This is a genomic window from Listeria sp. MAN/IMW/UF555, from assembly GCF_058684075.1.
In genome coordinates this window covers 864,003-1,094,688 of sequence record NZ_JBZWZS010000001.1, presented here as the reverse complement: position 1 = coordinate 1,094,688, position 230,686 = coordinate 864,003, and the positions used below count along the sequence as shown (strand labels likewise).

The following is a 230,686-nucleotide window of genomic DNA, read 5'->3' as shown; positions in this document are numbered from 1 at the left end:
TGGAATTATTTTAGGCGGGTTACATTTTAAAGAAAAGACTAAAGAAAAAACAGAGAAAGAAACAAAGCAAGAAAAAGAAGTGCAAATTAAAAATGAATATGCTTATGTAATTGGTGTAAAGTTAACCGAAAAAACCACTATAGTTAAGCCGGAACTAGCATTAAATCAAATTAAAGCAGGAAGTAGGAACTACCGAAATGTAGTCGAAATAAACTTGCAAAATACAAAAGCGACCTTAGTTGGTGGACTGGCCGTGGATGCCAAAATATATAAACAAGGCAGCGAAAATGTGCTACATGAAGCAAAACGAACGGACTTATCAATGGCACCCAATTCCAATTTTAATTACAGTGTGGACTGGGAAAACCAAGAGTTAAAACCAGGAAAGTATAAACTTCATTTAGTCGCAAAAAATAAAGATGATAAATGGGAATGGACAAAGGAATTTACTATTTCATCAGATGAAGCTAAAAAAGCAAATAACAAAGCTTTAGGACTAGAGAAAGATTACACTTGGTTGTATATAACAGGTGGAATTCTACTCTTACTAATTCTGATTACTGTCACTTATTTAATTGGAAGACGTACTGCAAAGAAAAAAGATGATGAAGAATAAATCTATATAAAAAAGCTTGAAAACAAGGGAGTATCTTGTTTTCAAGCTTTTTTTATGCCTGTAAATCAAGTTGGAATTAATGTGATATCGCTGTATATTTATGCGGATTTAAATGAATAATGCAGGGGTGAAATTTGAATGAATCGGGTGAGCTTTTAACTAGTTGTGACAAATTAACGAACGCCTTTTCTATAGTTTTTAGGAGGATTTTAAATAATCCTTCAAAAGAAAAGATAGAAAAAACGCTAAATTCCTTCTCTATAGAGAAAATAATTCAGTTTGTGCATGGTAATATAAGTTTAGTTCTCGCCAAGACTAACATGTGTCGCTAAATAAATTATATAAATACAGAGGAGTGAATTTTTTTAGTGGAGGAATTATTTACATACAAAGAATTTATCAACATGATGCAAAAACATGGGATAAAACACAGAAAACGTAAATTCAAACACGGCGAAAAGATTACAAGTGATTCTTCTAAACTAGATAGTGTTATTTTACTAATTGAGGGATATATTAGTAGCTATACTCGGGAATCACCTCAGAAATTACTATCTATTTTTGAACCTGGAATTTTTCTTAGATATTGTATTTTGGAAGAATCTCCCCCAACTACAGAGCACATTGTATTATCAGAAACTTGTGAGATTTATGAATATAAGAAGCAAGATGTTGAATATGCGCTCACGTTATTTCCGGAAAATTTTGGTTTTCAGTATTTCTTTTTAAAAAGATTTGAACGCCACTTATTTTATAGATCTTTACTAAACAATAAGGCGCACAAAGATAAGCTTTACTATGCAATAAAATACTTGGGTGAACTTATCGGAAGCAAGGATACGCAAGGAAATATTACCTTACCGCCCGAAATAACCTTAAAAGCCTTAATTGAATATAGTACTTTATCGAAAGCCGCATTTTACCGGCAAAGAGTGTCTTTACTAGAGAAGAATATTTTGAAAAGGAACCGGAAGACATTCATCGTGCAAGATGGAATTATGGCCGAATTATTATGAAATCTAACTAACAAGAAGGAGACAGAAGATGAAACAGAACTGGAAGCCATTGTTGCTTTTTATATTATTACTAGCGCTTTGTTCTCCTGTGTATTCTTTCGCGGAAGAAACAAGAGAAGCACTAGCACCGAAAACTACTGAAACTCCAGAACTAACAAAAACGAACGACAACTTAAATAAAACAATCTTAACCCCTGAAAAAAAACAAGCAAACAATAATTCAGAAACCAAAAATAAAACCAAAGAAAGTCAAACAAATAAAAAAGCGCAGACACCACTTAAAAACCTAAAAAATACACTTCCGCCTAATAGCAAAATTTCGGATATTTTTAAAGACCCGGGGATGGCAAATGCAGTAGCTGTTAATTTAACCAAGTATACTTCTAATAACTACAGTGTGAATTCTATTGTTACTGAAGATGAGTTGAAAAATTTAAGGATGTTAGCATATAACAATAGGTATGAACCTAAAGCTGGAAGTCCTAACAACCCTACAATTAAATCTATTGAAGGAATACAATATCTTACCGGGGTAGATACTATTGATTTAAATAGTAATGATATTAAAGATTTATCGCCATTCTTAAAAGCGCCTAATGGTTTTCCTCTTTTAGACAGTTTATTTCTTGGGAATAATGATATCTCGGATGTATCTGTAATACCAAAAATAAATATGCCATTTATTTGGAACATAAGGTTGGGTGGTAATAAGGTTACTGACGTTTCAAGTTTAAAAAATTTAGCTGATAATTCTAAACCAAGGCTTCAAATTATAGATGTAGAGAATCAGAGAATAGTATTTCCTAAAAAAATCATTTCTAGTAAAAAATCTTTTTCTTTAACCCATAAAACTATCCTTATGGGTACGAGTGGAACTGTTCCTATTATGTTTTATCGACCTAATGCATCATTTAATGCAGCTACATCGACCATCACTTGGTCCAAAGAAGAAATGCTGAAAAAACCTACTATACGTGTTTGGGATAAAAAGTCATCTACCAGCAAATCTATTCAGGGTGTCGAGTATGTTTGGCAACCGGAAAACATATCATTTGGAAGAATTGTCAGTGAGAGCAGTGGTTTCACAGGGATCTTTCAACAACCCCTTGAATACCTCGGTCCTCCAAAAATAATTTCATCGAAAGACGTTGTATATGAAGTAAATACGCCGCTAACGGAAAGTAAGTTTTTAGAAGATGCCAAGATTGTTACGGATCAGGAAACAACTATTACAACTAACTTTAATTCGAAAATAAAAGATACTTCAGTTGCTGGCGTCCACTTTGTTACGGTCACAGCGTCTAATATAGAAGGCGAAGTTTCCATAGGTATAAAGGTTGTTATTAAGAATAAGCAACCAGTCATCACTGCAAAAAGCGAATATACTTATTTAGTAGGTGAAAACGTTGACTCGAATCAATTTCGACAAGACATTAATGCGACTTTAACTGGCCCAGGGAGCATTCCTAATGATTTGAAAGATGACTTTGCTTCGAAGGTGGATTTAAATAAAGTAGGAGATTATTTCGTCGAGCTTTCCACTCCTGATTGGCCACCGTTAACCGATGCTGCTAAACCGGTGACAATTTTAGTACGTGTCAGGGAAGGCTTAGAGATGAAAATTTCAGATGATTTTCGGATGGACGTGGATGAAAATACTGACCCCATTCCTATTTCGAATAATAAGCAAACCTTAAAATGTTTTGCTCAGGCGGGAGACGCTGAAATAGAAGTCCTTGATAGAAGAAGGGCGAAACAAGGATGGACTATAACTGGAATGATGAGCCCTTTTAAAAACGAGAAAGGAGACATATTAGAAACTTCTCTTAAGTATCAAAAAGAGTCATCAGAAAGTAGTCCGATATTTTTGAATGCGACTAATCAACCAATTGAAACAAAACAACCAACTGACCAATCTGGAGAAATTACAACTACTTTTAATTTGCAAAATAACTTAACTCTAGAAGTTTTACCAAATGATGCATTAGTAACGGGAATTTATGAAGCTACGGTCACATGGACTTTAGAGGATGTACCGAGATAAAAAAACAAATAGAAGGAGACTTCGAAGCGTGAAAAAATATATTCTAATTGTTATAGGTTGTACTGTTTTATTTCTTTTTCCATTAGAAAGTAGCGCGTATACAGATACAGCAATAAGTAAGGCAGGTGTAACTTTTGTGAGGGATAAAAATCGTCCTGCACAGGTTTTTGGAACAGATGATAGGAGTGGCACTTTTCCTTCCAAAGGTCCAATTAAGCGGCTTCCTAAAACCGGAGATAATAGTGATGTTTACTTTATTTTACTAGGTGTAAGTCTCCTTTTAATTGCTAAAAAGAACTTATTTAAGGGGGTGAAGTAAAAAAAGCTAATCTTAAATAAACAATAACATAACAGAAAGAGGAGAATAATAATGATAAGAAAAACAACAAAGGTAATTTCAACAAGTTTATTAGCACTAGGATTAATCGTGACACCGGTACTTTCTGAAGATTTTGCGTCTGCAGCAACTAAAGTCAATAAAGATACAAAAGGAACCATCAAATTTGATAAAAGCACAACACCAACTCCCGAACCAGTAACTCCAGATCCAACTGAAACAGACCCAGTAGTACCAAGTCCAGACAATCCACCCGTGAGCTCGGACGGATTATGGATACTTGCTATATCCAACTGGGATTTCGGAACTCAAAGTGTAGCTTCTTTATCTTCAGGAATTTTGGATTTTTATGCAGAAGATGACACTCTTTCTACTTATACAGATACAAATGGCAACGGACAGCAAGACTTACCAGGAGAAGCATCCGTATCAAAAAAAGTCACTCCGTATGCACAAATAAGTGATTTACGTGGTACTAATACTGGTTGGACGCTTTCTGTTACAGCTAGTGAGTTTAAAGATGATTCCACCCCAGCTAAAAAAATTAAAGGTGCTCAGTTAACGATTCCGAAATCTACTGTCGCAACAGTCAATTCGACAGCGAAAGCCCCAACTGGTTATGATAATATAACGATTCCGATGACGGGTCTCAGCACGGTTCCTGTAATGGCAGCCAAAGATAAACAAACAGCGACACCGGCTAACTTTAGCGATGACGAAGGTATGGGAACTTGGACAGATAGTTTTGGTTCAGCAGCAAAAGACGCGACTCAAACAACAAAACCTAAATTATCCATTCCGCAAAATACCGTTGTTGAAGATGGAACTTATCAAAGTAAGTTAACTTGGACGTTAAGCGACACACCAGCAATTTAACATTTTTTAAAAGAGAAAACTTCATCTTTTTATGTTGTTTTCTCTTTTTAAATTGAGGAATTAGGAGGAAATTTAGACTTGAAAAAAATATTCGCTATTGTCTTTGTATGTTTTTTTACTTTTATTTTTTTTCACGGTCAAACAGTGGCAGCAACGAAAGCGGAAGGGAAATTCTCTGTCAAAGCAATCCTGCCTGAGAACCAAGCTTCTGGGGTTACTTATTTTGATTTACAAATGGCTCCAGAAGATAAACAAACTATAAAAGTAGAACTAATGAACCAAGGGAAAGAACAAATCACGATTAAATGTGTGGCCAATACAGCTGTTACTAACGAAATGGGGTACGTAGATTATTCGATTCCAAAAGCAAAAACGGATAAAACATTAAAGTATCCATTTTCAGATATAGTAAAAGCAAGTGAATCAGAAGTAACGCTTAAACCGAATGAAACAAAAATATGGTCTCTCGATATTAATATGCCAGCAGAGAGTTATGATGGCATTATTTTAGGTGGGCTACATTTCCAAGAAAAGAAAGATGAAGAAAAGGAAAAAGATACCTCTAAAAAAGAAGTTCAAATTAAAAATGAGTATGCTTATGTAATCGGAGTGAAGCTTACAGAAAAAACGACGGTCGTAAAGCCGAACTTGGAATTAAATGAAATTAAACCGGCATCGCGAAACTACCGAAATGTAGTCGAAATAAACTTGCAAAATACAAAAGCGACCTTAGTTAGCGGGATGGCCGTGGATGCAAAAATATATAAAGACGGTAGCAAGAAAGTATTGCGTGAATCAAAACGAACCGACCTTTCTATGGCACCAAACTCCAACTTTAATTACAGTGTGGACTGGGAAAATCAAGAGTTAAAACCCGGTAAATACAAAGTGGAGTTGGTAGCTAAAACAGCCGATGATAAGTGGGAATGGGTAAAAGAATTTACCATTTCAGAGGAAGATGCTAACAAGGCTAATAAGGTGGCTCTAGGACTTGAGAAAGACTATACTTGGATGTATGTGACTGGCGGTATTTTACTCGTGCTCCTTGTGATAGCAACAGCTTATTTTATTGGAAAACGAGCTAGGAAAAAAGACGAAGAATCACAGTGAAAAGCAAAATAAAAAAGCTTGAAAACAAGATTCGATGCTTGTTTTCAAGCTTTTTTTATTTTTCGATTTTCTCCGTCTCTACTACACGAAGTCCTTTGCGCTCTAAGTGAGAAATGATTTCGTTTTTCTTATCTTCGGTTACTCCAACTGGTAAGGAAACAAGTACACGACGAATGAAATCTTCCGTTTGGTTATCGAGTGTAATCAAACTCGCGATGCTCGAATAACGGTCGATGATTTTAGTGATTTTAGTTAAGGCGCCTTGTACTTCACCGGTTGCAATCGTAAGTACATAACTAGTAGTTTTTACGTTCCAGCCGTCTTGTAAAAGACCAAGTAATTTACCATGCGTCAAAATACCATAGAAATTACCTTGTTCGTTTAAAACAGCGATATATGGTAGTTCTTTAATTGTAAAGAATACTTCAAAGAAAGATGCATTCACACAAATGTGTTTCGTTGCATTTTTGATTAAGCTCATTACAGGATCGCTCAGGCTTCCACCATTTGCTGCATGTTTGTAAATATGCATTTTATAAATATTACCTAAGAATTTTTCGCCTTTTTCGTCTAGTACAGGAACACAGCGATAACCAGATTCTTCTAGTAAATTGATAGCCTCTTGTAAAGTAGCATCTCCAGGAACGGTTGTTAAATTTATTTTAGGGATACAAAGGTTTTTTATCAACATGTTATTCACTCCATTCTTCTTCTCTTTCATTTTAACTTAAAGTAGGTCTTTTGTATAGAAAATCACTGTTAACTCAATTACGAGAATGAAAATGTGTAATTTTTATCATATATATAAGGAAACTTTTGTATAAAGGTTTAATTTTTCTTGAAAAAGTGTATTATTAACTATGCTATGTAAAATTGTAAACAGAAAGAAGGACATGAAAATGCAAAAAGAAATCTTGAATTTTGATTATTATAATCCTACTCATATTATTTTTGGTAAAGACCGTTTTGCAGAATTAAATGAAGTTATTCCTCAAGATAAAAAAGTATTGATTTTATACGGCGGTGGTAGTGTAAAAAGATTTGGAACGCTTGATAAAGTAAAAGCAGCCCTTAAATCTAGAGAAGTTGGTGAATTTGGTGGTATCGAAGCCAACCCTACCTATGAAACGTTAATCAAAGCAATTCAACTTGTGAAAGAAGAAGGCTATGACTTTTTATTAGCTGTTGGTGGCGGTTCTGTTATTGACGGTACGAAATTTGTCGCTGCTGGCGCTTTATTTGAAGGAAATCCAATCGATATTTTTGGTAGCGGAATTGGCGAAAAACGTCAGATTACAGAAGCACTACCTTTTGGAACAGTATTAACTCTTCCGGCAACAGGTTCTGAAATGAATAGTGGCGGGGTTATTACTTTTGTTGAAAAGAAAGCAAAACTTGGCTTTGGAAGTGCGTTTACATATCCAGTTTTCTCCTTACTTGACCCAGAGCTTACCTATACTTTGCCAAAACGTCAACTAGCAAATGGTATTATGGATGCGTATGTGCATGTGATGGAACAATATATGACTTATCCAGTAGGCGCGTTACTTCAAGACCGCTATGCTGAAAGTTTATTACAAACGTTAATTGAAATTGGTCCAGCTGTTATTGAGGAAGATAATCATGATTACAATACGCGGGCAACTTTCATGTGGTCAGCTACGAATGCGCTCAATGGAACACTATCTCGCGGCGTCCCACAAGATTGGGCAAGCCACAGTTTAGGTCATGAAATTACTGCATTATATGGAATAGATCATGCGCGTACTTTAGCGATTGTATTACCATCTCTTTTAAATGTTCGTCGTGAGGAAAAACATGAGAAATTAGTACAATATGCTGAACGTGTTTGGGGAATTACAAGTGGTACTGATGATGAAAAAATAGATGCAGCAATTGTTAAAACACGTGAGTTCTTTGAAAGTTTAGGCGCAGGGACTAGATTTAGCGATTATGGTCTTGGTGATGAAGTAGTAGACTTACTAGTGGATCAATTAGAGCGTCATGGTTTAACAAGTATTTCTGAACGCGGTGACCAAACTTTAGAAATATCTCGTAAAATCTATACCAATGCTTTATAGTAATAATTTTTAAATATGAAAGAAGGCGAATTTTCTTGAGTACCGAGAAGGAAAAGACATTTTTTGGACATCCGCGCGGACTCGCTACGTTATTTAATACAGAATTTTGGGAGCGATTCTCATACTATGGAATGCGCGCAATATTAATATATTATATGTATTATTCTGTATCTAAAGGTGGGCTTGGTTTTAGTCAATCTACAGCCACTGCCATTATGTCTATTTATGGCTCACTCGTGTTTATGTCGGGTGTTATTGGTGGCTGGTTTGCTGATAGAGTGTTAGGACCGAGACAAACCATTTTTTATGGTGGCGTATTAATTATGGTAGGGCATTTAGTGCTAGCGATTCCTAGTGGGGGAGCAGCAGCGCTATTTGTTTCTATGGCATTTATTATTTTAGGAACTGGATTACTTAAACCAAACGTATCTAGTGTTGTTGGGGACTTGTACCCAGCTGGAGACAACCGTCGTGATGCTGGCTTTAGTATTTTCTATATGGGGATTAACTTAGGCGCATTTATCGCACCACCGATTGTTTCGAATGTTTCGGACCATGCCGGAAGCTTCCACGCTGGTTTTGGTGTAGCAGCTGTTGGGATGGCAATAGCACTCGTTGTTTACGTTTTGACAGGAAAACGATACTTAAAAGAAGCAGGCAAAAAAGCACCAAATCCACTTCAAAAATCAGAAGCTAAAATCCTTACGATGAAAATTATCGGTATTATTTTAGCAATCGGATTATTAATTGCTGTGTTAACACTTATTACAGGTAGTTTAACAATTAATACAATTATCCTTGCTGTAACAGTAATGGGAGTTGGAGTGCCGCTAGCTTACTTTATTATGATGATGACAAGCAAGAAAACAGAGGCGGACGAAAGATCACGCTTAACTGCATACATACCATTATTTTTAATCGCAGTATTATTTTGGATGATTGAAGAACAAGGATCAACCACTTTAGCGCTATTTGCAGCAGAAAGAACGGATTTGTCTATTTGGGGCTTCAATTTAAACCCGGCGAATTTCCAATCACTTAATCCCGTATTTGTAATTACCTTATCGCCCATCTTTGCATGGATTTGGACGAAACTTGGTGATAGACAACCATCTACACCACGGAAATTTGCTTTAGGACTATTCTTTGCTGGTTTATCATTTGTTGTAATGATGCTTCCTGGTATTTTACATGGAAATACGACTACACTTGTAAGCCCGCTTTGGCTAGTATTAAGTTTCTTCATCTGTATTTTCGGGGAAATGTTTATCTCTCCAGTAGGACTATCCGCGACAACCAAACTAGCACCAAAAGCTTTTGCGTCTCAAACAATGAGCTTATGGTTCTTGTCAGATGCGATGGGACAAGCTTTTAACGCACAAGTAACGCAATTCTTTAATGCTGACACTGAAATTGCTTACTTTGGAATTACTGGTTTTGTAGCAATAGGCTTTGCGATAGCATTATTCATTTTCGCGCCATTCTTGAAAAAATACATGAAGGGCGTTCATTAAAGGATTTAAAGACACTTTCTCTTTATTTAGAGGAAGTGTTTTTTGTGTGTGGAAAATAAATTAGTTTGCCATTAACTCTTAAGATTGCTACTATTAAAGGGAGAAGTGATAATTTAAAGGAGTGTATACATGGAATCATCAAGCAGGGTAGTTATCTATTTAACGCGACATGGAAAGACGATTTTAAACACACTTGATCGGGTGCAAGGCTGGGCTGACTCGCCGCTCACCGAAGAAGGAGCACTTGTTGCGCATGATTTAGGTCGTGGTTTAAAAGGGACTAATTTTGTAGCCGCTTACGCAAGTGACCGCGGACGTGCCATTGAAACAGCTCGAATTGTAATGAAAGAAAGCGACAATCATCATTTAAAACTCGAAAAATTAGCTGAAATGCGCGAGTTTGGTTTCGGTAAATTTGAAGGAGAATATAACCAAACTGTGTTAAAAATGGTTGCGAAAGCTCATGGCTTTGAGTCAATCGAAAATTATTATGATAAAACTTCTGAAAACAATTCTAATATCGTGATTGACACGGTGCATAAAATGGATGAAACAGGCATGACAGAAAACTCGGCCATTTTTGAAAAACGATTGACCGCCGGACTGGATGCAATTCTTCAGGATGCGCAAACTCGTGGCGGGGGCGAGGTCCTTGTTGTTGCGCATGGTATGGTTATTCACCGCATTATTGAAATGATTGATCCAAGTAAAAATTTAAGAACGATCGAAAATGCTAGTGTGACAAAAGTGATTTTTGAAGACGGCGTTTATTCAATTGAAGAACCTGGAAATATGTCTTATGTAGAAGCCGGAAAAAAAGCGCAAGGGGGAGTTTAAGTGGCAACAGGAAAACTAAATGTGTACTTAGTTAGGCACGGTAAGACGATGTTTAATACATCTCGGCGCGTGCAAGGTTGGTCAGATACACCACTAACAAATGAAGGCATAGAAGTGGCAGAATTTTTAGGGCGAGGGTTAAGGGAAATTCCTTTTGATGCTGTTTACACAAGTGACCGCGGTCGGACGATTGAAACGGCTGGAATAGTTTTACGAGAAAGCAAACAAACCCATTTGGAAATAAGTGAGTTGAGCGATTTCCGTGAATTCGGTTTTGGTAAATTTGAAGGGGAGTATGAAGACATTATGTTCGGAAAAGTAATCGAGCATCTTGGTTTTCAGTCAGTGGAAGAAGCTTTTGAAAAATTCGGCTATGATGGCTATCAAATCATTTCCGAAACAGTTGAAAAAATTGATGAAACTGGAATGTCTGAAAAATGGGACTCCATGGTAACTCGCTTGAAAAATGCTTTGGAAACAGTTGCTAAAGAAAATCAAACTGAAAATGCAAATGTATTAGTTGTTTCTCATGGAATGGCGATTAATACCATTATTTCTTTCTTTGATATAACGCAAATTAATCCAGAGTTAGCAAATGCGAGTGTTACAAGACTTGGGTTTGAGAATGGTGAATGGACGATTGAAGCAGTTAATGATTTAAGCTATATTGAAGCAGGAAAGCTAGTCTTAGCATAAAAAAATCCAGAGTGGCGAAATACGCTACTCTGGATTTTTAAATTATTTTACGAATTTAATACAAACTGGTTCTGGAACTTTTACATCTTTTTGAAGTAAAGTAAGAGCGCCAGTTTCTTTATTGACACCAAAAACAGTAACGTTATTGCTGTTTTCGTTTGTTGCAACTAAAATGTCGCCAGTATAGTTAAGGTCAAAGTCACGAGGACCAACGCCTTCTACTGGTGTTGTTGCTGCAAGTGTTAAAGTACCGTTTTCTGCAACAGCATAGCTTACGATAGCATCTTGACCGCGGTTAGAAATATAGAGGAAACGACCATCTGGAGAAATATGAATGGCGCTACCTTTATTTTCTTTATCAAATCCTTCTGGAAGAGAAGCGATTGTTTGGATAACGTTTAATTTACCAGTTGCGTTATCATATTCAGCAAAAATAACTTCGGAAGTTAATTCAGTCATGATATACACATATTTAGCATTTGGGTGGAAAACAAGGTTACGAGGACCGCTTCCAGGTTTTACTTCTAATTCAGTTACTTTTTCAAGTTTACCGGAATTAGCGGAGTAAGTAGTTACTTTGTCCGTTCCAAGGTCACATGTGATAACATATTTTTGGTCTGGAGTGAATCCAGCAAAGTGAGCATGAGGTTTTTCTTGACGTTCGTGAACACTTTTACCAGTATGTTGAATCGTTGCAACAGATGGTTTTAAAGCGCCATTTTCTGTTGGGTAACTTACAATTGTACCTAGGTGATAGTTTGCAGAAACAACGATAGAACCATCTTCTGAAGCATCTACATAACACGGCGGGTTACCTGTTTGAACATCTTGATTAATGAAAGCAAGTGAGCCATCTTCTTCAATTGAAAAAGCTGCAACTCCACCTTTATCGCCATCTTTTGCTACAGAGTAAACGAATTTTTCGTCATCTGAAATTTTAAGATATGTTGGGTTATCCATTTTTCCGGCTAATTTATTTTCTTTAATTTCACCAGTAGTTTTGTCGATTACTAAGCGATAGATCCCTTGGCTTTCGACTTTGGTGTATGTACCAATATACGCAGTTGCTTCATTATTTGACATGCCTATTCCTCCTATATATAAGATATTTCCTAGTCAATTATAGCATAGTAAAGAAAAGATAGAAAAACATCACGTTTATTGCATTTTTATTACTTTTCATAAAGTTAACCATATTTTAGACTTTTATGAAATATTTTTGTAATAAAAGTATTGACTTGGAAACAAAAGTAATGTAAGATATACTTATCCCATAGAGATTGTCATTTGAAATAAGCTAGTTAAGAATAAATCACTTCCCCCATAGAAATGTTCTTAACAGCTTATTGCAAATAAACACTCCTTTTAAGATAGTTGTAGCACAGAATTTCCCAGGTTCTGTGCTATAATTATATTTTAGTAGAGATGCCAGAGAAGAGGCGCTCTTTTTTTATGCCATCTGGGAGAGAGGGGAAGACATGTCTATTCAAACAATTTTTGGAAATGAATTATATAACTGGATTAACATTAATACAGATAAAGCTAACAACTTAGAAGATATTTATGCTACATATGATATTGATGAGGAGGTCATTGCTTATTCTTTAGATAGAAATGAACGAGCTCATTTTGAGTATGACCAAAAAACAGATACTTTCGTAGTAGTATTTAATGTACCTGACCAAAGAAAAATCGATAATCACTATGAAACAATTCCAATGGTTTACATTATTAAAGATAAACAGTTACTAACGATTACAAATAAAAACAACCAATATATTGTAAAAAAAATGAATAAATACTTAAAAGAGAATGAAGATGTGACTATTTTACAATTTTTATTTAGTAGTTTATATCTTGTTATGGATTCGTTTTTTCCGTATGTGGAAGAGATGGATATTGATCGTAAAACAATTAATGATAAGCTGAAAATCAAAACGACGAAGAAAAATTTACTTTCTTTATCTGATTTAGAAACAGGGATTGTGTACTTTTTGTCTGCTTCTAAGCAAAATGCTGCGTTATTAGAGCAAATGAAAACACATGTAATCTTTCGAAAGTTAAATGAAGTGGAAAAAGAGCAGTTTGAGGATGCGCTAATTGAAGCTAGACAATTGGTTGAAATGACGGAACTAAGCTCGCAAATATTACAGCAACTATCAGGTACATATAATAACATCTTAAATAATAATTTGAATGATACGATGAAAATACTTACTGCGTTGTCTATTTTGCTTACAGTGCCAACGATTATCACTGGGTTTTTTGGAATGAATATGCCACTTCCATTAGAACATAATGCACTTGGATGGATTGTTGCAATTTTTATTAGCGTTTTACTGTGGTTTGGACTTTCTTTTATATTGCGAAAATTGATGAGATAACATAAAAAAACCTGCTTTCACACTGAAAGCAGGGTTTTTCTATTTAAATAATTCCGTGAGCAATCATTGTATCTGCAACTTTTAGGAAACCTGCGATATTGGAACCGACAACTAAATTACCAGTTGCCCCGTATTCGCTTGCAGCATTGCTTGAGTTTTTATAAATGTCTTTCATAATGTTTTGTAAGTGTTCATCTACTGTTTGGAAAGTCCAGCTCATGCGAGTGCTGTTTTGAGCCATTTCGAGTGCTGATACTGCAACTCCACCGGCATTGGCTGCTTTTGCTGGGCCAAATAATACTTTGTTTTCGTGATAAATATCAACAGCTTCAAGCGTAGATGGCATATTTGCACCTTCTGCAACTGCGATTACACCGTTTTTTACAAGTGCACGAGCTTGGTCGGCATTTATTTCATTTTGAGTAGCGCATGGTAAGGCAATATCACATGGAACAGACCACACATCGCCGCCTGCATAATATTCAGCAGATGGATGCAATGTTACATATTCACTGATACGTTTACGCTCTACTTCTTTTAATTGTTTCACTGTTTCTACTTTAATACCTTCTTTGTCATAAACAAAACCAGCAGAGTCACTACATGCAACTACTTTAGCGCCAAGTTCATGTGCTTTTTCGATTGCATAAATAGCTACATTACCAGAGCCTGAAACAACAATCTTCTTACCGCGAATGGATTCACCAGCTGCTTCTAACATTTCAACCGTGAAATAAACAAGACCATAACCAGTTGCCTCTGTACGAGCTAAACTACCACCGTATGATAGACCTTTACCAGTTAAAGTACCAGCATCATAAGCGCCACGAAGACGTTTGTATTGACCAAATAAGTAACCAATTTCACGGCCGCCAACACCAATATCACCAGCTGGAACATCAGTATCTGGACCGATATGTTTTTGTAATTCTGTCATAAAGCTTTGACAAAAACGCATTACTTCAGCGTCTGATTTGCCTTTTGGATTGAAATCAGATCCACCTTTACCGCCACCAATTGGTAAACCGGTTAGAGAATTTTTGAAGATTTGCTCGAAACCAAGGAATTTTACAATACTCCCGGTAACGGATGGATGGAAGCGAAGGCCGCCTTTATAAGGGCCAATTGCGCTGTTAAATTGAACGCGGTAACCACGATTTACTTGTACTGTGCCAGCATCATCTACCCACGGAACTCGGAAACTAATTAGGCGTTCGGGTTCTGTTAGCTGTTCTAAAATACCGTGTGCTTCGTATTTAGGTTCTTTTGCAAGGGCCGGGATAACAGAGTTTAAGAATTCTTCAACTGCTTGGTGGAATTCCGTTTCGCCAGGATTCCGTTGTTTAATTGTCTCAAACACACGGGCTGCGTATTCTTCGGCTGCCTTAGTGTCGTTTTGGATAGTAGATGTTTGTGCCATACTATAATCGCTCCTTGTTTAAATATTTTGACTATAAGGAAAAGTAGAAAACCTGATACAAATACAAGCGATGTTATAAAAGAGAAAAACATCGGCTTAATTGCATCAATTAGGTCAACTTTTCTTACCTATGTTGTTAGTTTACACATTGTTGAGAATATTTTCAAGCATAAAAACCAATTTTTCAGAAATTTTTTAAAATCAAGTTAATGAGAACGTTTGCTTAAGTAATTAATGAAAAAATTTTGGAGGGAAGGGGGATTTTTAATGCGATTTCTTAACTGCCAAGAGATGTCATAAAAAATAACCGCACCAGGGGGATGCGGTTAAAGGGAGTATTAGGGAGTAATAACGTTAGAGCGAGCCAAGGGATAAGACTAATTCGGATACTAGAATTATTGCTCTAACATTACTTGCTTTCTTTTGGGAAAAAATAAAAGCCCTCCACGTAAACAAGTATATAAAATATGCTCTTTAAAATCATGTGCTTTTTCTTACAATAGTATTCTTTAAGGTTACGAAAATGTCATGTTTTATAAATCGTTAATTTCTTTACGATCACTTGTTTTGCTTAACTTTCCTTCTCGGCTTTGAAGTTCTTGTTTAATATCTTCTAATGGAATGTCTTTTTCGGCTAGAAGGACAAGTAAGTGGTATGTTAGGTCGGCTATTTCTGAAATGAGCTCTTCATTATTGTTTTTGGCGGCGATGACGACCTCAGTAGTTTCTTCGCCGACTTTTTTTAGAATTTTGTCTAATCCTTTTTCGAACAAGTAGTTGGTGTAGGAGCCTTCTTTTGGTTGGTTTTTGCGAAGTTTGATTTCTTCATATAAGTCACTAAGCATTTAAAAGTCCTCCTTTATAAGATTGAAAAAACAGCTTTTTTTACCGGTATGACATGCTGGGCCTGTTTGAATCACGCGAATAAGCAAAGTGTCATTATCACAGTCGGTCCAAATTTGTTTTACTTTTTGGGTGTGCCCACTGGTTTCGCCTTTATTCCAAAGTTCATTTCTCGAGCGTGAAAAAAACCAAGTATAGCCAGTTTCAAGTGTTTTTTGGTAGCTTTCTTGATTCATATAGGCGAGCATTAAAACTTCGCCATTTTGGTCATCTAAAATAATCGTTGGGACTAATCCTTTAGAAAAATCAACGGTATTCATGGGCGAATGTTCACTCCTTTTTCAAGTAAAGTAGTTTTGACGTTTTTGATACTAAGTTCACCGTAATGGAAAATACTGGCAGCGAGTGCGGCGGTTGCGTTTGTTTGTTCAAAAACTTCTACCATATGGCTCGCATTACCGCATCCTCCTGAAGCGATAACTGGGACGGAGACAGCTTCGGAAATTGCTTTTGTGAGTGGAATGTCGTATCCGTTTTTCGTACCATCACCGTCCATGCTTGTTAACAGAATCTCACCGGCGCCAAGTTGAGTCGCTTTTTTGGCCCATTCAATGGCATCTAATCCAGTGTCATCGCGTCCACCTCTAGTGAAAACATGCCAATTGGAGCCGTTCCATTTAGCGTCAATTGCGACTACAATGCATTGGTTTCCAAATTTGTTAGCTCCTTCTTGGATAAGTTCGGGTCTTTTTATTGCGGCGGAATTAAGCGATATTTTGTCTGCTCCTGCTTGAAGTAATTCTTTCATATCATTCACGCTATTTATACCTCCGCCAACTGTCAGTGGAATAAAAACTTGTTCTGCCGTTCGTTCCACAACATCTATCATCGTTTGGCGTAGTTCAACAGTTGCAGTAATATCGAGGAAAACAAGTTCATCCGCTCCAGCTTCATTATAAGCTTTGGCAATTTCGACTGGATCACCTACATCGGTTAATGAAACAAAATTAACTCCTTTAACTACGCGTCCAGCTGTAACATCAAGGCATGGGATGATTCGTTTAGTAAGCACTTTGTTCCACCTCCACTATGTCTGACATCGAAATATTTCCGTTGTAAAGGGCTTTTCCAGCAATTGCTCCGTATAATCCGAGTTCACTAAGGGCTTCTAAATCAGCGCGACTGCTAACGCCACCAGAGGCAATTAAATTAAGCGTAACGTGTTTTTGAAGTGCGGCCATCTGTTCTAAATTTGGCCCAGTTAGCGTACCATCACGGCTAATGTCTGTATAAATAATGGTTTCAACATTCATCGCTTCCATTTGTTTGGCTAAATCTAAAAAGCTTACTTGGCTGATATTTAACCAACCACTCGTTGCAACAAAGCCGTTTTTTGCATCGATACCAGCTGCGATTTTAGATCCGTATTTTTTCACTGCTGCTTGTAAAAAGTCTGGGTCTGTTAGTGCAGCTGAACCGATAATAACTCGGTCAATACCGGACTCAAGGTAATAATCAACTTGCGCCATACTACGAATACCGCCACCAACTTGGACCGGAACCATGGCTGCTTTTTTCATTTGTTGGATAATTTCTAGATTAACGGGACGTCCTTCTAAAGCTCCGTCTAAATCAACAATGTGCAAATAGGTGGCGCCGTTTTTAGCAAATGATTTAGCTTGGGCAATCGGGTCTTCATTTACAATTATTTTTTTGGAAAAATCACCTTGGAAAAGCCGGACGCATTGTCCATTTTTTAAATCTATTGCTGGGAAGATTTGCATGATTCAGTGACCTCCTTAAACCCTTTTAAAATTTCAAGCCCGATTTGACCGCTTTTTTCTGGGTGGAACTGGGCGCCGTAAATATTGCCTTTATTTATCATACTTGGAACTTCAACAGAATAACCGCTAGTTGCAATAATGTATTCGTTTGGACAATTTGCATAGTAGGAATGGACGTAATAGACATATTCACCGCCGAGCTTTTTAGTGAGCGGGGTGCTGCGTTTTATTTCAAGTTGATTCCAGCCCATGTGCGGAACGGCAAATCCAGGTTCATCTGGTAGTTTTTCGACATGTCCAGGAATGAGACCGAGTCCTTTAGTAAAGTGATGTTCGTCGCTTGATTCAAGTAGCAGTTGCATACCAAGACAAACGCCAAGCATCGGTTTGCCAGATTCTGCAATTGTTTTTAACGTCACATCCAGACCACGCCGACCTAGTTCTTGCATCGCTTCTGGAAAAGCTCCGACTCCTGGTAAAATAACGCCATCCGCTTGCAAAATTTCCGCGTGGTTGCTAGAAATTTTATTTTGAAGACCGATAAAATCAAGTGCTTTGCTGATGCTCTTCGTGTTTCCTGTATCATAATCAATAATAACAATCATTTACAGGACTCCTTTAGTAGAATTTACACCTTTTATTTCAGGGTTTATTGTGATTGCTTCGCGAAGAGCACGACCAAATGCTTTAAAAAGTGCTTCAATTTTATGATGTGTATTTTTACCATAAAGGACGCGAAGATGAAGGTTCATTTCTGTGTTAAAGGCAACTGCTTGGAAAAATTCTTCTACTAATTCAGTGTCAAAATCGCCAAGCTTGGGATTTGTTAATTCGGCGTCAAACACAAGATAGGAGCGGCCACTTAAATCAAGTGCGCAAAAGCCAAGTGATTCGTCCATTGGCACATAGGAAGAGCCGTAACGGTTAATACTGGCTTTATCAGAAAGTGATTCTTTTAAACAAAGACCCAGTGTAATGCCGACGTCTTCAACTGTATGATGTGCATCAACATATGTATCGCCGTCTGCTTTTACATTTAAAGTAATTCTGCTATGTTTGGCAAATAACGTTAGCATATGGTCTAAAAAGCCGACACCTGTTGATATAGTAGAATCCGCTTGTGAATCTAGGTTAAGTGACAGTTCAATAGAAGTTTCTCCGGTAATTCTTGTTTTACTTGCTGATCTCATTTAATTTTCCTCCTCAAAACGAATTTGGATGGCTTTGGCGTGGGCATCAAGACCTTCTTTACTTGCAAGGAGTACGATAGCATCTTTTTCTTTTGCAAGAGCTTCTTTTGTATAAGAAATAAAGGCTGAACGTTTCGTGAAATCTTCTACGCCAAGTGGAGAGAAGAATTTGGCGGTTCCGCTTGTTGGTAAGACGTGATTCGGTCCAGCAAAATAATCGCCAAGTGGTTCAGATGCATAGTTTCCTAAGAAAATGGAGCCGGCATTTTTAATTTGGTAAAGGTAGTTCATTGGGTTTTCAAGTTGTACTTCTAGATGTTCTGGAGCGATTTCATTCATGATATGAAACATTTCCGCAGTGCTCTTTGTGATAATAATTTTTCCGTGGGACTCGGTAGCTTCTTTAGCAATCGCTTTTCGTGGTAAATTTTCAAGTTGTTTATTTAGTTCGATTTTTGTTTGTTGGGCAATTTTTTCACTGGTTGTAATTAAAATAGCACGGGCTAATGTATCGTGCTCTGCTTGAGAAAGTAAGTCGGCTGCGATAAAGGCGGGGTTAGCTGTTTCATCAGCGAGCACGACGATTTCAGATGGACCAGCAATCATGTCAATATCGACTAAGCCAAACACTTCACGCTTAGCAGTAGCCACATAAACATTCCCAGGTCCGACGATTTTGTCTACTTTAGGAATGGATGCTGTACCGTAGGCTAGGGCAGCGATTCCGTGCGCACCGCCAACTTGATAAATTTCATCGACACCTGCCAAATTTGCGGCTGCTAAAACATATGGGTTAATGCCGTTTTCGCTAGGTGGTGTAATCATTACAATTCGTTTTACACCGGCAATTTTGGCTGGGAGGACGTTCATTAAAACAGAGGATGGATAGGCTGCTGTACCGCCTGGAACATACACTCCAACTGTTTCTAGTGAGCGAATTATTTGACCGCGAATGACACCATCTTTTTCACTATCTAAGAAAGCTGATTGTTTTTGTTTATTATGAAAGCTTTCAATGTTTGCTTTTGCTTCTTTAAGAGCTTCAAGAAAGGCGGGATCGACTTTGGTTGTGGCTATTTGGATGTCGCTGTTTGGGACGCGCAATTCATTTAGTTCAACGCCATCGAACTTTGCCGTATAGTCGAACAGGGCTTGGTCACCAGTGTTTTTAACGTTTTCAATAATTGCTTTTACTTCACTTGCGATTTGGTCGGAGGTATTACTTGAATTTTCCGCTCTCAGTTCGTTTAGTATTGCCTCCGTTGTTCCTGTTAAAAATTTCATCGCGTCTGCTCCTCCTTTATCGCTTGTTCTAATTGATCAATTAATTGGAAAATTTGTGTTTTATTTTGTTTTAAGGAAGCTTTATTAACAATCAGTCGGGCGGAGATAGGATACATTTTTTCATAAATAACTAAGCCGTTTTCTTTTAAAGTCGAGCCGGTTTCGACAATATCAATGATAGCGTCAGCGAGTCCAAGTACAGGAGCAATTTCGACCGAGCCTTCGATTTTGATGATTTCGACATCTTCGCCTTTTTCACGGAAAAATTTAGAAGAAACAGCTGGGTATTTGGTTGCGATAATTTTACGACGGTAGCTACTTGGGTCAAAATCAGGAGTAGAAGCTAGGCAAAACTGACATTGACCGATTTCAAGATCGAGCATTTCGTAATGCGATTTGGAGGCTTCCATTAGAACGTCTTTACCAACAATGCCAATATCTGCAACACCGTGTTTTACATAGGTCATAACGTCAACAGCTTTTACTAAAATAAAAGAAATTGGTTGGGTGCTACTATGGAAAATCAGTTTTCGCTTTTTATCATTCATAGAAGAACAATCAATACCCGCTTTTTCTAAAAGTGCGACCGCGTCTTTCTCGAGTCGACCTTTTGTTAAGGCGATTTTTAAAGCTTTCATTATTCCGCCTCCTTATGAAAAATAGTTTGGATACTATCGCGCGCAACGTGAACGACAGTCGGAATTTGCCATTTTTTCGCAAAAGAGATGGCATTTGTTGGAGTTTCAAAAAAACTTAATTCGCTGTTAGGTGTTTCTTGCATGAGTTTTTCTGCTTGTTGGATTGCATCTAGGTCGTAGTGGATTAAAAGCGTTGTTGGAGTTTGTTTTTTGATGATGCCAGCGCGGTTTTGTAGGGTTGTGAGGGAGTCGAGATTAAGAGCTAAACCAACTGCTGGAGAGGAAGAGCTGGTGAATTGTTCTAGTAAGTGATCGTAACGACCGCCACTTAAAAAATTATCAGCAGCAAGGTCGGCATATCCTCTAAAAATAATACCAGTATAATAATGAAAATCTTGCACGAGTCCTAAATCGACACTAATATCTGCTGCGTAAGAAACAGCGTCCACGATAGTTTCCATTTCAGTTAGTGCCGTCAAAATTCCTTTATCGGTCGTTAAATTTTTAGCTTGTTTTAAAATAGTCGTTGCTGGGCCAAATAAACGTGGTAAGGCGAGAATAAAATCATCGAGCGTACTTGGATTCTCGGTAACAAATTGTTGAATGCCAGTGAGACTTTTATTTTGAATCAGGAGACGAAAATCCATTTCAGCAGTTTCAGGTAGGTTTAAAAGATGGATTACACGTCTATAAATCGCCGCATGACCAAGTTCAATTTGAAAATTCGGAATTTCTAGAGCATTTAAAACTCCAATCCCACTTAAAATACATTCCATTTCTGCTTTAATGGAGGGGTAGCCAATAATTTCAATTCCTGCTTGTGTTTGTTCGTTTTGTTCGCCGCCAAAGTCTTCATTGGCACGGAAAATTTTTCCGCTATAGGAAAGTTTTAAAGGAAGCGTAACACCAGTTGTACTAACGACTCGACCAATTGGAAGGGTCATATCTGGCCTGAGTACCGTCAAGCGACCTTTTTCATCAAAGAAGCGATATAGTTTGGCGTCAGCTTGATGTTCAGAGGAAAAAACATCTTCAAATTCGATAACAGGTGTTTCAATACGCTTAAATCCACGTTTCGCAAAATAATGATTCACTTGTTGCTCAATCTGGTATGAGGCCCGTGCTTCGCGAAAGAGCTTATCACGAGTTCCAGTTGGCAAGTTCTTGTTTAAGTTCATCTGGTTAGCTCCTTTACAATATTTTAGTTTATTAGCATATTAGCACGTTAAAGTATTTTTGTAAATGATGAATAGAAAAATTGTTTCATATGGTATAATTAGTGTACCATTTAGAGTACTTAGGGAAAAGAATTTTGAAAGAGGGTTGAATATGAAAAGAGACGGGCACACGCATACCGAATTTTGTCCACATGGTACGCATGATGATGTGGAAGAAATGATTTTAAAAGCGATTGAACTGGATTTTGATGAGTATTCTATAGTTGAGCACGCGCCGCTTTCGAGTGAATTTATGAAAAATACTGCGGGAAATCAAGAAGCTGTCACAACGGCAAGTATGTCGATGAGTGATTTGCCTTATTATTTTAAGAAAATGAACCAGATGAAGAAAAAATATGCGAGTGATTTATTAATACATATTGGGTTTGAAGTGGATTATTTAATTGGTTATGAGGATTTCACGCGAGATTTTTTGAATGAGTATGGTCCGCAAACGGATGATGGTGTGTTATCGCTGCATTTTTTAGAAGGCCAAGGTGGCTTTCGTTCGATTGATTTTACAGCGGAAGATTATAATGAAGGAATTGTACAATTTTATGGTGGATTTGAACAAGCGCAACTTGCTTATTTAGAAGGTGTCAAACAGTCAATTGAAGCGGATTTAGGAGCTTTTAAACCGCAGAGAATCGGACATATTTCGCTGTGTCAGAAGTTTCAACAGTTTTTTGGTGCAGACGGGCGCGATTTTTCGGCGGAAGTTATCGCAGAATTTGAGGCGATTCTTGCTTTAGTGAAAAAACGGGGTTACGAGCTTGATTTTAATACGGCGGGGTTATTTAAGTCACTTTGCAAAGAAACCTATCCACCGAAAGAAATTGTGACTTTAGCTCGAGCGTTAGAGATTCCATTTGTGTACGGATCCGATTCACACGGTGTTGCTGATATTGGTCGTGGCTACAACGCTTATTGCCAAAAATGATCTTTCATTTTGACATGTCCGTTTTCTTTAAATGTAACCCCTTCTGACAGTAGTAGTTCACGCTGTTCTTCCCAGTTCGGAACAAGTCGGCCAGCTGCATTTACGACCCGATGGCATGGCGTAATTTGGTCACGTTTTGAATGCTTCAGTGTAGCACCAACTAGTCTGGCGTTTTTTGGAAAGCCAATCATATAGGCGATTTGACCATATGTAGTCACTTTGCCGCGTGGAATTTGGCGTACGACCGTATAAACACGATCTTCAAAATCTGCTGGAACCATTACATACCTCCGTTTGTTCATAATAAATTTAGTATACAGGAAATAGTTATTTTATAAAAGTTAGGATGATTAGTAAATGCCAGATTTTTCTTACGCAAAAATTACGAAACTCGTGGTCCATTTTGCTGGAAATAAAGCGAGAGAAGAAGGAACAGAAGTATCAGCGAATGTACTTCAAGATATTGGCTCAGAAATGAACCAAACCTTGGCTTCTATTTTCTTAGAGCCATTTACGAAAGACGATTATTATCAATTTTCTCATGAAACAGATTTGGATTTTAATGAGGTCCGGACTTTTGCGGCAAATATGTTTGGGGCGGAAGAAGAGTTTTTAGATGAATCTAAGAAAATTTTAGAGCATTTATATAGTGAAACAACCCACCCGAATATTAAAAGTGGTGATGTATGGATTTTCTTTATTGAAGGTTGCGTAGTTGATGGTGATTTTACGAATGGTATTGGAATCTTCAAAGTTGAAAACAAAGAAGTTTTTCTGAAAAATGATTTTAATGGTAGCGAGTTCCAGATTGGTTATGATAAAGGTATTACAGGAACAGACCTCGATAAAGGTTGCTTGATTTTTAATGTCGACCATGATTCGGGGAATAAAGTTTTGATATTAGATCGGCTTAATCGCGGGGATTCTGTTTATTGGAAAGATAAGTTTTTAAGTATTGATAAAATAACAGATGAAAAATTTTATACAGAAGGATTTGTGGAAGTTTGTACGGATTATATTAAACAACGGGAAGAGTCGCTGCTTGATAAATCGAATTTTGTGAAAGCAACGAGCGAATATTTGGCAGGGGAAGAAACGTTAAATATCGCTGAATTTGCCCGTACGACAATTGAAAAACCGGAAGAAATTACCGAATTCAATACAATGGTCGATACTTTCGAACGAGAAAACAATGTCCGTTTTCCGGAAACATTCCAATTAGATGAAGAAAAACGTGAAAAACTATCGAAAAAAATTCGCAAAACGATTAAACTTGGCAAAAATATTTCAGTTGTCGTGAAAGACTTAGAACAACTGGAAGAAACTGATTTTGTTCAAGGCTATGATGAGGAAAAAGGAAAAAACTACATGATTGTTTATTACGATTAAAAGAAAAACCGGGGATTCCGCATCCCCGGTTTTTTTGCTGTCTAAACGACAAACATAAAGTACAGTATAAATAGAACCATCATCACATACATAATTGGATGCACTTCTTTATAACGACCTTTAAGTACCATTGTAATTGGGTAGAAAATGAAGCCAATCGCGATACCTGTTGCAATAGAGAAAGTAAGTACCATCATTAAGATAACGAAAAACGATGGAACAGCTACTTCAAATTTAGTCCAATCAATATGAGCGACATTGCCAATCATTAAAATCCCTACGATCACAAGCGCTGGAGTCGTAACCGCACTTGTAATGACACCAAGAAGCGGCGAGAAGAATAGTGACAGTGAGAAACAGATAGCAATAACGACAGCTGTTAAACCAGTTCGACCACCAACCGCAACACCGGCAGTTGATTCTACATAAGAAGTAGTTGTTGATGTTCCGAAAATCGCACCAAAAACTGTTGCCAGCGAATCGGAAAACAGCGAACGACCTGCGCGCGGGATTTTATTATCTTTTACAAACCCAGCTTGAGTCGCAACCGCAACAAGTGTCCCCGCAGTATCAAAGAAATCAATAAAGAAAAATGTCAAAATAACAATGAGCATTTGTGGTGTGAAAATATCTGGTAAGTGAATAATTGCTTGACCAAACGTTGACTCCATACTTGGTACAGAAGAAACAACTTGAGTTGGCACGTCAATTAATCCAAATAACATTCCAGCAATGGCAGTAGTTGCCATCCCAAAGAAAATCGCACCTTTCCAACCAATTGTCATATAAGCTACAGTTATAATAATCCCAAAAACAGCAAGTAACACCGGACCAGAATGTAAGTCACCAAGCGCTACAATCGTCGAATCATTTGGTACGATTATTCCAGCATTTTTTAGTCCTAAAAAGGCGATGAAAAAGCCAATTCCAGCTCCAACGGCAAATTTTAGTTCAGTTGGAATTGCATTAACAATTTTTTCGCGTAGTCCTGAAAGAGTTAAACAAATAAATACTAGACCAGAAACAAGTACGCCAGCTAGTGCAGTTTGCCACGGGATACCCCACTGCGCACAAACCGTATAAGCAAAAAACGCATTTAATCCCATACCAGGAGCGAGCCCGATTGGGTAATTAGCGATAAGTCCCATTGCAAGTGAACCAACGACTGACGCAAGAATAGTTGCCACAAAAACAGCTTTTAATTCCATTCCAGTCGTTGCAAGCATAGATGGGTTGACGAAAAGTACATAAGCCATAGACAGAAAAGTCGTTAGCCCCGCGAGTATTTCTGTTCGAACAGTCGTCTTGTTCTCGCGTAGTTTGAAAAGTTTATCCATTAAAAAAAGCCTCCCTATTTATGTTGTCGCACATAACGGAAAGAGCATAGGTAAAAAAGGGAATGATAAATAAAAATAGCAAAAAAATCCCAATTAAATTTTACAATAGCTCGTAGCCTGGCATTTTACGGTTGCCTGGTAGAAACGAACGGTCCATATTACCGAACTTATACGACCTTATTATTGTAGACGATTAGCCGATTTTTGGCAATACATGAATGAAATAAAAATAAAAAACAAACTTTTGCATAAATAAGTTTATACTTTTAAATAAATAAGGTATAATAAAATAAAATAATAGTTGGAGGTAAAAAAATGACTTATAAATTTCCGGATAATTTTTGGTGGGGAAGTGCAGCATCAGGCCCACAAACAGAAGGCGCAGCAAATGTAGATGGCAGAAAACCAAGTATTTGGGATCACTGGTATAAAATCGAACCAGGTCGTTTCTTTAATGATGTTGGTCCTGCGAATACATCTAATTTTTACTATCAATATAAAGAAGATATTGCTTTAATGAAACAAACAGGGCATAATTCTTTCCGTACATCGATTCAGTGGTCACGCCTTATTCCAGATGGTATTGGCGAAGTGAATCCAAAAGCGGTTGATTTTTATAATCGGGTTATTGATGAAATGCTTGCAAATAATGTTGAACCATTTATGAATTTATATCATTTTGATATGCCAATGTCGATGCAAGAAAAAGGTGGTTTCGAAAGCCGTGAAGTAGTTGATGCATATGCTACTTTTGCAAAAACTTGTTTTGAATTATTCGGAGACCGTGTGAAACATTGGTTTACATTTAATGAACCAATTGTTCCTGTTGAAGCGGGTTACTTATACGATATGCACTATCCGAATGTCGTTGATTTTAAACGCGCGACACAAGTTGGGTACCATACTACTTTAGCTCATGCGCTTGCTGTAAAAGAATTCCACGCACTTGAAATTCCAGAAGGCCAAATCGGTATTATTTTAAACTTAACACCGTCATATCCAAGAAGCCAAAATCCAGCTGATTTAAAAGCGGCTCATATTGCGGATCTAATTTTCAATCGTAGTTTCCTTGACCCAGTAACAAAAGGGGAATTCCCGGCTGACCTTGTAGAAATTATTCGCGAACATGACGCGCTTCCAGAATATACGGAAGAAGATTTGGCGATAATTAAAAACAACATTATTGATATTCTTGGTGTAAACTACTACCAACCGCGTCGTGTGAAAGCGAAAGAATACGCAGCTCACCCGGATGCGCCATTTATGCCGGAACATCTCTTTGATAATTATGAAATGCCTTACCGCAAAATGAATCCATATCGTGGTTGGGAAATTTTCGAAAGAGCGATTTATGATATTGCGATTAATCTGCGCGATAACTACGATAATATTCCATTCTTCATTTCTGAAAATGGCATGGGTGTAGAAGGCGAAAGTCGCTACCGTAATGCAGATGGAATGATTGAAGACACGTACCGAATCGATTTCATTAAGAGTCACTTGAAATGGCTGCATAAGGCAATTGAAGAAGGTTCTAACTGTCATGGTTATCATCTTTGGACATTCATGGATTGCTGGAGCTGGGCGAATGCTTACAAAAATCGTTATGGCTTAGTAGAAGTTGATTTAGACAATAATTTCAAACGTACCGTAAAAGCATCCGGTCATTGGTACAAAGAACTTTCAGAAAACAATGGTTTTGAAGATTAAATGTGATAAAATAAAAGTATTATGTGTAAAGAGGTGAACTTCCGTGGCTCAGAACCAGACAAAATATAGCTTTATTGCTGAAGAAATCCGCAAAAGAATTATGAATCACGCCTATCCGCTTAATCAACCTATTCCTGATGAGATAACTTTGGCGAAAGAGTTTGATTGTAGTCGAATGACAATGAAAAAGGCGCTTGAAGTACTTGTACTTGAAGGCTTACTATATCGTAAACGCGGGCATGGTACTTTCATTATCAAATCGGCGCTGGACGCGGACCGTTTGCAGATTCATAACCAAGAAGTAAATGGTTTCACTAAACTTTTGAACGGCAAGAAAGTCATTAGCAAAGTAATTGAGTTTAAAGTCATCTTTCCAACAGAAGAAATTGCGGAACGTCTTCATATCGAAATGGAAACGCCAATCTATGATATTCTTCGTGTTCGGCTAGTGAAAGATGAACCGTATGTGCTAGAACATACGTATATGCCGGTTGGGGTTATTCCAGGCATTAACCAGCAAATTTTAGAAGGTTCGATTTACTCTTATATTCAAGATGAACTGAACCTAAAAATTGCTAGTTCCTACAAACAAATTCGCGCGGATAAAGCGACACTGCTTGATCAGCAATATCTTGACTGTGCTTCAGATGATCCCGTTGTCGAAGTAGAACAAACCGTTTATTTAAACAACGGTCTCGCGTTTGAGTTTTCCAGATCGCGCCACCGTTATGATAAATTCGTGTTTACTACCGTTAATATTGCTAGACGTTGAAAAGACGCTAGACAAAGTGAGCAATCATTTTGTCTAGCGTCTTTTTTGAATATCTAAGCAGTTTAGGTTCAATTCTATATAAAATAATGGATTTGTTCACAAAATAGACACATTTACACGCTTGATAATAATTTAGGATTCTTATATAATATTTAACCCAATTACGCACAAATTTTAAATATAGTTCTACCGTTTAGGCTATACGGAGCTGTGGAAAGAAATAATATTACTCCTAGTATAAGATTATTTTAATAGTTTAAAGAAAATATTTTTGTTCACATAATAGACATATTTAACCTCATTGATAATGTTTTTTGCCTAATATATAATTGTTGAGCTCAATTAAGTGCTATTTTAGTACTCCTTTTGCTAGGAGAGTGAGCAGTTAAAATGAGAAATTAGTTATATGAGGAGGGATAGTACTATGAAGAAAAAATACTTTCTTTGCGTATTCGCAGTAATATTATTTTTCACAGGTTTTCTTTTTGGAAATTCACCGGTGAATGCTGCTGAAACTGATACAAGCAATGTGACGTATAATTACATTGATATCAGCACATTAACAGAAACGCAAAAAAATAGTATTATCAAAGGAAATCCAAACGAGACACTTACAAATGATTATGAAAATTATTCCTTTGTGTATCAAAAAAACACATCAGAACCAACTACAAATACAGATAATACTTCTGACAATAATAAAAATCAAAATGGGACACTATTAAAAGCGGGAGATGTTGGCCCAAATAGTTATTTAATCATCCTAGGGTTTATTTTATTCGGAAGTGGTATTGGACTTCTTACATTGAAAAAAAGACACGCCAAACAGCTGCTAGTATTTCTTGTTGTCCTTGGCGGTAGTAGTTTGTTAGTCGGATCGATTGTTCAAGCAACAGAAAATAGTAACTTAAAAACCCAAGAATCTCAAACAGTTGCAAAAGGAACGAAAGAAACGAAACAACCCGAATCAATGGAAGGCTATACGTATGTAGGATATATACACACAAGTAAAAATAATACACCGCCCGTAGTTGAAAAAGGAACTATAACTGTAAACTATCAGGATGAACAAGGAAATTCACTGGCGACTAGTGAAACCCTCGAAGGCGACATTGGCCAACCATATCAGACTGCAACGAAAAATATTGAGGGATACCAATTAAAAGAAGCGAACGGAAATACAACAGGAACTTTTACAGAGAAAGCGCAAGTTGTTACTTATGTTTATCAAAAAGTGCCTTTAGCTACCGTAACTGTTAAATACCTCGATCAAGATGGAAACAAAATCCATGATCCACAAACAATTAGCGGTAATATTGGCGAACCATATGATGCTTCAACAGATAAATACAAATTACAAATTGATGGATACACATTAGATACAACGAAACTGCCAAACAATGCAAATGGTACTTTCACTAATCAAGCTATAGAAGTAACGTATATCTATACGAAAGAAGCGCAAGATGTTAAAATAACAATTAAATTTGTTGATAGCAATGGGGATCCATTTGTTTTAACGGATTTAACAACTTATAAAAACGGCGATTTAGTACCTATTTATCCTAATTTAGATCAATATCATATGAGATTAAATTACAATCAACAAATTTATAATCAAGGTGAAGCGGTGCCTGATATTGTTATTCCAGCTAAAGAAGGGGAAACATATTCGTTACCGGAAAGAATGACCTTTAATATACTGGATGATCAAGGGAAACAAATCCCCTATGTTATTTCGCAAAATGCCGATCTCAGTAGTACCGGGATTGAGAGGTGGGAAAACTACCAAAGTATACCAACCAATCGCGAAGGAACACTGACTAGCGAAGATGTGGTGGTTACGTATCAGATACTTGTTTATGGGGTTATGATTCCTGAGCCATAAGTAAATCAAATTATTCGATAATAAAAAAGCAATCTCGTCTAGAGATTGCTTTTTTAAATACGTTCTTTACGTCCACGAAATGCCCTAATACTATGATTGAATACTTCCGAGAGCATTAATCCAGCTGCTATAGCGCCAGCAACCACTGTTACTTGCACGGAAAAACCAATTGCTTCCGTGTAGTCGCCTAACACAAAATTCCGTACAGCTTGGTAAGCAAGGCCCCCAGGAACGAGTGGCACAATTCCAGGAACATTAAAAATCGTAATTGGCAATTTTTTATATTTCGCAAAAAAGTGACTGAGTACAGCGACAACAAAAGCTCCAGCTAAAGAAGAAGCGCCGGTTCCAGAATCCATTTGCATCAAGGTCCAATAAGCCATCCAGCCAAATGTACCAGTGATACCACAAGTATTCAGCGCTCTTTTTGGCACGTTTGTAATAATCGCAAACGTCACAGTCGCAACATAACTCAGCACTAATTGAATAATAATAGTCCAAACTAAATCCATTATAGCGCCTCCTTTATAAGAAAAAGCGGAAAACAACCGCGATTCCAATTCCTATTGCACAAGAAGTAAGTAGCGCTTCCGTTCCGCGTGCCATTCCACTAAGTAAATGCCCAGCAATCAAATCTCGAACCGCATTCGTAATCGGTACCCCGGGAACAAGCGGCATCACGCCACCAATAATCATCGTATCTAAATTAATTCCCCAACCAATTGAAATCGTCAAAACAGCTAAAAGCCCAACACTCAATGAAGCTAAAAATTCCGCGAGAAACTTTACCTTCATAAAAATCTGCGTGTAGTAAAAAATGATAAAACCAATCGCACCAATGATACAAGTTGGAATAAAATCAAACCAACCACCGCCAAAAATAACCATCAACGATCCACTAACAAGTGAGGCAGCAATAATTTGCAACCAAATAGGGAAGTAGCGAACATCTTTATCTAAATTAACGAGTTTTGTATGTAATTCTTTTAAGGAAATTCTCTTTTCAGCGAAATCCCTGGAAAATTCATTGACCATAGATACTTTTTCTAAATTAATTGTTCTTGTTGGGATTTGCTGTAATTGTACATTACGCTCACCTTCAAGTGACATAAAAAGCCCAGTTGGCGTCACGAAACTAATCCCTTTTTTATTACTAGCGATGGTGGCGATGCGGTTCATAGTATCTTCCACACGATACATTTCTGCACCACTTTCCATCATTATTTTACCGGCCATCAAACATGTTTCCAGTAAATAATCTGTTGTTTCATTCGACATAACTAAGCACCTCCAACCCTTTAGTACTTCTCAATCGTAACGCAATCAATCCAAAAATTCTAGTAGGAAGGGCGCTTTTTTTGAATTCACGATTGTTTCAATGTAATTTGGGGTAAATATTTGATAGTATGGTAGATATAGATTCGGAAAGGATAAGGATTATTTTGGCAAATATTGAATATGAAATCATAGAAGAAATAGGCGTATTATCCGAAAATGCACGTGGTTGGCGGAAGGAATTAAATAAAGTCAGCTGGAACGGTCGTCCGCCTAAATATGACATCCGCGACTGGTCAGAGGATCATGAAAAAATGGGAAAAGGGATTACACTAACTGATGAAGAGGCAGAAGCACTAAAAAAACTGTTAGATTAAGGGCTGGTGTAAAGAATGAAAATGTATGCGTATGATATTTATGAGCCAATTGGGAGAAAAGATGGGGAGATTTTTCCAGTGATATTCGCACTTCACGGTTTTGGTGGAGACGAACTTGATATGGCGGGACGATTAGAATTATTAATGGACCGCTTTGTAGTAGTTTCTATGCGCGGTGACGTTGAATATGGACCAACATATGGATTTTATCATATGGTCACAGAGGGCGATCCAAATCCGCGTGAGGTTGATTATACAAGCTTACGAGTAGCAGAATTTATCGATGAGGTTTGTAATGATTATGTTTCCATTGATAAAAATCAAATCTTCCTTGTTGGATTTGATCAAGGAGCCGTTTTAACAATCTCTATAATGCAAAGTTATGGCGGGCAATATAAAGCTGCTGCGCTACTTAGTGGTCGTTTGCCACATTATTTGGAAGAAAGACCGGCTAATTTAATGTTAAAAGATAAACGTATTTTTATCGGTCATGGCATTGAGGATGCAGTTATTCAAATAGCCGAAGCAGAAGAAATTGCTCAGTTTTTCCAGAAAATGGGTTGTAATGTAGAAAAACATAGTTATTTTGTAGGCCATAATGTTAACGAAGCTGAAGAAGACGACTTATACAGCTGGTTTGAAAGTTTCTTGCCAAACCAAAATCAGCCAATAAAAAAATAATAACAAAACAGCGACCAAGCAATTGGTCGCTGTTTTTTATTTATCCAAAGTGAGGAAAAGAACTTTTAAATAATTCCCTTCAGGAAAGTTTTTATTTACTGTGAAGTCTGCTGGAAGTGAGTGCGTTTCGACAATTTTATAAGTGCGATCGCTTGTTTGAAAAGCTTCGGCAATTAGTTTTTTAAATGCTTTCATCCCAAATCCGGCGTAGTTTGTAGAAGCAATAATGGTGCCATTTGGAGCAGTAATATCAATGATTTCACGGAGCATAGCTGGGTAATCTTTTGCAGCGCGGAAGGTTACTTTTTTAGTGCGCGCAAAGCTCGGTGGGTCAACAACGACTAAATCAAAAGTTAGTTTTTTCCGTAAAGCATATTTAAAATAGTGAAAAACATCTTCTACGATAATATCCTGAGAATTTGGATCTAGTCCATTTACTTCTAACTGTTCTTTTGTTTTACTAAGTGACCGTCCAGCAACATCCACACTGGTGGTTTTACTAGCACCACCAAATAGAGCTGCTACGGAAAATGCTCCAGTATAAGAAAAAGTGTTTAGGACGTTTTTGGAAACAGCATAGTCTTCACTTATTCTTCTCCGTACGTCTCGCTGATCAAGAAAAATTCCAGTCATCCAACCATCATCTAAATAAGTAGCGTAGTTAATGCCATTTTCTTTAATAATCAGTGGGAAAGTAGCTTTTTGACCAGCGACAAAATCATCTTTTGTATCTTCTTGGAAACGTCTTTTTTCGTAAATACCTTTAACTTCTGGAAAAGATAAGAAAATCTCTAAAATCATTTTTTGGAAAGAATATACGCCGAGGCTATACCACTGAATCACAAGGTAGCCGTCATAAAAGTCAGCAGTGAAGCCGCCAAAACCATCACCTTCACCGTTGAAAATCCGAAAAGCTGTAGTTGAATCATCTGCAAATAAAAATTGACGCTTTTCGATAGCTGCTGTAATTACAGTTGTTAAAAAGTGCTCATCAAGTTGTTGTTGTTTATCCCAGGTGAAAATCCAGCCATCGCCTTTATTTTGTTTTCCGTGATACCCTCGAGCTATAAATTGACCATTTGTATCTATTAATTCTACTAGATCGCCTTCCTGTAGATCTTTTGGCCATTTTTCGAAACGTTCTTTTAGAATTAAAGGATAGCCTTCTTTATAGCCTTTTGTAAACTTAGGAAATAGTTTTAGTTTTATCGAGTTTTTCATCATGCACCGTCTTTCATTAAGATAAAATTTCCAACAAAAAACCTGTGAAGCGAACTTCCTGCTCCACAGGTTACTTTAAATTATTAATTATACGCGACCGAATCCAACTAGGAATTTACCCCAGCCAGCGCCGTGGATATTATCATACTTAACGCCATTGTCTTGCGCGTTAATCATTTGACCATTACCAACGTAAATACCAACGTGAGAAATTCCGCTACCATAGTCAAAGAATACTAAATCACCAGGTTTTGCTTGTGATTCGGAAATTCTTGTAGTGCTAGCGTATTGTGCGCCAGAAGTACGTGGAAGAGAAATTCCAGATTTAGCGAATACATATTTAGTGAAACCGGAGCAATCAAATGTAGTTGGTCCGTTACCACCCCAAGAGTAAGCTTTTCCAAGATGTTTTTGAGCTTCAGCGATTAAAGCACTTGCGCTCGCATTGTTAGTGGAACCTTGGTTTGTGTTGGTATTCGTGTTTGTATTAGTGTTCGTGTTCGTGTTTGTATTAGTATTTGTGTTTTTTGATGGTGTGCTTGCATTAGTATTGTTGTTTGTTGTGTTTGTTTTATTTGTGTTAGTAGACGGAGCAGGAGCTGGTTTCGCAGCTTGAGTTGGTGCTTTAGTAGTTGTTTGTTCCGTTGCAGTTTCTTTTTTCTCAGTAGTAGCAGTATTCGCATTTGAATTTTCTTTTACTGCTGGAGCTGTTTGTTTTTCAGCTGCAGGAGCTTGAGTTTTTGTTTCTGCTTTTGGAGCTACTGTTTTAGTTGGTTGTTTAATAGCTAATTTTTGACCTACATAAATAGAAGAAGAAGATAAATTATTCCATGACATAATATCTTGAACAGAAACACCGTACTTCACGGATAATGCCCAAATTGTGTCGCCGCTTTTAACGTTATGTGTAGTAGCATTTTGGTCTACTACTGGAGCTTCTTTAGTTTCAGCTGCTTTTGGTGCAGGAGCAGTTTGTTGTGTAGTTGGTTGTTTTACTTCTGTTTTTGCTTCTGTAGCAGGTTTAACTTGTTGTGTCGTTTCTTTTTTCACTTCTTGTTTAACAACTGGAGTGCTAGTTGCTTTGTCTGTTAAGTATTTACCGTTAACGTAACCAGTTTTTCCATCATTGTAAGTAATTTTGTGCCAACCGTTTGATTCTGTTGTTTCAACAGTTACTTTAGTTCCACCTTTAATGGAAGTAAGAATGCTGTGGTCAACTCCAGCGCCAGAACGTACATTAAGCCAAGTTGCGCTAACAGATTTCTCTGCTTTTTCTTCAGTAGCAACCTCGTTTACTTGTAGTTTTTGACCTGGTACGATTTTATCAGTGGTTAAATTGTTTGCTTTTTTAATGGCGTCAACAGTAGTCCCTTTGCTCTGAGCGATACCCCAAAGTGTATCTCCAGCTTCAACTACTACTGTGCTTGCGGATGCGATAGTTGGTGCAGCAAATGCTGTAACCGCAATCCCAGCTGTAGCCGCGATAGTTGCTTTTTTCATATTCATAAAACTCCTCTCTTTTTTTCAGAAAATCTCAGTACGCAATTAGTAATTGAGAATTAATTTTATAGTGATTAATACTTAGTTTACCCAGTTTTTACGCAAAAAACAAATAGATAAAAGCTGTTACAAAGAGAGATAGCGGACTATACCAACTATTTGTAATGAAACTGTAACAATTAAAAAGCGAACGTGCATTCTTAGGGCTTGAGATGTACTGCTGGGGAGTCCTTTAAGGTGTAAGTAAGATATTAACAAAAAGCAACAACTTTCGCTATGGGAAACCTATTGCTTTTTGTTAATAGAAAAATTTAATACATTTGTAATATTATTCTCATCAGTTTTTCCTTTTTTCTAAACCTGAAATAAATTGCCAGATGACTTTGTGTTATTCTATAATAGAAGGTATGGAGGATATTATATAATGAGACAGAATTATGATGATCGCAAAATTGTGAAACAGTATCGAGAAATAGCCCGTCAAATCGTTAGAAAAGAGGGCTTATATAAAAATATGGACCAAGATGAACTTCGCGAACAAACGAATTTTTGGCGCGAAAAATTCAAGACAAAACCAATGACTGAACGAGATAAGATTAATATTTTTGCATTAGCAAGAGAAGCGGCAAGTAGAATTATTGGTTTGGATGCCGTTGTCGTTCAATTAATTGGTGCGCTTGTTCTTGGTGATGGCAAAGTGGCAGAAATGAAAACCGGTGAAGGTAAAACATTGATGTCTTTATTTGTGATGTTTATCGAAGTGATGCGTGGCAACCGTGTTCACCTTGTTACTGCGAATGAATATTTAGCAAGACGGGACCGGGAAGAAATCGGACAAGTGTTAGAATATCTCGGTATTTCGGTTGCTTTAAACGAATCTGGTTTAGATAAAGATCAGAAAAAGGCGATTTATACAGCAGATGTCATTTATGGAACAGCTTCTGAATTTGGCTTTGATTATTTACGTGATAATATGGTCCGCCAAAAAGAAGATAAGGTACAAAGTGGACTTGATTTTGTTTTAATCGATGAGGCAGATTCCATTTTAATAGATGAAGCAAGGACTCCTTTACTTATTTCTGATCGTAAAGAAGAAGATTTATCGCTTTATCAAACGGCAAATGAACTCGTGCAAACGATGATGAAAGATGATTATGAAATAGAAGAACATAAGCGTTTTGTCTGGTTGAATGATGCGGGGATTGAAAGAGCTCAAAAATTTTGGGGTGTTGAATCACTTTATTCCGCGGAAGCACAGGTGGAACTTCGAATTACAATGCTTCTAATGCGTGCTCATTTTTTGATGCATAAAGATAAAGACTATGTCGTTCTTGATGGGGAAGTTTTAATTATCGACCCGCATACTGGTCGCGCGCTTCCAGGTCGTCGCTTTAATGATGGACTTCACCAAGCTATTGAAGCAAAAGAAGGCGTGGAAGTAAAAGAAGAATCACGCACACTTGCGACAATTACAATTCAAAACTATTTCCGAATGTATAAAAGACTCTCTGGTATGACAGGTACGGCGAAAACTGAAGAAGAAGAATTTCGGCAAATTTACAATATGGATGTTGTCGTAATACCAACAAATTTACGCGTCAATCGTGAAGATATGCCCGATGACATTTTTTATACGAAAAAGGAAAAAGGAAGAGCGATTGTTTATGAAGTTTCTTGGCGTTATGAAAAAGGTCAGCCAACTCTAATCGGAACTTCTTCTATTAAAAGTAATGAGTGGATTAGTAGTCTGCTTGATGCTGCAGGAATTCCTCACCAAGTTTTAAATGCTAAAAACCACGCCCAAGAAGCGGAAATTATTGCCAAAGCCGGGAAACGCGGCATGGTAACTTTAGCAACGAATATGGCAGGACGAGGAACGGATATAAAGTTAGATCCGGATGTTCATAAACTCGGTGGATTAGCGGTAATCGGGACAGAACGCCACGAGAGTCGTCGTATTGATTTACAATTAATGGGACGTTCTGGTAGACGCGGTGACCCTGGTTTTAGTAAGTTTATGATTTCATTAGAAGATGATTTATTAGAGCAGTTTGAAAGTAAGAGTTGGGAAAAACTGTCTACGAAACTTAAGCGTAAAGCACCTCGTGATGGAAAACCTGTTAACTCGCGTAAAATTCACTCTGTCATTGTAGATGCTCAAAAACGTTTAGAAGGTGCAAATTACGATATTCGGAAAGATTTGCTTTCTTACGATGAAGTAATCGATTTACAACGGAAAATGGTTTATAAAGAGCGCGATCAACTGTTAGAGCGAAATAAACTGGGCGTGTCTTCTGAAAAAATTCTTCGAGAAGTCGCGGAATATTCATTTATTCATCCGCTTGAACTTGAGGAAGAAGAGTTGGAGAAATACTATAGTCGCCAAAAAGAATTACTTGGTGGCACTAAATTCCCAATCTCCTTTGATCAAGTGACATTGATGGATCCAGCTGAAGTAGTGGAAGAAATAGTCTCTTGGCATAAGAAAGAACGTAATAAATTCCCAGTTGAAACAATTACTGCAATTGAAAAAGAAGTGTATTTAAACTTGATGGACCAAATGTGGGTAATGCATCTTGACGCTATGGTTCAATTACGGGAAGGAATTCATTTACGCGCATATGGACAGCAAGATCCGCTCGTTATGTATCAAAAAGAAGGTGCTCAATTATTTGAGAAATTCCAAGCTGACTATCATTTCTATTTTGCACATGCTTTACTTGAATTAGATCCAGATGGATTGATTCAAGGATAAATTACAACTTACGCCTGATTTTTTTCAAATTTATGGGTAATTTAGTGAGAACGAGGGTATTAACCTATATAATAGTAACAAACAAAAATAAATTTAGACAAAAGAAGGTGGAAAAGTGAAGGGGACATTAACAAAATTCAAACAGTTTTTTATTGAGAACAAGTTTGTACTAGGATTATTAATTTTCTTGCTAGTAGCGCTTGATATTTATGTATTAACGAAGATTGCCTTTATTTTTGATCCACTAATGGTAATTCTTAAAACCGTTGCTGCGCCAATTATTTTAGCGGGGATTTCCTATTACTTATTTAACCCAATAATTGACTGGCTTGAGAAAAAAAAGTGGAAGCGAGGCTGGGCAATTGCCTTGTTATACTTAGTAATTATCGGTTTAATCATTCTATTATTTAGTTTTGTTATTCCAGCAGTGAAAGATCAAATTGTTAGCTTATTTAAATCTTTCCCAGGTTATTGGGATCAAATCACCCAAAAATTTGACGAATTTAGTCGTTCGAGCTTGTTTGATCAAATAAAAGATAAATTAAGCACTAATATGAGCGATATTATGAAAACTCTTTCGACTAAAGGAACTTCCGTTATTAATAGCGCGATTACAAGTATTGGAAGTATTGTTGGAACGGTTACCGAAGTTGTACTAGCAATTGTAACTACACCGCTTGTATTATTTTACTTATTAAAAGATGGGAAAAAATTACCAGATTTCCTATTAAAAATGTTGCCTGTAAATGGTCGTGCGCATACTCGCCAAGTACTTGGTGAAGCAAACCACCAAATTAGTTCTTATATTCGTGGACAAATTATTGTTAGTTTATGTATTGGTATTCTGTTATTTATCGGTTATTTAATTATTGGCTTACCATATGCATTAACGCTTGCGATCATTGCCGCATGTACTAGCATTGTTCCATATTTAGGACCAGCTATCGCAATTACACCAGCTATTATTATCGCAATTGTAACTTCTCCTTGGTTATTAATTAAATTAATTATTGTATGGTGTGTGGTTCAATTATTAGAAGGTAAATTTATTTCGCCTCAAGTAATGGGTAAAACATTAAAAGTACACCCTATTACAATTTTATTCGTTATTTTAGTAGCCGGAAATCTTTTCGGTATACTCGGAGTTATCTTTGCAGTACCAGGTTATGCTGTGCTTAAAGTAGTTGTAACACATGTATTTATCTGGTTCAAACGAGTTTCAGGGCTTTACGGAGAACAACCTGAGAGTGAGTATGTTGTAACGCCCCCTGAAGAAAAAGAATAAAACTAACAAGAGTTCTATTAGTTAGAAAGGTATTTTCTAGCTTAATAGGGCTCTTTTTTTGATGATTAAAAGTGTTCACAGAAAAGACATAATTTTTTTCTTTACAAGATGAGTCCGGTAATAGAGCGGTTTTTGTGTAAAATTTTTAACATTTACTAAAAAGAATGTGATAAAATTTATTATTTTTCATAAGTTGTACATATTTTTGAAGCTCTTTTCGTCATAATATAAAGATAACGCATGACGAAAGGAGAAACAAAATGATTTTCAAAAAAACATTAATTGTAGGATTAATTGGCATAACTTCAGTCACACTTTTTGCACCGTCTGCTTTTGCAGTATCTTCAGAAGGGGATTCAAAAGCATCAATTAAATTTAAAGCAGGAACTGGGGTAGTTAATCCGGTTGACCCAGAAGATCCAACGAAACCGATAGATCCATTAGACCCAAGTAATCCGACTGATCCGGGAACTGGAAATACTGGTTCGCTAACAATGGATTATGTATCTTCTGTGAATTTCGGTGAACATGAAGTATCCACTACGGAACAAAGCTATTCTTCCACTTCAAGAAAACCGTTTATTCAAGTATCTGACCGCCGCGGAACAGGTGCTGGTTGGAAGGTTACTGCAACAGCAACTGCCTTTAAAGACGAGGATGGAGCAGCTTCACTATCAGGAGCTAAACTATCATTTAAAAACGGAGAAACAGTTTCTTCAAGTACAACGGCAACAACGCCAACTGCTGTTCAAACAGTAGAACTACCGGCCGATGGAACTTCAATTGTAAATGTTGTTTCGGCAAAAGAATCTGAAGGTATGGGGACTTGGGTTAATCGTTGGTTTGGCGCGACACCTAATGATGCAGCTAGCTTAAATGACAATGTTAAGTTAACGATACCAGCAGGAAGTGCAACTTTAGGAGACCATGAAGCAACAATTACATGGACACTATCTGACGCACCAGGTGTTTAAAAAATTTGCGTTTAGAATTTCATTTCTAGACGCAAAATTTTTATTAAAGACGATGAAAGGAAGGTTTAATTGAAAAAAAGTTTTCTTAGCATATTATTCCTTGTTCCATTATTAGTGACGTTCGGCAATTTTACAGAAGCAAAAGCAGCGGAGGGAGATGTCGGCTATTCCGTTCAAGCTAATATTCCCGCCAATCAAATAGACAAAAAACAAACCTACTTTGACTTGAAAATGAAACCAAACCAAAAGCAAACAGTAGAAATAGATGTAATGAATAGTTCAAATGAAGAAATTCAAGTAGAAGCATCCGTCAATTACGCGTCAACCAACCAAACTGGTGTGATTGATTATACGAAAAACGACCTTTCTAAAAAAGACAAAAGCCTGAAGTACCCATTACCCGCATTAGCTACAATACCAGACGACCAAAAACTTCTAACGATACCTGTGAATGGCAAAAAAACCGTTCAAGTTACGATTGAAATGCCAGACGAATCAATCGATGGAGTTGTTTTGGGCGCAGTACAGTTCAAAAAGAAAAATCAAACGGAGACCAAAAAAACAAAAGGTGTCTCACTTAAAAATGAATATTCCTATATTGTTGGTATGCAGTTATCTGAAACCGACAAACAAGTCAAACCACATATGAATTTATTAAGTATTAAACCAACTCTTATCAATTATCACACAGCGATAGTTGCCAAATTACAAAACGACCAACCAGTTATTATCAAAAACCTAAGCATTGATGCAAAAGTGTATCAAGATGGCTCGAATAAAATGCTATATCAAACTAAAAAGGCAGATATGACGATGGCACCAAATTCCAATTTTGACTTCGGGATTGATTGGGAGAATAAACCGTTAAAAGAAGGTAAATACAGATTAAAAATGACTGCTACAAATGGCGTAGAAACTTGGAATTGGGATGAAACATTTACGATTGGTAAAAAAGATCAAGATTTAAATAAAGAAGCAGTGAATTTGAAACAAACGAGCCAGTGGTTGTATGTTGCGATTGCTGCAGGTGTTTTACTTATAGTATTAATTATTATTCTAGTAATTAGAAAACGAAGAAATAACCAAGAAAAATAAAGAAAGGAGCTGGCACATTGGCTTTCAAAAAATTAATGATTGTATTGACCATAGCGGCTCTTTTTCTAAGTTTTAACCTAGTAGTAGATGCTGAAACGGGTAGTGATAATTTAGCAGCAAATGAAGCGGTAGTCACTAATTTCGCGGAACTGAAAGCTGCCATTTCAGAAGATAACGGGATTGATACTGTTTATTTAGGAGCAGATGTTGAATTATCTGGAGGTATTATCATCCCAGCTTCGAAAAAAACTTTTACTTTATCAGGAAAAAATCCAGCAACTGGTGAAATTCACACGTTAACAGAGACAATGGCATCATCTGGGGCGCAGAGCAGTGTCATCACAGTTAACACAAATACAGGCACAAAAGAAACCACGTTAAAAGATATCAATGTTATTGGGAAAAACTACTATGGAACTATTTCGGTTTACGGGGCTGCAAAAGACGTCGTTCAAAACTATGAAAATGTTCATTATCAAGGTCCGCAAATGATTTATAATTTAAATGGAGTAGCTAATTTCAAAGGGACAAATGATATAACGATTGCCTCCGTTGTAAGCGGATCAGCAGCAGTCAATGAAGTTGCGGAAATTAAAGGAGTAAACGTTTCTGGAAAACTAAATATTAATCACGCAAGCGGCAATGGGAATAGTGCGTTTTGGTTTGGTGGCGGAACAGCTGATGTCAATACTTTTACAGTTGAAGAAAATGCAGATGTAACCATACTTTCTAACGGAACAGGAATGTTTTATCGCTCAGGAGCAAAACCAATTGATATTGATGTAAAAAAGAATGCGAAATTAAATATTACCTCTAACAATAATATTTTTCGAGATACACCAGGTGGGGCGGTTAAAATTGCTGAGGGCGCCGATGTGACAATGACAAAAACGGCTGGCTCTAATCCACTTCTTTGGTCAGCGGATAATATTACCGTCAGTCCAAATGCTCGCTTAATCTTAAATAAAACAGGCGGAACTGGCTATATTATCCAATTTTATAATGCAACCGCGAAATTAGACATTCAGGATCCTCTAAGCTTTTTGGTTGCGACGAATAGTAATACACCGATGTTTTACTGGCCTTATGCAAATACATTTAATTTAGACGCACAATTGGTAAATTACTGGAATACAGCTGGAGCAATTGATCGGACAGACCAACCAGCACAAATTTTTAATTTACCGAGTGGGGAAAATGTTACTGGGAGTCTAACTTATTCAGGAACAACAACAAAAATTCTGTCTACTAATGCTGGAATGACGCCAACTAAGTTCAATCAAAATACGGCGCGTATGATTGCGATGGGGCGCCTTGAAGGAACGATAAATCCAGTGACGGATGGAGAAAGTGAAGTCACCGGAACAGCGACACCAAATGCATTTGTTAATATTGCGTATACAGAAAATGGTGAAAACAAGCTATTATCAGGACAAGCAGATGACACGGGCAATTATCGAATTGCTATCCCGAATGGCTTTATTAAACCTTACACTGATCTAGTAACAACAATTACACAAGACCAAAAGCGAATTACATTAGATCCGGTAACTGTAAAAGATGTGACTCCTCCAAGCGGAGATGCTGTTCCGCAAGTTTTAAACATAGGGGATTCGCTCCCAGATGCACATCATTTAGTTACGAACATTACTGATCACTCAGATGGTACGACAGGTGAAGGTGTTACTATTACCATACTAAATGAACCAGATACGAATGTTTTTGGACCAACAGAAGCAATTGTTAGATTAGAAGACAAGGCGAATAATTACGCTGATATTCATGTGCCAGTTTTTATTAAAGATGATTTGACAGAAATTCAAGATGAGCAAGCATTACGAGCAAAAGATTTTTCCGTAAATGTAAAAGACCTTATTAATCTTAATGATGAAGAAGTGAAACAATTCATTCTAGATAAATCGGAAGCAAAAGCATTCAATATCGTAACCGGTAAAGATTTAACGCCAGATGTGAAAGTAACAAGCACAAATCTAAAAAAAGAAACCGGAACCTACACAGCCACCATCCAAATTGGAACTTTGACTAAAGAAATTACCATTCAAGTAACTGGTGAGCTGAAATTCAACCATGTGCCAGCAACTATGTCTTTTGAATCAATCGAACTTAATAATCAAAAAAGTATCGCGAAACGAAACACGGATTTTGATTTATCTGTACTTGATTCACGAGGAGCAGGTAGCAAGTTCAGCGTGACAGCATCAGTGAAATCACCGCTAACTTCAACAACGAATCCAGCACACACATTACCTAATGGGCTTATTTTCATTGATAATAATGGCGAGAAAAAGCCGCTTTCAGAAGAACCGATTACTATTTACCAGTCCAATGCGACGGATGACATGATTGTTCCCATTACGTGGGCAGAAAATCAAGGCATCCTTGTAGAAGCAGACGCGGCGCACGCTTATACGGATGAGGACTACGAGACAACAATTGAATGGACATTGACGGATGCTCCGTGAAATGTAAAACTTATATAAATTTTAATAGTAAAAAAGCTCACTAAATTTAGTGAGCTTAAAAAAATATATGTATGTTAGCCTGAAGATCTTAACTTACTTATTGGAATTACTATTTAAAATATCTTCAATGGTAGGATCTATTCCATTATCAATTAAATTTTTCACTTTATTTTGTGCATCAAAGCGATTCACACAATTAGCGGTGTAGTTTAAAATTTCAGCTGCAGCTATCAAGCTGTCATAATCAAATAATGCATCATCGCTCTTTAAAATTATGTAAGCAATTTCACTAAAATTATCATAACTATTCCAATGGAAATCTCCACGAACGCCAATAGCAAGTTTAGTTAAAATACTTAATGATTTTTTGGGGCCGCTTATCAATAATTTTCGTAAAACACTTTTTGCATGGTTTTCTTCAGCTAATATATCAGATAGTTCAGAGTCATTTAATGAAAGAAGAAATCCCGCAACCTCATCATCATAAATATCTTGCCTTATCTTTGACATAATTTTTTCTGTATAATCTTCTTTGTCCTTTTGAATTAAAAATGACTTTATTTCGTTGTGTAGTTTCTCTGCATCTTCATAACGATAGCTTGGATCAGTTGCTATCGACTTATTAGTAAACTGAGCTAGTGAATGATTAACATTTTCAGGATCTTTAGTGAAAATAAAATTAATTATTTTACCTAAACTAAAAACATCAGAACAAAAATTTGCATCAGATAAGTTGTTCAATTGTTCTGGAGCCGCGTATCTATATTGTCCCAAGCTACGAGTGTATTTTGTTTGATGGGAATATTTGTCATTGAAATTCTTCCCGATTCCAAAGTCAGCAATATAAATCTTAGAATCATCAATTAGAATATTATTAGGACTTAAGTCTCTATGAATTATTTCTTTTTTGTGAACTTGGCTAATTGTACTTAATATTCTCAACACAATTTCAAGTTTATACTCAATATTTAACTCGTTTTGATGTATAAAATCATAAAGGTTAGTTTCACAGTACTTCATCTTATAACTATATTCCTTAGGATTGTAGTCAGAAATTGATATAATCCCATCTATATCTTGCAAGGATTCTGTAATTTCATATTCTCTATTAAATCTGTGTGTAATACTATAATCAGTTTTAAATTCATCTTTCAATTTTTTAATTGCAACCGGATGATTTTCAAATCTATATACGGTTGCAAACCCTCCAGATCCTATCTCTATTAAATTTTCTTGAATAGGAGTTAAAAAAATTTTATCGTTTTTGTGTTCTATTTTAAGGTCAACTTTATCAAAAATTTCATTAAAGCGATTAATTCTTATTAATATTTCTTCTTCTATTGTATTTCTATTACATTTTTCATACACTCGAAGAAATTTACTTGAAAGAATAATTGAAAAGAATTCCTCTAAAGTATTTTCTCTTTCTAATCGTTCTAATTTGTCCGAAACATAATATTTCCTAGATGGAAAACCTTGCCCATAAGAATCATCTTCATCAAAGTATTCATTAAAGAACTCTACTAAATCTGACCCCCTTTTGTATGAGTATGAACTTCCTTCGCTATCTCCAATAAATTCTTCTGCTATTTCTTTTAGTATACGACTTGAAATCATTCTATTTTCACCTCAGTATTTATTGTATCATGTACTTTATTCTTTTAGAAGATAGATATATTATAAGCCCTTTGTTTTTCTATATATAGTCGTTTCTCGTATAATAACGATAAGTAATATGCGAAAGGTGGAAGCAAATGACTTCAGTAATGTGGTTTCGTAGAGATCTTCGAGTAAATGATAATAAAGCTCTCTATCATGCCTGTAAAGAAGAAGATTTAATTTTGTTATTTCAAGTAAATCCAGAACAATTTATCAAAGGAAGCCCTAGTCACCAAGCATTTTTCGCGAGTGTAGCTCATTTCCAACAAGAGCTAAATAGAAACACCCATTTGCAAATCATGTTTGGCGAGCCAATCGAGCTCTTAAAACAGTTAAAAGAAAAAATACCAACTTGGGATAAAGTTTTCTTCAACCGGGATGAAACAGGCTACGGAGCGAGTCGAGACGAGGCTGCCCGAGCATTCTTTGCTGGTAAGGAAATCACAGTTCACAGCTATCATGATAGTTACCTTCATTCAGCCGAAGAAGTGAAAAAATCCGCCACAGAATACTACAAAATTTTCACTCCTTACTACAAAAAATGGCGCGAAGAAATAAAAGAAACGCCTTTAAAAGTCACTTTAAAACTAGAAAATATTAGGAAAGAAAGCTTATTTCCAAAATATGAGGAACAGTTTAGAGAACTGATTCAAGATTTACCGGCCTTTGATTCCGGTGAAAAAGCAGCGAATACGAGACTTGCAAACTTTGTAAAAGAAGATTTAGCAGACTATGACAAAGCAAGAGACGTCCCAGCGCTTGATAAAACGAGTCATTTATCACGCTATTTACGAACGGGAGAGATTTCGATTCGTACGGTTTGGCAGGCACTTCAAAAAGAAGAAGCTACAGAAGGGCGAGCAACATTCGAAAAAGAACTGTGCTGGCGCGACTTTTATAATATGATTTATGTTTCTTTTCCAAAGCAAAAAAATGAGCCTATTCAAGAAAATTATCGTTTTATTGAATGGGAGAATAATCGCGAATTTTTCAAGAAGTGGCAAGACGGGCAAACCGGTTTTCCGCTTGTCGATGCTGCGATGCGCCAATTAAAAGAAACCGGCTGGATGCATAATCGCCTAAGAATGATTACGGCTTCCTTTTTAACGAAGGATTTACTAATTGATTGGCGTTTTGGCGAAAAATATTTTCAACAAATGCTAATTGATTATGACCCAGCGAGTAATATTGGTGGTTGGCAGTGGGCGGCTTCGACTGGAACAGATGCAGTGCCGTACTTTAGAATTTTTAATCCAACAACCCAATCGGAAAAATTTGATCCAGATGGTACATTTATTCGGAAATATGTAAAGGAATTACGGGATTTGCCTGATAAATTCATTCATCAACCAGAAAAAATGTCTGAAACAGAGCAAAAAGAGCATGGTTTGATTTTAGGAAAAGATTATCCGCTTCCGATAATCGACCATAAAGAGCGACGAAAATTAGCGATTGCGCGATATGAGTTTAGCAAGGAGCATTCTAGGGGAAATATATAGATAATGAATCAATCATTGCGTTAAATGATTGATTTTTTTATGGCAGAAAGTAAGAAGAGTGAGTCTTGAGCAATCTTTTAGGAGTAAGAACCTAGGTATGTTAAAATTCACTTATCAAGTGATAAGGGGGAGTCGAAATGGCGCAATTTTTAAAGCTATTTGTAACGAGTGCTGTAGTTTTCTTAGTTTTTGATCTTTTTTGGTTACTCGTAGCTTCTAAGAAAATGTATCAGCAGTTTATCGGGGAGTTAATGGGGGATGTAAGGCTTGCTCCAGCAGTAATTTTTTATTTTATTTATGTAGTTGGGGTTACTTTTTTCGTATTAATGCCTGGAACGGAGAAAGGTAGCTTAGGTTATACGATTTTAGCCGGAGCATTATTTGGTTTAGTTTGTTACGCTACGTATGATTTGACGAACCTAGCAACATTAAAAGATTGGCCAATTACGATGACAATTATTGATCTTATTTGGGGAACGGCTGTGACGACTGTGACTTCCGTAATTGTCTATTTCATTAATATGCACTTCTTCTCAGGAGGAGGTTCACTTTGAAGGAGTCGGAGAGCAAGCTTCTATTACAAAGCATGTTGAACGGGGCAGCTGAAGTAATCAGTAAAAAAGATGAGCTAAATCGAATTAATATTTTTCCCGTAGCAGATGGTGATACAGGAAGTAATTTAGCTTCTTTAATGCAAGCGATTATTGATAATGTTTCGCCACGAGAATATTCCACGAAAGAACTACTTGAAGAAGTGGCCAGCGCAGCACTGATAGGAGCACGTGGCAATTCTGGAATGATTTTTGCCCAATATTTAAATGCGGTTGCGGAAAGCTATCATCATTTGGAATCTACCTTTGATGGACTAGTCGAGGCGTTTCAAAAAGCAGTTCATAAAGCCTATGAAGCGTTATTAGATCCAAAAGAAGGTACTATTTTATCGGTGATGAAGGCTTGGTCTGAGGCACTTGCTGGGACATATGAGCAAGAACGTTCTTTTCAACAATCGCTCTTAAATGCGCAAAGAGTTGCGGAACAAGCGTTAATTAATACAGAATTTCAAATGGCTATTTTACGTAAGAATCGGTTAGTTGATTCGGGGGCGAAAGGTTTTTATTACTTCATTGCCGGGCTGACCAATGCTTATTGTGGGGGAACAGTTTCTACGCCAAATAATTATGTGGAGCAGGAAACACCCCAAGAACACACTCATTTTGAGACAAGTGAACCGATTTATCGCTATTGTTCTGAATTTATTATTAAAGAAGCGACCATTTCTCATCAAACATTACGTGAAATCCTTGCACCAAAAGGGGATTCCTTAGTGATTGCAGGGAATGAAAAACAAACAAAAATACACATTCATACAAATGAACCACAAGAAATATTAAGTTTACTATCAGAATTTGGAAAAATGACTTATCAAAAAGTAGATGATATGCGGCTTCAATATGAGGTAACAAAAAATCCACGAGCAAACATCGCGATTGTAACCGATTCGATTGCTGATTTACCCGAAGATTTCTTGTTAGAACATCAAGTGCACGTTTTACCGATGAATATTTTAGCCGGGGAAGAAAATTTTCTCGATAAATTAACAGTTGGACCAACTTTGATACAACAAAAACTAACGCAGCAACATAAAATGAGCACGGCGCAACCTACCATTCGAACAGTCGACGCATTATTATCGTTCTTAGAAAATAAGTATCAACATGTACTAGTTATTGCAGTTTCAGCTAAATTAAGCGGGACGTATCAGCTAATCAAGCAACGAATTAAAGCGCGCGATTTGTCGCCGGAATGGATTCGAGTTATTGATTCCAAGTTGAATTCCGTTGCTCAAGGGCTTTTAGTGAAACAAGCAGTGGAGTTAGTGGAAGCTGGAAAGCCTTTTGATGAAGTTACTCAGAAAATCGAACAGTTAACTGCTCAGACATTTATTTATGTTGCAGTGGCAGATTTGGCGCCAATGGTTGAGTCTGGTCGGATACCGCGAATTTTAGGTAAGTTGGCACAGAAACTTTCATTATATCCGATTGTCAGTCTGGACAGAAATGGCGAAGGGAAATTGATAGGCGTGTCATTTAGTCAAAAACAAAGTATGAAAAAAATCATTAAAAAAGTTGCAAAATTACAACTGAAAGAGCTTGCTATTACGCATGTTTCTTCAGAACATGACGCGAAACTTTGGCAGAAAGAACTTGAGGCGAAAATAGGAGGAAGTAGCTATTTAGTGGATAGTTCAGCTGCAATTGCCATCAGTGCCGGACTTTCCAGTGTCGCGGTCGCAGGGATTAAAAAGGAGGAAACAATATGATGTATTGGATAGTAGCACTCGCTTTACTTGTCTATTTTGTACTTTGGTTTATCATTTCAAAAATAAAAGGTAAATATTCATTAGTAGATATTGCTTGGGGCGGGGGATTTGTTGTTGTTGCTTGGACCGGATTTTTAACTACTTTTAATGTAACGATGCAAAGTTTGACGATTCTTATTTTAGTTACTTTATGGGGTGTACGTTTATTTTGGCATTTAGCACGTAGAAATTGGAACAAGCCAGAAGATTATCGCTACGTTAATATGCGCAAACGCTGGGGAACGACATTGGTTAATTTAAAAGCCTTTTTAAATGTTTTCGTTTTGCAAGGTGTTCTCTTATTTATTATTGCTTTACCAATCACGCATACTTTTGCTAATGAATCAGCGGAATTTACTTGGTGGCAAATTGCAGGAATTGTAATATGGATTATCGGTTTTGTGTTTGAAGTTGGTGGCGATCTCCAGTTAGAAAACTTTAAAAAGAACCCAGCTAATAAAGGAAAACTACTAACGACAGGTTTTTGGTCTGTTACAAGGCATCCTAATTATTTCGGCGAAGCTCTTAGTTGGTGGGGTGTATTTTTAGTCGCTTTTACACAAATAACAGATCTTTGGCTAATTACTAGTCCTATTGTTATCACCTTATTATTACTATTTGTTTCCGGCGTCCCACTACTTGAAAAAAAATACCAAGACCGCGAAGACTTTCAAAATTATGCCAAAAAAACCTCTAAATTCTTCCCTTTTATTGGTAAAAAAGGTCTGTAAAAGTACTGATTTAAGTAGGAAGGTGCTATTAATTGCTATTTGCCGACTAGTGCGAGTAGAATAAGAGTTGGGTATGAAATAACATGCCTAAATACAATACTTATGAGGCGAGAGGGGTACAACAGATGAAAAAAGAAAAAACAGTGTTAATTATGAATTTCGATGAAGAAAGTATTTCTTATCAAGCTTTCTCTGAAATGAAAAGATTGCACCAAGAGCGCAAAATCATTGGTTATCAAATGGCAGTTGTAAAACATGAGCCAGGAAATAAACTTGTTGCACAAGATTTTCTTGATTTTACTGGTGCCGATAAAAACATGAAAGATAGCCTTATTGGTATGCTAATTGGTATTTTAGGTGGACCATTTGGTATTTTGATTGGTTGGATGGTTGGAGCAATCGTTGGTTCCATGCAAGATGCTGGCGAAGTGAAAAACGCTCTATCCGTATTTGAAAGAACGTTAAAAACAATTCCAGAAGGTTCGACAGGCGTTATCTTAATTGCGACAGAGCAAGAATTAGCTAATGTAAACGATGTTGTAATGGATGAGTTACATGGTCGTGTACAACGCATGGATGAAGCAATTGTGGCCGAAGAAATTAAAAGCGCTCAAGAAACAGAAGGAAAAGCAAAAGATTCTGCTAAAAAACATTGGTTTGGAAAATAAATCAGTTAAATGAGGACAGAGAAATCTGTTCTCTTTTTTTGTTTTAATAAGGATAAAATGGGGAAATAAACAACATAAAACAGTCAGATAGAAACTTTTTTCAAGATGGTAACGCTTAACTCATTTTTATTTTCTGAAAACTATTTGCATCAAATTAAAAACATGCTACAATAAACAAGTTGTGAATTTCACAAGAAAATTTTTTGTTTGGAGATGAAATAATTTGGATGTTGAAAGTAGTCCATTAATGCAGAAAATTGATTATAGTACGCGCAAAAAAATTGATTTAGTAAATAATAGTATTCTTCGTTATATCGTGCGCGCGATGTTAGCATGTTTATTCTTAACACTAGGGACTGCGGTCGCTGTTATGATTGGTGATAAAGTCGATCATTTTGCACCCGGACTTGGTAAAATCACCTATGCATTTATGTTTAGTTGGTCGCTCGTTATGATTATTTATATGAATGCTGAGCTGGGTACTTCTAACATGATGTATATGACAACAGGTGTTTATCAAAAAATTGTTAAACCTGGAAAAGCATTACAAATTTTGATTTTATGTATTGTTTGTAATTTATTGGGTGGAATTCTTGCAGGGTACTTAGTTTCTCTGACATCTGTTTTCCATAATTTACCTGCTGATCATTTCTTATTTACTGCCGTTAGCGGTAAACTTGAAAAAGCGCCATTACAAATTTTTGTAGAAGGTATTTTCGCCAATATTGTTGTAAATACGGCCGTGCTTTGTACACTTCGAATGAAAGATGATGCTGGTAAAGTCATTGCGATGATTTTCATTATTTTCATCTTTGCATTCTTAGGATTCGAGCACGTTATCGCCAACTTCTCATCATTCTCATTAGCATTTTTCGCTTCTGGTGGAACACTTGCTGCAATGACAGCGGGCAATGTGACCGTCAATTTAGTCCTTGCTTTACTTGGGAATTTTGTAGGTGGTGGCCTTGTTATCGGACTAGGTTATGCGTGGCTTAACCGAACGAAATCAATTTATAAAGACTAATAAAAAAGTTACCTCAGAAATTTTCCGAGGTAACTTTTTTTATATGCTTTTTACAGGTAAATTACTTAAAAATGATCGGATGAGCGGCTCGAACTTCGGTACTTCCTTTTCAACTAGAAAAGCGTCATGACCGTATTCAGAGGCCACTTCATGATAAGTAACCGGCACATCCCATTCTTTTAAAAGCTCATAACCACGGCGCAAATCGTGAATTCGGAAAAGCTGATCGGTCGTAATGCCAATCAGCAAATACGGAATTTTAATTTTTGAAAAAGCGGGTAAATCATCTTTCGCGGGAGCCGTAACGTCAAATAAATCAATCGCCTTTGTTAAATATAGATAACTATTCGCGTCAAACCGCTCGACAAAAGTATCCCCTTGATATTGTAAATACGATTCAATTTGAAAATGCTCTTTTGAGAAAGCGGCCGGAGAAGACTCGGCGACAGTGAAACGTTCAAACCGCTTGGAGAAAAGTTCGCTCGTCCGGTAAGTCATCATTCCAACCATTCTTGCAGTAGCAAGGCCGCCCTCAGGTTGACCAATATAGTTGCCGCCATTAAAGTCGGGATCATTCAGAATCGCCATCCGCATAATTAAGTTATAGCCAATCGCATCAGGTCCGGCAGCAAGCGGGGAGGCGATGTTGATAATGCTATCTGTTATATCGGCATAATCAATCGCCCATTCAGTGGCTTGCATTCCACCCATCGATCCACCAATCACCGAAACAATCCTCGTAACCCCAAGTTGCTCCAAAAGTTCACGCTGCACTTTAATAATATCTTTAATTGAAAATCCGGGAAATTGTAACCGGAAAGGCTCGCCTGTTTTTGGATTAATCGAGGAGGGGCCAGTCGTTCCACTACAACCACCAAATACATTCGTACAAACAAGGAAATATTTGTCTGTATCAATCGTTTTCCCCGGACCAATATAATCATCCCACCAACCAGGGGCGTCATCTTCAAAATGTTTCGCCGCATGTGCCGTCCCAGTGAGCGCATGTTCTAACAAAATACAATTATCGCGTGAGGCAGAAAGTGTCCCATACGTTTCATAGCCAACTAAAACCGGACTTAATGTTTCCCCGTTTTCAAGTAGAAGAGGACTTTTTTGAAATAGTTCTTTTTGCTGTAAGGTCACTTCTCTTCACTTCCTCCTAAATTTGCTCTAGTGCTTTCGTTAAATCTTGAATAATATCATCCGCATTTTCGATTCCGATAGAAAGACGGATGGATTCTGGTTTAACGCCAGCTGTTAATTGTTGTTCTTCGCTTAGTTGTTGATGAGTCGTTGATGCTGGGTGGATTATAAGCGACTTGGCATCACCCACATTTGCTAGATGTGAGAATAACTCCACAGATTCGATAACCTTTTTCCCAGCCGCGTAACCACCCTTAACGCCAAAAGTGAAAATGGAACCAGGTCCTTTTGGTAAATATTTTTGGGCTAAATCGTGGTATTTGTTGTCTTTTAAGCCAGGATAATTAACCCAAGCAACTTTTGGATGGTCATTTAAGAAATTCGCTACTTGTTTCGCATTTTTCACGTGTTGCTCAAGTCGTAAAGATAATGTTTCTAGCCCTAAAATGAGCAAGAAGGCGTTGAACGGGGAAAGTGCGGCACCAGTGTCACGAAGGAGCGAGACACGGAGCTTGGTAATATAGGCCGCTGCACCAACGTCATTTGTATAAGACAGCCCGTTATAACTATCATCAGGTACAACGAGTTTTGGAAACTTCCCATTTGCCCAGTTAAATTTACCAGAGTCAATAACAGCGCCACCAATCGCAACCCCGTGACCACCGATAAATTTCGTTGCCGAGTAAACGACAATATCTGCGCCAAAATCAAATGGGCGATTTAAATAAGCGGTCGCAAAAGTATTATCAACAATTAGCGGGACATCAGATGCGTGCGCTATCTCAGCTACTTTTTCAATATCAATAATATTAATATCAGGATTCCCAATCGTTTCAATGAATACGGCTTTCGTATTTTCTTTAATTGCTTTTTCAAAATTTTCAGGTTCGTTAGGGTCGACAAAAGTAACATCAATGCCAAACGTTTTAAATGTATGCGAGAAAAGAGTGTGTGTGCCACCATAAAGTGTTGCCGCTGCGACGATATGATCTCCGGAACCAGCAATATTTAAAATCGAGTAAGTAATAGCGGCCATGCCTGAAGCCGTTGCAACAGCGCCAATGCCACCTTCAAGTAAAGTTAACCGTTCTTCTAAAACAGCTGTAGTAGGATTCATAATTCGTGTATAAATATTTCCGGTTTCCTGTAAACCAAATAAGGCTGCGGCATGTTCTGGGCTATCAAATGTATACGATGTTGTTTGATAAATTGGCACAGCTCTAGAATGCGTATCTCCGTCCGGTGTATGTCCGCCGTGTACTTGAATTGTTTCGAATTTATACTCATTACTCATAAAATCCACTCCTCTTTAATATGTATTTATCAGTAATTTCCATCAAAAAACCTCCCTAGCAGTATATAAGCCGCCAGAGAGGATAGAGTTTCCTAAACTTGGATTTCCGACTTATCTTTCAGAATATACTGCTGGAATTAGCACCGTGAAAATAAATTCCGGTTGCTAAGGCTTCAAAGGGCCAGTCCCTCCACCTTTCGTGATAAGAAAATACTATTAAATTAAGTTATATATTACGCTGGATGAAACAAATTGTCAACTAAGTATTTAAAAAGTCCAAAAATAGCACTTGTGTGTGGAATTTTTGTGACAAAGCTGTTTTTTAGACTAATATTTCATTTTAAAAAGGTTTTAAAATCCATTTTTTAGGCTATTATAGTTAAGACTAATTATATTTCATTAAAAGTGGGGTTAGATTAGCACAAATAAAGGGGAGTTGAAATAAAAATGAAGACATTTACACGTATTCTTGTTTTATTAGCAGGGATTGCGATGATTGTACTTGGAATTTGGTTCTTATTCCATCCGGCTATTTCATTATTAACATCAGCTTTTATGCTTAGTTTCTTATTACTGATTTCTGGTATTTTCCACACATTCTCTTACTTTTCAGACAGAAAATCACAAAATGTTTCTGGTTGGGTACTAGCTGACGGGATTTTATCCATCTTACTAGGTTTCTTGTTATTATTTAATGAATTTGCTGGACCAGAAATAATTGTATTACTTTTTAGCATGTGGGTATTATTCGCTGGTATCATGCGTACTGTTGGTGCATTTACAGCCAAGCAAAACAATATACAAGGTTGGGGTTGGATTTTAACCATTGGTCTTATTGGTATCGTTGTAGGATTTATCGCTCTGTTTAATCCAATTGTTTCTGTGATTGGAGCAATAATTGTTGTAGCAACATTCTTCATCGTTCAAGGTATCGGCGCAATCGCGACATTCTTCTTTATTGGTAAAAATAGTTAATAAAAAAGAAGCTATCTAACTAAGATAGCTTCTTTTCATTATGCATATTTTTACGAAATACTATTAGAAAAAAAGTATTCATTTTACACTCATATGTAAGGTTCGTGATTTTCTTTTAGTTTTTGCTTATGAATCTCGAAATTATTAACACGCCAAGGTTTTGGCGAAAGCGCAATAATTCCATCTTCTTCTAGCTTTCGCAGGTTAGTTGCAACGTAAGCTCGAGCTAAATTTAGATAATTTCCCAAGATTTTTTGGGTGAAATAATAGGGAATCAAACAAGAACCATCCGACTCGATTCTTCCAAATCTCTCCCCACAAGCAATTAATCCCGCTAAAACTTTCTCGCTAGAAGGTAAATTAACGTAACCTTCCCGTTCTAACATAGGTGTAACCATACTTTGCATAAGTGCATTCATTTGCCAAAATACATCTGGTGAGCTTAAGAGTTTATTCAAAACATATTTACGTTCAAATTGATAAACACTAACTTCACTAATAGACGTATAGTTTGCAGGTGATTTGGCTCCTCCAAGTAATGTAAGCGGACCGATAGAATCTTGTTTACCTAAGAAGCTAATAATACTATCTTCTTTACACGTATTTTTACTCATCGAAACGACCCCGTCTTCAATAATATAAAAGTAAGTTGTTTCCGCGCCTTCTGTTAAGATTTTTTGGTTGCGTCTAAAACGAATTCTCTTATATGGAAGAACCGCTTCATTTGAATCTTTTAACAAGTCGAGTAAATCTACGTTGTAAAAATTATTTTCCTCATTCAGTAATGACATATACCGAGTCCCCTTTTCTCAGTGTTAATCATTATCATTATATAGGAGATGAGTCGAAATGTGTATTAATGGGACTTATGATGCTCTAAGTAATTTTGCTTTAATTAGACGATCACGAATGAGAATACCTAATAAAGCAGCGAACACCGCTTTAATAATACCAGGAATAATAAATGGTACCATCCCAGTCAAAAATGCAGTCGGCCAGTCAAGACCTGTGCTAACTTTAAGCCATAAAACACCGAAAATTAACGTAACGATGGCTCCTAGAATATTAGCAACGATTGCATAAGGAACAGTGAATTTTGTTTTTTCGAGCAACCAACCTGTAAGTAGTGCATTAAAAATAAATCCGACAATAAATCCGCCAGTTGGCCCAAAAAGAATCCCAATTCCTGCTGTCATCCCTTGAAAAACCGGAATACCAACTGCTCCAAGCACGATATAAACTAAAACAGATATGGTACCGTGACGAGCTCCAAGAATTGTTGCTGCTAAACCAATTGCAAATGTTTGCCCAGTAAGTGGAATAGGGCCAAGTGGAATAGCAACTTGTGCGAGTAAAGCAATGATGACTGCGAATAAAGCATCTACGACTAAAAATTTCAATTTCTGATCACGCATAAACGTATCTCTCCTTAATGTAAACTTAATACTAAATTAGGTTAACATTTATTAAATAAAAAAACAATACTATTTTTTCTAATCAGTACCTTGCAATGAACACTAGTGTATGATAAACTATAGTGGTAGTGAACAATATATAGTAGTGGTTACTTATTACTAGTGGTAATTTAGCAGAATGGAGGAGTTAGCATGGAGGTTAACCCGCAATTCAAAAAAGGTGTGTTAGAACTATGCTGTTTGTTTTTAATTCAAAAGAAAGATTGTTATGGTTATGAATTAGCAAATCAAGTTTCTAAATATATTGAGGTTGCAGAGGGAGCTATTTATCCGGTACTTAGAAGATTAGTTAAAGAAGAGTATTGCTCCACTTATTTAGTAGAATCAAATGAAGGTCCATCAAGAAAATATTATCAGCTGACGGTAAAAGGAGAAATTTACTTGAATGAGCTTATCTCTGAATGGAACAATTTTACAGATAGTGTTGCTAAGCTTTTAACAGAGGGGGAAGCAGTAAATGAATAAACAAGATTTTCTAAACGAATTAAACCAGCGCCTAGAATTGCTGGATCCAAAAGAGCGGAGAGAACTATTATCAGACTATCAAGAGCATTTTAGAAATGGTGTGGAAGCTGGGAAAAGCGAAGAACAAATCGTCTTTGATCTTGGAAAACCGGAAGAAATTGCGGCAGATATTTTAAGTGAAAGAGATATTCGCGAAGAACAGGTAGAAGCAGATTATTATTATGTACCTCGAAAAAATCAAAATGAAAATAGATCTGTGAGTAAACAAGTTTTAATTGGAATAGGTTTATTTTTCCTAGACATCTGTCTTATTATTCCGATTATGGTTTCGCTATGGTCACTCGTTATTTCACTTTGGGCAACAGTTGGTGGGTTCTTACTTTCACCGGTAATACTTGGCGTAGAACTATTATTTGGCGCTGATTTTGAATTTTATCAAATGTTTATTTCCATTGGGCTTGTAGGACTGGGTCTTATGCTGCTGTTTGTAGCAAATGCACTTACTAAGTTTACAAGTAAAGCTACTATGGCTATTATCCAGTGGCACAAATATGCGGTCAAAGGAGGCGGAAAAAATGCGTAAACATCATTTAAGTAAGAAATTATTTTTCGCCGGTTTGGTGCTATTTATTATCGGAGCTATCGGCGTGGCAGTCACAATGAAATCAGGCACTATGATTGAAAAAGGCGAACCACTAACAAAACAGTGGGACTTATCAGCTGAAAATATTAATACAATTGCCTTTTCTTCCGAGCGAGATGTACTAATTGAATGGAAAGAAAGTACAACAGGCAAGAATTATATTGAACTCAAAGGAAATTACTCTGCAAATGACAAAAAAGCCATTCAAAAATTAGAACCAGTCTCTGAAGACGGAACCTCATTTAATATAACAGTTCCTGAAGAGGATGATTGGTATAACAACTTTGGCAAAATCTACGCTTACGGGCAACAAAAAGTAACTGTCTTTTTAACAAAAGATACGAAATTAGCTGATTTAAAAGTAAAATCTCATTCAGGAGATATTAATGTTTCTGATTTTAAAGTAAAGAAATTTGTTAGTTCTACAAATTCTGGTGAGTTAAAAGTGAATAATTTAGAAGCAAATAGCGCTCAAATGGCTACTTCTTCTGGAGATTTAGATTTATCGAATATTAAAGCAAATACATCAATTGAAACAGATTCAGGAAAAACTGAACTTACTAGTTTGACGGGCGATTTAGAAGTAAATGGTGGTTCAGGGGATGTTAATGCTACTGGCGTTAAAGCGAAAAAACTTAAAATCGCTATTGATTCTGGTGACATCGAACTGACAAATAGTACCGTTACAGACTTAGCCGTTTTAACAACTAGTTCCGGAGATATTGATGCAAATACAAAAGGGAAAGTACAAGCTGAATCTGACTCAGGAGCGATTGAACTTGCTGGCGTAACGAATAATGTAACTGCGAAAACGAGCTCAGGCGATATTGATGTTGCCTTTAACAAACAAGTAGAAAATATCGAAGTCAATACAGATTCTGGCGAAGTAGAGCTGAAACTACCAGGCGATTTTAAAGCTATTTATGAAACAAAAAGTAATTCTGGTAGCATTAAAGCACCAACAAGTGATTCTAATACCGCTAACCGCGTAACTGTGAAAACTAGTTCCGGAGATATTACAATCGAAAAATAAAAAATCAGTGCGCTAATTACTTAATTAGCGCATTCTTTTTGTTAAAATGGGGTAAAGTCAGATAAACTGTTTTAACAATTTGCGCAATTGGAAGGAGAATGGATCATGGATTTTCATATTAGAAAAGCGACTAATTCAGATGCTGAAGCTATTCAGCATGTGGCGACTACTTCATGGCACCATACTTATCAAGATTTAATTCCAAGTGATGTACAAGACGATTTTTTGAAAAGATTTTATAATGTTGAAACGCTTCATAATCGGATTTCAGCGACTCCTTTTGCTGTTTTAGAACAAGCGGATAAAGTAATCGGCTTTGCGAATTTTATTGAGCTTGAGAAGGGGAAAAGTGAACTTGCGGCTTTTTATTTACTACCAGAAGTGACCCAGCGCGGACTTGGTACGGAATTATTAGAAGTTGGAATGACGTTATTTCATGTGCCACTACCAATGTTTGTTAACGTAGAAAAAGGTAACGAAACAGCAATTCATTTTTATAAAGCGAAAGGGTTTGTTCAAGTGGAGGAATTTACCGAAGATTTTTACGGCTATCCACTGGAAACAATTCGGTTTAATTTGAATCATCATGCATTTGAAGAGGAATAAAAAAATGTCTATTCTAGTTGAATAATCAATTAGGATAGACATTTTTTTATTTTGTCGCAGCTTTTCCACTTGTCGATTTTCCGCCTCGTAAATAGAAGAAAATAACAGCTAGGATTGCCATAATTATTCCTGCTAAAACAGAAACACCAACAGAAATGATCATGCTAGAGACTTGAATAATGCTAAGGATGATGACTGTTACAACAACTCCGTATGCAAATCCCCATATCGCAAATGTTGAATAGCTCGCTTTTTTGCTAAAGCCATAAAATATTTCGCCCAACGTGGAAGCGACTAAGATGACGGGAGCAGCAAAAAGAATTGCTGAAAAAACAAGCTGCGGTGTGACATTTTCATAGAGGATTGTTTCGACTAAAAGTGCAGAAAAAATACCTAAAACAAAAATCGATAAATAAGCAATAATAAAACGCATCAAAAAAACCTCCTAAAGTACACTATATTATAGCATAAATTAGGAAGTTAGCTTAACATCTAGCCCAGTTATCATCATTGTGCTTTACGACGCGTGTAATACCTCGAATCAAGTTGAAAATGAGTATCGATACATTAAGAAATACGATGAAAAAAACTGTAGCTAGAGCCAAAAAGTTAATAGTATCAGCACTATTTGTACTAAAAGGAACGTTATTATAAAGTAAAATCATTACAACCATCCCAGCGACAAAAGTTGTCTGTGTCAGTAAAGCCCATTTCACGTGATGACGTGTTTCTTTATCTTTATTTGTACACCAGATAATAATAGGTGCGATAACCGGGGCAAAGAAAAGGCTAAAATAACTAAGTGCGCTAATAATTTTTTTATCTAACATTTCTCATCTATCCTCTCATTTGTTTATAAGTCTAGTATAGCGGGGAAAGAGAAATGAAACCATCGAATTAGGTGACGATATTAAAATGAAAATGACAGTTTTGTCATGTATAAAAAAACGCCCCTTCGAAAAAATCAAAGAGACGTTTCTTTATATGACTGATTTTAAGGACCAAACTTTACTGCGCCATCTTCGGTACATTAGAACGGCGCGAACACCTTCATCGATAATATAGGCAAGCCAAACACCGACAAGACCAAGCCCAGCGGAAATTCCAAGTACATAGGAGAATGGCAAACTAACAATCCACATAACGATAAGCCCACATATGAACGGAAAGCGAACATCACCAGTAGAGTTAAGACTACTAATGATAATAATATTGGTGGCACGTCCAAGCTCAAGGAAAATCGAAAGTAAGAATAATTCTTTCGTCATTGCAATGATTTCGGTATTTGTTGTAAATAGACTCATAATCGGTTCGGCAAATAGATAAATCGAAACACTAACTACAATGGCAACAACTAATCCTATTTTCCAACTGCGAAGACCTTGTTTATAAGCTTTATCAATTTCTTTTGCACCAACCGCACGACCGATAATTATTTGCGAGGCCTGTCCGAGCGCGATAGCAAAGAGTGCGACAAATTGACTAACTGTTGAAGCGTAAACTTTGGTCGTAAGCGCTTCTGTACCTAAAATAGCAATGATTGCAGTAACGACAAGTTGTGAGCCAGCATAGGATAAGTTTTCTCCAGCAGAGGGAAGACCTAGACGTAAAATCGAATAAAGTAGTTTTTTGGACACTTGCTCCAATTTTTTGAAATGAAAAGTGTAACCGATGTATTTTCGAAGCATCCAGATGGCTAGACCCATTCCGACGAAGTTTGCAACAGCCGTAGAAATCCCAACACCTGCCACCCCGTAATCTAAGTAAGCAAGTGGTCCGTATAGAAATAGGTAATTACCGACAACATTGATAATACTGATTGTCACAGGGACGAGAATGGATTGTCTTACATAACCATGCGCCCGGAGAATTGGTAAAATGGATGCATGGATCGCGATGACAACGGAACTCCCACCGATAATTTCTAAAAACGGCGCACCAACTTGAACTAAATGAGGATCAATTCCCATCCAAGTCAGGAAGTTTTTCGACATAAAAATGAAAATAATACTCATCACAATTCCAATTAAGAAAGCAACCACTAGGCCATTTGTAATCACATTCTCGATTTCTTTATGTTTTTTCGCTCCAATCATTTGTGCGACGATAATCTGAACACCAACACTAATAAAACCATAAATAATAATCGAAATGACGAGAATCTGATTGGCAACCCCTGTCGCAGCTACAGCATCATCTGAATAATGCCCCAACATAAAGACATCAATATAACTAATCATCAGTCGTAAAAATTGCTCTAGAAATATCGGCCAAGCAAGTGTGAAAAGACTTATACTGGCTACCTTATGTACTGAATTCACTTATTTCCCTCCCTTCTCTTTTAACACAATTAAAGCCATTATAAGGTAATTAAAGTTAAAAGTATAGATTAATTTCAAAATAACATTAAGATATTGCTTGACAAAAAATGAATAACTCATATAATTAGTTAGGTAAACTAATCAAATGATAGAAAGAAGTGGAGAAATGTCTTCAAAAAATCAAGACTTGGGGCACTCAGTAATCAAGGCTTTCATGAATTTTAAGCATGCTGAAATAAAGAGTTTCCAAATTCCAGGTTACAGTAAATCTGAAACAAGATTTATTTTTATTTTATCTCGTGGGCTTAAAAGCAGAGGGCCAAAAATTCGTGTTTCCGATCTTGGTCACATGCTTAGAATTTCAAAACCAAGCGTCACGCAAATGATACAATCTTTGGAAGGGAAAGGGCTAATTAAGCGAGTTCAGAACCCCGAAGATAAGCGCTCGATGTATGTGGAACTAACAGAGGTCGGAGCTGGTGTATCGAAAAAAATGTTTGATGAGTTTCAAGCTAGTTTTGAAGATATGCAGGAATTTTTAGGTGAAGACGACATGAAAAAATTGATTACACTCCTAGAGAAACTTACAGATTACTTAAACACAAAATCCGAAAATAAGGAGGCATAAACCGCAAATGATGAAATTGATGAAAAGATTAAAACCTTATTGGCTAAGCATAACGGCCGTATTAGTCCTTACTTTCGGGCAAGTTATTGGGCAGCTTTTTTTACCCACATTGATGTCTAACATTATTGACAAAGGCGTTGTAAAAGGCGATACAGATTACATTTGGAGCACTGGAATGCAAATGTTACTTATATCGTTCGCTTCAGTTATTTTGTCGGTCATTGTCGTTTATCTCGCATCGAGAATTTCGATGGGATTCGGGAAAGATTTGCGCGATAAAATTTTTACAAAAGTAGAGGACTTCTCCTTACAAGAGTTTGATAAAGTAGGGACTTCTTCACTGATTACTAGAACGACGAATGACGTTGTTCAAATCCAAAACGTTCTTTATATGATGATGCGACTTATGGTGATGGCGCCAATCATGCTACTCGGCGGTATTATTATGGCTGTTGGGCGAGATGCGAAACTATCACTTATTTTTGTTGTTGTTTTACCACTACTACTTCTACTTGTAGTTATTCTAGGTGGCAAAGCAATGCCAATGTTTAAATCACTTCAAAAGAAAATGGATAAATTAAACCGTGTTATTCGTGAAGGTTTAACCGGGATTCGGGTTGTTCGTTCTTTCAACCGAAATGAAGATGAACTGGAAAAATTTGAAGAAGCAAATGCTGACTATGCAACAACTGCAATTAAAGTCAATCGCTTGTTATCACTAATGAGTCCATTGATGATGTTACTAATGAACTTAACATCGATTGCTATTGTCTGGATTGGTTCGATTTTTATTGGTAATGGTGATATGGAAGTAGGGGACTTGATGGCGTTTATTCAATACGCGATGCAAATCATGATGTCCTTTATGATGCTTTCTGCTGTATTTATTATGATTCCACGTGCTGGAGCTTCAGCTGAGCGTATTAATGAAGTGTTAGATATGAAAGCAGAAATACTTAACCCTGAAAATCCAAAAACAAGTACACCACCAGCAAAACTATCTTTTGAACATGTTACTTTCCGTTATGAAGGTGCTGAAAAACCAGTGATTGAAGATATTACTTTTGAAGCAAAAGCTGGCGAAACGATTGCTATCATTGGTAGTACCGGAGCTGGGAAGTCGACTTTAATTAATATGATTCCGCGGTTTTATGATGTCGAAAGTGGCGTTGTGAAAATTAATGGAATAGATGTGCGTGAAATGGATCAATCTAAATTACGCCAAAAAATTGGACTTGTTCCGCAAAAAGCTGTGTTATTCACTGGAACAATTGCTTCCAATATGCGCTACGGAAAAGAAGATGCGACCGATGAAGAAATTTGGGCGGCGCTTCGAACTGCTCAAGCTGAGAATTTTGTATCTAAACTTGCAAATGGCTTAGGCAGTCGCGTTGAACAAGGTGGTAATAACTTCTCAGGTGGTCAAAAACAACGACTTTCAATTGCGCGTTCACTAATTAGAAAACCAGAAATTTATATATTTGATGATAGTTTCTCAGCGCTCGATTTTAAAACCGATGCTAAACTACGCGAGGCTTTGAAAGCTGAAACAACAGAAGCCGTAACACTTATAGTGGCACAGCGGATTACTTCAGTCGTAAATTCCGATCAAATTATTGTTCTTAATGAAGGTAAAATTGCTGGAATTGGAACACATGAAGAATTGAAAGAATCAAACAAAATTTATCAAGAAATTATGAAGTCACAGCTGTCAGAGGAGGAAATCGCATGAGTGGTCCAGGTCCAGGTGGTGGCATGAGAATGCAAACAGCCGCCAAACCAAAGAACTTTAAGCAAACACTATTCCGGCTTCTTGGCTATATGAAACCTCGCTCTGTCGCAATTATTGTCGTTTTTATCTTTGCGATTCTATCCACGATTTTTAATATTTTTAGCCCGAAAGAACTCGGGAAAGCGACAACAGAAATTTTTAAAGGTGTTATGAGTCCTGAGGGAATTAATAACGATAAGATTTTCAATATATTAATGATTGTTTTAGTATTATATCTTGGTAGTTCACTATTTAGTTTTATTCAACAATATGTGATGTCTAGTGTGGCGCAGCGAACTGTGTATGACATGCGGAAGGATTTAAAAGCAAAAATGGCCCGACTTCCGCTAAAATATTATGATACACGCTCAAATGGTGATATTCTAAGTCGTTCAGTTAATGACATGGATAACATCGCGAACACCTTGCAACAGTCACTAACCCAAGCAATTACAGCGATTGTCCAAATGATTGGTGTTTTAATCATGATGCTAACGATTAGCTGGCAAATGACTTTAATCGTACTAGTAACTGTTCCAATCAGTATTATTCTAGTCGCAATTATTGCCGGTAGATCACAACGTTACTTCGGTGCACAACAACGCAACTTAGGTATTTTAAACGATACAGTCGAAGAAACTTACGGTGGTCAAACTATTATTAAAGCTTTTGGTCAAGAGAAGAAAACACTAGTAAAATTTGATGAAGTAAATGAAGATTATTTCAAAGCAGCGAAAAAAGCGCAATTTATTTCCGGGATTATGATGCCGGTAATGCAATTTGTTGGTAACTTAGGTTATGTCGGTGTCTGTGTGGCCGGCGGGATTTTTGTTACTAACGGAACGCTCCAAGTTGGGGATATTCAATCATTTACGCAATATGTTCAATTGTTTACTCAGCCAATTTCAAGTGTGGCAAATATTGCTAATATCATTCAATCCACTATTGCTTCAGCAGAACGTGTTTTTGAAATGATGGATGAAGAAGAAGAAAAAGACGAAATTCCAGCTAATGTTAATCAAGTTGCTGGTGAAGAACATAGTATTGTGTTCGACCACGTGAAATTCGGTTACACTCCGGATAAACCACTTATGACAGATTTAAATATTCATGTTGAAGAAGGTCAAATGGTGGCGATCGTTGGTCCAACTGGTGCTGGTAAAACGACGATAATCAACTTGCTAATGCGTTTTTATGACGTGGATGGCGGGGAGATTCGTATGAGAGGTATCGATACACGTGATATGACCAAAGATGCTGTTCGCGAGAAATTCGGAATGGTACTGCAAGATACTTGGTTATTTAACGGAACTATTGCAGATAATATCGCATATGGTCGTGAAGGCGCAACGAAAGATGAAGTTATTGGAGCAGCAAAAGCCGCTTATGCAGATGATTTTATCCGGAGACTTCCAAATGGTTATGATACTATCTTGAACGAAGAAGGTTCAAATATTTCTCAAGGTCAAAAACAGCTTCTAACGATTGCTCGTGCGATTTTATCGGATCCATCTATATTAATTTTAGATGAAGCGACTTCTAGTGTAGATACGCGTACGGAATTAAATATTCAGCTTGCGATGGGGAATTTGATGGAAGGTCGCACAAGTTTCGTTATTGCGCATAGACTTTCAACTATTCGTGACGCCGACTTAATTCTCGTTATGAATCACGGTAGTGTAATCGAGCAAGGTACACACCAAGAATTACTTGATGCTAAAGGATTCTATGCAGACCTTTACAACAGCCAGTTTACCGGAGCTCAAGCAGTTTAATAATAAAGGCAATGTGGCTTCTTGCTGCATTGTCTTTTTTTGAGCAAAAAATTTGTTTGATTTTGGATAAGGAGGTATGGTTAATAAAGAAGAAATTGAAGAGGTGAAAATAGATGTATCAATCGATTACGGCAAATGATTTAGAACAAGAATTAAAAAACACACAGCTTAATATACTCGATGTGAGAGATGCTGATGCTTTTGTTGAAGGACACATTCCGGATGCGATAAATATTCCAATTAATGAACTACCTGAAAAACTAACGTCCCTTGATAAAGAGAAGCCTTACACAATTATTTGTTACGCAGGAGGTCGTTCTGAGCGCGCAAGTCAATTTTTAGCGGCAGAAGGATTTGACGTAACGAATGTAATGGGCGGCATGGGAGCTTTTCACGGCGCTGTAACTAAATAAAAAAAGCGAGACTTCCATTTTGAAGTCTCGCTTTTTTATTTAACTATGTTTTCTTTTTCTGAAAAAGATTACTCCGATGCCTATTAAAATAATACCGATTAAGACAATCGTTGTTTGACTTGAGTCACCAGTGTTTGGAAGGGCTGGTTTTTCAGAAGCTTTATTCTGGTTGTTTGGCGTATCATTAGAATCTTCGGATAGCACAAGATCATCATTATTATCATCATTTATAGCTGGAGTATTCGGGTCAGGATTAGGATCTGGTCCTGGTCCCGGCGGTGTTGGTGGTTCGTTTCCTAAAACAACATTTACTAGGACAGTAACAGGATCCGCTTCAACGCCATCTGAACTTACTGCATTTAATGTTACTTCATAAGTTCCGACTTGGGTTAAATCTACTTCACTATCAAAGTTACTTGTGACTGCACTGCCATCACTTGTTTTAGCTGAAATATCTTTTAGGAATTGTTGGGCAGTTTTAGTAGTATCTTTCGTGTAAGTGATGCTATTATTTGCTGTAATTACTGGTTTTTCAAGAATAGTAACAGTAACTTGTTTTGGAGCTGCTTTTAAACCAGCGTTTTCGGCATTTAATGTTACTGTGTAAACGCCTGGTTTATTAAGATCTACAACGCTATCAAAATCACTAGTAACAGGTGTGCCATCATCTGTTTCAGCGTTAATATCTGTTAAAAATTGTTCTTCTGTAACAGTTGTTTGCTCCGTGTAACTTATTGTAGAATCGCTAGTGATATTTAATGTGTGATCGATGTCAAAGTAGTGATCATACGACCCACCTGACACAGAGTAACTATTGAAGCCTGGTGGTGTTTGATAAGATCCGGCGGGATTATTGTAAAGCGCATTATATTCCATTTTTGTAATAGTATCAAAGTAATCTTTTGTAATGCCGCTCACTGTAATTCCTTTATCGTCAATGCTTAAACGGCTGCCATCAATTTTAGTATTGTTTAAAGTAAAATAAGTGCCAGCAGATCCAGCGTTAGTTGTAAAAGGGAACATATAGCCATCGAAATTTACGCTCCGCTGTGTCATTAAAGTAAATGGTACAAAAAGCGTTTGGTTAGCTTCATCAAAGTTTAATGAGGAGCTTTTAATTGTGCTATTGATTAAAACGGTTCTACCAACATTTTGTCCGTAAGCAGATAAGTTAAGTAATTTAGGGAATGAGTCAATCCCGCGAAAATCATTAATTCCACAAAATTGGACAAATAAGGTAGCTAACTTGGGTATAGATTTTAGTGGCATGATGTCAGTAATTGAAGGATTACTATCTAAATTTAAATAAGTTAAGTTCGGCATTTTATTAAATTTAGTTAATGCACTATTGTCGAGCTTACCAGGACTTAGATTTAAGTTGGTGATGTTTGTTAAACCATTTAAATCTGGTAATGAATCAGTTGTTAAGTTATTCCCATCAATACTAAGATTAGTTAAACTAGGTATTTTTGCAACTAAAGCGTAGTCTGTTACCCCCGTATTTGATAAATGTAAAAGCGTTAAATTATGCGCGTAATCAAGTCCAGTTAAATCAGTTAGGCTATTATTACTAATAGTGACGTTTGTGATTGTGTCCATTTGCGCTTCGGTAATGTCACTTGTACTTGGTTGACCTAACAGCCCATTTAAATAGCTTTTTAACACTGGGTCGGGAATGTTGACAATATCTTGCGCAGCCTTGATACCAATGTTTTCTTCTGCTGAAACATTAGCTGAAAACGGTATAATAAATGGAGATACTAAAAGAGCGCATAAGCCAATTTTGATTCCCATTTTTCGCATTAATTTATTCCTCCTCTAAGCAATATTTGTTTATAATACCATACGGATTCTTAAAACAATTCCACTAATATGAGTGTTTTAAACCCTGAATATGTCGATATTGTGAAAAATGAGACTAAAAAATAACCGTAACAGAGGTTTACTCCGTTACGGTTATTTAAAATTAAAAGATTTTTGCTAATTCAGCTGCTTCTTTTGCACCAGCAGAAATAATGTCTTTTGCTTGATCGGGTTTTGCGTTGTGACCTTCTACAATGACCATTTCTGGTTCAGAGATGCCGAAGTGAGCTAAAACGTTTTTAACATAGTTTAAGGACATTTCAAAGCTTTGCAGTGGGCCATCGGAATAAATACCGCCGCGAGCATTAAGTAAGGCGATTTTTTTATCTGTTACTAATCCAATTGGACCGTTTGCTGTATATTTGAAAGTTTTTCCAGCTTGATTTAAATAGAATAAGTAAGTTAAAAATTGTGCTGGGATACTGAAGTTCCAAAGTGGGAACGCCATAACGATTTTATCAGCAGCTAAAAATTGTTCTAAATACCCATTTGCAATATCAGCTAATCGTTTTTCTTCCGGGGTTAAAGTCTCACCAGCTACTTCTTTATGTAATCCACTCATCATTGTTACATCATAATAAGGTAGATCCGCTTCGAATAAATCTAGTTCTGTTACATTATCGTCCGGATGGGACTTTTTGTATTCAGCTAGGAAAATTTCGTATAGTGCCACGCTGACTGAGCGTTCGGCAGGTAAACCATTTGCTTTTATGAAAAGTACGTTTGTCATTACATCTTGCCTCCATTTTTTTTGAATTATCTATTAAGTGTAGCTTATTTTAGCTATTAACGGCAAGTATATTGCTTACAAAAAATTAGCCACTAATATTTGAGCAGATATTTTGTGATTTAAAAAAGGAAGCGTATAATAGTTGATATATCATTTGACATGTCAACTATGGAGGTGGAAATGCTGGAACCATGTACGAAACGTTCAGAACTGCTTTACCGGATGCATTTGTTATCTAAAGAAATAAGTCATGTATTTGAACAACAGACGAATATGAGTTTTACGAAAGTAGAGATTTTATTTCATATTAAACAAACGCCTGGTCAAAGTCAGAACAGATTAAAAGAAAAGCTGTATATTGATTCAGCAAGTATTACCCGTCATTTGAAGCGCATGGAAGAGCAAGGGCTTATCGTTCGTAAAAAGCAAGATGAGAATAAACGCTATACGTATTTATTTTTAACACCAGCTGGCGAGGCGGAATTAGCTTCCTTACTTACGGAAAAAGAAAAATTCCAAACTGGGGCTTTAGAAGAATTTTCTGAGGATGAAGTCAGTGCCTTACTTAAATCAGTCACAAAAATGATGAATAATGTAGAGAAATTGGAGGAGAAGTTAAAATGAAAGCAGTTGTAATTGAAAATTATGGTGGTAAAGAAGAGTTAAAAGAAAAAGAAGTAGCAATGCCAAAAGCGGGTAAAAACCAAGTCATTGTAAAAGAAGCAGCAACATCCATTAATCCGATTGATTGGAAGCTTCGTGAAGGATACTTACAACAAATGATGGACTGGGAATTTCCAATTATTTTAGGTTGGGATGTGGCAGGTGTTATTTCTGAAGTTGGTGAAGGCGTGACTGATTGGAAAGTCGGCGATGAAGTATTTGCTCGTCCTGAAACAACGCGTTTTGGTACGTATGCTGAATATACAGCAGTAGATGATCACTTACTTGCACCTCTTCCAGAAGGTATTAGTTTTGAAGAAGCTGCATCTATTCCACTTGCAGGTTTAACAGCATGGCAAGCTTTATTTGATCACGCAAAACTTCAAAAAGGTGAAAAAGTCTTGATTCATGCTGGTGCTGGCGGCGTTGGAACACTTGCGATTCAACTTGCAAAATATGCTGGAGCAGAAGTTATCACAACAGCTAGTGCGAAAAATCATGAACTACTTAAATCGCTAGGAGCAGATCAAGTCATTGATTATAAAGAAGTGAATTTTAAAGACGTACTTTCAGACATCGATATTGTTTTTGATACAATGGGTGGTCAAATCGAAACTGATAGCTATGATGTATTAAAAGAAGGAACAGGTCGTTTAGTAAGTATCGTTGGTATTTCAAATGAAGACCGTGCGAAAGAAAAAAACGTAACTGCGAATGGAATTTGGCTTCAACCAAACGGGGAACAACTGAAAAAATTAGGTGAACTACTTGCAAATAAAACAGTGAAACCAATTGTTGGCGCAACTTTCCCATTCTCTGAAAAAGGTGTTTTCGATGCACATGCATTAAGTGAAACTCACCATGCAGTTGGAAAAATAGTAATTTCTTTTAATAAATAAGATTTTCGGAAAGCTAGATGCTGTCATCTAGCTTTTTTTGCTGTTTGCGTGCGTAGAATGGATAGGCTATAATAGCAAAAAAGGTGGTGTCTAAATGGAAACTAGAGAGCTTAAGAACGGACAAATAATGACGATTAGAGAGGCTACGAAAGAGGATGCGGGCAATATTGTTACTTATCTGAATGAAGTAGCAGGTGAGACTGATTATTTATCCTTTGGGCAAGGCGAGTTTTCATTTAGCGTAGAAGAAGAAGCGGAATACATAGAAGAAGGGGTTAAAAACCCGGGCTCTATTATGTTATTAAGTTTTATTGAAGATGAACTTGCAAGTGTTTCTCAACTTATTGGTCATACAAAAAAACGAGAATTACATACTTCTGAGCTGACTATTTCTACCCGAAAGAAATTTTGGGGTTTAGGGATAGGGACACTTATTATGGAAGAATTAATAAAACATGCTAAAAAAACCGAGCGCTTAAAACTCGTTTACTTAGAAGCTGTTTCTGAAAACAAGCGAGCAATTAATTTGTACAAAAAGTTCGGATTTATTGAAGCTGGTGAGATTCCAGCATTAATGCAAGTGGAAGGACGGTATATGGACGTAACAATGATGTACTTAGTTCTTTAATCCTCTACAAGGAAGGCGAGGTCATTAGCTACTTCTATATCGCTAAGTTGTTTAGCAACAATATCCGCTCCAGTATTAAGAAAAATAGCCATTTGACTAAGGACGCGAAGGCTAATATCAGAAGTGCGAATATCTTTATCAATAAGTTTTTGCAAAGTACCTTCTTTTAAGCGAGTATTTGATTCAATATCATTGGTAGTAATATGTTTATTTGCTAACAATTGTTCAATCGGATGCATCATATCACCTCTTTTCGAATAGTTAACTTTATGAATTAATTATAACTAAATTTGCTTCGTTGATAAACTATAAAGCCTTGAAAATTGAACAAAAAAGGGAGAAGCAAATGAAAGATTTAAAAGACAGTTTGAAAATTTTATATCAATTTAAGACAGATTACCTAAAAGTAACATTGTTGTTGACGATCTTGCAGGCATTTGTGATTGGGCCTTTTATTTATTATTTCTTTTTCTTTATTCTTCGAGTTATCGGAGTGCCAGGGATTACAGACTCCAATCTCGGAGAAGTTTTTTCGAGTCCTGTTGCCGTTATTATGCTGCTGATTTTAGCTTTACTCATTTTACTGTTTGTATATTATGAACTGGGTTTCTTTATAATGATGGCCATTTATCAATTGCGGGGAGAAAGCTATACCGTATTCAAAATCATACAAAGGCTCAATGTAAAAGCGAAATACTTTCTTAGTTATCAAGCGATTTATTTTCTGCTATATTTCTTTTTACTTTTGCCAATTGCAGGATTATCTTTACCAATTACGATAACAGAAAACCTCTATTTGCCGCATTTTATTACAGATGAATTAATGAAAACGACGACAGGCACGTGGCTATATGTTATTGCAATTGCGATTATTTTCTATATTAGCGTGAGACTCGTATTCGCATTACCATATTTTATTGAAGATAAATCACTCAAAATAAGTGGAGCTATCCGGAAAAGTTGGAAATACCCACAAAAGCATTTATTTTTTATGTTACTAAAATGGGTTTTAATAATTGTTGTGATTGGCTTTTTAGTATCGATTATCGCGACGATTATTATGTTACCGCTTCTCTTAGTAGAAAAAATAACTCCGGGAATTGCGGTAGTTATAGCTGGTATTACTTTAACCATACTGCAAGTGATAGGTTTCTTTGCTGCCGGGATTTTTCAAGGAATTATTGCGCAATTATTAGTGAAGAATGCCTTTGCTATCGAAGGAAAACCAGCTCCAATGACGCACAGCCAGTTTCCGCATAAAAAGCGGTTTATTATTGTTGCGATAATCGTTTTCATTATTTTTAGTGGTTTTAATATTTATACAGTAAATGCGACTTTATATGAACCTAATACGAAAATAATAGCCCATCGTGGTGATACAATGAATGCTGTTGAAAATACGGTGGAAGCCATTGAATCAGCTGCAAAGTCCGGGGCAGATTACAGTGAAATTGATATTCAAGAAACTAAAGATCATCAATTTGTTGTTTTCCATGATATGACACTGAGAAGACTTGCTGGCAGTTCTAAGCGAGTAGCAGATATGACTTTAAAAGAGTTGCAACAAACTAAAGTGAAGAGTGGCGACTATTCATCTCATATAGCTTCTTTTGATGAAATTATCAAGACAGCGAAAAAGAATAAGATAGATTTACTCGTGGAAGTGAAGTTGCACGGCGGGGAATCGAGCGATATGGTAGAACGACTTGTCACATTGTTAAAGAAAGAAAAAGTAACTGACAAGTATTTAGTTCAGTCGCTCAACCAGCCTGTTATAGAGGAAATCGAAAAAGCAGATCCTTCACTAAAAACTGGAATCATTCTAGCGCTTAATATCGGGAATTTGCCAAAGACATCAGCAGATTTTATTGTCTTAGAGGATTTCTCTATTAATAAGCGATTACTAACACAAGCCAAACAAAATGATAAAATGGTGTTTGTCTGGACTGTTAATAAAGAAAAATTAATGCAAATGTATTTACGGAAAAATGTAGATGGGATTATTACAAACTATCCTAAAAAAGCAATCGAACTTAGAGAATCTTTTAATGAAAATGATTCTTTGCGAAGTCGTATCGAGAACAGGTTAGGATTTTAAATTAAAAAGCCGCAAACAATCACTGTTTGCGGCCAATTTTTATTTTAATTCAAATGATTTTTTGACTGTGTTTTTGCTGAAGCTGATTAATTCTTTGGCTTCTACGTCGACTTTATTTTGCGTATCTTGTAGTTTATAGTAATCGGTTATTTCTAAAGTAGCTCCAGGTTGAACATCTTTCTCTACACCGCCCATGCCGCCATCAGCGGATACGGTTGTTTCTAATTGTGTCCCATTTTGGAAAACTTGTTGATCGATGGCTACCATAAAGGAAGTATTTTCTTTACTGTTATTTGTGAATTTTGTTTTGACTGCAATTGCGTCATTTCCAGCATAGTCTTTTACTACTTCAGAGCTAAGGATTTCTACTTTATAATCGCCAAGTGTATTTGGATCTGTTTTCTTTTTTTCTTTCGTCTCCGCTTTTGCTGTTTCTTTTTTCTCTGTACTTGCTTTATCTTCTGTCCCACCACATGCAGTTAGGGCTAGGGCAAAAGTTATAATCCCCATTAATAGTAAAACGCGTTTTAAATTTTTCATTTTCTTCTCTCCTTCTTAATTTATCTGTATCTATTACACCATGCGGAGATAAGAAAAGTCCTATGCACCGGGCATAGGACTAAGAAAAGATTTCAGTATAAATTCCATAAATTATAATACAAACGAAAATATATACGACAATACCAGCTTTTCTTGTTCCTTTAGATGAGGACTTAAGTAAAGGTAATTTGGACCAGATGCCACATAAATTAGTAAATATAATGAAAGCAGGGAATATCAAGAAAAAATTAGCGAAAAAGTTTTCGATGTTATTCATTTTAACGCCTTCTGTTGGTGGGGTAAATAATCCAAATGCCATGAAAATATAGCCTAATACTGCAACTACCATTTTCCAAGTATGACCAGTTCTAAAGCCGGGAATATGTTTATACCAGGGAATAAAATCTTTTTCGTATTCATCTGTTGAAGTTGCCCAGTTTATTTCGTCCGCGCTGTCTTCTATGGTAGCGAAGTCGCTTAAGTCTGTTAATTCGGAAACAAAGGTAGGTCCAAGCGAATCATTTTTAATAGCGGTTCGGAATTCTTGGATGGTTTGGAAACGTTGCTCTGGGTCGAAGGATGCTGCTTGCATGGCGATTTTTTCTAGAGAAGTAGCTGTTTCTTTGTCAGGTAAATTATTTTTTCCACGTAAAAGTTCAAGCATAAGGACGCCGATGCTATAAATATCTGAACGAGCGTCGGTTTGCGAGTAGCCATATTGCTCAGGAGCAGCGTACCCGATCGTCCCGAGATTGACTGTATCTTGATTTTTTCCTACTTCAAAAACACGAGATGCATCAAAATCAATTAATTTTAAAACGCCATCACTGGAAATCATAATATTGGACGGTTTTATATCACGATGGATAATTGCGTTTGTATGAAGTTCCGTCAGTGCGTCAGAAAGCATCAACATCAGTCGTGTCACTTCATCAGCATCAAAGGGCGCATTTACTTTCATTAAGTCAGCTAAGTTTTTCCCGTTGATATATTCTTCATATACAATCAGTTCGCTGCCATTTGGAATCATCACTTCAATTTTGGGTAAATAGTTACTTGATAATTTTTTAAGTTCCTCTAGTACTGGAGCGAAACTAATAGGGATTATTTTACGAACTAATAATTCGCCTGTTGCAGTATTACGCGTTAGTACGGCAGGATTTTCTTTGTTATTTAGATTATCTAATTCTTTATATTGTTCTTCTATAAAAGCAAGCGTCATTTCTCCCATTTTCTAAAATCCCTTCTACACTTTATAGTGAAATTATAGCATGAAGCATAGTAGTCGGGTACTTATTTCGTGATATAATAAAAAAAACAATCGGGGGTGTGCCTTATGGATGGGGAAAAAGAGACAAGTAAATTACTTCATGAATTAAAAAAAGCGACAAATCTACGCCAGGTTTTAGATGAAAACGAGGCGGAATTTAAATCAAGTGAAATGGTTACATATTTAAAAGAGTTATTAGTAGAGAAAAAATTAACAAAAGCTAGCGTCATTCGTGCGGCAAGACTCCATGAAACATATGGCTATCAGATTTTTAGTGGAGTTAGAAGACCTTCTCGCGACCGGACTATCGCGCTTTCTTTTGGTTTTAAGCTTTCAGGTCATGAAGCGAGTCGATTACTAAAATATACGGAATATCCGCCTTTATATGCGAAAAACCGCCGAGATGCTATTATTATTTTTGCACTGGATCATGGTTATACTTTAGATCAAACCAACGATTCTTTATATGATTTGGAAGAGGCGCTTATTGAAACTTTCAAAGAGGAAAAACCGCTTATTTAGATTAATCTAGAAATCAGGTATAATAAAGAAAGACATACTTGATTGGAGACTAGTTATGATAAATAAACAATTGATTTTACAAGCAGCAACTAGTGAAAAAAACGCTGGTGATTTCCCGAAAGTTATACAAGGTTTTAAGGAATTAGGTATTACAAAATATCAATTTTTAGTTCAAAAAGGCGTTTATGTATTTTGGGATGAACAGGATAATATGGTAGAAGCCCAGTTAAATGGAGTTGCTATGCCTGTTTCTAAGGAAAGTTCAGCAGAAAAATTACGTGAGGCAGTAAAACAAGCACAAGCGGGACGGATAGATTTTGAGAAATTTATTGAATTAGCAGGTTTGGCAGGAATCGAACTGTGGGAAGCCGATTTAACTGCAATGAAAGTGACGTATATAGATAAGGCTAGTGAGAATTTGGTGATTGAACCTATTCCTAGCATTTGAATTCAAAAGACAATAATTTATTGTCTTTTTTTAGTACTTTTAAAAATTGGGAAATATGTTAAGCTGAAAAAGGTGAAAGAAGAGAGGTACGGAAAATGGATATGATAACATACTTTCTAATAGCGCTTAGTACGAGTGTTGTGGGAAGCTTTTTAGGTATTGGTGGCGGAGTAATACTTTTGCCAATTTTACTACTAATGGGCGTTTCTCAAGGAACTGCGGCTTTTAGTTCTGCGCTGACGGTTTTCACGATGGCGATTTTTACTTGTAGTATTTATTATAAACGGAAGCAAGGAAACGTAGGATTAGCATTAAAAATTGCTATAACGAGTATTCCAACTACTTTTCTTGGTGCAATCGTGAACCAAATGCTGCCAGAAGCGGTTTATCGTTTTATGTATGGTGCCTTAATCGTGATTTTATTACTTCTGATGGTTTGGAAAAAGAAACGCAACAATGAAAAACCTCATTTTTTAAGCAAATATCGGATAATGCCTTATTTATTTGGGGTAATTATTGGGTTTTTAGCTGGTTTATTTGGAATCGGTGGCGGGCCAATTGTTATACCAATTTTATTACTTATTTTTATGCTAAATCAAAAGACTGCCTCTGCGACTTCAAGTTATGTGACGCTACTTACTTCTCTTGCAAGTATCGGCTCCTACGCGATTGTTGGTGGAAGTGACTTTTCGATTGGTGTTTATATGATACCTGGAGCAATACTCGGCGCGCTTATTGGGACAAGATTAAATAAACTTTTGGATGAAAAATGGATTGCCATTCTGTTTAATATTTTACTTGTTGCCCTTTTTGCCTTGAATTTAATTAGAATTTAACGATTTACAAGCTATGAAAACTAGCTTGTTTTTTGTTGTGGCGTTATTTTATGTTAAGCTTAGAAGGAGTAGGAGGGGTTATGATGAAAAGGAACTGGCAAGACTTTGTTGCATTTTTACTAACAATCCTAACTGTAACTTGGATAATTTTAACTTGGGGATTACATATTTCAGATATTGTACCGGGAGGAGAAAAAGGCATCTTTTATCAATTAATTCCACTTTTTTTAGGAGTTATTTCGACAATCAGTGTCTTTTTTGTGAAAGAAAAATTGGTGAAATGGATTTTGCTCGGTTTTAATATTTTATTACTTATTTTAATTTATTTTGTATACCATATTGGGGAAATAGGGATGTTGTAAGCGGGGGTTGATAGGATGGATGAGCCAACGGAAGCGGTAATCTATCAAATTTTATCTAAAACAGAAGAAAAAAACGCGACGATGGATCACTTAGTTTTTGAAATGATGCAATTTCCGGGAGCCGCTGCATTTACGAAAAATGAATTACTTCTTGGCGTCTACTGGTTAGAAACATTTAATTATATTTTTCGGAGCACAGAAGATCATACGACAAGATATTTTCGAACAACAAAAGGCCACGAAAAATTAGCAGAATTAGAACTTAAAAAAAGAAAGGCTTGAATTCCTAAAAAATAGGTATTCAAGCCTTTCTTTATATATATTTTGCCATAGTAATGTCGGTGTTTTTGAAACCAACTTTATCATACAATTTAATGGCGGTTTGGTTATGGGCGAAAACGTGGAGTTCGATTTTAGTGATGCCCATTTCTTTTGCAAGAACATCTAGCGCTTCAAGTGTTTTCGTACCAAAACCTTTACCTCGAAATGTTTCGAAAATCACAAAATCATAAATGAAAGCATGTTTTTCATCGACATGGAACCATAAATAACCGATTTTTTGGTCAGTGAAAATGCTATAGAGGTGCTCATTTGGTGTAGTAATTCCGTCATAAAGTAATTTGTTGAAAGAAGCTTTTGAATTGGTTAAGGCTTCCTCTTTGGACCATGTGCCGGCTGCTATTTTTTCTGCGGCATAGTCTGGAATTGCTGTAGTTAAAAAATCTTCTAAATCAGAAGTAGTCATTTTTTGTAAATGTAAGATAGGGTTTCCTCCTTCTATTTATGCTCGGTGCAAACTTGCATATTGGATGAATTTACGTGACATTTTAATATGGCCCGCTTCGTTTGGATGAATGCCATCAGCGCAAAGTAAATTCTCATAGTGGAACTCGGCAAGAAAACTATCACGAATATCGATAAGATGGCTGCCTGTTTCTGCTGCAATCCGTGAAATAGCATTGCTGTATCTTTCCTGCCAGCGATAAATCATCTCGACATCGCCACCCAAAAAGTGGAGAATATTTTCTTTGCTCAGGCCACTACGCGTAATGAAATCAAAATAACGTTTGGCATGAAGGGGAGGCAGTGTCATTAAAATCGGTTTAATATCTAATTTTTTAAGTCGTTCAATCATTTCAAGGAGTTGTGTTTCAAAAATATCTAGCGGCGTGCTTGGAATGTGTTCTTTGTCTGGATTTTCAGACACTTCTGCCCAATTGAAATCACAGTCATTTCCGCCAAATTCGATGATGGCAATGTCGTTTGTTGCGTCTTTTTCCAAGTCTTTTGTTAAAATTTCGTGGCCTTTTGTTATCGTCCGACCCATTGTGGAATGATTTTGAAAAGTCAGGCCAAGTTTTTCAGATGCTCGTTTAATGCAGTTGTTTTTAAGCAAAGTATAGCGGTTTTTTTCTGGATTGAAAAGAACGCCTTTCATAATACTATCGCCCCAAACACCAACTGACTGAATGGTTTTCTTCATAAACATCACTCCTTTCATTTATCATACCATAAAAAAAGTAAAAGACGCGCTTTGTATCTCTAAAAACGCGTCTTTTACTTTTTAATTTGTAGCTTTGTATAAATAAATTTTCCAGTAAGATGCTTTGTTATTAAATGCTTTTTCGAAGGTTAGCCCAATCTCAGAAGCGTTGTCAATTGGAACGGCAGACAAGATATATTCGCCGCCAACTGCTTTAAATGCATCTATATTAAAGTCTAGTTTTTTAATATGCTTTTTCGAATCTTTGCCGAAATCGTAATTTTTCCCTAACTCGGCAGAAAATAAATAACAACGATTTCCCCAGTTATCATAATAATCTTTTAGAACGGGGCTTTTGTCTAATTCGCCAGCGATGATTTTTCGAAAGGCTCTTTTATAAGCAAGTGGGTAAGAATTAACGTAGCCATCCACAGTGTAAAAGCCATTTTCTTGGGAAACAGACGGATGCAGGCCAATGCTACCAACGCGGTAACTTGATTGCGGTTTACCAATGTAATTTTTAATTTCTGTAAATTGCTCCGTCGCATAAAATTGATTGATGCTAGGTGAGCCATTTCCAGTCCGGTAGTAGATCTCAGAATTATTCGCGAAAACGACGACAAGCTGCAACACAATTGCTAAATAAGCTAATTTTCGCCACCAATTTCCTTTTTTAATTAAATAAACGATTGCAATTGCGAATAAACCATAAAATAAAAACGGTTGTAAAAAGTGAAATCGTGAAAAATTAAAAGTTCGCATGATTTCTACATTTTCTTTGATCCAGTTCCAGCCACGATACCACCAAAAACCATACCAAAATGATAAAAACAAATTAAACCCAAATAGCCATAAAAACAGTTTTTCTTTGACCCATTCTCGTTTGATAAGGATTAACGCTAGCACAAGCAGTAATACTGGCAAAATAACAAATCCAGCGAGCGCCTGATCGTGCGTGTGTCCTACAATGAAATTTTTAAAACTAAGTCGAATCGAACTTAAAAATGATAAATCTGGCAAACTAAATTCGCTTCTTGAATCTGGTGTTGGGTTTATGAACATCGCATAAATAAAACGATAATTTACTAGCGCGTATAACAATCCCATGTAAACCATACTAAGTAAAAAGCGGATATTGATTTGTTTTTTCTTAATAACATCATATAACCAGATACAGCCAACCATTACTAAAAAGAAACAAAATCCTAATATTAAACTAGAATAAAATGGGAGCAGTGTCAGTATAACTACATTCCAGATTCGCCGCTTGTTATTTCTAATGTTTAAAAACGCCCACAAAGCAAGTGGCATCCCTAGCGTACTGAGCATACCTGATGGCCAAAAAGGCGTCAGTGCAAAAGCTAAGGAAACAAAATAAAGCGGTACGAGATATTTTTTATCTTTAATGAGATAATCCCTTGCCCATAAAAACAATCCTAAAAATGCAAATACACGTGTAATCAACTGGCTCACCGCAAACGCAATAGGTGTACTGAAAATCATATAAAGCCAATCAATTCCAACAAATTCTGAATCAAATGAATCTCTGGGGACACTATCATCCATTATCTGATCAATATTTGCTGTCCCAACTTTTGCTGTATAATCCCCGCTATCCAAAACCATTTTGTACCATGTCACATTGGAATCTAAATTATCATGTATCCTCACGTGACTATTCCCGCCAAGAATAAACAATGGAGCGACATAAATTACCAATAAGAGTACTGCAACAATTAGCCACTTATGCTTCTTCCACATAGTTCTCCTCCTTCATTATCTCTAATATATATGTACCCGAGAAAACTAGTTTCAATTATACCAAAGGAAACTACATTTGTTCATTAAAAAGGGGTAGGTGATTGGAAATACAGTTTAAAAACATATGCCTTAGTAAAAAAGCGTTCAATAAAGAGGGAAGTTAATCCAAGTAATCTTGGGTCGGCTTTTCTTTTGAACAAATCAAAATCGGGTATACAGATAGAAATGAAATAGGGGGGCTTCATGATGAAAGAAGAACTATTACAAGCAATCGAAGTCGGAGAGCCAGTTTTACTTGTGACAGCTATTGGATACATTGTTGGGATTGTAGAAACTAAAGGAGAATTGATTCGTTTGGCAGATGTATATATTAATTGCATATCAGCTTCCCGAGTGAATCGCTTTAGTCGAGGATTGGCAGTGAATATCAACCAAGTAATCGGTATGCAACTACTAAGCAAATCAGAAAAAGACGAAATGATTGGCGGCTGGAAAGCATATGTGGCGCCAACAGCAGGATGATAGTATAAGTGAATTCTAAAGGAGTGAGAAATATTGATACTACTAATTATTGACACGCAAAAAGCAATTATGACAAGTGAGCTTTATAATTTTGATTCACTTGTTTCAAACATAGAGCGTTTGATAGCTGCTGCCAGAAAGAATAATATCGAAGTAATATATGTTCGACATGATGAAGGACCTGAAACAGATCTCACCAAAGGCAAAGCAGGATTTGAGATTTACGAAAAATTCCAACCAAATAAAGACGAAAAAATCTTTGATAAAACAGTAAATAGCGCTTTTAAAGGAACAGGCTTACTTGAATACTTAAAAGGAAAAGGAACGAAAAAAATTGTAGTAGCCGGGTTGCAAACCGATTTTTGCATTGACGCCACGGTGAAATGTGGTTTTGAACATGGTTTCCAGATGATCGTTCCCGCCCATGCTAATTCGACGGAAGATAACCACTTTATGTCTGGTGAGAATAGTTATAAGTACTATAATGAATGGATGTGGCCTGGCCGTTACGCGACCTGCATTTCTATGGAAGAAACGATTAAAGAAATGGAAGATAGTTAATTAACCGAAGAGTCTAAGCACTTTGCCTAGGCTCTTCCTACTTTTTCGATTTAATGGTAGAGTAAAAGAAGCGAATTTTGCAGGAGGAAACCATGATTAATTTAATTTTTGATATTGATGACACAGTTTATGACCAACTAAAACCATTTGAAGAGGCCTTTAAAACCATTTTTGGGAAATCAGACCGCCTGAAAATCGAAAATTTATATATTAAAAGCCGATTTTATAGTGATGAAGTGTATCATAAGGTTGTTCGAGGAGAAATGCCAAAAGCAGAAATGCACGTTTATCGGATTACGCAGGCATTGAACAATTTTGATTACCAAATTACAAAAAAAGAAGCAGAAGCATTTCAACACGCTTATGAACAAAACCAACGCAAAATCGAACTTTCACCCGGAATTAAAGAAATTCTCACTTGGGCTAAAAAGAAAAATATAACGATGGGAATTATTACAAACGGGCCAAAAGACCATCAACAACATAAAATAAATGATTTACAAATAAACGACTGGATTCCAGCCGAGCATACTTTTATTTCTGGCGGAGTAGGTATCGAAAAACCAGACAAGAAAATATTTAAGCTAGTAGAGGAACAAATCGGTATTAAGAGCGCGGAAACCTATTATATTGGCGATTCTTTCGAAAATGATGTAATTGGTTCAAAAAGTGCCGGCTGGAAATCAATTTGGCTAAACAGACGACAACACATACAACCTAACAATGCCACTTACCAGCCAGATTATTGTATTAAAAATGAACAAGAACTAGCTGCTTTGTTGCGAGATTTATTATAAATACTAAAATCTTTTCCTTTATTAGGAGAAGGTTTTTTTGTTGTAGATTGACAAATTTGTTTAATAAGGATATTATAGAGTCGTTAAGTCTTTAATTAAGAAGGTGAAAGTATGAAATTTTCAAAAGCAACCAATTATGCGCTACATACGATGGTTTATTTAGCGAATTTATCTCCGGAAAAATCTGTAGGAGTGAAAGAACTTGCAACCAAGCAAAATGTTTCGCCAACGTATCTTTCTAAAGTGTTAACAATGCTTGTGAAAGCTGGTTTCGTTGAGTCAGTAACAGGTGTAAACGGCGGTTATAAATTAGCCGAACCTGCAAGCAGTATTAGTTTTTTAGATGTTATTCAAGCGATTGAAGGAAAAGGTGCTTTTTTTCACTGTGATCCTAAAAATCATAGTGAAAGTCAGCCGCACTGCTTAATCGGCGAAGTAATGAATAAGGCAGAGCAACAAATGGAAGACTATTTAAGCAAGCAGACTGTAGGTAGTATTGTCGTAGAAATTGAAAAACATCAACATTAAAGGAGTGCTGAAAATGAATCATCACCACAATCACCACGGGGAAGCTGGTTTTAAGAGGAAAGTAGATTATTTGGATCGACCTGAACGGAGCGAAGTTTTATCGCCAGAGGAATTTTTACAGAGGGTCCCAATGGAAAAAACAGCGAGCATTTTAGATTTAGGAGCGGGAACAGGATTTTTAACGATTCCGGCAGCGAAAAAGGTTGAAAATACCGTTTTTGCATTAGATTTAGATACGAAAATGTTGGAATTAATTGAGGCGAAAGCGAAAAAAGCTGAATTAACCAATATAAAAACATTAGAAGCAAGCATGGATGATATTCCGCTTGAAGCTAGTTCGGTGGATGTTGTGCTGGCATCGCTCGTGTTACATGAAGCGGGTTCACTTCTGGATGTTTTGCGTGAAGTAAGTAGAGTCGTGAAATCTGGTGGCTACTTTGCTACCATAGAATTCGATACACAAGGAACGGATTTGAAAGGTCCCCCAATGGAAATTCAAATTTCAGCTGAGAAATTGAAGGAAGAGCTTGCGGGATTTGGATTTGAAGTAGTGCAGAACTGGGAGCTTGATGAGGGAATGTATGTGAGTATTGCGGAGAAAAAAGAATAATAAAAAGTTCACGCCTGAAATAGCAATATAAGCTATTTTTAAGCGTGAACCTTTTTATATTTACGGAGAAACGGGGATTCGAACCCCGGCGCGGCATACACCGCCTAACAGATTTCGAGTCTGTCCCCTTCAGCCGGACTTGGGTATTTCTCCACTGTGACATAGAATGCCGACAAGAAGTATTGTATAATAATATTAACAAAAATACCAGTGTTTTTTATAAAAGGAGCGTGCTAAATGGAAAGAAGATTGGTTCAAGAAATAAATTTACTAGAAAATAAAAAATTGGTTATGAATTTGAATATTGTTGCGATTGTTATTGTGCTTGTATTAACTGTTTTAGGGATTGTTTTTTCAGGCGGTTTTGCAATTACGAATGGTTTTATGGGGATTATTTGGATGTTTGGTGGCTATGCAGTAGCAATTGTTATTCACGAAGCCGTACACGGGATTTTCTTCAAAGCTTTTCGCCCAGAAGCAAAAGTGAGATTTGGCGTTAAAAACGGGATGGCTTATGCTGGAAGCCCCGGAGCATTTTATTCGAGAGCGCAATTCTTTATTATTTCGATTGCGCCATTTATCGTTCTTACGGGATTGTTCATTTTTCTGCGCTTTCTTGGAGTAAATGAAGCTGTTCTATATTTAATTTTTGCCCTACATACATCAGGCTGCGTCGGTGATTTTTATTACTGCATTCTTTTGATTAATCAACCAGCCGGGATCGTTGTGGAGGATACGGATAAGGGAATTAGTTTTTATTCAGAAGGTTAAGTTTGGTAACGATTTCAACAAAGTGTTAAAATAAGGATATACTTTTAGAAAGAGGTGCTTGATTTTGAAACGAATAACAATTGGTAATAGCGATTTAACAGCTTCAGAAATTTCGCTAGGATGTATGAGAATGGCGGATCTTAGTAAAGAAGAGGCGAACAAAGTAATTAATACAGCACTTGAAAACGGTATTGATTTTTTTGATCACGCGGATATTTATGGCGGCGGTAAATCAGAGGAAGTCTTTGCTGATGCAATTGATATGAATGCAACAGTTCGTGAAAAAATGATTCTTCAATCAAAATGCGGAATTCGTCAAGGATTCTTTGATTTTTCAAAAGAGCACATTATTTCTTCTGTGGAAGGTAGCTTGAAACGCCTGAAAACAGATTATTTAGATACACTATTACTTCATCGTCCGGATACACTTTTTGAACCAGAAGAGGTAGCAGCGGCGTTCACTGAGCTTGAAAAAAGCGGGAAAGTTCGTCATTTCGGCGTAAGTAATCAAAACCCAGGTCAAATCGAACTACTAAAAAAATACGTGGACCAAGAATTAATTGCCAATCAACTACAATTTAGTATTATGCATACAGGAATGATTGATACTGGTTTTAACGTAAATATGACGATTGATCCTTCTCTTGATCGCGATGGCGGGATTTTGGAATATAGTCGTTTAAATAATATGACTATCCAAGCTTGGTCTCCGTTCCAATATGGTTTCTTTGAAGGAGTTTTCTTAGATAACGATAAATTCCCTGAATTAAACAAAACAATCGATAAAATTGCTGCATACAAAGGTGTGACTAATTCGGCAATTGCGGTTGCGTGGATACAGCGTCACCCAGCAAGCTTCCAAACAGTGGTTGGTACAATGAACCCAGGAAGAATCGCTGATATTGCAAAAGCTTCTGACGTAACACTTAGTCGCGAAGAATGGTATGAAATTTACTGTGCGGCTGGAAACCAATTACCTTAATGTAAACATGCACTTGGGCTTTTTGCTCAAGTGTTTTTTTATGTGTAATAATGATAGTGAAATTCATTCTCAATTAGAAATAAATTTTATCAATTAGTTTGATATGATTTTTAAAAAGTGCTATAATAACAAGTGAGTTAAGGGTGTTTCCTTTAAAAATTAATTATAATAATTATTGTTTAGTCTGTTTTTCGCAGTTGCGAAAGCAGATTTTTGTGTTTTTTAGGGTAATGGGAATCATTATCATTTGGAGAGGATGAGCATTATGAAAGACTGGATGGAGCGGAATTGGCAGTTTGTAACGACTGGTATTAGTGGGGTTTTAATTGTTGTCGGTAGTCTAATCGGGAATGATGTCGGTGATTTTTGGACAGCGGTGATTTTCTTGAGTGCCTTTGTTATTGGCGGATTTGAACAAGCTAAGGAAGGGATAGCGGCGACGATTAAAACGAAAAAACTTAATGTAGAGCTTTTAATGATATTAGCGGCTACAGGGGCTTCAATTATTGGTTATTGGTTTGAAGGCGCCATACTTATTTTTATTTTCTCAGTTAGTGGGGCATTAGAAACGTATACGACGAATAAAAGTAAGCGCGAAATCACGAAATTAATGGCTTTTCAACCGGAACGAGCTTTTCGTTTTCTTCCAAATGGTGATGTTGAAGAAGTGGCTGCAAAAGATTTGCAATTAGATGATAGAGTACTCGTTCGACCTGGGGAAAGTGTTCCAATTGATGGTGTGATTGTTCGTGGTTCAACAACTTTGAATGAAGCAGCAATCAATGGTGAATCGGTTCCAGTTGAGAAAACTGTTGATGCTGAAGTATTTGGTGGGACAGTTAATGTCAGCAGTGCTATCACCATTAAAGTAACGCAAACTTTTGATAATACGATTTTTAGCAAGATTATTCGTTTAGTAGAAACCGCCCAAAGTGAACCTTCAAAAACCGCTCGTTTTATTGAGCGATTTGAGGATGCGTATGTTAAAGCAGTATTATTATTTGTTTTAGTGATGATGTTTTTACCTCATTTTGCGCTCGGTTGGTCTTGGAATGAAACTTTTTATCGCGCAATGGTTTTACTTACTGTAGCTTCTCCTTGTGCGCTAGTTGCTTCGGTGACTCCAGCGACTTTAGCAGCTATTTCTAATGGAGCACGTCACGGGATTTTATTCAAAGGCGGCGTACACTTGGAAAATTTGCGCGGTGTAAAAGCAATTGCATTTGATAAAACGGGAACTTTGACAAACGGAACACCTGAACTAACAGACCAAATATTTAAAGAACACATCGATAAACAGCAAGTAATAAATGTGGCGGCAGCAATGGAGCGGCAGTCTTTGCACCCATTAGCCGCAGCAATCACCAAAGCATTAGATATCGAAGTAACGGACAAATTAACAGAAATAGAAGTAACGGATGTGCCAGGTTGGGGAGTGCAAACTAGTTACAAAGGCGAAACATGGCAAGTTGGTAAAGCCGGTTACGTTGGGGCGGAAAATGCTGCCAAGTTTTCAAATGGCGCGTTTGAACGGCTTGCTAGCGAAGGGAAAACGATTGTATATGTCGCTAAAGCGGGCGAAATCGTTGCGATGTTTGCGCTCAAAGACACTTGCCGACCTGAGGCGATTCGGACCATTCAAGCTCTAAAAGCAAAAGGTATTAAAACAATTATGGTGACAGGAGATAATGCACAAACTGGCGCTGCAATCCAAGCTGAACTTGGTATGGATAGGGTTGTTTCTGGATGTTTGCCTGAGAAAAAAGTAGATGTTTTAAAAGAACTATCGGTGACTTATGGAAGCGTGGCAATGGTTGGTGACGGGATTAATGATGCTCCAGCACTTGCCCATGCGGCTGTTGGCATTGCGATGGGCGAGGGAACGGATATTGCAATGGAAACAGCAGATGTTGTTTTAATGAAAAATGACTTAGAAAAAATCCCGTATGCCTACACGTTATCAGAACGACTTCACTGGATTAGTTGGCAAAATATTTGTTTTGCCATTGCTGTGATTCTGCTCTTAATAACAGCGAACGTTTTTCAAGTAATCAATCTACCGTTCGGGGTTGTGGGACATGAAGGAAGCACGATTTTAGTTATTTTAAACGGACTTAGACTACTTAAGTCCAACCGGAAATAGTGATTCATTTGACTGCCCGTCTATCTCTAGTCTAAGATAGATGAGCAGTTTCTTTTTAGAAAAAAAGGGGTATTGCATGATAGATTGGAGATGAGTGCATGAGAAAGATTAACTGGACACAATGGATAGCGCTGTTTGTTTTCGCATCAATGGGAATTTCAGTCGTTTTTACTATCTATGAAATTTTTAACGCACCAATAAAGCAACCAGCAACTGGACCGCATGTGACATTACGAGGGGATTATATCTTTTTACTATTTGAAATTTTACTAGGAATTTTTATTTTGTTATTGCCTTCCATTATCGCACGACGCTTCAAATTTGAAATACCCGGACTTGTTTATATTTTGTTTATTGTTTTTTTGTACGGCTCGATTTATCTTGGAACCGTTCAAAAATTCTATTCAACCGTGCCGCACTGGGATAAAATTTTACATACTTTTAGTGGGGCAATGCTTGGAGCTATTGGCTTTTCGTTCGTTAGCTTGTTGAATGCAAATGATAAAGTAGTTATGAAACTGAAGCCTGGTTTTATCGCTGTCTTTGCATTTTGTTTTGCTGTAACGATGGGCGCTTTCTGGGAAGTGTATGAATATACTTTTGACGGGATTATGAACTTAAATATGCAACGCTACAACCTATCAAATGGTACACCACTAACTGGACGAGCAGCTCTGGAAGATACGATGACAGACATAATTGTTGATATTATTGGCGCCTTATTCATCGTCATTGTAGGCTATTTCGCACTGAAAAAAGGTCGGCCTTGGATGGAACGCTTTGAATTCAAACGAAAAAACTGGAAAAAAGAACCAAAGACTAAGTAAAATCAAAAAAGCATTTGAGCCTACTCAGATGCTTTTTTAGTTGCACAAAAACGCCGACAACTTTGGGGCCATGAAATGATTGACTGCATCTTAGAACTTTTCTACACTTAAATTGAGAAGAAAACTTTTAAAGGAGTGAGGAAATGTTTTTAGATACGGGGAATTTAGAGGAAGTAAAGAAAGCGCTTCAATTTCCGTTTTTTGAAGGTGTAACTACGAACCCAACCATTTTACTGAAAGAAAATCAGCCCAGAAAAACCCATATTGCTCACATTCCAGCAAAATTAGTATTTGTCCAAGCAGCGGGATTAACAGAAGAAGAAATTTGGGAAGACGTGCTGAGAATTCAAGAAATTAAGCCAGCTGAAGGGACTGTTATTGGCTTGAAAATCCCTGCCCATGAAGCCGGGATAAAAGTTATTGCTACAGTTCGCGCTAAGTTTCCAGATGCGATTATTTTAGCAACGGCAATTTTTTCATCCGAGCAAGGTTATATTGCGGCTCTTTCTGGGGCAGACTATTTAGCCCCGTATTACAATCGTATGGAAGTAAGTGGTTTAGATGCAGCAAAAACGATAGAAGAATTGCGCTATGTTCTAGATTTACAAGGTCTTGAAGAAGTGAAAATCATGGGGGCGAGTTTTAAAAACAGCCGCCAAATTATGCAAGCATTAGCGAGTGGGGCGGACACAGTAACAATCGGTTATGATTTATTCTTACAAATGATGAATAAACCGCTCGCACTCGAAAGCATTGAAAAATTTAACGAACATAATGCAGCTTTACCAAAATGAAAAAAAGGAAGTATCCATGATATTGGATACTTCCTTTTTTTATTTGTCTTCGTCGCGTAACGGTAGATTATTTACGTAGCTATCAGAATACTGCAAGAGTTTGCGACTTGTTTCGAATCGCTTCTTCACTTCATCTGATAGTTCTTTATTTGTTCCGTTATAGTTCGTTGCTGCTCCAGTTTCAAAGCTTTCGTCTGGCTGATACATGTAAGAATCAGTGAAATAGCTTCCTTCAGGCATAGTGTATCGTTCAGGAACATAATTGTTTGTTGAATTGAGAATATCCGTACCAAACATTATTTGATTGCCTGTATTAATACCTAATAAGTTCATCACAGTTGGCATAATATCAATCTCACCGCCAACATTTTTGATTTCGCCAGGGTTTTTCATTCCTGGATAATGTAGGAAGAACGGGATACGGTAATCGTCTGCTGGATCTGCTTTAAGCTCGGTAGAACGATTGACGTATTTTTTCTGTTCTTCTGGAAGTTGATCGGTTTTGATAATATGGTGGTCTCCGTAGAAAACGACTACTGAATCCTCCCAAATGCCACTATCTTTTAATTTTTGAATGAAAGCGCCGAGTTGTTTATCCGCGTAATGAACCGCTTCAAAATAATTGCCAAGTTCTGTATCTTTTAAATCACTCGGTAAGTTAATTTCTTGCTTTTCTTCAGGGATATTAAACGGCATATGACTACTTACACTAATTAATTGCGCATAAAATTTTTGATTGTTTTTATATTGTTTTTCTAGGATAGGGAACGCTTTGTTGTATAATACTTCATCACTAGGAGAGAAGCCAATTACGTCTTCATCGCCAAAGAATTTACGATCATAAAATTTATCAAAACCAACTGCCGGATAAAACTCATCTCGATTATAAAAACTAGCGTCATTTGTATGGAAAGTGGACGTTGTATAATCATTTTTACCAAGTAGTCGAGGCATAGATGGAATGACCCGGTCGCCGTAAGTTTGGGTATTAGTGTAGTATCCGCTTGGGAAAGTGGATGTATAAACAGACCATTCTGCGTCGGCTGTATTGGATTTAGAAACTGTTTGGAAAAACTTATTGGAATACATTGTTTCGTTTTGTAAATTATCTAGCGTTGGAGTGATTGACTGTCCATCAATTTTAATATTTGTTAAGTTCCGCTGAAACGATTCTAATTGCACGATAATCAGGTTTTTCCCTTTCGCAGCTCCAAAGTAATCCGGTTTTTCTTTTAAATCCACGCCTTTAATATCACGAACGTTTTTGGCGGTAATGTCTGCAGCTTTAACATGATCAGTTCCAGCAAGAGCAGTACTAATATTAAATGTAAAAATTCCCATCCGCTTTGCTCGTTTCGAATCGCTAATGATATTTTGTTGCATCATAAAATAAGTAAATCCGCTAAGCACAAGTAAAGTACTTAAAAACGATACGCCATAAATACGTTTAGTTAGGCGGAATGATGGAAAAACATGGCCTTTTTTTATGCTAAAGTAGAGGATAAATGGAAGTAAAATAATATCCATGATGTAAAGCCAATCAGTTCCACTAAGTAAACTAGTAGCGCTTGTTTTTACGACACCGACTTCTCCGATAAGTGAGAAACTATGATACGTAGGAACTTCATTATAGAAGCGGGCATAAAGTACGCAAACTAACATAAGAATGCCGATAAATAAAGACATTCCAGCATACCAATAAACGTGAGAACGAACCGGAGCAAATAAATGAATTAGCCCAAGTAATAATACGATAAACAGCAGGTCCATTCCTAGCGCCAAGAAATTGGGATCTTTAAAAATCTGGAAATAGGCAAAAGTGAACTTACTAATAATTAATAAAAAATAAAATAAAATCAATTGAATTCCTCTTTCTAGCATGCTTTGTGCCGAATACGCACAAATCCATTCTCTCTAATTTTAGCCTAATCATGCTTACAGTGCAAATCATGAAAGATGATTCAGATATATTTGGGTAATAGGTGCTATTTTAGGAAGTTATAATTAGTTTTGTATTTTTTTTCACAATTCTATTGACCTTTAAAGCGCAAAAGTATACTATTTTAGAAGATCGTAAAAAGGTAGGCGACAAAATGAATTCATTATTTAGAAGAAAACCGATAGAAGATTTAATGCATAATAAAAGCGGAAGTACACATTTAAAACAAACGCTTGGACCGCTTGATTTAACTTTACTAGGGGTTGGAGCGATTGTTGGAACTGGGATTTTTATTTTACCTGGGACTGTAGCTGCGAAAAATGCTGGACCAGCGATTATATTTTCTTTCGTCATTGCCGCGATTGTTTGTGCGATTGCTGCGATGTGTTATTCAGAGTTTGCATCTAGTGTTCCGGTTGCAGGGAGCGCCTATACGTATGGCTATGTCGTTTTTGGCGAGTTAATCGGTTGGTTGCTTGGCTGGGCACTTATTTTAGAATACGGGCTTGCTGTGGCATCTGTAGCAAGTGGCTGGTCTTCTTATTTAAATGCGTTGCTTTCAGGTTTTCATATTTCCATTCCTGAAGCAGTATCTGGGCCTTTTAATCCAGAAGTAGGTACATTTATTAATTTACCTGCAATTATTATCGTTCTCGTGATTGCTTTCTTATTAACACTTGGAATAAAAGAATCAACGCGTGTGAATACGATTATGGTAGCTATCAAAGTAGGCGTTATTTTACTTTTCTTAGTAGTTGGCGTGTTTTATGTGAAACCAGATAATTGGCAACCATTTATGCCGTTTGGGATTAGTGGTGTGATGAACGGTGCTGCACTCGTATTCTTTGCTTATTTAGGCTTTGATGCAGTTTCCTCGGCCGCAGAAGAAGTGAAAAACCCGCAACGAACTATGCCGATTGGGATAATAGGGTCGTTACTTATTTGTACTATTTTATATGTAGCGGTTTCTGCTGTCTTAACAGGAATGGTACCATACACGGATTTAAATGTTACTGATCCAGTGGCTTATGCTTTGCAAGTGATTAATCAAGATTGGGTGGCTGGTATCGTATCACTCGGAGCTGTAGTTGGTATGATTACTGTTATTTTAGTAATGAGCTACGGGGCTACAAGATTGATTTTTGCGATGGGTCGTGATGGTTTATTACCAAAAGTACTGGCAGAAATTAATCAAAAATATCAAACACCAGTCAAAAACACCTGGATTTTTGCAGTTATTGTGGCGATTATTAGTGGACTTGTACCGCTTGATAGATTGGCTGAATTAGTCAATATTGGAACACTCCTAGCATTTATGATGGTTTCCATCGGGATTATCTTCTTACGTAAAAATAAATCTATTCAACAATCAGGCTTCAAAGTGCCATTTTATCCTGTGTTACCGATAATTTCGTTTTTATTATGCGCATTTCTTATAAGTCGCTTATCTGTTCACACCTGGATTCTTTGCGGGATTTGGTTTGTAATCGGATTAATTGTGTACTTTGCATATGGTAGGAAACATAGTGAATTACTTAAAAAATAATTAACTTACTTTTTGTAAGTCGTTTTATTGGTATTTGGACGCTCCTTGTGTTGTAATGAATGTATTACAATAAAAGGAGCGTTTTTTACATGGTGGAAATTAGTGAAAAATTACGATTAGGCGAAGTTGTCTTAAATGTAGGTCATTTAAAAGAGATGGCAGGTTTTTATCAAGAAGTAATTGGTTTAACTTTATTAGAAGAAAATGATCGGATTGTAAGGCTTGGAGTGCCAGGTTCGAGTGAGGCATTGCTTGTTCTTAAAAAAATAGACCATGCAGTTGTTCCAGAAGTGCCGCGGATTGGATTGTTTCATACAGCATTTTTATTACCAAATCGAGAAAGTTTAGCAGATGTACTCGTGCATTTAGCTCAGTCGGGTTATCCGATTGACGGAGCGGGGGACCATGCTTATAGTGAGGCGCTTTACTTACATGATATTGAAGGGAACAGCATTGAAATCTACGCAGATCGGCCGAAAAATAGTTGGATGCGTGATAGCGCTGGAAACTTACCAATGGTGACAGAGCAAGTCGATGTGGATGATTTATTAAAAATCGCAACTGGAGAACCTTTCACTGGAATGCCAAGTGGGACAATTATTGGACATGTACATTTACAGGTAGCTGATGCAGACAAGGCAGAGCAATTTTATAAAGAAGCGCTTGGTATGAATTTAACGACAGCAATACCATCAGCAAGATTTTTTGCAGCAGGCGATTATCACCATCATATTGGATCAAATATGTGGGCTGGACGCAATTTGGAAAATCGTCGTGAGAATGAAGTCGGGCTAGCTTGGTTTACAATTATCACACCTGACAAAGAAGCGATAACAACGAATCTAGAGCAGCAAGGTTATGAAGTAAAACGATTTGACGAAACGATTTCAGTTACCGATTCAAATGGAATTATGATACACTTTAAATAAAAAAAGAACTGTTTAAGCGAAAAATGAGCTTAAACAGTTTTTTGATGCGATAATAAGGGAAAGGTAGATTAGATTAATTATTTTAATGTTTACGTTGCATTGTTTTCTTGAAAAGCCAGTTGCTTGATTGGAAAAGCGTTAAAGCAATTAAAACGACGCCAATTCCAAGATTTAAATACGAAAGGGCTACAGCTGCGTTATCTGGAAATGAATTTTGCACAGTGATGAAAATAATAAAGAAACCGCTGTTTGCACAAAACGCAATCCAAAACCAAGATAAACCACTAAGTTTACCAACTACAAAAGAAAGTCCTGAGATTATTGCTGCTAAAACAATTCCTGTAAGTATCATTGACATAAATTCCATTTTCATCGCTCCTTTGTCATAAATGAATTATTATTAATAATAATGTAACATAAATGAAATATTTTGTAAAGAAGTTAGAAGAAAGGAGATACACAGATGATTGAATTTTTTAAAACAACGAATGAAAAAATGGAGCAATTATCCGAGTTAGAAGATGGTTGCTGGGTGAAAGTAACCGCTCCGACAGAAGATGAAATTGAGCAATTAAGTAAAGAAATGGATGTGCCAAAACCTTATATCTTAGATGCACTCGATTCAGAGGAGCGCTCGAGAATAGAATTAAAACGAGCAGAACAAGATGTAAGACACTCCTTAGTGATTGTCGACTATCCGTATGAATCGGAGGATGAACTTGGTTACACGATGTACGAAACACTGCCAATAGGTATCGTATTAACGAGAAAGTATCTAGTCACTATCTCTTTACGCGACTTACTAATATTAGAAGATGTTCGTACGATGAAACTAGAAACATACGATACGACGAATCATAAACAATTTTTGTTAAAATTATTGTATGCTGTATCTTATTATTACCTCAAATACTTAAATCAAATCATCAAACAAACAAATAATTTAGAAATACAGATTAAACAGTCGATGAAAAATGAACAACTGTATGCGTTTATGGCGGTTCAGAAAAGTTTAGTATTTTTTGCAACTGCACTTCAATCGAACAAAGCAATACTCGATAAAATGGAAGATGTGGAACATTTTATGCAACAGGAAGATAACCATGACTTGCTTAGAGATGTTATTATTGAAAATAAACAAGCAATAGCAATGACAGATACATACACGCAAATTATTAGTGGCATGTCAGATGTGTTTTCTTCTGTCATTTCGAATAATTTGAATATCGTGATGAAGTTTTTAACATCTTTTACCATTATTTTATCTTTACCAACTATTGTGGCGAGTGTTTACGGGATGAATATTAAGTTGCCATTTATGCACAATGAGCACGCGTTTGCATTAATTCTTTTATTTACGCTATTAATTACAACGGGGGTAACAGTGATTTTTTGGCGTAGAAAATACTTTTAATATATAGAAAACGAGGGATGAGCATGGAAAAACAAACATACGAAAAATTAGCATACTATACAATCAAAGAAAAAATTCTCAGCGGAAAGCTTCATGTTGGTCAACATATTTCAGAAGCGGGTATTGCAAAAGAATTATCTATTAGTCGAACTCCTGTTAGAAAAGCAATTGCGGTTTTAGTATCCGAAGAATTAATCGAATACGAACTGAACCGGGGGGCAATTGTTATCGAAAGTAGCATGAGCGCTGGACGTTTTATCGAACTCCTTGAAATGGCAGAAATTCTCGTCGTGCAAACAATTGAAAAATGTAAAAGTAAAAATTTAACTTATAAACCAGAACAAGGCAATGAATTACTAAAAGAGATGAGAATCATTCAAAAAGAAGAAAATGTCGATGCTTATCTATCTTTGCTGAGTAAATGGTTGTTACAATTTGTCGCGCAACTAGCTAATAGTTATGCAGAAGATATTGTAAGGAAAATGAAGCGTGATTTCTTTAATAAAGCACAAAAAGATATTAAAATAATACCAGTGCTTTTGGAAGAAGAAACGATGGATACATTAGAACAACTAACTTTTTATATGGTAGAAAAGAAATATGACTTAGCAAAAGAGGTAATGCAAAAATTAGTGAATTTGTATATTATCCGTACATTTAGATAGTATTTCTAAAATGATTTGCTTAAATACAGGAGGTGCTTTTGATGCGGAAAGTATACGAAATATTTGTTTTAGACTGGCGCCGTCTCTTTAAAGCGCCTTTAGCTTTATTATTAGTTATTGCATTAATTATTTTGCCATCATTATATGCATGGTTTAATATTGAAGCACTTTGGGATCCTTATTCCAATACATCAGGAATCAAAGTAGCTGTTTCAATTGATGATGAAGGCGCAGAAGTAGACGTACCGGGAAAAAAGCCTCAACAAGTGAACGTTGGGGATCAGCTTAAGAAAACCCTTGAGAAAAATAAAAAACTTGGTTGGACTTTTGTTAGTGAAGAAGAAGCGAAAAAAGGCGTAAAAAGCGGAAAATATTATGCTTCGATTCATATTCCGAAAAATTTCTCAGAGGATATGGTTTCGGTTGTAAGTGATAACGTCAAAAAACCAACAATTGATTACTCGGTTAATGAAAAAATCAATGCTATCGCGCCAAAAATGACAGAAAGCGGAGCAACAACTATTGTAAATCAAATTAGTTCCGAGTTTGTGGGCACGGTGAGTAAGGCTGTTTTAGAAGAGTTTAATAAAGCAGGAATTGATCTTGAAAACGAGTTACCGACAATTAGACGTTTAAAAACCAAAGTATTCCAAGTACAAGATGCTTTACCAGAACTTAAAAAAATGGGTGCTGAGGCCGTCAAAATTGAAGCCAAATTACCTGAACTAAAAACGAAAGCAAATCAGGTTGTCGAACTAAATGAAAAAATCCCAGAACTAAATAAAGCGACAGAAAACGTTTTATTAGTAGAAGAACAGCTACCAAAAATCGATCAACTTGGTCAAGATATTCTTGTGCTCCAAAAGAAAATCCCAGAAATCAAACAAATCGCGCAGTCAGTAAAAGAAGTAGATGAAAACTTCGGAACGATCAAAAAAACAGTCAATGACGCGGTGAATGAATCTGGTAAGGCGCTTGATGTGATTGATACAGCGACAGCAGCGATTCCAACAGTTGAAAAAATCGCCCAAAATGGTAGTGGATATGTCGATAAAGTATCCGATTTTGCAGACGAAATTAATAAGTCATTTGATACGTTAGCACCTGCTATTAAACAAAACTTAACGCTAATGAAGCAAATGGCAGATAATATTTACCAAGTAACTGAAGCAATCAAAAATGGTTCTATCAACCCTGAACAGGCGATTTCCGAACTGAAGAAAATGGAAAACGACATTGATTCCTTACAACAAATGATTACAAAACAAACTGCAACTTTGGAAAGCTTAAATGAAACTTTACCGAATAAGCCGTTTACCGATTTAATTGCAAACTTAAAAACGATTAATAGCCAACTAGGCGCACAAAAGGAAACAATCACAAAAGTACGCACAGCACTAGAAAATGGTGAACAACCAGCTGAGGAACTTTTAAATCAATTGAATGAACAAGCCAAAAATGTTAGCGCAAAATTAGATCAAATTTTAGCAAACTATGATTCGGAAATTGTTCCAGCAATCAAAACCGGCTTAAATCAAATTCAAGGAGACTTAAAAGACAGCCAAAAATTACTACAAAACTTGCAAGCAAAAATCCCAGAAATCACTCAAGTATTGAAAGATTCCAGAGAAACACTGCAAACTGGGCAAACGTATTTAAAAGAATTTCAAGAGCGACTGCCAGAAATCCAGAAAACTTTGGATGAAGCAACCAAGGTTATCAATACGAAACTAGATACAATTATCGCAGGTATTAATGAAGCAGCTGATTTTTATCAAAATGATTATCCAAACGTAAAAGCTAACATCAAAAAAGCAGCTAACTTCATTCGCGATGATTTACCAGGACTCGAAAAAGAAATAAATCAAGCATCCAATCTTATTCAAGAAAAAATGCCGGAGTTCGAAAAAGCCGTTAAAATCGCAGCAAATCTTTCCAGAGAAGAACTGCCAGAATTTGAAAAAGCAATTAATAATGCCGCCAATAAAATTACCGATTTCGATAAAAATTACGATTTGCAAAGTATTATTAAAATGCTAAGAAATGATGCCGATAAAGATAGTTCCTTTATTGCGAACCCGGTTAATTTAAAAGAAACAAGTTACTACCCGATTCCAAACTACGGCTCGGCAAGCTCGCCATTTTATACAGCACTTTGTTTATGGGTTGGGGCACTCTTACTTATTTCATTACTACGTGTTGATGTAGAGGTGCCAGCGGGGATTTTCAGCCATTACCATCGTTATTTTGGCCGATTATTAACGTTCTTATCCATCGGGTTAATGCAAGCCCTTATTGTTACGCTCGGGAACATCTTCTTGCTCGGTGTTTCCATCGCTGAACCTTTACTCCACGTGCTCTTTAGCATGTTTATCAGTGTGGTCTTTATGACGATTGTCTACACACTCGTTTCGTTATTTAATAACGTCGGAAAAGGGATTGCGATCATCTTGTTAGTGCTACAAATTTCAGGAGCGGGCGGGAACTTCCCAATTCAAGTTTCACCGCCATTTTTCCAAGCGATTTATCCGTTCTTGCCATTCACTTATGCCGTTAGTTTAATCCGAGAAAGTGTAGGCGGACTTTATATGCCAACTGTTTGGATTGACATGAGTGTTCTTGCTGGATTTGCCATTTTGTTCATTGCATTAGGTTTGTTACTCAAAAAACCGCTCGACAAAGTAGTACCAAAACTATCCGAAAAAGCAAAACGAAGCAAGCTTATTCACTAAAAATATTTCTATGATATAATTACTAGCGAATAGGGGGCAGACTTGATGGTAAATAAATATAAAACGTTGGATAAAATGGTCTATAATTTACTTCTTGAAAAGATTAAAAAAGGCGATTTAGTCCGTAATGAGCATCTCGCTGAAGAAAAACTTGCCGCTGAATTCGGAGTTAGCCGGTCCCCACTTCGAAAAGCGATTGCTACTCTTACAGCTCAAGGCATTGTGAGCTATCACGAAAATAGTGGAGCAGTGTTAAACGATGTGCTCATTGGGTCAGACCGTTACGTGCAATTAATGGATACCATCGATATTTTAGTTGATGCAGCAATAGCAAAAGTAGGGCACTTCAGTTTAGTAATGGATATAGAAAAACTACACGAACGTTTACAAGAGATGGAACGATTTTCTTATTTAACGGATGTTGAAAGTTATTTCGATGCCCATCATCGTTTCATTCTTTGCTTAATTAGTTTTGCTGAAAATCCATATCAAGTGAAGATCGCAAAGGATATTTTCTTTCAAATGGTTCATTTTTCGGATGGTATTAATATTTTCAAATCAGTCGAAATTAGAGAATGGACCAATAAAAAAAGCAGCCAAATATATGAGCTACTCGCGCAAGATAAAACCGAAATGGCAAGGAAGACAATTAAATCAATGTTTGCTGAACTTACAATTCAAGCGTATCGTTAAAAGAGCTGTCACAAAAGTGACAGCTCTTTTTGATATAAATTAAACCCATTCTTCTCACCAGAAAATATAAATCCATAACGCAGATACATTTGATTAAGGGCTTCGTTTGTTTTGATGCAGTCTAACCGAACAAACGGAACAGACATGTTAAGTGCCAATTGTTCAGCGAAACTAATCATTTGTTTACTTAAAGAAATGCCACTAAATTCCCTTGATACCATTATTCGGTGTAAGTAGTAGGCTGATTGTTCATGCCTATCACCCCATAAATCCGTATCCCAGTCACTTGGCGTTTTCCTAATAATCATTACTCCAGCTAGTTTTCCATCAGTTGTCTCAAAAAGTGCAACCTCCGCGAGCTCAATCCGTTGTTCAATATTATGAACATCAAATCCATGTAAAATATCGCTCCACTGGGTCGAACCCGATTCTTTTAGCCAGCGCGCAGTATTTACCATTAATTCATTTATTGTTGAACGATCATTTGGCAAAGCAAAGCGGACTAGAAATTCCAGTCCGCCAGCTGTTATTTTATTTTGGTTCATTATTGTCTTTTGGAGCCTCAGGAGCTTCTGGAGTCTCAGGAGTTTCAGGTGCTTCTTTCGTTTCAGGAGCTTCTGGAACTTCTGGTGTTTCGGGTTCTACCGTTGTTTCAGGAGTTACTGGAGCTTCTGGTTCTACTTTTGTTTCAGGTGCTTTCGGAACTTCTGGTGTTTCAGGTTCTACCTTTGTTTCAGGTCCAAATCCCTCTGGATGAGTATCTTCTACAAAAGGATCAGATTCTCTTGTACCAAATGGATCAATTTCTTCTTCTACAATAACTGTTTCTTCGGTGTAAGTTCCTTCGCTTGCTGCATATAAATCATCATAGAATACAGCGATAGAAGTGATTAGATACGGATAAACATAAAGTGAAATACCAAGTGTAAGTAACCAAGAAGCTAGTATTAATAGCAGTCCACCAAATGTAGCTCCAGCAGCAAGTGCTGTAATTACTTCAGCAGGATCAGCAGTATAAGAAGTAGAAGCCATACCACCAGCAACGATTACAGTACCTGCAATTGCTACTGCTAAAGGAATTAAATACCAAAGTAGGAATGTAAGGGAAAGACCAAATAGTCTACCTTTATGCCCGTTCATCATATGGCGGCTTTCTGTAATAGCATCAAGTGCTGAAATATTAGGATTATCGCGTAAAATAAAGAATGTTTGTGAATAGGAATATGTTTTAATAATTCCTGGTACGATTAGTAATAAGCTCCATAAGAATGTGAAAATAGAAATGAGCAAGTAAGCTAAAAACGTACGTCCAAATTGTTTAAAACCACTAAACATATAAGCAACATCTGGTTGTTCACGCCGGCTAATTGCTAAGTATACCCAAGCAACCCCCGTATAAAGTGGTCCAGTTAATAGAAATAGGGCAATCCAGCCAACAACAGGAATCCAACCAAGTACCCCTCCGCCAACGGTTTCAATTAACCATGCAAGAACAAATATCCCAATGGCAATACCCCAGTTGCCACGTAGCGACTCTTTAGCTGTCTGTTTTACTTGTGAAATAGTCATCATAATGAAAACTCCTTTTTAATTTATTTTTAAGTATAATAGCAAAAATACCTACTTTTAAAATAGCATACTTTTAGGCACTAATACAGCAATATGGAGCGGGATAAAAAAATGTTTAAAATAGGATTAATTTTCTAGCAATAGGGGAAAAGTAACGTTATATGATATGAATAATTTGGAGGTGGCGCATATGGCCCATGAGAGTTTAAGAGAATTAGAAGATCGATTAATTGAATTGCGACAACAATATCAAGAAGCGTTAAGCGAAACACGGGAGTTTGAAGACCCGCAACTTCAAAATGGACCAATTAATGCTGCTGAAGTAAGATTAAGTGCATTACGTCACGAAATCGCTGAAGTAGAGAAGAAAATTAAAAAAGTAGAAGGCAATACCAAATAAGGAAAAGACGTCCTTTTGCTAATGTCATGTTAGCGAAAGGGCGTTTCTTTTACGTAGGTTTGGAGGTTATAACGATGAAGCCAATTTTTGCTGTAGGAGATGTGCACGGGGAAATTACGCTTTTAGATGAGTTGTTAGAAAACTGGAATAAAGAGCAAGAACGGCTTTTATTTGTAGGTGATTTAATTGATCGCGGTGAAAATCCAGCGGCGGTACTTAGGCGTGTGAAAGAGCTCGCGGACGAAACCGAAGTGATAGTCTTAAAAGGCAATCATGAGCAAATGTTGCTCGATTTTTTAGATAACCCTTCTGAAAAAATGCATTATTATTTGAGCCAAGGTGGGATGGAAACAATCCAATCTCTAATCGCTGACTCATTAGATAAAAAAATGACACCAGAAGGATTGGCTAAACGCGTGCAGGAAGAAGCTTCTGAACTCATTGATTTCATTCGCCATTTGCCACTTTATTATGAAGAAGGTAAGTATGTATTTGTCCATGCAGGAGTAGATTTTTCTAAACCAAACTGGGATGATACGGAAGAACGTGATTTCTTCTGGATTCGCGAACCATTTTTATTCGGGAAAAATAAAACCGGGAAAGTCTTTATTTTTGGACATACTCCGGTGCAAAATTTACATAGCGATGGAAGTGCAAGAATATGGGTCTCTGAAGATAGAACCCGGCTTGATATTGATGGTGGCGCCGTTTTTGGCGGCGAACTTCACGGAGTCGTCGTTGAAGAAAATGTAATTACAAAAAGTTTTTCCGTAAAAAAATAAGCATCGAATGGGCTGTTTTTAAGAGCTCATTTGATGCTTTTTTGTTTAATAATACGGTGCCATAAATAAGTAAACGAGTACGCCAGTTAAGCTGACATATAGCCAAATTGGCATAGTCCAACGAACGATTTTTTTGTGTTTCTCAATTTGCATTGTCCAGCCCCACACAAGTGCAAATAGCGCTAGTGGAACAACGATTGCCGCTAAGAAACTATGTGTAATTAAAATGAAAAAGTAGATTGGTCGGATAATCCCAGTTCCGCCAAACGTAGAAGTTTCTGCTGAAAGATAATGGAACGTTAAGTAAGTTACTAAGAAGAATAAAGTTGATGTAAATGCTGCTAAAATGAAGCCACGGTGCATTTTAATGTTTTTCTTTTTTATAATCGCCCAAAGTGCAATAACTAAAAATACAAAGGTAAAACTATTAAAGATGGCGTTCATTCGCGGGAAGATAGTAATGTCGAAATGTACTGCTCCTTGATACCCAATCGGTGAGAAGAAGAGTAGTAAAATCACTACAACCGCAACAAATGAAATGATCATTATCGGCCAAAAATAGTTTTTGTCTGATGTCGGTTTTGTAAGTTTTTCTTTATTGTGTTCCATGAAAAAAATAGCCCCCTAAATATAAAAAATTGCTGTACTTCTTTCATTATACATGACGAACATATCGGATGCGAAAGATTGAACTTTTGAGTTATAATGGGTTAGGAAAGGGTGTTTCTAATGTCGATTATTGCGCGAGAACTAACAAAAGCGGAAGAAGCAGAAATTATCCGTTTAAAAGAAGAGGGCGAAGTGATGCTCGAAACTGACGGAACTCCAGAAGAGCGAATCGAAAAAATTGCCAAATATTTAAAAGATACCTCACCAGACTTCGATTTGGCGGAGGAACTTGGTTATATTTTAGGGTCTCTGTATGGAGAAGCTGTCCGTGAAAAGTATCAGTGGAGATGGCTGTTTATTTCTGAAAATGATGTGGAAGGGTACGCAATTACATCAAAAGAACATGGTTATACATTGATGGCGCATGATTATTTTATGCAAGTAATTGTTCGAAATAAACCGGATAATAGTAAGAAATTGTTTGAATTAATGCCTGATATGACAGGGAATAAGGACGGATTCCGAGTTATTGGATGATGGAACAGGTACGTTATTAAAATGGGGATAGGTCATATAAAGAGAAAACATTTACGTGTTTTCTCTTTTTTGTCGTTTACTTTTTATTTCTTTCCAAAATTAAATAAAAGCCATATTTTCGACACATCAATGAGGGTGTTGTACACTATTTAGACATAAATACTCAGAATCAAGTGATACTAATGGACTTTTGAGAAAAAACGCCATGTATAATGTAATTTAGATGGTTTATTTTATGATTCTGCAACTAAAAAAACTGACATCTAAAGAAGAAAGGGACGGATATATGATAAACAAACAACATTTTTATAAAGTAATTCAGGCTTTTATTGGGGTTCTTTTAATAGGGAGTGTTTTTATATGGCTTGGGTCAAATAATGATGTAAATGCTGAAGAACAGAGTATTACCGAACCTACACCAATAAACGAAATTTTTCCCGATGCTAAATTAGCAGAAGTAATGAGAAACTATCTTAGAAAGACGAATGTCACTGATACTGTTACGCAAGAAGAACTGAATAAAATAACTATTGTAAGTGGAAATGCGGTGGGAATTGAATCACTTGAGGGAATACAATATTTGCCAAATGTGACGACTTTTAACTTTAAAGGAGAAAAAATACAGGATATTAGCTTATTATCAAAATCTACAAAGTTAGAGAATCTGGACCTGTCAGAGAATCCAATAAAAGATTTTAGTCCGATTGCAAACCTAACAAAATTGCACACTCTTAATTTAATGAATTCAGAAATAAGCAACATTAGTTTTATCGCAAATTTAACTGAGTTGAACTCTCTTTTTCTTAGTTATAACAGCATAACAGACATAAGCCCGTTAGCTAACTTAACTAATTTAGACTATTTATATATGGAGGATAACCAAATAACTGATATAACTCCGCTTAAAAATATGAAAAACCTCATTAATTTATATATAAGTCAAAATCAGATTAAAGACATTACAACAATTGCTGAATTAACGAATTTGCAGGCTTTATCTATTAGTGAAAATCAAATTGTTAATATAAGCCCATTAGCTAAGTTAAACAACCTAAAATCTTTAGGCATCTATAAGAATAATATTGTTGATATAAGTCCATTAGCTAATTTGACGCAATTAAGGTTTATAAACATACGAGAGAACCAGATTGATAATATTACTGGGTTAGCTAATCTAACTAATTTAACCAATCTGCATATAGGTAGGAATAAAATATCAGATTTAACGCCACTTGCGAATTTGACTAATTTAACTAGTTTGGATTTAACTAATAACCAAATAAGTGAGGTAATACCTTTAGCTAATTTAACGGGAATATCCGATCTTTGGTTAACAGGAAATAATATAATTGATATTAGCCCATTGAAAGATTTAACGGGTTTAAGAAATTTAAGTTTGTCTGATCAGCGAATACTGAAAAAACCTGAATTATTTCAAACCAATTTTACTTTAACTAACAATATAAAAGATTTAGATGGTGAATTAGTTGTGATAACGGATATGAGTGATAATGGGACTTATGCTAGCCCGATTATTACTTGGGATTTGCCTAGATATGTAAATGAAATTAGTTATAAATTTACACAACATGTGAAACTAGGAAATGCTACGAGTGATTATGATGTTATGGTTACACAACCTTTTATACTGCCATCGCATACTGTAAACTTTATTGTAGACGATGTTTTAAAAACAAGTTTAGAAGTAAAAGAAGAAGCCTTGATTACTCAACCAGCCGCGCCGAAAAAAGCAGGATACACATTTACTGGATGGTATGATGCGAAAACGGGCGGAAATAAATGGGACTTTGAAACAGCTGAAATGCCGAGAAATGATATGACTTTATATGCGCAGTTTAGCGAGAATGAAGTTATCCCAGTTGATGAAGACGTTGAGCTTATTGTTGAAGCAAGCGGACCAGTGCAAGAAAGTAATGATGAGGTAACAGTTACTGAACCGACAAAAAATACCGTAACGCTTCCAAAAACAGGAGACAGTAACAACATGTTATTTGTTGTATTAGGTTTATTGTTGTTCGGAACAGTGGTTGTTATTAGAAAAAAACGACGCTAAAACAAGAAACGATTATTTAAAGAGAAAGCTTTATTGCTTTCTCTTTTTTGTTTACTTGGAAAGATTAGCGATAATAGATATTAGCAAAATATTATGCTACAGTGAAAGAATTAATAGGCTAGTTTTAGTGAGAGGTGATAACGGTTGAATATAAATAAGCAAAAAGTGCAGGTTTTAAATAATTTAGTTGAGCTTTATGGTTATCAAGATTGGTGGGAAGATGACAATCGTCTTGCTGACTGGCTTTCGATGATATTAATTCAGCGTACGACCGAGAAAAATGCCAACCAAGCTTTAGCCAATCTCGCGCCTTATTTAGATTTAGATAGTCTAACCAAGATGGATACAGGGCAACTTGAAGAGTTAATCTATCCAGCAGGTTTTTATAAGCAAAAAAGTCTTTATATTAAAGCACTTATCGGGTGGTTTGTTGGTCACGGTGCTAGTTTGGATAAATTTAAGTCTTATTCAACAGAAGATTTGCGCAAAGAACTACTAGGTATTAAAGGCGTTGGGGAAGAAACGGCCGATGCAATGTTGCTGTATATTTTTGAACGTAATGTTTTTATTGCTGATTTATATGCCAGACGACTATTTACTAGGTTGGGCTTTGGTGAATATAAAAACTACGAGCAAATGCGGGAAGAATTTATGCCGATAACCGAAAATATTCCACATAAATTATGTAAAGAATGGCACTCAGTCATTGATGTTCACGGGAAGCATTTTGGGAAAGACAAAAGTATGAATGAATCGTGGTTGCTAGAAAGCTAGCTCTTAACAATATCTATACCTTTTAACCTGATAAACTGATCTAATAAAATTTCATATAAATAAGCAATTTCTTCAAAACGAAGGTCATTCATAATTTGAATGGCTTTTTTTGCTTGATTGTAACCTTCTTGGATATGATTGTTTTGCATTTTGATTAACCCTTTTAAAAAATGGGAGATATTGCGGTAAAAGGCGCTTTCGTTATAAATGCATAAAGAGTCTAGCAGGATAATGAGTTTACTAGCAGAGGATAGTTGACCGCGCGAAATAAACATTTCAATCGTATTAATTAAAAGTGTACATAAAACACGTCTGGCCCGGTCGTAGTTTTTATAAGGATGAATCGCCTTAATGACCTGATTTAAAAATTGAATTTGTAAATCTTCTTCAAAAAAATAGATGGAGTTAGCGCAAATCTTGAGTTCTTCAAGTGTCCACGTGTCAATTGAAAACAAATACTTTTGAATGGTGCATTTATCTTTAGGTGTAATGACGTCTACTGTAAATTCATGATATTTAAAAAGATGTTTGACTAATTTAATTTGCGAACGAACAAAAGCTTTCCATACCTCAACTAATTCGCCGTTATGTTTAGAAAGCTCGCTATATAATAGTTCCAAACTCGCAAGGTCGTATATATTTCCTCGCTCTTGATTCATGCATAAATAATTATTCTCAGCTGATACCGACAATTCTCTGTGGATATAAAAGAACTCATCCAAGTCCATATTCATCCGTTTTAAAATTTTTTCAAATAACGTTAGTGTGATGTCGTGTTTTCCTTTTTCAAATTCGATAGCGAAGGATTTGGAAATGATATTATCGTATAAATCTTTTTGATGTATTCCTTTAGAAGTGCGAATATCTCTCACTGTTTTTCCATACCCGACCATTCAAGTTACTCCTTCTGTTTAAAAATTTAGATGAGGGCTGCATCTAAGAGGTGTGCCAAGGAGTTTAACAGCCATTTTACTTTTAAATCGTAGCATAGAAAATTTGGCGGAAGAAGTCCTATTTTTAGGACTTTATGAAAAAATGTTAGGAAAACTTGATATATTAGAAATGAAAAAAACAGATCTATTTGCATCTTTTTTTATGATATCTAACAAGAGAAAGAAGGAAGTTTTATGGCTAAAGCAAAATATGACGAGAATTTTAAAAAAAGTTTGGTTGCTTTATATCGCAGAGGGAAAACGAAGCATAGTATCTGTCAGGAATTTAGTGTCCCTAATTCAACTTTTGGAAAATGGGTAAAAAAATTTAATAATGATGATAATATTGAATCGAACGAAATCTTAAATATCTTGCAAGCGCAGGAACTTAAAAAACAACGAGTACTACTTGAGGAAGAGTTATCTATTTTGACAGAAGCGATTGCGGTTTTTGAAAATCCTTCTAGTAACGATTGAATTTTGTGTTGAGATGAAATGGTTATACCGAAATCAAGAAAAGCAGTTATTCTCTTAATTTTAAATAGAGAATAGCTGTTTTTTTATATTTAAATAGAAAATGTTGTCTTTGGGATACTTTTTGTTGATTTTTAGTCACATTTAAGATGGGATTGCTTATATTAATGGACTGAAATGTGACTCATTGTAGGTATAATTGTTCTTAGTTAGATACAAGGATACGCAAGAAAACGGGGGAAATTGAGACAGATAAAACATACTGCAAAGGAGGAGATGTATTTGAAGAAAATTTTACATATTATTATCGCGCTTAGTGTAATTTGTTCGATAATTTTAGTGCCGGTGGATTGGTCCGTAAAAGCAGACGGTAATAATAAGAGAGATGATCTCATTAAATCTGTCAGTTTTTATAAATCAGATGGTCAAAACGTAATGGCGAAGGAAAACTATAATGAAAAGCTCAATTATTTTTTAGAGGTAGCTTTTGGAGGGAATTCTTTCCAAAAAGGGGACTACTTTAATATTACTTTATCATCTGATACTTTACTCTACACAGAGAAAGCCTATGATTTGAAAGTGGATGTTGACCCAACAGCGGTAACTAACGAACAAGTAGTTGGTAAGGTTACTGTAGAAAAAATTAATGGCTCGCCCACATTGCACTTTGTTTTTACAGAAGATTCAGAGTCTTTTTTCATGAAAAACTTTGATGCGAATTTTAAAATACAGGTGATGCCGGCTCATGGCGATAAAAACGTTATAAACCTTTCTTACAGTGGAGCTGCGAAAAATTTTAAAAATATTGGGACGAGCAGTGTAGAATTGAATGTAAATATGGCAAGTGACTGGCCGCCAGTTGGAATAAAGGATTTTACTAAAAAAAGCGGTGATTTATACCATGCGATTTTAGTATATGAAAAGCCTAGTAGTAAAGTGAATTACGAAACAGAAATTTTAGTATCGTATCCGCTTTTTGAAAAACGCATTCCGCTTGGAAATGTGCAAAATATTAAAATTGAAGTTTGGGACGAAGTGAAGGAGATTTATAGAGTTGGTGTTGCAGGGGTGGATTACGGAACGATTACATATGATGTTGGAACTCCATTTGTAGGCGGTCCTATTTTCCAAATGAATTGTACTATTCCGTTCAAAGGTATTTCTACTAAAACTCGTGTTAGTTTTGATATAGATACGAATGTGGACGGGAAATCTGGAACAACAGATCCATACTTGGTTAGTCTTTCTTCTGTATCATCAGCTACAAAGTCATTAGAATTCTATCCAGTGAATAATGCTGATACGAAAATGACAGCTGCTTTTTTTGGAAAAGTAACGACGCGTTTTGAGGATGAGTTAGGCAATCCGGTTACTTTTGATGATTATAGTACTGTAACAACACCGGGAAAAGTCAATCAAGATGGTAAATTTGAAATAGCGGAACCTTTTTTACATAATTCCGTGCAAAACGTGGATAAACATGCCTATGATTCCCTTTTGAATACTAATAAATATAAATTATTAGAGGTAACTTCTCCTAATAAACTATCTGAAACAGCGGATAATTTAAGTATTCAAATAAAGCAAGGCTACCAAAATGATGTTCTATACAAAATAAAAGCACTCCAAAAACCTGTCATTAGCGCACTTCCTGAAATCGAATATAGTAAAACAGTGAACCGGACAATGGAAGAGTTTTTGGAAGATGTGGAAGCAAAAACAGATATTCCAGCTGATATAAAATGTGATTTAACGAATGTGAAATGGGGTGTTCCGGGCGACTATCCAGTTCTTATTACCGCGGTGAATGAGGATAATCAAGCAGCAGACCCAGTTCCTGTAACGATTAAGATTTCCAAAAATCCCGCACCGGTTATAACGGTAGACCCAGAAATAACCTATGATAAAACAGTGACGAAAGACGAGAGCACATTACTAAATGAAGTAAATGCGCGAACAAATGATGGTTCGACGATTACTTCTAATATAAACGACAAAGTAAAATGGGGCGTGCCAGGCGATTATGAAGTTACGTTAAACGCGATAAATGAAGACGGCGTAGCAGCGGAAGCGAAAACATTTATCGTTCGTATTTTAAAAAGTCCAGCGCCAATAATCACTGTGGATCCCGAAATAACTTATCCGAAAACAGTAACTAAAACGGAAGCTGAACTACTTCAAGCAGTAAATGCGCAAACAAATGATGGTTCACCGCTTATTTCTGATATGAATGATAAAGTAAAATGGGGCGTGCCAGGCGATTATGAAGTTACGTTGAACGCGGTAAATGAAGATGGCGTGGCAGCGGAAGCGAAAACATTTATCGTCCGTATTTTAAAAAGTCCAGCGCCAATTATCACTGTGGATCCAGAAGTAACCTATGATTCCACGATAATAAAAAATGAAACAGAGCTATTAAAAGAAGTCCGCGCAGAGACTAATGATAACTCAGCTATTACTTCCGATGCTCCAGATAAAGTGAAATGGCAAACGCCGGGAAGCTATACTGTGACACTGAATGCGGTAAATGAAGATGGCGTCCCAGCTGATCCAGTAACGTTTATCGTGCATATTGTAGAAGCGAAAAAAGCGCCAATTGTTATAGAAGAAAATCCAGCTGAGACGCCTACTAAGCCTAGTAAGCAAAAACCCAAAGAGAAAATTGTTATCAAGAAAACAACGAAACTTCCAAGGACAGGGGATACACAATCGAAAGCTATCTTAGGTGGGGTTCTTTGTTTGGGAGCATGGTTCCTATTTAGAAAGAAATAGCAAGAACAAAAAAACTTAAGTGAATTCACTTAAGTTTTTTTGGAGTAATTTATTAAACTTTATCATATGCTTCCAAGGCAACTGGCAGGGCGCTTATAACAGTATTTCCTACAGCCGGTAAACCAACGAGAATGGCGCTAATAATCTCATCACGCGTCGCACCGTTTGTTTTTGCCATTTTCACATGGAAAGGGAGCCCGCTTTCTAAGCGAGTGGCGGCCATAACGGCAATGTATGCTAGTTCTTCTGTTTTTTTATCGAGCTTGCTTGCGGCATCTAACTTATGTACGGTTTCCATCCAGGCTGATTGTACTTCAGGAGCTTCTTTTGCAAATACCTCAAATGATTTACTTACTTTCATCGAACTCATCTCCTAACTTTTATTATAATAAAAAACCGCCCAAACAATGGACGGCTTTTGTATTATCTATTTTCGGCTTTATTATAAGCACCATGCCAAACAGGACCGATGAATTCGTTTAGGGCAAATCCACCTTTGATAGCTGCTGTGACAAAGTCTTTTGCTTTTGCGACAGCTTCTTCAACCGTTAAACCTTTTGCAAGTCCAGCTGTGATAGCGGCTGCGAAAGTACAACCCGCGCCGTGATTGTGGCTTGGAGAGATTTTTTCTACTTCATAAACAGTAAATTCTTTACCGTCGTATAGTAAATCAATTGCTTTATCGCTTTCTAGGGCTTTTCCGCCTTTGATAACTACGTATTTAGCACCTAATTCGATGATTTTTTTCGCTGCTTTTTTCATATCATCTAATGTAGTTAATTTGCCAAGACCGGATAATTGGCCTGCTTCGAATAGATTTGGTGTAGTGATTGTTGCTTTTGGAAGCAGTAGGTCGCGGATAGCTTCGGCGTTTTCTGGTTGGATTAATTCGTCTTCGCCTTTACAAACCATAACAGGGTCGATTACGACATTTTTTAAATCATATTTGTCGATGGCTTCACGAGTTGCTTTAATGATGTCGATTGAACCAAGCATTCCTGTTTTCATTGCGTCAACAGGGCCGCCAGAAAGGATTGTTTTTAGTTGTTCACGAACAAGTTGCGCATCAATCGGAGTAACGCCGTGCGCCCAGTTGTTGTCTGGATCCATTGTAACAATAGTTGTGATTGCGCTAAAACCATAAGTGCCGTATTCTTCAAACGTTTTTAAGTCTGCCTGTAAGCCAGCTCCACCACTTGAATCAGATCCTGCAATAGTTAATGTTTTTTTGATTGTCATTAGTGTTTCCTCCTAAAAATAAACTTTAGTCATTTGTTTCTAACATTTTATAAATGGCTGCTGCAACTCCGTGTTCATCATTGGAAAGTGTTACATGTTCTGCTAATTCTTTGACTTCTTCTTCGCCGTTACCCATGGCTACACTATAACCAGCCATTTTTAACATCGAAATATCATTCATATTATCTCCAATTGCAAAAGTTTCATCAAGTGTAACGCCTAATTTTTCTACATAATATTGTAAAGAAATACCTTTTTGTGCTTCGCGGTGCGTGATTTCAATATTATCGGAGAATGAAGATGTTACGGATAGTTCGGATTCTTTTTCTAATTTTTGTTTCGCTTTTGCAAGAATGTCTTTATCAGAAGAGAAGGAAATAAATTTAAGAATCGTTAAATCTTTATTGCCTAAAATACGTTCTACATCAGGAATTTCGTGTACGTCTTTTGATTCAAAGCGTTCTTCTACTTTATCCATAATAGTTTCTGCTGGAACGTCTGGGTGGATACGTTTGTGCATTTCAATCATAAATTCTTTGCCACGAGCTTTGTCTGTTGTGATAGGGCCCATGTCAGTGAAGAATTCAGTATACATTCCAAGTTCTGTCAAGGTATTGTAAGTGTTGCGCGCTAAGTTTCTATCAATCGGATGTTGCAAAATTATTTTGCCGTGTTCATCGCGAATTTCCGCACCGTTCATACAAATAGCTGGTGCATATAAATTAGCTTTATTAATTAACCCCATTGCATCGTCATACATACGCCCAGTACAAAGAACGAAATGAATTCCTTTGGCGCGGGCTTTTTCGATTGCCTCGACGTTTTCTTGTGCAATCTCGATATCAGAGTTAAGTAATGTGCCATCCATGTCTGAAGCAATAACTTTAATCATAATATTAAATTCCTCCCCAATTTTACCTACCTCACTAGAATATCATTTTTTTAAGAAAAATGCACAAAAGGTAGCTGCGCGTAGTTTTTTGGGAGATGCGATTACTTTACTATATTTCTGTCTTTCATTTGGTTATAATGGATAAGAATAAAACGTGGATTGGATGTGTCAGGATGAAGACAGAACTAGAAAAGATGATTGCAGGAGAAATGTATAATCCTAGCGACAGAGAACTTGTACACGGAAGAAGTCGTGCGCGTAAGTTCTGCAGAGAGATTAACGATACAATGGATTCTGAGTCTCGTAAAAGCGTGCTTAAGCGTCTATTCGGCGGAACAAAAGAAAATGTTTACGTCGAACCAGATTTTCGTGTAGATTATGGTTCTAATATTTATGTTGGCGAAAATTTCTACGCTAATTTTGATTGTGTGATTTTAGACGTTTGTGAAGTACATATTGGTGATAATTGTATGATGGCGCCAGGTGTTCATATCTATACGGCAACGCATCCGCTTGATCCAGTAGAACGTAATAGTGGGCTAGAGCTTGGTAAACCAGTTGAAATTGGCGATAATGTTTGGATTGGTGGTCGGGCAATTATTAATCCGGGCGTGAAACTTGGAAATAATGTCGTGGTTGCTTCAGGCGCAGTTGTCACGAAAAGCTTCCCCGATAATGTCGTCGTTGCCGGTAACCCAGCGCGCGTTATTAAAACAATTGAGGTTGAGGAAAAATGATTATTGCAGATGCAAAGATTTTTGAACAAATGGAAAGTGAATTAGCGAAAGCAAAAGCAGCAACAACAAAAGCAAGTCAAGATAAGCATTTGCATGGCTTGATGCTTCTTGTTCAACTTGCAAAAACGGGCGACGAAAGAAGCGAAGAAGTGACGAATGTCTCAATTCCAACTTCTGAACCAGCTCAAATCACAAGTATGGACGGGAAGAAAATAGAGTTAGAAGACGGCGCGAATGGAGACTCGTTGCTTGATTTTTAGGGGGTAACTATGAAGAAAACAATTATTACTGGAGCCATTTTTGCAGGGTTAGCAGTTTTACTTGGAGCTTTTGGGGCGCATGCTTTAAAAGACGTACTTGGAAGTTATGCGAGTACTTGGGAAACCGGCGTTCAGTATCAAATGTTTCACGCAGTTGGCATTTTAATCGTTGGGATATTAATGGAAAAACAAGCTAGTCGGCTTTACACTTGGGCAGCAATTTTATTTTCAATCGGAATTGTCTTTTTCTCAGGTAGTTTGTATGTGTTAAGTATTTCCAAAGTATCCGTTTTAGGGGCAATTACGCCTATCGGTGGCGTTTGCTTTGTCGTCGGTTGGTTCTTGCTAATTTTAGGGGTATCAAGAAGAACGATGAGCAGATATTAATTAAAAAATGATCGTCTTTTCGCACTATTTTACGTGGAAGACGATTGTTTTTTCTTATTGGCGAATAAGTGCTAAAATAAAGGAATCATAATTTATAAGGAGACAGCAATTACATGACTTATGCACTTGAAATAAAAGGGTTAAGAAAAATTTATTCCACTGGGGTCGAAGCGTTACGCGGTGTGGATTTAACGGTAGAAGAAGGGGATTTCTATGCACTGCTTGGTCCTAATGGTGCTGGAAAATCAACGACTATCGGCATTATCACGTCACTTGTCAATAAAACATCAGGTGAAGTGAGCGTTTTTGGCTATGATTTAGATAAAGATATTGTTCGGGCAAAACAACAAATCGGGCTTGTGCCGCAAGAATTCAACTTCAATCCGTTCGAAACGGTTCAGCAAATCGTTGTTAACCAAGCTGGATACTATGGTGTTTCTCGTAAGGAAGCCATTAAACGTAGTGAGAAATATTTAAAGCAATCGAATTTGTGGGAGAAACGGAATGAACGTGCGCGGATGCTTTCAGGTGGGATGAAACGTCGCTTGATGATTGCGCGTGCTCTCATGCATGAACCGAAGTTACTTATTTTAGATGAACCAACTGCTGGAGTGGATATTGAGCTTAGACGCGAGATGTGGACGTTTTTAAGAGAGTTGAACGAAAGTGGTACGACGATTATTTTGACGACGCATTATTTAGAAGAAGCCGAGATGCTTTGTCGAAATATCGGCATTATTCAATCTGGGGAGTTGATTGAAAATACCAGTATGAAATCGCTACTTTCTAAATTACAATTTGAAACGTTTATTTTTGATTTAGAACCGTATGAGGGAACTTTCGAAATTACGGGCTATAATCATGTTTTTGAAGATAAACAAACATTATCTGTGGAGGTTGAACGAAATCAGGGAGTTAACCATATCTTTGAACAATTAAGCGAACACGGCATTAAAGTGCTTTCGATGCGTAATAAATCGAATCGCCTGGAAGAACTATTTTTGAAAATTACAGAAGAAAAACATCAAGTGGGGGAGAAACATGTTTAATCTATATTTTACAGCGTTAAAAAGTTTAGCGGCGAAAGAAACCAACCGCTATATGCGAATTTGGGTGCAGACACTCGTGCCGCCAGTCATTACAACTTCGCTTTACTTTATTATTTTTGGGAAAATGATTGGTAGTCGGATTGGTGATATGAACGGTTTCTCCTATATGGAGTATATCGTTCCTGGGCTGATTATGATGTCTGTTATTACGAGTTCTTACGCCAACGTATCGTCTTCCTTTTTCTCGCAGAAGTTTCAGAAAAATATTGAAGAAATTCTTGTTGCGCCAGTGCCAACCCATATTATTATTTGGGGCTTTTTGATTGGTGGGATTGGTAGAAGTGTTCTAGTTGGAGCACTTGTTACGCTTATTTCGATGGTGTTTGTGCCGATTCACATTCATTCTTGGACGATTGGTATTATTACCTTTTTAATGACAGCAATTTTATTTTCACTTGCGGGACTTATTAATGGGATTTTCGCTAGATCATTTGACGATGTATCCATTGTTCCAACTTTTGTATTACAACCGTTAACGTATCTAGGTGGCGTATTTTACGCGATTTCGATGTTACCGCCAATCTGGCAAGCAATTTCTAAAGTGAACCCGATTGTCTATATGATTTCCGGATTCCGCTACGGTTTCCTAGGAGTTACAGATGTACCAGTAGTAATTTCTTTATCCATTCTTGTTGTATTTAGTGTCGTTCTGTACTCGATTTGTTGGTATTTAATCAATAAAGGACGAGGACTCAGAAGTTAATAGAAATTTTTTAAAGAGAGAGCGGGTTTCCGTTCTCTTTTTTTTTCATGTTTACTACAATTCTTTTTCAATTTGATGTTAAACGTTTTAGCGTAAAACAGGAGGGAAAACATAAAGTAATGGGGGGGAATGAAAATGGGAAATAAAAAAGTGAAGCGAAAACTTAGCGCTAATATTTGGTGGATACTTATATTAGCCATTTTAATAATTTTCGTAGCCTATCTAGTAATGGGTTACGTTGCAAAAATATAGGAGGTTTTATGATGAATAAAGAAAATCCATTAAACAAATACCATACGGGAAAATTTGAAAAACAACGGCAAGATTATCCAGGTCTTCAAAGTAAAATGACACCTGTGCCAGATACGGGCGAATCAAGTTATCAAGGTGCGAACAAATTAACCGGAAAAAAAGCCTTTGTAACAGGGGGCGACTCGGGAATTGGTCGAGCTGCGGTTATTGCCTACGCTCGAGAAGGTGCTGATGTCGCGATAAATTATCATCCGGATGAAGAAGTAGATGCACAGGAAGTTAAAGCGATTGTTGAGGAAGCTGGACAGAAATGCGTCTTACTACCAGGTGATTTACGAAAAGAAGGTTTAGCGAAAGAGTTAGTGAAAAAAGCATATAACGAGTTAGGTGGACTAGATATTCTAGTGCTAAATGCTGGACTACAGCAATATCAATTAGATATTCAAAAACTTCCAGCTGAACAACTACGCGACACATTTGAAGTGAACGTTTTCTCTGTTGTATTCGCAATTCAAGAAGCACTTAATTACTTAAAAGCAGGGGCAAGTATCATTTTAACGTCCTCTATTCAAGGCGTTAAACCAAGTGCTCACCTTGTTGACTATGCAATGACAAAAAGTAGTTTGATTTCATTAACGAAAAGTTTAGCTGCTCAACTAGGTGAAAAAGGAATTCGCATTAATGCAGTTGCACCAGGTCCAATTTGGACGGCGCTACAAATTTCTGGTGGTCAACCGCAAGATAGTATTCCAGAATTTGGTCAAAATCAGCCACTTGGACGAGCAGGTCAACCCGCAGAACTAGCGAGCGCTTATGTGCTACTAGCCTCAGATGAAGCAAGTTATACAACTGGGCAAGTATACGGAATTACTGGCGGTGCTCCTATTAATTAAAAGCGAGGTGAGAGGTCGTGCCGTGGACAAAAAATGATTATCCTGATTCGTGGAAAAATCTAAGAAAGACCGAACGCGAAAAGGCAATTGAAATCGGCAACGCGCTATTAAAAGATGGCTACTCAGAAAGCCGCGCCATCCCAATTGCCACTTCAAAAGCAGAAGAATGGTATGAAAATCATAAGGAATCGTAAATTAAAAAAGTACTTGGAATGAAATTTTTATCCAAGTGCTTTTTTTGTTGTAATCGTTTATTGATAGAAGTTTGGTTTCTGTAGCATTTTAGTTAAATTCGTCATCTAATTTTAATACAAAAAAAGGGTTTGGATTGGGTGAGACGGGTATTATATAACCATAAGCAATGACAATGCCATTACTTTTTCTCCCTTTTTTGTAGTGGATTGTCTTTACTTACCTTAAACTCCCTTTTATACTTTTAGCGGTTGTTAGCAGCCACTAGGAGTATTTTTTTTGGAAATATATTTGCTATGTTAAGGGGCAGAAAAGTGTAGTAGATAAAATCTTCTCAGAATTGAGTGGAATAAAGAACTAAGAGTACATTGAACACGAATAGAAAAACGGAATATTAATCTAAATACTATTTACCAAGAATACATGGAACACTTAAGCTTTAAGAATTGCTAACAAATTAATAAGAACTAGTAATAAAAACACCTCGGACAAGGGAAAGTTCGAGGTGTTCGGCATTTACTGATATTTATAAATGCCACTGGGGATTTTCTAAGTGAACAAAGATATGGATGTTTGGGAAAGCATCCACTTTCAGAATTTATCACAGATAGAGGCGTTTAAATTGCAATGTAGTATAAATCATACAATAAAAGACGTTCTTATAAAAACGGCATTCATTTATACATACCACTAATTACTTTGAAAGATTAAATTGTATCTATTTTTTAATTAATTTTTAGGAACTACGAGAAGCTTTATAATTTAAAAGCGTTTTATTCGTGGATTTTTAAGAAATGGATTTTTGCCATTAGTGAGTTTTAAGGCCTGCGCCATTAGTCCTAATTTTGTTTGTGAGTTGAAATGTGTCTATTTTATGAATCTTTTAATTTTAACCTTGTGCAAAATACAAGTGGCGTATATCCTTAGTGCTATAACTAAATTTAATTACACAGGGGGAAATATGGGATTTTTAGAAGCTTATAAGTCATTTTGGAAGAATTATGTGAATTTTAGTGGTCGTGCACCAGGTTCTGCATATTGGTATGTAGTGGTTTGGAACCTGATGATTATTGTACCTCTTCGTGTTATGGCAGCTATTTTTGGCGCTTCATCAATGATAGATGGGGTTGGCTTTGCTGGAATCGTAGTTATGTTCTTTCTTGTTGGTCTACGGTGGTTGTACTGGTTGGCTACTATAGTCCCACTAACGAGCCTTATTGTAAGACGACTACATGACACTGGGAAAAGTGGCTATCTTGCTTTCCTTGCTTTAATTCCAGTCGTTGGATCCATTATTATTATAATATTTATGTGTTTTGAAAGTGATGGACCAAACCAATATGGAGATGTCTATCATAAATCAGAGGTTTAAAAGAAAAACGAGCTAAAACTAACACTTAACTTTTTTATAGATTTATATGTGGATTTTATGAATATTTATATGAAAAGTTTATTTAAGTAAGTGCGGACGTATATTCTTAGAAGAACAGTAAATTTTTATACATAGGAGGAAATATGGGATTTTTAGAAGCTTATAAATCATTTTGGAAAAATTACGTTAACTTTAGTGGGCGAGCTCCGCGGTCAGCGTATTGGTATGTGGTAGTTTGGAATGTTATTATTTTTGCAGTATTATACTTTTTAGCTTTTGTTTTTGGCATTTCTATATTTATGGAAAGCGCTCTTGGGGGAACTGGTATTGCGAGTAGTGGTGGGGCGCTCTTTATGATGGTTCTTGTATGGCTATATCTACTAGCAGTATTACTTCCGACAATTAGCCTGATGGTTCGGCGTTTACATGATTCAGGGAAAAGTGGTTTATACTTATTGCTTGATTTAATTCCGTTTGTTGGTAGCATTATTATGCTTGTCTTTATGTGTCTTGAAAGTGATGGACCAAACCAATACGGTGATTTAGATAGTGAATTTGATATTTAAATATTAAAAACGAGCTAGAAATTAATTCTAGCTCGTTTTTTTAATGGATTCCTTCGCTTACAAGGAACCAATTCACTTGATTTGTATTGATAAAGTAAGTTAAGTCATATTTCGTTAACTCGATACATTTTTCGTTAAAAAGGTTTTTTAGGTCTGCTTTGGATAATTCGTGGATGCTGATGTTATTAATTTTTGCATCGTCATCAAGACGAATTGATTCACCATTTACTGTATAAATCTCGATATACATCGTAACACCCCTTTCATAACTTACATTTGCTTATAATTTTCTTTGAAAACACCTAGTTGGTTAAGTGTTACAACGAGTTGCTGACTGAAAAGTGGCAGCGCTTGGATTTGGTCTAAGTCGCTTGCATAAGCAAAATCAGCTACTTGTAATACTAGTGTATGGAACGAGTCTGTCATTGTTTCATTTTGTTGTTTTAAGTAGGAGTTTTCTTGTTCCAACTCTTGATATTTTGTTTGAAGATCTTGATATTTTTTGTCGAGTTCTTCTTTTTGTACTGCAAGGGAAGAGAGTGAGTAGATGCTTTTAAGTAAGTCATATACGTTATTTTCTTCACCTTGATTTTCACTTAAAAGTTGAACATTGCTTTTGACGCCGGAAAGTAGATCAACTAGATTTTTTTCGCGTGATTTGTCGTAGCTGATTTGTTCTTTGATGGAGGTTGGCGCTTTAAATTCAGCTGGAACGACTTTTCCGAAAATGTTGGTTTTTTCTTTTTTAGTATTCTTTTGTGTTTTTTTTTTTCTCCCTGGCTTGTTTTTCGGAATATCTTCTACTTGGATAAGCTCTTTTTTTAGTTTGTAATAGGTGTTTTGTAGTTGGCTTGGTGTCTTTGGAAAAATCCGCAAGTCGTTTAGGCTAAGCATTTCAGAAATATCAAGGACCTTCATATCTTCTAAAATAGCAATTTGGTAACATGCAGAAAGTAGTTCTAATTCGATTTTTAACCAACTAATATTGGAATGCATATATTTTTCGATTCCACCGTGTTCTTCAACGGCTTGATAAAATTCAGTGAGTAATTGGTAGATTTCTTCGGCAGTTTGTTCGTTAATGCCAGCTTCTGAAGCCATTTTTTTAATTTCAGTAGCAGATGAATTCCCCGGCTCATCTACTTGTTTTTTGATTTCTTGAAGTAATTTTCTTATTTCTGATTTAGGCATACAATCACATACCTCTCTATCCTATAGTATTATTGATTTTCTGTTTATTTTTATAATAACAATATATGTTAGTTGTGTAAAGGGAACGCGAGTAGGTCAAAAGGATTGGGTATGAAGAACCTTTTTTTAAGTTAAATAGAAAAATATAAATCGAATAATGAGAAGTTTTCCTTTGATACAGCTGTTACGCTGGCTGTTTTTTTATTTTTACACACAATTTCATTTTTTAAAAAAAGTATAGATTTTTTCTGGATTTGGTGTAAAATTTTATATTGCAGTTACAAAAAACACTTTATTGATATATATTTTGAAAAAATGATTTATTTTTGTAATCTGATGAAGGGAGTGAAAGGTGAATTTACCTTACTTGAATGGAATATTTTTTATCACTTTTAAAAATTATTGTACTTTTAGCAGTACTTGCTGGAATTTCTTATTTTTTAGTTAAGAAAAATAAGCAAGCAAATCGCACGAGAAAAAGCGAAAATGACCTAATAAAGTTGAAAGACACTCTCTTAATCTCTCATCAGTTACGTGCAGTTCTTCTGGAGGCAGACGGGGAAAAGGTGCTGGCTATTATTTCTAACAATGATATTCGAACGGTGTCATTAAAAGGAAATAATATCCAAAATGAGGCACTTTTCCGAGAATTACTTTTGAAAGAGGAGACTAAGGAAAATGCGTAAAATAGCTTCTAGACGAGTGTTTCAAGTATCTTTTGTTGTTATTTTTGCAATTTCATTGGTTTTCTTTTGGCCCGGCGTGAATGTTCATGCGGAGAGTTGGCTTGATTCTCTTGGTGTAAATGGGACAGACGGGGTTAATTCTAGTGTTGCCCTCTTTGTTTTAGTCACGGTTCTTTCGTTGTCTGCATCGATTGTATTAATGTTCACACACTTTACTTACTGTATTATTGTCCTCGGCTTAACGAGGCAAGGACTTGGTGCAACTAACTTACCGCCCAATCAAGTGCTTGTAGGGCTGGCGTTATTTTTATCTTTGTTTATGATGCAACCTTTAATTACAGCTTGGTATGACGATGTATATAAGCCTTCGCAAAAAGAAGAGTGGAGTGCGTCAAAAGTTTGGGACGAAACACAACCACTTCTAACAAAATATGTTGCAGAAAATACATATAAGCATGATATTAACATGATGTTGAAAGCAGAAGGAGAAGACCCGGTTACAAAAAAAGAAGATGCACCTCTTATGGCCTTAATGCCTGCTTTTATTTTGACACAGATTACCCAAGGATTTTTAACTGGGATGTTTATATACTTGGCGTTTATTTTTATAGATTTAATTGTTAGTACGCTACTGATGTATCTTGGGATGATGATGGTGCCGCCGATGACCATTAGCTTACCGTTTAAGATTCTTGTTTTTATTTTCATTGGCGGATACGGACTGATTACCAACATGATTTTTCAAACAATTCACTTTTAAGGGAGTAGCAAAATGAATTTAACGCCGATTACGCAAATTTTTCAAGATTTTTTCTATAGTGGGCTGGCGCTTATTTTGCCGGTGTCGCTCATTTGTATCGTGGTCGTGATTGTGGTAGCGATTTTGATGGCGATGATGCAAATTCAAGACCAATCGCTGACGTTTTTACCGAAGATTATTGCTTTTGTAGTGGCGCTCTTTATTCTTGGACCGTGGATGTTTGAACACATGACGGATTTATTTGTAGGAATCTTTTCCAAATTACCCCTGATGATTAGGGTGTAAACATGGAGTTTGAATTTTTCCTTGCTGTAGTGATTGTTTTCAGCCGAGTTGCCAGTTTTTTATTTTTCTTTCCGCTTTTAAAAGGGCGTAACATTCCGAACAGTGTCAAAGTTGTTTTTGGGATGGCGATCTCTATTCCAGTTGCGACAGGGGTCGATGTTTCTGGTATTACGACATTACCTGATTTGCTACTCCGGGTAACGTCTGAAGTGGTATTTGGATTAGCGCTGGCGAAATTGGTGGAAATTATTGCGGTAATTCCAAAAATGGCTGGTTTTATGATTGATTATGATTTAGGATTTTCGCAAGTAAACTTGATTGATCCGTCTTACGGGACGCAAAACTCGATTACTGCTGCGATTTTAGATACTTTCTTTGTCGTAATATTCTTGTCACTTCAAGGCATGGATTACTTAATTTATTACTTAATGAAATCGTTTGAATTTACGGCTTCGGTTTCGATTTTATTTGAAAAAGGGTTTATTGATTTGCTGCTCGGGACGCTTGGTTTTGCGCTCGCATCAGCGGTTTCGATTGCACTTCCGATTATGGGTAGTATTTTTATCGTTAATATCATTCTTGCTTTTATCTCTAAGAGCGCTCCGCAAATCAATATTTTTATGAATGCGTTTATTATAAAAATTACGTTTGGGATTTTCATCCTTGCGTGCGCAGTTCCTATCTTGAGTACAGTTTTTAAAAATTTGACAGATGAGATGATTCAACAATATGTGTCGTTTTTTGATTATTTACTGAAAAAATAGGGAGGAGAAAAAAGCTTGGCGAAGGATAATAAGACGGAAAAAGCAACGCCGCGCCGCATTAAGAAAGCTCGAAACGAAGGTAATGTGGCGAAAAGTAAAGAACTTAATAATGCTTTTTCACTGCTGATTGTAGCTGGGCTTCTTTATTTTTTTGGAGAAATGTTTATTAAAAACACAATCCAAGCATTTGTTGCTCTTTTAAAACAGCCGCCGAAGCTTGCTAGCATGGAAAGTTACAGTTTGTTTTATTTAATGGAATTTGGCAAAGTGCTAATGCCTGTGATGGTGATGGTGGTTATTTTCGGTTTAATGAACTACGGGGTGCAGGTTGGGATCTTGTTTTCCGCAAAGGCTGTGAAACCTCAGTTCAAACGACTGAATCCGGCGAACTATTTTAAGCGTGTGTTTAGTGTGAAGGGGATTGTCGAGGTTGTTAAAGCATTACTTTTAATCACATTACTTTCTTATGTGGCTTACATTGGCTTTCGGGATCACTTAGACACACTCATTAGTTACACTGGACAAAATTGGCTCTACTCACTCAGTCAAATTTTCGCTTTATTCAAAAATGAATTTCTAGCTTTATTCCTAGTAATCGCGGTAATTGGGCTGCTCGACTTCTTTTACCAACGCTACGATTATAAAAAAGGTTTGCGGATGTCAAAGCAAGAAATTAAAGATGAAATGAAGGATTCGGAAGGGCGCCCGGAAGTGAAGCAACGCCAACGAAGCATTGCACGGGGACTTCTCCAAGGTTCGATTACGAAAAAAATGGCGGACGCAACTTTTGTCGTTAATAATCCGACGCATATCTCGGTCGTGATGCGTTATGACAAAACAAAAGACCATGCGCCAAAATTGCTCGTTAAAGGGGAAGATGAGCTGGCACTGTTTATAAGACAGGTGGCGGATACGGACGGGGTACCGATGATTACGAATAGACAACTGGCGCGAAGTATTTACTATACGACGAATCCAGATGAATACATACAAGAAGATTTATATAAAGATGTTATTGAAGTGATGAAAGAATTGATGGACGCAGACAAAATCAAGTTCTAACAACATATGAGCGACCTTTCTAAACTTAGAAAAGGCAGGTTTCAAAATGGGGAATTTAGGTGCTATAAAAAAATATTTTGCTATCTTGATTGCGGTCTCGTTTGTTATTGCACTTATTGTGCCATTACCTCCATTTGTGTTGGATTTAGTGCTTGTGACGATCTTGGCGTTCTCTGTGTTAGTTTACATGCGTGCCACATCAATTAAAGATTGGAATGAATTAAAGTCATTTCCGTCTTTACTACTTTTGATGGGGATATTTCGTGTTTCGATTAATATTTCAACGACGAGGGCGATTTTAACTACAGGAGATCCGGGTCAAGTAATTAAGCAGTTCGGGAACTTTGTTATTGGCAGTAATTTTGTTGTTGGGATTGTAATTTTTATTATTCTAATCGTCTTTCAGTTTATTGTGGCAAATGGTTCATCGCGGACAGCTGAAGTTGCTGCCAGATTTACGCTTGATGCTTTACCTGGTAAACAAATGGCGATTGATGCGGATCTGAATCAACGTTTGATTACAGAGCCGGAAGCGAAAGAAAAACGCGCATACTTGAATATGGAAACCGAATTTTACGGGGCAATGGACGGAGCTGGGAAATTTGTAAAAGGGGACGTTCTTTTTACCGTTTTGCTAGCTGTTGTTAATATCGTTTTTGGTTTAATTGTCGGAATGGTTCAAGGCGGACTGTCATTCGGAGAGGCTGCGGTTAAATATACGGAGTTAACTATCGGGGACGGTATCGTGAGCCAAATCGGTTCACTACTAATGGCGATGTCAGCTGGGGTTATTGTTACTCGAGTATTTGATGGCTCGGATGATAACGTTGCGGTCGGAATTTTTAAAGAATTAATGCAAAACTCGGTGGTTGTATATACGCTTGCTGCAATGTTTATCTTAATGGGCGTATTTAGCCCACTCCCTGCGATTCCTTTTGTCGGAATTGGGATTGTGCTTGGTATTATCGGTTACCGTACGCAATTTAATTTAAAGAAAAAAGAACAATTGGAACTGGAAAAAGAAATGGAGCTTATCCAGTCGGAAACAAGCTCTGCTGAAGCGGAACACAATCAAGCATTTGGGGCAGCACGCGAGAAATTCCCAGTGGTGGTCGAACTTGGCTTAAATATTGCGGCACTCGTGAAACAAAAAATGAATGGTGAAACGGCGAAAGATAAAGTCGTCTTGATGCGAAAATCGATTTTACAAGATTTAGGCATTGGCGTTCCTGGGATTAATTTTAAAGATAATACAAGTTTTCAGCCGCGCGGGAAATACGAAATTAAAGTAAAAGGTGTTGCGGTTGCGAGCGGGGTTTTAAAAGCAGGACATTTATTAGCACTAAAAACACCAGGCGTGATGATGGACCTTGACGCTGAGCCGACGAAGGATCCGATTTTCGGGGAAGATGGTTATTGGATTTTGCCGGGAGAGTTGGAAGATGCGCAAATGAAAAACTATCAGGTGCTTGAGCCGCTGAGTATTTTAATTACCCATCTGGATGTCGTTTTACGGAAAAACTTACATGAACTACTGATGCGCCAACAAATTAAAGATTTAATTGACGGGCTTGCTGATGAAAACCAAATTTTAATTGATGAAATTAAGAAAAAAGAAATTGATTATTCGTTGATTCAAGGGGTACTTAGACAACTTTTGAAAGAAGGTATTTCAGTTCGTGATTTACCAACGATTGTCGAAGGAATTATTGACGGACAAACAATTTATCCGAATGATCTTGATGGAATTACAGCTTTTGTCAGAGAGCGGATTTCAAAAGTCATTTGTGAGCAAGCGAAAAACCAAGATGGCAAAATTTACGCGCTACTTTTACAAGATTCGATTGAAATGGATACGGAAATTGTTAACACGCCGTATTATGGCTACGCGCTAAACTGGGCGCTTGATAAAGAACTGCCAATCATCCAAAAAGTGAGAGATACCGTAAATAAAGCGCAACTTACTGGACGCGAACCAGTCATTTTAACAAGGCGGAAAGATTTTCGTTTTGGCTTTGTACGAGTTCTAGAAAGGTATCAATTGGATGTACCGGTGCTCTCTATTAGTGAACTGTCGCCGGAAACGGAAGTGGAGCAAATTGCGTTGATTGAACCAACTTGATGAGGGAGGTAATCCGTTGAAATGGGAAAACATTTAGTGGAAAAGATGGAAATTTTTAAGGCGAATTCCAAGCGAGAAATACATAAAAAAATTCGCTTAGTAACGAACGAGCCATATAAAATTACGGATGAACGTGTCACAAAGCTTGGGATTTTTAAGAAACAGTATGAAGTGACGGCGGTCATTATGAGTGAAGTAGCGATAGCAGATGGTCGAATGGACTTCCAAGAAACCTTTCAAAAATCAGTTGTGAAAACGAGACCAAAAACGGACGATTTATTAAAAAAGGAAAAACTACTAGAGATGCTTGCTGCGGGGGCGGAACTTGCACAGTCAACGCCACTCCTTGAAGAACGTAAAACGCAAGAAGAAGAGCTTACAACTATGCGCCTTGAGCTGGCGGCATTAAACCGCGAGCTTGCTGTAAAAATGCGTGAGGAACGCGAGCAAAATAGTGATTTCGTGAAATTTTTGAAGAGCCGCGGAATAAGCGATACGTATGTGGCGGACTTTATGCAGGCGGGACGGAAACAGTTTAAGCAAGTGGAAACAGCTCATTTAGACGATATTACCGATTGGTTCGTCCCTTACTTGTCAGGAAAATTAGCGGTGGAAGATTCGTTTGACTTAAGCAACCACCGGATTATTTCTTTAATTGGGCAAACTGGTGTTGGGAAAACGACGACACTTGTAAAACTAGGCTGGCAACTTTTGAAGCAAAATCGCACAGTTGGTTTTATCACAACAGATACTTTCCGCTCGGGTGCGGTAGAGCAGTTCCAAGGTTACGCGGATAAACTTGACGTCGAACTCATTGTTGCGACAAGCCCTGCTGAACTGGAAGAAGCTGTGCAGTACATGACGTATGTTAGTGGTGTGGATCATATTTTGATTGATACGGTTGGCAGGAACTATTTGGCGGAGGAATCGGTGAGTGAAATCGCTGCATATACGAATGTTGTTCATCCAGATTTAACTTGTTTTACATTTTCTTCTGGTATGAAAAGTGCTGATGTGATGACAATTTTACCAAAACTAGCAGAAATTCCAATCGATGGTTTTATTATTACAAAAATGGATGAAACGACCCGAATTGGTGATTTATACACGGTAATGCAAGAAACGAATTTGCCGGTGCTCTATATGACTGACGGGCAAAATATAACCGAAAATATTTTCAGACCAAAAAGTCGTTGGTTGGCAGAACGATTTGTTGGGACGGATAGGAGGCAGGTACTGGAATGAAAGGATTATACATTGGAGCAGCTGGGATGATGAACTATATGCAACATATTCAGGTTCATTCTAATAACGTGGCAAATGCGCAGACGCCAGGTTTTAAATTTGATCAGCTCACAAGTGAAGTTATTTCTAGGAATAAGGTGAACTATCAGAACAGTCCTGTCGCTAGGCAAGTTGGAACGATTGATTACGGCGTTCGACCAACTGCGACACATATTAATTTAACGGCTGGGTCAAGTTATATTACGAACCGCGACCGAGATTTCTTTATGCAAGACACAAATCCAGAACAAGGTAGTAATTTTTTCATTACTGCCAAAAATGGTGAGATTTCTCTTTCAAGAGGCGGGCAGTTCCATACTGATCAATTTGGTTTTTTACGGACGGCAGATGGCGCCAATATACTCAGCTCAACCGGAGAAGCGATTCAAGTTGGCCAAAAAACAGCTATCCGAGCCGAAGCAAACGGTGATTTATATAATGCAGAAACTAATCAATACTTGGGACGTCTTGGAACAAAATTTGTTTCAGCAGATCAAGTGGACAGCTTAGTGAAAGACGGAGAAGGAAGACTTCACGTCAATGGAATAAACACCATGAATCTACCAGCTGGACAAGGGAATATTCAAAACGGTGTACTGGAAACGTCCAATGTCGATTTAGGCGTGGAAATGGTACAACTGATGGATAACCAGCGTATGGTACAAGCTTCAAAAAATGTCGTGAATATGTTTGACAAAGTATACGACAAAGAAGCAACCGGATTAATTCGTCAGTAACGACCTAGCTAAGGGGAGGGGAAAAAGAATGATTCCAGATTTGGAGAAGGATTATCTTTACTTTACTCGTGTCGTCAAAAGGGACTTAGGTTTAGATTTAACGCTTTATAAAGAAACACAAATGAAACGGCGGATTTTATCTTTTATCGTGAAGAAAAAATATATTACATTTGGAGAATTTTTCAAACATCTCAAAAAAGATGCATTGCTTTTAGATGAGTTCATTAGTTTGATTACAATCAACGTTTCTGCTTTTTTTCGGAACCGCAATCGTTGGGATGTGCTAGAAAAACAAGTGATTCCGAGACTGCTTGAAGATAGTCGCGGGAAGCTTCGCGTGTGGAGTGCGGCTTGTTCATCAGGGGAAGAGCCGTATTCGCTAGCTATTATGATGGAACGTTCGGTGGGCACGCGGCACTATGATATTTTGGCAACGGATCTCGAACCAGCTATTTTAAAACGAGCAGTCATCGGAGAATATCAAAGCCGCCAAATGGAAGAATTAAACGAACAAGAACGACGTAGCGCATTCATTGAAAAAGGGGATACATATCAGATTTTACCTGAATATCGTAAAGCTATTCGTTTTCGACGTCACGATTTGCTGACGGATTACTACGAAAAAGGTTTTGACTTAATTGTCTGTCGCAATGTGCTGATTTATTTCACGGCAGAAGGAAAACATCAAGCATACCAGAAATTTGCAGATTCACTAAGACGTGGTGGTGTTCTTTTCATCGGAGGTTCAGAGCAGATTTTGAACCCGGCTGACTACGGGCTGGCCACATTAAATAATTTTTTCTACATAAAAACCTAGCAAAAACGAAATGGAGTTGGTTAGATGGGACGAATGGAAAACATTAAAAATTTAGCGTTTTTTGAGGACAAACCAGGACTCGCAGAACAAATTTTAATGCTTGAAAAGAAAGAGCAACTTTTTTTACCAAATGAATTTGAAATTAGACAAACAGTTGGCTATGAAATCGGGGATAAAGAAGTCATTCTAGGCCGACTCGAGTCGTTTTATTTTCTCGCTTTAAAAGGTGTTAAAGAAGATAATTACCGCTCGCAAGCATTTGCCAGTGAAGCGGATGCCAAAGCGTTTTTCGTTCATTTACCAGAAATGGAAAACGAGTTAATTGCTTTTTGGTTAAATGAAGTGGAATTAGTTCGCTGAAAAAAGTAGGTGGGAGATGAAGTAACGTGGAAATAACAACGATTATAGGACTTGTGTTGGCAGTGATAGTCATTGCGGGTTCGTTTATGATTCAAAATATATCACTGGCGATGTTATTTAGCGCAGAAGCATTAATTGTTATCATTCTTGGGACAATTACAGCTGTTATGATGGCGCACCCATGGAGTGATGTAAAAGTAGTACCGAAACTGTTTAAAATTCTTTTCACTAAAGAAAAGATGCCAGACAAAGTAGAGATACTTGTGCAGTACAAAGAATATGCCGATGAAATTAGGCGTAGCGGCGTACTTGCGCTAGAAGACTCTGTCGATGAAATTGAAGATCCATTTATGAAACGAGGCATGCGTCTAGTTGTAGATGGACAATCTTCCCCAGAATTTTTACGGGATGTTTTGGAAGAAGAAGTTGCGAGCATGGAAGAACGTCATGCTGCTTATGCCAAGATTTTTGCATCAGCCGGAGCATATGCGCCGACGCTTGGTGTACTTGGAGCAGCAATGGGACTCATTCATGCGATGGGAGAAATGTCGAATCCAGATAAGCTTAGCGAAGCAATAGCCGCGGCGTTTGTTTGTACGATTTTCGGTATTTTCACCGGTTACGTGCTTTGGACACCATTTGCCAATAAATTAAAAGTAAAATCACAAAAAGAAGTGCATTTGCGATATATGATGATTGAGGGAGTCGTCGCGCTTCAAGAACGAAATGCACCACGTGTTGTGGAAGAACGTTTATTATCTTTTTTAAGTCCAAAAGAGAAAGATGTGCTGCGAAATGGAAAAGGGAAGAAAACGAGAGAAGTGGAGGAAATTGAGCGTGGCCAAGCGTCGCAAGAAACCGCAGGAGGAACACGTTGATGAAACGTGGTTAATTCCATATAGTGATTTGCTGACACTTTTACTTGCGCTATTCATCGTTCTGTTTGCCTCCAGTTCCGTTGATGCTAAGAAATTCGAACAAATGGGAAATGCATTTAAGAAAATTGTTGAGGAAGGCGCGGCAGGCAATCAAGCATATGTATCCAAAGAAAAAGGACCAGATGATCCAAATGTGAATGCAGTCTTGAAGGCGATGGAAGAGCAAGATAAAAAGAAAGAAGCAAACGAACAAGAGAAAGCCAAAAAAGCAGCGGCTGCCTTACTTAAAAAGCAAAACGAAGAAAAGATTGAAGCATTTAAAAAACAAATCGATAGCTATATAGCAGCAGAGCATTTGGGAGCGAAAATTACGACGAAATACTCAGACGAAGGGCTTTTAATCACCATTCGCGATGATATTTTATTCCAATCTGGTAGCGCAGAATTATCTGCAGACAAACGCGAGATTGCCAAAGAAATCGGCGAACTATTTGCGCAAGGTAAAGGAACGATGGAAGGTATTGTTTCCGGACATACCGATAATGTGCCAATAAGTACATCGATATATTCCTCCAACTGGGAACTAAGCGTCGCGCGTGCTGTTAATTTCATGGAAGCAATTATTCAAGAAAACAGCGAAGTCAACCCAGGTGAGTTTAGTGCTCGTGGTTACGGAGAATTCAGACCCGTCGCCAAAAATGATATTGCAACAAATCGCGAAAAAAATCGGCGTGTAGAAATCATGGTGCGCCCAATTAATCGCGATACACTTGATGAAGATAAGTAGGTGAGTTGATTGCAACTTTTTTTAAGCGGTTCCCATACATTAACAGATTATGACAAACAAGAAATACAAGCATACCTAGAAAAATTTGCACCAGTGAACCATATTCACTTGCTTTGTTATAAATCGATTGAAAATGAAGTTTTACAATATTTTCTAAAAAAAGAGCATTTGGCTCCGCGGTTGTCGATTTATACACTTGCACCAAAAGAATGTTTACCAGAGCCATTTTTATCCGCGATAGACTACTTGGAGCGCCTAGGCAGTAGCTATCAATCATTTGGTTATTTTGATACGGTGATTACAAAGCCGACTTATGAGAAATTCTTAGCACAAATTATTAATAAAATGGATTTGGTTTGTTGTTTTTATAACGGGGATAAGCCGACTGATGTGATACCAGTCGATGTAGCAAAATCGTTCGATGTGCAAAGTATGATTTATGATTTACCTAAAGCCAAAAAACATCTACTGCACCGGGCGAGCAGCGATAAAATAAAATTAGTGAATTAATTGATAGAAAGAGGGAAGATTCATGCGGCCGTTAATTTCGATTTGTATGATAGTCAAAAATGAAGCACATATTTTAAGACAAAGTTTAGCGTCTTTTAGAAAATTTACAGAAGAAATCATTATTGTAGATACAGGTTCCACTGACGAAACCAAGGAAATCGCAAAAGAATTCACTGATTTTGTCTATGACTTTGAATGGACTGGCAACTTTTCTGATGCAAGAAACTTTGCGGCCAAACATGCAACGGGAAAATGGATTTTAGCCATTGATGCAGACGAATGTTTAGAAGAAGAAAGTTATCGCAAATTAGAAAAACAATTAAAATCACCAATCGAACCAATTCAAATGGCACAAATTATTAGTTTTACAGGGGAAAAAGGGCGAGTAACAACAACGAATCAAATGGCTCGTGTTTATAAAAATGATGGGACGATTTGTTTCCGCGGCGTCATTCACGAACAGCTAGAGGCAGTCGATAAACACGCGATTGAATCAGGTGTTGCCGAAGTAAAAATTTATCATTATGGTTATATGTCTGAAATTGTTGAAAAACAAGACAAATCAGACCGTAATTTGCGCTTATTAGAAAAAGAAGTTAAAAATAATAAAAACAGCGGCTTTGTTCACTTTAATATTGGGCAGGAAATGAATCGGCTTGGAAATAAAAAAGAAGCTTTGAAAGAATTTTCGGAGGCCTTCCGTTTGCGCGATAACAACCATTATATTTGGGCAAAACTAAGCGCCTATCATATTTCCGAACTACTTGAACAAGAAAAACGCTACGATGAAAGTTTGGCAATTATTGAAGAAGCGAAAGTCATTTGGCCGAACGTACCAGAGTTTCCACTGAAAAAAGCAAATATCTTATACGTTAATCACCAACTCGAGGATGCGAAAGAAATTTATAAAAGTTTGCTAGAAAATACTGCGATCGACTACCAACCGATTGTTTTATACGAAGCAACGAACTTTATGCCGCACAAAATGCTTGGAACGATTTACTTAGAAGAAAAAGATTACACACGAGCAATGACTCATTTTTCCAAAGCATATGCAGAAAATAGTTCTGATTACGGTGTGATGTTCCAAATGATTATGTTACTGAGCAAATTCCATCAACCAAAAGAAATTTTCGCATTTATGGAACGTCATAACTTTATTTCTAGTACGGAAACAGGATTGCGGTTACTTTCGATGACAACACAACAAGGATACGCAGAGTTATCTGAACTCATCGTTCAGTCACTAACGGATGTTTACCCGCCAGTCGCAGAAGCTACCGAAGTGAAAATCGCGACCATTCGTAACGTCTTCCCAGTAATTAGCGAATCGGCCATTTTATTCGGGATTAAAGAAGAATTAATTGACGCGGCTGACTTATGCTTGTGGCATTATGAAAATCCGCAATTACCAATCGAGCGCGTCATGAAAAATAGCGATGTTGGAGAAATTTATGATTTTATCTTTGAAAACGGTCCGAAAATCAGCAAAAAACGTTATTTATTTGTATTAGAACGAGCGATTGCGCTTGGTAAAGGCGAGTTTGCCGATTACTTACTTGCGCTTCGAAATGTCTACCATGATAGCATTAATAGCCACATTGCTGACTTGTTCTTCCAATATGATTTTGCCGATATTGCGCTTGATTTTTACAATATCGTCGACGCAGACGAAGTGACTAAACAAGGCTATATTAACCTAATCAATTATTTAGTAGATGCCGAGGTACTGGATGAGGCGCTTGCAATTGCAGAACGAGGTATCGATAATTTTAGTACCGATTTCCGTTTCTACCTTTGGGCAATCAAAATTGATACCGAAAACCGCGCGAATCGTATTAGCGAAGCAATGGACGAATTCCCAAATAATCGCTATTTAGCAAAATTGTTAGATGAAGTTACGATGCTACAAGATACAGTTACAAACAATCGATAGGAGGCCAGTAATATGACAGAAGAAAAAGGAATTTTACTACAAAGTGGAACAAATGAATTAGAAATTGTTACTTTTACAGTTGGCGAAAATTTATTTTGTATTAACGTTTTAAAAGTGAAAGAGATTATTCATCCGCTAGAAGTGACGCCCGTACCAGATTCGAATCCGGCAATTGAAGGCGTTTCCCAAGTTCGCGGCGAAATCATGCCAGTTGTCAATCTTGCGCGTGTGATGAAATTACCAGAAATCGAACCAGAAAATACGAAATTCATTATCACAGAACTAAACCAAATGAAAATCGTTTTCCGTGTCGACGAGGTGCACCGTATTCAGCGCATTTCTTGGGAACAAATTGAAGAGCCAGAGAAACTATCGATTGGCTTAGAAGAATTAGCTGTTGGAATCGTGAAGCTAGATGGCAATCTAGTACTCTTACTTGATTATGAAAAAATCATTTATGAAATTAGCGGAAATGCTGATTTTGCCGTTACAGGTGAAGATCGTATTACTCGAAAAGTAAACCGTGAAGAGAAGACTATTTTCATTGCCGAGGATTCGCAAATGCTACGTCAATTACTGGAAGATACACTTCATGAGGCTGGCTATACAAATCTGCAGTTCTTTGCTAATGGTCGTGAAGCGCAAGAACATATTTTCAAATTACTCAAAGAACAAAAAGAGCAAACGTTTGAAAATGTTAACTTATTAATTACAGACATCGAAATGCCACAAATGGACGGACACCATTTAACAAAAGTAATTAAAGAAGATGAAATTGGTCGTGAATTGCCAGTTGTTATTTTCTCTTCCCTAATTACAGAAGACCTGGAACATAAAGGTGCTGGGGTTGGTGCGGACGCGCAAGTAAGTAAACCAAATATTCATCAACTCATTAATATTTTGGATGAGCTCGTTTTATAAAAAGAAGTGTTTGGACAATTTTTCTGTTCAAACACTTCTTTATTTTATTTAAAAAAATAATTTATAAAAACAGAAAAACGTTGATATTAAGCCGAATTTCCATTTTTATATAAATAAAAACAACTTATTTTTACATTTTTAACAAAAAACATTTGATTTTTTAAAAAAATGAAGATATAATAAAGCATATAGAGAAGAGAAGTCTTTTCTAAACCGAATGTAGGAGGGAAACACAAATGAAAGTAAATACTAATATCATTAGCTTGAAAACACAAGAATATCTTCGTAAAAACAACGAAGGCATGACTCAAGCGCAAGAACGTTTAGCATCTGGTAAACGTATTAACAGTTCTCTTGATGACGCTGCTGGTCTTGCAGTTGTTACTCGTATGAACGTTAAATCTACAGGCTTAGATGCAGCAAGCAAAAACTCATCCATGGGTATTGACTTGTTACAAACAGCGGATTCAGCTCTTAGCTCCATGAGTTCAATCTTGCAACGTATGCGTCAATTAGCAGTACAATCTTCTAACGGTTCATTCAGTGACGAAGATCGTAAACAATATACTGCTGAATTCGGTAGCTTGATCAAAGAACTTGATCACGTTGCTGACACTACTAACTACAACAACATCAAATTACTAGATCAAACTGCTACAAATGCTGCTACTCAAGTAAGCATCCAAGCGTCTGATAAAGCTAATGACTTAATCAATATCGATCTTTTCAATGCGAAAGGTCTTTCTGCTGGAACAATCACTCTAGGTAGTGGTTCTACAGTTGCTGGTTATAGTGCATTATCTGTTGCTGATGCTGATTCTTCTCAAGAAGCAACTGAAGCTATTGATGAATTAATCAATAACATCTCTAACGGTCGTGCGCTTCTAGGTGCTGGTATGAGTCGCCTTAGCTACAATGTATCTAACGTGAACAACCAATCCATCGCAACTAAAGCATCTGCTTCCTCTATTGAAGATGCAGATATGGCTGCTGAAATGTCCGAAATGACTAAATACAAAATTCTTACACAAACATCTATCAGCATGCTTTCTCAAGCAAACCAAACACCGCAAATGTTAACTCAATTAATTAACAGCTAATAACATATCAAATTCATTTATCGAACATTGTTTACCCTTTGCCTCTCGTCACCCCGGACGAGAGGCTTTTCTTTTGTTTTATAAAAATATTTTCGGATTGAAATTATGGCCCAGAGCCAATGTTAAGCTAGTTAACTATTTTTTAAATAATTTTATTATAAAAAACGGATATTTTTTAAGAAAAAGGTAGAAATTGTCTTATTTTTATTATAAAATGATATTATGCGATTTTTTTAAAAAATATTTATAGGTATAGGAATGGGAGTTGTATTTTATGTTGAAGTTGTTGATTGTCGACGATGCAATGTTCATGCGTACGATGATTAAGAATATCGTGAAAGATAGCGATTTTGAAGTAGTTGCAGAAGCGGAAAATGGACTGGAAGCAGTGAAAAAGTACGATGAAGTAAAACCTGATATTGTAACGCTTGATATTACAATGCCAGAAATGGACGGCTTAGAAGCACTTGCACAAATTATGGCAAAAGATCCATCTGCTAAAGTTATTATGTGTTCGGCGATGGGACAACAAGGCATGGTTGTTGATGCAATTAAAAAAGGTGCCAAGGACTTTATCGTGAAACCTTTCCAAGCGGACCGGGTTTTAGAGGCGTTAGAAAAAGCAGCTAAGTAGAGAAATGGAGGTGGGTAGCATGACTACAAATATGTTAGACCTGTTTATAGAAGAAGCTTCAGAACATTTACAGGCGCTAAATGATAATCTGTTACAGCTTGAGAAAGACCCGACGAACGGTCAGTTGGTAAGTGAAATTTTCCGTTCAGCACATACGTTTAAAGGAATGTCCGCAACAATGGGCTTCCAACAGGTGGCTGATTTAACGCATGCAATGGAAAATGTACTAGATGAGGTACGCAATAATCGATTAGCTGTAACAGAACATTTGGTAGACATTATTTTTACATGTACATCTCATTTGGAAACAATGGTTTCAGATATTCAGCACGGCGGGCAAGGTGCCGCGGATATTTCGAAAACCGTGGCTGACTTAGAGGCGCTTTTACATCCAGAACAAGAAACTGGTTTAGCCGTAGAAGCAACTTATCGTATTAGCATTCAAATTGAAGAAGCAGCTATTTTGAAAGCAGTGCGGGCGGTGATGTGTTTAGAGCGACTTGCAGAAATTGGAATTATCTCAGAAACATCACCAGATAGAGAAGCAATCGAGCTAGAAGAGTTTGAACAGACGTTTGAAGTAGTTTTAGAAACTGCGCAAACAAAAGAAGAAATCGAAGCGGTTATTCTAGATATTTCTGAAATCGAAAAAGTGACAGTAACAGAAGAAGTGGAAGAAGTTCAGATTATTGAACCAATCAAAAAAGCCGTAAAACAAACAACCAAACGATTAGAAAATAAAACCATTCGTGTACAACTTGAAAAAATCGAAAAGCTAATGAACGTTTTTGAAGAAAGCGTCATTGAACGGGCGAGAATTGATGAAATCGCAGAAAAAACCAATAACAAAGAATTGATGGAGCATCTAGGACGATTCAGCTCCATCTCAAAAGAAATCCAAAATGGTTTACTCAACATGCGGATGGTACCAGTAGACAGTGTTTTCAACCGTTTTCCAAAAATGGTACGTACGCTTGCCAAAGAATTAGGCAAGAAAATCGATTTAGTTATTGAAGGCGCTGATACGGAAGTCGACAAAATCGTCATTGATGAAATTGGTGACCCACTTGTTCACTTAATTCGTAATTCAGTAGACCACGGCGCAGAAACAGTGGAAGTTAGACGTAAAAATGGGAAAAATGAAACCGCCACAATTAACCTAAAAGCTTTCCATAGTGGGAACAATGTTGTGATTGAGATTGCCGATGACGGTGCGGGAATCAATAAACGCAAAGTCTTGGAAAAAGCAATTGCGAAAAATGTCGTTACAAGAGCAGAATCAACCAAAATGACGGACTCGGAAATTTTTGATTTATTATTTGATTCCGGTTTCAGTACCGCAGACCAAGTATCCGATTTGTCTGGTCGAGGCGTGGGGCTAGATGTTGTCCGTAATACGATTCTTAAAATCGGCGGAAAAATTAGCGTAGAATCAAGTGAAAATGCTGGCTCGACGTTCCGAATTGAGATTCCGCTAACATTATCAATCATCCAGTCGATGCTCGTTGCAACCTCTGAACGTCGCTATGCTGTACCACTGGCAAATGTGGCAGAGGCAATTACGATTAATCCCGCGGACATTCAACATGTTCACGGCAAAGACTTAATCAACTACCGCGAAACCATTATTGAAGTACTCGATTTAGGCGAATGCTTCCATGAAACACCTTTGAACGATACGGATGAATTACTATTACTCGTCGTGAAAAATGCCAAGCGAACTTTTGGACTTATTATTAAAGATATTATCGGTCAACGGGAAATCGTTTTAAAAACACTTGGCGGCTTTTTCAGCGAAAGTCAAATTGCCTTTTCTGGGGCAACGATTTTAGGCGATGGCCGTGTCGTATTAATTTTAAATTTAGAAACATTTTAAGGAGGGACCATGATGGAACAAGTATTTCAAGTAGAACTTCCTGAATGGGAACCGAAAGAACCGAGCCAAGAAGGACGCGAAAAAGGCTCAATCCGTCAAGTAGACAATATTGGCGTTAACTTAATCGTCCGCCTTGGAAAAAAAGAAATGCCAGTAGGGGACATTGCCGAGTTAAGCATTGGCGATGTCCTCGAAGTGGAAAAGAAACCTGGCCACAAAGTCGAAATTTTCCTCGATGAAAAGAAAGTCGGCATCGGTGAAGCTATTTTGATGGACGAGAACTTCGGAATCGTTATTTCAGAAATCGACTAAAGAAAGAGGGCAAGTGATTTGAAGCAAGAGGCTTACAACGCAGTGAAGATGAAAGTGGACCAAGAGAAAACGGCCATTTTAAAAGAATTGCAATTATTACTATCCAAACGGGAAAAAGTTACAGAAAAATTAGCGCACGAAAAAGAAGTCTATTACTCGAGAACGAAAAAAGAAAGACTCCAAGTGGCGGTATTAGCAGGAAGCATGCAACTTGATGCCTTTTCCCCGAGCCGCATTCAACAAATGGAGCGAGAAATTCACCAAATTAGCCAGTACATTAAAAGCAATGAACAAATCTTAGAAAAACTTGAGGAAAAAGGGAAACAGGCGAAAAAAATGTACGATGACACAAGAAAAAAATGGCAACAGCTTGAAAATAAAAAAGAAGAACAACTATTACGCGATTTGAAAATGGTGCTATTAAAGTAAAAGGGAGGAAAACTCATGCTAATCCCAGATAATTTGCTACAACCACTCGTCGGAAAAAAACAGGTCGAACCAAAAGAAATGTTAGCAGAAGAATTAGTAGAATTACCTTTTATTTCACTTTTAATGGAAAATAGCCCTGCGCCGCTCTTAAAGGGAGAAGCGGGAAATGAAGAGCTAGCCACCATTCCATTAAAGGAAATCGCACCACCACTCGTTTCAGCAAAATTACTTGAAGGTGAGCCGGAGACCAAACTACCGGATGCGCCACTTGAGCTGAAAGAAGTTAAAGACACACTTGCGGCAATCGCCAAACAAGCAATTGAACAACCAAAAATAGAAAACGCCCCGCAAGCCGTGCAAACTCCAGTAACAAATACACCGAATGAACCCACAAAAAATGCTACCAGAGAGCAACAACCGCCACCAGAACTTATCATGCCCACAAAAGAATCACCAAAGTTAACGGAAACTGTGGCCAAAAACCAACCAGTCCTAGCCAAATTACCTCAAGAAAAAGAAGTCGTGCAACTTTTTAAAGCGAGCATTAAAGAACCGGTAATAGCAAAAGAAGAAGTCGCTGTCAAAAAGCCAGCTGAATCAAGTAATATTTGGCACGACACGGCAAAACAACTCACACCAGCTGCCAAACCCGAAGTTCCAGTAACGCTGAAACAACTCGATAAAACCATCACCGACCAAATCGAACAGTTGCAAAAATTTCAAGTAAAGCAAAATAAAGCCTTTTTCGCGATTCAACCAGAGTCACTCGGAAAAGTAGAAGTTTTACTTAAAAAAATGCCCGATAAAATATTTGTACATATCGAATATCAGGAGCAAACAGCGAAACAAAAACTCGAACAGATGGCGCAAGATTTGCATAATCGCTTTCGAGATCGCGGTGTAGAAGTTGCCGTAACAATGACCGAAAAACAAGCGCCAAAAGAAAATGGTCAAGGGTCAGATGGACGACACCAAGGCGAATCTAAAAAAGAGAAAGAACGCGAAAATCCACATCAGGAAAGAGCTAAACAAGAAGCATTTGATTTAGAGGAGGAGACGTAATTTGGACGGAATTAGTAGTTTATCAGGAGCGAGTCAGGATACAAATAATGCAGTAACATCAAGCGTATCAAAAACCCTTGGCAAAGATGACTTCATGAAACTATTTTTAACAAGTTTACAATACCAAGACCCATCGAGCCCGCTTGATACGAATGAAATGATGTCACAAATGGCGCAACTTTCCTTAATGGAACAAGTTGCCAATATGACCACTGCCGTAGATAAGCTATCTGAACAAGCACAAAACTCCGCCTTACAATCCGCGGTTAATTTTATCGGTAAAGATATAAAAGGAGTTTCACTAAACGGCGAAGTAATTAGCGGCCAAGTCGAAAGCGTTCAACAAACGACAAACGGCGTCATGCTGAAAATAAAAGACCAAGATAGCCTCGTGCCAATGACTTATGTAACAGAAATTAATTAAAAATTTGGGAGTGTGAATTATGAATCAAACTATGTATACAGCTATTTCTGGGATGAATGCGTTCCAACAAGCATTATCAGTGACATCAAATAATATTGCCAATGCGAACACGACAGGATATAAAAAACAAAGCGTCGTTTTCAATGATTTACTTTACCAAAACACAATGGGATCTGTTGCAGGCGGACTTTATGCAGGAACAAACCCAATGAGCTTCGGTTCCGGTTCGAAAATTGGGGCAATTTTAACCGATTATACAGCAGGTTCTCCGACTTCAACTGGCAGAAACAAAGATGCAGCACTACAAGGCCGCGGCTTTTTCATTGCTGGCGATAACGCTGGTGGGAATATCGTTTACACACGTGACGGTAGCTTTGCAGTATCTGACAATAACTATTTAACAACGCAACAAGGAAAATACGTTATGGGATATGCAACAGATAAAAATGGCAACGTTTTAAACGGAAACTTGCAACCAATTCAAATCCCATTAAATAGCGCAATTCCTGGCGAAGCAACAAAAAATGGTAGCTTAAGCGGTAACATTCCACTTGACTGGGGCGAAAAAGATACGATTTCTTCCGAGCTTTCTGTATACGATAATGCTGGTGGAAAACATAAACTTCAAGTCAATATGAAAGCTGCGACACCAGATGCGAGTGGCAATGTTTCCTACGAATATGAAATTCAAATGGACGGAAAAGCCTTAACTCCTCCAGTAACAGGAACACTTAATTACAACGCGCAAGGCGAACTTACAAACCCTGATGCACTTAAAAACATTCAAATCAATTCCACTGTTAACGGCAAACAAGTCAATATGGGCTTAAACCTAAGTGGCTTAACAAACTATGGTACAAACCAAGTATTCTCGCCAACTTCTGACGGAAAAGGCGCTGCAACTGTAAAAGACTACGCAGTTACCGATTCTGGTTATATTGCAGTGAGTTACTCAGACGGTACAGTTATCCCAGTTGCCCAACTTGCGGTTGCTACTTTCTCCAATGAAGACGGCTTAGTCAAAATGGGGAATGGCGAATATGTTCCAGGATTATCTTCTGGAGATGCAGTTTACGGCGTTGCTGGCCAAAACGGAGCTGGCGGAATTAGCGGCTCTTCATTAGAAGGCTCAAACGTAGATTTATCCCGCGAATTCGTTAACTTAATGACATACCAAAGTGGTTTCCAAGGCAATACAAAAGTTATTCGTGTTGCAGATGACGTGATGAAACAAATTGTGAACTTGATTCAGTAGGGAGTTTAGCTAAATGAAAATTAATCATACTATTCCACTCAGAATCGACTTCGAGTTAGGACGCACGAAACAGCCAGTCGGTAGTTTGCTAGATGTAAAAAAAGGGACCGTTTTTCGGTTAGAAGATTCAACAGCCAATGTGGTTAAAATTACGATTTCAGGCAAATGCATCGGTTACGGCGAGATTTTGACAAAAGACGGCAAGATGTTTGTCAAAATAACGAAATTAGGAGAGGGAAGTTCTTCATGAGAGCTAGGGAGTGACAAAAAATGAGCGATAAATTAAGTCAAGAACAAATTGACGCCCTGCTTTCCCAAATGAGTGAAGGTAAGGTAGTTGATGAAAGTACGGAAATTGGCGACTTTGGGCGCTTTCATCCCTATGACTTTCATAAACCAGAGAAATTTGGTGCAGAACACCTCGAAAGCTTAAAGACGATTGCATCAGCATTTACGAAAAAAAGTATGGAGTTTGTTTCCCAGCGTATCCGGATTCCAATTCATACCGAAGCAACTCTTGCAGATCAAGTTTCTTTTGCGAGCGGTTATATCGAAACAATGCCGAACGATAGTTACATTTTCTGCATTATTGACCTTGGGAATCCGGAGCTCGGCCAAATTATTATCGAACTCGATTTAGCCTATATCATTTATATCCATGAATGCTTATCTGGCGGAAATCCAAAACGAAAATTAAGTGAGCGCAGACTATTATCTGTTTTTGAAGAGCTGACGTTGAAATCTATTTTAGAGAAATTTTGTGAAGCACTTAAAGATAGTTTTAAATCAGTGCATCCAATCTCACCAGAAATCGTTAATATCGAAACCAATCCAGCGCTTCTACGTGTCACATCACCAAACGACATGATGGCGCTTGTGAGTGTCGATATTAAATCGGAATTCTGGATTAGTACGATGCGGATTGGCGTGCCATTTTTCTCGGTGGAAGAGATTATGAATAAACTGGAAAACGTCGTTGAGTATACGTTTGATAAAAGACGGAACTTTGATGCGGAAGTGGAGCAAGAATTGCATCAAGTTGAGAAAGAAGCGCGCATTCGGGTGGGAGAAATTAAAACAACATGGAAAGAGCTTAATATGCTGGAAGTTGGCGACGTGCTTCTGACAGAAACTCATATACGTGACACACTTAAAGGTTACGTCACCGAAAAATGGAAATTTGAATGCTATATGGGAAAAAGTGGTAACCAAAAAGCCGTTAAATTTATGCGTCATACAGGGCGAACAGAGCAGGAGAGGTAGAAGTGGAGCAATTACTAGAGAAAAATATCACGCAAATGGAACTAGATGTGATAGGAGAAATCGCCAATATTTCGTTTGGCTCAGCTTCTACGGTCTTATCTGATTTACTACACCAACAAGTCACTATTTCTACACCAAAAGTAGAGATTGTTGATTTATATAATACGAAAGACATTGATATTCCACATGTCGTGTTAGAAGTGAATTTTCACAAAGGAATCGAAATGCGGAATTTATTTGTTCTGCAATCAGAGGTGGCTGCGGCTATCGCGGACTTAATGATGATGGGCGACGGGAATATCGATCCAAACGAAGAGCTTTCAGAACTTCATCTCAGCGCCGTACAAGAAGCGATGAACCAAATGATGGGACATTCTGCAACCGCAATGAGCAATATGTTTGGTGAAATGATTGATATTACAACACCAGACATTAAAGTAATCGCGTTAAAAGAACAGTTAGAAGACACAAATGACCAAACAATGATAAAAGTTGGTTTTGATTTAATTATCGGCGACTTAATTACATCGAATTTAATGCAACTTATTCCCGTTGATAAAGGTCGCGAACTTGCGAAAAGATTGCTTGGCGATGCAATCCCTGAGCCAGAACCTGTAAAAGAAGAAATTAGCTTAACTGCCGAAGAATTAGATGTCTTTTTAGAAGTTTGTAATATCGGCATTGGCTCTGCATCAACTGTTCTATCGAAATTACTTAATCGTAAAGTTTCGCTACAAATCCCAACAGCTCGCGTGATTGATAGCAAAGAATTCGAGTTTAATGAACGACCTTGCTTAGTAACCAGTGTGGAATTTGTCGAAGGACTGCGTTCAAGTAACACCTTTATCATTAGCAAAAATGCCGCGTTAATCATGGCAGATTTAATGATGATGGGAGACGGAATCGTTCAAGAAGATGCGGAATTAACAGAACTTGAAGTCAGTGCAGTGCAAGAATTAATGAACCAAATGATGGGCTTCTCAGCGACAGCGATGTCAGAAATGCTCGGAACAAAGATTGATATTAGCCCGCCAACGATGGAATTCTGCAATTTTGGTGATACGATGATTCAAAAAAATATTGCAGAAGGAAAAACCGTCGAAGTTATCTTCCCACTTGAAGTAGAAGGCTTGTTAAAAACACCCATGTATCAAATTTTTAATCCAGCAGCAGCAAAAGAAATGGCGCAACTAATGCTTGGGATTCAAGCGAAAGAAGTCGCAGAAAAAGAAGCAACACCAGTAGAAATAATGGCGCATGAAACAAAAGAGCCAGCGCAACCAGTAGTAATGGAAGAAAAAGAAACACTATCCGAAATGGAACAAATTTTGGAAGATATTCCAGTAACGCTTGAAGTTGTGTTCGGTACAGCTAAAGTAAAACTAGAAAAATTTATCTCATGGTGTGAAAAAGATGTGATTATCTTGAAAGAAAGCATGAATGAACCACTTGTCTTAGCGCTAAATGGCGTAACGATTGGCAAAGGAATTTTAGTTCGCGTAGATGATCATTTTGGTATACAAATGACTGAGTTAGTAAGGTGAAAAATGTGCGAAAACTTGGACTGATGACAATTTTATTTTGGATGTTTATTTCTGTTCAAGTATTCGCGGCAGAACCGGAACTTCCGATGATTTCACTTGAAAAGGAACAGCAGATTTTCACGTCAGGTGAAGTGATTTCGTTTCATATCGAAAATGCGGAAAAGATGAAAATCGTTTTAGTGAATGAACATGGACAAAAAAGACCCCTAGATGGCGAAACATATACGGTGACGGACTTTGATTTGGAGGGAAGCTACCGCGCAGAATTTTACGCAAACGACAACCCTGAAGCGATTGTTACTGTAGACGATTTATTCCAAGTGCAACAACTGAAGGAAGTTGAAAAAGATGAAACGGCACCTAGTTTAACAGATATTACCTTCGCGCATGACGAAGATGTTTTACATACAAGCGCCCTTCATGTGGCAGCAGATTTAGCCGATGCAGAAACAGGTGTAAAACAAGCGATATTGATAATTCATAGTGATTCGAACGACGCAGAAGCTGAACTAAAACATAACAACTGGACTGGAAAATTTGAAGGAGAAGTACCGTTAGAAAAATTTCAACCAGGAGAAAAACTCACTTTTCAGTTGAAATTAGTTGATTTTGCGGAGAATGAAATCACGATTGACTTAGAAAAAACAATTCAGATGTATCAGCCGAAAAAGCCACATCTAAGTTATAACGCTGTTGACATCACCAACGACGAGAAAAAAATCGTCCAAGTTGGCAATCAAATCAAATTAACGCTCGACAAATATACAACCGAATTTCCAGAAGCTGAAACGGAAAGTGGTATTAAAATCCCGCTAAAATGGCAAAAAAACGCCAACGAATGGATTGGAAGTCTCACTTTAACAAAAGAATTATCCGGCGAAATTATCCATTTCCAAGGAATGAACGTAGCGATACTCGTTCGCTCTACAAGCGAGCCATTTGCGGAGATTAACTTAATCAATAATACGGTTTTAACTGGGATAATTAATCCAGATTTTGCTTTAATCTCAGCATTATCTGTCGAAGTAAATGGGCAAACATTCCGCACCGTTAGAACGGATAATAGCTTCAAAAGTGCGGAAATCTCAACAACCGGAAAAATCATATTACAATGGATCGACTGGGACGGCCGGGCTTATTCTAAACAATTGAGTCAAGAAATCAAGCCAGTGATTCCTGTACCAGGTAAAGAAATAATTGCACCACCACCAGTTATACCAAATGAAAAAGAGCCAATACTTGCAAAACCTGCCCCTAAACCATCTACTGAATCCAGCGAAAAACCTCCAAAGAAGCAGGCTAAGAAGGAAACCTCAACTAAAAACAAGTCAAGCAGTATCCCGTTTTGGATTCCGGCACTCATGATTATAGGCGTTATTATTTTTTCAGGTAATAGAGCAATGAAATAAAAGCAGAAGTGAGGTGGACGGAATGAAAATAGATGGCATTCAAGAATCCGCAGAAAATCGTAATCAGCTAGAACGGGAATTAATTAAACAAAATCCATTATTAAAAGAAGGCAGTGCAAAGGCACAAATGAATACAGAAGTCGCGGTACCAAAAACGCCACCAGTATCATTTTCCTTTAAAGAACTAAGCAGTTTGCAACTAAACGGCACAACAACCGCAAATCTAGAATTATATATGAAATTAATGATGAACAACGCCAAAAAAGCGAATGACTTAATTTTTTACGTCATGCGCGCAGGTATAAAAAATCCAACTGACTCGGCAAAATGGCAAACGGTCAGAAGCGAAATTAGCAGCCAATTAAGCACCATTTTAATGAAACAACATAATTTTGAAGCATACTTTTCTGAAAATCCAGCCAACCAAAAGTTGTTTTTAGCCAATCAAAAAATTATGAACGAAATTTCCTTTTTGCTAAAAATGTTACCAACTTTAACATTTGAAACAACTGGAAAATATGATTTTCTCCGTATGATGCAAATCGCCTCTGGAAATATGGAAACTGGTATCCAAATGATGCGAGAGTTTCAAGGTCATCTGGAACATGCGACAAGACTTGATCCAGTAGTTGACGCTAAGCAAGAAACAAACTGGATGATTAAAGTATTACGTGAGTTTGGCAATATGTTCCATTCCCGCCACTTACTACCATATGAATTACAAGCTGAAAACATCAACATCTGGAAACTAGGTAGCGAATACTTAAAGCTAATGAACCAACTTTTACCACAAATTGGCGCATTTCCAAATGGCAATATTAAAATTTTTCACCAACAAGCGACAAAACCATTAACGGAGCTTTTCCAAGAACTACAAAGATTAGCTGATGGACAAATGACTCAAGGCGGGATTGCTGTTATTCTCGACCGAATGCAAGGTCAGCTCTCGAGACTCGCGCAGCTTTTTCAAAAAATGGAAATCGAAGCGGGCTTTACAGATTCTGAGCGAATTTTAGGAAGCGTAGACGCAGAATTCGCTAGTGATATGACAAAGATGATGCTACTCGCGCAACAAGAAATGTCGTTTTTAGATTTATTAGTAAAAGATTTTCGAAGCGTCTCCAAACAACCAATATTTTTCATGATAGTTGCTATATTTATTATTTTATTATTAATTATTTTATTTTAAAAAAGATATTTTTTCAAAAAATATATACTTTTTCAGGTTGTTTCAGTATAATTAAATAGAAAAATAAGGTTTAGAAAGCGAAAATGAGTTTTTCGGGGGAAAAAGGATGAATAATGTTTCAATTAGCCAGATTTCGCAGTCCAAACAGACGAACTTAGTTAGGGGAATGCAAGAATTAAATCAAACACAACAGCTCTATTTTGAGCAAATGAAGGCAAATGGCAAAAAACAAACTCCTTCCCTGACTGAAATCAATGAACTAATTACCGAAGTGACAGATAAAAAATCACTTGTTGAAATGGATATGACTGTAGATAACGTTTTGAGCTACAAAAAAGCAGTCCAAAGCTTTTTGAATTTTTATGTTAATAATGTGATGGATTATGACAATATCGAAAGCCGACATCCAAAATACGGGTTTTCGCAAAAAATGACGATTTTAAAACAAGTAGAAAAACAAACCAATGAACTAGATGATGTAATGAATTTAATTGATACAAAAACTGGACATTTAGATATGCTAAATCGAATTGGTGAGATTACTGGCATGATTCTCGATGTCGTATTGTAGGTGATGGGAATGCAAAACGAATTAATTAATCAATTAGAAATCTTAATCGAAAAAAATGTCAAAGCGGCCGATGAAGCGAATGTATTAGGTAAATTACTACAGGAAGAAAATTGGATTGAAGCAGAAGAACGCCAACTAGGGCTTCAGCGCGAACTTGCCGGTTTACAAAACGAATATCACGTTTTAAAAACAATTATTGGCGAAGATAATACACTTAGAAGCTTGCAAAAAACATGGACGCCTGCTGAAAATGCATTTATCGATGAACGTAAAAAAATGCTGCTTGAAAAAGAAAGCCTTTTACGAGTAACTGTTTCTGAAAATCAAATTAGAACAGAAATGCAATTAGCTTTTTCGGAACATATGGTAGATGTTATTACGGGGCATCACGCGGAAACTCAAGCAGAAAATAATATGATGATTAACGAAACTTTTTAAGTAAACGGAGGGATTTTTTGTGCGTTTAAGTGATTTTAATACGTCATTATCGGGCATGTCAGCGGCGCAAATCGCTAATATGGTCGCTCAGCAAAATATTAGTAATATGAATACGCCGGGTTATATTAGACAAGCTGTGGATCAGACGGCAGTTTACGGTGACGGAGGTCTTCTCGGCGGGAAACAAACAGGCTACGGGGTCAAAGTAACAGATATTAAACGACTGACAAACGCAGCTCTTACGACACAATATAATAATCAAATCGCCAAACAATCCGCTTCGTTATATCAAAGTGGGGCGCTCGGTCAAGCGCTTAATTTATTTGGTACTCCTGGGAAAAATACCCCAAGTGATAATTTAGATAACTTTTTCACCGCTTGGGCTGCGTTAGCAAAAAATCCCGATCAAGCAACGAATACAACAGCACTTTTATCTAGTATGACGATTTTTACCGATCAATTAAATCAACTTCATTCTGGCTTAAAAGAATTAGAAACAACGATAGCAGCAGATACAGACGCTGCGATTCAAGATTTAAATACATTAATTAAAAAACTAGGCAGTATCAATAAAGCAATCGGGAATGCAGGTTCTAATCCGCCGAACGATTTACTTAACCAGCGCGATCAGCTGCTTAGTACGATGTCGGGCTATGCTGGTATTTCTGTTAGCGCCCACCCAAATAACCCAGATGTATACGATGTGACAATCGGCGGACGTCTTGTCGTACAAGGTGATGAAACAACTGAAATTACCTCGACACGGACAGCGACAGGCTTCGAATTCTCCGTGGGTGGTCAAAAACTCAATATGCCAGAAGGTTCCATCATCGCTTCTGTACGCGTTAACCAAAATGAAATTAAATCCTACCAAGAAAAAATCGAAACTTTTTCAAATGGCTTAGCAAAAGCATTAGATGATATTCAAGTCAAAAACGTCAACAAAACAATGGCCGACTTGCAAAAAATCAATGATGCTCTTCAAGCTAATCCGAATGACGAAAAATTACTCAGCAACCGCGAAGAACTTTTACGTCAATTAGAAAAATTCCCTGGTGTGACGCGTTCTGGTGATACGCTAACCATTGGCGGAGTTGACCACGCGATTGACACACTTGGTACAAGTACATATGTAACTGATGTGAACGATTTTTCGATTCCAATTTTCACCCAAAGCTCTGGTAAATGGATCCTGAATCCCGCAATCACTAGCAATGCTGAAAACAAGCCATTCTTAGGTGTTATCGCGGCAGATATTGCATCTTTAAAAACCGATAAAAATATTCAAGGAACAACTTTCCCAAGCTTCATGGATGGAATCATTACAGAAGTTGCAACAGATGCGAGTAAAAGTAGTGCAACTTCCACGGCAGACACGCAAGCTTTAAATTCCCTTTCTGAATCAAAATCATCTCTTGAAGGAGTTAATATTGACGAGGAAATGACAAATATCATGCAATACCAAAGCTATTATGTGGCCAATACGAAAGCCATGAACACAGTGAACGATATGATGAAAGCTCTCTTAGCCATGTTATAAGGAGGAAAATAATGCGAATTTCAACGAATCAACAAGCAAATTCAATAATTAACCAGCTGAATAATGTTTCAGGAAACCTTGCAAAATACCAATTACAAGTATCTTCCGGGAAAAAGTATGAATCGATGAGCGAAAATCCTGGTGCTACAGCGCAAATTTTATCCTATAATCACGTGCTTAGTCAGCTTAATCGTGAAAAAACGGACGTAACCGAAGCGAAATCATTATTAAATACGGCAGAAACCTCTCTTTCATCCATGTCCACATCGATGAACCGGGTAAATGCTTTAGTCTTGCAAGCAATTAACGGTACGAGCGATAAAGACAATATGTCGCAATCAGCCGAAGAAATCAAAGGTTTACTTGATGTTCTTATTTCTGTTGCTAACTCAGAAGACGATGGCAGATATGTTTTCAGTGGTTCTAGTACAAGCGTTAAGCCATTTACAACGGATAAAACAACCGGAGAAATCATCTATAACGGAACGACAGAAAATAAAAAATTCCGCGTAACGGACACATTAGAAGTAGAAGTTTTCCATGATGGCAGCGCGATGACGGATGTTTTTAACAACATTCAAAAAATCGTTGACGCAATGAAAAGTGGCGATAAAGATGCTTTGTCTGCCTTGCAAGAAACAAATAGCAAAAACATCGAAATTATTACCAATTCAATGACAAATATCGGCGGACAAAAAAACGGCGTGACAGCCTATGACAATGTACTTTCTAGCAAAATTGTTGATTTCTCCGAACGAAAATCCAATGTCGAAGAAGTCAATATGCCAGAAGCTGTAAGTAATTTAAACAAAACGTCTATCGCTTACCAAGCCGCACTGCAATCCAGTGTGATGGTACAAAAATTAAGCATACTAAATTATATGTGAGGTGAAACCAAGTGGGAAGTTCGATTGCAAGTAGTTTAATGGATCCGACGCAATATTATTCGCAATTTATTAGTCTCCAAAAAGCCAGTTTAGAAAAAGCAAAAACACCATATCAAAACCAAATTTCTAGCTACCAATCACGGATTGATCTTTATGCTAGTTTAAAAAATGCTTTGTCTGACTCGCTGAAAACGATGAGTTCTTTCACGACTTATGAAAGTAAAACCAAACTAGCGACTTCATCCAATGAGACAAGTTTTACCGTTTCATCAACGAGTAGTTCCGTCAACGGCAGCTATTCCATCGAAGTTCAAAACTTGGCGACCGCAGATACTTACAACAAAGCAGTACCTGATATTGAAGCAAAAATTGGTGTAAGTGGAACAATTAAAATCAACGGCAAAGAAATTAAAGTCGATGCAGATAGCTCGATGAAAAATGTGATGAACTCGATTAATAGCGCTGGTGCCAAAGTAAACATCTACACATTAGGCGAAAATATGGTCGTTACAGCTTCAACTACTGGTGTTGAAAATAGCATTAAATTTGAAGGCGATTCCGCAGTTTTAGAAGCACTTGGTTTAGTACAAAATTCACCAGACCATTTAGCGGCAGAAGATGCCAAACTGAGAATCAACGGCGCAACTGTCACAAGTGCAACAAACAAAGTAACCAACTACATTCCAGGCGTGACAATCAACCTCAAAAAAGAAACAACTGGCGCTGAAAAATTAACGATTCAAGATCAAAGTGATGAAAAAGCAGCCAGCATGATTACAAGTTTTGTAAATACATACAATGCGCTAACAAGCACTATGAAAACATACACGGGAAAAGGGACCATTTTACAAGCATCTGCTGCAGACCTCGAAGCAAATCGCGCGCTAAACAATGTATTCCAACATAAAAAAGACGGAAATACATTATTTGACTTTGGCATAAGCGTCGATAAAGAAGGCGTTTTAAAAGTAGATGAAACTGCGATGAAAAAAATGGTAGCTGAAGATCCAACCGCCGTCGAAAGATTTTTCTTTGGTATTGGTGGAATTGGCGATGAACTTTATCAATCTTTGAATAAAACATTTGGCTCGACAGGCTTTATCAGTGATGAAACAACCTCGATGACGAATGAAATCAATAAATTAAACCTCAAACTAACCGACATTACTAGCCGAAATGACACCTTACTAACGAATATTACCGACCAGTACAACAAATGGCTCGAAATGATGCAAGCCATGCAAAGTGACGCAATGACTCTCGACGCCTTAATCGATGGCATGAACAGTTCTAATAAATAAAAATGGTAGGTGAAAAAAATGCAAGCTTGGAAACGATATACCCAAAATGAACTAAATACGAGCAACCCCATTAAAAACACCATTTATATATACGAACGTTGTATTATTGAATTTAAAAAGTTGGACAAAGCACTCGAACAACTGCATTTTTCCGAAGCAGACCTTATTCTCGATAAAATGGAAAAGATCTTTGAAGAACTAAAATTACAATTAAATCCCGAAGCCGGACAAGAACTTTACGATAATATTTTCGGCTTATACGAATGGATTTCAGAACAAATTCGTCAAATGCAACTACTAAAACAACCCGTTAATATCGATACAATCATTCACGTCATCACGCAGCTAAAAGAAGGCTACGAGGGAGTGATGAAACATGAATCAAGCAAAGACACATTTGGCTGAGTTAAAAGCACTGTTTCACTCGACGGGACAATTAAACGTTAACCTCGAAGAATATCAAGCGAAACTAAATGAACTACTAAAAAGCACCGAACATCTACCAAAAGACACAAAAGAAGCCATTTTAAAAGAAACAAGAGAAGTTATAAATAAAGGTATTCTTTTCACCCAAAAACAATTAGAATCCACTGAAAATGCCTTTTCTGAAAATAAAAGTCGCAATGCCGCCAACTTGAACTATGCGAAATTTTTCTAAAAGAAAGAAGGAAATCACAAGTGGAAAATTATACCACGCATATTGGCAACTACTTGAACTATCTTCAAACAGCGAACCAAGTAGTTTCAAATAATATCGCGAATGCCAATACGCCAAATTTTAAAGCAAGTGAAGCGAGTTTTGAAGAATCATTCGGCGCGAGCTTGCGAGCATCCGGTTCGAACAATATCGAATCAACGGGAAATTTAACGAAAACGAACACGAAGCATTTAGCCGGAACCGATATAGACGAAACAAATGCGAAACTCACGACTAAAAGCGGCTCCATCAACGAAGACGGCAACAATGTCAACGTCACTTCTGAAATGATTAGCTTAACTAAAAATAACCAAATGTACGCGCTCGCTATCAGTGCACTCAACTATAATTCATCTATCAACACAGCAGCCCGTGGAAAGTAAGGTGAAGACCTATGTTTGAAGGAATAAACACAAGTGGCTCCGCGTTAAATGCTGCGAAACAATGGATGGAAGTTAGCTCTAACAATATTGCAAATGCTGATTCAAGCGCCGCACCAGGTGAGACACCTTTTCTTAGAAAGCGCGTCGTACTATCCGAAATCACGCCATTTGAAACAGCTTTAACAGGTACAAAAGGTGTGAAAGTAAGCGAAATATCAAGCGATACAGGAAGCGTTAAGCGTGTCTATGATCCAACTCATCCTAACGCAAATGAAGCAGGTTACGTCAACTACGCAAATGTGGATATGACAGCCGAAATGACCAATTTAATGGTCGGACAAAAAATGTATGCTGCAAATACTTCCGCCTTACAAGCAAATGAAAAAATGATGGAAAAAGATTTAGAAATAGGCAAAGTATAAAGGAGTGTTTTAAGGAATGGCAATTGAAAGTATTAATGCAGCAAGCGTCTTACCTAAAGTTACGCTTGGTGAAACCGCAAAAACAGACAATGCGACAGGTGCCGGAAATACCTTTACGCAAATGCTGGATAGTATGAGTGATACACAATCAAACGCACAAACTTCCGTATCAAACCTTTTAACAACTGGCGAAGGTAATGCGAGCGATGTACTCATTCAAATGAAAAAAGCAGAATCAGAAATGAAAACTGCTGCGGTCATTCGTGATAATGTAATCGAAAGCTACAAACAGCTTTTAAATATGCAAGTGTAGCGGTTAGACTAGTCGGGGGAGTTTTAGTCAATCGTCCACACGAGAAAAATGGAGCGAAGTTTTTAAGATGGCAAAAATAAAAACAATGTATTCGAAATTGAAGAATTGGCATAAAGGCGCGATTTTTGTCGGCCTTTTTGTCGTAGTCACGGTGTTATTACTCTACATGAACACGCCCAAAACAGAAGTTACCCTTTATAAAAATTTATCAGAAACTAGCCAACAACAAGTTACAGACCAATTAGCCAAAATGGGCGTTGATTATACCGTTGATAAAAGCGGCAATATTTTAGTCGATGAAAAAGTGGAGACGCTTGTTCGTGACAAATTTGCTGACTTAGGAATCCCGTATACAGGCCAAGATGGCAATGATATTCTTTTAAATAGTTCGCTTGGAGCTAGTGAAGAAGATAAAAAAATGCAAGAAAAAGTCGGCACAAAAGTTAACTTAGAAAAAGAAATCGTTCAAAGTTACGGCACGACCGTGGACAGCGCATCAGTCCAACTAACTTTGCCAGAATCAAGTTCGATTTTTGAAGAAGCGAGCCAAAAAGGAACGGCAGCAGTCACGCTAAAAACCAAAAATAACCAAACGCTAACAAAAGAACAAGTTCTCGGTATCCAACGAACCGTAAGTGCCGCTGTGCCAAACGTTGCAAGCGATGACGTTGCAATAATCGATACAAAAAATGGTGTGATTTCAGAAGCAGATACCTCTAAAGAAGAAGGTAGCTCAGCTTATAAAAATGAAGTCGACATTCAAAACGCAATCGGAAAAAATGTGAAAACAGACATTGAAGGCACTCTTTCAAGCATTTTTGCTCTAGATAATTTCCGAGTAAATACAAATGTCACAGTTAATTTTGATGAAATAAAACAAAATACCGAGCATTATCCAAATGACGGTAAAGTCCGAAGCAACCAAAAAGAAACGTCCACCGATACATCAAAAGGCTCCACCAACCAAACAGAGTCAGGAACTGCTTCGAACGCTGACGTACCAAATTACACCGAACAAAATGGCGATGATACTAACACCTACACGAGTGAAAAATCTAGCGAAACTACGAACTATGAGCTTGATTCTACCATTCAAGAAATTAAAAAACATCCAGCCCTAGCTAAAACAAATGTCGTTGTTTGGGTGGACCAACAATCGCTCAATAAAAATGGCGTTGATATGGCTGAATTTACGAAAGCTATTGGCGTTTCGGCAGGACTAACTCCTAATATGACGACCGAAGAAGCTGGTGAAGGCGGGGAAGCAGCAGCCACACCAACATTCGAAGGAACATTCCAAAACGGCGACGTGACCATTATGCCAATCCAATTTTTAGACAATCAAACACCAGTAGAAAAAGATACTACTGAAAAAGCAGAACCAGCAAGTAAAGCTTGGGTTTGGTGGCTTGTAGGAAGTTTACTATTTGCCCTAATTGCAGCTGGAATAATTGCCTATATCATCTTCCTGAAACGTAAAGAACAAATAGAAGAAGCCCTAGAAGCAGAAGAGAAAGACTTCATCCCAGCCGAAGAGGCGATAGTTAATCCAGAAGAACATCCAGATTTCAACTTCCAAACAGACGCATTCGATTTATCAGAACCAGAACTTAAAGCTCGTAAAGAAAGCTTGAAAAATAAACTCGGCGAAATGGCCAAAGAAGATCCAGGTCGCGCCGCAGCAGTCATCCAAAAATGGCTCAATGAAAGGCAGGAATAAAAAATGGCAGAAACACTCAAAGAAACCTTAGAAGAAACTAGCGCTGAACTGGAAACTGTCGAAGTAGCAGAACCAGAAGAAAAAGCCGCTACTCAACTAGATTCAGGTATTTCAAGACGTGAAAAAGCCGCCCTTATTATTTGGAGTCTAGATGAACAAATCGCGACTGAAGTAGTTGATTTACTTCCAGATGCCTCCAAACAACGCCTTGCACGTGAAATGGCCAAAATGAAAGAAATGGATGGCGGCGCAGTGGAAGAAGCAACAAGAGAATTTCTTGATGAACTAGAGCTTCTTTCTGGCGGGATTGCTAAACTTGACCGAGAACACTTGCAACGCCTATTCCCTGACATGACAACAGAAGAATTGAACCAATTAATTTACGGGGTAGAAGCAGAATCGCGTATCGGCGAAACAGCATTAGATATTTTACGAGAAATTGATGATGTCGATTCCTTGTTTACGATTATTAGTGACGAATCACCGCAAACGATTGCGATGATTGCTTCATACATGAAACCGGAAGAAGCATCTAAACTCCTAGCTCTTTTACCAGAAGAAAAAATGATTAGTACGGTAATCGGCATCGCGAGCTTAGAGCAATTTGATAGTGAAGTTATGCAAAATGTATCTAATTTACTAAGAATTAAACTGGATACAATGTCGAATAGTTCGCTTAACAAAACGGACGGAATTAAAAATGTTGCGAATATCTTAAATAACGTAACTCGTGGTTTGGAACGTACTATTTTCGAGCATTTAGACGCAGAACAAGCCGAACTTTCTGAACGAATTAAAGAGAAAATGTTTATGTTTGAAGATATTATTCTGCTTGACAATATGACCTTGCAACAAGTGCTTGCCGAGATTCAAGACAACAACAAAATCGCCCGTGCACTCAAAAACGAAAAAGAAGAACTCAAAGAAAAAATTCTTTCTTGCGTATCGAAAAACCGTCGCGATATGATTACCGAAGAACTCGAAGTCCTTGGCCCAATCAGACTTTCTGATGTCGAACAAGCACAACAAGACATCGCTAATGTCGTTAAAAACTTGGAAAAAGATGGCAAAATAGTTATCCAACGGGGGGAACAGGATGTCCTTATCTAATCCAAGAATCCCAAAAGGCAAAGTAACTTTATCCGACGTGAAAATGGAACTATTCTATTTAGAAGATATGGAAGAAACAGAGGAAGTCGAATCACCATATTCCAAAGAACTTGAACAACTAGAAAACCACCAAAAAGAACTCGAAAAGCATATGTCAACTATCGAAATCGAACAACAAAAGCTAGCAAATGAAAAAGCAGCACTAAAAGCTGAGCGCCAAGCCATTGAAGAATTAAAACAAAGCGCAGAAGCAGAAATTAAAGCACAAAAACTAGCTTTTGAACAAGAAAAAACACAGCTTTACCTAACAATTACCGATTTCCTTTGGGATGAAAGCATCGATCTCGCAGAAAGAATCGTCCACCAAGCAATCGACACCCGCCAAATTGAAGTCTTACCAATGCTAACCGAAGTCATTCAAAAACTCCCAGTTGCTTTCGACAAACTAAACGTCACCACCCACCCAGAAACATTAAAAGCACTCAAAGAAGAAAACACCGGAACAAAGTACGACTGGCTTTTAGAAAATATTCATTGGAACTTCGATATGCGGCTTGATTACGGCGAATTCACTGTAGAAGAAGAAAAAGAATACTTCGACTACCGAATCACAGAAATTTTCCAAACATTACACAAGCAAAATGCAGAACGGAAAATTCTAGGAGGAGATAAATCGTGAATTGGTCGCCAAAAACCGAAGCTTGGCAAGAACTAAAAAACACCGTCCCATACATCCAAAAAGGAAAAATCCATACTGTTCAAGAACAAGTCTATATTTCAAAAGGGCCACAAGTGAAAATTGGCGACACCGTCATGGTCGGCGAAAACAAAGTGCTTTGTGAAGTAATTTCTATCGAAAAAGAAAACAACATGCTACTCCCATTTAACCAAAGCGATAAAGTAGCATATGGTGACTGGGTGTACGTGACTGACACAAAAATCACTATTCCAGCCGATGAATTTTTACTCGGAAAAGTGCTAAATGCATCTGGTGATATTTTAAACGAAGAAGCTGGTACTGCTAAATTTAAACAAAAAATGCCACTGGAAGCACCGCCAATCCATGCTTTTAACCGAGCGGAAATTACGGAAACACTTGAAACTGGAATCAAAGCGATTGATGGAATGCTAACCATTGGTATAGGGCAAAAAATCGGTATTTTTGCAGGATCAGGCGTTGGTAAATCGACTTTGCTTGGAATGATAGCACGTAACGCCAAGGCAGACATTAATATTATCGGTCTTGTTGGCGAACGTGGTCGAGAAGTAAAAGATTTCTTACGTAAAGATCTTGGCGAAGAAGGGTTGCGTAAAAGCGTTATTGTTGCAGCCACTTCAGATGAAAGCCATCTCATGCAACTGCGAGCTGCCAAACTAGCCACTTCGATTGCAGAACATTTCCGCGATCAAGGAAAAACCGTCCTATTAATGATGGATTCTGTCACTCGTTTCGCTGATGCAAGAAGAAGCGTTGATATTGCCGTCAAAGACTTACCAATTGGCGGGAAAACCTTGCTAATGGAATCCTATATGAAAAAACTGCTAGAACGTTCCGGTAAAACTAAAAATGGATCAATCACAGGTATATATACAGTGCTCGTTGATGGAGATGATATGAACGGACCAGTACCCGATTTAGCGCGGGGAATTTTAGATGGACATATCGTTCTAACTCGAGAACTGGCGACAAAAAACCATTATCCAGCCATTGATGTTCTTGGCTCCGTTAGCCGGGTAATGGAAGAAATCGTTCCAGAAAGTCAGTGGAAAGCCGCTTCGAAAATCCGCGAATGGATGAGCATTTATCAAGAAAATGAACTGTATTTCAAATTAGGAACAATTGAACAAACAAGCGACAACGCAGCCATTTTTACAAGTAAGGAAAAATCCTATTTTATTCATCAATTTTTAAAACAGCTGCGGGATGAGAGTGTCACGCTAGAAGAAACGAGTAAAATGATGGAAACGTTAGTATAACAAAGGAGTGCTGTGGATGAATCCAGTAGAACAAGTTATTAGTGCTAGACAAGCCGAGTTTCAAAGCGCATTTGAAGCAGCGAAACAATCGGCTACCACTTTTGAAACGAAATTAAATGAACGTTTAAACGCAACAAAGCAAACCACCACAACTAATGTGCAAACAGTCACCGATGCCGAACTAGCTCGCGCCCGTGAAGCATACGAAGCTTTAATAAATAAATCCGAAACTAAACAAACTCCCAGTGCAAGTTCAAGTGTAGCGACCGAAACGCCAGCAGCAGCAACCGGAGAACTAACTAATTGGAACAACTACCAAATTAAACCTATTAGCGCTGAAAACGAAGGCAAATATAGCGATTTAATTAAAACAGCAGCAACCAAATATGGTGTACCAGAAGCGCTTATCAAACGAGTTATTCAAGTAGAATCTAATTTTAATCCAAATGTGGTTTCAAGTGCTGGTGCCACTGGTCTAATGCAACTAATGTACGGCTCTAATCGAACCGACCCAGCGACTAATATCGACGCAGGGACAAAACAGCTTGCCGGTTACATCAAAAAATACGATGGTGACCTAAAACTAGCATTAGCAGCCTATAACGCTGGACCAGGTAACGTACATAAATACGGCGGGGTCCCACCATTCAAAGAAACGCAAAACTATTTAACGAAAATTATCGGGTAGGGGAGAATAAATCATGGGAAACTGGCAACAAAAGTGGGAATCATGGCGCGATATGACAGCAGCAATGCAACAAGAAATTAAAATCGAAGCAGCTGACAAAGTAACTTCCTACATAAAAAATGACCAATTTGAAGAAGCAATCAATGTCATCAGACAAACCGAAAATCTCCTAAATGAACTTGATTTTGAAGCAAAAATGAACCGCGTCGAAGAACAACTCCAAGCCTTCACATCCGACCAAGAAGCATCTAAATCATTCGAAGCGAGCCAACTTCAAAACCTAGAAAAACCAAGTACAACCGTAAGTTTCGACCTCGCTAGCGTAAAATCAGAAGCCATCAATCAGTTCACCAAACGCGATTTCAACCTAGTAGACTCACACGATACCCACATGCAATTTCTAAAAGGCAACCGCAATTTTTATATGGATATTTTTAACCCCGAAGAAAGCGAAGAACATCACTACGCTAACCTTCATGAAAAATGCCAATACAAAAATATCGGATTCATCTGCCAAAATGATGCAGCAGCCGAAATGGCCGCAAACTTAACGAGCGAATGGCTTGAAACATTAGAAGCGCCCAAAAAGAAATTTTTAACAGTTAACATCGCCAATTTAACCGCGATGAAACAAAACCCAGAAGTACTATTTCAATAAACAAAAAGAGAGCCGCTACTATGCGCCTCTCTTTTTTATAAAGCTAATTTTGTGATGCATCGATTTTTCGATCATAAATAGTCGCGATAACACCAGCTATAATATAAAGCGAACCAGGAATCGGATTTATGTAAAAACCTTCTATTAGGTTGGCGCCTAACAATAGAATACCACTAATAAATAGAAAGATAATTTTATTGTTAGGAGTTAGAGAGCTTAAACGGATAAAGCAACAAAGACAATGAGCTAGCATAAGAAATGCTATCAAACTAATGATAGGGAATAAAGTTATCGCGTCTCCCAGAACTTTTAGCGTATAAAAGGCAAAAACAAATTCTAAAAAACAGGCAGACCATACTAAAGTTTTTATTAAAGATAACATATTAATTGTTCCTTTCTAAGAAGTATAAGTAGATAAGTTGGAATTTAATTCTATTTTACATCTATTTGATAGTTTCATTTTAGTATAGGAATGATTCTGTTGCAAGATTACTAGTAAACTTTATAATCGCATTTATTATAAAATTTTGTTGTATCAGAAAATAAAGTACATTATAATTGATTCAAAGGTATATTGTGAAATTTAATACAAAATAAAATACGGGAGGAATATACCATGTTTAATTCGTTGTTTGCAAGTGAGGAATTAACAAATGCAAAAATAAAACATCAGAAATACGAAGATTTAATTAAAAAAGCAAACTATTTAAAAACCCAAATTGAGAACGCTCGTATGTGTGCTATTGATTTAGATTCAATAGGTTGGCTGGATACCAACTACGAACCCAATATGCTCATTGATGACAAAACTCGTCTTGTTCTTGAGATGGCTCGAGAAATGCGTAAAAAGCATGATAATCAATTGGAAGATTTATGTGACTTGAAAAACTCAGCGCAAAAAAAGTTGTATTCTTGTGCACTGGAAATCAATCAATTGGAGGCAAAAGAAAATGAGTCGTGAGCAATTATATAATGATAATTGGTATGAAGCGTGGACAGAACTAGCGAAAGTAAAAACAATGTTAGATGATACTCTTTCGCAAGCCAAAACTTTACAAGCAAATGTTGAGAATATGAATTGGAACGGTGAACACTACAAGCATATTCGAGCATTACTTGAAATGGTTGTTGTGTATCATGGTGCTTTATTGAACAGTTCTGTTGAATTGAATGAAGCTCTTTATCAATTTGGTCAAACCTATAAAGAATTTGAAAGAATGGAATCCTATCTTGGAATAAAAGGTATTGTTTATGACTGGTAAAGTATTAAATGCCGATGAACTTTACTACTTAGCAGAGTATCAAAACATATCCTTGCTATTTGGAATCCCTTATGAAGCACCAAGCTCTGCCTCTGTAGAAGGATTAATAAAAAAAGAAATACTAACATCTACTGGAGGTTTATCATTAGTTACAATTAACTATGTGGAGGTACTAAAAAAATACGCTCAAGCTGATCGTTATGTACATATTCAACAATATATTTTTGGTTTATTTAACGATGGGCTATGCATTATTTTGAAACAAGTCCCTGTTCAAGATACTATTCGATTTGAATTTTTTGTTGGCGATGCCTTGAGTATGCTAGAGATAGCTCTTAGTCATCCAATCCTAAAACAGTCAGCAAGTATATATTATGAAAAAATAACTACCAAGACATTAGATGAAAGAATACTTTCCTTTTCACATAGCGCGCCCACTTTGGTGATAGAAATATTTAACAATGAATATCAACTCGAAGCTCAATTAGCTATTGGACAAGATAATAATCAATATTATCAGTTAGATGAAAGGAATAAACTAACTACAAAAATTGATATTGACCCTTTTAAATGGTTTGTTGATAAAGTACCACAAATTGTAACTATCGCCCAAGAGCGAATCCAGGAGGTAAAAAATCATGAGTGAAATTGTTATTAATCCGGATGAACTAGAGCTAGTAACTACCACTTTACAACAATTAATGGAATCTATTATAAATACAGCGCTGCCATCTCTTAATGCTGTGAAAAATAGTGCTTTCTATATTGAAGGTGAAGCAAAAGAAGAAGTGGAGCGTATCTTAAGTAAAAGTACGATTGAAGTGAATGGTTCAGATATGATGCAAATGGGGGCGGACTTTGCTGGAAAAGTGCAGATGCTTGCAACTTATTATAATCTTATCAACGAATACTGCATTGATGCTATGATTACATTCAAAGATACTGATGAAAAGATAGCTAAACTTTGGGAGAAAACTTGTGAGGAGGCATTGGGATAGTGGCAGAACAAATTTATATAAACGATGATACATTAGAAAACTATAAACAAGATTTGTTTAACCGCTTGAACGAGGCTGTAAATCAATTTTATAGAGTTGACCACTTATTCAAACAAATGGATGATTATTTACACGATGAAGGCTTAGCTAATGAGTTCTATTTCACTTATTCTTCACAGAGTTTTAAAATTGATAATTTAAACGAAAAATTATGGAATTTGACAAATAATATTGTTAGAATTTATCGTGAAGCCAGTGAGAAGATTGATAGTCCATTTAAGAAAAATATGGAACAATTTGCAGAACGATTAAGTTTAGTAGATATTAACCGTCACTCTGTTTCAACAAGTGGTATAGCTGTTCAAGGAGAAGCTTGGCAACCAGGTGAGAGCATTTCTGCTCCTTCAACGGCCTATAATACATTTAAAACCAAAAACGATGTAGATTTTATGGATTTGATGAATAGTTCATTTACACGTAAAATGAAACAAGAACAATATCAAACCTTTTTAGCCATGACTGGTCAGTTAGACTTTCAAATTAATTACGAAACCTTTGTAAACACTCTCTATCGTCAGACTGATTTTAACTATGAAACTGGTTTAGAAAAAGTAACCAATATGCTTACAACAGGACTAGTTATTGTATGTGTTGGAGGTCTAGTAGTAGCAACGGGGGGCGCTTTTGCGGGTATAGCTGTACCTGGATGGGTAAGCACAACATCAATGGTGGCAGGTGGAATTATGAGCGCCCAGTCTATCGGTCATGCGATAACTGGACTCGATATAAACGGCAACCCACTTAGTCAAAAAGAACGTGAAGCATATATTCTGAGTGCAGGGACGGATATAGCTTTTATGGTTGCAGGATTTGGGCTCAGTAAAATTTTAAGAAAGCAAGCTAATATGCTATTTATTAATAATCTAGATGAAACAGAAAATATATATCAGAATTCAAAATATATAAATGGAGAGCTTCGTCAAGGTGGTGCAGGGCACACTTATCATGGATTTGCAAAAACTAAAGGAAGTATTGCTGGTGGGCATATAGAGGATACATTAAGTAATGAAATTAAAGTAGTTGATACTATTCCCAACCCACCAGTTAAGAACCAACCTTATAAAGGAATTCAACAAAACTTGGTTTCTGGAGAAGTTATGGCAGAAAAGACTATGTTTCCTAAAAATTGGAGTGTAGAAAAAATTGATAAAGCGATACAAGAAGCATTCCAGACTAAAATATACACTGGCACACGAAATCAATGGATTGGGGAAACGAAGTCCGGAATGAAGCTAATGTTTTACCTTAATGCTGAAGGGAAAATCATAAGTGCTTTTCCGATAATTGATTAATGAAAGGAGTTAGTTATGAGATATAAATTTAACCAAAAAGAACTATGTTTTTCTAACGGAGGAAAATATTTTAATCTTAGTATTGATATTTTAAAAAGTAATGGAGAAAAAAACAAAGAGCTTAGCGATAATATAAGTATTTTACTGGGTAGTGAGTATCTGTCGTATGAATATTTAGAATGTGCAATTAAACAAATGGATAGTCATACGAAAGAATCCGATGGATCAACTTTGCATGATTCTGGAGAGGCTGTTTGTTGGCAAGTTTATCCAAAAGAAACTGCTATTTGGAATTGGATTGATGAGCAAGATGGAGTTTCTTTTGAGAAAACTTGGATAAAAAATGATGTGCTGTTAACTATTGGCAAGCATTTTTATGAAATTAAAAAGTCGTACAGTAAAAATAATGGGTATCTTGGTTTGACTGATGAGGTTTTTGAAATTTGAATATTATAATTAAAAACGTAATATGTTGGATATTAAGCCGATCATATTACGTTTTTAAGATTGTCTAAGCATTTAAGGAGGCTTTTTATTTTCCATTTGACAATCAACCTACTTTGTATTACTATATACTTGTACCTAGTAACAACTAGTAGAGGAGTGAATTCAAATGAAAGGACTTACCGAGTTACTCAAAGGTAGTTTAGAAGGAATGATATTAGAGCGAATTTCTAAAGGTGAAACATACGGTTATGAAATCACCAAGTATCTCAATGACCTAGGTTTTGATGAAATCGTTGAAGGAACCGTCTACACCATTCTCGTTCGCCTCGAGAAAAAAGAATTAGTCAATATCGAAAAGAAAAAATCAGAATTAGGTCCACCTAGAAAATTTTACACATTAAGCCCAGCCGGCGAAGAAGAACTAGCAACTTTTTGGAAACGATGGGACTTTATCCAATCGAGAATCGTCCAAATTAAAGGAGGACCAGCATATGTTTAAATGGTACACAAAATACCGCGAAGAAAAACGAGACTATAAACAATACAAAAAAAGAATAGACGCGCTCCCAGAAGACTATAAAACAGCAATGAAAGCCGTTGAAACCTATTTATGGAACTTCGCAAAAGGCGCAGGGATGTTCGAAATCCTAAAAAATGTCCTCGAAATGTTCGAAAACGCAGCCGCTGATCAATTAGAATTAAAAGCTGTTGTAGGCGATGACCTAGCCGAATTTGCAGACAGCTTACTAAACGAATATCCAGAAGAAACATGGATGGATAAACAACGCTCGAAATTACGTGATTCAATCAAATAAAAAACAGCAGGTCTCTCCGAATATAAGAGAGACTTGCTGTTTTTTATTTGCGTTTCTTCACAACTTCAATAAATTCATCTAATGTTTCGTGGGCTTTTATTTGCTCGTTACAAACATCGCTATCGTAGCAAATATAATTACCATTTGTCGTATAAACGCCATCACTAGAAGATTTCGTTTTCGCCATAAACAGTGATACTTTGGAATGCGTTTGGCAAATGGAACAAACACCCTTTTGAATCTCCGGAGAAATAGTCCCATTTACGCCGACCAAATTTCCGTCCTCATAAGTCACGATATATTTACGCTGCTGAGCAATATCATTCCAGCCGTAAAAAGTATAATCGCGCAAATCAAGTTTCGACCATGCAGGAATTTTTAATTTTTTCGTTTTCGCAAAAAGTTTTTTAAGTTTCACATCGCTAGGCGGAGCGAAAGGAATCACATAGGCTTTTAACCCTTCTAAAAACGGCTCTGCTTCTTTGGTTGAAGTAATCGAATGGAGCTCACTAAAAAGTTCCTTATGCTCTTCTAGCACGCTCTCCGGAAATAGTTCGTTGATTTTCTCTTCCGTCAAAGACTTTAACGCCTTCAAAGTGGATCTATCATTCGCGGACCGATAAGCGCGTGAGACATTTTCTATTTGTTTTTTGATAAAATTATATTGGTATGGTTCGATAAACTCTTTCATTAATAATTCTCCTTTAATAGTTTAATTTTGGTTAAACTAGCTGAAGGATTGAAGAGTTTATTTCACTCTTACTTTCTAAACAATCCTAAAGCCATTGTTAGAAAGTCGAGAGCAGTGCAATTTTGTTTGCATCTCTTTGATCACCACCTTGCCTTCATTATAAGCACTTCTGAATTGTTCGTCAATTCTCTTTCATGAATATTCTTCCAAAAACAGGGTAAACGAAAACTATTGGACATTAGAGAAAACATCCATGGGAGGAGAAAGTATAATGAAAAAAGTAAAAGCAAGTGAAACACTCGTACAAACATTAAAAAATTGGGACATCGATCATGTTTATGGTTTACCCGGTGATTCGATTGATACCGTGGTCGATGCACTCAGAAAAGAACAAGAGGCAATTGAATTTATTCATGTGCGTCACGAAGAAGTCGCATCACTAGCAGCAGCTGCCTATACCAAATTAACCGGCAAAATCGGAGTCGCTTTATCTATCGGCGGACCTGGTGCCATTCATCTTCTAAACGGCATGTATGATGCAAAAATGGACCACGTGCCAATGCTCGTTTTAGCTGGCCAAGTGACAACGGACGTCTTAAATACAGGCTTTTTCCAAGAAGTCAATTTACCAGCTATTTTTGAAGATGTTGCCGTTTATAATAAACAAATCGATAATGCTGAAACGCTGGCAGATGTTGTTGATGAAGCGATTCGAACTGCCTATCAAGAAAAAGGTGTCGCTGTCTTAACAATCCCAAATGACATTCCATCTCAAGAAATTAAAGCGAGCCTAAAAGCAAAACCAGTGAAATTTGAACAAGAAACTAAAGAACTAGATGAAAAAGCAATTCAAGAAGCCGTAACATTAATTGATAAAGCTGAAAAACCAGTCATTTTAGCAGGCCTAGGAACAAAACACGCTGGACCAGAATTAATCGCCTTTGCAGAAAAAGCAAAAATCCCGATTATTCATTCTTTACCAGCAAAAACAATCGTTCCAGATGACCACCCAAATGCACTTGGTAACCTTGGTAAAATAGGAACAAAACCAGCTTATGAAGCCATGCAAGAAACTGATTTACTCTTAATGTTTGGTAATGATTATCCTTATAGCGACTACTTACCTAAAAAAGCTGAATGTATTCAAATCGATATTAACCCAGCCAAAATCAGCAAACGTTATCAAGCGACAGTTGGTTTAGTTGGTGATGCCGCAGAAATAATTAGCAATTTAACAACCAAAATAGCACCGGTTGAAGAACGTAAATTCCTTCAAGCATGCCAAGAAAATATGCAAGAATGGTGGAAATGGTTGGAAGAAGATATTTCGCAAACAACGGATCCAATTGCCCCAGAAGTCGTGATGGCTAATATTCAAAAAATCGCTGATAAAGATGCTATTTTCTCCATTGATGTAGGAACAGCAACGGTTTGGAGCACGCGTTATTTACACTTAACACCAGAAAATGACTTTATCGTATCTGCATGGCTTGGTACAATGGGCTGCGGTCTTCCAGGAGCTATCGCAGCGAAAAAAGCCTATCCAGATCGCCAAGCAATTGCAATCGTCGGTGATGGTGGCTTTTCAATGGTTATGCAAGATTTCGTAACCGCAGTAGGCCTTGATATGCCAATGATTGTCGTCGTATTAAATAACCAACAACTATCATTTATTAAATATGAACAACAATCTGCCGGAGAACTAAATTACGCAACCGACCTTCCAGACATCAATTACGCAAAATTCGCCGAAAGTTGTGGCGGAATTGGTTTCCGAGTAGAAAAAATGGCGGACCTAGAAGCAGCTTTCGAAAACGCCAAACTAGCAACAAAACCAGTTATCATCGACGTTTCCGTGGATAGCGCAGCCGCTCCACTACCAGGAAAAATCGTGATGGACGAAGCATTAGGTTACACCAAATTCGAAATCCAATCAGTCCTAGAAGACCACCGTTTCGCCAAAATGCCACCACTTAAAACTATTTTACGAAGATTTTTATAAAAAATAAATAAAAAAATAACAATATCACCCATTTTACGCCGATATTCACTAGTTATTATAATGTTTTTTTATTAAAACTAATTATTTTACAATAAAATATGGAGTTTTTTAAAAAAATATGAGATAATGAACTAGAATTAGAGAATAGGAGTGTGGAATGGGTGAATTTAATTAAAAATCGTAAATTGAAAACAAAACTAAGCATTAATATTATTATAACCACCATCATGTTAATCGGACTTGGCGCAACGAGTTTCCTTGGATTTCGTCATGTAGCGACACTTTCAGATAATATGGTTGATAATAATGTTGCTCCAATGAAAGAAATCGCAAAAATCCAAACAAACATGGCACAAATCAATATCGACATCCTGACCATGTTCGATACTATCAACGGAAAATCAACCCTTATTAAAGATATTGATACGCTTTATGCTGAAAATGACCAAGCAATCCATAATTTCAAAAAAGCCAATTTAACAGCAGAAGATAAAAAACAATTAGCTTACTTTGAAGAAAAATTAGCAGATATGAAGTCAGCAGCATCCTCTGTCATCAGTGATACTTCAAGTGCGCTGGACGACGCAGAACTTTTAGGAGCACAAAATCGATATTACCAAAATGTTAAAACAAAATTTGACGATGCTACAAAACAATTAAACGTTTTAAATGATATGAACTATAATGAAGTCGAAAAATCTTCGCAAGCTATTTCTGATTTTGGCGTAAAAATTAGTTTAATCTTCACAGCCGTTATCATTGCTGTACTGATTTCACTATTCATTTTCAACGCTTATATTACACGCGTTATTTTAAAAGGAATTCGTCACTTACAAACAGCTGTACATAAAGTAGCAAGCGGTGATTTATCGTACCGTAGCACATACAATGGTAAAGATGAGCTAGGCGACATCACGAATGACCTAAACGAAATGAGCGAAAACCTAAGATTAATGATTGAAGATATTAAAAAAGCTTCTACAGACGTTAAATCTTCCAGTGATAACGTCATTATTAGTTCTGAAATTATTTCTGCAATGACAACAGAGATGGACATCGAAATGAAAATGATGGGCGAACAAATCCAAACGCAAATCGGTAGCATGAAAGAAAGTACCGATGCAATGGATCAAATGACAGGTGGCGTTCAAAACGTTGCGGAATATGCCCTGAAAGTATCTGACTTAACAAAAGACTCCGCAGAAAAAACAAATGATGGAATTGCTGTTATTAACAATTTAGTATCACAAATGGATCGTATCAGTGGTGTTATGCGTTCGAGCACAGACGTCGTATCTCAACTCGTTAATCGTGTTGGCGAAGTCGAAAAAGCACTTGATACCGTTACAAATATCGCTGACCAAACGAACTTGCTAGCCTTAAACGCAGCAATCGAATCCGCACGTGCTGGCGAACATGGCCGCGGCTTTGCAGTTGTAGCTGAAGAAGTCCGTAAGTTAGCAGAACAATCTCGTCTTGCTGTTGTCGACATTAATACGGTACTGAAAAAAATCCAAACCGAATCAAAAACAACGATTGAAGTAATGAACACTGGGCTTTCTGAATCAGAAGCAGGTCAAAAAATCATTTCTGAAACAGAAGCGACATTTACAGATTTACTCAACCGTGTGAACGATATTTCCGCACAAATGCAAAACGTCTCTCAAGAAACAGAAGAAATGGCTGCTGGAATTGAAGAAGTAAACACATCGATTAGCGACGTAACAGAAATCTCTAATCAAATTGGTGAAAAATCCACAGCCGCACTTGAATTCGCGGAAGTTAACAAAATGAAAGTGGACGAGCTAGTAGTTATCTCAGAAGAAATGCAAAAAATTTCCGGCTCATTAGAAGGGTATATCGCCAACTTCAATACCGAAGTAAGCGAAGAAGCGGTCGAAGTAGAAGAAGAACCGGAAACAAAAGAACCAGGAGAGCCAGTCCTAGCCGAAAATGTCTAGGTAGCATGTACAAATGCGAATTTGGATAAAATCACTACTTGTTATTACAGCTTGTATATTTAGTTTGACCCTTCTAAATACGAAATATACCTTTTATTCACCAACCGTCAAACTCGAAAGCGCCAAAGTAGTTTATAAATTAGATAATGAACCTTTTAATGTAAGACTTGACGTTCCTCTCGTTAATCAAATGGATGCGCCTATTCTTTTTAACGGCTGTGAAGTAACGAGTCTTGCAATGCTCCTACAGTTCACTGGAAAAAATGTTACCAAAAATGAATTAGCAGCGAACCTTCCAACCACACCTATTGAACAAAATGGCTTACACGGAAATCCTGATAAAGCATTTGTTGGGAGCATCAGTGGAGATAGTAAAGGGCTCGGGGTGAATCATGCTCCCATCGCCAAACTTGCTGCTAAGTATGTTAACGAAGCGCATGTACATGATATTAGCGGCAATGATATAACCGATATTATAACCGTACTTAGCACAGGAGCACCCGTTTGGGTTATCACAACGACCGATTACCATGCACCAAAAAATTGGCAAAGCGTCCAAACAAAAGAAGGAAAAAAGAAAATCACTTATTCCATGCATAGTGTTGTCATTACTGGATTTGATAAGGAGAATTTTTATATCAACGACCCATACGGACATAAAAATCGCGCTGTAAAAAGAGCTGTCTTAGAAGAAGGCTGGTCTGCCATGGGAAAACAAGCTATTTATTTAAGCAAACCATAAAAAAACGTTTGGAAGCATAAGCAAGCTTCCAAACGTTTTTTTATATTTTTTTCTTAATGAAGAGAACGACTGCTAAGACTACTAGAAGTACTCCGATAACAATCGGCCAAACCGAAAATGCATCCCCGGTCGAAGGTAAAAGTGACGCATTACTTGTATGCTCGAGTGCATAAACCGTGCTCACACGAAAATAAATAAAACCTAGCGAAAAAATTAAAGCAATACTAGAAACTATTTTTTTTGATAAAACCATACGGCTCGCTCCTTTTTCTATCATAACTATATTATTAGTCATTTGTTATTTTTTGTCAATGTATAGACCAATTTTAAACAAACGGCTATATATAATGCTTGACCTAGTATACATATTATTGTAAAATGGATTTGTTTCCTTGAAAAGTATTGAAGGAGGATAGTACAACTGAATAGAAGCGCCAGAACTGATTGGGACGAAAATGCTTAAAGGTGAAATTCCTGGAAAGTAAACAGTCAGTTGACGAGGAGGAGATTAATCGAAATTTCGGCGGGAGTCTCCCGGCTGTGCATGCAGTCGTTAAGTCTTACTTACAAATCATTTGGGTGACCAAGTGGACAGAGTAGTAATGAAACATGTGCAAGAACCCTCCAAGGAAACCAAAAAATGTAGAGGGCTTGAAATTGGACAAGTCTGCCCTCAAGTTAATTATTGGAGGAATTTATTATGTGTGGAATCGTTGGATATATTGGAACAAACAATGCAAAAGGTATTTTATTAGAAGGACTTGAAAAATTAGAATATCGCGGTTATGACTCAGCAGGAATCGCCTTACAAAACAAAGACTTAGTAACAGTTGTAAAAGAAAAAGGACGGATTGCAGACCTTGCGAGCCTTGTACCAAGCGATGCATTCGGTACAACAGGGATCGGTCATACACGCTGGGCAACTCACGGTAAACCAAATCACGAGAACGCTCATCCGCACCAAAGCAAATCAGGCCGTTTTACTATTGTTCATAACGGTGTAATCGAAAACTATACACTTTTAAAAGAAGAATATTTAAAAAATCATTCATTTATTAGTGATACAGATACAGAAGTAATCGTGCAGCTTATTGAATTATTTGCTGAAAATCTTTCTACAAAAGAAGCATTTAAAAAAGCATTATCATTACTTCACGGTTCATACGCAATTTGCTTAATTGACCAAACTGATACAGAAACACTATACGCAGCAAAAAACAAAAGCCCATTACTAATCGGAAAAGGCGAAAACTTCAACGTTATTGCAAGTGATGCAATGGCTGTTCTTAAAGAAACCGATGAATTCGTGGAAATTATGGATAAAGAAATCGTTATCGTTACAAAAGACGGTTTTACATTAGAAACATTAGAAGGGGAAGAAGTTAGCCGCGCAAGCTATACTGCAGAACTAGATGCATCTGACATCGAAAAAGGCACTTACCCTCACTATATGTTAAAAGAAATCGACGAACAACCAGCAGTAACACGTAAAATCATCCAAGCTTACCAAAATGAAGCTGGGGAAATCAACGTCGATCAAACAATCCTTGATGAAATTTTATCTTCTGACCGTATTCACATTGTCGCTTGCGGAACGAGCTATCATGCTGGTTTAGTTGGAAAAAATTTAATCGAAAAAATGGCGAAAATTCCTGTAGAAGTACATGTTTCTAGTGAATTTGGCTATAATTTACCGCTAATGTCTAAAAAGCCGTTATTCATTTTCATTACCCAAAGTGGGGAAACTGCCGATAGCCGCCAATGTCTTGTAAAAGTGAAAGAACTTGGTTACCGGACGTTGACATTAACGAACGTACCAGGCTCTACGCTTGACCGTGAAGCAGATCATTCGATGTATCTCTATGCTGGGCCAGAAATTGCGGTTGCATCAACAAAAGCATATACCGCACAGATTTCTGTTTTAGCAGTACTTGCAGTTTCACTTGGTCGTGAAATTGGTGATGCTGAAGCACTTAGCATTAATTTGGCTGCTGAATTAGGTATCGTTGCAACTGCAATGGAAGCAATGGTTTCTAGTAAAGAAGTCATCGAACATATTGCGGGCGAATACTTAGCGACTTCTCGTAACGCTTTCTTCTTAGGTAGAAACATCGATTATTTCGTAGCGATGGAAGCAGCACTTAAACTAAAAGAAATTTCGTATATTCAAGCAGAAGGTTTTGCAAGTGGGGAATTAAAACATGGTACTATCGCGCTTATCGAAGACGGCACACCAGTTTTAGCACTTATCACGCAAGAGTCTATCAATTGGAATATTCGTGGAAATGTAAATGAAGTCTTAGCACGCGGAGCAAAAACTTGTGTATTTGCAATGGAAAACGTTGCACAACCAGGTGATCGCTTTGTTATTCCACAAGTACATCCATTATTAACACCACTAGCAAGCGTTATCCCGTGTCAACTATTAGCTTATTACGCAGCACTTCACCGTGACTGCGATGTCGACAAACCAAGAAACTTAGCAAAAAGTGTAACAGTAGAATAAAGTATTCAAGACCTTTTCGAAATTAGAAAAGGTCTTTTTTTATGCAATCAATAAATTTGCACGACCCCCTTGTTATACTATAAACTTAGAGAGGAATGGGGGAAATCAGCCAATGGAAGTATCACACGTAACACTCGAACCAAATAAAGATAGTCGCCCCGCAGTATTAACAATCGGTAAGTTTGACGGGGTTCATCTTGGTCACCAAACCATTTTAAATACAGCTTTATCCATCAAAAAAGAAAACGAAATTTTAACTGCTATCAGTTTCAGTCCACATCCACTTTGGGCTTTAAAACAAATCGAAATATACCGCGAAATGCTCACACCAAGAATGGAAAAAGAACGCTGGCTCGCGCATTACGGGGTAGACCATCTCATCGAAACAGCTTTTACACCAAGGTATGCGGAAACAACACCAGAAGAATTTGTTACGGACCATTTGACCAATTTACAATTATCGCATATCATCGTTGGTTCTGAGTTTAATTTTGGAAAAGGGCGCGATTCTGATGTGGATTTACTCCGGGACCTTTGCAAGCCCTATGGTATCGGCGTCACATCTGTCCCAGTGATTGAAACAAACCAAACAAAAATCAGCTCCACAAACATTCGAGCTTTTATTCGGCGCGGTCATTTCCTAGAAGCAGAACAACTCCTTGGTCACCCATGGTACATTACAGGAATGGTAGAAAATGGTGAAATGGTCGGCTTGGATGATTATGTTCTTCCTGCAACCGGCACTTATCAAACCGACAAGAACCTCGTAAAAGTAACGAATAGCCGAACTATCAAAGTAGATTTACCAGACGGACTACAACAATTACATATGAAAAATGAACTTTCCTAGTCATTAGGAAAGTTTTTCTTTACATTTTATGAAATTAGTAATATACTAATTTAGTAAATTACTAAAATTTAAAAGGAGAAGTCTAATGAGGATTCCAACTACCTTAAAACATAAACCAGTGATTGTTGCTGAAAATTACGAAGAAGTAGACGGTAAAAGCGCGTATCACTCGGATGCTAAAGGTCTTTCACTTGGTCTTGCGCAGTGGAATGATCGTGGAAAAGTAGATATTTCAGCCAAAGTTTGGCGTCATACGGGCGATAAATGGTCGCGCCAATCCGAAGAGCTTCCGTTACACCGCGTACTTGACTTAGCTATTTTAATTGCAAGAACGAAGGTTCATTTCAAAGATGCTTACCGTTTACCTAATTTTTACGATAAAGAAAATCCAACGCTTGATCGTATCGGCTTGCAAGGAGATGCGCTGACTATCGCAGTTTGTGAAGATAACGAGTATATCGACGAAGACATTCAATTATTTGAACAAGCATTAAAAAATGATGATGAACTACTCAGCGAACGCCTCAAGACACTTAGCAAACTTTTACAAGAAGCAGGATACTAAGGATGTGAAACAAATGGATAAAGAAAACCGCAAAGAGCTGATTCGGGCATACAAAGAAAAAGCCCCTGACGCCGGAGTATACCGTTTTATCAGTACAAAAACTGGCAAATACTTCATCGATAATACAATGGATTTAAAAGGAATAGCCAATAAGCTTGCTTTCGGAGTGAAAATTGGAGCAGGAAATATGCTACCACCAGAAATGGCAAAAGAAGCAACTGAACATGGTATCGACACCATTCAATTTGAAATTCTTGAAAAAGTAGACATTAAACCCGAAATGACAAAAGAAGATATTAAAGAAGAAAATGATGTACTTCTCAGTTTATGGCTAGAACGCGAAGATATTTAAGGCCTCTCCAGACGAGAGGTCTTTTTTTAACAGTTAAAATTGTACAATAAAAAGATAATTTAAATAAAAATACACTAAATGTCTACATTTTTTGTGTGAATTAATGGTATACTAATAAATGACTATAAAAAAGGGAGGTTTTACAACATGAATCCAAGAAAACCAGAATTCATTCTAACATTAATAGCAGGAATTACAGGTATTATCGCTGGTATTACAGGAATCGCAGGTGGAGGTATTCTTGCTGCTTTATCTGGTAGCGAAGAACTATCTGGTGCTGCAACAATGTCTACTACTGATACAGAAGCACTTGCTGCTGCTGGAGGTTTCGCAGTAATTTTATCTGCAATCGCTTTAGTTATTGGTATTGCTTTGATTGTTTTCGCAGTATTAATTAAACGTAATGCGAAAGTATTTGGTATCTTAACGCTAGTAGCTGGTGTAGGCGGTTTCTTCTTAGTTAGCTTACTATGGATCGTTCCAGGCGTACTTGCAGTTATCGCAGGTATTATGTGCCTAGCGAGAAAAGTACAAACTTTCTAAAAGGGGCTTTAGAAAAAATAGATTGTAACAATTTGAGAAATCATTTTGTTTACAGTCTATTTTTTTTACAAAAAAAGTACTGGAAATCAGTAAATGTTTCTCAAACTTCACATTTTATTCACATTTTAAATATAATTCAGAAAATTGAGTCTGGTTTTAGTACTTGTTAATTTTATGTTGATTGTATACTGGATAAGTACCAATTTCATAAATAAGCGTTTATACATCTAGGAGGAATGATTAACTACATGAAAAAAACACTCACAATGTCGCTACTAGTCGTATCTCTCGTCTTAATTAGTTTTATTAGTTCTCCAAATGCCAATGCAGCCGAAAAGAGTATTTTAACATCACCGAAACCAATAATTGAGGTTTTTCCTGATGAAAATATGGCTAAAGTAATAGCTGAAGTCACTTATAAGAGTAGTTCAGCAGATGAAGTATCTCAGGCAGATTTAGATAACATTACAAAGTTAGATGGCAGCACCTCTGACAGTATGCCGGGGCCAATAATTTATTCGATAGAGGGTGTCGAGTATCTTCAAAATTTATCGGAATTTGATATTTCTGGGCAGTCTGTAAGTAACATTTCACCGTTAGAAGGATTATCAGAGTTAGAAACTGTATATATTTCTGAAAATAATATTAATGATTTATCACCACTTAGTAAATCTCCAAAAATAAAAATATTAGATGCATCGAATAATAATATAAGTGATATAAGCACACTTAGCTCATTGCCAAATTTAAATTCGGTAAGACTAAATAATAATAGTATAAGTAATATAAGTGTGTTAAGAGATTTCCCGGCAAACCAATTTGTTTATATTTATTTGGCCGATAATAAAATCAAGGATATTAGCCCGCTCGCTGGTAAATCGTTTCAACAATTAACACTTAACAATAATGAAATAAGTGATATTAGTCCGTTAAGTAAGATGACACTATATTCAGAGGATCCATTGACAGATGATTTTTATATTGATATTAGCAACAACCACATTAGTGATATTAGTTCGTTGAAAAATGCTGATTTTGGCAAATTAGATTACTTTTTTGCAGAGGATCAGAGTATTGTCAATCAACCCAAAGCTTTTTCTACAAATTTCACACTGGAAAATAAAGTGAAAAATATCAATGGAACACTTGTGACGCCGAAGAATATTAGTAATGGCGGTAGTTATTCAAATGCTATCTTATCTTGGCAACTTCCAAGCTTTGTAGCAAATCTAAATTATTCTTTTTCTGAGACAACTCAGATTGGCAGGTCAACAGGGGAATTTAGTGGGAAGGTCACACAATCCCTTGTTGGAGGATATACAGTAACCTTTGACAATGAAGGAACATTATCTACAAGGACTTTTGCCAGTGATGAATTAGTAACTGAACCCGCAAAGCCTAGCAAAAAAGGGTTCACGTTCACTGGTTGGTACGATGCAAAAACTGGTGGAAAGAAATGGAACTTCGCTACAGATAAAATGCCAGCAAACAATATGACACTATATGCTCAGTATGAAGAACAAACAACAGATCCAGTTGATCCTGCAAGTCCAGTTGCCCCAACAAAACCAACAGATCCAGTTAAACCGGATGAAATAGTCTCCTCCGAGGGATCGGGTGATATGGAGATTAAGGGAGAACAATCTGGAACTATAGCGGCATCAGAAAACGCAACTTCTTTAGATGACTCAAAACAACAAAGAACACTACCAAAAACAGGTGATACTAACTTATACTTGGTGCTGATTGGGCTATTATTTGTTGGATTTGCTAGTTTACTTTGGAAGAAAAAACAAATTTAAGCCATTCAAAAAGACGATAAACCTCGGTTTATCGTCTTTTTTTATTAATTATTATTCAGATTTACAGCTGATTCTTTCTCCAAAGAACAATGGCAGAACTTAAAAGCAAGATTCCTACTAGTGAAGGAATTAGTGGACTCTTATCACCAGTTTTTGGAAGTTTTGGCATTCCTACTGTGCTTGATTCTGCTTTTGTTATCGATTTATTAAAAGTTGTTTTGTTCGATGGTGATTTTTCTGAACTGTCTTCTTTTTGATATACAAAAGTGACTTTTTTCGGTGTTTGATCAAATGTTCCGAGCTCATTAGAGGGCTCTTTTTTTAGTGTGTATCCTGTTATTTCTTTATGAGTGATTTTATACGTTTTTCCAATTTCTCCTTCTACTATTAAAGGATTACTGATTGGCGTGTTTGTGGAATCAACAAATTCTACTTCGACTTTACCAATTTTTGCTTTTAGTAAAGATTTGTCTTTAGTGTACACGTAATTAACGCTTTGTTTAGTATCAGAAAATGTACCGTTCGCATTTGTTGGTGTTGTAGTTAGCTTATAACCTTGAATTGTTTTGGCAAAAGAAGAATAGGAATCTCCAATATTGCCATCTAAGACAGTTTGTTCTGCTAACTCTTCACCTGTATCGCTCACATAATTAATTGTTACAGATTCAGCTGGGATAATATTTTTAGTGTAAATGTAATTCACTGTTTGTGGGTCTGCTGTTAATTTTCCGTTGGCGTTTGCTGGTGTTTCTACTAATGTGTATCCTTCAATCGTTTTTTCTGTAGAAGTATAATCATCGTCTATAAAACCAGTGAATGTTTCTGATGGTGCTAGTTCTTTACCTTTATCATCAACATATTTTACAGTAACTGGTTTAGCAGGAACGGGGTCTTTTGAATAAACATAAGTGACTGTTTGTGGATCATTTAAAAAAGTACCGTTCGCATTAGCTGGCGTTTCTGTCAGTGTGTAGCCAGGAATCGTTTTAGCTTCAGACGTGTAATTTGCTTCTAATAAACCTTTTAAAGTTTCAGAAGGAGCAATTGTTTCTCCTGTGGTACTTTTGTATTCGACTGTGACATCGGAGCCTTCTGGAGGAGCTTCCACAACGATTGGCACCCGTACTTTTGCAAATGGATTGGAAGCAGTTGATAAGGTGCTTTTAATCGTAATGAAACCTTCACCTTCTGTTGTGGCTACCCCGTTTTCAAGCGTTGAAGAACCGTCGTCATAATATTCGAATTCATGAGTAGGATATAACGCATTATTTGAAGCTAATCCAAGTTTGGATTTATCAGGAGTCAGTTGTTTAAAGTCTGTTTTGTAAGGAACTACGATAGGATCGCCTTTATAAACCAATTGATCTTGCTTTTGACGATAATTGTAATTCTCTAACATGTTTCCGCCATTATTATAGTTATCTAAATAATCAACAGGAACATCTGAAGTAATTTGATTTCCTTCTGTATCTATAATTAGTAGGCCACTGCGGCTAGCCCATTTAGTTGTAAAAATCTTATCAGGAATGGAAATTAAATTGTTATTACGAACATCGAGACTTGATAAATGTGAAGACATATTCGTAACTTCTTCAGGAATTTCACTAATATTATTTCGTTGTAATAGAAGTGAATTTAAAGCTGGTAGGTCATAAACAACTGTTGGTACTTCAGTCAACTTATTATCATAAAAACTTAGAAAGGTTAGCTTTTTAAGTTCGCCAATACTTTCTGGTACTTCAGTCAAAGTTCCTCTTGTTATATAGAGCCTAGTTAAATTTTTATAGTCTGTTATATTATCAGGTATAGAAGAGGCGCCCACTGGATCAAGAGAAGTGAGGCTTTCTACATCTGCTAGTGTAATATCTTCTCGTTTTTTATTGAGATTTCTCTCTGTTGCTGAGATGAAAGCTTCGTTACCATCTAATTCTGTTTCAATCCAGGACGTCGGTTCAGTGGTAGCTTTTGGGAAAGTGAAGGGGACGAGTGTTGCGAGTAACATGGAGCAAATGAGGATTAGAAAAGTTTTTCTCAAGAGGTATTGCACATCCTTTTATAGTTTGTTTTATTATTTATGAGTTAATTATAGTCCTTTCCCATATTTCCGTAGTACTAAAATCAGACCTAAAAATCGCGTATGATTTCTTAAATGTGACTATTTGGTGACGAAATCACAAAAATGGCGAAAAACAGGGTTTGTTCAAATTTAGACCCGATTTAACTGTTTTATAACTATTTTAGATGCTGTTTAGACTAAAGGGAGCTATTTATGGGGTATTGATTTGAATGCTTTTTTGAATTGGGAAACAAGTAGTGTCAATGTGTTATTAGATTTTTCTTCTATGGATACTTGTTTTGTTCACGGGAATAATTTTTGATTTTTTGAGGTAAATGTGTCAAAGAAAAGTGCTTGTAAATCAAAAGGTATGCTGCTTTTATGATATGAAATGTTCGAAAAATGTTCACAAATGGTGATTTTAGGTACCTTATTAGGCATTTTAATAATATTGTTTAGCGTATAATTTTAGGAGTAATCAAAAACACTGGAGGTTATACATTAATGAAAAAAGCTTTACTTTGTCTTTCTGCTGTTGTTCTCTCATTAAATTTTGTTTGGGATCATCCCATTTCCGGAATAGCATCAGAAACAACAAAAGAAACAAATCAACCAATTAATTTAAATCAAAGTAATACAGATATTGTTACTTCTGAAGATTTAGGAGGACAAGCGTGGTTAATCAATGAGGTAAATAGACAATTAGCTCCGAAAAAAGTCGGTGTTGATCTAACTTTTGAGGATTTGGCTAAGATTAAGACCATTTCTTTAAGCAATAGGTCGCTTACGGGAGAAGTCCCACCGGAGATTAAAAACCTAGTGTCTCTCGAAAGACTTTTGCTTTATAGTAATAATTTATCAGGGGAGATTCCTAGTGAATTAGGTCAATTACAAAAATTAACAGAACTGCGCTTAGATTATAATCAATTCTCAGGAAAAATTCCGGATGGTCTTGGAAATATTCCTTCCATCGCTTTGCAAAGTAATAAATTAGTCGGGCAACTACCTTTAAGTTTGTATGAAAATAGAACTGGCGCAAATGAAGTAAATGTTTCTGGTAACCAAGTAACGATTAACAGTCAAAAACCAGAACCAAGCGTTTATTCAGCGTATACGTTCATTTATCCAGCTAATACACCAGAGTATAGCGGTCATATTAAAGCAAATAATTCTTATATTTCTAATCTAACTAATGATATGGAGCTTACGCCATTTTTAAAAAATAGTCCTACATTTATTAATTTACAAGTAGTATATATGTTTGACTCGGAATTGTTTGATGGCCATGATGTGACGATTACCGATACGAATGATGGCAAAGTGCTTTATGACGGGAAACTGACTTCTGACGTGAGTATTCCATTAACCAACTTTAAATCAGGCATACATGTAATTAAAGTAGTTCTTGATAATGCGACCAATAATCCTCAAAATCAAGCCACTTTTTTAATTGATATTTTACCGGTTAAGGCAAAGGATTTAACGGTTAAATATGTGGATGAAACAGGGGCAGAGATTCACGAGTCGCAAACGGTAAGTGGAAATGTAGGCGATGACTATGATGTGACGACACCTGAATATGAACTAGCAATTGATAAATACGAACTCGATACTAACCAACTACCAGGAAATGCAATCGGGACACTTAGCTTAGACGAGCAAACGGTCACTTATGTATACAAAAAAGCAGACGGCGCACCAGTCACAGTAAAATTTGTAAACCAAAATGGCGAGGAACTAACCACTTCAGATATTTTAACAGGTAAATTAGATGATACGTATCAAGCTGAAGCAAAAGAAATTGCTGGATTTACATTAGATGAAAGTAAACTGCCAACAAATGCAAGTGGCGTATTCGAAACAAACTCGCAAACAGTCACTTATGTTTATCAAGCAGTACCTGCGAAAATTAAAGCGCACGATTCGACGATTTATGTAGACGATGCATGGAGCGGAGAGGACAATTTTGATGGTGCGATAAATTCAGTCGGTACCGCTGTTTCCTTTAGTGATGTGCAGGTGGACGGTGAAGTTGACACCACGAAAGCAGGTATTTATCCAGTCACTTATAGCTTTGGCGGCGAATCAATAACGATTAATGTAACGGTTAAAGAAAAAGCCATTCCAGCGCCTCCAGTTACACCGCTAAACCCTGTAGTACCAGCGCAACAAAATAACGAAACTACACCAGCTAAAAACCACCAAACATCAGCAGATAAGACAGAAACAATAAAAATAACGCCAACTCAAAGTGAAAAATCAACTATAGCTGGTAAATTAAAACTTCCAACTACTGGCGATAAACTTTGGGATAGCGTTTTGTATAGCATGTTTGGCTTAATATTTGTATTTGCAGCGCTTGGATTATTACGCCGTAAACACAAACAAAATTAAATATCTAAGGAGTCCTTATCTATCCGATAAGGGCTTTTTTTATTGACTAAAAATTCTTCGTCTACAAGCTCTGTGAGTAAATTAGATATGTTTGGCTGGGTTGTACGGCAATATCTTGCAAGGACTGACTGATTGATAAAGTTTGGTAACACAATCTCATTTCTTTCTTCATCTTCAGTGCCCATCTCTACAGCAAGATTTTCTAAAGCCATGTAAATCCGTTCTTTAGGTGTTTTTGCAATCATTCCAAGTAGTGCATAGTGGCGAGCAAAAACGTCAGCAATACTTGTCAAAAGAAAATCATTTACATCAGGTTTGACCGATAAAATGTTTAGTAAAAAGTCTGCTTCTATTTTATAGAGCACCATTTGCTCACTCATGACGGTAATACTATGTTTTTTCTTTGGAAATGACGAGAATGCGTCAATCCCTAACACATTATTTGGAAGAACGAATATTGAAATATAGTTTGTTTTTCTTAAATTGTCCTCTAATTCTACCGCAGCATAACCTTCCACAACAAAAAAGATATGTTTTGCTTTTTCTTGTTCAAAAATAATTTTTTCATTCATTGTATAGGTTTTCTTTGTTACATATTTATAGTAGTCAGGAAATTCTTTTAGATAACTGAGCACTGTATTGAATTTTTCCGTCATTAGGACCACTCCTTTTTTACATATTTACCCATTTATTATACCTTAATTCTTTTCAAAAAGAGTTATGAACAGTTTGTGACTCCTGCTAAAGTCGCTTGGAGAGAGGGATAAAAGTTTGAAAAGAAATTTTGTAGTGAGAAAAACGCTTGCTCGGTATATGAAGTATATAAATGAAGCGATTTTCCTTTGATATAGTACATTCATAGCCAGTGTGACCCAGGTGGTACGGTGATACGGACAGACAGGCGAAAGGAGGAAATTATGAAGTTTGATGATAGTAAACCCATTTATAAGCAAATCGTTCATTATATTCATACAGAAATTGTTACAGGAACATACGAGGCTGGTGACAAGCTACTATCTGTAAGAGAATTAGCAACAAAGTTAGAAGTAAATCCGACAACCATCCAGCGAGCTTATGCAGAACTGGAAGAAGCGGGAATTATTTTCACCGTTCGCGGTACTGGTAAATATTTGACAGAAGATAAGAGGAGAATTGAGCAATTGGAAAATGACATCGCAAAACAACTTACCGAAAATTTTATTAGTGAAATGAGTAAATTAGGAATTAATAAAGAAAAAATCATCGCTTGGGTGAAAAAAGTAGAGGAGGTAGAAGTAAATGTTAGTGGGAAATAATCTTGCTAAATCCTATCCAAATAAATTAGTCTTACAAAATGTGGACTTCGAAGCAAAACCAGGCGATATGATCGTGCTCACTGGTGAAAATGGCAGCGGGAAAACGACTTTGCTAGATATGTTAGCAAATTTGAAGAGACCAGATAGCGGCGCATTACAACTAGATAATGAAGTTTTCATAACGAGTGAAATCCGTCAGCAAATCGCTTATCTAAACAATGAACTTTACGCTAAAAAAAGTATTACTATAGAAGAATTTATGAAACAACATGCGCTTCTTTTTGAAAATATGGATTTAGATAAGTGGGAAAGACTACTTTCAGGATGGCGCATTAGTAAACGTTTAAAACTTGGTGAACTATCGACAGGTATGTTGATGAAAGTGAAAATTGCTAGTGTTTTAGCAAGACAAGCCAAAGTGTATCTTTACGATGAACCATTTGCAAGTATTGATATTATGGCTCGTTCAGAAGTAATGAAGGCTATTATTAGCGAAACAGAGCCAGATGCTATCACGATTATTTCTTCGCATCATTTAGAAGGCACGGAAAAATTATATAACAAACTTTGGTTAATTAAAGATAATACATTAAAAACAATAGAAACAGAAACTTATCGCGAGAGAACAGGCAACTCATTAATCGATTTCTATAAGGAGGAAATGAACAAATGACAAAAATGACTACTTTTTATTTAAAACAAATTAGTCCTATTCTTTTGATTGGACTTGCAATTATCTTGGGGCTGAACTTTCTAGGGTTCACGATAAATCTACTGGAGGGAACGGATTTACTTTTTAGAGCGATTCGAGGAACGACGGTGATAAGCTTAATTCTCGTTCTTATCACGACTTGGAAAATCACGAAACTCGACACATCGAAAGAAAACTTAACGCTCGCTTCTCTTTCCGGATTTTCGGAAACAAAGAAATTTTTCGGAAAACTATTTGCTGCTTATTTATCAGCAATTGCAGTTATTTTACTTCAAAGTGCCTTTATTTGGTATTACGGTTTTGAAACAGGACGAATTGGAGCAGGTGATGCGTTATCGTTTGTATCTGGAACGCTGATGATGTTTTTATTTATCGCTATGTTTGTTTGTTACTTTGTTATTCCGGTAGGTTGGTTAAAAGATCACGTGAAGGCGAGTTCTCTTCAAAAAGCAGCCGTTATTCTACTTCTTTTCGCAATCCTAATAATCAATTTATTAGCTGAATACTACTTGCATATTTATAACAGTGCGGGAATTATCTCTATTTTGCCAAATGGTCATTTTGAAATTTCACTTCTTTCTATTATTTGGAATGTAGGATTATGTTCAGTTATTGCAGGCAGTTATATCTATATGAAGTCTAAAAAAATGGATACTATTTGAAAGTAGGAGAATACATGTTAGAAATTAAGCACTTAAAAAAATCTTACAAGCTTGGAAAGAAAAACGAGACTCCTGTTTTGAAAGATATTAATGTGACGATTCAAGACGGGGAATTTGCGGCAATCATCGGGAAAAGCGGTAGCGGTAAGTCCACTTTGCTGAATATTATTAGTGGGCTAGATACCGACTATTCCGGACAAGTTTTATACAATGGCGCTGATTTACAAGATATAGACTTAGACGCCTATCATTTTAATCATATTGGTTTTATTTTTCAAAGCTTTCATTTAGTTAACCATATGTCTGTTATTGAAAATGTCAAAGTTCCTTTATATTTGAATGCCGAATTATCGGAAAGTGACCGAAATGCGAGAGCGCTAGATTTGCTGAAACAAGTTGGATTAGACGAATTTGCTAGTAAAAAACCAACGCAACTTTCTGGTGGACAAAAGCAACGGGTAGCAATTGCGAGATCGCTTGCCAACAATCCAGATATGATTATTGCAGATGAACCAACTGGAGCGCTTGATAGTGTAACTTCAGAGGAAATCATTAAGCTATTAAAAACGTTAGCGAAACAAGGAACGACAGTCATCATCGTCACGCATGATTTAAATATTGCAGACCAAACCGATGCAGTATTACGACTAGCAGATGGAGAAGTAATTTCATTTGAACGGAAAAAAGAAGTTGTCCAAAGAGTGAGCCACAAAAATGAAAAAAAGTTACGTCTAAACTGGTGGGCGACTGCTAAAATTTCTTTTAAAAGCTTTTTCAATAGAAAGTTTCGGAATTTGCTCGTAGCACTTGGGACTTCGATTGGAATTATCGCTATTTTATTAGCATTCGGGCTTGGAAATGGAGTGAATCAAAGTCTTTCAAAGATTTTTGGAACGACTTTTTCACCTAACCAGATTACGACTTATTATAAAGAAGATGGTGGCTCGAAATCACCTGAACCGACTACTCCATTAACGAGTAGTGAAATTAAGAAAATTAAGCAATTGTATGAAGATGAAAACATTACTGAAATTTATGAAAGAACTACTGTCCAAGGCATTAAATTTGAATACGATGGCGAATATTTGAAAGGTATTTCTGGTGAAATGCAAGAAGCCAACTTTAAGCCATCACGCTATGAAGATTTGACTGTCAAAGATGAATATCTTCTAAGCGGGAAAATGGTGACAAGTGATGAAGCAGGAGCAGTTATCCCTTCTAATGTAGCAAGAGCTATTCTTGGGAAAAAGGATTCTGATGATTTAACAAAAAGTGACGGCGATAAACTCATTGGTAAAACAATAACCTTAGTTTATGCCGGAAGAAACAGCGATACAAAAAATACGGTCAAAATAGAAACAATCATTTCTGGTATTACAAATCCATCTAAAGAAGGTTTTGCTAGAGGATTTGACGTTTCTACAAAAACAATGAATGATTTTATTAAAACAACTGGTATTGAAAAACCGATTTTATCTGTAGATGCATTTACAAAAACAACAGCACAAGCAGAGGAAATCGTTGGAAAATATGAGGATGACAAAGACTGGGCGAATTATTCGATTACTAATGCGAATGCTTTCGTAGATACATTTAGCCAGTTTACCGATATTATTGTGTACTTGATTGCCTTTATTGCAGGTCTTTCGCTGGCTGTTGCTGGCGTGATGATTGCTATTGTGCTTTATATCGGTGTGGTTGAACGAACAAGAGAAATCGGGGTATTCCGAGCAATTGGTTATCGAAAACGTCATATTCGCGGACTTTTCATGATGGAAGCAAGCTATATTATTATTTTAGCAAATGTACTATCAAGTCTTGTCGCCGTGACAATTGCAAAAATAGCGAGTCCTATTTTAGAAACGAACATTGGTTTTGAAGATATGATTCACATTTCGTTCTGGAATTTCCTTGTCACACTCGCAATAACAATTACAATTGGCTTTATTTTCTCGATTTATCCAAGTAATAAAGCAGCAAAATTAGATGCAGCAGAAGCTTTAAGATCAGAATGACCCAACTAACAGAAAAGAGGAATTTAACATGAAAAAACCACTAAAAATCAGCTTAATCGTCGTAGGAATCGCCGTAGTCATATTTGCAGGAGTGATGCTATCCTACCGTTTTATTAAATCAATGGACGTTACTGAAAATGCCGAAATAAACAAATCAGCTACAGGAGATCACGTATTGCTGGCAACTCAAGGTAGTAAATTTAAAGACAGCGTAATGGATCAAGTGAAAAAAGACATGGAAGGCAAAAACGTACATGTTTCGATTATCGATACAACAAAACTAGACAAAGTAAAAGCAGATGATTATGACAAAGTAGTTCTATTCACTACAGTACAGTCCGATGATATTCCAGAAAACGTAACCACTTTTATGAATGATAATAAAGATAAAAGTATCCATATTGCGGTAACAGCAGATTCTGGCCGTTGGGATGATAAACCGAAAGATATTGACGCTATTTCGGAAGCATCGAAAGCAGAAAACAAACAAGATTTTGTCGATGATTTAACGAAAGCAATCGTAGCGGAATAAGAATAAGAAAGCACTCACCTTTAGGGGTGAGTGTTTTTTAATATCAGATAAATTTACTAAAAACGCTATATCGTTATTCCCATTTTAAAATATGCTATACTTAGGGACAAATAAACCTCAAGAAAAAGGCGGGTGGTAGTCATTGAAGAAGAGTAGAACGGTTCAAATTCTTTTCGTTTTTTCCGTTATTGCGCTAGTTGTTAGTGTTGTTGGTGTAGCGTCAATTTGGTACGGGCAAAAAAATCATCAAGCAAATAATACAAATTCAGCTGCCAAAAAAGATACTACTGTAACGAAAAAACAAGATACCTTTAAAATAACTGCACTCGGCGACTCACTTACATATGGCGTTGGTGATACAGAAGGCGGTGGGTATGTTCGGGTTGTGGAAAATTTCTATAAACAAAAAGAGAAAAATGTCGAGAACGTCAATCTTGCTATTAGCGGGGCGAAATCAGGACAATTACTCAAACAATTGGAACAAAAAGAAGTACAGAATCAAATAAAATCAGCTGATGTAGTCTTAATGACAATCGGCGGCAATGATTTATTTCGCGGCGGGGAAGCACTTGATGATTTCAAAAGTGATGCGATTAAACAAGCCGAAGCAAGCTACACGAATAACTTAAAACAAATTTACCAAACGATACGAAAATTAAATCCATCCGCGCCAGTTTTTCATATTGGGCTCTATAATCCGTTTATGTCGTTAGAAAATGCGAGTGAGATGTCGGCTGTTGCGAATGAATGGAATTTAGAGAGTCAAAATCTATCACAAAATGAGAAAAACATTATTTACATTCCAACCTTTGATTTATTTCAGCAAAATGGAGCGTCTTATTTAGCAAGTGATAAATTCCACCCAAATCATGCGGGATACCAGTTTATCGGTAATCGGGTGACAGAAGTGATACAGACGGGAGGGGGAAAAGGCGATGACGGAGCTAGCACTTCAAGTAACTAACCTGCATAAAAAAATCCGCAAACGAGAAATTATTAAAGGGATTTCTTTTGAAGTACAACCAGGAGAAGTATTCGGTTTTCTAGGACCAAATGGAGCGGGCAAAACAACTACGATTCGAATGATCGTGGGGCTGATTAAACCAACATCTGGAATGATTTTAATTGGTGGGAAAGATATTCGGAAAAATTTCACCGAAGCAATGCGCGGTCTTGGCTCTATCGTGGAAAATCCGGAATTCTATACATTTTTAACAGGGCAAGAAAATTTGGCGTATTTTGCCCGAATGGATCCCTCGATAAAAAAAGAACGTATTCAGGAAGTAACCGAGCTAGTGGGGCTAGAAAAACGAATAAATGACCGAGTTTCTACTTATTCACTTGGTATGCGCCAGCGTTTAGGCATTGCTCAAGCGTTACTTTCGAATCCGAAATTATTAATTCTTGATGAACCAACAAACGGTCTCGATCCATCTGGAATTCATGAAATGCGCGACTTTATCCGTGCGCTTGCCAGAAATGAAGGAATTAGCGTGCTTGTGTCTTCCCATTTATTAAGTGAAATTGAGCTTTTATGTGATCGAGTAGCGATTATGACAGACGGGACGATTATTAAAACCGACCAAGTTTCACATCTCCTTAGCTCCCGCGCACAATTACGCTGGCTGGCGACTCCTTTTGAACAAGCCAAAGCATTTTTGGCAAGTGTAACCGAAGTCGAAGTGGACGGCGAATATCTCGTGACCGCAGTGAACGAACATAGCGCCGAATGGAACGAACAGTTGGTTGCAAAAGGCATTCAAGTCCATGAAATCGACAAGAAAAAACCATCTCTCGAAGACCTATTTCTTGAGTTAACAGGAGGTCATTCGATTGATTAATTTAGTCTATAATGAACAATTAAAACTTTGGCGTAAAAAACGACTCATTGTTATTTTGGCGCTAGTGGCAATTATCGTAGCGATTTTTACGTATGCACAGTTCCGGCAGCATCAAGAAGACGAAAAGCAAGCTGGTACAAGCGATTGGCATGTGCAAACCCAGCAACAAATTGTCGACCTTGAAAATCGACTTGGCACAGGGCGACTGCCAGAAGAATATCAAAAATATTTCAAAGTGCTTGTCGGGCAACTACAATATTATTTGGATTATGACATCAACCCAAATGCACCTGGAGCACCAACTTTCTTAAAAACGTTTGTCGAAAATGGAATTAGTTTATTGTTTCCGCTTTTTATCATGGTTATAGCAGCTGACTTAATCAGTGCTGAAACAAGTGCGGGAACGATGAAATTCCTGCTGACAAGGCCTGTGAAGCGATGGCGGATTTTGACGAGTAAATATATATCGATGTTGCTCTCGATTTCCGCGATTATGGTATTATCTGCCGTTATTGCCTATCTGATTTCTGGAATTGTGTTTGGTTACGGTGGCTGGGACGCACCAGTTCTCACCGGATTTGGCATGAAAGATGGTGCTGTGACAACAACAGATGTTTACCAACTGCCGGTTTGGCAATTACTACTCATGGAATTTGGCCTCGCCTGGTTTGTCAGTGTCGTGGTCGGAGTGTTAACAATGTTTGTATCGGTGCTCGTCCGCTCCACAGCTGCCGTAATGGGAATTATGCTTGCTTCACTCATTACCGGAACGATTTTAACCAATCTCGTCAGCTCTTGGCCAAGCGCGAAATATTTATTTATGGTTAATTTACAACTTACCAACTATCTAAACGGCTCCAGTCCACCAGTTGAAGGAATGACATTAAGTTTTTCGATGCTCGTGTTAACCGCGTGGATGGTAGTCGCTTTCATCTTATCCTATTTTATTTTCACAAAACGAGACGTGTATTAAAGGGCGCTTAATGGCGCTCTTTTTTGCGTCCATTAAAAGTTACTTACTTTTTGTGAGCATAAAACTTTTCTTTTTAATAGTTTAGTTATAAACTATAGTTAGTAATCAAGAAGGAGGTACAAACAAATGATTAAAGGCATTCATCACGTATCCGCGCTAACCAAATCATTTAGCGAGAACCATCATTTTTATTCAGACATATTAGGGCTACGGCTCGTAAAAAATACAGTAAATCAAAGCAATATTCACATGCGCCACCTATTTTACGGGGACTATACAGGAAGCCCCGGTACCTTGTTAACATTTTTCGAAGTACCTCGCATCGGCTCAAGCTACAACGAGCGCGCCTTTTTCGGTAATATCACCCTTGGAATACCAAAAGACACAAGCTCTTACTGGGAAAAAAGGCTAAACGATTTTGCCATTTCTTTCAAAAAACAAGACCAGACTTTTAGATTACAAGATCCCGATACAATGGGCATAATCCTAACGGAAATACCAGAAACCATTTCTAACCCAACCATCCACACCGATATACCAGTCGAAAAACAAATCGTTCGAATTATCGGCGCAGACTATCACGTACCGGACCCAGCTGCATCTAGTCAATTTTTCACAGAGCTTTTTGGGTTAAAGCAACAGAATGGGGTAATAGTAGATAAGAGTGAAATGAGTTTTATGAAACTTTACGCTACTAAATCAGACAAAAAATCCCGCACAGGACGCGGAACAATCGATCATATTGCATATACTTTAGAAACGAAAGAAGCTGTTGATGAACTTCATAATTTAGCAGTGAAAAACGACTTGAAAATTGAAGAATTCGTTGACCGCGAGTATTTTAAAAGTCTCTATATTCGCGAACCAGGTGGCTTGAGAATTGAATTTGCTAGCGCTGGCCCCGGTTTTGCTATTGACGAACCGCTTGAAACAATGGGCGACCACTTAGCCTTACCAAGCTTTTTAGAAGGAAAAAGAACAGAAATAGAAACTTTTTTTGGAGGAGATTTATCATGATTAAAGAATTAAAAGGAATTCACCACGTAACAGCAATGACAAGTAGTGCGGAGAAAAATTATGCGTTTTTTACAGAAGTTTTAGGAATGCGTTTAGTGAAAAAAACCGTCAACCAAGACGATATTCATACGTATCATTTGTTTTTCGCCGATGACAAAGGTTCAGCAGGAACGGATATGACATTTTTTGACTTCCCTAATTTACCAAAAGGACGTCACGGCACAGACAGTATTTCTCGTGTATCTTTCCGTGTACCAAGTGATGCAGCGCTTGAATACTGGCTTGACCGTTTTGAACAATTAGAAGTTCCGCATAGCGACATCCAAACATTATTTGGCAAAAAATATCTTACCTTCCAAGACTTTGACGACCAACAATTACAACTGATTTCTGATGAAAATAACGAAGGAGTTGCAGCAGGAACACCTTGGAAAAAAGGACCAGTTCCAGAAAAATATGCGATTTACGGTTTAGGACCAGTATTTTTAACAGTAGTTTCGCTCAAAAATATGGAAGCAATTTTACAAACTATTTTTGGCTTCAGAAAAGTGACAGAAGAAGATGGGCTTCATTTATACGAAGTGGGGGAAGGCGGAAACGGGGCGCAAGTGATTGTGGAAGAACGTACCGATATTCCAGCTGCAATGCAAGGTTACGGCGGTGTACATCATGTAGCTTTCCGAGTAGAAGACCACGAAGAATTGCAAAAATGGATTGACCGTATGAATACAATCGAAGCGCCCAACTCTGGCTATGTAAACCGCTTCTACTTTGAATCATTATATGTACCAGTTTCAGAACGAATTTTATTTGAATTCGCAACAGATGGTCCGGGTTTTGCAGGCGATGAACCATACGAAACACTTGGTGAAAAATTGGCATTACCTCCATTTTTAGAACCAAAACGAGCTGAAATTGAAAAAATGGTCCGCCCAATTAATACGAAAAGGAGCTGAAAAACGTATGGAACACATTTTTATTCCTGGAAAAAATAACGATTTAGCACCGTTATTACTGCTTCACGGGACAGGTGGCGATGAAAAGTCGCTTGTTGAAATAGCGGAATTTATTAATAGTGATGCTGCTGTTTTATCATTACGCGGTGATATTAAAGAAAGCGGAGCAAATCGATTTTTCAAAAGGTTTCATGATGGCAGCTTAGATTTAGAGGATTTGGAGCTTAAAACTGCAGAATTAATCAAGACGACACGCGAGTTAGCAGAGCAATATCAACTGGATTTTGAACGAATGATTGCGGTAGGTTATTCGAACGGTGCCAATATTGCAGCCAACGCGCTACTACAAGCAGAAGATAGTTTTCATAAAGCAATTTTGTTTCACGCGATGCCAGCTGGAAATAAACAACCCGAGTTTTCAATTAGCCACCGCAACGTATTTCTGTCAGCGGGCTTAAATGATCCACTTATTACCGCAAAAGCATCCGAAGAATTAGTAGAAATCCTCGAAAAACGGGGCGCGAAAGTCGAAACAGTTTGGACCGCGGCTGGACATTCGCTTACGATGGAAGAACTTGAAGAAGCGAAAAAATGGTATCAAAACAACCAGAAATGAGGTAAATAAATGGCTATTTTTAAAAGTGCAGATTTATCCCAAAAAGAAAACTATAAATTTTTAACAGGAAGTATTATTCCACGACCAATTGCTTTTGTAACAACACTTGCTGAAGACGGGGAGACGGTTAACGCCGCCCCGTTCAGTTTTTTTAATGTCGTTTCGAGTGATCCGGCAATAGTATCGATTGCGGTTCAACGCGCAGATGGCAAGCAAAAAGATACAGCGAGGAATGCGGCTTTTACGCAAGAATTAAACATCCATATTGTTAGCGAGGAATTTGTGGAAGAAATGAATAAAACTGCGGCAAGACTTGCACCAGATGTGAGCGAAATCGATAAGACAAGCTTGCATTTAGAGCAAGTTCCTGGAATGAAAACTCCGAAGATTTCCGAGGCCAATATCGTCCTTACAGCTAAACTAGAACAAATTATTCCAATTAAGAATGACGCTGATGAGGTTGTTTCTGATTTAATTCTGGCACGTATTTTGACGTACGATTTTGCAGATGAAGTGTTTGACGAAAAGCATCACTATATTTTACCAGAAAAGCTTGCGCCGGTTGCTCGTTTGGCCGGGAATGACTACACGAATCTTGGGGAGATTTTTCGGATTGAAAGGCCAAACTAACGAGAAATAGTTGCGAAACAAAGGCCATCATGTTAAACTAGGGGCATCTAAATTGAACGGAGGGTTGCCCATCATGCGTTATATTAGACTACGTTTCCCAAAAAATCTATGCAACTAATTTAATAGTGCGGGAATATCCATGCTTATTTAGTATGGGTAACGGGATTGGTCTTGCGTGCATGTATGGCACCCAAAATAAATATGGGTAGAATGAAGGCGAAATACTTTCATTTAAAGGCAAGCTAGTATCTTTTGATGCTGTTTTTGTGTTTTCATCTACTCAAAAACCCTGACCGCGCTGAATCTATTTCAGGAGGTCCTTTTTTATGGGAAAAAATGTATTAATCGTTGGTGTTAGCCAAAAACAAAAAGATTTTGATTATTCAATGGAAGAATTAGCCAATTTAGCGGCTGCAAATAATATGGAAGTAGTGGGCGAATTACGACAAAATATCGATCGTGAAAATCGTGCTACTTATGTTGGAAAAGGAAAAGTGGACGAAATCAAAGGCTTAGCAGAAATGCAGGATGCCCGCTTGATTATTTTTAACGATGAACTTTCGCCGTCGCAAATTAGGAATTTAGAAGAAGCGCTCGAGCTTGAGGTAATGGATAGGACTGGGCTAATACTCGCTATCTTTGCAAACCGAGCAAAAACTAAAGAAGCTCAACTCCAAGTCCAAATCGCCAAATTACAATATGAATTACCGCGAATTTTTGGACAAGGGGAAGACATGGACCAACAAAGCGGAAAAGGCGGACTCAGCAACCGTGGTTCTGGTGAAAAGAAAATCGAAACCGACCGTCGTACCATCAAACATCAAATCCGCCATTTACAAAAAGAACTAGACATGCTCGTAGATGACCGCGAAGTTCGTCGTCGCAAACGGAAGAAAAATGAGATTCCTGTGGTGTCACTTGTTGGATATACCAATGCTGGAAAATCAACGACGATGAATGGTTTAGTACGTGCTTATAGCGAAACTGCGGACAAACAAGTTTTTGAGAAAGATATGCTGTTTGCTACGCTTGAAACAAGTGTGCGCGAAATTGTTTTACCGGATAACAAGCAATTTTTACTCACAGATACAGTTGGTTTTGTTAGCAAACTTCCGCATCAATTAGTGAAAGCATTCCGCTCCACACTAGAAGAAGCACGCGATGCAGATTTACTCATACATGTGGTAGATTATTCCGATCCGCATTATAAAACAATGATGAAAACCACTGAAGAAACGTTGAAAGCTGTTGGTGTGGAGGACATTCCAGTTATTTATGCTTACAACAAAGCAGATTTGATAGAAGGAGAAATTTATCCTAAGCAAACGGAAAATACAATTGTCTTTTCAGCGCGCGAAGAAGAAAGTTTGGAATTTCTAACCGAAGTAATTCGTAAAGAACTTTTTGCTAGCTATGAAAAAGCGACCTTTTTAATTCCGTTTGAAGCGGGGAATGTTGTTGCTTATTTAAACGATCATGCAGATGTTTTAGCTACTGAATACTTGGAAAACGGCACAGAAATTGTGGCTGAAGTTAGTCCGGCCGATTTACAGAAGCTAGCAGAATACCAAGTAGCTGAGTAAAGCGAGTTCCAGCTGAATTTGCTATAATGAAACATACAGCAAATTTAGTGAGGAGATTTCTAGCTATGAAAAAAACTGGATGGGGTATACTTGGTGCAGTTGCTGCTTTCACAGGATATGCATACTGGTCAACCAAACATTTAACCGTAACAGATTATGAAATAGTATCAGATAAAATTCCGGCAGAATGGGACGGCGCGACTTTTGTTCAGCTGTCTGATCTGCATAGTGCGAGTTTTGGTTTATATAATAATCCTTTGCTTAGTATCGTGAATCAACTAGCGCCGGATGCTGTTTTTTTAACGGGAGATATGATTGATGGTGACGAGTCTCCTTTTGTAACAATGGCAGTCGTCCGTAAATTAGCAAAAGAATTTCCGGTCTTTTATGTGAGCGGAAACCACGAAGGTAGAAGCGCATTTTATGAAGATTTTAAAGCGGACATGGAAAAACATCATGTAGCTGTCCTTGAAAACGAACGCTATTTTCTGAGAAAAGATGGTGCGGCGATCATGGTAGCTGGTGTTAAAGATCCGCGATTTGTTAGAGATGATTGGGCCGAGAAAGAATTGCCTAAACAAGTTTGGGAAGAAGAAGCATTAAAAGAAGCGCTAGATGAGGCGACAGCTAATTTATCCCCGGACTACTTTACGATTCTTCTCGCCCATCGTCCAGAATTTTGGCCACTTTATCAAGCTTATCCGGTTGATTTAGTATTGTCTGGTCACGCGCACGGCGGTCAATTTAGACTACCACTCACAGAAGGACTTTTTGCACCAGGACAAGGCTTTATGCCAAAATGGACAGCGGGAATTCACTCAGCTGGCGGAAAATCGCTTATCGTCAGTCGTGGTTTAGGCAATGTTACTAAGCTGCCGCGTCTATTTAATGATCCAGAAATCATTCGAATTACGCTTAAAGCAAAAGGGGATGCTAGAGAAAATTGATTTATTTAGACAATGAAGACGTGCTTGACCAAGCATATAATTTTGCAATGGAAGAATATGCGCTCCGTTTTTTGGATGAAAATGAAACCTATTTTATGTTTTACCGAATGAAGCCAACGATTATTGTTGGTAAAAATCAAAACACATTAGAAGAAATTAATCATTCCTTTGTAAAAGAACATAATATCGATGTTTTGCGCCGGTTATCGGGTGGCGGGGCAGTCTACAACGATGAAGGAAATATTAGTTTTAGTATGATTACAAAAGACGATGGGAATAGTTTTCAAAACTTTGCCAGATTCACAGAACCGGTTATTCAAGCACTTCAAAAATTAGGTGTAAATGCCAAACTCAGCGGAAGAAATGACATTGAGGTGGACGGCAAAAAGATAAGCGGTAATGCGCAATTTGCGACGAAAGGGCGACTTTATAGCCACGGAACGCTACTTTTTGATGTGGATTTATCTATGTTAGAACAAGCACTGCAAGTCGATCCAGAAAAATATTTATCTAAAGGCGTTAAATCTGTGCGCAGCCGTGTGACAACTATTCGCGAGCACTTAGCAGAAGATATGGATATTCAAACCTTTAAGCAAATTTTACTTGAGTCGATTTTTGAAACGACAGATATACCGAAATATAATTTCACCGCGGAAGATAAAATCGAAATAGAAAAATTACGCACTCAGCGCTATCGGAATTGGGACTGGAGTTACGGAAAATCCCCAAAAGCAACCATCAAACGCAAAAAAAGATTTCCCGCCGGCACTATCGAATTTCAGCTATCCTTAAATAAAGGGCAAGTGGCTGAAGCGATAATTTATGGTGATTTCTTTGGTACAGAAGATGTTAGTGAGTTAGCAGCTAAATTAATCGGTTGCCGTTTTGAGCGAGCAGCAGTCCAAAATGCTTGGAAAAACGTAAATACAAAAGCTTATTTTGGTAATATTGAAAAAGAAGCGATATTAGATATGTTATTTGAATAAGGATTAAAACTCTGAGATATAGATTCTCAGAGTTTTTTTGTGTATAAAAGAAAACGATTTCATTTTTATATTGACAGAAATTAAATATATATAGTATTATTTAAATATGATAAATACTAATTAAGTATAATTAATTAAAAGGAGTGAATAATTTGGTTATCGCAAACCGCGCTTTTATACAAACAAGCACCGAAAAAATAAAAAAAGAATTAAATAATCAAAAATTAGCTGACATGTATGAAAAGTGTATGGAAAACACATTAGACACCACCATTAAAATCAGGGAAAATGGTCTCACATTTATTTTAACAGGGGATATTCCAGCGATGTGGTTACGTGATTCCGTATGCCAAGTACGACCGTTCCTGCTTTTCGCTAAAGAAAATGAAGAAATTGAGTCGATGTTGATTGGTCTTAGCAAAGAACAAGTCCGTTTAGTTGGAATTGATCCTTATGCTAACGCTTTCAATGAAACGCCAAATGGAGCTGGGCATCAAGCTGATAAAACGGAAATGCATCCACAAGTATGGGAACGAAAATATGAGATTGATTCGTTATGCTATCCGATTCAATTAGCGTATTTTATTTGGAAAATTACTGGAAGAACAGAACAATTTGACGCTGCATTCTTTAAGATGTTACAAACAATTTTTGCTTTATGGGAAGTAGAACAACATCATGAAACAAAATCGCCTTATCGTTTTGAACGGCTGGACTGTGTTCCTTCTGATACTTTAAAAAGGAACGGATTAGGAACAGGAACTGCTTACACGGGTATGCTTTGGTCAGGATTTAGACCAAGTGATGATGCTTGCGAATATGGGTACCTTATTCCTTCAAATATGTTTGCAGTAGTAGTTTTAGGTTATGTCAAAGAAATTATAGAAGCTTTTTACCCAAGCGAAATAGAAACGATAAAACAAGCAGTTACCTTACAAAATGAGATTCAATTAGGAATTGAAAAATTTGGTACATATAATCATCCGACTTTCGGTGAAATATTTGCATTTGAAGTAGATGGGCTTGGAAATCAATTATTGATGGATGATGCCAATGTTCCAAGTCTACTCTCTATGCCAATCATCCAATATCTTGAGAAAGAGTCGCCAATTTATCAGAACACGCGTAAGTTTATTTTAAGTAAATCAAATCCGTATTATTTTGAAGGTGAGCTTGCAAAAGGAATTGGTAGTCCGCATACACCAACAGGATATATTTGGCCAATTGGACTGGCGATTCAAGGACTCACTGCAAATGATGAATCAGAAAAACTGGAGATTTTACAAATGTTGTTAAGAACGGATGCGGGAACTGGATTAATGCATGAATCGTTTCATCCAGACCATCCGGAAGACTTTACGCGTGAATGGTTTTCCTGGGCAAATATGATGTTTTGCGAATTAATTCTTGATGTAGCTGGATTTCGAATGGCAAATGTTTTAAAGAACTAACAAAGGAGGCTTAATGATGGCAACGATTAGAAATAAATCTGTTCAAATACATCAACAACGAATGGCTTACCTTTTTATTGCGCTTCCAGTTTTATTACTGGCAATTTTTATGATTCTTCCAATTGGAATGGCTCTGTTTGTCAGTTTTACAGATTATGATATTGTTAATTCTCCCAATTGGATCGGCTTTGACAACTACATAAAAATGTTTAGAGATCCTTATTTTCTCATTTCATTAAAGAATACGATTATCTACACAGCTTTGTTTGTACCACTTGGTCTTGTAGCATCGCTTGGAGCTGCTATCTTGATTAATATGAATAAAAAAGGAGCAGGTTTATTTCGGACATTTTTTTATGTGCCGGTATTATGCTCTACGGTAGCCACAGCGACTATCTGGTATTGGTTGCTTAATCCGCAGTATGGTTTGATTAATCGTGTTTTAGGATGGTTTGGAATTAATGGTCCTGCATGGCTTTATGATTCGAACTGGGCGATGTTTGCGATTGTGATGATGAGTGTTTGGATGACATTTGGAACTAATATGATGATTTTTCTTGCTGGACTTCAAGGCATCCCAGCTAACTTATATGAAGCTTCTAAAATAGAAGGCGCTTCAAGATGGAAAACGTTTCGTTATGTCACTTGGCCATCCCTCTCACGGACTACTTTTCTCGTAACAACGATGCTAATTATCAATGCTTTTCAGGTGTTCGATCAAGCATATGTATTAACAAAAGGCGGTCCTGGAAACTCAACGATTACACTTGTCTACTATATTTATAATGAAGGATTTGGGGGATTAAAAATGGGCTATGCATCCGCAATTTCTTTTGTACTATTTTTAATCATACTAGTATTTTCGATTATTAATATGCGTGTGAATAAAGAAGATAGGACAGCTTAAGGAGGGTTGGTATGAACACCATAAAATTAAAAAAAATGAGCAAGTCGTTCATTTGGTATATTGCAGTACTTCTAATTAGTTTAGTGACTGTTTTCCCGCTTATTTGGACAGTATCTACTTCCTTTAAACCAACGAGTGAAATTTTAAGTAATAGCATGAATTTAATTCCTAAAATGTTTACTTGGGATAATTACAAAGATGTGTTTAGTACAACCCCATTTGCCCGCTATCTAGTCAACTCTTTAATACTTGCAGTTGGTGGAGTGCTCACTAATTTATTCTTTGGATCACTAGCAGGTTATGCTTTTGCTAAGCTACCTTTTAAAGGGAAAAAAGGTCTTTTTATGACATTTTTAGGAAGTATGATGATTCCGGCTGTAGTAACAATGATTCCATCGTTTTTAGTCTTAAAGAATTTCCCGTTGATGGGTGGTAATGATATTACTGGCCATGGTGGAATGGGTTTTATTAATACTTACTGGGCAATTTTGATTCCAGGAGCTGCTGGAGCGTTTTCGATCTTTTTCATGAAACAGTTCTTTGAAACTTTGCCAGATGAACTTTCTGAAGCTGCAAGAATAGACGGTTGTTCGGAGTTTAAAATCTTTTGGAAAATCTATATGCCACTTGCTAAAACAGCGCTTGCTACCCTTGGAATAATGACATTTCAGGCTGGTTGGAATCAGTTTATGTGGCCGTTGATAGTTCTTAATTCGCAAAAAATGATGACTGTTCAAGTAGGACTTGCTTCCTTTCAATATAACGAAAGTGCCAATTATGGGGCTTTAATGGCTGGGACAATTGTTTCCACCATTCCTGTATTGTTTGTTTTTATTTTTGCACAAAAATATTTTGTAGAAGGTATTGCGCATAATGGCGGTAAATAAACTAAAAAGGAGTGTATAGGATGAAAAAAGTATTGTTAGCAATTCTTAGTATGGTGTTGTTACTCAGTTTAGCGGCTTGTGGTGGAGGTTCAGACAGTAGTAAGGATAAGGACGGAAAAGAAGAAATTGTTATGTGGGGCTCTTGGTCAGGAGATCAGATTAAACAGTTAGAGAAACAAATCGATAGTTATAATAAGTCACAAGATAAATATAAAGTAAAATATGTAATGCAAGAAAATGTGGAAGAAAAATTATTAACCGGAATTGCAGGTGGCGAACTCCCTGATATTATTATGTGGGATCGCTATCAAACAGCTCTTTATGCACCAAAAGGAGTGCTTGAACCACTAGATAAACTTGTCAAAGAAGACAACGTGAAGATGGATGACTTTTATGAAGAATCGGTGAAAGAAATGACCTATAGTGATAAATTATATGGTTTACCACTATTAAATGATAACCGAATTCTATTTTACAATAAAAAATTATTACAAGAAGCTGGCGTAAAACCACCAACTACATGGGATGAATTAGCAACCGCTGCGCAAAAAACAACGAAATGGGATGGAAATAAAATGACGCAAGCAGGAATGTCGCTTCAAGATGTTGGCTTGTTTAACTTATATTTAATGCAAGCAGGTGGCGAACTAGTAACTCCTGATAATAAAAAAACGGCATTCAATTCAGAACAAGGATTAGAAGTACTTAATTACTGGGATAAAATGCAAAATGATTTAAAAGTATACCAACGTGGTTTTGATGATGGTTCTGATGCTTTTGCAGCTGGAAAAGAAGCAATGACATACAACGGTCCATGGGCTTTAGCAGATTATAATAAAGTAGAGAATCTTGATTACGGTGTAGTAGAACCACCAAAAGGACCAAATGGCGATAAAGGCGCTATCATGGGCGGATTTGGATTAGTAATGCCTAAACAAGCTGAACATAAAGACGGCGCATGGGACTTTATGAAGTGGTGGACAACAAAACCAGAAAATGGCGTAGAATTTGCCAAAATAAGTGGTTGGTTACCAGCGAATAAAATTGCTGCTGAAAATGAATACTTTACAAAAGACCCCAATTATTCTGTTTTTGTAAATACAATGAAATATGCTAAAATCCGTCCGACTGTGGCAGGTTATGCAGATGTAGAAGGTTTAGCAATGAAACCTCAATTTGAGAAATTCATGAATGGTAATATTTCAGCGGAAAAAGCTTTATCACAAGCTGAAAAAGAAGGAAACCAAATTTTAAAAGAAGAGAGAGATAAATAAACGATGAAATGGTCCGAATATGCAAATTTAGCTCAACAAAGTTTAGAAAAATTTTATCTTGCGGATACAAAAGAACAATTTTTAAATAACTTTTATCCGACAGAAAATCCGGAAGAAGATAATAAGGTTTTTAATTATTGGTGGCTAGCTCACTTGGTGGAAGTACGATTAGATGCTTACTTACGCACGAAAAAACAAGCGGATTTGGAGGTAGCCGAAAAAACATATCAGCATAATAAAAAAAGAAATGGTGGAACACTTATTCATGATTTTTATGATGATATGCTTTGGAACGCACTTGCGGCTTATCGTCTATATAAAGCGACTGGAAAATCAATTTATTTAGAAGATGCACAGTTGGTTTGGCAGGATTTAGTGGATACTGGTTGGAACGACATCATGGGCGGTGGCTTTGCTTGGCGTCGACCACAAATGTATTATAAAAATACACCCGTGAATGCCCCGTTCATTATTCTTTCTTGTTGGCTATATAATGAACTTAATGAAACGAAATATTTAGAGTGGGCAATGAAGACCTATGAATGGCAAACTAAAGTACTTGTACGTGAAGATGGTTTTGTTGAAGATGGAATTAATCGTTTAGAAGACGGATCCATTGATTATGAATGGAAATTTACTTATAACCAAGGTGTGTATATTGGAGCTAATTTAGAATTATACCGTATCACTAAAGAAGCAAAATATTTAGACACAGCGAATAAAACTGCGGATATATCATTAAAAGAATTAACAGAAGATGGTATATTTAAAGATGAAGGAAATGGCGGAGACGAAGGGCTTTTCAAAGGAATCTTTTACAGATATTTTACAGATTTAATAGAAGAAACGGCGAATAAAACTTACCGAGATTTTGTACTAAATAGTTGTCAAATACTCGTTGAAAGCGCAAAAGTAGATGGATATTTGTTAATGGGGATGAATTGGAAAGAAAAACCTTCTGGAAAAATTCCTTATTCAGCAGAATTAAGTGGAATGATCGCACTTGAAATGGCTGCAAAATTAGAACATTAAAAAAAAGCACCTCCTACTTGGAGGTGCTTTTTAGTGGCTCGACTGAATCTCCTTCTACAAGCATTGGAGGTAAAGTTTCTTTATTTATCGTATCTGGTTTAAGCACTTGATTTAACAGCATATCCACTGCTTTAACGCCTATTTCATATTGTGCTTGTTTTATATGTGTAAATTGGAATGCGGAGGTATCAAAAAAATTATCTGGATGATCAAAACAAACCACCGATAAATTAGTAGGAATAGATTTGCCTAACTTATTACATGCTTGTTTTATCAAAAGGGCGATATTGTATTCTGTCGCTACAAGGGCAGTAATTTCTGGATGTGTTTCTAAAAAATGAGCAATTTTATCAATATCTGTTTGAATCGAAACCGTTGAATTTGGCATTACTGATTCAATTTCACGAAAAACATAATCAGAATGAAAAGCGGTATGGAAAGATGCATGTCCGCGAATAAAACCATTCACTCGACTATCAAGCGTAGAAACTGGACTAGTAGACGTTATCATTCCAATGTGCTTATGGCCAAGTTCAAATAATTTCTCTGTAATAATACGACCAGCTTCTGTATTGTCGGAACTAATAGAGGATATTGGTAAACCTTCTAACGTACGATCTATCACAACTAAAGGGAATTTTTGAGAAGCAAGCTCCAGTAAAGTTGGTGAAACAAATTTAGAACTAGCAGGTAAAATCAGTATCCCAGCAACATTCATTTCAATAAATTCTTGCAGTATTTCTTCTTCTCGTTCAGTATCTCCCAGTGATTTTTTTACAATAATATGAGCTTTAGAGTCACTGTGCTCTAGCATACCGGATAATAAAATCGTTCCAAAAGTATCGTCGAAATTCGTCATAATACAACCAAAAAGTGGTTTATCGAACTTCCTCGTTTCGATTTGCTCACTATTTGGCGAGTCATTAATAACAAAAGTGCCGACACGAGGGCGCCTTGAAATATAACCATCTTTTTTTAATAATTCCAGCGCTTTTTTTAACGTAATACTGCTCACATCAAATTGAGCCATTAATTCATTTTCAGTCGGCATTTTGCTACCAACAGGAATCTTGCCTTCTTGAATGGATAATTTTAGTTGATCATAAACTTTTTGATATAGTAGTGTTTTCATTTACTCACCCATTAAATATATTTTATAATATTAATTATATTTAATTTTAAGCATAATGTAAACTAATTACGATAAAAAAGTGAAAATCTCTTTACAAACTTTAATAAATGGATGACTCATGTTAAACTTAAATTTAGGAAAAAAAGGAAAAGGTGTAGAAATGGCTATAAAAAAATTAAACGATTTTTATTTTAAAAAACTTAGTAGCTGGAATTTAATACATAGCTTTATGAAAGGTTTTTGGAGAGCGTTTTTTTTATTAGTGCTGCTTTTAATTGTTGGTAATGTTATAGTCATGAATTTAGTGGATAATCGTTTTTTTATTCCAGTAATTTTGGTTAGTTTACTCTGTATTCCACTTTTTTATTACCTATTGATTTATAATCGGGCGAAAAAATTTATTAAAACCCGTTATCAGTTGCGTAATTTTAAAGAGTTAGCAGTTATGCGTCGCTATTTATTATTTGCTTATTTAGAAAAAAGTGGCTTCAGCTCAAGAGATGACTTAGAAAAACTGCTTCGGTTTATTCACTCTGAAATGGCGGAAGAGAAAAAGAACTATAAGCCCCTTAGTACGATGATAGGCGTTTTTATCGCTGCATTTTTAGCTATATTAGGCGGGTCTTTTCTATTTTTAATGAATAATGTAGCAGAACGACTCATTGCGGCAGTGATCATTATCGTTATGGCAATAGTATTGTATTTTTTCGGGATTACGATTATGTCAGTTATTCGTTCTAAATCAGAAATAAATGCAAAAAAAGAGCAAGAACTAACAAAAGAAATAATTGCTATTCAAACAGCTATGTTAGTCACAGAAAATACGAGTTACCATCCCTTTTTGGCGATGGAGAAAAAAGTGAATGAAAACGATTTTTTGAAAGAGATTATTACATCACGGTCCTTTTTATAACATAATTTTTTAGGCATACTTAGGAGGAAAAGTAATGACAACCAAACGCAAAGAGACTAGAGAAAGTGTTTGTTATCGGGAAATTAAAAAGAAGATTAGAAACGGGGAACTAAAGCCAGGTGATCGCTTAATAGAAAACACGTTATCAGAGCAGCTTGGTATTAGCCGGACGCCCATTCGTAAAGCAATCGGGATGCTTGCTGCAGATGGATATGTGGAATATAATGATTTCCGCGGCGCTTTTGTTCGGGACAGTATTATTAATAAAGAACGTTATTTTGAAATGACTGAAATTCTTGGTTTATTTTTAAAACAAGCCATTCAAAAAATTCGTACTAAAAAAATCAGTTTTAATAAGATGCGCGTAGTCGCTAAGTTAGTAGAAATTGAACGTGATGTAGAACCAAGTGATCCAGCAGTTTATTTTGAATATGAAAAATGGTTTGTTAATGATTTATTAACCTATATGAAAAATAATTACTACTTAAAAATTAGCAATGACTTTTTTAATAATATTCAAGAGTTTGGTGATGAGGAAGTAATTAAAATCGCTCAAAACGCTTGTGTTAAAACAATCGCTAATATTCAGCGTTTTATCGATGCGCTTGAAGCACAAAATTACGACGAATGTATGGCGATTATTGATCAAGTTATTGATGCACATGTATTAGTCGCTTATCGGTAAAAAAGCATTGTCCCTTTTGACGGGGACAATGCTTTATTTTATTTTTACTAAATATCTTCCGGTTATTCCGCCATTCATGATTTGGTGAAGGGCAGCTGGTAATTCAGAAAAATTGATTTCAGTAGCAAGCTCATTTAAATTAGTTAATTTAAAATCTGTTGCAAGTCGTTTCCAGATGCGTTCTCGTTTTGGCATTGGACAAAGAACGGAATCAATACCAAAAAGTTGAATCCCACGCAAGATAAAAGGGAAAACAGTTGTATCTAATTTTCCACCCGCTGACATACCACATGTCGTTACTGCCCCGCCGTATTTTACAGCAGTTAGTAAGTACGAAAGTGGTTTTCCGCCAACACAATCAATCGCCCCTGCATATAGTTGTTTATCTAGAGCGCGGATTTTTTCTGGTTGGAATGCTTCGCGGGGAACGACTTCTTTCGCGCCTAGTTTATGTAAGAATGTTTCTGCGTCTTTTTTTCCTGAAGAAGCTACGACTGAATATCCTCTTTTAGCTAAAATGGCTGTGCTAAGGCTACCAACGCCGCCAGTAGCGCCACTCACAGCGATTTTTCCAGCATCTGGTGTTACGCCGCTAAATTCCAGCGCATCGACCGAGAGCGCTGCTGTGAAGCCTGCTGTTCCTAGTACCATAGCTTCTTTGAGCGATAAACCTTTTGGTAAAGCGACCACCCATTCAGCAGGAACGCGGATAATTTCGCTATAACCGCCAAAATAGCTAACACCAAAATCATAGCTTGTTACGATAACCTCATCACCGGCCCTAAAACGATCTGATTTTGATTCAACAACGACACCACTTGCATCAATTCCCGGAATAAAAGGATATTCATTCACAATTTTTCCATCAGGAAGTACTGCCAGCCCATCTTTGTAATTAATACCAGAATAGTGAACCTCAATTGTTACTTCATTTTCTGGTAAGTTATCTAAAGTAGTTTCTCTAAAATGAAGTGAAGTATTGTCTGCCTCTTTTTCAATGAAAAGCGCTTGAAATGATTTCATTAATAAATTCCTCCACAACTCTATTTTGTGTTCATCTTCACTTTACGACTTTTTTCGGCATTTTTCAAGGCTGTGACTGGTACAAATCCCTATTTCAAGGTAAACTATAGTAGTGAAGATGCCTATATTATGTGTGAAAATATAAATAGAATTTTTTTGCAAGAGAGGGTGAGTGCGATGGGTAAGGCACTATTGATTGTGAATCCATCATCAGGTAAAGAAAAAGGAAAAACGTATCAAGGAAAAACAGAAGAAGTCTTAAAAAAACGATATGATGAAGTAGAAGTACGTTTAACAGAAAAAGCAGGAGATGCAACTGAATTTGCGTCTTGGGCATCGGAACAAGGGTTTGACGCAGTTATCGCAATGGGCGGTGATGGAACGCTAAATGAAACTATAAATGGTTTAGCAATCCATGAAAAACGACCAGATTTCGGCTTTATTCCACTTGGAACCGTCAATGATTTGGCGCGTTCAGTAGGAATACCGCTAAAACCCGAAAAAGCGATTCAAGCGCTTGAAAAAGCAAAAGCAATTCCAATGGACATCGGCCGAATTGGCGATCAATATTTTATGAACGTATTAGCGATTGGAATGATTGCGCAAGCCGTTGACCAAGTGAGCGTAGAACAAAAAACGAAATTTGGTTCAGTAGCATACTTTTTAGAAGGCTTAAAAGCATTTAACCGCAATGAACTACTTCATTTTAAACTAGAATATGACGAGGAAGTATGGGAAGGTGAGGCAGCGCTTGTTGTGGCTGGCTTAACGAAATCAGTCGGCGGAATGGAATCATGGGCTCCCGATGCCAAAATCGATGATGGTTATCTTCATGTCGTCGTGTTAACTAAATTAGGACTACTTGATGCGGCAAATATGATTCCGCAATTAATTCGTGGTAATTTAAAAAATAGCGATGGCGTTGTTTATATTAAAACGAAGAAATTAACGATTGATGCAAGCGGGGACGACTTAAGCATTAATGTGGACGGCGATCCAGGTCCAGGCGTTCCAGCCGAGATTGAAGTCCTTGGAAGCCATTTGAACATCCTCGCACCTAAAAAAAGCAGCCAGAAGCGCTTCGGTCCATTCATACTGAAAAAGTAACAGCTAGCGTTGTTGTTATAAATGTAGAAGAATAAGGAGATGAGAAGCTTTATGGAAGAGGAATTAGAAGTCATTCATAAAGGTCTTGCCAATGCGAAAAATGGTTTTAAAGCGGTCCCTGGGAAGCTTTATTTGACCGAAACTTACATTGTCCACAAGCCAAATGATTACTTTGACGAAGAAATCAATATTCCACTGAACCGCGTCTCTAAAATTCGCGGAGTCCGAACAAAAATTCTTGGAAAAGAGTTATTATCCAACATTTTAGAAGTAGATATGATTTCAGGTGTGAAGTATCAATTTGTTGTAAATAAACAAAAGAAATGGCTTGAAGCGGTCAGAAAAGTATTAGAAAGCCGAGGTGAACCAGAAAAATTAGGATAAAAAGAAGCTGGCGCAGCAAAGTGTCCAGCTTCTTTTTTTATGCTAAATGAAAGGCAGTTGCACCAATTAAGTTGGCATCATTTCCGAACTGACAACTAACTACAGTTGGGCGAATTGTAGCAATCGGAACACTCGCCTTTACTTGATCGACGTAGCTATTTAGTTCAGTTATAAAATCAGGACGTTCACTCACACCGCCACCGATCACAACCATCTCAGGATCAAGTGCATACTGTAAATTAAAAATACTTCGAGCTAAATAATAAAACATTGTCTCAAGTTCTTCTTTGGCGACCTCATTTCCTTCTGAACGAAGCTTAAAAACAAGATGACCATCGACTTCATCAGCAGGGAGCTCCAGGCGTTCTGAAATCCGAGTAGCAGCATTTACGACAGTACCAAGCTCGCTAAGTGTGTGTCCATCACGGTCCATCAACATATAACCAAATTCGCCGCCATGTAAATTCGCGCCATGATGTACTTTACCACCACGAATAACGGTGCCACCTACGCCACTTCCAAGTATCATAAAAATAATATCTTGTTTATCTTTAGCTGCTCCAATCCAAACTTCTGCTAAAGCCGCACAGTTGGCGTCATTTTCCATTGTAACCGGAAGCCCGAGTTTTTCTTCAAGTAATTGTTTGAAAGGAAAGTTATGTATGTAAGGAATTGCGCTCGCTCCGCCAATGATGCCGGTTTCATTATTTACTGCACCAGGACAACTAAAAGCAGCACCTTGGAAAGAATAGTCATAATTAGATTTCACATCCACCAATAATTGTATCATTTCATCCAAATTATCCGGAGTTGTAAATTTACCCTTTTCTAGTATTGCGCCTTCTGTTGTTAAAACGCCATACTTCACTGCGGTACCACCCATATCAAATGCTAGTATCGTCATAATCCGATCTCCTTTTTATAAAAAGTATATACTTATCATACTTTTAAATAAGACAAATGACAAATAAAAAGTGAAATTACTTTGCTAAAAATTACCGTCACTTTCGAGTTTTGTGCTATAATAAAGCAAGAATTTGAAGCGCAGGAGGAAATGGTTAGTGGAGATAAAGGTTCAAAAAAAATTGACTGACGGCAGAATCGCTTTTAGTAGTGAATATGGTGAATGCGTTGGTATATGGGCCGATGAAGACCCAGAACCAAGTAGGGTTTACACGGTAGAAATTACGATACCTGATATGATTACCGCGGAACTTTTGCATGAAAGTGAAGAAAAACATTGTTTATTAGAAATAGATGAAGATGGCTTAGTTCATGTAGTTGGTAAGTTAGAAGACTACGAGGAAGATGGCTTTGCGGTACTCCGTCTAGAAGAAAGTATTATTTGTTTTGATACGAAATTCAGCGAAGAAATCGAAATGCTCCATGGAAGATTTGTTGAATTTGTTATTCCGGAAATAGAATTAAGTAATGTTGGTATATAAAAAAACGCCATGCTCCATTCTCTTAAAAGGGAAGGTGAGCGTGGCGTTTTTTAGCTATATGTAGTAAATACAGCGAGCATTTTTTCTAAATCTTGTTCAGATCTTGCAAAGAGCATTAAACGTTGGCGATTAGTTTCAATGACTAACACACCGTCTTCCGATAAATTCATTCGTTCGATTTTAGCGTATGGGAAGAATAGAAGGGCATAATAAAGTCCTGTTTCTTTAAAAACAGCTTTTGAACTACGGAAGAAACAAATATAGATGAATAATACACCCATAACAGCAAGTAATACCGAAGTAGAGAACGGACCTTCACGAAAGAATGTATTGGAAACAAATAAAAGAACAATGATTCCGACGAAAATATAGCCATCCCAACGTCCGCGAGAACGCAATTTGACACTTAAGACTGTTTTACCTTTTGAAAGAGGAATTACTGCATCATTATACAAGATATACAGTAACGTCAATATGTTGGCAATGAATAAAAAGATATTAGTAGCATCCCAAACCATTTAGTTATCACTCACAATCTATCATTGATATAGTTTAGTCATATTGTAACATAATTACAGGAGGAAAAGGGAGAACTGGCTTCAAGATTGATTTCCTCATAGATACAATTATAGTCAAAATCGGAAGAATATGAATTTTAACTATTATGTAAAGTGAAAGTAGTATCTAAAAAAATAAATTAAAGCTTATTTTCAAGGTATAGATTCACAAAACGATCACAAAATGAAAGCGATACCAATGATATAATATACTTATATTTCATAGAGAAGGAGTAGCATGATGATAGATAGAAAAATTCATGAAAGTACTTTCCGACAAAACGTGGAAAGCATCCTTAGAAAATGAGTAGGATTGACATTGCAGAACTCAATGATTTTCTTCAAGGATTACGAAGCAGTAATGCCGAGGCTAAAAAGATGATACGCGGAATTCAACAAGCAGCGAGCAAGTATGCGCAAGATAAAAGTTTAAAAGGGCAAGCGGTATCAGCTTCCCAAAGCTACTTTGCTTCCAGTTATCCCTCTATTGCACAAAGTATTTTAGAAGCTTTAGAGGAAAGCGAAGAACGTTTAGCACAATACATACGCGAGTTTGGTAGCCAAGTCGACAGCTCGCCGTCCGCCCGAATCGATGCGGAAATTCTCCAAGAGGCAATGGCAAAAGTGGTGCATTTGCAGCGAAAAGAAGAAGACTTACATCGCCAACTCATCGCGCCGAATACGAAACCGGATATGCAACAAGTATACGTAGTCCGAGCAAGAAGTGCACACACGCAATTACTGCAAGCCATCCAAAAAGAAGATATACTAGAGAGGTACATCGCCTTTGAACAAAGTCACGCCCAGTTTTTTAGTGCGTTAACCGAACTCATTCACTCCACAGGACGAGCGGTGCAAGAGCTGAAACAAAATGTGACGTTCCATGAGAAAACAGGCACCTATGCTGTACCTAAAAGCGTTCATGCATCGATTAGTTTGATGAGAAAAGCGATGGATAAAGCGCGCAAAGAAAACGCGAAAGATCCTTTTCCAGAAGCATTCGAAGACTATCAGTTATTCGCCTATACGTATGTGAATGACAAAGGCGAAACCGTCACGATGTGGCTGCTGGAACGAGACGGCAAACGCGCCACTAACAAAGAACTCCAAGCTTTTCTAGAGGAAAATGGAGCCGAGTTAGACCCTATTCTGTACACAAATCTTTCCGGTGAAGAGCTCGAACGCAAAGTAAATGACGCATGGAAAGACGGCGTCAACTACTTAAATGGTCAAAAAGTAACCGGATTTTCCGGGGCGACACTGAGGTCCTCTGCTTATGTAGCTAGCGTGAAGGATGCAATGGATGACGCTGGTTTGACCGATATGGCACTAGGATTAGGCTTTGGGATTGCTGTTGCTAGGAATAAAGCTTTACGAACTAAATTGCAAAATAATTCTATTCGACAGAGAATTGAATTTAATAATGAAGAACTTTTTAAAGAACATTTTAAAAAACATAGTAGAGAAATAATGGATACATTAAATTTAAAAAGGTATTCAAGGAATGATTACTTAAATGATGCTAATCAAGTAATTAGTACAGGGCAATATGTTCCAGAAATAAATGGTTATGTGAAACTTGTTGGTGGAAAAGGCAAAGCAAAATATGCATTTGTTGGGCTGGATAGAGAAACAGGGAGTATAACTACTTTTCATTTGAAAAGTGTGAAGCAGCTTATGAAAAAAGCTCCCAGCCTAAAGTTAGAAAAATAGGAGGAAGTAAAAATGATAAAAGTAAAATCAATCTATTGGTTAGATGAGGCCGCAAAGGAAGCGGATGTCGTTTTAACTGATGGAGAATATAATGTAGTTTGTTTCTCTCATCCATGTGAGCTTGCTCTAAATGGTTTATATAATGAGCTTATTTTTTGCTTTGATCCATTTGATATTTTTAAACTTAATCAAAAAGAATTTAGTATGGAGGTTCCTAATGACAATCCAGATTTGTATATTTTAAAAGGAGAACTAATAGATGCAACAGATTCAATTATACAAATTGGTGAATTTAAAATAGATATATCCGAGGGTGATATTGCTCAAGATATTCATAAAGGGGATTTTGTAGAATTGAAGGTTCATAGAATAGATACTGAATGAGAAAAAAGTCCAGATAAGACACAAAAAAGAACCGGGATTAATCCCGGTTCTTTCCAAATTATTATAACCACCCATTACCCTAGCGGTGAATACCCAGCTGGTGGAAGTCCTAAAATACCAGACCAGTAACCTAGAATACCAACAACGAATAGTCCCAAAATTAGCCATAAAGCATTGACTTTTTTCTTCAGAATCCACATACAAGCGAATGTTAGTAGAAGGGCAAGAAGACCTGGCATTAATTGGTCCAAGATACTTTGAACAGTAGTTGGAACGTCTTTACCAGTTTTAGAGTCTTCTGTTGTATAAGCTACTAGTGGAACATAGATTGTGGTCCATTTATTAACAAGGGCACCCATAACGAATAGTCCGAGAATGGAAGCTCCTTCTGTTAGTTTTTGAAGCAGGCCGCCAGACATATCAGATACAACATCTGTACCTTTTGTATATCCGTAGAACACGCCCCAATAACGGAAACCTAGACGAATTGCATTAAATAGTACGAAGAATAAAATTGGCCCGATGATACTACCGTCAGTTGCAAAACCTGCACCTAAAGCGGCAAGTACCGGACGAACAGTTCCCCAGAAAATTGGATCCCCAACACCGGCAAGTGGTCCCATTAGACCAACTTTAATACCATTGATAGCGCCGTCGTCAATATCAGCGCCATTGGCTTTTTGTTCTTCCATCGCAGTAGTTACACCTAAGATAGGTGCGGCCATATATGGATGGGTATTAAAGAACTCAAGGTGACGTTTGATAGCTTGTTCTCTATCAGGTCCTTTTTCAGGATAAAGACGTTTGATTACTGGGATTACTGAGAAACAGAAACCTAGAGATTGCATACGTTCAAAGTTCCACGACCCTTGGAAGAGGTTGGAACGAATGAAAACGCCCATTAAATCACTTTTCGTTATTTTCTTTTCATTAACTGTAATTTGTTCACTCATATTTTTTCTCCCCCTTCCTTAGTCGTCAAGGTCGTCGTCGAGATCATCATCCGCTGATCGTCCGCCGCCGCCTCCACCGTATTGTTGGATAGCTTCTTTCAATTGATATTTAGGATTTAGTTGGATATATACGATTGCTGCAACTAGTCCTAGAACACCTAGTGCTACTAAGTTGAAGGCAGTAAATGCTGCTACAACAAAACCTAAGAAGAAGAAAGGCATTAAATATTTAGCTGACATCATGTTAATAACCATTGCGTAACCAACAACAACGATAAATCCACCAGCTACGTTAAGACCATTAACAATAACATCAGGAATGGCATTGAGTAAATTTTCTACGGCGCTAGTACCAACTGTTACCGCAACGATAACGGCTGGAATTGCGATACGCATTGCTTGAAGTAGTAGTGCAGTAACATGTATCCAGTCGAGACTTCGCAGATTACCTTCCTTACCAGCTTTATCAGCCATGTGTTGGAAAGCAACTGTAATTGTACGAACTAGAATTGTAAGTACTTGACCAAGAGCAGCTAAAGGAATCGCAAGCGAAATACCTACGCTAATATCTTGTCCCCCTGTAATAACTAAGATAGTAGAAATAATAGATGCAAGTGCAGCATCAGGTGCAACAGCAGCTCCGATGTTCATCCAGCCAAGCGCGATCATTTCAAGTGTTCCCCCAATAATGATACCGGTTGTAATATCCCCTAAAACAAGACCGATTAATGTACAGGCAATTAATGGACGGTGCGTTTGCCACTCATCCAAAATACTACCCATACCACTAATACATGATACGAGGAATACAAGGATTAATTGTATTGCTGACATATATTTCCCTCCCAATTTTTCTTTAAAATGATAAAAAAGATAATTTCAATATGATGACTGAATAATGAAAGCGTCTGTTACATGAGCTTTTATTCATGAATCACCCCTTTAAAGGTCTTCCTTTAAACGTTTGCATATCTTTCTACTTTAAAAATGAAAGCCTACTTTTCTTTATCAAGTAGTGGAATGAGTTTTACTTTATTATCAGAAGCGACTTTACGGATTTCTAGTTCGATTCCTTTTTCGTCTAATTTGCGGAATGCTGCTTCGTCTGTTGCATCGACAGAAACTGCATTGGTAATCATATGTTTACCTTCGCGGAATGCCATGCCACCAATATTAACAGTTGTGATATTGACACCAGCTTCTACTAAAGTTAATACATCTGTTGGGTTAGTAAATAAAAGCATTACTGGAGTTTTTGCGTATTTAGGATTATTGTATACACGAATTCCTTTTTGTACGTCAACAACACTAGCTTTAACTCCTGGAGGTGCTACTTGTGTAAGAAGGGTTTTACGCACTTCATCCTTTGCTACATCATCACTTATAACAATAATACGTTCTACCTGTGTTTCTTTTGTCCAAACTGTTGCTACTTGACCGTGAATTAAGCGGTCATCAATACGTGCTAAGCGAATTTCCATTATAAATCGTCCTCCCCGACTTCGGTTTCTTTTTTTGGTAATGATGCTTTCAGTGACTTAACGCCATCACTTCCTGCTGTTATAGCAGTTTTAACTAGATCTTTTTGATTACTTGCAGCACGCATGGAGAGTGTTTCAAGTAACATTGGGATATTGACGCCCGTTATAACGTCCATATTCTCTTCTGGAAGGGCAATTTGGCTAGAAGCATTATAAGGACTACCACCAAATAAGTCGACCATAAAAATAACACCTTCTGAAGTATCTAATTTGTCTAGTTTTTCTTTATATTTGGTAATAAGCGTATCAGTGTTTTCTCCAGGAACAAACGTAATAAATTCAACATTGTCCTGTTTGCCGATAATCATTTCTGCTGATTTGAGCAATTCACGCGCAGCTTCACCATGTGTCCCAATAATAATTGCAACTGGCATAAGTATCTCCTCCTTAAAGCGTGGATATGAAGCATCCATTAATACTAACGCAAAAACTGTGCCAACTTTTCTGTATTAAACTACCCCCTTTATTAATAGAAGTGGTTCAAGGCTTCTGTAAGCGTGTACTAAAAGGTGAATAGGAGCTTAATACGCTATATAACTACATTAATACACTAAATATTTATCTTAGACATACATACAACATTACCCTAAAAAATGTAGCAGAAAACGCAATAGTTGAAAATAAAAAAAGCCAACGTAAGAATTTTGTTGGCTTTCTGATGTTTATGAAAGTACTTCTGGTTGAATTTCGTTCAAAATATCATACAAATAACAAAGTTCATCATTTGTAAGCTTTAAGTTCATTTTGTAGATGACTTCTTTATTTGTTTGTTCTAATGCACTGAAAATATCTGTATCTAGCATGGTTTTTGGTTCGCGGTAGACTAAACCATCATTTAAAACCATTCGTTCTAGGGCGCAACCTACATGGATAAGTAAATTAATTTTAAAAGTATTATCCAGTTTGTAACCTAGTTTTTTCTCTAATACAGATGCAAAAGAGCTCAGAATTTCGATTGTTTTCTTTGGATTAAGATAGGTTAGAAATTCATTAAGGCTTTCTTCGATAATTTCTTTTGCGATTCGACCAGTTTCGCCTTTTTTAACAATAATGTTGCGTTGTTTAACTAGGCTAACTAATTGTTCTTCACCGTCAATGCCAAAAAGTCGTTCAAGCGGGATGAAGGGGATTTGGATTTTTGGATCTTGAATTCCGACAGCCATTAAAATATCGTTTTCTTCTTGTAGCTGTTCTAATCTCGTATCCATTTCATGTAAACCGATTGGGATGACTTTGATGGCGTCCGTTGTGATAGTATCTAAAATATTTTCAATAAATAGTTGAAGTTTTTCAGCAGTTCCTTCGCCAGTCGCACAAATAGTAACGATAGCATGTGGTTTTTGATTGGAATCGAGTGTGTCATCATCAGAATTATAACCCCCGTAGCCGCGGAAATCTTTCAGTGAATCGTAAATACTATCTAGTTCCATATCAAGAATGTTTGATTTACGTACGGCTTCGATAACTGTCGCGGTTGAAACCATATCAATTGAGCGAACCGGAATGCCCGTACGTTCAGAAATAACTGGAGCAAAACTTGTGAGTGAGCCCATATCAACAAGTAGAAGTAGACCACGTCCCATATCCATTTCTTTCGCTCGTTCAGTCAGCTTATCCAGCACGATTTTCGGACTTTGGTCAAGCGGCATATCAATTCCTTCGACCAATCCTTCGCCGAGTAATTTTTTCGCAACGCTAACCATACTGCTAGCGGTATTATTTCCATGAGTAGCAACAAGTACAGCAACGCGCGCATTTTCTTGTTCTTTAAGCAAGGAGCTAATGAGAAGGGTTAGATACATTACTTCCATATTTGGAACGCGAATGTGGAAAGTAGCTTCAATATCATCTTTAATTTCACGAGATAATTCGTACGCTTCAGGTTGGTCATTAACTACATTTTCGATATTCGTGTATTTTAACGGTTTGTTACTTTCAATGCGTTTAATAAAGGAAGTCAAGTGCAGACTAAAGGCGAGTAAGAAGCGCTCATTTAACTTTTTGCCTAGCTGATGCTCGATTCTTTGTTCAATACCTTCTGCAAAATTAAGGATTTCTTCATTCACGATTTTTAAAATATTTTCGCGATTATGGATGGTATTTTTGAATTTGTTATAGAAACTGTTGAGGTGAATATCAATATCCATCTTGATAAATTTCTTAATATCGTCATCTTCAACACCTTGATCCATTAAAATAGAAGCTTTATCTTCAATAATTTTATAAAGATTGAAGTTTGGCTCATATTCATCGGAGGTAATTAACGTGTTGTTTAGCTCAGGGAAAATCGTCGTGTAGGGCTCTAGATATTCCGCGATTGCTTGAAGTTCTTTGCGCCGATTACTAAAGTGGAAAAAGCCATCTTTAATATTTATCGGTAAAGTTTTAAAATCGATTAAAATTTCATCGTCTTTATCAAAACTGTTTAAAAAACCTTGCGCACAAACGAGTTGAATGTTTGATTTCAACTGGCCGATATTGCCGTAAGTAGTATTACCAATCAGCGCTTTGGCAGCCTCATCTTCAATCCGAATCGGTTTATTTACACGGTGCGCCTCGCTAGAAAGTAAGTATTTAAGCAGTTCTACTCGTTCAAAAGCAGTTCTTTCTTCTAAACTTGGCAAAGTAATAATAATCGGAATACGACGCATAAATGTTTTTAATAAGGAAGATTCCGGATTTTCTGTCGTTGCTCCAATAATTAAAACATTGGATTTTCGAGTTCGGTCAGTTTCGCCGAGTTTGTTGTAGGTACCAGAGTCCATCAGATAAAAAATCATTTCTTGCCCTTCAGGAGGGAGACGATGAATTTCATCGAGGAATAAAATACCTCCTTCTGCTTTTTCAACGAGTCCGCCTTTATCATTTTCCGCACCAGTAAAGGCACCTTTGACATGACCAAAAATATGGGACATCAGGAGTTGCGGGTTATTGTAGTAATCGGCACAGTTGAAAATAATAAACGGGGCATCAGCCGGCAATCGTTTGGCATGTTGCGAGAAACGATACATTAAGTTAGCGAACAATGTTTTACCCACACCAGTTTGTCCAAGAATCATTGTATGTAAGCCGTTTGGTGGATAAAGTACTGCTGCTTTGGCTTGTTCGACAGGGGTTTTAAGGCTATCATTTACGCCAATTAAATCATCGAAAGGGCTTCTTTCAACGATACTTGGCTTTAAAATTTTCAGAAGTGCTTCACAACTTTCAAATTCTAGTTCGTCATCTGAAAGCACGCGGCCAATTTCTTCTTCCACCGTTCGTTTCGGAAAATAAAGCACTGGTCGCCCAACGATTTTAATAATTTTGCCTTGTCTATGAAGTTCATTTAATTCCATGCTGACGTTATTTCTTAAAATATCTAATGTTTCTGAAATAGTAGTTGCAGTAAAGCCTTCATTATTTTCTAGTTGCTCACGAATCGACTTAGTTGAAGGGTTTTCTAAAATAAATTCATAAATACGGTCAATACGCTTCAATTATAAAACCTCCAATTAGTGTATTGAAAAACGGAGTGTGTATTGAATGATACTAATACACTCTAGAATTCTGTATTTATCTTAGCATTCCTAGTGAAAATGTCAATGATTATTTGCTTAAAATCAAATTGACTCCCCGCGCGGATAGTACTATTATATAGAAGGAACAAATAAAATCAATGAGGTGTTTTCATAATGTCAAAAGTACTATTTATTAAAGCGTCACCACTTCCAAATGAAGTATCCAGAAGTTCGCAAGTAGCAGCTACTTTCATCGACGAATACAAAGCGAAAAATCCGTCTGATACAGTAGAAGAATTAGTTTTATATAATACAGAAGTTCCGTTATTAGATTTAGAATTAATGACAGCTGGCCGCGAATTACAAGCAGGTAAAGCATTTACTGATTTAGCTCCAGATGTACAAAAAAGATTAAATGCCTACAATGCGCTTACAGAGCAATTCTTAGCAGCAGACAAATATGTATTCGTTTTCCCACTTTGGAACCTTGGAATCCCGCCACTTTTAAAAGCTTATGTAGACACTTTTGTTATTGCTGGTAAATCATTCCGCTATACAGAACACGGTCCAGAAGCACTTTTAAAAGGTAAAAAAGCGATTTTGATTCATGGTAGCGGTGGTATTTATTCTGCTGGACCAACAAGTTCATTTACTCACGGAGAACCTTATTTGCGCACAATTTTACAATTTATCGGTATTGATGTAGTACCATCGATTTTTGTGGAAGGTATTGACCACAATCCAAGCAAAGAAGCGGAAATCGTTGCAGCTGCTAAAGCGGTAGCGCATGAAAGTGCTGCTGAATTCTAAAAAAGTTTGTGAAAAATAGTTTTTAATATTAAATGTTAATATAGTATTATCAACTGTCTAGACCAATAAAAACATATAAAAAGATTGCTAATCCCTTTATAAATTGGTAAAGTAGAGAAGTAGATTGATGGATAAAGTGCTGACTCAACTCGGCACTTTATTCTGTTTAGTTACTCGAAAGGGATGAATAGAGATGGAAGAGCAAAAAGAAGAATTGCAAAGAGGACTGAAAAATAGACATATTCAGTTGATTGCGATTGGCGGAGCAATTGGTACAGGGCTTTTTCTAGGAGCAGGGAAGTCAATTCATTTAGCCGGACCTTCTATCATGTTAGTTTACTTAATTATTGGGGCTATTTTATTCTTTGTTATGAGAGCTTTGGGAGAATTATTAATACATAATCCAACAACAGGATCTTTTACCGAATTTGCGGAACAATTTATCGGACCGTGGGCTGGCTTTATTACTGGTTGGACTTACTGGTTTTGCTGGATTGTAACCGGAATTGCAGAAATCACAGCAGTTGGAATGTACGTGAAGTTTTGGGTACCTGATTTACCTCAGTGGATTCCAGCGCTAGGTTGTGTTCTAATTTTGCTATTATTTAACTTAGCTACAGTCAAAGCTTTTGGCGAAATTGAGTTTTGGTTTGCGATTATTAAAGTGGTTGTTATTATCGCTTTAATCGTAATCGGATTTGTGCTTGTATTTATTGGTTATAAACATGGAACTAGTACAGCTTCATTTTCTAATTTAATTGATTATGGTGGCTTTTTCCCAAATGGAGTAGCTGGATTTTTACTCGCGTTCCAAATGGCGACCTTCTCGTTTGTTGGGATTGAACTTGTTGGGGTGACAGCGGGAGAAGCAGATGATCCAGAGCGGACACTTCCAAAAGCAATCAATAATATTCCAATCCGGATTTTGATTTTCTATATTGGTGCTTTATTAGTACTAATGTCCATTTATCCGTGGAGTAATATTGATCCTGACACAAGTCCATTCGTTAGTGTATTTACGATGATTGGGATTCCGGCCGCGGCAGGAATTATTAATTTCGTTGTATTAACAGCTGCGATGTCTTCTTGTAATAGTGGTATTTTTAGTACTAGTCGGATGCTTTATACACTTTCAGCAGAAGGAAAAGCACCGAAGAAAATGCATCACCTAAGTTCAAATGGAGTGCCAGCAACCGCGTTAATCACTTCTACAGCATGCTTACTTATCGGTGTATTTTTAAACTATATTCTACCAGAGCAAGTATTTATTTTAGTTACAAGTATCGCAACGATTTGCTTTATCTGGGTTTGGGGCATTATTTTAGTGGCGCATTTACGTTTCCGTCATAAACATCCGGAAATCTCTGCCAAAAGTAAATTTAAAATGCCATTATCGCCATTTATGAACTGGGTGAGTTTGATTTTCTTTGCAGGATTATTGATTATTCTAGGATTTGCAGCAGATACACGTATCGCTTTATTTGTAACTCCAGTGTGGTTCTTAATTCTAGCTATAGCATATCAAATTTTAAAAGCATCAAACCGAAAGACAAAAATTAGACATAATTAACGAGAATACAGTCATTCGCTAAAGAAAGCAGTTTTAGCGGGTGACTGCTTTTTTTGAAGCAAAAATAGCTCCGCGAAATTCTTTACAAATCAAAAAAATCGTGTAGAATGATAGGTGTTTAGAGGTTTTGATGCCTTTACGCATTTCGAGTGAGTACTCACTCATTTTTATAAATGCGTACATATGTGAAGCAGTATACAATTAACGGATGATATGTGAATTTTTGTACATATCAAGTAGGGCGTAACGAAAGGGATGAGAAAATGATTCATGCAGGTTTAGATGTGGGATCAACAACAGCGAAAGCCGTAGCACTTAACGACCAGGGGGATATTTTATTTCAAACGTACCGAAGACATTTTTCCGACATTAAAAAAGTAACACTAGAAATCATGCAAGATATGCAAAAAAAATGTGGCATGACCGAAATGACATTTAAAATTACAGGGTCTTCAGGGCTTGCCATCTCCAAATTTTTGAATGTACCATTTGTGCAAGAAGTAATTGCTTGTACTGAAGCAGTAGAACAGGTAATTCCAGAGACAGATGTAGTCATTGAGCTCGGCGGGGAAGACGCGAAGATTATTTATTTCAGCGGTGGGATTGAGCAGCGAATGAATAATGCGTGCGCGGGGGGAACGGGTGCTTTTATTGACCAAATCGCCACACTACTTCAAACCGATCCAACTGGTTTAAATGAACTAGCGCAAAATGCGAATACGATTTATCCAATCGCTTCTAGATGCGGTGTTTTCGCAAAAACAGACGTGCAACCATTACTTAATGAAGGTGCTAGAAAAGAAGATATAGCAGCATCGATTTTTCAAAGTGTTGTTACACAAACCATTAGTGGGCTAGCTTGTGGACGCCCAATCCGCGGGAAAGTAGCTTTTCTTGGAGGTCCGCTTACGTTTCTTGATCAATTACGTTATCGTTTTACAGAAACGCTTAAAATGAAAGACAGTGATATTATCGCACCTCAAAATGCGGAATATTTTATTGCGCTTGGAACTGCTTTTACAGGGCTAAACGATGTACCGATAAAAGTGGCGGATATGATTAATCGTCTGTCTAACATGGATATGACAACAATGGCGACCGATACGGTTATTTTGCCAGCACTTTTTGAAAATAACGAAGACTTAGAAGATTTTCGGGCACGTCATAATCAAATGAAAGCTAAACGGGCGAAGTTGGAAGAGTATGAAGGCGACGCTTATTTAGGAATTGATGCCGGTTCAACGACAACGAAATTAATTTTAATGAGCCAAACCAATGAAATTTTATACTCATTTTATTCAAGCAATAACGGTAATCCACTTCAATCTGTTATTGATGCAACAAGCGATTTATATGAAATCTTACCAGAAAAAGTTCGAATAGCGCAGTCGGGAATTACAGGTTACGGCGAGTCGCTTATTAAAGCCGCACTTAAAATTGATGTTGGCGAAATAGAAACCGTAGCGCATTATCGTGCTGCTCGTGAGTTTTTGCCGGATGTTGATTTTATTTTAGACATTGGCGGACAAGATATGAAATGTATGAAAATTAAAAAAGGGGCACTGGATAGCTTAATGCTTAATGAAGCTTGTTCAGCCGGATGTGGTTCGTTCCTTGAAACTTTTGCGCAAACACTTAATTTATCCATTGAAGAATTCGCTGCCAGAGCCTTGGAAGCAAAAGCTCCAGTTGACTTAGGTTCGCGCTGTACGGTGTTCATGAATTCCAAAGTGAAACAAGTGCAAAAAGAAGGCGTTAGTATGGAAGATTTATCCGCGGGTCTCGCATATTCCGTCGTAAAAAATGCCCTTCAAAAAGTAATTAAACTCCGTAGCCCGAAAGATATTGGTGAAAAAGTCATCGTTCAAGGCGGAACTTTTTACAATGAATCCGTATTACGTGCTTTTGAGCTTTTAACAGGGCGGGAAGTTGTTCGACCGGATATTGCGGGAATGATGGGGGCTTATGGTGCTGCTTTAATCGCCAGGGAACATTATGAAACTGGCGAAGTGACCGAAATGCTCGTACTGGAAAAATTACGTGAATTTAGTGCAGATACGTCGCAATCGCGTTGTAACCTTTGTAGTAACACATGCCAGCTAACCGTGACAAGATTTGGCGATGACCGGATGTTTGTTAGTGGGAACCGTTGTGAACGCGGGGAACGTGTCGAAACAAAACGCAACTTACTACCAAACTTATATGCGTATAAATTAAAACGGACCTTTGATTACAAATCGCTGAAAAAATCCGAAGCTACAAGAGGCACAATTGGCATACCGCGTGCGCTGAATGTTTTTGAAAACTATCCGCTGTGGCATACGATTTTAACAAACTTAGGTTTCCGTGTCGTTTTATCGTCTAAATCGTCTAAAAACCTGTATGACAAAGGTATCGAAACGATTGCTTCTGAAGCGGTTTGTTTCCCAGCCAAATTAACACATGGTCATATTATGGATTTAATTAAGAAAAAAGCGGATCGCATTTTCTATCCATCTGTCGTTTATGAAAAACCAGAATTTGGCGAGGCGACAAATAACTTTAACTGTCCAGTTGTGGCCGGTTATCCTGAAGTTATTCGTGTGAATGTGGATGCGTTGGAAGAAAAAAACATCCCAATGATTAGTCCATTTTTAACATTAGATAATGAAAAAGCATTGATCGAACAAATGAGTCTCGCATTCCCAGAAATTCCAGCTGCTGATATGGAAAAAGCAGTCCAAGCTGGGTTAGAGGAAGCAGAACTTTGCCGTAAAGATATTCAAGCTGAAGGAGAAGCGGCACTTACTTATATTAAGAAAAATAAAATTAAAGGAATTGTTCTTGCTGGGCACCCGTATCATATTGATCCAGAAGTAAACCACGGCATTCCTGAACTTATTACGATGAATGGCATGGCGGTTCTTACCGAAGATTCAATTTCTCATCTTGGTGAAATTGACCATAAACTCCGCGTCGAAAATCAGTGGAAATATCACGCCAGACTATATCGCGCAGCCAGCTTTACTGCTAAAAGTGAAGATTTAGAATTTGTGCAATTGACGTCATTTGGTTGCGGACTTGATGCAATTACGACGGATATGTGCCAAGAAATCATTGAAGGTCATAATAAAGTATATACACTACTTAAAATCGATGAAATCAACAACCTTGGTGCCGCTCGTATTCGCGTACGTTCGTTAAAAGCAGCAATGGAAGAACGTGAGAAAAACAATGTGAAACCAGGAATTATGGCAAAACCAAAAGAACGACCATTATTTACAAAGGAAATGAAGAAAACTTATACTATTTTAGCGCCACAGCTAGCTCCGACCCATTTTGAAATGTTAGAAGCAGCTTGTAAAGTGGGCGGTTATAACTTGGAAGTGTTACCAGCAGTTACGCCTCGTGCGGTTGATGAGGGATTACGTTACGTCAATAACGATGCATGTTATCCGGCGATTTTAACTATCGGACAAATGATGGATGCACTGAAACACGGCGATTATGATGTAAATAATTTAGCTGTATTGATGACGCAAACAGGTGGTGGATGTCGGGCTACCAACTATATCTCGATGCTGAAAAAAGCTCTCGGAGAAGCAGGCCTAGATCATATCCCAGTTATTTCGCTTAACGCCAACGGTTTAGAAAAACAACCAGGTTTTAAAATGACACCAAAAGTTCTCATTCGTTTCTTAGCTGGAATTAGCTTAGGTGATGCGCTCGACCGGATGCTATACCGAACCAGACCATATGAAGTCGAACCAGGCAGTGCGAATAAACTATTCCGTAAATACCTTGATGCTGGACGTGCTCTAATGGAAAATTATTCTTTCGTAGCATATAAAAAATTAGCGAACGAAATGGTTCGCGCTTTTGACAATCTACCAATTACAAATGAAGTGAAACCAAGAGTTGGCGTGGTTGGAGAAATTCTCGTAAAATTCCATCCTGGTGCTAATAACAATATTGTCGATGTCATTGAAGACGAGGGCGGAGAAGCGGTTGTTCCAGACTTAACAGATTTCATTTTATATTGTTGTTATGACGATCATTTTGCAGCGAATACTTTCGGACGTTCCAAAGTAAAATCATTCGCGAAACAAAGCGTTGCGATTCCGCTCATTAATCAATTCCGCAAACCAGTGACAGATGCGCTGAAGAAAAGTGAACGCTTTGAAGCACCAGCAAGCATCGAATCTATCGCTGAAAAAGCGAGTCAATTACTATCTCTCGGAAATAAAATGGGTGAAGGCTGGTTCTTAACAGGAGAAATGTTTGAATTACTCGATAGTAACGTACCGAATATCGCTTGTTTACAACCATTTGCTTGCTTACCAAACCATATTACTGGTCGAGGAATGATTAAAGGTCTCAAAAAAATGTATCCAGAAGCTAACATCATGTCGATTGACTACGATGCCGGATCAAGTTCTGTGAATCAACTAAATCGAATCAAACTAATGCTCTCAATTGCTAGAAAACAACTAGAAACGACAGAAGTTATCACAGAGAAAGAAACAAACACACGATTTAACCCAAGAGAAAAAATCCTTGGTAAAGCAAAACAAGTTAGAGAAAGTACGCCAGTCGAGATGATTGGAAACAAAGTGAAACAAGCGCGCGATGCAGATCCAGTTGGCGCGATTGCTCAGAAAGTAAAGCACGTAGCTTCTAGCAATGAGCATGTCCAAACCGATAATGATTAATTAAAAAAGCCGCCCATCCAACGGGCGGCTTTTTTCTATTCAATAGTTAAATTCTTCTTTTCACAGTAATATCCTTTACCACCCACAAACACTTTTTCTATCTCATCATTATTACTCAATGCTAAATTAACTAAGACTTCAGAAGGCGAGTCCAAAGAATAGCCCTGTTCAAACAGGTAATTCTCTTTTCGCAAGTAATGATTTTTATAAAGATAACAAGCTAGAGCGGCATTCGAAGTCCCTGTTGCTGCTTCTTCATTAATGTCGTATAGCGGGGCGAAATTCCGACAAATAATTCGGTCGTTATTAAAAGTATAAAGATGCATTCCAACGACATCATAAGTCGCACTAACTTCCCGGATCTTTTCAAAATTTGGCTCTAAGGCATGTAAATCTATTTCACTTGTGATTGGAATTAATATATCTTTTAAACCAGTTGAGACAATTTGAACTTGATAGTTTGTATTAACCTTGTTTAAGTCAAAGCATTCAGTTAGCTCATTTGGCGGGATTATATCATAGAAATTTGGGCGATTTTGCTCCATGAAGATAGTACCGTCTTTTAATGTAATAGTAAGAACACCGCTATTTGTTTCGATTGTATATTGATTCTTATGAAGTTTATTTAAATGCATCAATATCGCAAAAGAACCAATAGTCGCATGTCCACATAAATCAACTTCTTCTTTTGGTGTAAAATATTCTAATTTATAATCGGCAATTTTAGAATCGGTTACAAAAGCTGTTTCCGCATAGCCTAGTTGTTTTGCAATCGCCATTTTTTGCTGGGTAGTTAATGTTGGTTCATTTAATACTACGCCAGCTTTATTTCCGCCGTTGTTATTTTTGCTAAATGCGCTTGCAACGTATACGGATATATCCATAAAACATCATTCTCCTTCGTTAAACTTAATCTTCGGTAATCATCGCAAACTCCGCACGGACTACTTTTTTTAAGTCAAAAGGGGCTAGTTCGATTTGAAGTCCTCTTTTTCCGGCTGAAATTAAGATAGTATCCAGCTGTTCTGCACTATTATCAATAAAAGTTGGAAATAGTTTCTTCATACCAATAGGAGAACAACCACCGCGAATATAACCGGTTAGCTTTTCCAACGTATCAACTGGAATTAATTCACATTTTTTATTCCCGCTAATCTTCGCTAAGTGTTTCAAATGCAAGGTTTTATCAGCTGGAATGCAGGCGACGATATTCCCTGTTTTGTCGCCAGTCAGAACGAGCGTTTTAAAAATTTGCGCAGGATTATTCCCCGTTTCTGCCGCAACATGAAGTGCATCAAGCGCGTCTTCACTCCATTCATACTCACGTAATTGGTAACTAATCTTCTGTTTATCTAAAATTCGACACGCATTTGTTTTTTTATTCAAGTGTTTCACCTCAATTAATTTTATTTTATGTACAAATTATGACACTTTTAGTAAAATAGTTGGCTTTTATCCCTGCATTCTGTACAATGAAGTGGAATTCAAATAAGAAAGGGAGATTTATTAATGAAAAAAGGGTTATTTAGTATGGTTCTTGTGCTTGCGATGGTACTTGTTTTAAGTGCATGTGGCGGCGCATCAAGGGTAGAACCAAAAAAAGCAGGAGAAATCACAGTTAACGCCGTTGTTTATAATAAAGACACGGATAAAGTTAAAGACGTATATGGTGAAGATGGTTCTAAATTCGAAAAAGAATTTGAAACTAGTTTTAAAGAAAGCTTCATTAGTACATTCACTGCAAGTTTTTCAAGTGATGTTAACTTAGACAAACAAGTGGATGATTTCTATAATGCACTTCGTAAACAAGTAAACGAAAAAACATCGTACACTACTAAAGTAACAAATGACGACAAAGAAAGTCCAGAAATTCAGTTCGCTGTTAAAGGCCTAGACATGAAGGGCGTTCAAACAGAATTAGTAGAAGAACTAACAAAAGCAGCAACAGCTGATCCATCTCTAGCTACAGATGATCAAAAAATGGCTGAAAAAACAATGGAAATCTACACTAAAGCTGTTCAAAATGCAGATGCAGTATCAGAAGCAAAAACAATTACACTTAAACTAAAAGCAGATCCAGATGATGATTCATTATGGAAAATGCAAAACGATATGGCATTCATGCAAGAATTAACAACAGCATTTTTCATGGGTGGCATGAACTAAGATTTTTATAGACACTAGCAACTTTCGGGTTGTTAGTGTTTTTTTGTTTTTAGCAATAGATGTTATAATTGCGTTAATTAGTTGAATAGGAGGGGGCACATGGTTACACTTAAAGTCGCTTTAGTACAACAACAAGCAGTACCAAATGACAAAGAGGCAAATTTAAATTTATCTATACAGTATATACAAGAAGCGCACCGAAAAGGAGCCGATTTAGTCCTTTTTCCCGAAATGTGGTCAAACGGCTACGCGCCACCTTTTGACACAGCCTTTGATGAGCCAATGGATGCTAGTTTTGAAGAAGAGCGCACGCGGTGGTTGGCAGATGCAGTAGCACGAGATAGCGCATACGTTACTACTTTAAGAAAACTCGCGAAAGAACTAAACATTGGTGTTTGTGCTACTTATTTATCTAAAACAAAGCAAAAACCGCAAAATACAGCTATTATAATTGACCGAAATGGAGAAATAATTCTAGATTACGCTAAAGTCCATACGTGCGATTTCTCTTTAGAAGTATTGCTGCAAAACGGGGACGAATTTAATGTTTGTGAGTTTGATGGCATAAAACTTGGTGTGATGATATGTTATGACAGAGAATTCCCTGAAAGCGCCAGAGTTTTAATGTTAAAAGGAGCAGAAATTACCCTTGTTCCAAATGCATGCGATATGAATCCAGCTAGACTGAACCAACTAAACTCTCGTGCTTTTGAAAATATGGTTGGCGTTGCAATGGCAAACTATCCTGGAAAAAAATGGGGCAGATCCACTGCTTTTTCCCCGATTGTTTTTGATGAAAATGGAGATTACCAAGATAATACGATTATTGAAACAGATGACGTTTCAGAAGGTATTTTTATTGCTGAATTTAATTTAGATGAGATTCGAAATTACCGGGAAAATGAAACGTGGGGAAATGCCTACCGAAAACCGCAAACCTATACAGATTTAATAAGTTTAGATGTAAAAGCGCCATTTAAACGAAATTAAAAAAACAGAGATGAGCGATTCTCTGTTTTTTCTTTTAAAAATAATAAAGCCCCGCAACAATCAGCGCAACAACCAAAATCCCCGGAACCAGATTCGCGACCCGAATTTTCGTTAAACCAAGCAGGTTGAGACCAATAGCCAAAATCATAATTCCGCCAGTAGCCGTTAGTTCTTTAATAATAAGTGCCATCAGGTCTGCTGGAATGAATTGATTAATTTGTGTTGCAAAAAGCGCGATAAGGCCTTCAAATAAAAACACCGGAATAGCCGAGAGCATAACGCCCCAACCAAGTGTCGTACTAAGAAGAAGGGCGATAAATCCATCCATCACTGATTTCGTATAAAGTACATCATGATTACCACGAATGCCACTATCAAGCGCGCCAATAATTCCCATCGCGCCAATCACAAAAATAAGTGTAGCAGTAACAAAGCCTTTTGAAACATTACTTTTTCCTTTTGCCCCGACTTTCCGTTCAATCCAGTGCCCGAGTTGATTAAGGTGGTAATCTATATTAAGCCATTCACCAATAACAGCTCCAAAACAAATACTTAAAATAACAATAAGCGAGTTGCTCGTTTTAAATGCCATTTGAATACCAAGGACGATAACGGATAAACCCATCCCTTTCATGACAGTATCTTTCATACGTTCAGGGATATTATGTAATTTCATGCCAATTATAGAGCCAATTAAAATCCCTAGCCCGTTAACTAGCGCACCAAGTAGAACCATTTTCTTCCTCCCTTTTTTGCATATAGCATTAGTATACAGGAATTTTCTGGCAATTGGGAGTATTATTTCGGATAAAAAAGTCGAAGGAAGCGTTTTGCTCCTTCGACTTTCGTGTTATTTTCCAGCCACTGTAAATCGTTCATTTAAGTGGTTTGGTCGCTCAATCTCATCTAAAACGGCGATAGCATAATCTTCCATACTGATAAAACTATTACCATCACTACCAAATAAAAGATGATCTTTCCCAGATTGATATTCGCCAGTACGTTCACCTGGCTCAAACATGGCAGAAGGGCTAATGTAAGTCCAACTAAACTCTGCCTTATTTGCTTTTAAATGTTCCAACTGTTTTGCTTGAGCACGAGCAGTTGGATAGTATGGTGCTTCTCTAAGTCCTTTTGATTCTAAAAGGGTATTACCATCTTCATCAATTTGAAGACTTGCTGCCCCGCCAACGACAATTAGGCGCGGAGATACAGTTCCATTTAAAACAGAAATCAGATGATCAAGCGAATCCACATGTTTTTCTGCTTCATCCGGGCTGACCCCATAAGCATCAACGACTACATTTTGATCGGATAAATCTGAAAGAGTTAAATCAAAAATATCTTTTTGTAAAATATTAATATCCTTATGCGTTTGCGTTATTTTCCCGGCATTTCTAACAATAGCCGTTACTTCGTGGCCACGGCTTTTTGCTTCTTCTAAAATTCTTGAACCAGCTCGACCCGTAGCGCCAATAATACCAATTTTCATGAAAAAAGCCCCCTATTCATTTTTATGGAATAGCTTCTCGCTTGATAGAAGAATTATTCCCGAAAGAGGGGACCGGAAAACATTTTTTTATGATTGTTCTTTTGCAGCGGTTGCTAATTGTTTAATTTTTGCTGCGGAATAAATGTGTGAAATCGTGAAAATAATAAGTGCCAACCAGATGAACATGAAGGCAAATAATTGGATGTGGTCAAAACTTTCTTTGAAAAGCAAGACACCGAGAGCAAGCATTAACGTAGGTCCAATATATTGCAAGAAACCGACCATTGTGTAGCTGATTTTCTTCGCAGCGGTCGCAAATAAAAGTAATGGAATGGCGGTAACAATCCCAGCGCCAATTAAAATAATATTTGTTTGCGCGGCATACTGCATTAATCCATTCGTCGCGAAAAAGAGTACATATATGAGTGCAAATGGCGTAATAATCATCGTTTCAAGTGTTAAACCAGTCCATACGGAAACGGAAACGACTTTTTTTATCAACCCATAAAGGGAGAAGGAAACAGCCATACCAATTGCTGCCCAAGGAACGGACCCAAGATGCCATGTGAGAATTAAGACGCCAATTGTTGCCGAGATAACTGCAATAATCTCACCGCGACTCAATCGTTCTTTTAAAATCACCGTTGCGAGAAGTACATTTACAAGTGGATTTATATAGTAACCAAGACTTGCTTCGGTCACATGCCCGCTATTCACTGTGTAAATGAATAAATACCAGTTTCCAGTGACTAAAAAAGCCGCCGCAATAATGGCGATAAGCGTTTTCGGTTTAAGCAAAACGTCCTTTGTTTCTTGAAAAACCATCGAAGTCTTTCGTAAACAAACAATCAAAAATAGCATAAAAATAAAAGACCATATAATTCGATAGGCCAAAATCTCCATAGGAGGGACATTTGTGGCTAGCTTCCAGTAAATTGGAAGGACACCCCAAAATACATATGCGAGAGCTCCGGCGATAATTCCACCTAGCTGCCCATTTTGTTTATTTTCCATAGCGATGTTAGCCTCCTTTTTTAAAAACAATAGAACTATTTTATCCTAAAAGGGAGAATAAAGCTACAAAAAAAACCACGAATAGGCTAGCTACTCGTAGTTTCAGTAATTATTTACTTGCTTCAATTTGGATGTTTAATTTTACTTCGTCACCGATAAGTACGCCACCAGTTTCTAATGCAGCATTGTAATTTAGGCCAAAGTCTTTACGGTTGAATTTACCTTTTGCTTCAAAGCCAGCTACCATGTTACCAGTGTTTGGATCTTTTCCAGTACCTTCATAGCTTACTTCTAGTGTAAGAGGTTTTGTTACGTCGCGAATCGTTAAATCACCAGTCACTTCGTATTCATCATCGCCATCAGCTGTGATTTTTGTTGCTGTAAAAGTAACGTTTGGATATTTTTCTACATTAAAGAAATCTTCACTTTTTAGATGACCATCGCGTTGTGCTTGGCGAGTATCTACAGAAGCTGCTGATACAGAGAAGTTTAATTTTGCTGTTGTTAAATCTTCTGGATCCATTTCAATATCTGCTGTGAAATCGCTAAATGCACCTTTTACTTTTGATACCATCATGTGTTTTACTTGAAATTCGATTGAACTATGCGCTGGGTCTACGTTCCATTTTTCTACTGTCATTTTTTCATTCCTCCAAATATGTTTTTTTATAAAAGCATTCTCTTATAATCTAGCCTAAATTGTTTGATATTAAACCTTAGAAAAAATACTTTTACGCGTTAGAAAAGCAATTGCTTAACTGTTTATAAGTAAACTATATCATACTTACTTTTAATAAGCAACTATAAAAACGTATTAGAAATATATTTTTTTCGTAAATATGATTGAGTTTTTCTGATAAAGTGCGTAGAATAGGTGGTAAGAGGAGGTTGAATGATGGAAAAAATTAATACAGATACAGAAAATATTAGTGAATTATTAAAAACTTATTGGTCAATACAGCGGATTTCAGCGGGATATGCCGATCAAAATGCGGCTAGCTTAGGACTAACAATTCAGCAACTTGCGATGATTAATGTGATTTATAGCACACCTGGCATTTCAGTGGCGGATTTAACTAAACGATTAATAATTACTGGAAGTTCTGCCGCGGCTAATGTGGACGGGTTAATTAGCTTAGGTCTTGTTGTAAAATTAAACAAAACAATCCCAACTGATAATATGGATTTAACACTAAAGCTTTCAAAAAAAGGAGAAGACTTATCTAAGCGCTCCACTGCAAACGCTTTTATGTACAAAGCCATGATGAAAGTGTTCGAAAACCTGACCGAAAACGAAATAGAAGAATTAATTCGCCTAAATAAAAAAGTCGAAACCTTATTGAAAAAGAGTAAATAAAAACATCTCCTGTATCATTCAAGTAAAAATGAATGAACAAGAGATGTTTTTTTATTTTTGATCAAATTTGCAGTCTTCCAGTGGAATGACTTTTGTTTTATTTGTAAATTTAAATGATAACCAGAAGATAAGGAAAATAGGGAGGCCGATATAAGAAATACCGATTTTTTGCCACCAAGCAGGATTCGTAAATTCTGGTTTTAAAAATGCCGCGTAATCTTGACCGACAATAACTAAAATACATAAGATTAAAGCTAAAATCGGACCAAAAGGGAAAAATTTGGCTTTATATTTTAGTTCGTTCAAATCATGGCCTTGCTTAATGAAAGCTTTACGGAATCGGTAATGGCTAATAGCAATGCCGACCCAAGCGATAAATCCGGTTAAACCAGAAGCAGAAAGGAGCCATGTATAAATAACTGTTCCATTTTCGGTAAGCGTGGTAATGAATGTCATCGCACCAACAATGGTAGTAACAATAAGTGCAGCCATTGGGATACCACGACGGTTTACTTTGCCTAAGAATTTAGGAGCTTTTTTATCACGAGCCATTGCCCAAAGCATTCTTGTGGAAGCGTAAAGGCCTGAATTACCAGCGGATAGAACGGAAGTCAAGATAACCGCGTTCATTACCGAAGCCGCAAAAGCTAGCCCAGCCTTTTCAAATACGAGCGTAAATGGACTAATCGCCACATCTGTTGCCTCAGCGCTCAGTAAATTCGGATTAGTATAAGGAATAATCATCCCGATAATGAAAATCGCAAAAATATAAAATAACAAAATCCGCCAGAAAACTTGCTTAATCGCTTTAGGAACACTTTTTTCTGGAGTAGCACTTTCACCAGCTGCAATACCAACCATTTCAGTACCTTGGAAAGAAAATCCAGCAATCAAGAACGTGCCTAATATCGCGAAAAATCCACCTTTAAATGGTGCATCTCCTGCTGTAAAGTTAGAAAAGCCAATCACTTCGCCGCCAAGAATACCAACAATTGTCAGCACACCGACGATAAGAAAAATAATAACAGTCGCTACTTTAATAATCGAGAACCAGTACTCTGACTCCCCGTAAGCTTTTACCGATAGGGCATTTAAACCGAAAATCAAGAGTAAGAAAATCGCACTCCAGAGCCAAGCAGGCGTATTCGGCAACCAAAATTGAACAATA

Annotated in this window: 239 protein-coding genes, 1 tRNA gene and 2 riboswitches (2 of these 242 only partly in view); of the genes, 174 read left to right on the top strand and 66 right to left on the bottom strand. The window is 37.1% G+C overall.

The features are described from left to right. From AC4PG8_RS05515 to AC4PG8_RS05490, 6 genes are all read left to right on the top strand, one after another. On the top strand, nucleotides 1–616 hold the 3' portion of the coding sequence (locus AC4PG8_RS05515) for a WxLIP family cell surface protein (protein WP_492170120.1). The gene continues 416 nt to the left of window position 1, outside the view; 616 of the gene's 1,032 nt are visible here — the last part of the coding sequence; the start codon falls outside the window, past its left edge; it ends in the stop codon at nucleotides 614–616. Between the two features lie 368 nt (nucleotides 617–984). Beyond that, complete coding sequence (locus AC4PG8_RS05510; protein WP_185505257.1) at nucleotides 985–1,632, top strand: cyclic nucleotide-binding domain-containing protein; 648 nt, start codon at nucleotides 985–987, stop codon at nucleotides 1,630–1,632. 28 nt (nucleotides 1,633–1,660) lie between these two features. Beyond that, the gene (locus AC4PG8_RS05505; RefSeq protein WP_492170119.1) at nucleotides 1,661–3,676 is read left to right on the top strand and encodes a LapB repeat-containing protein; all 2,016 of its coding nucleotides are present in this window, start codon (nucleotides 1,661–1,663) and stop codon (nucleotides 3,674–3,676) included. Nucleotides 3,677–3,704: 28 nt separating this feature from the next. Beyond that, on the top strand, nucleotides 3,705–3,995 hold the full coding sequence (locus AC4PG8_RS05500) for an LPXTG cell wall anchor domain-containing protein (RefSeq protein WP_010990486.1): 291 nt from the start codon (nucleotides 3,705–3,707) through the stop codon (nucleotides 3,993–3,995). A 51-nt stretch (nucleotides 3,996–4,046) separates the two neighbouring features. Beyond that, nucleotides 4,047–4,889 carry a WxL domain-containing protein gene (locus AC4PG8_RS05495; protein ID WP_160464182.1) on the top strand — a complete coding sequence of 281 codons (843 nt, stop codon included), beginning with the start codon at nucleotides 4,047–4,049 and terminating at the stop codon, nucleotides 4,887–4,889. Between the two features lie 78 nt (nucleotides 4,890–4,967). Then, on the top strand, nucleotides 4,968–5,999 hold the full coding sequence (locus tag AC4PG8_RS05490) for a WxLIP family cell surface protein (RefSeq protein WP_160464181.1): 1,032 nt from the start codon (nucleotides 4,968–4,970) through the stop codon (nucleotides 5,997–5,999). Between the two features lie 55 nt (nucleotides 6,000–6,054). Here the strand turns inward: AC4PG8_RS05490 and cbpA are convergent, their stop codons facing one another. Further along, nucleotides 6,055–6,690: a cyclic di-AMP binding protein CbpA gene (gene cbpA / locus AC4PG8_RS05485; protein WP_003760686.1), complete on the bottom strand. Its 636-nt coding sequence runs from the start codon at nucleotides 6,688–6,690 to the stop codon at nucleotides 6,055–6,057. A 208-nt stretch (nucleotides 6,691–6,898) separates the two neighbouring features. On the opposite strand from cbpA, the gene AC4PG8_RS05480 reads away from it, so the two are divergent. The 4 genes from AC4PG8_RS05480 to AC4PG8_RS05465 all read left to right on the top strand — a co-directional run bounded on the left by AC4PG8_RS05480 (nucleotide 6,899) and on the right by AC4PG8_RS05465 (nucleotide 11,127). Further along, nucleotides 6,899–8,080 (top strand): iron-containing alcohol dehydrogenase, encoded by a 1,182-nt coding sequence (locus AC4PG8_RS05480; protein ID WP_492170118.1) that lies wholly within the window; start codon nucleotides 6,899–6,901, stop codon nucleotides 8,078–8,080. A gap of 35 nt (nucleotides 8,081–8,115) precedes the next feature. Further along, complete coding sequence (locus AC4PG8_RS05475; protein WP_003770695.1) at nucleotides 8,116–9,594, top strand: peptide MFS transporter; 1,479 nt, start codon at nucleotides 8,116–8,118, stop codon at nucleotides 9,592–9,594. A 129-nt stretch (nucleotides 9,595–9,723) separates the two neighbouring features. After that, nucleotides 9,724–10,431, top strand: coding sequence for a histidine phosphatase family protein (locus AC4PG8_RS05470; RefSeq protein ID WP_003760692.1), 708 nt, complete (start codon nucleotides 9,724–9,726; stop codon nucleotides 10,429–10,431). After that, nucleotides 10,432–11,127 carry a histidine phosphatase family protein gene (locus AC4PG8_RS05465; protein WP_194323238.1) on the top strand — a complete coding sequence of 232 codons (696 nt, stop codon included), beginning with the start codon at nucleotides 10,432–10,434 and terminating at the stop codon, nucleotides 11,125–11,127. A gap of 42 nt (nucleotides 11,128–11,169) precedes the next feature. Here AC4PG8_RS05465 and AC4PG8_RS05460 read toward each other — a convergent pair whose 3' ends face one another. Further along, nucleotides 11,170–12,210, bottom strand: coding sequence for a lactonase family protein (locus tag AC4PG8_RS05460; protein ID WP_070753562.1), 1,041 nt, complete (start codon nucleotides 12,208–12,210; stop codon nucleotides 11,170–11,172). Nucleotides 12,211–12,605: 395 nt separating this feature from the next. Between AC4PG8_RS05460 and AC4PG8_RS05455 the strand changes: the two genes are divergently transcribed. Continuing rightward, nucleotides 12,606–13,511 carry a magnesium transporter CorA family protein gene (locus AC4PG8_RS05455; RefSeq protein ID WP_185540320.1) on the top strand — a complete coding sequence of 302 codons (906 nt, stop codon included), beginning with the start codon at nucleotides 12,606–12,608 and terminating at the stop codon, nucleotides 13,509–13,511. A gap of 43 nt (nucleotides 13,512–13,554) precedes the next feature. Here the strand turns inward: AC4PG8_RS05455 and gdhA are convergent, their stop codons facing one another. The 10 genes from gdhA to AC4PG8_RS05405 form a co-directional block, all read right to left on the bottom strand. Beyond that, entirely contained in the window at nucleotides 13,555–14,931 is a 1,377-nt protein-coding gene (gene gdhA / locus AC4PG8_RS05450) for an NADP-specific glutamate dehydrogenase (protein WP_045554404.1), read from the bottom strand. Between the two features lie 533 nt (nucleotides 14,932–15,464). Continuing rightward, a complete protein-coding gene (hisE, locus tag AC4PG8_RS05445; protein WP_185505260.1) occupies nucleotides 15,465–15,776 on the bottom strand; it encodes a phosphoribosyl-ATP diphosphatase in 312 nt (103 codons plus the stop codon). Then, nucleotides 15,777–16,094, bottom strand: coding sequence for a phosphoribosyl-AMP cyclohydrolase (hisI, locus tag AC4PG8_RS05440; RefSeq protein WP_003760704.1), 318 nt, complete (start codon nucleotides 16,092–16,094; stop codon nucleotides 15,777–15,779). It lies immediately after the preceding gene. Then, the gene (gene hisF / locus AC4PG8_RS05435) at nucleotides 16,091–16,846 is read right to left on the bottom strand and encodes an imidazole glycerol phosphate synthase subunit HisF (protein WP_003760706.1); all 756 of its coding nucleotides are present in this window, start codon (nucleotides 16,844–16,846) and stop codon (nucleotides 16,091–16,093) included. The genes hisI and hisF overlap by 4 nt, the downstream gene beginning before the upstream one ends. Continuing rightward, nucleotides 16,836–17,558: a 1-(5-phosphoribosyl)-5-[(5-phosphoribosylamino)methylideneamino]imidazole-4-carboxamide isomerase gene (hisA, locus tag AC4PG8_RS05430; protein WP_160464174.1), complete on the bottom strand. Its 723-nt coding sequence runs from the start codon at nucleotides 17,556–17,558 to the stop codon at nucleotides 16,836–16,838. Before hisA ends, hisF begins: the two co-directional genes overlap by 11 nt. Further along, nucleotides 17,537–18,163 (bottom strand): imidazole glycerol phosphate synthase subunit HisH, encoded by a 627-nt coding sequence (gene hisH / locus AC4PG8_RS05425; RefSeq protein ID WP_160464173.1) that lies wholly within the window; start codon nucleotides 18,161–18,163, stop codon nucleotides 17,537–17,539. The genes hisA and hisH overlap by 22 nt, the downstream gene beginning before the upstream one ends. Then, nucleotides 18,164–18,748 carry an imidazoleglycerol-phosphate dehydratase HisB gene (gene hisB, locus AC4PG8_RS05420; protein ID WP_033533344.1) on the bottom strand — a complete coding sequence of 195 codons (585 nt, stop codon included), beginning with the start codon at nucleotides 18,746–18,748 and terminating at the stop codon, nucleotides 18,164–18,166. Continuing rightward, on the bottom strand, nucleotides 18,749–20,032 hold the full coding sequence (gene hisD, locus AC4PG8_RS05415; protein ID WP_492170117.1) for a histidinol dehydrogenase: 1,284 nt from the start codon (nucleotides 20,030–20,032) through the stop codon (nucleotides 18,749–18,751). Further along, a complete protein-coding gene (hisG, locus tag AC4PG8_RS05410) occupies nucleotides 20,029–20,670 on the bottom strand; it encodes an ATP phosphoribosyltransferase (RefSeq protein WP_003770716.1) in 642 nt (213 codons plus the stop codon). The genes hisD and hisG overlap by 4 nt, the downstream gene beginning before the upstream one ends. Then, nucleotides 20,670–21,848 carry an ATP phosphoribosyltransferase regulatory subunit gene (locus tag AC4PG8_RS05405; protein ID WP_492170116.1) on the bottom strand — a complete coding sequence of 393 codons (1,179 nt, stop codon included), beginning with the start codon at nucleotides 21,846–21,848 and terminating at the stop codon, nucleotides 20,670–20,672. Before AC4PG8_RS05405 ends, hisG begins: the two co-directional genes overlap by 1 nt. A gap of 151 nt (nucleotides 21,849–21,999) precedes the next feature. Between AC4PG8_RS05405 and hisJ the strand changes: the two genes are divergently transcribed. After that, nucleotides 22,000–22,827 carry a histidinol-phosphatase HisJ gene (gene hisJ, locus AC4PG8_RS05400; protein ID WP_492170115.1) on the top strand — a complete coding sequence of 276 codons (828 nt, stop codon included), beginning with the start codon at nucleotides 22,000–22,002 and terminating at the stop codon, nucleotides 22,825–22,827. On the opposite strand, the gene AC4PG8_RS05395 is transcribed toward hisJ, so the two are convergent. After that, complete coding sequence (locus AC4PG8_RS05395; protein WP_070753551.1) at nucleotides 22,812–23,108, bottom strand: MGMT family protein; 297 nt, start codon at nucleotides 23,106–23,108, stop codon at nucleotides 22,812–22,814. The genes hisJ and AC4PG8_RS05395 overlap by 16 nt on opposite strands. A 76-nt stretch (nucleotides 23,109–23,184) precedes the next feature. Here AC4PG8_RS05395 and AC4PG8_RS05390 point away from each other — a divergent pair, with 76 nt between their 5' ends. Next, nucleotides 23,185–24,216 (top strand): nucleoid-associated protein, encoded by a 1,032-nt coding sequence (locus AC4PG8_RS05390; protein WP_003760718.1) that lies wholly within the window; start codon nucleotides 23,185–23,187, stop codon nucleotides 24,214–24,216. 41 nt (nucleotides 24,217–24,257) lie between these two features. On the opposite strand, the gene AC4PG8_RS05385 is transcribed toward AC4PG8_RS05390, so the two are convergent. Beyond that, entirely contained in the window at nucleotides 24,258–25,553 is a 1,296-nt protein-coding gene (locus tag AC4PG8_RS05385; RefSeq protein WP_003770724.1) for an NCS2 family permease, read from the bottom strand. A gap of 93 nt (nucleotides 25,554–25,646) precedes the next feature. After that, a riboswitch (purine riboswitch) is annotated at nucleotides 25,647–25,748 on the bottom strand. A 120-nt stretch (nucleotides 25,749–25,868) separates the two neighbouring features. Between AC4PG8_RS05385 and AC4PG8_RS05380 the strand changes: the two genes are divergently transcribed. The 3 genes from AC4PG8_RS05380 to AC4PG8_RS05370 all read left to right on the top strand — a co-directional run bounded on the left by AC4PG8_RS05380 (nucleotide 25,869) and on the right by AC4PG8_RS05370 (nucleotide 29,923). Further along, nucleotides 25,869–27,263, top strand: coding sequence for a glycoside hydrolase family 1 protein (locus AC4PG8_RS05380; RefSeq protein ID WP_492170114.1), 1,395 nt, complete (start codon nucleotides 25,869–25,871; stop codon nucleotides 27,261–27,263). Between the two features lie 43 nt (nucleotides 27,264–27,306). Then, nucleotides 27,307–28,035 carry a GntR family transcriptional regulator gene (locus tag AC4PG8_RS05375; protein ID WP_033533339.1) on the top strand — a complete coding sequence of 243 codons (729 nt, stop codon included), beginning with the start codon at nucleotides 27,307–27,309 and terminating at the stop codon, nucleotides 28,033–28,035. 424 nt (nucleotides 28,036–28,459) lie between these two features. Beyond that, a complete protein-coding gene (locus tag AC4PG8_RS05370) occupies nucleotides 28,460–29,923 on the top strand; it encodes a MucBP domain-containing protein (protein ID WP_492170113.1) in 1,464 nt (487 codons plus the stop codon). Nucleotides 29,924–29,976: 53 nt separating this feature from the next. On the opposite strand, the gene AC4PG8_RS05365 is transcribed toward AC4PG8_RS05370, so the two are convergent. Both AC4PG8_RS05365 and AC4PG8_RS05360 read right to left on the bottom strand, forming a co-directional pair. Further along, a complete protein-coding gene (locus AC4PG8_RS05365) occupies nucleotides 29,977–30,435 on the bottom strand; it encodes a threonine/serine exporter family protein (RefSeq protein ID WP_033533337.1) in 459 nt (152 codons plus the stop codon). A gap of 13 nt (nucleotides 30,436–30,448) precedes the next feature. Next, nucleotides 30,449–31,201 carry a threonine/serine exporter family protein gene (locus AC4PG8_RS05360; protein ID WP_003729317.1) on the bottom strand — a complete coding sequence of 251 codons (753 nt, stop codon included), beginning with the start codon at nucleotides 31,199–31,201 and terminating at the stop codon, nucleotides 30,449–30,451. Between the two features lie 164 nt (nucleotides 31,202–31,365). Here AC4PG8_RS05360 and AC4PG8_RS05355 point away from each other — a divergent pair, with 164 nt between their 5' ends. Next, the gene (locus tag AC4PG8_RS05355; protein WP_003760724.1) at nucleotides 31,366–31,575 is read left to right on the top strand and encodes a YdbC family protein; all 210 of its coding nucleotides are present in this window, start codon (nucleotides 31,366–31,368) and stop codon (nucleotides 31,573–31,575) included. A 21-nt stretch (nucleotides 31,576–31,596) separates the two neighbouring features. After that, nucleotides 31,597–32,256, top strand: coding sequence for an alpha/beta hydrolase (locus AC4PG8_RS05350; protein ID WP_492170209.1), 660 nt, complete (start codon nucleotides 31,597–31,599; stop codon nucleotides 32,254–32,256). Nucleotides 32,257–32,292: 36 nt separating this feature from the next. Here AC4PG8_RS05350 and AC4PG8_RS05345 read toward each other — a convergent pair whose 3' ends face one another. Together AC4PG8_RS05345 and AC4PG8_RS05340 are read right to left on the bottom strand one after the other, a co-directional pair. Further along, nucleotides 32,293–33,477 carry a class I SAM-dependent rRNA methyltransferase gene (locus tag AC4PG8_RS05345; RefSeq protein WP_492170112.1) on the bottom strand — a complete coding sequence of 395 codons (1,185 nt, stop codon included), beginning with the start codon at nucleotides 33,475–33,477 and terminating at the stop codon, nucleotides 32,293–32,295. Nucleotides 33,478–33,564: 87 nt separating this feature from the next. Beyond that, nucleotides 33,565–34,977 carry an invasion associated endopeptidase gene (locus tag AC4PG8_RS05340; protein ID WP_492170111.1) on the bottom strand — a complete coding sequence of 471 codons (1,413 nt, stop codon included), beginning with the start codon at nucleotides 34,975–34,977 and terminating at the stop codon, nucleotides 33,565–33,567. Between the two features lie 424 nt (nucleotides 34,978–35,401). On the opposite strand from AC4PG8_RS05340, the gene secA2 reads away from it, so the two are divergent. The 5 genes from secA2 to AC4PG8_RS05315 all read left to right on the top strand — a co-directional run bounded on the left by secA2 (nucleotide 35,402) and on the right by AC4PG8_RS05315 (nucleotide 43,569). Then, nucleotides 35,402–37,732 carry an accessory Sec system translocase SecA2 gene (gene secA2, locus AC4PG8_RS05335; protein ID WP_045554414.1) on the top strand — a complete coding sequence of 777 codons (2,331 nt, stop codon included), beginning with the start codon at nucleotides 35,402–35,404 and terminating at the stop codon, nucleotides 37,730–37,732. Between the two features lie 115 nt (nucleotides 37,733–37,847). After that, a complete protein-coding gene (locus AC4PG8_RS05330; RefSeq protein ID WP_003760732.1) occupies nucleotides 37,848–39,017 on the top strand; it encodes an AI-2E family transporter in 1,170 nt (389 codons plus the stop codon). A gap of 260 nt (nucleotides 39,018–39,277) precedes the next feature. Next, entirely contained in the window at nucleotides 39,278–39,991 is a 714-nt protein-coding gene (locus AC4PG8_RS05325; protein ID WP_070753547.1) for a WxL domain-containing protein, read from the top strand. A gap of 69 nt (nucleotides 39,992–40,060) precedes the next feature. Next, nucleotides 40,061–41,086, top strand: coding sequence for a WxLIP family cell surface protein (locus tag AC4PG8_RS05320; protein WP_492170110.1), 1,026 nt, complete (start codon nucleotides 40,061–40,063; stop codon nucleotides 41,084–41,086). 17 nt (nucleotides 41,087–41,103) lie between these two features. After that, complete coding sequence (locus AC4PG8_RS05315) at nucleotides 41,104–43,569, top strand: hypothetical protein (protein ID WP_492170109.1); 2,466 nt, start codon at nucleotides 41,104–41,106, stop codon at nucleotides 43,567–43,569. A 93-nt stretch (nucleotides 43,570–43,662) separates the two neighbouring features. On the opposite strand, the gene AC4PG8_RS05310 is transcribed toward AC4PG8_RS05315, so the two are convergent. After that, nucleotides 43,663–45,186 (bottom strand): protein kinase domain-containing protein, encoded by a 1,524-nt coding sequence (locus AC4PG8_RS05310; protein WP_492170108.1) that lies wholly within the window; start codon nucleotides 45,184–45,186, stop codon nucleotides 43,663–43,665. Nucleotides 45,187–45,323: 137 nt separating this feature from the next. Here AC4PG8_RS05310 and AC4PG8_RS05305 point away from each other — a divergent pair, with 137 nt between their 5' ends. The 6 genes from AC4PG8_RS05305 (at nucleotide 45,324) to AC4PG8_RS05280 (ending at nucleotide 51,509) form a co-directional block, all read left to right on the top strand. After that, complete coding sequence (locus tag AC4PG8_RS05305) at nucleotides 45,324–46,727, top strand: cryptochrome/photolyase family protein (protein WP_492170107.1); 1,404 nt, start codon at nucleotides 45,324–45,326, stop codon at nucleotides 46,725–46,727. Nucleotides 46,728–46,864: 137 nt separating this feature from the next. Next, complete coding sequence (locus AC4PG8_RS05300) at nucleotides 46,865–47,281, top strand: DUF2177 family protein (RefSeq protein ID WP_070753544.1); 417 nt, start codon at nucleotides 46,865–46,867, stop codon at nucleotides 47,279–47,281. A gap of 32 nt (nucleotides 47,282–47,313) precedes the next feature. Next, nucleotides 47,314–49,047 carry a DAK2 domain-containing protein gene (locus tag AC4PG8_RS05295; protein ID WP_160464366.1) on the top strand — a complete coding sequence of 578 codons (1,734 nt, stop codon included), beginning with the start codon at nucleotides 47,314–47,316 and terminating at the stop codon, nucleotides 49,045–49,047. Continuing rightward, nucleotides 49,047–49,817: a DUF1295 domain-containing protein gene (locus AC4PG8_RS05290; protein WP_492170208.1), complete on the top strand. Its 771-nt coding sequence runs from the start codon at nucleotides 49,047–49,049 to the stop codon at nucleotides 49,815–49,817. Before AC4PG8_RS05295 ends, AC4PG8_RS05290 begins: the two co-directional genes overlap by 1 nt. A gap of 125 nt (nucleotides 49,818–49,942) precedes the next feature. Then, a complete protein-coding gene (locus AC4PG8_RS05285) occupies nucleotides 49,943–50,485 on the top strand; it encodes a DUF1269 domain-containing protein (RefSeq protein WP_003760760.1) in 543 nt (180 codons plus the stop codon). Nucleotides 50,486–50,708: 223 nt separating this feature from the next. Beyond that, on the top strand, nucleotides 50,709–51,509 hold the full coding sequence (locus AC4PG8_RS05280) for a formate/nitrite transporter family protein (RefSeq protein WP_003760764.1): 801 nt from the start codon (nucleotides 50,709–50,711) through the stop codon (nucleotides 51,507–51,509). Between the two features lie 39 nt (nucleotides 51,510–51,548). Here the strand turns inward: AC4PG8_RS05280 and metX are convergent, their stop codons facing one another. Continuing rightward, nucleotides 51,549–52,655 carry a homoserine O-acetyltransferase MetX gene (gene metX / locus AC4PG8_RS05275; protein WP_003770754.1) on the bottom strand — a complete coding sequence of 369 codons (1,107 nt, stop codon included), beginning with the start codon at nucleotides 52,653–52,655 and terminating at the stop codon, nucleotides 51,549–51,551. Nucleotides 52,656–52,671: 16 nt separating this feature from the next. Beyond that, nucleotides 52,672–53,949, bottom strand: coding sequence for an O-acetylhomoserine aminocarboxypropyltransferase/cysteine synthase family protein (locus AC4PG8_RS05270; protein WP_003770756.1), 1,278 nt, complete (start codon nucleotides 53,947–53,949; stop codon nucleotides 52,672–52,674). Between the two features lie 108 nt (nucleotides 53,950–54,057). After that, a riboswitch (SAM riboswitch) is annotated at nucleotides 54,058–54,158 on the bottom strand. A gap of 238 nt (nucleotides 54,159–54,396) precedes the next feature. Between AC4PG8_RS05270 and AC4PG8_RS05265 the strand changes: the two genes are divergently transcribed. Continuing rightward, nucleotides 54,397–54,924, top strand: a complete 528-nt coding sequence (locus AC4PG8_RS05265) for an HdeD family acid-resistance protein (protein ID WP_160464158.1) — start codon at nucleotides 54,397–54,399, stop codon at nucleotides 54,922–54,924. Between the two features lie 89 nt (nucleotides 54,925–55,013). Here the strand turns inward: AC4PG8_RS05265 and AC4PG8_RS05260 are convergent, their stop codons facing one another. Together AC4PG8_RS05260 and AC4PG8_RS05255 are read right to left on the bottom strand one after the other, a co-directional pair. Further along, the gene (locus AC4PG8_RS05260) at nucleotides 55,014–55,715 is read right to left on the bottom strand and encodes a Crp/Fnr family transcriptional regulator (protein ID WP_070753539.1); all 702 of its coding nucleotides are present in this window, start codon (nucleotides 55,713–55,715) and stop codon (nucleotides 55,014–55,016) included. A 75-nt stretch (nucleotides 55,716–55,790) separates the two neighbouring features. Next, nucleotides 55,791–56,339 (bottom strand): biotin transporter BioY, encoded by a 549-nt coding sequence (locus AC4PG8_RS05255; protein WP_003727258.1) that lies wholly within the window; start codon nucleotides 56,337–56,339, stop codon nucleotides 55,791–55,793. A gap of 192 nt (nucleotides 56,340–56,531) precedes the next feature. Here AC4PG8_RS05255 and AC4PG8_RS05250 point away from each other — a divergent pair, with 192 nt between their 5' ends. The 4 genes from AC4PG8_RS05250 to AC4PG8_RS05235 all read left to right on the top strand — a co-directional run bounded on the left by AC4PG8_RS05250 (nucleotide 56,532) and on the right by AC4PG8_RS05235 (nucleotide 59,146). Beyond that, nucleotides 56,532–56,864, top strand: coding sequence for a PadR family transcriptional regulator (locus tag AC4PG8_RS05250; protein WP_003732635.1), 333 nt, complete (start codon nucleotides 56,532–56,534; stop codon nucleotides 56,862–56,864). After that, nucleotides 56,857–57,447: a DUF1700 domain-containing protein gene (locus AC4PG8_RS05245; RefSeq protein WP_003760781.1), complete on the top strand. Its 591-nt coding sequence runs from the start codon at nucleotides 56,857–56,859 to the stop codon at nucleotides 57,445–57,447. The genes AC4PG8_RS05250 and AC4PG8_RS05245 overlap by 8 nt, the downstream gene beginning before the upstream one ends. Next, nucleotides 57,440–58,540 carry a DUF4097 family beta strand repeat-containing protein gene (locus tag AC4PG8_RS05240; RefSeq protein WP_160464156.1) on the top strand — a complete coding sequence of 367 codons (1,101 nt, stop codon included), beginning with the start codon at nucleotides 57,440–57,442 and terminating at the stop codon, nucleotides 58,538–58,540. The genes AC4PG8_RS05245 and AC4PG8_RS05240 overlap by 8 nt, the downstream gene beginning before the upstream one ends. A 105-nt stretch (nucleotides 58,541–58,645) precedes the next feature. Then, nucleotides 58,646–59,146: a GNAT family N-acetyltransferase gene (locus AC4PG8_RS05235; protein ID WP_003760786.1), complete on the top strand. Its 501-nt coding sequence runs from the start codon at nucleotides 58,646–58,648 to the stop codon at nucleotides 59,144–59,146. Between the two features lie 46 nt (nucleotides 59,147–59,192). On the opposite strand, the gene AC4PG8_RS05230 is transcribed toward AC4PG8_RS05235, so the two are convergent. The 3 genes from AC4PG8_RS05230 to AC4PG8_RS05220 all read right to left on the bottom strand — a co-directional run bounded on the left by AC4PG8_RS05230 (nucleotide 59,193) and on the right by AC4PG8_RS05220 (nucleotide 61,467). Further along, on the bottom strand, nucleotides 59,193–59,579 hold the full coding sequence (locus AC4PG8_RS05230; RefSeq protein ID WP_492170106.1) for a hypothetical protein: 387 nt from the start codon (nucleotides 59,577–59,579) through the stop codon (nucleotides 59,193–59,195). A gap of 52 nt (nucleotides 59,580–59,631) precedes the next feature. Continuing rightward, complete coding sequence (locus AC4PG8_RS05225; RefSeq protein WP_070753537.1) at nucleotides 59,632–59,976, bottom strand: magnetosome magnetite crystal formation protein family; 345 nt, start codon at nucleotides 59,974–59,976, stop codon at nucleotides 59,632–59,634. Between the two features lie 150 nt (nucleotides 59,977–60,126). After that, on the bottom strand, nucleotides 60,127–61,467 hold the full coding sequence (locus AC4PG8_RS05220) for an MATE family efflux transporter (protein WP_185330636.1): 1,341 nt from the start codon (nucleotides 61,465–61,467) through the stop codon (nucleotides 60,127–60,129). A 166-nt stretch (nucleotides 61,468–61,633) separates the two neighbouring features. Between AC4PG8_RS05220 and AC4PG8_RS05215 the strand changes: the two genes are divergently transcribed. From AC4PG8_RS05215 to AC4PG8_RS05200, 4 genes are all read left to right on the top strand, one after another. Beyond that, nucleotides 61,634–62,095, top strand: a complete 462-nt coding sequence (locus AC4PG8_RS05215) for a MarR family winged helix-turn-helix transcriptional regulator (RefSeq protein WP_160465110.1) — start codon at nucleotides 61,634–61,636, stop codon at nucleotides 62,093–62,095. Nucleotides 62,096–62,102: 7 nt separating this feature from the next. Continuing rightward, complete coding sequence (locus AC4PG8_RS05210; RefSeq protein ID WP_033533323.1) at nucleotides 62,103–63,827, top strand: ABC transporter ATP-binding protein; 1,725 nt, start codon at nucleotides 62,103–62,105, stop codon at nucleotides 63,825–63,827. Continuing rightward, nucleotides 63,824–65,641 carry an ABC transporter ATP-binding protein gene (locus AC4PG8_RS05205; RefSeq protein WP_003770773.1) on the top strand — a complete coding sequence of 606 codons (1,818 nt, stop codon included), beginning with the start codon at nucleotides 63,824–63,826 and terminating at the stop codon, nucleotides 65,639–65,641. Before AC4PG8_RS05210 ends, AC4PG8_RS05205 begins: the two co-directional genes overlap by 4 nt. Before the next feature lie 113 nt (nucleotides 65,642–65,754). Next, nucleotides 65,755–66,054 carry a rhodanese-like domain-containing protein gene (locus AC4PG8_RS05200; protein ID WP_010990514.1) on the top strand — a complete coding sequence of 100 codons (300 nt, stop codon included), beginning with the start codon at nucleotides 65,755–65,757 and terminating at the stop codon, nucleotides 66,052–66,054. Nucleotides 66,055–66,093: 39 nt separating this feature from the next. Here the strand turns inward: AC4PG8_RS05200 and AC4PG8_RS05195 are convergent, their stop codons facing one another. Both AC4PG8_RS05195 and AC4PG8_RS05190 read right to left on the bottom strand, forming a co-directional pair. Then, a complete protein-coding gene (locus AC4PG8_RS05195; RefSeq protein WP_185543733.1) occupies nucleotides 66,094–67,857 on the bottom strand; it encodes a LapB repeat-containing protein in 1,764 nt (587 codons plus the stop codon). A 163-nt stretch (nucleotides 67,858–68,020) separates the two neighbouring features. Continuing rightward, the gene (locus tag AC4PG8_RS05190) at nucleotides 68,021–68,647 is read right to left on the bottom strand and encodes an FMN-dependent NADH-azoreductase (RefSeq protein WP_003760805.1); all 627 of its coding nucleotides are present in this window, start codon (nucleotides 68,645–68,647) and stop codon (nucleotides 68,021–68,023) included. Nucleotides 68,648–68,815: 168 nt separating this feature from the next. Here AC4PG8_RS05190 and AC4PG8_RS05185 point away from each other — a divergent pair, with 168 nt between their 5' ends. The 3 genes from AC4PG8_RS05185 (at nucleotide 68,816) to AC4PG8_RS05175 (ending at nucleotide 70,837) form a co-directional block, all read left to right on the top strand. Beyond that, complete coding sequence (locus AC4PG8_RS05185; RefSeq protein WP_003770776.1) at nucleotides 68,816–69,271, top strand: MarR family winged helix-turn-helix transcriptional regulator; 456 nt, start codon at nucleotides 68,816–68,818, stop codon at nucleotides 69,269–69,271. Continuing rightward, nucleotides 69,268–70,209, top strand: coding sequence for an NADP-dependent oxidoreductase (locus AC4PG8_RS05180; protein WP_185543734.1), 942 nt, complete (start codon nucleotides 69,268–69,270; stop codon nucleotides 70,207–70,209). The genes AC4PG8_RS05185 and AC4PG8_RS05180 overlap by 4 nt, the downstream gene beginning before the upstream one ends. 94 nt (nucleotides 70,210–70,303) lie before the next feature. Then, nucleotides 70,304–70,837 carry a GNAT family N-acetyltransferase gene (locus tag AC4PG8_RS05175; RefSeq protein ID WP_185505274.1) on the top strand — a complete coding sequence of 178 codons (534 nt, stop codon included), beginning with the start codon at nucleotides 70,304–70,306 and terminating at the stop codon, nucleotides 70,835–70,837. On the opposite strand, the gene AC4PG8_RS05170 is transcribed toward AC4PG8_RS05175, so the two are convergent. Beyond that, a complete protein-coding gene (locus AC4PG8_RS05170; RefSeq protein WP_010990520.1) occupies nucleotides 70,834–71,076 on the bottom strand; it encodes a hypothetical protein in 243 nt (80 codons plus the stop codon). The two genes, AC4PG8_RS05175 and AC4PG8_RS05170, sit on opposite strands and share 4 nt — an antisense overlap. 107 nt (nucleotides 71,077–71,183) lie before the next feature. Between AC4PG8_RS05170 and AC4PG8_RS05165 the strand changes: the two genes are divergently transcribed. After that, nucleotides 71,184–72,935 (top strand): glycerophosphoryl diester phosphodiesterase membrane domain-containing protein, encoded by a 1,752-nt coding sequence (locus tag AC4PG8_RS05165; protein WP_492170105.1) that lies wholly within the window; start codon nucleotides 71,184–71,186, stop codon nucleotides 72,933–72,935. 39 nt (nucleotides 72,936–72,974) lie between these two features. On the opposite strand, the gene AC4PG8_RS05160 is transcribed toward AC4PG8_RS05165, so the two are convergent. Together AC4PG8_RS05160 and AC4PG8_RS05155 are read right to left on the bottom strand one after the other, a co-directional pair. Next, nucleotides 72,975–73,475 (bottom strand): DUF5067 domain-containing protein, encoded by a 501-nt coding sequence (locus AC4PG8_RS05160; protein WP_160464152.1) that lies wholly within the window; start codon nucleotides 73,473–73,475, stop codon nucleotides 72,975–72,977. Between the two features lie 79 nt (nucleotides 73,476–73,554). Continuing rightward, the gene (locus AC4PG8_RS05155; protein WP_003770790.1) at nucleotides 73,555–74,706 is read right to left on the bottom strand and encodes a serine/threonine-protein kinase; all 1,152 of its coding nucleotides are present in this window, start codon (nucleotides 74,704–74,706) and stop codon (nucleotides 73,555–73,557) included. Nucleotides 74,707–74,811: 105 nt separating this feature from the next. On the opposite strand from AC4PG8_RS05155, the gene AC4PG8_RS05150 reads away from it, so the two are divergent. The 5 genes from AC4PG8_RS05150 to AC4PG8_RS05130 all read left to right on the top strand — a co-directional run bounded on the left by AC4PG8_RS05150 (nucleotide 74,812) and on the right by AC4PG8_RS05130 (nucleotide 77,195). Then, the gene (locus AC4PG8_RS05150; RefSeq protein WP_003765745.1) at nucleotides 74,812–75,267 is read left to right on the top strand and encodes a hypothetical protein; all 456 of its coding nucleotides are present in this window, start codon (nucleotides 74,812–74,814) and stop codon (nucleotides 75,265–75,267) included. 55 nt (nucleotides 75,268–75,322) lie between these two features. Beyond that, nucleotides 75,323–75,715 carry a DUF1398 domain-containing protein gene (locus tag AC4PG8_RS05145; protein WP_185512842.1) on the top strand — a complete coding sequence of 131 codons (393 nt, stop codon included), beginning with the start codon at nucleotides 75,323–75,325 and terminating at the stop codon, nucleotides 75,713–75,715. Between the two features lie 95 nt (nucleotides 75,716–75,810). Further along, the gene (locus AC4PG8_RS05140) at nucleotides 75,811–76,551 is read left to right on the top strand and encodes a sulfite exporter TauE/SafE family protein (protein ID WP_185505277.1); all 741 of its coding nucleotides are present in this window, start codon (nucleotides 75,811–75,813) and stop codon (nucleotides 76,549–76,551) included. A gap of 83 nt (nucleotides 76,552–76,634) precedes the next feature. After that, complete coding sequence (locus AC4PG8_RS05135; RefSeq protein WP_070753530.1) at nucleotides 76,635–76,913, top strand: hypothetical protein; 279 nt, start codon at nucleotides 76,635–76,637, stop codon at nucleotides 76,911–76,913. A 15-nt stretch (nucleotides 76,914–76,928) separates the two neighbouring features. Further along, on the top strand, nucleotides 76,929–77,195 hold the full coding sequence (locus AC4PG8_RS05130) for a DUF3116 family protein (RefSeq protein ID WP_003760828.1): 267 nt from the start codon (nucleotides 76,929–76,931) through the stop codon (nucleotides 77,193–77,195). A gap of 31 nt (nucleotides 77,196–77,226) precedes the next feature. Here the strand turns inward: AC4PG8_RS05130 and AC4PG8_RS05125 are convergent, their stop codons facing one another. The 3 genes from AC4PG8_RS05125 to AC4PG8_RS05115 all read right to left on the bottom strand — a co-directional run bounded on the left by AC4PG8_RS05125 (nucleotide 77,227) and on the right by AC4PG8_RS05115 (nucleotide 80,157). Further along, entirely contained in the window at nucleotides 77,227–77,676 is a 450-nt protein-coding gene (locus AC4PG8_RS05125; RefSeq protein WP_376740014.1) for a GNAT family N-acetyltransferase, read from the bottom strand. Between the two features lie 18 nt (nucleotides 77,677–77,694). Further along, nucleotides 77,695–78,396, bottom strand: a complete 702-nt coding sequence (locus AC4PG8_RS05120) for an SGNH/GDSL hydrolase family protein (protein WP_492170104.1) — start codon at nucleotides 78,394–78,396, stop codon at nucleotides 77,695–77,697. An 81-nt stretch (nucleotides 78,397–78,477) separates the two neighbouring features. Further along, the gene (locus AC4PG8_RS05115; RefSeq protein WP_492170103.1) at nucleotides 78,478–80,157 is read right to left on the bottom strand and encodes a DUF6044 family protein; all 1,680 of its coding nucleotides are present in this window, start codon (nucleotides 80,155–80,157) and stop codon (nucleotides 78,478–78,480) included. Nucleotides 80,158–80,403: 246 nt separating this feature from the next. Here AC4PG8_RS05115 and AC4PG8_RS05110 point away from each other — a divergent pair, with 246 nt between their 5' ends. The 5 genes from AC4PG8_RS05110 to AC4PG8_RS05090 all read left to right on the top strand — a co-directional run bounded on the left by AC4PG8_RS05110 (nucleotide 80,404) and on the right by AC4PG8_RS05090 (nucleotide 83,175). Next, nucleotides 80,404–80,679 carry a hypothetical protein gene (locus AC4PG8_RS05110; protein WP_160464148.1) on the top strand — a complete coding sequence of 92 codons (276 nt, stop codon included), beginning with the start codon at nucleotides 80,404–80,406 and terminating at the stop codon, nucleotides 80,677–80,679. Between the two features lie 33 nt (nucleotides 80,680–80,712). Then, a complete protein-coding gene (locus AC4PG8_RS05105) occupies nucleotides 80,713–81,240 on the top strand; it encodes a cysteine hydrolase family protein (protein ID WP_160464147.1) in 528 nt (175 codons plus the stop codon). A gap of 92 nt (nucleotides 81,241–81,332) precedes the next feature. Continuing rightward, a complete protein-coding gene (locus tag AC4PG8_RS05100; protein WP_194317820.1) occupies nucleotides 81,333–82,037 on the top strand; it encodes an HAD family hydrolase in 705 nt (234 codons plus the stop codon). 111 nt (nucleotides 82,038–82,148) lie between these two features. Further along, nucleotides 82,149–82,565, top strand: coding sequence for an Rrf2 family transcriptional regulator (locus tag AC4PG8_RS05095; protein ID WP_003770811.1), 417 nt, complete (start codon nucleotides 82,149–82,151; stop codon nucleotides 82,563–82,565). 13 nt (nucleotides 82,566–82,578) lie between these two features. Then, complete coding sequence (locus AC4PG8_RS05090; protein WP_492170102.1) at nucleotides 82,579–83,175, top strand: class I SAM-dependent methyltransferase; 597 nt, start codon at nucleotides 82,579–82,581, stop codon at nucleotides 83,173–83,175. Nucleotides 83,176–83,238: 63 nt separating this feature from the next. Here AC4PG8_RS05090 and AC4PG8_RS05085 read toward each other — a convergent pair. Continuing rightward, nucleotides 83,239–83,328 (bottom strand) — tRNA-Ser (locus AC4PG8_RS05085). An 84-nt stretch (nucleotides 83,329–83,412) separates the two neighbouring features. Between AC4PG8_RS05085 and AC4PG8_RS05080 the strand changes: the two genes are divergently transcribed. From AC4PG8_RS05080 to AC4PG8_RS05060, 5 genes are all read left to right on the top strand, one after another. Next, on the top strand, nucleotides 83,413–83,946 hold the full coding sequence (locus tag AC4PG8_RS05080) for a DUF3267 domain-containing protein (protein ID WP_492170101.1): 534 nt from the start codon (nucleotides 83,413–83,415) through the stop codon (nucleotides 83,944–83,946). 64 nt (nucleotides 83,947–84,010) lie between these two features. Beyond that, entirely contained in the window at nucleotides 84,011–84,928 is a 918-nt protein-coding gene (locus tag AC4PG8_RS05075) for an aldo/keto reductase (protein WP_185510465.1), read from the top strand. A gap of 265 nt (nucleotides 84,929–85,193) precedes the next feature. Then, the gene (locus AC4PG8_RS05070) at nucleotides 85,194–87,071 is read left to right on the top strand and encodes a heavy metal translocating P-type ATPase (protein ID WP_492170100.1); all 1,878 of its coding nucleotides are present in this window, start codon (nucleotides 85,194–85,196) and stop codon (nucleotides 87,069–87,071) included. Nucleotides 87,072–87,169: 98 nt separating this feature from the next. Further along, nucleotides 87,170–87,898, top strand: coding sequence for a DUF2238 domain-containing protein (locus tag AC4PG8_RS05065; RefSeq protein ID WP_003770816.1), 729 nt, complete (start codon nucleotides 87,170–87,172; stop codon nucleotides 87,896–87,898). 143 nt (nucleotides 87,899–88,041) lie between these two features. Beyond that, nucleotides 88,042–88,692 (top strand): transaldolase family protein, encoded by a 651-nt coding sequence (locus AC4PG8_RS05060; RefSeq protein ID WP_492170099.1) that lies wholly within the window; start codon nucleotides 88,042–88,044, stop codon nucleotides 88,690–88,692. A gap of 39 nt (nucleotides 88,693–88,731) precedes the next feature. Here the strand turns inward: AC4PG8_RS05060 and AC4PG8_RS05055 are convergent, their stop codons facing one another. Beyond that, on the bottom strand, nucleotides 88,732–90,552 hold the full coding sequence (locus AC4PG8_RS05055; RefSeq protein WP_492170098.1) for an LTA synthase family protein: 1,821 nt from the start codon (nucleotides 90,550–90,552) through the stop codon (nucleotides 88,732–88,734). Nucleotides 90,553–90,785: 233 nt separating this feature from the next. On the opposite strand from AC4PG8_RS05055, the gene bcaP reads away from it, so the two are divergent. Both bcaP and AC4PG8_RS05045 read left to right on the top strand, forming a co-directional pair. Continuing rightward, entirely contained in the window at nucleotides 90,786–92,177 is a 1,392-nt protein-coding gene (gene bcaP / locus AC4PG8_RS05050; protein WP_070753516.1) for a branched-chain amino acid transporter BcaP, read from the top strand. A gap of 89 nt (nucleotides 92,178–92,266) precedes the next feature. Next, nucleotides 92,267–93,106, top strand: a complete 840-nt coding sequence (locus AC4PG8_RS05045) for a VOC family protein (protein WP_492170097.1) — start codon at nucleotides 92,267–92,269, stop codon at nucleotides 93,104–93,106. 82 nt (nucleotides 93,107–93,188) lie between these two features. Here the strand turns inward: AC4PG8_RS05045 and AC4PG8_RS05040 are convergent, their stop codons facing one another. Further along, on the bottom strand, nucleotides 93,189–93,473 hold the full coding sequence (locus AC4PG8_RS05040) for a hypothetical protein (RefSeq protein ID WP_003765781.1): 285 nt from the start codon (nucleotides 93,471–93,473) through the stop codon (nucleotides 93,189–93,191). A gap of 96 nt (nucleotides 93,474–93,569) precedes the next feature. On the opposite strand from AC4PG8_RS05040, the gene AC4PG8_RS05035 reads away from it, so the two are divergent. Genes AC4PG8_RS05035 through AC4PG8_RS05020 form a run of 4 tightly spaced genes read left to right on the top strand, consistent with a single transcriptional unit; the run spans nucleotide 93,570 to nucleotide 98,610 of the window. Beyond that, nucleotides 93,570–94,520 carry a magnesium transporter CorA family protein gene (locus tag AC4PG8_RS05035; RefSeq protein WP_003760863.1) on the top strand — a complete coding sequence of 317 codons (951 nt, stop codon included), beginning with the start codon at nucleotides 93,570–93,572 and terminating at the stop codon, nucleotides 94,518–94,520. 23 nt (nucleotides 94,521–94,543) lie between these two features. Further along, nucleotides 94,544–95,185 carry a GntR family transcriptional regulator gene (locus tag AC4PG8_RS05030; RefSeq protein WP_003765783.1) on the top strand — a complete coding sequence of 214 codons (642 nt, stop codon included), beginning with the start codon at nucleotides 94,544–94,546 and terminating at the stop codon, nucleotides 95,183–95,185. A 41-nt stretch (nucleotides 95,186–95,226) separates the two neighbouring features. Further along, complete coding sequence (locus AC4PG8_RS05025) at nucleotides 95,227–97,917, top strand: YhgE/Pip domain-containing protein (protein WP_185505292.1); 2,691 nt, start codon at nucleotides 95,227–95,229, stop codon at nucleotides 97,915–97,917. 45 nt (nucleotides 97,918–97,962) lie between these two features. Further along, on the top strand, nucleotides 97,963–98,610 hold the full coding sequence (locus AC4PG8_RS05020) for a GntR family transcriptional regulator (RefSeq protein ID WP_010990538.1): 648 nt from the start codon (nucleotides 97,963–97,965) through the stop codon (nucleotides 98,608–98,610). A gap of 8 nt (nucleotides 98,611–98,618) precedes the next feature. Here AC4PG8_RS05020 and AC4PG8_RS05015 read toward each other — a convergent pair whose 3' ends face one another. After that, nucleotides 98,619–99,155 (bottom strand): GNAT family N-acetyltransferase, encoded by a 537-nt coding sequence (locus AC4PG8_RS05015; RefSeq protein WP_492170096.1) that lies wholly within the window; start codon nucleotides 99,153–99,155, stop codon nucleotides 98,619–98,621. Then, nucleotides 99,142–100,179, bottom strand: coding sequence for a DUF975 family protein (locus tag AC4PG8_RS05010; RefSeq protein WP_492170207.1), 1,038 nt, complete (start codon nucleotides 100,177–100,179; stop codon nucleotides 99,142–99,144). The genes AC4PG8_RS05015 and AC4PG8_RS05010 overlap by 14 nt, the downstream gene beginning before the upstream one ends. A gap of 190 nt (nucleotides 100,180–100,369) precedes the next feature. On the opposite strand from AC4PG8_RS05010, the gene AC4PG8_RS05005 reads away from it, so the two are divergent. Together AC4PG8_RS05005 and AC4PG8_RS05000 are read left to right on the top strand one after the other, a co-directional pair. Next, nucleotides 100,370–100,579: an Lmo0654 family protein gene (locus AC4PG8_RS05005; protein WP_003760873.1), complete on the top strand. Its 210-nt coding sequence runs from the start codon at nucleotides 100,370–100,372 to the stop codon at nucleotides 100,577–100,579. A gap of 74 nt (nucleotides 100,580–100,653) precedes the next feature. Beyond that, entirely contained in the window at nucleotides 100,654–101,361 is a 708-nt protein-coding gene (locus AC4PG8_RS05000; RefSeq protein WP_492170095.1) for a metallophosphoesterase family protein, read from the top strand. A gap of 45 nt (nucleotides 101,362–101,406) precedes the next feature. Here AC4PG8_RS05000 and AC4PG8_RS04995 read toward each other — a convergent pair whose 3' ends face one another. Then, nucleotides 101,407–101,970 carry a DUF420 domain-containing protein gene (locus AC4PG8_RS04995; protein ID WP_003760875.1) on the bottom strand — a complete coding sequence of 188 codons (564 nt, stop codon included), beginning with the start codon at nucleotides 101,968–101,970 and terminating at the stop codon, nucleotides 101,407–101,409. Nucleotides 101,971–102,090: 120 nt separating this feature from the next. Here AC4PG8_RS04995 and AC4PG8_RS04990 point away from each other — a divergent pair, with 120 nt between their 5' ends. The 3 genes from AC4PG8_RS04990 (at nucleotide 102,091) to AC4PG8_RS04980 (ending at nucleotide 105,355) form a co-directional block, all read left to right on the top strand. Next, complete coding sequence (locus tag AC4PG8_RS04990; protein ID WP_003760876.1) at nucleotides 102,091–102,507, top strand: hypothetical protein; 417 nt, start codon at nucleotides 102,091–102,093, stop codon at nucleotides 102,505–102,507. Nucleotides 102,508–102,742: 235 nt separating this feature from the next. Beyond that, the gene (locus AC4PG8_RS04985; RefSeq protein WP_492170094.1) at nucleotides 102,743–104,581 is read left to right on the top strand and encodes a leucine-rich repeat domain-containing protein; all 1,839 of its coding nucleotides are present in this window, start codon (nucleotides 102,743–102,745) and stop codon (nucleotides 104,579–104,581) included. Nucleotides 104,582–104,725: 144 nt separating this feature from the next. Next, nucleotides 104,726–105,355, top strand: a complete 630-nt coding sequence (locus tag AC4PG8_RS04980; protein ID WP_492170093.1) for an endonuclease III domain-containing protein — start codon at nucleotides 104,726–104,728, stop codon at nucleotides 105,353–105,355. Here the strand turns inward: AC4PG8_RS04980 and AC4PG8_RS04975 are convergent. Further along, entirely contained in the window at nucleotides 105,352–106,248 is an 897-nt protein-coding gene (locus AC4PG8_RS04975) for an Rgg/GadR/MutR family transcriptional regulator (RefSeq protein WP_185510457.1), read from the bottom strand. The two genes, AC4PG8_RS04980 and AC4PG8_RS04975, sit on opposite strands and share 4 nt — an antisense overlap. A gap of 234 nt (nucleotides 106,249–106,482) precedes the next feature. On the opposite strand from AC4PG8_RS04975, the gene AC4PG8_RS04970 reads away from it, so the two are divergent. Both AC4PG8_RS04970 and AC4PG8_RS04965 read left to right on the top strand, forming a co-directional pair. Then, nucleotides 106,483–106,764, top strand: coding sequence for a transposase (locus AC4PG8_RS04970; RefSeq protein WP_003770845.1), 282 nt, complete (start codon nucleotides 106,483–106,485; stop codon nucleotides 106,762–106,764). Between the two features lie 279 nt (nucleotides 106,765–107,043). After that, a complete protein-coding gene (locus AC4PG8_RS04965; protein ID WP_492170092.1) occupies nucleotides 107,044–109,533 on the top strand; it encodes a LapB repeat-containing protein in 2,490 nt (829 codons plus the stop codon). 52 nt (nucleotides 109,534–109,585) lie between these two features. Here the strand turns inward: AC4PG8_RS04965 and AC4PG8_RS04960 are convergent, their stop codons facing one another. From AC4PG8_RS04960 to AC4PG8_RS04950, 3 genes are all read right to left on the bottom strand, one after another. Continuing rightward, nucleotides 109,586–109,894, bottom strand: a complete 309-nt coding sequence (locus AC4PG8_RS04960) for a carboxymuconolactone decarboxylase family protein (protein ID WP_070753508.1) — start codon at nucleotides 109,892–109,894, stop codon at nucleotides 109,586–109,588. 62 nt (nucleotides 109,895–109,956) lie between these two features. Further along, nucleotides 109,957–110,772, bottom strand: a complete 816-nt coding sequence (gene pdxK / locus AC4PG8_RS04955; RefSeq protein WP_003760896.1) for a pyridoxine/pyridoxal/pyridoxamine kinase — start codon at nucleotides 110,770–110,772, stop codon at nucleotides 109,957–109,959. Nucleotides 110,773–110,797: 25 nt separating this feature from the next. After that, the gene (locus AC4PG8_RS04950) at nucleotides 110,798–111,664 is read right to left on the bottom strand and encodes a Cof-type HAD-IIB family hydrolase (RefSeq protein WP_003770854.1); all 867 of its coding nucleotides are present in this window, start codon (nucleotides 111,662–111,664) and stop codon (nucleotides 110,798–110,800) included. A gap of 173 nt (nucleotides 111,665–111,837) precedes the next feature. On the opposite strand from AC4PG8_RS04950, the gene AC4PG8_RS04945 reads away from it, so the two are divergent. The 9 genes from AC4PG8_RS04945 to AC4PG8_RS04905 all read left to right on the top strand — a co-directional run bounded on the left by AC4PG8_RS04945 (nucleotide 111,838) and on the right by AC4PG8_RS04905 (nucleotide 118,135). Further along, nucleotides 111,838–112,401 carry a maltose acetyltransferase domain-containing protein gene (locus AC4PG8_RS04945; RefSeq protein WP_003760901.1) on the top strand — a complete coding sequence of 188 codons (564 nt, stop codon included), beginning with the start codon at nucleotides 111,838–111,840 and terminating at the stop codon, nucleotides 112,399–112,401. Continuing rightward, nucleotides 112,398–112,661, top strand: coding sequence for a DUF5327 family protein (locus tag AC4PG8_RS04940; protein WP_185512824.1), 264 nt, complete (start codon nucleotides 112,398–112,400; stop codon nucleotides 112,659–112,661). The genes AC4PG8_RS04945 and AC4PG8_RS04940 overlap by 4 nt, the downstream gene beginning before the upstream one ends. 9 nt (nucleotides 112,662–112,670) lie before the next feature. Next, complete coding sequence (locus tag AC4PG8_RS04935; protein WP_070753506.1) at nucleotides 112,671–113,048, top strand: DUF423 domain-containing protein; 378 nt, start codon at nucleotides 112,671–112,673, stop codon at nucleotides 113,046–113,048. A 113-nt stretch (nucleotides 113,049–113,161) separates the two neighbouring features. After that, on the top strand, nucleotides 113,162–114,097 hold the full coding sequence (locus tag AC4PG8_RS04930; RefSeq protein WP_003760906.1) for an ABC transporter ATP-binding protein: 936 nt from the start codon (nucleotides 113,162–113,164) through the stop codon (nucleotides 114,095–114,097). After that, nucleotides 114,090–114,860: an ABC transporter permease gene (locus AC4PG8_RS04925; protein WP_003760909.1), complete on the top strand. Its 771-nt coding sequence runs from the start codon at nucleotides 114,090–114,092 to the stop codon at nucleotides 114,858–114,860. The genes AC4PG8_RS04930 and AC4PG8_RS04925 overlap by 8 nt, the downstream gene beginning before the upstream one ends. A gap of 260 nt (nucleotides 114,861–115,120) precedes the next feature. Beyond that, the gene (locus tag AC4PG8_RS04920) at nucleotides 115,121–116,005 is read left to right on the top strand and encodes an SDR family oxidoreductase (protein ID WP_185481775.1); all 885 of its coding nucleotides are present in this window, start codon (nucleotides 115,121–115,123) and stop codon (nucleotides 116,003–116,005) included. A gap of 17 nt (nucleotides 116,006–116,022) precedes the next feature. After that, nucleotides 116,023–116,199, top strand: a complete 177-nt coding sequence (locus AC4PG8_RS04915; RefSeq protein WP_185322182.1) for a DUF2188 domain-containing protein — start codon at nucleotides 116,023–116,025, stop codon at nucleotides 116,197–116,199. A gap of 959 nt (nucleotides 116,200–117,158) precedes the next feature. Further along, complete coding sequence (locus AC4PG8_RS04910; RefSeq protein ID WP_003760920.1) at nucleotides 117,159–117,569, top strand: DUF805 domain-containing protein; 411 nt, start codon at nucleotides 117,159–117,161, stop codon at nucleotides 117,567–117,569. A gap of 143 nt (nucleotides 117,570–117,712) precedes the next feature. After that, a complete protein-coding gene (locus AC4PG8_RS04905; protein ID WP_033533294.1) occupies nucleotides 117,713–118,135 on the top strand; it encodes a DUF805 domain-containing protein in 423 nt (140 codons plus the stop codon). A 40-nt stretch (nucleotides 118,136–118,175) separates the two neighbouring features. On the opposite strand, the gene AC4PG8_RS04900 is transcribed toward AC4PG8_RS04905, so the two are convergent. Continuing rightward, nucleotides 118,176–118,385 (bottom strand): lmo0673 family protein, encoded by a 210-nt coding sequence (locus tag AC4PG8_RS04900; RefSeq protein ID WP_003721793.1) that lies wholly within the window; start codon nucleotides 118,383–118,385, stop codon nucleotides 118,176–118,178. A gap of 20 nt (nucleotides 118,386–118,405) precedes the next feature. Further along, entirely contained in the window at nucleotides 118,406–119,326 is a 921-nt protein-coding gene (gene mogR, locus AC4PG8_RS04895) for a motility genes transcriptional repressor MogR (RefSeq protein ID WP_492170091.1), read from the bottom strand. A gap of 371 nt (nucleotides 119,327–119,697) precedes the next feature. Here mogR and AC4PG8_RS04890 point away from each other — a divergent pair, with 371 nt between their 5' ends. The 52 genes from AC4PG8_RS04890 (at nucleotide 119,698) to AC4PG8_RS04635 (ending at nucleotide 163,311) form a co-directional block, all read left to right on the top strand. After that, entirely contained in the window at nucleotides 119,698–120,012 is a 315-nt protein-coding gene (locus AC4PG8_RS04890) for a hypothetical protein (RefSeq protein ID WP_003765560.1), read from the top strand. Beyond that, nucleotides 120,005–120,772, top strand: a complete 768-nt coding sequence (locus AC4PG8_RS04885) for a flagellar type III secretion system pore protein FliP (protein WP_003760928.1) — start codon at nucleotides 120,005–120,007, stop codon at nucleotides 120,770–120,772. Before AC4PG8_RS04890 ends, AC4PG8_RS04885 begins: the two co-directional genes overlap by 8 nt. Before the next feature lie 12 nt (nucleotides 120,773–120,784). Continuing rightward, entirely contained in the window at nucleotides 120,785–121,057 is a 273-nt protein-coding gene (locus tag AC4PG8_RS04880; protein ID WP_003718817.1) for a flagellar biosynthetic protein FliQ, read from the top strand. Nucleotides 121,058–121,059: 2 nt separating this feature from the next. Then, nucleotides 121,060–121,821, top strand: coding sequence for a flagellar biosynthetic protein FliR (locus AC4PG8_RS04875; protein ID WP_003724417.1), 762 nt, complete (start codon nucleotides 121,060–121,062; stop codon nucleotides 121,819–121,821). A 15-nt stretch (nucleotides 121,822–121,836) separates the two neighbouring features. Beyond that, nucleotides 121,837–122,883 (top strand): flagellar type III secretion system protein FlhB, encoded by a 1,047-nt coding sequence (gene flhB / locus AC4PG8_RS04870; RefSeq protein ID WP_003770881.1) that lies wholly within the window; start codon nucleotides 121,837–121,839, stop codon nucleotides 122,881–122,883. 46 nt (nucleotides 122,884–122,929) lie between these two features. After that, nucleotides 122,930–125,005, top strand: coding sequence for an FHIPEP family type III secretion protein (locus AC4PG8_RS04865; RefSeq protein WP_003765567.1), 2,076 nt, complete (start codon nucleotides 122,930–122,932; stop codon nucleotides 125,003–125,005). A gap of 21 nt (nucleotides 125,006–125,026) precedes the next feature. Next, nucleotides 125,027–126,250 carry a flagellar biosynthesis GTPase FlhF gene (gene flhF / locus AC4PG8_RS04860; RefSeq protein ID WP_003770884.1) on the top strand — a complete coding sequence of 408 codons (1,224 nt, stop codon included), beginning with the start codon at nucleotides 125,027–125,029 and terminating at the stop codon, nucleotides 126,248–126,250. Continuing rightward, nucleotides 126,247–127,026, top strand: a complete 780-nt coding sequence (locus AC4PG8_RS04855) for a flagellar basal-body rod protein FlgG (protein ID WP_492170090.1) — start codon at nucleotides 126,247–126,249, stop codon at nucleotides 127,024–127,026. The genes flhF and AC4PG8_RS04855 overlap by 4 nt, the downstream gene beginning before the upstream one ends. Nucleotides 127,027–127,054: 28 nt before the next feature. Continuing rightward, the gene (locus AC4PG8_RS04850) at nucleotides 127,055–127,843 is read left to right on the top strand and encodes a CheR family methyltransferase (protein WP_003760937.1); all 789 of its coding nucleotides are present in this window, start codon (nucleotides 127,055–127,057) and stop codon (nucleotides 127,841–127,843) included. Nucleotides 127,844–127,867: 24 nt separating this feature from the next. After that, complete coding sequence (locus AC4PG8_RS04845; protein WP_003760938.1) at nucleotides 127,868–128,203, top strand: DUF3964 family protein; 336 nt, start codon at nucleotides 127,868–127,870, stop codon at nucleotides 128,201–128,203. Nucleotides 128,204–128,229: 26 nt separating this feature from the next. Continuing rightward, nucleotides 128,230–129,081 carry a flagellar motor stator protein MotA gene (motA, locus tag AC4PG8_RS04840; RefSeq protein ID WP_003760939.1) on the top strand — a complete coding sequence of 284 codons (852 nt, stop codon included), beginning with the start codon at nucleotides 128,230–128,232 and terminating at the stop codon, nucleotides 129,079–129,081. Further along, a complete protein-coding gene (locus AC4PG8_RS04835; RefSeq protein WP_003760940.1) occupies nucleotides 129,041–129,868 on the top strand; it encodes a flagellar motor protein MotB in 828 nt (275 codons plus the stop codon). The genes motA and AC4PG8_RS04835 overlap by 41 nt, the downstream gene beginning before the upstream one ends. A 9-nt stretch (nucleotides 129,869–129,877) precedes the next feature. Next, entirely contained in the window at nucleotides 129,878–130,378 is a 501-nt protein-coding gene (locus tag AC4PG8_RS04830; protein ID WP_003765571.1) for a hypothetical protein, read from the top strand. Between the two features lie 22 nt (nucleotides 130,379–130,400). Continuing rightward, the gene (gene gmaR, locus AC4PG8_RS04825; protein WP_492170089.1) at nucleotides 130,401–132,314 is read left to right on the top strand and encodes a transcriptional anti-repressor GmaR; all 1,914 of its coding nucleotides are present in this window, start codon (nucleotides 130,401–130,403) and stop codon (nucleotides 132,312–132,314) included. 12 nt (nucleotides 132,315–132,326) lie between these two features. Next, nucleotides 132,327–133,235, top strand: coding sequence for a chemotaxis protein (locus tag AC4PG8_RS04820; protein WP_003760944.1), 909 nt, complete (start codon nucleotides 132,327–132,329; stop codon nucleotides 133,233–133,235). 236 nt (nucleotides 133,236–133,471) lie between these two features. After that, nucleotides 133,472–134,335, top strand: coding sequence for a FliC/FljB family flagellin (locus AC4PG8_RS04815; RefSeq protein ID WP_003738355.1), 864 nt, complete (start codon nucleotides 133,472–133,474; stop codon nucleotides 134,333–134,335). Between the two features lie 274 nt (nucleotides 134,336–134,609). Then, a complete protein-coding gene (locus tag AC4PG8_RS04810) occupies nucleotides 134,610–134,969 on the top strand; it encodes a response regulator (protein ID WP_003721812.1) in 360 nt (119 codons plus the stop codon). 19 nt (nucleotides 134,970–134,988) lie between these two features. Beyond that, nucleotides 134,989–136,845: a chemotaxis protein CheW gene (locus tag AC4PG8_RS04805; protein ID WP_492170088.1), complete on the top strand. Its 1,857-nt coding sequence runs from the start codon at nucleotides 134,989–134,991 to the stop codon at nucleotides 136,843–136,845. A 12-nt stretch (nucleotides 136,846–136,857) separates the two neighbouring features. After that, nucleotides 136,858–137,157: a flagellar motor switch protein FliN gene (locus AC4PG8_RS04800; protein ID WP_003724429.1), complete on the top strand. Its 300-nt coding sequence runs from the start codon at nucleotides 136,858–136,860 to the stop codon at nucleotides 137,155–137,157. Between the two features lie 18 nt (nucleotides 137,158–137,175). Next, nucleotides 137,176–137,586, top strand: coding sequence for a hypothetical protein (locus AC4PG8_RS04795; protein WP_010990560.1), 411 nt, complete (start codon nucleotides 137,176–137,178; stop codon nucleotides 137,584–137,586). 15 nt (nucleotides 137,587–137,601) lie between these two features. Beyond that, entirely contained in the window at nucleotides 137,602–138,648 is a 1,047-nt protein-coding gene (gene fliK / locus AC4PG8_RS04790) for a flagellar hook-length control protein FliK (RefSeq protein ID WP_492170087.1), read from the top strand. Nucleotide 138,649: 1 nt separating this feature from the next. Next, on the top strand, nucleotides 138,650–139,072 hold the full coding sequence (locus tag AC4PG8_RS04785; protein WP_003760952.1) for a flagellar hook assembly protein FlgD: 423 nt from the start codon (nucleotides 138,650–138,652) through the stop codon (nucleotides 139,070–139,072). Between the two features lie 19 nt (nucleotides 139,073–139,091). Continuing rightward, nucleotides 139,092–140,327, top strand: coding sequence for a flagellar hook protein FlgE (flgE, locus tag AC4PG8_RS04780; protein WP_003721818.1), 1,236 nt, complete (start codon nucleotides 139,092–139,094; stop codon nucleotides 140,325–140,327). Nucleotides 140,328–140,340: 13 nt separating this feature from the next. After that, nucleotides 140,341–140,577, top strand: a complete 237-nt coding sequence (locus AC4PG8_RS04775) for a flagellar motor switch protein FliN (RefSeq protein WP_003721819.1) — start codon at nucleotides 140,341–140,343, stop codon at nucleotides 140,575–140,577. Between the two features lie 20 nt (nucleotides 140,578–140,597). Further along, on the top strand, nucleotides 140,598–141,590 hold the full coding sequence (fliM, locus tag AC4PG8_RS04770) for a flagellar motor switch protein FliM (protein ID WP_003765817.1): 993 nt from the start codon (nucleotides 140,598–140,600) through the stop codon (nucleotides 141,588–141,590). 2 nt (nucleotides 141,591–141,592) lie between these two features. Further along, nucleotides 141,593–143,134, top strand: a complete 1,542-nt coding sequence (locus AC4PG8_RS04765) for a flagellar motor switch protein (RefSeq protein ID WP_160464118.1) — start codon at nucleotides 141,593–141,595, stop codon at nucleotides 143,132–143,134. A 23-nt stretch (nucleotides 143,135–143,157) separates the two neighbouring features. Further along, a complete protein-coding gene (locus tag AC4PG8_RS04760) occupies nucleotides 143,158–144,543 on the top strand; it encodes a hypothetical protein (RefSeq protein ID WP_185505355.1) in 1,386 nt (461 codons plus the stop codon). A 22-nt stretch (nucleotides 144,544–144,565) separates the two neighbouring features. Then, entirely contained in the window at nucleotides 144,566–145,732 is a 1,167-nt protein-coding gene (locus AC4PG8_RS04755) for a hypothetical protein (protein WP_033533291.1), read from the top strand. A 106-nt stretch (nucleotides 145,733–145,838) separates the two neighbouring features. Next, nucleotides 145,839–146,303 carry a YaaR family protein gene (locus AC4PG8_RS04750; protein WP_003765825.1) on the top strand — a complete coding sequence of 155 codons (465 nt, stop codon included), beginning with the start codon at nucleotides 145,839–145,841 and terminating at the stop codon, nucleotides 146,301–146,303. Between the two features lie 9 nt (nucleotides 146,304–146,312). Continuing rightward, entirely contained in the window at nucleotides 146,313–146,741 is a 429-nt protein-coding gene (locus AC4PG8_RS04745) for a hypothetical protein (RefSeq protein ID WP_010990564.1), read from the top strand. A 19-nt stretch (nucleotides 146,742–146,760) separates the two neighbouring features. Next, a complete protein-coding gene (gene flgK, locus AC4PG8_RS04740) occupies nucleotides 146,761–148,281 on the top strand; it encodes a flagellar hook-associated protein FlgK (RefSeq protein ID WP_492170086.1) in 1,521 nt (506 codons plus the stop codon). An 11-nt stretch (nucleotides 148,282–148,292) separates the two neighbouring features. Then, complete coding sequence (locus AC4PG8_RS04735; protein ID WP_003760970.1) at nucleotides 148,293–149,168, top strand: flagellar hook-associated protein 3; 876 nt, start codon at nucleotides 148,293–148,295, stop codon at nucleotides 149,166–149,168. An 11-nt stretch (nucleotides 149,169–149,179) separates the two neighbouring features. After that, nucleotides 149,180–150,469: a flagellar hook-associated protein 2 gene (locus tag AC4PG8_RS04730; protein ID WP_010990566.1), complete on the top strand. Its 1,290-nt coding sequence runs from the start codon at nucleotides 149,180–149,182 to the stop codon at nucleotides 150,467–150,469. A gap of 18 nt (nucleotides 150,470–150,487) precedes the next feature. Continuing rightward, nucleotides 150,488–150,874, top strand: coding sequence for a flagellar export chaperone FliS (locus AC4PG8_RS04725; RefSeq protein WP_003724443.1), 387 nt, complete (start codon nucleotides 150,488–150,490; stop codon nucleotides 150,872–150,874). Next, entirely contained in the window at nucleotides 150,846–151,127 is a 282-nt protein-coding gene (locus AC4PG8_RS04720; protein WP_003760976.1) for a hypothetical protein, read from the top strand. Before AC4PG8_RS04725 ends, AC4PG8_RS04720 begins: the two co-directional genes overlap by 29 nt. 20 nt (nucleotides 151,128–151,147) lie before the next feature. Continuing rightward, on the top strand, nucleotides 151,148–151,549 hold the full coding sequence (gene flgB, locus AC4PG8_RS04715; RefSeq protein WP_003760978.1) for a flagellar basal body rod protein FlgB: 402 nt from the start codon (nucleotides 151,148–151,150) through the stop codon (nucleotides 151,547–151,549). Nucleotides 151,550–151,560: 11 nt separating this feature from the next. Further along, complete coding sequence (gene flgC / locus AC4PG8_RS04710; RefSeq protein ID WP_003721832.1) at nucleotides 151,561–151,971, top strand: flagellar basal body rod protein FlgC; 411 nt, start codon at nucleotides 151,561–151,563, stop codon at nucleotides 151,969–151,971. A 16-nt stretch (nucleotides 151,972–151,987) separates the two neighbouring features. Continuing rightward, nucleotides 151,988–152,284 (top strand): flagellar hook-basal body complex protein FliE, encoded by a 297-nt coding sequence (fliE, locus tag AC4PG8_RS04705; protein WP_003724447.1) that lies wholly within the window; start codon nucleotides 151,988–151,990, stop codon nucleotides 152,282–152,284. Nucleotides 152,285–152,351: 67 nt separating this feature from the next. After that, nucleotides 152,352–154,004: a flagellar basal-body MS-ring/collar protein FliF gene (fliF, locus tag AC4PG8_RS04700; RefSeq protein WP_010990567.1), complete on the top strand. Its 1,653-nt coding sequence runs from the start codon at nucleotides 152,352–152,354 to the stop codon at nucleotides 154,002–154,004. 3 nt (nucleotides 154,005–154,007) lie between these two features. Continuing rightward, nucleotides 154,008–155,114: a flagellar motor switch protein FliG gene (locus AC4PG8_RS04695; protein WP_003760986.1), complete on the top strand. Its 1,107-nt coding sequence runs from the start codon at nucleotides 154,008–154,010 to the stop codon at nucleotides 155,112–155,114. Beyond that, nucleotides 155,101–155,793 (top strand): FliH/SctL family protein, encoded by a 693-nt coding sequence (locus AC4PG8_RS04690; protein WP_267650483.1) that lies wholly within the window; start codon nucleotides 155,101–155,103, stop codon nucleotides 155,791–155,793. Before AC4PG8_RS04695 ends, AC4PG8_RS04690 begins: the two co-directional genes overlap by 14 nt. Further along, nucleotides 155,790–157,091, top strand: a complete 1,302-nt coding sequence (gene fliI, locus AC4PG8_RS04685) for a flagellar protein export ATPase FliI (protein WP_185481763.1) — start codon at nucleotides 155,790–155,792, stop codon at nucleotides 157,089–157,091. The genes AC4PG8_RS04690 and fliI overlap by 4 nt, the downstream gene beginning before the upstream one ends. Nucleotides 157,092–157,107: 16 nt before the next feature. Next, complete coding sequence (locus AC4PG8_RS04680; RefSeq protein WP_492170085.1) at nucleotides 157,108–157,779, top strand: lytic transglycosylase domain-containing protein; 672 nt, start codon at nucleotides 157,108–157,110, stop codon at nucleotides 157,777–157,779. Between the two features lie 13 nt (nucleotides 157,780–157,792). Next, on the top strand, nucleotides 157,793–158,437 hold the full coding sequence (locus tag AC4PG8_RS04675; RefSeq protein WP_070753489.1) for a hypothetical protein: 645 nt from the start codon (nucleotides 157,793–157,795) through the stop codon (nucleotides 158,435–158,437). Between the two features lie 616 nt (nucleotides 158,438–159,053). Then, entirely contained in the window at nucleotides 159,054–159,398 is a 345-nt protein-coding gene (locus AC4PG8_RS04670; protein ID WP_070753487.1) for a hypothetical protein, read from the top strand. Beyond that, entirely contained in the window at nucleotides 159,388–159,699 is a 312-nt protein-coding gene (locus AC4PG8_RS04665) for a hypothetical protein (protein WP_003770915.1), read from the top strand. The genes AC4PG8_RS04670 and AC4PG8_RS04665 overlap by 11 nt, the downstream gene beginning before the upstream one ends. After that, a complete protein-coding gene (locus AC4PG8_RS04660) occupies nucleotides 159,689–160,345 on the top strand; it encodes a DUF5081 family protein (protein ID WP_070753486.1) in 657 nt (218 codons plus the stop codon). The genes AC4PG8_RS04665 and AC4PG8_RS04660 overlap by 11 nt, the downstream gene beginning before the upstream one ends. Beyond that, nucleotides 160,338–160,697: a hypothetical protein gene (locus AC4PG8_RS04655; protein WP_194321349.1), complete on the top strand. Its 360-nt coding sequence runs from the start codon at nucleotides 160,338–160,340 to the stop codon at nucleotides 160,695–160,697. Before AC4PG8_RS04660 ends, AC4PG8_RS04655 begins: the two co-directional genes overlap by 8 nt. Further along, nucleotides 160,697–162,049 (top strand): EndoU domain-containing protein, encoded by a 1,353-nt coding sequence (locus AC4PG8_RS04650; RefSeq protein WP_492170084.1) that lies wholly within the window; start codon nucleotides 160,697–160,699, stop codon nucleotides 162,047–162,049. The genes AC4PG8_RS04655 and AC4PG8_RS04650 overlap by 1 nt, the downstream gene beginning before the upstream one ends. 15 nt (nucleotides 162,050–162,064) lie before the next feature. Continuing rightward, a complete protein-coding gene (locus AC4PG8_RS04645; RefSeq protein WP_070753483.1) occupies nucleotides 162,065–162,496 on the top strand; it encodes a hypothetical protein in 432 nt (143 codons plus the stop codon). Nucleotides 162,497–162,662: 166 nt separating this feature from the next. Beyond that, nucleotides 162,663–162,995 (top strand): PadR family transcriptional regulator, encoded by a 333-nt coding sequence (locus tag AC4PG8_RS04640; protein WP_003760998.1) that lies wholly within the window; start codon nucleotides 162,663–162,665, stop codon nucleotides 162,993–162,995. Further along, the gene (locus tag AC4PG8_RS04635; protein ID WP_033533285.1) at nucleotides 162,988–163,311 is read left to right on the top strand and encodes a DUF1048 domain-containing protein; all 324 of its coding nucleotides are present in this window, start codon (nucleotides 162,988–162,990) and stop codon (nucleotides 163,309–163,311) included. Before AC4PG8_RS04640 ends, AC4PG8_RS04635 begins: the two co-directional genes overlap by 8 nt. 43 nt (nucleotides 163,312–163,354) lie before the next feature. On the opposite strand, the gene AC4PG8_RS04630 is transcribed toward AC4PG8_RS04635, so the two are convergent. After that, nucleotides 163,355–164,002 (bottom strand): FusB/FusC family EF-G-binding protein, encoded by a 648-nt coding sequence (locus AC4PG8_RS04630; RefSeq protein WP_185512810.1) that lies wholly within the window; start codon nucleotides 164,000–164,002, stop codon nucleotides 163,355–163,357. Between the two features lie 271 nt (nucleotides 164,003–164,273). On the opposite strand from AC4PG8_RS04630, the gene AC4PG8_RS04625 reads away from it, so the two are divergent. The 3 genes from AC4PG8_RS04625 (at nucleotide 164,274) to AC4PG8_RS04615 (ending at nucleotide 168,707) form a co-directional block, all read left to right on the top strand. Next, complete coding sequence (locus AC4PG8_RS04625; RefSeq protein ID WP_492170083.1) at nucleotides 164,274–166,004, top strand: pyruvate oxidase; 1,731 nt, start codon at nucleotides 164,274–164,276, stop codon at nucleotides 166,002–166,004. Nucleotides 166,005–166,165: 161 nt separating this feature from the next. After that, nucleotides 166,166–167,965 carry a methyl-accepting chemotaxis protein gene (locus AC4PG8_RS04620; RefSeq protein WP_185485126.1) on the top strand — a complete coding sequence of 600 codons (1,800 nt, stop codon included), beginning with the start codon at nucleotides 166,166–166,168 and terminating at the stop codon, nucleotides 167,963–167,965. A gap of 13 nt (nucleotides 167,966–167,978) precedes the next feature. After that, entirely contained in the window at nucleotides 167,979–168,707 is a 729-nt protein-coding gene (locus AC4PG8_RS04615) for a C39 family peptidase (protein WP_492170082.1), read from the top strand. A gap of 40 nt (nucleotides 168,708–168,747) precedes the next feature. Here AC4PG8_RS04615 and AC4PG8_RS04610 read toward each other — a convergent pair whose 3' ends face one another. Continuing rightward, on the bottom strand, nucleotides 168,748–168,960 hold the full coding sequence (locus tag AC4PG8_RS04610) for an LPXTG cell wall anchor domain-containing protein (protein WP_010990575.1): 213 nt from the start codon (nucleotides 168,958–168,960) through the stop codon (nucleotides 168,748–168,750). Between the two features lie 447 nt (nucleotides 168,961–169,407). Between AC4PG8_RS04610 and glmS the strand changes: the two genes are divergently transcribed. From glmS to AC4PG8_RS04580, 6 genes are all read left to right on the top strand, one after another. Continuing rightward, nucleotides 169,408–171,213 carry a glutamine--fructose-6-phosphate transaminase (isomerizing) gene (gene glmS / locus AC4PG8_RS04605; protein WP_045553507.1) on the top strand — a complete coding sequence of 602 codons (1,806 nt, stop codon included), beginning with the start codon at nucleotides 169,408–169,410 and terminating at the stop codon, nucleotides 171,211–171,213. Between the two features lie 112 nt (nucleotides 171,214–171,325). After that, entirely contained in the window at nucleotides 171,326–172,063 is a 738-nt protein-coding gene (locus AC4PG8_RS04600; protein WP_185547062.1) for an FAD synthetase family protein, read from the top strand. Nucleotides 172,064–172,148: 85 nt separating this feature from the next. Further along, nucleotides 172,149–172,628 carry a DUF6530 family protein gene (locus AC4PG8_RS04595; RefSeq protein WP_492170081.1) on the top strand — a complete coding sequence of 160 codons (480 nt, stop codon included), beginning with the start codon at nucleotides 172,149–172,151 and terminating at the stop codon, nucleotides 172,626–172,628. Nucleotides 172,629–172,641: 13 nt separating this feature from the next. Beyond that, the gene (locus AC4PG8_RS04590; RefSeq protein ID WP_003770936.1) at nucleotides 172,642–172,980 is read left to right on the top strand and encodes a GIY-YIG nuclease family protein; all 339 of its coding nucleotides are present in this window, start codon (nucleotides 172,642–172,644) and stop codon (nucleotides 172,978–172,980) included. Between the two features lie 147 nt (nucleotides 172,981–173,127). Beyond that, the gene (locus AC4PG8_RS04585) at nucleotides 173,128–173,523 is read left to right on the top strand and encodes a DUF4064 domain-containing protein (RefSeq protein WP_003770937.1); all 396 of its coding nucleotides are present in this window, start codon (nucleotides 173,128–173,130) and stop codon (nucleotides 173,521–173,523) included. Nucleotides 173,524–173,771: 248 nt separating this feature from the next. Continuing rightward, the gene (locus AC4PG8_RS04580; RefSeq protein ID WP_492170080.1) at nucleotides 173,772–175,325 is read left to right on the top strand and encodes a leucine-rich repeat domain-containing protein; all 1,554 of its coding nucleotides are present in this window, start codon (nucleotides 173,772–173,774) and stop codon (nucleotides 175,323–175,325) included. A 61-nt stretch (nucleotides 175,326–175,386) separates the two neighbouring features. Here AC4PG8_RS04580 and AC4PG8_RS04575 read toward each other — a convergent pair whose 3' ends face one another. Continuing rightward, a complete protein-coding gene (locus tag AC4PG8_RS04575) occupies nucleotides 175,387–177,327 on the bottom strand; it encodes a MucBP domain-containing protein (protein WP_446669708.1) in 1,941 nt (646 codons plus the stop codon). A 558-nt stretch (nucleotides 177,328–177,885) separates the two neighbouring features. Between AC4PG8_RS04575 and AC4PG8_RS04570 the strand changes: the two genes are divergently transcribed. Then, nucleotides 177,886–179,775 (top strand): MucBP domain-containing protein, encoded by a 1,890-nt coding sequence (locus tag AC4PG8_RS04570; RefSeq protein WP_492170079.1) that lies wholly within the window; start codon nucleotides 177,886–177,888, stop codon nucleotides 179,773–179,775. On the opposite strand, the gene AC4PG8_RS04565 is transcribed toward AC4PG8_RS04570, so the two are convergent. Continuing rightward, nucleotides 179,772–180,431, bottom strand: coding sequence for a Crp/Fnr family transcriptional regulator (locus tag AC4PG8_RS04565; protein ID WP_070753473.1), 660 nt, complete (start codon nucleotides 180,429–180,431; stop codon nucleotides 179,772–179,774). The genes AC4PG8_RS04570 and AC4PG8_RS04565 overlap by 4 nt on opposite strands. Before the next feature lie 261 nt (nucleotides 180,432–180,692). Here AC4PG8_RS04565 and AC4PG8_RS04560 point away from each other — a divergent pair, with 261 nt between their 5' ends. The 20 genes from AC4PG8_RS04560 to AC4PG8_RS04465 all read left to right on the top strand — a co-directional run bounded on the left by AC4PG8_RS04560 (nucleotide 180,693) and on the right by AC4PG8_RS04465 (nucleotide 200,091). Beyond that, nucleotides 180,693–181,070, top strand: coding sequence for a GntR family transcriptional regulator (locus AC4PG8_RS04560; protein ID WP_045553502.1), 378 nt, complete (start codon nucleotides 180,693–180,695; stop codon nucleotides 181,068–181,070). After that, complete coding sequence (locus AC4PG8_RS04555) at nucleotides 181,054–181,743, top strand: ATP-binding cassette domain-containing protein (RefSeq protein ID WP_492170078.1); 690 nt, start codon at nucleotides 181,054–181,056, stop codon at nucleotides 181,741–181,743. The genes AC4PG8_RS04560 and AC4PG8_RS04555 overlap by 17 nt, the downstream gene beginning before the upstream one ends. Further along, on the top strand, nucleotides 181,740–182,444 hold the full coding sequence (locus AC4PG8_RS04550) for an ABC transporter permease (protein ID WP_492170077.1): 705 nt from the start codon (nucleotides 181,740–181,742) through the stop codon (nucleotides 182,442–182,444). The genes AC4PG8_RS04555 and AC4PG8_RS04550 overlap by 4 nt, the downstream gene beginning before the upstream one ends. Nucleotides 182,445–182,458: 14 nt before the next feature. Continuing rightward, complete coding sequence (locus tag AC4PG8_RS04545) at nucleotides 182,459–184,459, top strand: ABC transporter ATP-binding protein/permease (RefSeq protein ID WP_492170076.1); 2,001 nt, start codon at nucleotides 182,459–182,461, stop codon at nucleotides 184,457–184,459. A 28-nt stretch (nucleotides 184,460–184,487) separates the two neighbouring features. Continuing rightward, nucleotides 184,488–184,991 carry a hypothetical protein gene (locus tag AC4PG8_RS04540; RefSeq protein ID WP_003731229.1) on the top strand — a complete coding sequence of 168 codons (504 nt, stop codon included), beginning with the start codon at nucleotides 184,488–184,490 and terminating at the stop codon, nucleotides 184,989–184,991. 142 nt (nucleotides 184,992–185,133) lie between these two features. Continuing rightward, nucleotides 185,134–185,955: an SGNH/GDSL hydrolase family protein gene (locus AC4PG8_RS04535; RefSeq protein ID WP_185505321.1), complete on the top strand. Its 822-nt coding sequence runs from the start codon at nucleotides 185,134–185,136 to the stop codon at nucleotides 185,953–185,955. After that, nucleotides 185,927–186,832 carry an ABC transporter ATP-binding protein gene (locus AC4PG8_RS04530; protein ID WP_492170075.1) on the top strand — a complete coding sequence of 302 codons (906 nt, stop codon included), beginning with the start codon at nucleotides 185,927–185,929 and terminating at the stop codon, nucleotides 186,830–186,832. The genes AC4PG8_RS04535 and AC4PG8_RS04530 overlap by 29 nt, the downstream gene beginning before the upstream one ends. Beyond that, nucleotides 186,825–187,805, top strand: a complete 981-nt coding sequence (locus tag AC4PG8_RS04525; RefSeq protein WP_492170074.1) for an ABC transporter permease — start codon at nucleotides 186,825–186,827, stop codon at nucleotides 187,803–187,805. The genes AC4PG8_RS04530 and AC4PG8_RS04525 overlap by 8 nt, the downstream gene beginning before the upstream one ends. 126 nt (nucleotides 187,806–187,931) lie before the next feature. Beyond that, nucleotides 187,932–188,822 carry a VOC family protein gene (locus AC4PG8_RS04520; protein ID WP_492170073.1) on the top strand — a complete coding sequence of 297 codons (891 nt, stop codon included), beginning with the start codon at nucleotides 187,932–187,934 and terminating at the stop codon, nucleotides 188,820–188,822. Further along, nucleotides 188,819–189,778, top strand: coding sequence for a ring-cleaving dioxygenase (locus AC4PG8_RS04515; RefSeq protein WP_185485116.1), 960 nt, complete (start codon nucleotides 188,819–188,821; stop codon nucleotides 189,776–189,778). Before AC4PG8_RS04520 ends, AC4PG8_RS04515 begins: the two co-directional genes overlap by 4 nt. A gap of 7 nt (nucleotides 189,779–189,785) precedes the next feature. Then, the gene (locus AC4PG8_RS04510) at nucleotides 189,786–190,394 is read left to right on the top strand and encodes an alpha/beta hydrolase (protein ID WP_185510435.1); all 609 of its coding nucleotides are present in this window, start codon (nucleotides 189,786–189,788) and stop codon (nucleotides 190,392–190,394) included. Nucleotides 190,395–190,403: 9 nt separating this feature from the next. After that, nucleotides 190,404–191,024, top strand: coding sequence for a flavin reductase family protein (locus tag AC4PG8_RS04505; RefSeq protein WP_492170072.1), 621 nt, complete (start codon nucleotides 190,404–190,406; stop codon nucleotides 191,022–191,024). A gap of 326 nt (nucleotides 191,025–191,350) precedes the next feature. Beyond that, nucleotides 191,351–192,607 (top strand): GTPase HflX, encoded by a 1,257-nt coding sequence (hflX, locus tag AC4PG8_RS04500; protein WP_492170071.1) that lies wholly within the window; start codon nucleotides 191,351–191,353, stop codon nucleotides 192,605–192,607. A gap of 65 nt (nucleotides 192,608–192,672) precedes the next feature. After that, nucleotides 192,673–193,554 (top strand): metallophosphoesterase, encoded by an 882-nt coding sequence (locus AC4PG8_RS04495; protein ID WP_185540232.1) that lies wholly within the window; start codon nucleotides 192,673–192,675, stop codon nucleotides 193,552–193,554. Continuing rightward, the gene (gene lplA2 / locus AC4PG8_RS04490; protein WP_492170070.1) at nucleotides 193,551–194,540 is read left to right on the top strand and encodes a lipoate protein ligase LplA2; all 990 of its coding nucleotides are present in this window, start codon (nucleotides 193,551–193,553) and stop codon (nucleotides 194,538–194,540) included. Before AC4PG8_RS04495 ends, lplA2 begins: the two co-directional genes overlap by 4 nt. Before the next feature lie 152 nt (nucleotides 194,541–194,692). Further along, on the top strand, nucleotides 194,693–195,991 hold the full coding sequence (locus AC4PG8_RS04485) for a glycoside hydrolase family 125 protein (protein ID WP_492170069.1): 1,299 nt from the start codon (nucleotides 194,693–194,695) through the stop codon (nucleotides 195,989–195,991). 16 nt (nucleotides 195,992–196,007) lie between these two features. Continuing rightward, complete coding sequence (locus AC4PG8_RS04480) at nucleotides 196,008–196,898, top strand: carbohydrate ABC transporter permease (protein ID WP_010990596.1); 891 nt, start codon at nucleotides 196,008–196,010, stop codon at nucleotides 196,896–196,898. Between the two features lie 11 nt (nucleotides 196,899–196,909). Continuing rightward, nucleotides 196,910–197,785, top strand: coding sequence for a carbohydrate ABC transporter permease (locus AC4PG8_RS04475; RefSeq protein WP_160465179.1), 876 nt, complete (start codon nucleotides 196,910–196,912; stop codon nucleotides 197,783–197,785). Between the two features lie 20 nt (nucleotides 197,786–197,805). After that, complete coding sequence (locus tag AC4PG8_RS04470) at nucleotides 197,806–199,059, top strand: ABC transporter substrate-binding protein (protein WP_185547087.1); 1,254 nt, start codon at nucleotides 197,806–197,808, stop codon at nucleotides 199,057–199,059. A gap of 3 nt (nucleotides 199,060–199,062) precedes the next feature. After that, the gene (locus AC4PG8_RS04465; protein WP_492170068.1) at nucleotides 199,063–200,091 is read left to right on the top strand and encodes a glycoside hydrolase family 76 protein; all 1,029 of its coding nucleotides are present in this window, start codon (nucleotides 199,063–199,065) and stop codon (nucleotides 200,089–200,091) included. 13 nt (nucleotides 200,092–200,104) lie between these two features. Here AC4PG8_RS04465 and AC4PG8_RS04460 read toward each other — a convergent pair whose 3' ends face one another. Further along, nucleotides 200,105–201,223: a GntR family transcriptional regulator gene (locus AC4PG8_RS04460; protein WP_185540224.1), complete on the bottom strand. Its 1,119-nt coding sequence runs from the start codon at nucleotides 201,221–201,223 to the stop codon at nucleotides 200,105–200,107. Nucleotides 201,224–201,383: 160 nt separating this feature from the next. Here AC4PG8_RS04460 and AC4PG8_RS04455 point away from each other — a divergent pair, with 160 nt between their 5' ends. Beyond that, nucleotides 201,384–202,136 carry a hypothetical protein gene (locus tag AC4PG8_RS04455; RefSeq protein WP_185505356.1) on the top strand — a complete coding sequence of 251 codons (753 nt, stop codon included), beginning with the start codon at nucleotides 201,384–201,386 and terminating at the stop codon, nucleotides 202,134–202,136. Between the two features lie 34 nt (nucleotides 202,137–202,170). Then, complete coding sequence (locus AC4PG8_RS04450; protein ID WP_003761094.1) at nucleotides 202,171–202,821, top strand: GntR family transcriptional regulator; 651 nt, start codon at nucleotides 202,171–202,173, stop codon at nucleotides 202,819–202,821. A gap of 33 nt (nucleotides 202,822–202,854) precedes the next feature. On the opposite strand, the gene AC4PG8_RS04445 is transcribed toward AC4PG8_RS04450, so the two are convergent. Further along, nucleotides 202,855–203,844 (bottom strand): NADPH:quinone oxidoreductase family protein, encoded by a 990-nt coding sequence (locus AC4PG8_RS04445; RefSeq protein WP_492170067.1) that lies wholly within the window; start codon nucleotides 203,842–203,844, stop codon nucleotides 202,855–202,857. 177 nt (nucleotides 203,845–204,021) lie between these two features. Here AC4PG8_RS04445 and AC4PG8_RS04440 point away from each other — a divergent pair, with 177 nt between their 5' ends. After that, nucleotides 204,022–204,951, top strand: coding sequence for a diacylglycerol/lipid kinase family protein (locus AC4PG8_RS04440; RefSeq protein ID WP_010990601.1), 930 nt, complete (start codon nucleotides 204,022–204,024; stop codon nucleotides 204,949–204,951). Nucleotides 204,952–205,002: 51 nt separating this feature from the next. Next, nucleotides 205,003–205,335 carry a hypothetical protein gene (locus tag AC4PG8_RS04435; protein ID WP_003761100.1) on the top strand — a complete coding sequence of 111 codons (333 nt, stop codon included), beginning with the start codon at nucleotides 205,003–205,005 and terminating at the stop codon, nucleotides 205,333–205,335. Between the two features lie 37 nt (nucleotides 205,336–205,372). Here the strand turns inward: AC4PG8_RS04435 and AC4PG8_RS04430 are convergent, their stop codons facing one another. Next, the gene (locus AC4PG8_RS04430; protein WP_492170066.1) at nucleotides 205,373–206,239 is read right to left on the bottom strand and encodes an ROK family protein; all 867 of its coding nucleotides are present in this window, start codon (nucleotides 206,237–206,239) and stop codon (nucleotides 205,373–205,375) included. Between the two features lie 157 nt (nucleotides 206,240–206,396). Here AC4PG8_RS04430 and AC4PG8_RS04425 point away from each other — a divergent pair, with 157 nt between their 5' ends. Continuing rightward, complete coding sequence (locus AC4PG8_RS04425; protein WP_003761103.1) at nucleotides 206,397–206,780, top strand: hypothetical protein; 384 nt, start codon at nucleotides 206,397–206,399, stop codon at nucleotides 206,778–206,780. Nucleotides 206,781–206,830: 50 nt separating this feature from the next. Here the strand turns inward: AC4PG8_RS04425 and AC4PG8_RS04420 are convergent, their stop codons facing one another. Then, the gene (locus AC4PG8_RS04420) at nucleotides 206,831–207,298 is read right to left on the bottom strand and encodes an Lmo0779 family protein (protein WP_185505329.1); all 468 of its coding nucleotides are present in this window, start codon (nucleotides 207,296–207,298) and stop codon (nucleotides 206,831–206,833) included. A 342-nt stretch (nucleotides 207,299–207,640) separates the two neighbouring features. Here AC4PG8_RS04420 and AC4PG8_RS04415 point away from each other — a divergent pair, with 342 nt between their 5' ends. Both AC4PG8_RS04415 and AC4PG8_RS04410 read left to right on the top strand, forming a co-directional pair. Then, nucleotides 207,641–209,050, top strand: coding sequence for a T7SS effector LXG polymorphic toxin (locus tag AC4PG8_RS04415; RefSeq protein ID WP_492170065.1), 1,410 nt, complete (start codon nucleotides 207,641–207,643; stop codon nucleotides 209,048–209,050). 12 nt (nucleotides 209,051–209,062) lie between these two features. Beyond that, entirely contained in the window at nucleotides 209,063–209,434 is a 372-nt protein-coding gene (locus AC4PG8_RS04410) for a hypothetical protein (protein WP_185311199.1), read from the top strand. Nucleotides 209,435–209,508: 74 nt separating this feature from the next. Here AC4PG8_RS04410 and AC4PG8_RS04405 read toward each other — a convergent pair whose 3' ends face one another. The 5 genes from AC4PG8_RS04405 to AC4PG8_RS04385 all read right to left on the bottom strand — a co-directional run bounded on the left by AC4PG8_RS04405 (nucleotide 209,509) and on the right by AC4PG8_RS04385 (nucleotide 215,407). Continuing rightward, a complete protein-coding gene (locus AC4PG8_RS04405) occupies nucleotides 209,509–210,387 on the bottom strand; it encodes a PTS mannose transporter subunit IID (protein WP_003761108.1) in 879 nt (292 codons plus the stop codon). Between the two features lie 18 nt (nucleotides 210,388–210,405). Beyond that, complete coding sequence (locus tag AC4PG8_RS04400) at nucleotides 210,406–211,221, bottom strand: PTS mannose/fructose/sorbose transporter subunit IIC (protein WP_003770981.1); 816 nt, start codon at nucleotides 211,219–211,221, stop codon at nucleotides 210,406–210,408. Between the two features lie 161 nt (nucleotides 211,222–211,382). Continuing rightward, complete coding sequence (locus AC4PG8_RS04395) at nucleotides 211,383–211,868, bottom strand: mannose/fructose/sorbose PTS transporter subunit IIB (RefSeq protein WP_003765934.1); 486 nt, start codon at nucleotides 211,866–211,868, stop codon at nucleotides 211,383–211,385. Continuing rightward, the gene (locus tag AC4PG8_RS04390; protein WP_033838008.1) at nucleotides 211,868–212,302 is read right to left on the bottom strand and encodes a mannose/fructose/sorbose PTS transporter subunit IIA; all 435 of its coding nucleotides are present in this window, start codon (nucleotides 212,300–212,302) and stop codon (nucleotides 211,868–211,870) included. The genes AC4PG8_RS04395 and AC4PG8_RS04390 overlap by 1 nt, the downstream gene beginning before the upstream one ends. Before the next feature lie 288 nt (nucleotides 212,303–212,590). Further along, complete coding sequence (locus AC4PG8_RS04385) at nucleotides 212,591–215,407, bottom strand: sigma-54-dependent transcriptional regulator (protein WP_492170064.1); 2,817 nt, start codon at nucleotides 215,405–215,407, stop codon at nucleotides 212,591–212,593. Between the two features lie 195 nt (nucleotides 215,408–215,602). Between AC4PG8_RS04385 and AC4PG8_RS04380 the strand changes: the two genes are divergently transcribed. From AC4PG8_RS04380 to AC4PG8_RS04370, 3 genes are all read left to right on the top strand, one after another. Next, nucleotides 215,603–216,238: an FMN-dependent NADH-azoreductase gene (locus tag AC4PG8_RS04380; protein ID WP_003770984.1), complete on the top strand. Its 636-nt coding sequence runs from the start codon at nucleotides 215,603–215,605 to the stop codon at nucleotides 216,236–216,238. Nucleotides 216,239–216,431: 193 nt separating this feature from the next. Next, complete coding sequence (locus AC4PG8_RS04375) at nucleotides 216,432–217,808, top strand: amino acid permease (protein WP_003761117.1); 1,377 nt, start codon at nucleotides 216,432–216,434, stop codon at nucleotides 217,806–217,808. A gap of 263 nt (nucleotides 217,809–218,071) precedes the next feature. Beyond that, nucleotides 218,072–222,499: an acyl-CoA dehydratase activase-related protein gene (locus AC4PG8_RS04370; RefSeq protein ID WP_492170063.1), complete on the top strand. Its 4,428-nt coding sequence runs from the start codon at nucleotides 218,072–218,074 to the stop codon at nucleotides 222,497–222,499. A gap of 35 nt (nucleotides 222,500–222,534) precedes the next feature. Here AC4PG8_RS04370 and AC4PG8_RS04365 read toward each other — a convergent pair whose 3' ends face one another. After that, nucleotides 222,535–223,383 carry a PhzF family phenazine biosynthesis protein gene (locus tag AC4PG8_RS04365; RefSeq protein WP_185625153.1) on the bottom strand — a complete coding sequence of 283 codons (849 nt, stop codon included), beginning with the start codon at nucleotides 223,381–223,383 and terminating at the stop codon, nucleotides 222,535–222,537. Between the two features lie 25 nt (nucleotides 223,384–223,408). Further along, on the bottom strand, nucleotides 223,409–223,885 hold the full coding sequence (ybaK, locus tag AC4PG8_RS04360; protein WP_185329830.1) for a Cys-tRNA(Pro) deacylase: 477 nt from the start codon (nucleotides 223,883–223,885) through the stop codon (nucleotides 223,409–223,411). A 123-nt stretch (nucleotides 223,886–224,008) separates the two neighbouring features. Here ybaK and AC4PG8_RS04355 point away from each other — a divergent pair, with 123 nt between their 5' ends. Further along, nucleotides 224,009–224,665, top strand: coding sequence for a DUF5105 domain-containing protein (locus AC4PG8_RS04355; protein ID WP_045554539.1), 657 nt, complete (start codon nucleotides 224,009–224,011; stop codon nucleotides 224,663–224,665). A 99-nt stretch (nucleotides 224,666–224,764) separates the two neighbouring features. After that, nucleotides 224,765–225,655, top strand: a complete 891-nt coding sequence (locus AC4PG8_RS04350) for a carbon-nitrogen hydrolase family protein (protein WP_492170062.1) — start codon at nucleotides 224,765–224,767, stop codon at nucleotides 225,653–225,655. A 34-nt stretch (nucleotides 225,656–225,689) separates the two neighbouring features. Here the strand turns inward: AC4PG8_RS04350 and AC4PG8_RS04345 are convergent, their stop codons facing one another. The 4 genes from AC4PG8_RS04345 to AC4PG8_RS04330 all read right to left on the bottom strand — a co-directional run bounded on the left by AC4PG8_RS04345 (nucleotide 225,690) and on the right by AC4PG8_RS04330 (nucleotide 228,801). Then, nucleotides 225,690–226,391 carry a DUF554 domain-containing protein gene (locus tag AC4PG8_RS04345; RefSeq protein WP_003765949.1) on the bottom strand — a complete coding sequence of 234 codons (702 nt, stop codon included), beginning with the start codon at nucleotides 226,389–226,391 and terminating at the stop codon, nucleotides 225,690–225,692. A gap of 114 nt (nucleotides 226,392–226,505) precedes the next feature. Beyond that, nucleotides 226,506–227,147 carry an NAD(P)-dependent oxidoreductase gene (locus AC4PG8_RS04340; protein ID WP_003761130.1) on the bottom strand — a complete coding sequence of 214 codons (642 nt, stop codon included), beginning with the start codon at nucleotides 227,145–227,147 and terminating at the stop codon, nucleotides 226,506–226,508. 87 nt (nucleotides 227,148–227,234) lie between these two features. Beyond that, nucleotides 227,235–228,161 carry an EamA family transporter RarD gene (gene rarD / locus AC4PG8_RS04335; RefSeq protein ID WP_185510425.1) on the bottom strand — a complete coding sequence of 309 codons (927 nt, stop codon included), beginning with the start codon at nucleotides 228,159–228,161 and terminating at the stop codon, nucleotides 227,235–227,237. A 109-nt stretch (nucleotides 228,162–228,270) separates the two neighbouring features. Further along, a complete protein-coding gene (locus AC4PG8_RS04330; RefSeq protein WP_003761132.1) occupies nucleotides 228,271–228,801 on the bottom strand; it encodes a YceI family protein in 531 nt (176 codons plus the stop codon). Nucleotides 228,802–229,056: 255 nt separating this feature from the next. Between AC4PG8_RS04330 and AC4PG8_RS04325 the strand changes: the two genes are divergently transcribed. Continuing rightward, nucleotides 229,057–229,518, top strand: a complete 462-nt coding sequence (locus tag AC4PG8_RS04325) for a MarR family winged helix-turn-helix transcriptional regulator (RefSeq protein WP_185590152.1) — start codon at nucleotides 229,057–229,059, stop codon at nucleotides 229,516–229,518. 51 nt (nucleotides 229,519–229,569) lie between these two features. Here the strand turns inward: AC4PG8_RS04325 and AC4PG8_RS04320 are convergent, their stop codons facing one another. Next, nucleotides 229,570–230,686, bottom strand: the 3' portion of a protein-coding gene (locus tag AC4PG8_RS04320; RefSeq protein ID WP_003761134.1) for an amino acid permease. Its footprint extends 344 nt past the window's final position; only the last 1,117 of its 1,461 coding nucleotides appear in the window; the start codon falls outside the window, past its right edge; the stop codon is at nucleotides 229,570–229,572.

Coding starts and splice junctions, on each gene's coding strand:
- hisB (WP_033533344.1), bottom strand. CDS start 18,748: ATGAGATCAGCAAGTAAAACAAGAATTACCGGAGAAACTTCTATTGAA.
- AC4PG8_RS05090 (WP_492170102.1), top strand. CDS start 82,579: ATGAATCATCACCACAATCACCACGGGGAAGCTGGTTTTAAGAGGAAA.
- AC4PG8_RS04645 (WP_070753483.1), top strand. CDS start 162,065: ATGAGATATAAATTTAACCAAAAAGAACTATGTTTTTCTAACGGAGGA.
- AC4PG8_RS05200 (WP_010990514.1), top strand. CDS start 65,755: ATGTATCAATCGATTACGGCAAATGATTTAGAACAAGAATTAAAAAAC.
- AC4PG8_RS04850 (WP_003760937.1), top strand. CDS start 127,055: ATGATTCCAGATTTGGAGAAGGATTATCTTTACTTTACTCGTGTCGTC.
- AC4PG8_RS05255 (WP_003727258.1), bottom strand. CDS start 56,339: ATGCGTGATCAGAAATTGAAATTTTTAGTCGTAGATGCTTTATTCGCA.
- AC4PG8_RS05170 (WP_010990520.1), bottom strand. CDS start 71,076: ATGCATCCGATTGAACAATTGTTAGCAAATAAACATATTACTACCAAT.
- AC4PG8_RS05480 (WP_492170118.1), top strand. CDS start 6,899: ATGCAAAAAGAAATCTTGAATTTTGATTATTATAATCCTACTCATATT.
- AC4PG8_RS04340 (WP_003761130.1), bottom strand. CDS start 227,147: ATGAAAATTGGTATTATTGGCGCTACGGGTCGAGCTGGTTCAAGAATT.
- AC4PG8_RS05265 (WP_160464158.1), top strand. CDS start 54,397: ATGAAGACATTTACACGTATTCTTGTTTTATTAGCAGGGATTGCGATG.
- AC4PG8_RS04545 (WP_492170076.1), top strand. CDS start 182,459: ATGTTAGAAATTAAGCACTTAAAAAAATCTTACAAGCTTGGAAAGAAA.
- AC4PG8_RS04510 (WP_185510435.1), top strand. CDS start 189,786: ATGGAACACATTTTTATTCCTGGAAAAAATAACGATTTAGCACCGTTA.
- AC4PG8_RS04595 (WP_492170081.1), top strand. CDS start 172,149: ATGAGGATTCCAACTACCTTAAAACATAAACCAGTGATTGTTGCTGAA.
- AC4PG8_RS04985 (WP_492170094.1), top strand. CDS start 102,743: ATGATTCTGCAACTAAAAAAACTGACATCTAAAGAAGAAAGGGACGGA.
- AC4PG8_RS04390 (WP_033838008.1), bottom strand. CDS start 212,302: ATGCCAGTTGCAATTATTATTGGGACACATGGTGAAGCTGCGCGTGAA.
- AC4PG8_RS05455 (WP_185540320.1), top strand. CDS start 12,606: ATGTCTATTCAAACAATTTTTGGAAATGAATTATATAACTGGATTAAC.
- AC4PG8_RS05080 (WP_492170101.1), top strand. CDS start 83,413: ATGGAAAGAAGATTGGTTCAAGAAATAAATTTACTAGAAAATAAAAAA.
- AC4PG8_RS05295 (WP_160464366.1), top strand. CDS start 47,314: ATGTTGAACGGGGCAGCTGAAGTAATCAGTAAAAAAGATGAGCTAAAT.
- AC4PG8_RS05380 (WP_492170114.1), top strand. CDS start 25,869: ATGACTTATAAATTTCCGGATAATTTTTGGTGGGGAAGTGCAGCATCA.
- AC4PG8_RS04400 (WP_003770981.1), bottom strand. CDS start 211,221: ATGTCAGCAATACAATTAATCCTTGTATTCCTCGTATCATGTATTAGT.
- AC4PG8_RS05205 (WP_003770773.1), top strand. CDS start 63,824: ATGAGTGGTCCAGGTCCAGGTGGTGGCATGAGAATGCAAACAGCCGCC.
- AC4PG8_RS04930 (WP_003760906.1), top strand. CDS start 113,162: ATGACTTATGCACTTGAAATAAAAGGGTTAAGAAAAATTTATTCCACT.
- AC4PG8_RS04865 (WP_003765567.1), top strand. CDS start 122,930: ATGGGGAATTTAGGTGCTATAAAAAAATATTTTGCTATCTTGATTGCG.
- AC4PG8_RS04940 (WP_185512824.1), top strand. CDS start 112,398: ATGATTATTGCAGATGCAAAGATTTTTGAACAAATGGAAAGTGAATTA.
- fliM (WP_003765817.1), top strand. CDS start 140,598: ATGAGCGATAAATTAAGTCAAGAACAAATTGACGCCCTGCTTTCCCAA.
- gmaR (WP_492170089.1), top strand. CDS start 130,401: ATGCGGCCGTTAATTTCGATTTGTATGATAGTCAAAAATGAAGCACAT.
- AC4PG8_RS04575 (WP_446669708.1), bottom strand. CDS start 177,327: ATGTTACTCGCAACACTCGTCCCCTTCACTTTCCCAAAAGCTACCACT.
- AC4PG8_RS05390 (WP_003760718.1), top strand. CDS start 23,185: ATGCCAGATTTTTCTTACGCAAAAATTACGAAACTCGTGGTCCATTTT.
- AC4PG8_RS04690 (WP_267650483.1), top strand. CDS start 155,101: ATGTCCTTATCTAATCCAAGAATCCCAAAAGGCAAAGTAACTTTATCC.
- AC4PG8_RS05140 (WP_185505277.1), top strand. CDS start 75,811: ATGGATATGATAACATACTTTCTAATAGCGCTTAGTACGAGTGTTGTG.
- AC4PG8_RS04855 (WP_492170090.1), top strand. CDS start 126,247: ATGAAAGGATTATACATTGGAGCAGCTGGGATGATGAACTATATGCAA.
- AC4PG8_RS04555 (WP_492170078.1), top strand. CDS start 181,054: ATGTTAGTGGGAAATAATCTTGCTAAATCCTATCCAAATAAATTAGTC.
- AC4PG8_RS05340 (WP_492170111.1), bottom strand. CDS start 34,977: ATGAAAAAAGCAACTATCGCGGCTACAGCTGGGATTGCGGTTACAGCA.
- hisJ (WP_492170115.1), top strand. CDS start 22,000: ATGAAAAGAGACGGGCACACGCATACCGAATTTTGTCCACATGGTACG.
- mogR (WP_492170091.1), bottom strand. CDS start 119,326: ATGCCTAAATCAGAAATAAGAAAATTACTTCAAGAAATCAAAAAACAA.
- AC4PG8_RS04665 (WP_003770915.1), top strand. CDS start 159,388: ATGAGTCGTGAGCAATTATATAATGATAATTGGTATGAAGCGTGGACA.
- AC4PG8_RS05160 (WP_160464152.1), bottom strand. CDS start 73,475: ATGAAAAATTTAAAACGCGTTTTACTATTAATGGGGATTATAACTTTT.
- AC4PG8_RS05225 (WP_070753537.1), bottom strand. CDS start 59,976: ATGTTAGATAAAAAAATTATTAGCGCACTTAGTTATTTTAGCCTTTTC.
- pdxK (WP_003760896.1), bottom strand. CDS start 110,772: ATGACAATCAAAAAAACATTAACTATTGCAGGATCTGATTCAAGTGGT.
- AC4PG8_RS04515 (WP_185485116.1), top strand. CDS start 188,819: ATGATTAAAGAATTAAAAGGAATTCACCACGTAACAGCAATGACAAGT.
- AC4PG8_RS04735 (WP_003760970.1), top strand. CDS start 148,293: ATGCGAATTTCAACGAATCAACAAGCAAATTCAATAATTAACCAGCTG.
- AC4PG8_RS04975 (WP_185510457.1), bottom strand. CDS start 106,248: ATGGTCGGGTATGGAAAAACAGTGAGAGATATTCGCACTTCTAAAGGA.
- AC4PG8_RS05045 (WP_492170097.1), top strand. CDS start 92,267: ATGGTGGAAATTAGTGAAAAATTACGATTAGGCGAAGTTGTCTTAAAT.
- AC4PG8_RS04640 (WP_003760998.1), top strand. CDS start 162,663: ATGAAAGGACTTACCGAGTTACTCAAAGGTAGTTTAGAAGGAATGATA.
- AC4PG8_RS04475 (WP_160465179.1), top strand. CDS start 196,910: ATGAACACCATAAAATTAAAAAAAATGAGCAAGTCGTTCATTTGGTAT.
- AC4PG8_RS05215 (WP_160465110.1), top strand. CDS start 61,634: ATGTCTTCAAAAAATCAAGACTTGGGGCACTCAGTAATCAAGGCTTTC.
- AC4PG8_RS04460 (WP_185540224.1), bottom strand. CDS start 201,223: ATGAAAACACTACTATATCAAAAAGTTTATGATCAACTAAAATTATCC.
- AC4PG8_RS05130 (WP_003760828.1), top strand. CDS start 76,929: ATGGATGAGCCAACGGAAGCGGTAATCTATCAAATTTTATCTAAAACA.
- AC4PG8_RS05505 (WP_492170119.1), top strand. CDS start 1,661: ATGAAACAGAACTGGAAGCCATTGTTGCTTTTTATATTATTACTAGCG.
- AC4PG8_RS05345 (WP_492170112.1), bottom strand. CDS start 33,477: ATGAAAAACTCGATAAAACTAAAACTATTTCCTAAGTTTACAAAAGGC.
- AC4PG8_RS05005 (WP_003760873.1), top strand. CDS start 100,370: ATGGCCCATGAGAGTTTAAGAGAATTAGAAGATCGATTAATTGAATTG.
- AC4PG8_RS04480 (WP_010990596.1), top strand. CDS start 196,008: ATGGCAACGATTAGAAATAAATCTGTTCAAATACATCAACAACGAATG.
- AC4PG8_RS04845 (WP_003760938.1), top strand. CDS start 127,868: ATGGGACGAATGGAAAACATTAAAAATTTAGCGTTTTTTGAGGACAAA.
- AC4PG8_RS05060 (WP_492170099.1), top strand. CDS start 88,042: ATGTTTTTAGATACGGGGAATTTAGAGGAAGTAAAGAAAGCGCTTCAA.
- AC4PG8_RS04445 (WP_492170067.1), bottom strand. CDS start 203,844: ATGAAATCATTTCAAGCGCTTTTCATTGAAAAAGAGGCAGACAATACT.
- AC4PG8_RS04890 (WP_003765560.1), top strand. CDS start 119,698: ATGGAATATTTTTTATCACTTTTAAAAATTATTGTACTTTTAGCAGTA.
- AC4PG8_RS04410 (WP_185311199.1), top strand. CDS start 209,063: ATGATAAAAGTAAAATCAATCTATTGGTTAGATGAGGCCGCAAAGGAA.
- AC4PG8_RS04615 (WP_492170082.1), top strand. CDS start 167,979: ATGCGAATTTGGATAAAATCACTACTTGTTATTACAGCTTGTATATTT.
- AC4PG8_RS05365 (WP_033533337.1), bottom strand. CDS start 30,435: ATGGATTTAGTTTGGACTATTATTATTCAATTAGTGCTGAGTTATGTT.
- AC4PG8_RS04680 (WP_492170085.1), top strand. CDS start 157,108: ATGAATCCAGTAGAACAAGTTATTAGTGCTAGACAAGCCGAGTTTCAA.
- fliF (WP_010990567.1), top strand. CDS start 152,352: ATGGCAAAAATAAAAACAATGTATTCGAAATTGAAGAATTGGCATAAA.
- AC4PG8_RS04630 (WP_185512810.1), bottom strand. CDS start 164,002: ATGAAAGAGTTTATCGAACCATACCAATATAATTTTATCAAAAAACAA.
- AC4PG8_RS05245 (WP_003760781.1), top strand. CDS start 56,857: ATGAATAAACAAGATTTTCTAAACGAATTAAACCAGCGCCTAGAATTG.
- AC4PG8_RS04755 (WP_033533291.1), top strand. CDS start 144,566: ATGAAAATAGATGGCATTCAAGAATCCGCAGAAAATCGTAATCAGCTA.
- AC4PG8_RS04820 (WP_003760944.1), top strand. CDS start 132,327: ATGACAGAAGAAAAAGGAATTTTACTACAAAGTGGAACAAATGAATTA.
- rarD (WP_185510425.1), bottom strand. CDS start 228,161: ATGGAAAATAAACAAAATGGGCAGCTAGGTGGAATTATCGCCGGAGCT.
- AC4PG8_RS05020 (WP_010990538.1), top strand. CDS start 97,963: ATGGTAAATAAATATAAAACGTTGGATAAAATGGTCTATAATTTACTT.
- AC4PG8_RS05270 (WP_003770756.1), bottom strand. CDS start 53,949: ATGAGTAATGAGTATAAATTCGAAACAATTCAAGTACACGGCGGACAT.
- AC4PG8_RS05115 (WP_492170103.1), bottom strand. CDS start 80,157: ATGTGGAAGAAGCATAAGTGGCTAATTGTTGCAGTACTCTTATTGGTA.
- AC4PG8_RS04675 (WP_070753489.1), top strand. CDS start 157,793: ATGGGAAACTGGCAACAAAAGTGGGAATCATGGCGCGATATGACAGCA.
- AC4PG8_RS05370 (WP_492170113.1), top strand. CDS start 28,460: ATGAAGAAAAAATACTTTCTTTGCGTATTCGCAGTAATATTATTTTTC.
- hflX (WP_492170071.1), top strand. CDS start 191,351: ATGGGAAAAAATGTATTAATCGTTGGTGTTAGCCAAAAACAAAAAGAT.
- hisA (WP_160464174.1), bottom strand. CDS start 17,558: ATGCAAATCTTCCCAGCAATAGATTTAAAAAATGGACAATGCGTCCGG.
- AC4PG8_RS04935 (WP_070753506.1), top strand. CDS start 112,671: ATGAAGAAAACAATTATTACTGGAGCCATTTTTGCAGGGTTAGCAGTT.
- AC4PG8_RS05155 (WP_003770790.1), bottom strand. CDS start 74,706: ATGGGAGAAATGACGCTTGCTTTTATAGAAGAACAATATAAAGAATTA.
- AC4PG8_RS04950 (WP_003770854.1), bottom strand. CDS start 111,664: ATGATTAAAGTTATTGCTTCAGACATGGATGGCACATTACTTAACTCT.
- AC4PG8_RS05290 (WP_492170208.1), top strand. CDS start 49,047: ATGTATTGGATAGTAGCACTCGCTTTACTTGTCTATTTTGTACTTTGG.
- fliE (WP_003724447.1), top strand. CDS start 151,988: ATGGCAATTGAAAGTATTAATGCAGCAAGCGTCTTACCTAAAGTTACG.
- AC4PG8_RS04365 (WP_185625153.1), bottom strand. CDS start 223,383: ATGGATATATCCGTATACGTTGCAAGCGCATTTAGCAAAAATAACAAC.
- AC4PG8_RS04570 (WP_492170079.1), top strand. CDS start 177,886: ATGAAAAAAGCTTTACTTTGTCTTTCTGCTGTTGTTCTCTCATTAAAT.
- AC4PG8_RS05300 (WP_070753544.1), top strand. CDS start 46,865: ATGGCGCAATTTTTAAAGCTATTTGTAACGAGTGCTGTAGTTTTCTTA.
- AC4PG8_RS04815 (WP_003738355.1), top strand. CDS start 133,472: ATGAAAGTAAATACTAATATCATTAGCTTGAAAACACAAGAATATCTT.
- AC4PG8_RS05495 (WP_160464182.1), top strand. CDS start 4,047: ATGATAAGAAAAACAACAAAGGTAATTTCAACAAGTTTATTAGCACTA.
- flhF (WP_003770884.1), top strand. CDS start 125,027: ATGGGAAAACATTTAGTGGAAAAGATGGAAATTTTTAAGGCGAATTCC.
- AC4PG8_RS04565 (WP_070753473.1), bottom strand. CDS start 180,431: ATGACGGAAAAATTCAATACAGTGCTCAGTTATCTAAAAGAATTTCCT.
- AC4PG8_RS05195 (WP_185543733.1), bottom strand. CDS start 67,857: ATGCGAAAAATGGGAATCAAAATTGGCTTATGCGCTCTTTTAGTATCT.
- AC4PG8_RS04725 (WP_003724443.1), top strand. CDS start 150,488: ATGCAAGCTTGGAAACGATATACCCAAAATGAACTAAATACGAGCAAC.
- AC4PG8_RS05010 (WP_492170207.1), bottom strand. CDS start 100,179: ATGACTATTTCACAAGTAAAACAGACAGCTAAAGAGTCGCTACGTGGC.
- AC4PG8_RS04635 (WP_033533285.1), top strand. CDS start 162,988: ATGTTTAAATGGTACACAAAATACCGCGAAGAAAAACGAGACTATAAA.
- AC4PG8_RS04355 (WP_045554539.1), top strand. CDS start 224,009: ATGAAAAAAGGGTTATTTAGTATGGTTCTTGTGCTTGCGATGGTACTT.
- AC4PG8_RS04670 (WP_070753487.1), top strand. CDS start 159,054: ATGTTTAATTCGTTGTTTGCAAGTGAGGAATTAACAAATGCAAAAATA.
- AC4PG8_RS04760 (WP_185505355.1), top strand. CDS start 143,158: ATGACAATTTTATTTTGGATGTTTATTTCTGTTCAAGTATTCGCGGCA.
- AC4PG8_RS04325 (WP_185590152.1), top strand. CDS start 229,057: ATGGAAAAAATTAATACAGATACAGAAAATATTAGTGAATTATTAAAA.
- AC4PG8_RS04465 (WP_492170068.1), top strand. CDS start 199,063: ATGAAATGGTCCGAATATGCAAATTTAGCTCAACAAAGTTTAGAAAAA.
- AC4PG8_RS05175 (WP_185505274.1), top strand. CDS start 70,304: ATGGAAACTAGAGAGCTTAAGAACGGACAAATAATGACGATTAGAGAG.
- AC4PG8_RS05240 (WP_160464156.1), top strand. CDS start 57,440: ATGCGTAAACATCATTTAAGTAAGAAATTATTTTTCGCCGGTTTGGTG.
- AC4PG8_RS04970 (WP_003770845.1), top strand. CDS start 106,483: ATGGCTAAAGCAAAATATGACGAGAATTTTAAAAAAAGTTTGGTTGCT.
- AC4PG8_RS04585 (WP_003770937.1), top strand. CDS start 173,128: ATGAATCCAAGAAAACCAGAATTCATTCTAACATTAATAGCAGGAATT.
- AC4PG8_RS05250 (WP_003732635.1), top strand. CDS start 56,532: ATGGAGGTTAACCCGCAATTCAAAAAAGGTGTGTTAGAACTATGCTGT.
- AC4PG8_RS05135 (WP_070753530.1), top strand. CDS start 76,635: ATGAAAAGGAACTGGCAAGACTTTGTTGCATTTTTACTAACAATCCTA.
- AC4PG8_RS04805 (WP_492170088.1), top strand. CDS start 134,989: ATGACTACAAATATGTTAGACCTGTTTATAGAAGAAGCTTCAGAACAT.
- secA2 (WP_045554414.1), top strand. CDS start 35,402: ATGAGACAGAATTATGATGATCGCAAAATTGTGAAACAGTATCGAGAA.
- AC4PG8_RS05180 (WP_185543734.1), top strand. CDS start 69,268: ATGAAAGCAGTTGTAATTGAAAATTATGGTGGTAAAGAAGAGTTAAAA.
- AC4PG8_RS05470 (WP_003760692.1), top strand. CDS start 9,724: ATGGAATCATCAAGCAGGGTAGTTATCTATTTAACGCGACATGGAAAG.
- AC4PG8_RS04720 (WP_003760976.1), top strand. CDS start 150,846: ATGAATCAAGCAAAGACACATTTGGCTGAGTTAAAAGCACTGTTTCAC.
- AC4PG8_RS04415 (WP_492170065.1), top strand. CDS start 207,641: ATGAGTAGGATTGACATTGCAGAACTCAATGATTTTCTTCAAGGATTA.
- AC4PG8_RS05190 (WP_003760805.1), bottom strand. CDS start 68,647: ATGACAAACGTACTTTTCATAAAAGCAAATGGTTTACCTGCCGAACGC.
- AC4PG8_RS04560 (WP_045553502.1), top strand. CDS start 180,693: ATGAAGTTTGATGATAGTAAACCCATTTATAAGCAAATCGTTCATTAT.
- AC4PG8_RS05025 (WP_185505292.1), top strand. CDS start 95,227: ATGCGGAAAGTATACGAAATATTTGTTTTAGACTGGCGCCGTCTCTTT.
- AC4PG8_RS04925 (WP_003760909.1), top strand. CDS start 114,090: ATGTTTAATCTATATTTTACAGCGTTAAAAAGTTTAGCGGCGAAAGAA.
- AC4PG8_RS04470 (WP_185547087.1), top strand. CDS start 197,806: ATGAAAAAAGTATTGTTAGCAATTCTTAGTATGGTGTTGTTACTCAGT.
- AC4PG8_RS05325 (WP_070753547.1), top strand. CDS start 39,278: ATGATTTTCAAAAAAACATTAATTGTAGGATTAATTGGCATAACTTCA.
- hisE (WP_185505260.1), bottom strand. CDS start 15,776: ATGCTTAGTGACTTATATGAAGAAATCAAACTTCGCAAAAACCAACCA.
- AC4PG8_RS05405 (WP_492170116.1), bottom strand. CDS start 21,848: ATGAACTTAAACAAGAACTTGCCAACTGGAACTCGTGATAAGCTCTTT.
- AC4PG8_RS04775 (WP_003721819.1), top strand. CDS start 140,341: ATGAAAATTAATCATACTATTCCACTCAGAATCGACTTCGAGTTAGGA.
- hisG (WP_003770716.1), bottom strand. CDS start 20,670: ATGAAAGCTTTAAAAATCGCCTTAACAAAAGGTCGACTCGAGAAAGAC.
- AC4PG8_RS04505 (WP_492170072.1), top strand. CDS start 190,404: ATGGCTATTTTTAAAAGTGCAGATTTATCCCAAAAAGAAAACTATAAA.
- hisH (WP_160464173.1), bottom strand. CDS start 18,163: ATGATTGTTATTATTGATTATGATACAGGAAACACGAAGAGCATCAGC.
- AC4PG8_RS04370 (WP_492170063.1), top strand. CDS start 218,072: ATGATTCATGCAGGTTTAGATGTGGGATCAACAACAGCGAAAGCCGTA.
- AC4PG8_RS05185 (WP_003770776.1), top strand. CDS start 68,816: ATGGAGGTGGAAATGCTGGAACCATGTACGAAACGTTCAGAACTGCTT.
- AC4PG8_RS05285 (WP_003760760.1), top strand. CDS start 49,943: ATGAAAAAAGAAAAAACAGTGTTAATTATGAATTTCGATGAAGAAAGT.
- AC4PG8_RS04405 (WP_003761108.1), bottom strand. CDS start 210,387: ATGAGTGAACAAATTACAGTTAATGAAAAGAAAATAACGAAAAGTGAT.
- AC4PG8_RS04550 (WP_492170077.1), top strand. CDS start 181,740: ATGACAAAAATGACTACTTTTTATTTAAAACAAATTAGTCCTATTCTT.
- AC4PG8_RS04880 (WP_003718817.1), top strand. CDS start 120,785: ATGAATTTAACGCCGATTACGCAAATTTTTCAAGATTTTTTCTATAGT.
- AC4PG8_RS05310 (WP_492170108.1), bottom strand. CDS start 45,186: ATGATTTCAAGTCGTATACTAAAAGAAATAGCAGAAGAATTTATTGGA.
- AC4PG8_RS04995 (WP_003760875.1), bottom strand. CDS start 101,970: ATGGAACACAATAAAGAAAAACTTACAAAACCGACATCAGACAAAAAC.
- AC4PG8_RS04695 (WP_003760986.1), top strand. CDS start 154,008: ATGGCAGAAACACTCAAAGAAACCTTAGAAGAAACTAGCGCTGAACTG.
- AC4PG8_RS04455 (WP_185505356.1), top strand. CDS start 201,384: ATGGCTATAAAAAAATTAAACGATTTTTATTTTAAAAAACTTAGTAGC.
- AC4PG8_RS04600 (WP_185547062.1), top strand. CDS start 171,326: ATGGAAGTATCACACGTAACACTCGAACCAAATAAAGATAGTCGCCCC.
- AC4PG8_RS05035 (WP_003760863.1), top strand. CDS start 93,570: ATGATTGAATTTTTTAAAACAACGAATGAAAAAATGGAGCAATTATCC.
- AC4PG8_RS05100 (WP_194317820.1), top strand. CDS start 81,333: ATGATTAATTTAATTTTTGATATTGATGACACAGTTTATGACCAACTA.
- AC4PG8_RS04345 (WP_003765949.1), bottom strand. CDS start 226,391: ATGGTTCTACTTGGTGCGCTAGTTAACGGGCTAGGGATTTTAATTGGC.
- AC4PG8_RS04745 (WP_010990564.1), top strand. CDS start 146,313: ATGCAAAACGAATTAATTAATCAATTAGAAATCTTAATCGAAAAAAAT.
- AC4PG8_RS05165 (WP_492170105.1), top strand. CDS start 71,184: ATGAAAGATTTAAAAGACAGTTTGAAAATTTTATATCAATTTAAGACA.
- AC4PG8_RS05030 (WP_003765783.1), top strand. CDS start 94,544: ATGGAAAAACAAACATACGAAAAATTAGCATACTATACAATCAAAGAA.
- AC4PG8_RS05210 (WP_033533323.1), top strand. CDS start 62,103: ATGATGAAATTGATGAAAAGATTAAAACCTTATTGGCTAAGCATAACG.
- AC4PG8_RS05305 (WP_492170107.1), top strand. CDS start 45,324: ATGACTTCAGTAATGTGGTTTCGTAGAGATCTTCGAGTAAATGATAAT.
- AC4PG8_RS04450 (WP_003761094.1), top strand. CDS start 202,171: ATGACAACCAAACGCAAAGAGACTAGAGAAAGTGTTTGTTATCGGGAA.
- AC4PG8_RS04435 (WP_003761100.1), top strand. CDS start 205,003: ATGGAAGAGGAATTAGAAGTCATTCATAAAGGTCTTGCCAATGCGAAA.
- AC4PG8_RS04905 (WP_033533294.1), top strand. CDS start 117,713: ATGGGATTTTTAGAAGCTTATAAATCATTTTGGAAAAATTACGTTAAC.
- AC4PG8_RS04430 (WP_492170066.1), bottom strand. CDS start 206,239: ATGACGATACTAGCATTTGATATGGGTGGTACCGCAGTGAAGTATGGC.
- AC4PG8_RS04960 (WP_070753508.1), bottom strand. CDS start 109,894: ATGAAAGTAAGTAAATCATTTGAGGTATTTGCAAAAGAAGCTCCTGAA.
- AC4PG8_RS04395 (WP_003765934.1), bottom strand. CDS start 211,868: ATGGAAATTCGCTTAGCACGTATTGATGACCGCTTAATTCACGGTCAA.
- fliK (WP_492170087.1), top strand. CDS start 137,602: ATGCTAATCCCAGATAATTTGCTACAACCACTCGTCGGAAAAAAACAG.
- AC4PG8_RS04590 (WP_003770936.1), top strand. CDS start 172,642: ATGGATAAAGAAAACCGCAAAGAGCTGATTCGGGCATACAAAGAAAAA.
- bcaP (WP_070753516.1), top strand. CDS start 90,786: ATGAATTCATTATTTAGAAGAAAACCGATAGAAGATTTAATGCATAAT.
- hisI (WP_003760704.1), bottom strand. CDS start 16,094: ATGAATACCGTTGATTTTTCTAAAGGATTAGTCCCAACGATTATTTTA.
- AC4PG8_RS05230 (WP_492170106.1), bottom strand. CDS start 59,579: ATGCGTTTTATTATTGCTTATTTATCGATTTTTGTTTTAGGTATTTTT.
- AC4PG8_RS04945 (WP_003760901.1), top strand. CDS start 111,838: ATGAAGACAGAACTAGAAAAGATGATTGCAGGAGAAATGTATAATCCT.
- AC4PG8_RS05460 (WP_070753562.1), bottom strand. CDS start 12,210: ATGTCAAATAATGAAGCAACTGCGTATATTGGTACATACACCAAAGTC.
- AC4PG8_RS04520 (WP_492170073.1), top strand. CDS start 187,932: ATGATTAAAGGCATTCATCACGTATCCGCGCTAACCAAATCATTTAGC.
- AC4PG8_RS04910 (WP_003760920.1), top strand. CDS start 117,159: ATGGGATTTTTAGAAGCTTATAAGTCATTTTGGAAGAATTATGTGAAT.
- AC4PG8_RS04800 (WP_003724429.1), top strand. CDS start 136,858: ATGGAACAAGTATTTCAAGTAGAACTTCCTGAATGGGAACCGAAAGAA.
- AC4PG8_RS04375 (WP_003761117.1), top strand. CDS start 216,432: ATGGAAGAGCAAAAAGAAGAATTGCAAAGAGGACTGAAAAATAGACAT.
- AC4PG8_RS04380 (WP_003770984.1), top strand. CDS start 215,603: ATGTCAAAAGTACTATTTATTAAAGCGTCACCACTTCCAAATGAAGTA.
- AC4PG8_RS05065 (WP_003770816.1), top strand. CDS start 87,170: ATGAGAAAGATTAACTGGACACAATGGATAGCGCTGTTTGTTTTCGCA.
- AC4PG8_RS05350 (WP_492170209.1), top strand. CDS start 31,597: ATGTATGCGTATGATATTTATGAGCCAATTGGGAGAAAAGATGGGGAG.
- AC4PG8_RS04580 (WP_492170080.1), top strand. CDS start 173,772: ATGAAAAAAACACTCACAATGTCGCTACTAGTCGTATCTCTCGTCTTA.
- AC4PG8_RS04440 (WP_010990601.1), top strand. CDS start 204,022: ATGGGTAAGGCACTATTGATTGTGAATCCATCATCAGGTAAAGAAAAA.
- AC4PG8_RS05070 (WP_492170100.1), top strand. CDS start 85,194: ATGAAAGACTGGATGGAGCGGAATTGGCAGTTTGTAACGACTGGTATT.
- AC4PG8_RS04875 (WP_003724417.1), top strand. CDS start 121,060: ATGGAGTTTGAATTTTTCCTTGCTGTAGTGATTGTTTTCAGCCGAGTT.
- AC4PG8_RS04625 (WP_492170083.1), top strand. CDS start 164,274: ATGAAAAAAGTAAAAGCAAGTGAAACACTCGTACAAACATTAAAAAAT.
- AC4PG8_RS05395 (WP_070753551.1), bottom strand. CDS start 23,108: ATGGTTCCAGCAGATTTTGAAGATCGTGTTTATACGGTCGTACGCCAA.
- AC4PG8_RS04330 (WP_003761132.1), bottom strand. CDS start 228,801: ATGACAGTAGAAAAATGGAACGTAGACCCAGCGCATAGTTCAATCGAA.
- AC4PG8_RS04420 (WP_185505329.1), bottom strand. CDS start 207,298: ATGGTTTGGGATGCTACTAATATCTTTTTATTCATTGCCAACATATTG.
- glmS (WP_045553507.1), top strand. CDS start 169,408: ATGTGTGGAATCGTTGGATATATTGGAACAAACAATGCAAAAGGTATT.
- AC4PG8_RS05145 (WP_185512842.1), top strand. CDS start 75,323: ATGATAAATAAACAATTGATTTTACAAGCAGCAACTAGTGAAAAAAAC.
- AC4PG8_RS05095 (WP_003770811.1), top strand. CDS start 82,149: ATGAAATTTTCAAAAGCAACCAATTATGCGCTACATACGATGGTTTAT.
- AC4PG8_RS05150 (WP_003765745.1), top strand. CDS start 74,812: ATGGATGGGGAAAAAGAGACAAGTAAATTACTTCATGAATTAAAAAAA.
- AC4PG8_RS04495 (WP_185540232.1), top strand. CDS start 192,673: ATGAAAAAAACTGGATGGGGTATACTTGGTGCAGTTGCTGCTTTCACA.
- AC4PG8_RS05120 (WP_492170104.1), bottom strand. CDS start 78,396: ATGAAGAAAACCATTCAGTCAGTTGGTGTTTGGGGCGATAGTATTATG.
- AC4PG8_RS04810 (WP_003721812.1), top strand. CDS start 134,610: ATGTTGAAGTTGTTGATTGTCGACGATGCAATGTTCATGCGTACGATG.
- AC4PG8_RS04885 (WP_003760928.1), top strand. CDS start 120,005: ATGCGTAAAATAGCTTCTAGACGAGTGTTTCAAGTATCTTTTGTTGTT.
- AC4PG8_RS05235 (WP_003760786.1), top strand. CDS start 58,646: ATGGATTTTCATATTAGAAAAGCGACTAATTCAGATGCTGAAGCTATT.
- AC4PG8_RS05000 (WP_492170095.1), top strand. CDS start 100,654: ATGAAGCCAATTTTTGCTGTAGGAGATGTGCACGGGGAAATTACGCTT.
- AC4PG8_RS05040 (WP_003765781.1), bottom strand. CDS start 93,473: ATGGAATTTATGTCAATGATACTTACAGGAATTGTTTTAGCAGCAATA.
- AC4PG8_RS05385 (WP_003770724.1), bottom strand. CDS start 25,553: ATGGATAAACTTTTCAAACTACGCGAGAACAAGACGACTGTTCGAACA.
- AC4PG8_RS04530 (WP_492170075.1), top strand. CDS start 185,927: ATGACGGAGCTAGCACTTCAAGTAACTAACCTGCATAAAAAAATCCGC.
- AC4PG8_RS04655 (WP_194321349.1), top strand. CDS start 160,338: ATGAGTGAAATTGTTATTAATCCGGATGAACTAGAGCTAGTAACTACC.
- AC4PG8_RS05260 (WP_070753539.1), bottom strand. CDS start 55,715: ATGTCATTACTGAATGAGGAAAATAATTTTTACAACGTAGATTTACTC.
- AC4PG8_RS05015 (WP_492170096.1), bottom strand. CDS start 99,155: ATGAACCAAAATAAAATAACAGCTGGCGGACTGGAATTTCTAGTCCGC.
- AC4PG8_RS04610 (WP_010990575.1), bottom strand. CDS start 168,960: ATGGTTTTATCAAAAAAAATAGTTTCTAGTATTGCTTTAATTTTTTCG.
- hisD (WP_492170117.1), bottom strand. CDS start 20,032: ATGAAATTTTTAACAGGAACAACGGAGGCAATACTAAACGAACTGAGA.
- AC4PG8_RS04750 (WP_003765825.1), top strand. CDS start 145,839: ATGAATAATGTTTCAATTAGCCAGATTTCGCAGTCCAAACAGACGAAC.
- AC4PG8_RS04660 (WP_070753486.1), top strand. CDS start 159,689: ATGACTGGTAAAGTATTAAATGCCGATGAACTTTACTACTTAGCAGAG.
- flgE (WP_003721818.1), top strand. CDS start 139,092: ATGAATCAAACTATGTATACAGCTATTTCTGGGATGAATGCGTTCCAA.
- AC4PG8_RS04990 (WP_003760876.1), top strand. CDS start 102,091: ATGTCGATTATTGCGCGAGAACTAACAAAAGCGGAAGAAGCAGAAATT.
- AC4PG8_RS05110 (WP_160464148.1), top strand. CDS start 80,404: ATGAAAGAAGAACTATTACAAGCAATCGAAGTCGGAGAGCCAGTTTTA.
- AC4PG8_RS04920 (WP_185481775.1), top strand. CDS start 115,121: ATGATGAATAAAGAAAATCCATTAAACAAATACCATACGGGAAAATTT.
- cbpA (WP_003760686.1), bottom strand. CDS start 6,690: ATGTTGATAAAAAACCTTTGTATCCCTAAAATAAATTTAACAACCGTT.
- AC4PG8_RS05360 (WP_003729317.1), bottom strand. CDS start 31,201: ATGTCGAATGAAACAACAGATTATTTACTGGAAACATGTTTGATGGCC.
- AC4PG8_RS04540 (WP_003731229.1), top strand. CDS start 184,488: ATGAAAAAACCACTAAAAATCAGCTTAATCGTCGTAGGAATCGCCGTA.
- AC4PG8_RS04350 (WP_492170062.1), top strand. CDS start 224,765: ATGGTTACACTTAAAGTCGCTTTAGTACAACAACAAGCAGTACCAAAT.
- AC4PG8_RS04900 (WP_003721793.1), bottom strand. CDS start 118,385: ATGTATATCGAGATTTATACAGTAAATGGTGAATCAATTCGTCTTGAT.
- gdhA (WP_045554404.1), bottom strand. CDS start 14,931: ATGGCACAAACATCTACTATCCAAAACGACACTAAGGCAGCCGAAGAA.
- flgC (WP_003721832.1), top strand. CDS start 151,561: ATGTTTGAAGGAATAAACACAAGTGGCTCCGCGTTAAATGCTGCGAAA.